Raw genomic sequence first — 228895 nt, 5'->3', positions numbered from 1 at the left:
CGCGGCGCCCCTGGACGCCAAGCTCGCCGTGGCCTGCGCCGAGCGCCTCGGCCTGCCGCCCATCGGCCAGGGGTACGGCATGACGGAACTGTCCCCGTGCACCCACGTCGTCCCCCTCGACGCCCGCGACGCGCCCCCCGGCACCGTCGGCAAACTGGTCCCCGGCACCGAGATGCGCGTCCTGTCCCTCGACGACCCCGACAAGGACCTCGGCGTCGGCGAGGCCGGCGAGATCGCCTTCCGCGGCCCCCAGGTGATGAAGGGCTACCTGGGGCGGCCCGAAGCCACCGACGCGATGATCGACCGCGACGGCTGGCTGCACACCGGGGACGTCGGGTACGTCGACGCCGACGGCTGGCTGTTCGTCGTCGACCGCGTGAAGGAACTCATCAAGTACAAGGGCTTCCAGGTGGCCCCCGCCGAACTCGAAGCCCTCCTCCTCACCCACCCCCGCATCGCGGACGCCGCCGTCATCGGCGTCTACAACGACGACCACAACGAGGTCCCCCACGCCTTCGTCGTCCGCCGGGCGGGCGCTGACGACCTCTCAGAGGGCGAGGTCATGATGTACGTCGCCGAACGCGTCGCCCCCTACAAACGCGTCCGCAACGTCACCTTCATCGACGGCGTGCCCCGTGCCGCCTCCGGGAAGATCCTCCGCCGGCAGCTCAGGGAGCGGATATGACCGACCTCGTCCGCACCGCCCACGACCGCGGCATCAGCACCCTCACCCTCGACTCGCCCGGCAACCGCAACGCCCTGTCGGCCGCACTCGTCGGCGGCCTGGCCGACGCGCTCACCGCCTGCGGCAAGGACCGCGACGTACGCGCCGTCGTCCTCACCCACACCGGCACCACCTTCTGCGCGGGCGCCGACCTGCGCGACCCACCGCCCCCGGAGGCCCTGGTCGGGCTGCTGCGGCAGATCGTCGAGCTGTCCCGACCCGTCGTCGCCCGGGTGACCGGGCACGTACGGGCGGGCGGCCTCGGCCTGCTGGGCGCCTGCGACATCGCCGCCGCGTCCACCGCGGCGACCTTCGCCTTCACCGAGGTGCGCATCGGGGTCGCCCCCGCCGTGATCTCCCTGCCCCTGCTGCCGCGTACCGACCCCCGCGCCCTCACCCGCCACTACCTCACCGGCGAACGCTTCGACGCCCCCGAAGCCGTACGCACCGGCCTGCTCACCGCCGCCGGCGACGACGTCGACCAAGTGCTCGAACCCATGCTCGACGGACTGCGGCGGGCCGCACCCCAGGCCCTGGCGGAGACCAAACGACTCCTCACCGCTACTGTGCTGCAGACCTTCGACCGGGACGCGGCCGACCTGACCGCGCTCTCGGCCCGGCTGTTCTCCTCCCCGCAGGCCCGCGAGGGAATGACGGCCTTCCTGGAACGACGGGACCCCCAATGGGTGGTGTGAACACAGTCGAACGCGAGCGCGTGCCCAAGCAGGACCGCAGCCGGGCCACCCGGCAACGGCTCCTCCAGGCCGCCGTGGCATGCCTCGCCGACCACGGGTGGGCCGGCTCCACCGTCCTGGTCGTCGCCGAACGCGCCGGCGTCTCCCGGGGCGCCGCCCAGCACCACTTCCCGACCCGGGAGGACCTGTTCACGGCGGCCGTCGAGTACGTCGCCGAGGAGCGCTCCACCGCGCTGAGGGCCCTGTTCCCGCACGGGGCCGCCGACCGCCGAGCGGTGGTCGCGGCCCTCGTCGACCTCTACACCGGGCCGCTGTTCCGGGCGGCCCTGCACCTGTGGGTCGCCGCCTCGAACGAGGAGCAGCTGCGCCCCCGTGTGACCGAGCTGGAGGCCCGCGTCGGCCGCGAGACCCACCGCATCGCCGTCGACCTGCTCCGCGCCGACGAGCGGAGGCCGGGCGTCCGTGAAACGGTCCAGGGCCTGCTGGACATGGCCCGCGGCCTGGGCCTCGCGAACCTCCTCACCGACGACGCCGCCCGCCGCGAACGGGTGGTGGCGCAGTGGGCGGCGCTGCTGGAGGAGACGCTGGGCTGAGGACAGCCCAGGCCGCGCCGTCGTCAGTGCGGGAGGTTCCGGGCCGCGCCGTCGTCAGTGCGGGAGGTTCCGGGCCGCGCCGTCGTCAGTGCGGGAGGTCGCGGGCCGCGCCGTCGTCAGTGCGGGAGGTTCCGGGCCGCTCGCCGTCAGCGCGGGAGGTTCCGGGCCGCTCGCCGTCAGTGCGCGATGTCCGCGTACCCCTCGATCTCCTGCGGGCTGCGCGACCCCGGACCCACATAGCGGGCCGACGGACGCACCAGGCGGCCCGTGCGCTTCTGCTCCAGGATGTGCGCCGACCAGCCGGCCGTACGGGCACACGTGAACATCGACGTGAACATGTGCGCCGGCACCTCGGCGAAGTCCAGCACGATCGCCGCCCAGAACTCCACGTTCGTGGCGAGGACACGGTCCGGACGGCGGTTGTGCAGCTCCTCCAGAGCCGCCTTCTCCAGCGCCTCCGCGATCTCGAAACGCGGCGCGCCCAGCTCACGGGCGGTACGGCGCAGCACGCGCGCCCGCGGGTCCTCGGCCCGGTACACCCGGTGGCCGAAGCCCATCAGCCGCTCGCCCCGGTCCAGGGCCTGCTTCACGTACGCCTCCGCGTCCCCGGTGCGCTCGATCTCCTCGATCATGCCGAGGACCCGGGAGGGCGCACCGCCGTGCAGCGGCCCCGACATGGCACCCACGGCCCCCGACAGCGCCGCGGCCACGTCCGCGCCCGTGGAGGCGATCACCCGCGCGGTGAAGGTGGAGGCGTTCATGCCGTGCTCGGCAGCCGACGTCCAGTAGGCGTCGACGGCCGCGACGTGCTTCGGGTCCGGCTCGCCCCGCCAGCGGATCATGAACCGCTCCACGACGGACCGCGCCTTGTCGATCTCCCGCTGCGGCACCATCGGAAGACCCTGGCCGCGCGCCGACTGGGCGACGTACGACAGCGCCATGACGGCGGCCCGGGCCAGGTCGTCGCGGGCCTGTTCGACGTCGATGTCCAGCAGCGGTTTCAGGCCCCACACCGGGGCGAGCATGGCCAGCGCGGACTGCACGTCCACGCGGATGTCGCCGGAGTGCACCGGGATCGGGAACGGCTCGGCGGGCGGCAGTCCGGGGTTGAAGGCGCCGTCCACGAGCAGCCCCCACACGTTCCCGAACGAGACATGGCCGACCAGGTCCTCGATGTCGACGCCCCGGTACCGCAGGGCACCGCCCTCCTTGTCCGGCTCGGCGATCTCCGTCTCGAACGCGACGACTCCCTCGAGCCCGGGTACGAAATCGGACATCAGGCGGCTCCTCGTGATGTGTACGGCGGAAAGGGTGCGCCGCCCCGGCTCCACGGTCTGTAGCGGTCGTTCTCGAAAACTCGCGGTCCGAAACGGTCACCCCGGTTGATGCCCCGATCGGTCGGCGGTCACCCAACCCGAACGGCATCTGCACGATATCCCCGAGTGCCACCTTTGGGGAGACCAAGCGGCACTCAGTGCCACACAGTGATGAACCGCACTCTCGCCGTGCCCGCCGTCCACAAGCCGCCGAGGGCCCCGGGAACGTACGGCAAGATGACGACGTGACCGACCGCTACCCGGACGAACCCGCAGCCCAGCACCCCGTTCACCCTGCCGCCAAATCCACGACGGACCCGGTTATCGAACCCATCGTCGAACACGCGGCCGAAGGTCCCGCCGAGGACCTGTCCGCCAACCCCGCAGAAATGCGAGCCCACTACCGCGCCGAAGGCCTCGACGAATCCGCCCTCGCACCCCACCCCATGGACCAGTTCGCCCGCTGGTTCAAACAAGCAGCCCAGGCCGCCATCGCCGGAATGATCTACGAACCGAACGCGATGGTCGTCTCCACCGCCGACGCCGAAGGACGCCCCAGCTCCCGGACCGTCCTGATGAAGCAGTACGACGAACAGGGCTTCGTCTTCTACACCAACTACGACTCCCGCAAGGCACAGGACCTCGCCGCCAACCCCTACGTCTCGCTGCTCTTCCCCTGGCACCCCATGGCCCGCCAGGTGATCGTCACCGGCACCGCCCGCCGCACCGGCCGCGAGGAGACAGCCGCCTACTTCCGCACCCGCCCCCACGGCTCCCAACTCGGCGCCTGGGCCAGCTCCCAGTCCTCGGTCGTCTACTCCCGCGCCGAACTCGACGCCACCTACCGGGAACTCACCGCCCGCTACCCCGAGGGCGCCCAGGTCCCGGTCCCCCCGCACTGGGGCGGCTTCCGCATCGCACCCTCGACGGTCGAGTTCTGGCAGGGCCGCGAAAACCGCCTCCACGACCGCCTCCGCTACGTCGCGGAACCGGACGGCACCTGGCGGGTGGAGCGCCTCAGCCCCTGATCCGGTGCCCGGAAACGCAGACGACCCGCGAGCTCAGGTCCTCCGCCAGAAGACGAAGGAGCCGGCCGGACGTACCGGCGAGCCCGCGGGCCGGGTGACTGCGTTGGATTGGCCGGCTGCGCGCATCTCGCACGCGCTGGTCCGGCGCCGAACTGAGTACGACGGCGGGCCGCTAGCCCGCAGTCACCTCACGCGTCCGGTTGTCATACATCTGCCGAACCACCTCCCTTCCGTGTACCTCACACCCTAAGAAGCGGTTGGAACGTAATCAATCGGTTTTTCGAGATGTTGACGGCGCGGGTTCTGGGCGGGTGTCGAAGCCGTACGCGTCGCCTCGCCGCAGGTGCCACAGGTTCCCATGGGAGACGTCTCACCATGCGCTGATGACGGGCGCGTCGGGTTCGTGCCGCCGCCAGGCCTCATCGAGGCGCGCGAGCCGGTCCGCGGCGGCGATGCCGCGCAGATACGCGATCTTGCCGTCGCTCACTTCGAACGCCACGGCACCCACGACCCGGCCTTCGACCACGGCGATGACGGCCGGGGAGCCGTTGACCAGCGCGATGTGGAACGCGGGGGAGCCGCCGGCCAGCCGCCGCTTCGCCGGAGTGGGCTTGAAGCCGGCCCGCACGTAGGAGGCGATGCGCTCGCGCGTCGTGTACCGCAGCAGCCGCCTGGCCAGTCCGTATCCGTCCGAGACCGCGGTCGCGTCGGCGGTGAGCATCGCCACCAGTCGTTCGGTGCGCCCCGACGTGGCGGCGACGAGGAACTCCTCGACGATCCGGCGCGCGGACGCGGGGTCCACCTCTCCGCCGCCGCGGCGCTCGGCGGCGACCCGGCGTCGGGCCCGGTGGACATGCTGCTGGCTCGCGGACTCGGTGATGTCGAGGATCCCCGCGATCTCGGAGTGGGTGTACGAGAAGGCCTCGCGCAGGACGTAAGCGGCCCGCTCGACCGGCGAGAGGCGCTCCATGAGGGTCAGTACGGCCAAGGACACCGATTCGCGCTGCTCGAAGGTGTCGGCAGGGCCGAGCATCGGGTCGCCCTCGAGGAGTGGCTCGGGCAGCCAGGCACCGGCCGCTCGCTCGTGGCGCGCCTGCGCCGAGCGGAGCCGGTCGAGGCAGAGATTGGTGACGACCTTGGTCAGCCACGCTTCCGGCACCTCGATGTGTTCCCGGTCCGCGGCCTGCCAGCGCAGGAAGGTGTCCTGCACGGCGTCCTCGGCGTCGGCCGCCGAGCCGAGCAGACGGTACGCGAGCGAGGCCAGCCGGCCCCGGCCGGCCTCGAATCGATCGATGGCTGCGCTGTCCATGCGCTGGAGCCTATGCGGCGGCCTTCACACCGGCCCGGTCAGGCGCGGTGGCCAGACGGCGCCGGCGCTTCGGCATGCCGAAGGTAGGGTGGGCGATGCCCCACCCGGCTCCCTTGAGCACGCCCGACTTGAGCCACGCGGCGGTCCGGCCGCCCAGGTACCAGGACTTCGACCGGACGTCCTCATCCACCATCTGGAAGATCGCGTCTCGCCGCCCGAGGCTGATGTGGTTGCCGTGGTACTTCAGCCCGACGGTCGGGACCTCGCCGCCCGTCAGGCGTGCGACGATCGCGGCGGTCGCCTGCATGTTGGTGTAGCCGGCCGAGGCGCACGACATCGGCAGTGGCCGGCCGTTGTCGCCGATCGCGTAGGCGCAGTCACCGGCGGCGTAGACGTCCGGGTGCGAGACCGACCGCATGGTGCGGTCGACGACGATCTGGCCCGTCTCGGCGACCTCCAGGCCGCCGGCGGCCGCGATGGGATGCACGGTGAACCCGGCCGACCACACGGTCACGTCAGCAGGGATGGACGTACCGTCGGCGGCGATCGCCCGTTTCGGCTCGACGGCTTCGATACCGGTGTGCTCGTGGACGGTGATGCCGAGCCGGTCGAAGGCCTGGCGCAGGTGGCGGCGGGCCTTCGGGGAGAGCCAGGCGCCCAGCTCGCCGCGGGCGGCGAGCGCGACCGAGAGGTCGGGCCGGGACTCGGCGAACTCGGTGGCGGTCTCTATGCCGGTCAGCCCCTCACCGACGACCAGCACGGTGCCGCCCTCGCCCAGGCCGGACAGGCGCTCGCGCAGGCGCAGCGCCGATGACCGGCCGGTCACATCGAAGGCGTACTCGGCCACGCCGGGCACGCCATGGTGGGCCACGGAGCTGCCGAGCGCATAGAGAAGCGTGTCGTACGGGAGCTCGCCGTCGCCGTCCTCGCCGGTCAGGGCGACGGTCCTGCGCTCGGGGTCGACGCCGGTGACGCGCGCCAGGCGCAGCCGCACCCCGGTGCCCGCGAATACGTCGGCGAGCCCCCGGAACGTGAGGTCCTGGCCGGTCGCGAGCTGGTGGAGCCGCATCCGCTCGACGAAGTCGGGCACGGCGTTGACGACGGTGATCTCGGTGTCGGCGGGGGAGAGCCGGCGGGCCAGGTTTCCGGCGGCGAAGGCCCCGGCGTATCCGGCGCCGAGTACGACGATGCGGTGCTTCATGGCGATGCTCCTGTCTCGTTCGCGTGCCCCTTGAACGAGACGGCGCCCCGATTGCTGACAGGAGCCAGGTGTGACGTGGGTCACCTGAAGCAGGGCGAGCGGCTGAGCCTCCGACAGGTGCCTGACGGTGGCAGCAGACTCGATTCCTCCGGTGACAGAGCTGTGACACGACAGCCCGCAACTGGCTGCCGGGCCGGTCGGTCCAACTGTGCGTGACGACGACACACTGCCCGCCGTCACCGAGCGCGGCGACACCGCGCGACACGCGCACCCGGGGGAATACGTTGAACACGCTTGCACACAAGGTCCGTTCGTCGGTCGCGGTCTCGGGGACGGTCCTGCTGCTGGCCGCCGCGGGCTTCGGCCTCGCGCCGGCCGCTTCCGCGGACGGATCGCAGCCGCCGATGCTGGCGGTCGCCACCGCCGCGCCCGCGGAGGTCGGACTGGGCGGCCTGCCGGTCGCCTTCACCACCAAGGTCGCCAACACCGGCTCGTACGACACCTCGTCGGCACGGCTGATCTACGAGGTCGACGGGGGAGCCGGCCTGCCGCCGAACGCCGTCAGCCTGCAGTACCGGCTCAGCGGCACGGCGTGGAAGACGGTGCCGCTGACGTACGCCGACCACAAGTTCTCCGGCGAGATGCCCGAGACCTTCCCGCTCGCCGCGGGCAAGTCCCGCACCGTGCAGCTGCGCATCGGGGTGCCCATGGGCACCCCGCACGACGGCGACACCAACGGCGGCACCCAGCAGCTGAAGCTGACCACTTTCGTCTCCTACGGCGCCTCCGGAGCAGCCACCGACCGCGACGACGACACCATCAAGGTCGACGGCCTCAGCACCGGGCTGTCCGGCGTCCCCGCCACCGTGACCGCCGGCGGCCCCGCCGTCAGCTTCGAGGCCACGGTGACCAACCCCACCGCGTCGAGGTACGAGAACGTCACGGACACGCTGATCACCAGCAGGTACGCCTCCGTGCAGGTACTGCGCTCCGGGACCTGGAAGACCCTCACGCCGGTCACGTCGAACGCCGAGGCCGAGGTGTACGGGTTCGACGTGATCGGAAAGGACGCCTCCCTCGCCGCGCACAGCAGCACGGCCGCCAAGGTCCGGGTGACCTACCGCAAGGACGCGCCCACCGGGAAGGCCACGTTGCAGCCCTGCGCATTCGTCAACGAGGGGTCGATACCGTTCCGCGGCACCACGTTCTGCGGAGGGCAGGCGACCTTGACGGTGCTCGCGGCGGGCTCCACCGGCTCCACCCCCGGGGGCACGCCCACCCCGACCGCCTCCGCGACCCCGACCGCCTCCGCGACACCGACCCCCTCCACCTCGCCGTCCACCTCGACCGCGGCCCCGTCCGCGACCTCGGGCACGACCTCCGGCACGTCCGGGGCGAGCTCGCAGCTGGCCAAGACCGGAAGCGGCGGGACGTCCACGATCGCCGCAGCGGCCGGCGCCTTCCTCCTGGCCGGAGCCGGGGCGCTGGGCGTCGTGGTCCTACGCCGCCGCACGAGGGCCTGACTTCGGAAGCAGCACAGGCACCTCCCGTCCAGCCGGTACGGGAGGTGCCTGTGCTCGGCCGGCCGCCTGGACGGCTCGGCGAGGACAGCCGCTGGTCGTCATGCCGGCCGGGCGGCCGGAGAGGCCCGGTGGCGCTCAGGGAGACAGCACGGCGGTAAGGAACGGCTCGATCGCGGCTCGCCATGCCTCCGGCTGGGCGTGGTGGAGGAAGTGGTCGGCGTCGGGGACCTCCGCGTACTGGCCGTGGGGGAGGACGCGGACCATCTCCTGGGCCTCCGCGCGGCCCAGTTCGCCGTCCAGGCCTCGGACGACCAGGGTGGGGCAGCGCACCTGCGCCAGTTCCTCCCAGTGCGCGTCGTACACCCAGGTCTCGCGGGACCTCAGCATGTGCTCTGGTTTGAAGACGGGGCGCCAGCCGTCCGGGGACTCGGTCATCACCTCGACGTAGAACTCGCCGCGGGCGGGGTTCGGGCGTTCGACCCAGGGGTCGTCCTCTCCGAACCACTTGCGTACGTCGGCGAGTGTGGCGAAGGGGAGGGGCCAGGACTTGAACCAGTTCTCCCATTCGCGCTGGGAGGCGGCGCCGAGTGCGGAGGCCCGCATGTCGCAGATGATCAGCGCGCGTACCAGGTCGGGGCGTTTGGCGGCGAGCTGCCAAGCGGTCAGGGCGCCCATCGCGTGGCCGATGAGGACGGCCGGGGCGAGGCCGAGTTGTTCGAGAGCGGCTTCTGCGTCGTCGATGTAGGCCTCACGGGTGTAGCCGTCGGCGGGCTTGTCGCTCTGGCCGTGGCCGCGCTGGTCCAGAGCGACGGCGCGGTGCCGTTCGGCGAGCAGGCGGGCGGTGGGCGCCCAGTGCGAGGCGCGGCCCATGAGCCCGTGCAGTAACAGCAGGCCCGGCGTCTGCTCGCCGTCGCCGGTCTTGGGCGGGTCGGCGAACTCCCATGCGGCGAGGCGTACGCCGCCCGCTCCGGTCACGTCGATGCGACGCATCGTCCTGGCACCCCCCTGCTCGGCCGGGACCGCTCGCTTCCGCGTCGGGCGGTCGGTCCGCGCGCTTTTCGTACTGGTCGTACTTCCGCTGTCGTGCTGCTTCTGCTGGTGTCGGTGGGCACCGCCGCCGGGTGTCGCCGCCGGGCGGTGGTGCCAGTGCTCGCTGTGTGACGGACGCGTCATCGGTACAGCGCCCGGCCTGGCGAGATCATCACCGCCCACGCTATCGAATGACTATTCGAAACCGCCGTTTCCCGCGGCAACACCCCACCTTCGAGTGACCTCCCTCGAGGATTGGCCGCCGTCTGCGCGGGGAGATCTTCTGCGGGAGGCGGACCGCTCGGGGAAAACCGGTCCGAGGGGGCGACCCTGAGAGCTCGGGGCTCCGGGTCGAAACAGGGGAGGACAGGCCCCGGCGCCGATGGGTGCCGGGGCCCTCCCCAGGTCCGGGGTCGCGTCCGGGGCACATCCTCCCTCCCCTTCCCGGCCGTTGACATCGCTGCCATCTCCGGCCAAGAGCCCTCAGGTCATATGCCTCACGCGACAGCCTCGCATGCGAACGGTCCGAGCGCTGCGATTCCGCTCACTGAATCTTGATTGCAGTACGATCGCGGAATCATCACAACCGCCCCAGAACGTACATGAGTTGTGGAGGGCCGGGTGGGGTGAGGGGGACACGGCTGGACGGAGGAGCAAGAGGGACGGAGAGGGGGCAAGAGGTCCTGTGGGGCCTCGGTGCCTGTGTCAGGGCTTGGCCACGAAGACGTGGGACGCCACGTCCGCCTGCAGCTCCGCCGCCTCGCCGCCGCTGCCGACCAGGACACCGCCCGCCGACTCCGTCACGCTGACCACCGAGCCGGGCTGCACGCCCGCCCGCCGCAGCGTGTACATGAGCTGCGCGTCCGTCTGGATGGGCTCGCCGATACGGCGTACGACGACCGTCTTGCCGTCCGTGCCCGGGTCCAGGTCGGCCAGCGAGACCATGCCCTCGTCAAGGAACGGGTCCGCCATCTCCTTCTCGCCGAGCTCCTCCAGGCCCGGGATCGGGTTTCCGTACGGCGACTCGGTGGGGTGGCGCAGCAGCTCCAGGACGCGGCGCTCGACCGCCTCGCTCATCACGTGCTCCCAGCGACACGCCTCGGCGTGCACCTGCTCCCACTCCAGCCCGATCACGTCGACCAGGAGGCACTCGGCGAGGCGGTGCTTGCGCATGACGCGGGTGGCCAGGCGGCGGCCCTCGTCCGTGAGCTCCAGGTGACGGTCGGCGGCGACCGACACCAGGCCGTCGCGCTCCATTCGCGCCACCGTCTGGCTGACGGTCGGGCCGCTCTGGTCGAGCCGCTCGGCGATCCGGGCGCGCATGGGGACCACGCCTTCCTCCTCGAGCTCGAGGATGGTGCGGAGATACATCTCCGTGGTGTCGATCAGTCCGGACATACGTGCCCCTCGAAGAGATCTGCCGGAGGCTCGACTGCTCACCGGCGTGTGCGCTGGCCCTGGATTCAATTCTGACTCATCCCACTGACAACCGGGGCGCGGCGAGTGGACCACGGGCTGCGGGGCGCGTCGGCACGGCTCCCGGCGCGCCTCAAGGGGGGCCGCGAGCCGAGCCCCGACCGCGCACCATCCCCCGGGTCGCGCAGCCCCGGCGCCGGGCGGGCCGTATTGACATCCCGCTGGTCCAGACCGCAACGTGATCCGCGACACGGGCCGACTTCGAAGGGGCGTCGCCGATGAGCGCAGGGCCGAGCGGTGGGCAGCCGCGGGGCGGGAGCACGTCGGCGGAGCGGTTCTTCGACGCGGCGATCGGGCTGCTGCGGCGCGTGCGGGACGAGGACGCGGAGGAGATCGCGGCGGCCGGCACCTTGATCGCGGACACCGTGGCCGCGGGCGGCCGGCTGTTCGCCTTCGGTGCCGGGCACTCCTCGCTGGCCGCGCAGGACCTGGTCTACCGCGCGGGCGGCCTGGCCCTGATGAACCTTCTCGCGGTGCCGGGAGTCGTCGGCGTGGACGTCATGCCGACGACGCTGGGCTCCGCGCTGGAGCGGGTCGGCGGCCTGGCGAGCGCGGTCCTCGACACGAGCCCCCTGCGCTCCGGCGACCTCCTGGTGATCATCTCCCTGTCCGGCCGCAACGAGCTGCCGGTGGAGATGGCGATGACCGCCCGCGCGCGCGGCATCAAGGTCATCGGCGTGACCTCGGTGGCGTACGCGGCGGAGACGAAGTCCCGGCACGCCTCCGGCACGTACCTGAAGGACCACTGCGACCTCGTCCTGGACTCGAAGATCGCGGTGGGGGACGCGGAGCTCACCCTCGACACCATCCCGGCGCCCTTCGCACCCGCCTCCACCGTCGTCACCACGGCCCTGCTGCAGGCGGTCATGGCCACGGCGGCCGGTGTCCTCGCGGAGCGCGGCATCGAACCGCCCCTGCTGCGGTCGGGGAACGTCGACGGCGGTCATGAGTGGAACGCCCGGGTACTGACGGAGTACGCCGACCGGATCTTCTACCGCCAGGCGTAGCCGCGTCCCACGGCCCTACTTCGCGGCCCGCCCGGTCACCACGTCGGACAGGTCCAGCGCCGCGGCGATCCGTACCGCCACGTCCTCCGCGTACACCGCGTCCACCCGCTCGAACCGGCTGCGCCCGGCCCCCCGCAGGAATGTCACCACACCCAGCGTCCGCCCCCGGCTGCGCAGCACCGCGCACAGGGCGTGCACCGCGTCCGCGGGCCACTGCCGGGCCAGCGCCCACGCGCGCGTCTGGGCCGGGTCGGCGGCGCCCGCGTCGGCGCGTACGGTCCCGGAGCGCTCCACGCACTGCAGGGCGGGATGGCCGTCGTCGTACCGCACCGGCAGTCCCGCCTTCCCGGTGAGCATGCTCGGGCCGGGGGCTCCGGACGGCGTCTCGGCGGCCCGCACCAGCCGTACCGGTCCCGCCCCGTCCGCCACCCAGCCGCCCGCCACCCGGTCGATCAGGGCGTGGTCGGCGAATCCGGCGAGGGCGAAGTCCAGATGGATCGTGGCCGCCTCGCCGGGGTCCTCGCACTCGGCGGCCGCCCGCGCGGCTCGGTGCAGCTGGTTGGAGCGGAAGCGCAGCAGGGCCGCCTCCTGCTCGCTCTGCTTGGTCTCGGTGACGTCCTGGAACAGCCACCCGACCCCGAGCGGGACCGGCTCCTCCGCCAGCGGTGAGGCCAGCCGCAGGAACCCGCTCCGCCAGCACCGCCGCTTCTCGCCGTCCGCGGTCCGCACGCTCACCCAGATCTCGGCGGGCGCCGGCGGCGCCCCTTCGGCGAGCACATGGGTCAGCGCGCTCTCCAGCTCCTCGACGCCCCGTGCGAGCAGGTCCCCGAGGGGCCGTCCCAGCACGGCGGTACGCCCGATGCCGAGCGCCCGGGCCGCGTGGGCGTTGACGACGGCGGGCCGCAGGTCCGCGTCGACGAGCACGACACCCCAGCTCGCGTCCTCGAAAAGGGCCTCGCTGAGCGCGATCGACCGTTCCAGATCGATCTGCGCGTGCACCTCGCTGAACGCGCAGTACACACCCGCGGGTTTGCCGTCGGGCCCGCGCACCGCCGCGGACTGGGTCCGTACGAGCACCCGCCCGCCGTCCTTGGTCAGCAGCGCGAACTCGTGCACCTGCCGCCCGGAGGCCTGCATCGCGGACATCAGCCACGCCTCGACCTCGGCCGCGTCGGCGCTGCGCACGGCCCACCCGGCGAAGCCGCGCCGCCCCACCGCCTCGGCCGCCGACCACCCGAGAATCCGCTCGGCCTCACGGTTCCAGTGGGTCACGACCCCGTCCGCGTCGAAGGCGCACAAGGCCGCGTCCATCCCGTCGAGGAGCGCGGCGAGAAGATCCGAACCATCCCGCTCCGGCTCGTCCGGCACCGGCTCGTCCGTGGTCCCCCTCCGCCGGGAAGCACTCACCCGAACCCCCCTGCAGCCTGCGCGTCCGCCCATACGGCACGCTCGTCCGCTCTCTCGACCACATTCAACTCGACCGTGACCCAGCCCACATCTCCTTCACAAAAGATTGGGCGAAATCCTTGCGCCGCGGGTTCCCGTCTCCTGGGAACTAGCCCTTGCTGACCGCCGCCAGGATCTCCGGCAGCCGGCGGGCCGTTCGGGGGGCCGCGAGGCGGAGGCCGAGGAGGGTGATCAGGGCGCCGTAGGCGGCGCCCGCGGGCAGCAGGAGCCAGGTCCAGTCGTCGCCGTTCGCGGTGACGTTGAGCCAGATCGTCGCCGCGATCACGGGCGCGGAGAGCAGGGCGGCGGAGACCATGCCGCCGAGGATGGAGATCCAGGCGAGCCCCGCCTGCCCGGGGACCACGTTCTTGTAGCCCTCCTGCGGTATCGAGTACGGGAAGCGGGCCGAGGACCAGGCGCCGGTGGCCAGCATCGCGCCGAGCAGCGCGAGGGACAGTCCGAGAACCTCGGGCAGCCTGTCCCAGGTGCCGAGCAGGGCGGTGGTGGCGACGGTGACGAGGGCGGCGTACGGCAGGGTGATCAGCAGCAGGGCCAGCGCCCGGCCGCGCAGTTCGGCGTGGGCGTCGCGGTTGGAGGAGATCGTCATCGCGACCATCCAGAACGCGGAGGTGTCCTGCCCGAACTGGTTGTACATCTGGATGCCGAGCATGCCGGCCGCGAAGCAGGCGAAGTAGACGGAGCCGGTTCCCTGGAGGGCGTTGAAGACGGGCACGATCAGCCCGATGGCCAGCGACGTCACCCACGCCGCCTTCGTCTTGGGGTCGCGCCAGACATAGCGCAGGCTGCGCTCGGCCACCGTGCCGGTGCGGCCCGCGGGCAGCAGCCGGGACAGGCCCCTGGAGGCCCGCTCCCGGGGCCCCGGTTCGGCGGCCTGGAGCGTGGAGGAGTCCGGTGCGGTCATCAGCTTCGTGAGGTTGCGCGACCACACGGCCAGCAGGCCCGCCAACGCGACCGCGCTCAGCGCGAGTTGGGCGGCCGCGACGCCGTACGACCCCTTGCTCGCGGAGTCCACGGCGCCGATCGCGGAGGCGGGTGGCACCCAGCGCACGACGTCGCCCACCGGCCCCAGCCGCGACAGCCCGGCCATACCCAGCTCGCGGGCGCCGAAGTTGACGAGCTGCGCGCCGACGGCGACGACCAGCCCGCTCAGTACGGCGAGGTCGCGGCCCTTGCGGCTGGTCAGCAGGCGGATGTTGGCGGCGGCGACGGCCCGCGCGAGGGTGACGCAGACCAGCAGCGTGAGCACGACGGCGACGACCGCGGTGCCGTACGCCGCCGCCCCGTGTGCCACGGAGATCACCGAGCCGACGGCCATGCAGAGCGTGAACAGCGGCCCGATGCCCACCAGGGACGCCACCAGCAGGGCCCGGACGAGGGGCCCGGGGCGCAGCGGCAGCATCGCCAGGCGAGTGGGGTCGAGCGTCTCGTCGCCGCTGGGGAAGAACAGCGGCATCACCGCCCAGCCGAGCGCGACGACCTCGATGCCGAGCACGGCGACGGAGGCGGCGTGCGCGTTGCCGCGCAGCAGGATCAGGCCGAGCAACTGGGTGGCGGCGAACAGCAGGACCATGACGAGGGACGTGACGTACGCGGCGCGCCGCCCGGCGGACCGCCGCAGCCCGTTCCGCAGCAGGGACAGCTTCAGCCGTACGACGACGGCCGTCAGACCGGTCATCGGGCGCCGCCGCCGAGCCAGTCGAGGTCGGCGCCCGCGGTGCGGCCGTGCGCGCCGACCAGCTCCAGGAACGCCTGCTGGAGGGTGGGCGCGTCGCCGCGTACGTCGGCCAGCGGGCCGTGCGCGCGGATGCGGCCCGCGGCCATGACGGCCACCCAGTCGCACAGCGACTCGACCAGCTCCATGACGTGGGAGGAGAAGACGACGGTGGCGCCGGAGGCGGTGTACCGCTCCAGGACGCCGCGGATGGTCTGCGCGGAGACCGGGTCGACGCCCTCGAACGGCTCGTCCAGGAAGAGGACTTCGGGGTTGTGCAGCAGCGCGGCGGCGAGGCCGATCTTCTTGCGCATCCCGGTGGAGTAGTCGACGACGAGCTTGTGCTGGGCACCGGCCAGATCGAGGACGTCGAGGAGCTGGGTGGCCCGCTTGTCGACCTCGGCGCCGGGCAGTCCGCGCAACCGGCCGGTGTAGGCGAGGAGTTCGCGCCCGGACAGCCGCTCGAAGAGCCGCAGCCCTTCGGGCAGCACCCCGATACGGGCCTTCACCTGGGCCGGGTCGCGCCACACGTCGTGCCCGACGACCTCGACGGTGCCGCGGTCGGGTCTGAGCAGCCCGGTGACCATGGACAGCGTGGTGGTCTTCCCGGCCCCGTTGGGCCCGACCAGCCCGATGAACCGCCCGGCGGGCAACTCGAGATCGACCCCGGCGACGGCGACGTGTTCCCCGAACCGCTTCCACAGGTCATGCACGCGTACAGCGGCAGGAGCGGTCACTGTTCCCTCGTTCATGTGAGAACCCTACGGCGCGGGGGCGCCCCTGGAAGGGGCGCGGGACAGTGCCTGTATACGGCTCCGCCTACCGATCCCTGCCGCACGCATAGGCCAACGGCGACACCAGTTCCTCCGCGTCCGGCAGCCACCGGTTCGCGGACGTGGGCCGCCGCGCCCACTGCACGGCCCCCCGCGATCCGAACCGGGTGGGCGGCGCGGCGACGTACGCGCCCTCGCCGAGCGTGACCAGGTCGAGTGAGGCGGCCTGCCAGCCCAGTTTGCGCAGCAGGTCCGGCACCTTCGCGGACGCGCCCGGCAGTACGAAGAACTGCATGCGCCGCGCCGGCGTCAGCGTCACCGGACCGAGCGTCAGCTCCATGCGCTCCATGCGCGCGAGGGCGAGGAAGCCGGCGGTCTCCGGGACGTCGATCGCGTCGAACGTGCGCCCGGTGGGCAGCAGGATCGACGCGGTCGGCCGCTCGGACCACAGACCGCGCGCGACGGTGGCACTGCCGGTCGCCTGCGTCGCCCAGTCGTCGCGTGCCGGGTGCGCTCCGGGCGCGGGACACGCGGACTGACCGCAGGAGCAGCGGTGCATCCCGTCGACGGCATCCAGCCAGGTGCCGGGGAACACGTCCCAGTGACGCTCCTCGACGTAACGGACGGCGGCGTCCAGGAGCGATTCGCCGCGCTGCTTCGGGATGTGGGCAGCTTCAGGGCCCGCGATGGTCTCTTCCACGATGAACTCAACTCTAGCGATCACCGGGGGTTACGCCCCGCTCACCGGGGGCCGTCTCGATGTGGACCGATGCTTTTTGAGCACGTCCTTTTCATCCCACATGCGCCGGGGAGGAGCACCGTCCCCGCGGGTGGGGCGCATGGATGCACGGGTGGGGGCGCGCACGGGGAACCGCGGCGGGGGCTGGGTATCCAGGTGGGGGGTGCGGGACCAGCCTTTACCCCGGCAATCTTCGCATGTCTCGCATCAGAGGAATGTCCGCTGGGCATCGATCTTCAAGGCCGGATCTTTTCGCTGCACCGGCCACTCGGCGAACCGAGCCAGGAAGTAGGGGGTACGCCATGGCCGCCAGGCCTCTTGTCGCGCGGCAGCCGAACGAACGACTGCAGGCGCTCATTCAGGAAGCGGGCTGCTCGAACGCGGGACTCGCCCGCCGGGTCAACATGTGCGGCGCGGAGCACGGCCTCGACCTGCGCTACGACAAGACGTCCGTGGCTCGTTGGCTGCGCGGACAGCAGCCGCGGGGCCGCGCCCCGGGGATCATCGCGGAGGCGCTCGGCCGCAAACTGGGGCGCACGGTCACGATCGACGAGATCGGCATGGCCAACGGCAAGAACCTCGCGTCGGGCGTGGGCCTGCAGTTCTCGCCCACGGTGCTCGGAGCGATCGAGCAGGTCTGCGAGTTGTGGCGCAGCGACGTCGGACGCCGGGACTTCCTGTCGGGGTCCTCCGTCGCGGCCTCCGCGCTCGTCGAGCCGAGCCGTGACTGGCTGATCTCCGGGCCGGACCCGCAGGTCGCGCGGTCGGCCGGGCCACGGGTGGGTCAGTCGGACGTGGACGCGGTGCGGGCCATGACGCAGGCCCTGGTCGAACTGGACCACCAGTACGGCAGCGGGCATGTGCGGCCGGTCGTCGTGCACTACCTCAACAGCGTCGTCTCCGGGCTGCTGGCCGGGTCGTACCGGGACGCGGTGGGACGCGAACTGTTCGGGGCGGTCGCGCGGTTGACCGAGCTCGCGGGGTACATGGCGGTCGACACCGGACAGCCGGGCCTCGCGCAGCGGTACTACATCCAGGCGTTGCGGCTCGCGCAGGCGGCCGGTGACCGGGGGTACGGCGGCTATGTGCTCGCCGCGTCGATGAGCCACCTCGCGGCGCAGCTCGGAAACCCGCGTGAGATCGCGCAGTTGGCGCGGGCGGCGCAGGAGGGGGCGCGGGGGCGCGTGACCCCGCGCGCGGAGGCGATGTTCTACGCGGCGGAGGCGCGCGGGCATGCGCTGATGGGCGATGTGCGCGCCACGCAGATCGCGTCCGGGCGGGCGGTGACGGCGCTGGAGTCGGCCGACGCGGCGTCCGGGGACGATCCGGCGTGGATCGCACACTTCGACGAGGCGTACCTGGCGGACGAGCTGGCGCACTGTCACCGGGATCTGGGGCAGGCGGAGGCTGCGGCCCGGCGGGCGGAGGAATCACTCGCCGGGCATCCCGAGTCCCGGGCCCGGCGGCGGGCGATCGGGCTGGTGCTGCTCGCCACCGCGCAGGTGCAGCAGCGGGAGGTGGAGCAGGCGTGCCACACCGGGTTGAAGGCCGTGGAACTGCTCGGCACGCTGCGCTCCAGTCGGGGGGCGGAGTATCTCGAGGACCTGCAGCAGCGGTTGGAGCCGTATCGGGAGGAGGCCGTGGTGCGGGAGTTCGGGGCGCGGCTGGATCTGGCAGCCGCGTGACGCCTCCGGCGGTTGCGTGACGTCACCGGTGGTTGTGTGACGTGCCCGGGGCCAGGGGTGCCGTCGCGGGGCTCCGCCCCGGGCCCCGGGGGTATCGCCGTAAGGGTGACGGATGTCTCGTTGGTGCGGATCGTTCGTGGCTGGGCGCGCAGTGCCCCGCGCCCCTGTGGGGCGCCTCCCCCTGTCCGGCGTAGCACTGGTCAGGGGGACCCGGTAGCGTGAGCCGACGATTCCGAAGGTCCCCCATTCGTAGGAGTCCCGGTGACGCAGAGTGGACAGGGCGAGGAGCCCTCGGCGCAGCCCGCGCGCGAAGGCATCGTGCTGCCCTCCGACGGCGGCGCGCCCCTGCTGCCGGGCCAGATGGGCGGAGTGAACGGTTCCATACCCCCGGCGCAGGCACCCGCGCCCGGCCCCACCGGCGGGCAGGCATGGGGACAGCCCTGGGGGCCGGGGCAGGCTGCCCAGCACCAGCACCAGGAGAACCAGAACCAGCAGTGGGGCACGCAGCCGTCCTGGGAGGGCTCGGACCCGCGCTCGGTCTGGGGCAGGCAGCCGTCGGCCGGCTCGGGACAGCCGCTGCCCCCGCAGCAGAGCGCCGGTGCCGGGCCCCTGCCCCCGGCGGCCGGCTCCGCCGACGAAGGCGCCACGCAGTACCTGCCGCCCGTCGCCGCCGCCCCGAACGAGGGTGCGACGCAGTACATACCCCCGGTGGCCGCCTCTCCCGACGAGGGGGCCACCCAGTACATCCCGCCGATGGGCCCGGGCGCGCTGCCCCCGGAGATGCCTGCCGACCAGGCCACCCAGATCCTCGGACGCGCCGCCGGTCCGCTGCCGCCCGCCGCCGACCCCGACGCCCAGGCCACGCAGTACCTTCCGCCCGTGCCCGGCCAGCCTTACGCCGTGCGGCCCGGGGCGCCCGGCGCGCCCGGGCAGGCGCCGCCGCCGAGTTCGACAACCTCTTCCGTGACGGCGCGGGTGGGTTCGCCGCATCCACCCAGCACCTGCCGCGGTTCGACGGCGCGGACGCCCCGGCGCACCCGGGGGCCGGGAGGCCGACCAGCGTGGTGGCCGTACCCGCTCGCGCGTCCCCCTCATCGCGGCCGTCGGCGTCGGCATAGTCGTCCTCGGGATCGGGGCCGGCGCCCTGCTCAGCGGTGGTGGCGGCAGCGACGGCAAGAGCGACGACAGCAAGTCCGTCGCCGCGACCGGGCCCGCTCCGGACGCCTCGGGGTCGGGTGCCGCCGACCCGGCCCGGGCGCAGGCCGTCGCCCTGGACAAACTCCTCGCCGACAGTGGCAACAGCCGCGATGCGGTGATCAGGGCGGTCGCGAACGTCAAGGCGTGCCAGAACCTCGACCAGTCGGCCGGCGACCTGCGGGACGCGGCCAAGCAGCGCAACGACCTGGTGAGCCGGCTGTCCGGACTCCAGGTCGAGAGGCTCCCCGACCACGCCGCGCTGACCGCCGCGCTCACCAGCGCCTGGAAGGCGTCCGCGTCCGCCGACACCCACTACGCGGCCTGGGCCGACCAGGTCTCGGGCAAGAAGGGCTGCAAGACGGGCCAGGCGCGCGTGACCCCCCAGGCCCAGGCGGGCAACCGGGACAGCGGCACCGCCAGCGCCCAGAAGGCGAAGGCGGCACAGATATGGAACGTCATCGCGCAGAAGTACGGCCTGACCGAGCGCCGGCCGACGCAGCTGTGAGCACGGCGGTGCGCGCCGCCCGGTGAACGGGGCGGCGTGCACCGGCACGCCTCACTCGCTGTCCGTGCTCTCCAGCGTCTTCGACACGTTCACGAAGCCCTTGCGTGCCGCCACCAGCCGCCCGTCGCGCACGATCTGGAAGGTCACCTCGGAGTTGATCAGGCGGGGGAAGTCGACGACCGCGGTCAGGTCCTGGAAGCGCCAGCGCAGCGTCGGGGTGAGGCCGCCGGTGTCGACCTTCAGGCCGTTGTCGAGGGCAATGCGGATCGTGCGGGCCGACACCTCGCCGTCGCCGAGCGACTCGACGACCTTCTTGAGGACCGTGTACGCGATCCATGTGGTCTGCACGCCCGCGTCCGCCGGATCGATCCGGTCGTCGTCGAAGGCCTGCTCCTTGATCACTTCCTTCATCTCGTTCCAGCGCGGATCCGACGCCTCCGGGTACCAGCCGGTGACGTACGCGTCCTCGTAGGGTCCGGAGCCGCCGCCGGAGGAGTCGATCACCGACTGGTCGACGCTGCCGAGCACGGACGCGGTGCGCACCGGCCGGTAGTCGGCGCTCAGACGGCGGAAGGAGTCCATGAAGGTGCCGGTGCGTTCGTCGAGCGCCGGGACCACGCAGCCCTTCTTCCGGGGGTCCGCGGTCGCCTCCTCCAGCGCCTGCCGCGCCTGGTCGTCCAGGGCGGTGGCGTCCTCTGCGGCGCGCACGTCGGCCGCCGAGGCGTGGTGCGCCGCCTTCAGTCCGGCGTCGAGCAGCAGGGGAAGCTCGTCGCCGGCGACCGTGTCGGGGCGCACCAGGGCGACGCGGCCGCAGGTCCGGCCGAGCTCCTCGCCGAGGCCGGCCAGCAGCGCGGGCTGGCCGCCGTTGACGGGATAGGACAGCACGCTCTTGAACTCGTCGTCGGTCAGGCCGTACCCGCCGATGTAGGGGATGCCCGCCGACTCCAGCGGGGAGAGGAAGGAGCCGGCGTACTGGCTGTAGGAGCCGACGACCGCGACCGCGTTCTCCTTCACGGCGAGCCGGGCGCACTTCGCGGCGTCCACGTAGTCGTTGTGGTCGTTGCAGGTCAGGACCTCGAGCTTGCGGCCGTTCAGACCGCCGTGGGCGTTGACCCAGCGCGCGTAGGCCTGCGCCATCGCCGGCATGCCCGGCTTGTCGGTCGCCGAGGTCTTGTCGGGTGCCCAGGTCATGACGGTCACGCGGTCGTCCCCGGAACCCCCCGTGGTACCGGGGACGACCCCGCAGGCGACCGCTATCGACGCAACTGCCACCAGCGCGCCCGCGGACACCAGGACGGTCCTGACGCGGGGAGTCGCTTTTTCAGGGACGGAGCCCGGAACGCGGGGGCGGATGGGGGAGGAGCTGGTGCGTCGCCTGCCGGTCATGGACACGCACGATTCCCTCACACCACTAACCGTCGTGTCATCGGAGGTCAACGGAAGGTGGCGCCGAGGTGAATTGCGGGGTCCGATGATCCGTGTTTCACAGGGAACGTACGATCGATGACCGTGCAAGCTCCGGAGAACCCTTCCCGTCGCGGTCGTCGCTCATCCACCATGGGCGGCATGCCACTCAACGACATGCCGTGGTGGCGCTGGCGCAGCAATGTGCGCTCCGCGCTGCACATGCTCTCCGATCCCGTCTTCCAGCGGGACGTCTGGCTGGCCGGTGTCGAGGGGTACGGCGACGTCACCGACGCCGTGTACCGCCTGGTCGAGGACACCTGGCTGGACAACTGGTCCGCCGAGAAGTACGTCGGCACGATCTTCCGGGACTCGCAGGAGGCGGCCCTCGTGGACTCCGCCGTCCTGCGAGTGCTGCGGATCATGCACCAGGTCGGGCCGGACGCGCCGGTGGACGCCTACCTCAACCACCAGGCGTGGCCGGAGGCCGTGCGGGCGGCACGGGACGCTCATGTACGGCTCTCCGTGGCCGACGGGGAGGACCCGGACGTGCCGCCGCGCACGCTCGAGGTGTTGCGGATCCTGACGAGGAGCGCGTAGACCCGCTAGTCCGGGGTGGGCCCGTGCCGTTCGGGGGCCCTGCCGCAAGGCGGGGCCCCGTCGTCCGCCGGACCGTCCGGGTTGCGGGACGACGGTCCGCGCGGGCCCGCGGACATGAGACCCTGGCGTGCATGAACGAGCAGTCCACCCGAGCCTCGGCCCCGGCCGACCAGTACGTCCTCACCCTCTCCTGCCCGGACAAGCAGGGGATCGTGCACGCCGTGTCGAGCTACCTGTTCATGACCGGCTGCAACATCGTCGACAGCCAGCAGTTCGGCGACCAGGACACGGGACTGTTCTTCATGCGGGTCCACTTCTCCGCCGAGGCCCCGGTGACCGTGGACAAGCTGCGCGCGAGCTTCGCGGCGATCGGTGACTCCTTCCAGATGGAGTGGCAGATCCACCGGGCCGACGAGAAGATGCGCGTCATCCTCATGGTCAGCAAGTTCGGCCACTGCCTGAACGACCTGCTCTTCCGCGCCCGGATCGGCGCGCTGCCCGTCGAGATCGCGGCCGTCGTTTCCAACCACACCGACTTCGCCGAGCTGGTGGGCTCGTACAACATTCCCTTCCACCACATCCCGGTGACGAAGGACACCAAGTCCGAGTCCGAGGCGCGGCTGCTGGAGCTGGTGCGCGAGCTGGACGTCGAGCTGGTGGTCCTGGCCCGCTACATGCAGGTGCTCTCGGACGACCTGTGCAAGCAGCTCAGCGGCAGGATCATCAACATCCACCACTCCTTCCTGCCGAGCTTCAAGGGCGCCAAGCCCTACCACCAGGCCCACGCGCGCGGTGTGAAGCTGATCGGCGCGACCGCGCACTACGTGACGGCCGACCTCGACGAGGGCCCGATCATCGAGCAGGAGGTCGAGCGGGTCGGCCACGACGTCACTCCGGACCAGCTGGTGGCGACGGGGCGGGATGTGGAGTGCCAGGCGCTGGCACGCGCGGTGAAGTGGCACGCGGAGCGCCGCATCCTGCTCAACGGCCGCCGGACGGTGGTCTTCGCCTAGGGCCTCTCGTTTGGAAGACCCTAGGGGCTCCCCATGGCCCCCCGAGGCCGTCCCCGAGGTCCCGCTACATCCGGCTCAGGGACGCCGCCGCGAAGAGCACGTCCCTGATCGCCTCCCGGTCGCCGACCTGCCCCGCGGCCGCCTCCTGCGGTGGCACATGGCCGGCGGCCAGGCGGCAGAACTCCACCCCGTCGAGCGCGACGTGCGCCACCTCGTGCTCGGCGGAGGCCACCGCACCGGGCGAGTCGAGCGGAATCAGCCACTCGCCGCCGCCCAGGCCCTCGATCTCCAGGCGCAGACTGCGCCCGGGCTCTCCCGCCGGAACGAGGTGCCGGCCGCCGCGCGGGGGCGCGGCGAGGCGGCGCGCCGCCGGGCGGCCAGGGTCAGCGGCAGTATCCGTACCGCCAGGTCGAACATCTGGTGGAGATGGCGCGGCGCCGGCGGGTCGTAGGGGTAGTCGACGGCGTTCGCGATGTCCTCCGCGTGCACCCAGCACTCGAAGGCCCGATCCAGCATCGCGTCGTGCAGCGACAGCCCGAAGGCGCCGTACGACACCGGGACCGCCCCGCTGGTGTCTTCGGTGAGGGAGACCGCCCGGACGAGCTGGTGGGTCTGGTCGCGCCACGGGACGCGGATGGAGCGGGTCGGAGGGAAGTGGGAGGCGCGCCAGTACGCCTCCGTGCGCCCTTCGGGGCTGCCCTCGTCCCCGGCGGTGTCCCCCAGGGGATCCTCCAGCCCGAGCGCCACCGCGACCAGGCCGTCGACGGAGAGCAGATGGGCGATGACCCCGGCCACGGTGGTGCGGCGGCTCGCCGCTGCCTTCCCGTCGAACCACCGCAGCCTGACCGGGGTGTGCCACTCGGCTTCGCCGATGTCCTGCAGCAGGGCGTCCAGGCGCGCGGCCTCCGCGTCGTAGGGGGCGGCCCACCCCGGCACCGGGATGCGCGGCGGGCGCCGGTCGAGGCAACTCGCCAGGACACGGGTGCGCAGGGCGGGGTCGAGATCCAGGCTCTCGGGCCGCTGCAACAGCCCGACGGCCTTCCGCAGCCGCCGCGCCTCCTCCTCGCACGGGCCGCAGCCACCGAGATGCGCCTCCACGGCGGCGGTCTCCTCCGCGGAACAGGCGGCCAGCGCCCAGGCCCCGAGCAGCGACTTCAACACCCGGTGCTCGAGCGGGACCGCCTCGGCCCCGGGCGTCGCGGCCCCACCGGCCAGCGGTCCTCGGGCCACTTCGGACACCTCACGCTCGTCGGCGGCCCCGGGTGCGCCCTGCCCGTCGCTCCCGTACGCGCCGTACTCCTCGAACTCCTCGGGCCCCCGGGAACGCTCCGCCCCGCTCACCACACACGCCCCGCTTCCGGCGGCGTGCCCGAGGGCCGCGTCTCGTGGGCGGTGGCGAGGAGCTGGAGGCCGAGGCGGAGCCGGCGGCGCGCCTCGTCCTCCGTGATACCGAGGTCGGCGGCGGTCTGGCGGTAGTCCCGGCGCTGGAAGTAGGCCCGTTCCAGAGCGGCGCGCAGCGGCACCGGCATGGAGGTGACGATGTAGTCCGCGCGGGCCGCGACCGAGGCCTGGCGCACCCTGCGCTCCAGGTCCTCCGCCGTGCCCCGGCCGTCCCGTGCCAGTGCGGCGGTCTCGGTGGCGCGCAGCCGCTGGACGGCGAGCCGGTGGGTCAGTGTGGCGACCCAGGTCCGCAGCGGCTCCCGCCTGGGGTCGTAGGACTCGGGGTTCTCCCAGACGTGCGCGAACACCTCGCGAGTGACGGCGTCCGCCTCCTCCTCGTCCCCGAGCACCCGGTGGGCGAGGCCGTGCACCAGGGAGGCGAACCGGTCGTAGCACTCTCCGAGCGCGGCGGCCTCACCCCGGGCGAGCCGCTGCTGCATCCTGCGGTCCCACCGGGGCGGTGCGTCCTTCTTCGCCATGCGGCCCCCTCGTCCCCGGACGTGCCCTGCGCCCTGTCCCGGTTCAGCGTGCGCCCCCCACGCCTTCGAATGTAGTCGGCACATCGGACAACGCACGCCCCTTTGTGGCAATGTGCGCCCCTCGGCGAGCCGCGGATGGTAGAGGCGGTCCCGCGCGGGACCGTGCCGGACGCGAGCGCCTACCCAACCGACTACGGATCAGGGCTGAACGAACAAGACCGTTACCGATTGAATTGGCTCATCTAATACCCAGTTTCGATCGGCGGTTCGGTGTTTCATAGAAGAGCGTTCGGGCAGCCGCGCTCCAAAGGAAGCGAAGGGACCGCTTCCGTTTCATGGACGGCGCGGGCAGGCGCGGGCAGGCGGGAGGCATGGCGGTGACGCTCACAGTGACCGGCGAAAAGCGCGGCGAGTGGACCGTGCTCCAAGTGGCGGGCGAACTGGACCTGATGACGTCACCGGTGCTGCGCCAGCGGGTGCACGACGCGGTGGCGGACGGCCGCCACTGCCTCGTACTCGACCTCTCCCAGGTGGTCTTCTGCGACTCCAGCGGCGTCGGCGTGCTCGTCGCCGCACGCAGACTGATCCGCTCCTGCCGGGGCCGGCTCCGCCTCATCCTGCCCGGGCACGGCGCGCCCGAGGGCACACACGTCAACCGTGTCCTCGCCGCCCTCGGCGTCCGCCGCCTCTTCGACGTGCACCCGGACCTCGGCTCGGCCACCGACGACACCTCACGGCCCCTGTCGGCCTGACCGCAGGCCTACCGCACGACCGGCCGCAGCCAACCGAACGTCCCGACCGCACGCCACCGCCCGGTCCGACGCCACGGCACCCCTCCCCGGTGTGAGCGCCGGCACACCAGGGTCAACGGAACGTCGCAGGACGGCCACACTGTTGTCCCGGAATTCCTGCGGTCTTGGTACAACGGCCGTTTTCCGGCTCCCCGCAAGCTCCCCGCGTCGTACGCTCCCTGCCAGAAACACCCCCGATGTGACGTAAGGCGGCCCGAAACACCATGGTCAGCACCGAGTACGAGCGCAGGATCGCCGCCCGGTTCGCCGGCTTCGACCAGGACGGCAACGGCTACATCGACCGCGCGGACTTCAGCGCGGCGGCCAAGGCGGTCCTCACCGAGTTCGGCACCGCGGCCAGGTCCGAGCAGGGGCAGGCCCTGTACGCCGGGGCTGAGGCGTTCTGGCAGGGCATGGCCGGGATAGCGGACCGGGACGGCGACCAGCGCATCACCCGCGAGGAGTTCGTGGGCGGCGCGGTGAAGCGGCTGCGGGACAACCCCGAGCGGTTCGCGGAGATCGCCCGTCCGTTCCTGCACGCGGCGCTCGCCGTGGCGGACGGCGACCGCGACGGCGCCGCCACGGTCGCGGAGACCGCCCGCGCCCTGAAGGCCCTCGGCGCACCGGAGGACGTGGCCCGGGCGGCGGCGACGACGCTCGACACGGACGGGGACGGCAAGGTCGGCGAGAGCGAGATCGTGTCCGCGTTCGCCCGCTACTTCACGGTCCCGGAGTAGTCCCCGAAGCCTCGGAGCCCGAAATCTCAGGGTCCGAATAGCGCTCCCGAAGCTTGTACTTGAGCACCTTCCGCAGGGTCTCCCCCCGCGGAAGGGCCTCCACCACCTCCAGCTGCTCCGGCAGCTTGTGCACGGACAGCCCTGCCGCCCGCAGGTACGACGTGACCGCGGGGAGCGTCAGTTCCTCGGCGCCGGGCGGCTGTTCGACCACCGCGCACACCCGCTCCCCGCGCACCTCGTCCGGCAGTCCGATCACCGCCACGTCCTGCACCGCGGGGTGCGTGTGCAGCAGGTCCTCGATCTCCCTGGCGGAGATGTTCTCCCCCTTGCGGATGATGACGTCCTTGCGGCGCCCCGTCAGCACCAGATGGCCGCTGTCGGTCAGGTACCCGAGGTCGCCGGTGCGCAGGAAACCGTCCTCGTCGAAGGCCTCCGCCGTCTGCACCGGATCCAGATACCCCTGGCAGACGGCCTCTCCCCGCAGCCGTACCTCCCCGTCGACGATGCGTATCTCCATCCCCTCGGGCGGCCTCCCCTCCGTCGTCGCCAGGTTCCCGGGAGTGTCCTCGGGGTCCCCCATGGTGATCATCGGGACCTCGGTCATGCCGTAGCCGTGGGTCAGCCGGACGCCCATCTCGCGGACCACGCAGTGGTACAGCTCGGGCGGCTTGGGGGCGCCGCCGCCCGCGAGGAGCCGGAGCGAGCGGATCAGCTTCTCGCCCGGCTGTCTGCGCTGCTCGGCCAGGAACATCGAGTAGAACGCCGTCGAGCCGCCCGCGACCGTCACCCCGTGCCGCCGGTACTCCGCCAGCGCCTGGGGGAGTGCGAAGTGCTCGAACATCACGGCCGGGAAGCCGTGGAGCAGGAGCATCACCGTGTAGTCGGGGCCCGCTATGTGGGCGTAGGGGAAGGCCATAGAGCCGACGTCGTCCGGGGTCAGGCGCAGGGCGTGGGCCAGGCAGGAGCCGCCCGCGATCAGGGAGCGGTCGGTGTGCAGGACGCCCTTGGGGTCGGAGGTGGTGCCCGAGGTCCAGTAGACCCAGCGGACCGAGGTGCCGTCGGCGGGCGGGGCGGGGAGCGTCGACGGGTCGCCGTCCGGCAGGTCGTCGTACGCCTCGAAGACGCCTTTCGCGCCCAGCCGGCGGGCCATGTCCGTGTGGTCGTACCCGCGCCAGACGCCGGGTACCGCGAAGAACTCCGCCTTCGACGCGCGCAGCGCGAAGCCGACCTCGCGGTCCCGGTAGTAGGGGATCACCGGGGACTGGACGGCGCCCAGGCGGGCCAGCGCGAAGGACAGCAGGGCGGTCTCGATGCGGGTGGGCAGCTGCCAGGCGACCACCGTGCCGGGGCGTACGCCCATGCCGTACAGGCCGGCCGCCACGCGCTCGGCGCGGGTGCGCAGATCGCCGAAGGTGAGAACCCGGTCCTCCTGGAGCAGGACCGGACGGTCGGGAGTGAGGTCGGCGCGGCGGTCGACCAGCTCCCACAGCGTACGGGCGGAACTCAGGACGTGCGGGGTCTCGTTCACGGCCGGCCCCTCTGCTTGGCTGACGATCCGTCAGGTGACATGCTATCTGACGAGCCATCAGATGAGAGCCGGTCCGGCGGAGGGGAACCATGGCGAGTGAACTGCCCCGCATCATCAGCGTCGACGACCACGTGATCGAGCCCGCGCACCTCTTCGAGACCTGGCTGCCCGCCAAGTACCGGGACCGGGGCCCGCAGCCGCTGACCGCCGGGATCGGCGAACTGGCCTACGTCGGCGGGAAATACCAGATCACCATGGACCCGGAGGGGCCGCCGACGGACTGGTGGATCTACGAGGACCTGAAGTTCCCCTACAAGCGGAACATCGCCGCCGTCGGCTTCGACCGGGACGAGATGACCCTGGAGGGGATCACCAGGGAGCAGATGCGGCGGGGGTGCTGGGACCCCAGGGCCCGCCTGGAGGACATGGACCTCAACCACGTCGAGGCCAGTCTCTGCTTCCCCACCTTCCCGCGCTTCTGCGGTCAGACCTTCGCCGAGGCGCACGACAAGGAGGTCGCCCTGGCCTGCGTACGCGCCTACAACGACTGGATGGTCGAGGAGTGGTGCGGCGACAGCGGCGGCCGGCTCATCCCGCTCTGCCTGATCCCCCTGTGGGACATCGACCTCGCGGTCGCCGAGATCCGGCGCAACGCCGGGCGGGGGGTGCGGGCCGTCACCTTCTCCGAGATCCCCACCCACCTCGGCCTGCCCTCCATCCACTCCGGCTACTGGGACCCGTTCTTCGCCGTCTGCCAGGAGACCGGGACGGTGGTCAACATGCACATCGGCAGCAGCTCGCAGATGCCCGCCGCCTCGCCCGACGCGCCTCCCGCCGTGCAGGCCTCGCTCAGCTTCAACAACGCGATGGCCTCGATGATGGACTACCTCTTCAGCGGGGTCCTGGTGAAGTTCCCGCGCCTCAAGCTCGCCTACTCCGAGGGGCAGATGGGCTGGATCCCGTACGCGCTGGAACGCGCCGACGACGTCTGGGAGGAGCACCGCGCCTGGGGCGGGGTCCGCGACCTGATCCCCGAGCCGCCGTCGGCGTACTACTACCGGCAGATCTTCTGCTGCTTCTTCCGCGACAAGCACGGCGTCGCCTCGCTCGACGTGGTGGGCCGGGACAACGCCACCTTCGAGACCGACTACCCGCACGTCGACTCGACCTTCCCGCACACCAAGGAGGTCGCCCTCGACCATGTGAAGGGCCTGGACGACGAGACGGTGCACAAGCTGATGCGGGGCAACGCGATCCGCATGCTGGACCTGGACCTCGAGCGCTGATGGACCTGTCCTGCACCCCGGAGGAGGAGGAGTTCCGGGCCCGGCTGCGGGAGTGGCTCGCCGAGGTGCTCCCCACCCTGCCGCCGAAACCGTCCCCGGACGACTGGCCCGGGCGGCGCGCCTACGACCTCGGGTGGCAGCGCATGCTGTACGACGCCGGGTACGCCGACGTCCACTGGGACGCCTCCCCGACCGTGCGGCTGATCTTCCTGGAGGAGGCCGAGAAGGCGGGCGCGCCCTATGTGGGGGCCAACTTCGTCGGGCTGCTGCACGCCGGGCCCACCATCGCCGCCGAGGGCACGCCCGGGCAGCGGGAGCGCTGGCTGCCGCCGATCCTGCGCGGGGACGAGGTGTGGTGCCAGGGGTTCAGCGAGCCGGACGCCGGGTCCGACCTCGCCGCGCTGCGCACGCGCGCGTGGCGGGACGGCGACGACTACGTGGTGAGCGGATCCAAGATCTGGACCTCCCACGCGGAGGTCGCCGACTGGTGCGAACTGCTGGTGCGCACCGACCCCGGCGCGCCGAAGCACCGGGGCATCACCTGGCTGGCGATGCCCATGGACGCACCGGGCGTCACCGTACGGTCGCTGCGGACGCTCGCCGGGTCCGAGGAGTTCGCTGAGGTGTTCCTCGACGAGGTGCGGGTGCCGGTCGCCAACCGGATCGGCGCGGAGAACGACGGCTGGCGCGTGACCATGGTGACGCTGTCCTTCGAACGCGGCACCGCGTTCGTGGGGGAGGTGGTGGCCTGCCGTCGCGTGCTCGGCGAACTCGCCCGCCAGGCGCTGGCGAACGGCCGCTGGGACGACCCCTCGCTGCGGCGGAGGCTGGGGCAACTGAACGCCGAGTTCCGTGCCCTTTGGCGGCTCACGCAGTGGAACGTGAGCGAGGCGGAACGGAAGGGCGGGGCCCCGGGCGTGGGCGGCTCGGTCTTCAAGCTGCGGTATTCGCACGCGCGTCAGGAGCTGTACGACGCAGCCGCCGAGGTCCTGGGCCCCGAGTCCCTGGACCTCGGCCGTCCATGGGTCCTGGACCGGCTGTCGTCCCTCTCGTACACGATCGCGGCCGGCACCTCGCAGATCCAGCGGAACATCGTGGCCGAACGCATCCTCGGCCTGCCGAAGGGACGGTGACGCGGCCGTGCGCTTCCAGCCGACCGACGACCAGCGGGCGTTGCGGGCAGGCGTGCGCGGTCTGCTCCAGCGCCGCTTCGGCCGGGGCGCGCTGCGGGCCGCCGTGGACCGGCCCGGTGCGCTCGACCGTGGGCTGTGGCGGGAACTGGGCGAGGCGGGCTTCTTCGCGCTGCGGCTGCCGGAGGCGGACGGCGGGGTCGGACTGGGCCTGCCGGAGGCGGTCCTGGCCTTCGAGGAAGCCGGCCGGGCGCTGCTGCCCGGCCCGCTGGTGGCCACCCACCTCGCGGCGGGCCAGGTGCCGGGCGCGGCGAGCGGACAGACGGTGGTCACGGCCGTGTACGGCGGGCTCGTGGAATGGCTGGGGGAGGCGGACGTCGTCCGGGGTGACGCGACCGGTGCCCTGCCCCTGACGTCGGTGGACCCGATGACGCCCCTGCACCGGGTCGTCCGGGCCGCCGAAGACCGCCTGCCGGACCCCGTCGCGGTCCTCCTCACCGCCGCCGAACAGCTCGGCGGCGCCGCGCGGACCTGTGAGCTGGCGGCGGAGCACGCGCGGGTCCGGGAGCAGTTCGGTCAACCGATCGGGGCCTTCCAGGCGGTCAAACACCTGTGCGCAGAGAGCCTGGTACGGGTGGAGACGGCCCGCGTCGCGGTGTACGCCGCCGCGATCACCGCCGACCCCCTCGACATCGCCGCGGCCCGTCTGCTCGCCGACGAGGCGGCCGTCCGCTGCGCCCGCGACTGCCTCCAGGTGCACGGCGGTATGGGCTTCACCTGGGAGGCGGAGGTGCACCTGTACCTGAAGCGAGCGTGGGTACGGGCCCAGCGTATGGGTTCGAGTGCGGAGAGTGAGGAAAAGCTCGCTGGGGAACTGCTCTCAGAGGTGAGATAAAAGCCCCTGAGCAGGGCTTATTCGCCGCGTTCGGACCTGGATGTCGCGGATTGTGGCAATCCGGAATCACGGAGCGTTGATACCGGGTTGTGTCCTACGCGTGACTTGTCACGGGGTGGAGTCGCGGGAGGGCTCCGGTACCTTGTGTGGGATGCGAGCGGTTCTGAGCCCGATCCACCACGGTGCGGCCCCTGAGGCGGCGCCGGATCCGGCGATGTGTGCCGTTCGTGAGGCAGGGCGGCCCGTCGTGCCTGCCTGTTCGACTCACCGTGGCAAGCGTCGCACAGTATGGCGTACGCGTACTCCTTCGCGCTGGAATATGCCCGAAGCGCTTGTTGGGGTGACTGTACGTCAACCATGCTGTCGTGCAAGGGAATCACGGTCCGTGATCCTGGTTCCTGCCATGCAGACGATGACCACGATCGTGACCCTTGCGAGGCGCGAGGCGATGTGTCCGCCGGTTCGGATGGTGTGAGCGGTGCAGGTGCTTCAAGTGCAGCTGGAGATCCGGCCCGACCCCGCGGAAGTGGGGCGGGCCCGGCGGTGGGCGCGCTCGCGTCTTGCCGGGTCGGGCATAGCGGCGGACGAACCGCTGGCCGAGACGCTGATCCTGCTCGTCTCGGAACTGGTCACCAACGCCGTGGTGCACACCGGTTGTCCCGCCGTGCTGCGCCTGCTGCTGACCGGCTCCTGTGATGGCCCCTCCGGCGCCCCTGCGGAGACCGTCCGTCTGGAGGTCGCCGACCGCAGCGCCCGCCCGCCGCAGCCCCGGCACGCGGGGGCGAGGAGACCGGGGGCCGCGGCCTGGAGCTGGTCGACGGGCTCGCCGACCGCTGGGGCTGGGACGCCGAGGGTGCGGGCAAGCGCATCTGGTGCGAGGTGGACCGCTGCGCGGCGCCGCCGAGGACCGGGCGACGGTGTGCGGCGTGGAGGCGGCGGCCTGCGGCGTGGAGGCGGCGCCTCGGTTCGCGTACGGCGTGGTGTGACGGGACCCTGCGGCGAGGCGTGAGCGGACCGGACCGGGTGGTCGCCCGGGGCGCCGGTGCATGCGCCTGGGCACGGGCGGCTCGACGGTCGTACGGGCATGGCTGCCTGGAGTGGATCGTGGGCGAGTGCGCCGGGGTCTGCTTCTGTTCGCGCCGTCACAAGAACGGCATATGTGAGGAATCACCGAGGGCCTGTTGACGCCGTGTGTCTGTGTGATCACGCTGGTGTTCGGCGATCCGTCGTGAGGGGACGCCGAGGACTCGGGTGACGGGAGCCCTCGACGAGTGCGGATCGTGCTTCGGCCCCGGCTCTTGCAGGGGCGGGCGGCCCGGGGGGACCGTCCGGGGACGGGCGGAGATGTCGAACCGGCCGACGGCGCACCGTCGGCCGGTTCGGCATCTCCGGCTCACAGGACGGCCACGGGTGCCACGGGGCTTCCGGTGCCGCCGACGAACGGCTCGGGTGTCGCGGACAGCAGGAAGGCGTAGCGCCCCTCTTCTCCACAGGCTGTGGACAACTCCTCGAGGTTCCAGTTCTGCCCCTGTGGCATCCCCATCTCCACGAGGTGGAGGGCGTGCACGGGCAGCCACAGATCCTCGATCTCGGGGGGAAAGACCTCGAAGGTGAGCGTGTCGTTGGCGACGGCCGCCACATCGCGCGCGTGGAACCACTCCGGGGTCCGCACCGACAGCCCCGGCGAGGGATACCCGTAGGCCTCTTTGCCGCCCGAGAGATAGGTGCGGATCTGCCCGGTCCGTACGAGGACGATGTCACCCGCCCGAACCCGCGTACCGGCGAACTCCTCGGCCGCGTCCAGATCCTGCGGCGTGACCGCGTACGAACCCTCGAGCCGCTCCCGGCCGAGCGCCCGGGGGATGTCGAGGAGCACCCCCCGGGAGACGATGTGCCGCGGCTTGTCGATCCCGCTGAACGCGGCGCCGCCGTGCGCTGTCACCGTGCCGGCCGGACGGCCGTTGTAGAGCTTCCCGGAGTGCGATACGTGCGGGAGCGCGTCCCAGTGCGTGGCCGCCTGGAGGCCCATGGTCACGGCGTCGTCGCTGCACGCCACGGTGCCCGGGCCGAAGATCTCCTGGTTGATCTGCACCATCACGTGCAACGGATTGACCCGCCCCGGGATGACGCCGGTCTGCACTCCGTCCTGTCGGAGCGGCAGGGCGAGCGGTATGCGCCGCCCACTGCGCACACAGGCCGCGGCCTCGCGCACCACCTGGTCGGTGACGAGGTTCAGCGTCCCGATCTCGTCCTCCGGGCCCCAGCGCCCCCAGTTGTTCACGCGCTTCGCGATCTCGTGGAACTCGCCGGGCAGTGGCATCGGCCCTCCCGGGGGCTTGCCTCGGAGTATCTGACGACCCGTAAAATCCGACTGCGAGAGAATCTAACGGACGGTCAGAAACTCCGGAAGGGCAAGGGGAGGGGCTGAGCATGGCGAACTTCCTGGCGGGCAAGGTCGTCGCGGTGACGGGCGCGGGCCGAGGCATCGGGCGGGCGGTGGCGCTGGCCGCGGCGGCGGAGGGGGCGCGGGTCGTCGTCAACGACTACGGGGTCCTGGTGGACGGCGCCTCGCCCACGAGCGAGATCGCCGACGCCGTGGTCAAGGAGATCGAGGCGGCGGGCGGGGAGGCCGTCGCGGTCGCCGACGACATCTCGACCATGGCGGGCGGGCAGCGGGTGGTGGACCGGGCGCTCGCGGCGTACGGCCGCCTGGACGGGGTGGTGTGCGTGGCGGGCATCCTGCGCGAACGGATGCTGTTCAACATGACCGAGCACGAGTGGGACCCGGTGCTCGCCACACACCTCAAGGGCACGTTCACGGTGTTCCGCGCGGCGTCGGCGGTGATGCGGGAGCAGCGCTCGGGCACGCTGATCGGTTTCACGAGCGGCAACCACCAGGGCTCCGTGTCGCAGGCCAACTACAGCGCGGCAAAAGGCGGAATCATCTCCCTTGTCCGCAGCGCGGCCCTGGGTCTGCACAAGTACGGGGTGACGGCGAACGCGGTGGCCCCCGTGGCCCGGACCCGCATGTCGGCGAACGTCCCCATGGAACTGAAGGAGATCGGCGACCCCGAGGACGTGGCGGCGCTGGTGGTCTACCTCCTGTCCGACCGCGCGAAGGAGGAGGGCGTCACGGGCCAGGTGTACACGATCGCGGGCCCGAAACTGGCGGTCTGGGCACAGCCGAGGGAGCTGAGAGCGGCGTACGCGGAGGGCGCGTGGACCCCGGAGAGGATCGCGGACTTCCTGCCGGGAACGGTGGGGACGGACCCGATGCCGCTGCTGGAGCAGGTGGAGGCGATGGAGAGGGCGGCACGCCGCGGCCGCTGAGCTTTGCGGTGCCGTGCGGGCTGGGTTTGTGCGGTGCCGTGCGGGCTGGGTTTGTGTGGTGCCGTGCGGGCTGGGCTTGCGTGGTGCCGTGCGGGCTGGGCTTGCGTGGTGCCGCTCGCGCCGGGCCTGCGCGGGGCGCGGTAGAGCTCGGGGCTGCGGGTGTGTCGGCGGCTACGGGTTCGTTGTGGCTGGTCGCGCAGTTCCTCGCGCCCCTGATGGCGGGGGGCTGCCCCGCCATATCGAGTCCGTCTGGGGGTCCCCCTGCTCGAAGAGTTTGGGGGAGTTCGAGGACGAGGCCGTCAGGCCGAAGCGGGGGTCTGGGGGCGCAGCCCCCAGGGACGGGACGGGTAGGGGCGGCGGGGGCGAGAAACCCTCCGGCCGCCACCACGCAGCGCCGGCGGACGACACAAGGCGGAAACCATGAACTTCGAGCCAGACCCGCAAGACGAGGTGTTCCGTGCGCAGGTCCGCACCTGGCTGGAAGCCCACCTCGGCACCCCCCACACCCGCCGATCCTGGGAACGCACCCTCGGCCGAGCCGGCTGGATCGGCCTGTCCTGGCCCGAGGACGGCTACGGCAACCGCCGCGCCCCTCTCACCCAACAGGTCGTCTGGGCGGAGGAGTACGCCCGCTCCCAGGCACCACCCCGCTCCGGCCACATAGGGGAGAACCTCCTCGCCCCCACCCTCCTCACCCACGGCACCCAGGCCCAGAAGTCCCGCTTCCTGCCGCCCATAGCCCGGGGCGAGGAACTCTGGTGCCAGGGCTACAGCGAACCCGGCGCCGGCTCCGACCTGGCGGGCCTGCGCACCGCCGCCGTGCGCGACACCCCCACCTCGTACCGCGTCACCGGCCAGAAGACCTGGACCTCCCTCGCCCACGAGGCGGACTGGTGCTTCGTCCTCGCCCGTACAGACCCCACCTCCCACCGCCACCACGGCCTGACCTTCCTCCTCGTCCCGATGGACCAGCCCGGCCGTATCGAGGTCCGCCCCATCCGCCAGCTCACCGGGACCAGCGAGTTCAACGAGGTGTTCTTCGACGGGGCGGCGGCCCGCGCCGAACACGTCGTCGGCGGCGAGGGCAACGGCTGGCGCGTGGCGATGAGCCTGCTCGGCTTCGAACGCGGCGTCTCCACCCTCGCCCAGCAGATCGGCTTCGCGAACGAACTCGCCGAGGTCGTCCGCACGGCCCTGGCCACCGGCGCGGCGGACGACCCCGTCCTGCGCGACCGCCTCGTCACCCAGTGGGCCGAACTGCGGACGATGCGCTGGAACGCCCTGCGCACCCTCGGCGACACGACGGACCCGGCCGCGCCCAGCGTGGCCAAACTGCTGTGGGCGCACTGGCACCAGCGCCTGGGCGAACTCGCGATGCAGGTCAGGGGCGCGGCAGGCGCGGCAGGCCCCGCCGACTGGTCGCCCACGGAACCGTACGCGCTGGACCCGCTCCAGCACCTGTTCCTGTTCAGCCGGGCCGACACCATTTACGGCGGCTCCGACGAGATCCAGCGCACGATCATCGCCGAGCGCGTGCTCGGCCTGCCGAAGGAACCCAGGGGAACCAAGGGCTGAGGGGGTTGCGATGCGAGGCGTGCTCTACGACGGCACCCAGAGCCGGATCGTGGACGACCTGGAGGTCCGGGACCCGGGGCCCGGCGAGCTCCACGTGGCGATCTGCGCGGCGGGGCTGTGCCACAGCGACCTCTCCGTGGTCGACGGGACCATCCCCTTCCCCGTTCCCGTGGTGCTCGGCCATGAGGGCGCCGGTGTGGTGGAAGCGGTCGGCGCGGGCGTCACCCATGTCGCACCCGGCGACCACGTGGCGCTCTCCACCCTGGCCAACTGCGGGACGTGCGCGGACTGCGACCGCGGTCGCCCGACGATGTGCCGGCAGGCGATCGGCCGCCCCGGCCGCCCGTTCACGCGGCGCGGCGGGCCGGTGTACCAGTTCGCCTCCACCTCCGCCTTCGCAGAACGGACGGTCGTCAAGGCCGTCCAGGCGGTCCGCATCCCCAGGGACATCCCGCTGCCGTCGGCGGCCCTGATCGGCTGCGGGGTCCTGACCGGCGTGGGCGCCGTACTGAACCGCGCCCGGGTGGACCAGGGCGACACGGTCCTCGTCATCGGAACGGGCGGAATCGGTCTCAACGTCCTCCAGGGCGCGCGGATCGCAGGCGCCTCGCGGATCGTGGCGGTGGACGCCAACCCGGCGAAGGAGGCGGTGGCCCGCCGGTTCGGTGCGACCGACTTCCTGACCTCGACGGACGACGTGAAGGACGTCCTCCCCACCGGCGCCGACCACGCGTTCGAGTGCGTGGGCCGGGTGGAGCTGATCCGCGCGGCCATCGACGCCCTGGACCGCCACGGCCAGGCGGTGCTCCTCGGCGTCCCGCCGGCGACGGCCGAGGCGTCGTTCCTGGTCTCGTCGATGTACCTGGACAAGGCCGTCCTGGGCTGCCGCTACGGCTCCTCCCGTCCCCAGCGGGACATCGCGCTCTACGCCCGGATGTACCGCGAAGGCCGCCTGCTGCTGGACGAGTTGGTGACGGCGACCTACCCGGTGGAGGACTACGAGAAGGCGGCGGCGGACGCGCACGCGGGGCGGGTGGCGAGGGCGGTACTGACGTTCTGACCCGGTCCGCCGCCCGATGAGCCCAGTGCCGCGGCCCTGGTCTTCCGAGTCAGGAATTCTGTTCAGATGTGCAGGTTGCGGGGTGGGCGCGTACTGGGCGATTCCAAGGCCGAGTTGATCCTGTCGGATGAGGAACGGGCTGCGCTGGAGGGGTGGGTGCGGCGCGTCGCGGATCTGGCGGGCGTTCGGCCTGCAGCCGCACCGCTCGGAGACCTTCAAGCTGTCGACGGACCCGTACATCGTCGACAAGGTCCACGACGTCGTCGGTCTGTATCTGGGCCCGCCCGAGGGCGCGTTGGTGTTCTGCGTGGACGAGAAGTCGCAGATCCAGGCCCTGGACTGCTCACAACCCTTCCGAGCACCGTCCGCGCCCTCTGGGGTCCGACCGGGCGAGTACGCGACCCAGCGTGGGCCGGGGCCTCGCCTCCGCCCTCGATGCGGACCGGCGCGCTGGCGACCTGCTGCTGATCGACAACGTGCTGGTCGGCCACGGGCGTCGGCCGTACACCGGCGCCCGCCGGGTGCTGATGGCCATGTCTGAGCCACTCCACCCTCTTCATCCGGCTCATGTGTTCGGTTCAAGGGTGGGGACGGGCGCCCTGGGGCCGGCACGCGCCCGCCCCCGGCCCTCTATTCGGCGCGCAGGGCGTTTGCCGTTCCGGCCTGCGCCGCCCAGCCGGCCGGGCCGAGGGCGCCGACGGTTGCGATGACCGGCCCGGCGAGTCCCAGCAGGATCAGCTCGCGCGTGGAGTACACGGACAGCAGGGACTGCGGGTATCCGGAGTTCGCGGCGTGCGCCATCAGCGGCACCACGGCATGGTGCAGGAAGACTCCGGCGGGGACTCCGACGATTCCGGCGACCAGGCCGACGCCGGCGACCGAGCACACCGCCATGAGGAGGGTCTGGCGCGGCGTCATGCCGATCGCCTTGTACACGCCGATGTCGTGGGCTCGCTCGCGGATCTGCAGCGCCACGGTGTTCAGCACGCCGAGGCCGGCGACCACGGTGATCAGGACCGTGAGCATCGTGATCAAGGTGAGTACGGCGAGGAACTGCGTGGTCGAAGCCTGGGAGGAGGTGGCCCGGTAAGAGTGGCCGAGTGCCGCGGACACGTTGTTGGTGTACGCCTGCGCGCTGGTGCCGGGCTGGAGGGCCACGTCGAAGTACTGCGGCTGCGCACCCGGGTCGATACGGGAGAGCGTGGCCCGGCTCAGGTACATGGCGGGCTGACTGCCCGTCCTGAACACCTCGCCCACGATGTGGACCGTCAGCCGGTGTCGGCCGGAGATCAGTGTGTACGTCGACCCGACCGAGGTGCCGGTGTCGGTGAGGAACAGGGTGTTCACGTCCACCTCCGCGGCTCCTGGGGAGGCGGAGTACCAGCGGCCGGAGATCAGCGGAATCCCGCTCAGGGACGGGGTGTCGCCGTAGGCGGTGGCGGTTGCCTTCTGCACCGCGCCGGGCACGCTGAACTGGGCGTCGGTCTCGGTCACGTAGTACCGCGTTCCGTCCTGTGCTTTCAGCACCGACTCGACCGCGCGCTGCTGCGCGTCGCTCAGGGACGGGGCCTTGCCGCCTGTGCCGCCCGACACCTGCACGGCCATACGCGAGTAGGGCGAGTCGTCGCCGACCCGGTTCAGCGTCGACCCCAACCCGATGCCGAACGTCACAGCCGCGGCGCCGAACACGATGACCACCCAGGTCGTCACCGTCCGGGCAGGCCGGGCGGCCGGCGCGGCCAGGCCGAGCGTGATCGAGCGGGGGAGTGACCGCAGCGCGCCGCGGCCCGGTGCGCGAAGAAGCCGTGGACCGGCCGGGGGCACGGCCGGTGGCGATCGCCTGGATGGCGCTCATCCGGCCCGCCCGCAGCGCGGGAAGGACCCCGCCGACCGCGGTCAGTGCGAGTGCCGCCAGCGGAACCAGGACGTCGACCCACAGCGGAACGCTCAGCGTCCCCACCTGGAAGACGTGCGCGTTCACCTCGAGCATGGGAATCGCCAGCAGGTTCCCGACCACGACACCGACGGCGCAGCCGACCAGCGCGGGAATCAGCACCAGCAGCGTGTACGAGACGACGACCTGCACCGGGCTGAAACCGATCGCCTTGAGCACACCGATCCGGGTGGTTCCGGCGATCACCGCACCGGCCACCACGTTCACCACGATCAGCACCGAGATCACCAGCGCGATCACGCCGAACGCGATGATGAACGGCACCCAAGGCTGGATCCCGCCCTGTTCCGCTTGCCGAACGTCCAGATAGGACGTACTGCCGAGCACCGCGCCGCTCGGCAGCGCCGACCGCACCGAGGCGATGTCGGCGGCGATCGCGGACTGCGACTCGGCGTGGGTGAACCGGTAGAGCATCTGAGCCTCCCCGGTTCCCACCACGCTCCGGAGCGAGGCGATCTGGGACGGCGTCACCCAGCCGGCGGCGGTGTGGGTGATCGAGTTCGCGGTACCGACCACGGTCAGCGTCTGCGAGCCGATGGTGAGAGTCGACCCGGTGAACACCCCGTTGCCTCGGTCGACCACGATCTGCCCGTCGCGGTTCGGCCAGTGGCCGTCGAGCAGCGTGAGGTTGTCCACCGAGCCGTCAGGTGTGGACCGGCCGACGATCCGGAGCGGTGTCGTCGACGTGCCGGGTACTCCGGGAACCTTGACGCGCGCGGTCACCTCGACCTCGCCGAACGGGCCGGACGCGGCCGTCACGCCGGAAAGCCGGGACGTCGCGGCCAGTTGGCCGACGTCGGCGCCCGAGGTGTTCACGGTGACGACAACGTGGGCGCCGTTCTGTTTCGCGAACGCACGGTCGAACGCGCCATGGGCGCCTGCGAGCAGACCCAGGGCGACCGTCGAGGTTGCGGTGGCCGACAGCATGACCACGCCGATGATCAGGCCCTGCAGGCGGCGTCCGCGCAGGCCGCTCAGGGCCGCTCGGAGGACCGCGGTCATCGCTGGGCCCCCATGCCGGGCGCACCCGCGGAACCTGCCGGGTTGGCCGAGTCCGACCTGATCCGGCCGTCGGCGACAGAGATCACCCGGCTCGCGTACCTGGCGGCCAGCTCCGGGTTGTGGGTGACCAGGATCAGCGTCTGCCCCGTCGAGTTCAGATCCAGCAGCAGTGCGCCGATCTCCTCTCCGGCCCTGGTGTCCACCGCACCGGTCGGCTCGTCGGCGAGCAGCAGCGCGGGCCGGTTGATCAGGGCGCGGGCGATCGCCACACGCTGCCGCTCACCGCCGGACAGCCGCGCCGGGTAGGCGTCGCGGCGGTGGTTCAGCCGGAGCCTGTCCAGCAGCTCGTCGGCCCGCTGCCGCGCGGCGTCCGACCGGCCACCGGCGAGCTGGGCGGGCAGCAGGATGTTGTCCAAGACGGTCATGTCGTCGAGCAGGTTGAAGAACTGGAAGATCATGCCGACCTGGCGCCGCCGGTACTTGGCGGCGGTGGTCTCGTTCATCTTGTCCACGCGGTCCCGGCCGACCTGCACCGTGCCGGTGGTCGGCCGGTCCATCGCCGCAATCAAGTTGAGCAGCGTCGACTTGCCGCTCCCGGACGGGCCCATGATCGCGACCGCTTCGCCCTGCGCGATTGCCAGGTTCACTCCTGTCACCGCAGGCGTTGCGGCCCCGTTGTACTGCTTCGATACGTTCTGCAGGTGAACGAGCGTCTCCATGACCAGCACGATGGATCGCCGAGGCCGCTTCACGCGTCGCTCGCCATGGCCAAATCGCCTACCGTAATCGGCTGACCATGGGCCGCTGTCATCCCCTGGATGTAAGCAAGTACCCCTGCTGGATGATGCCCGGCGGTGGGGAGGCGGCGACAATGATTCCCATGGCGGCTCTTATGAAGGCGCTGCTCGCCTTCTTTCGGCAGGCCGAGCCTCGCACCGCCCCGTCCGGCTGGGGGATCGCGCTGGATGGAGCGATCGCGGTGGGGGCGGCCGCCGCCGCTGTGTTCGAAGCAGCACAGACCACCAGCCATGGGCCGGTTCTGGGCCTCGTGGCGCTGACCGCGCTGCCGCTCGCGCTGCGGCGGGTGTTCCCCATCTCCGCATGGCTGGTGGTCATCGCCGCCATCGTGGTCGTACAGCAGACGACGGTGCCGCCAGTGGCCCTCGGTGCGGCGGTGTTCGCCGCCTACAGCGCCATCGCCCACAGCAAGTACCGGAACCTGGCCATTGCCTGCGTGGTGGTCGTCACGCTGGCCGCCACCGCGTACTCCCCCCTGCCCAGGTTCCCCGGCCGGCTCACCGCGGTGCTGACCATCGCGCCCACGGTGATCGCCGGGCTCGGTATTCGCGAACTGCGGCGGAGGCTCAACGATTCCGCCGCGCGGCTACGGCGCGCCGCGGACGAGCAGGAGACCGCCACACTGCAGGCGATCGAGACCGAGCGGGCCCGGATCTCGGCCGAGCTGCACGACGTGGTGACGCACAATGTCAGCGTGATGGTGATCCAGACCGGCGCGGCACGCAAGATGCTGAACACCTCACCGGGCGAGGCCGAGGAGGCGCTGCTGGCCGCGGAGGCCAGCGGCCGGGTCGCCATGGCCGAGCTGCGGAACCTGCTGGGGCTGCTCAGCCCGGCGCAGCGGGACGGGGAGAGCGCCGCTCTGCACCCGCAACCGGGTCTGCACGAGTTGCCTGCCCTGATCGAGCGGGTGTCCGCCGCGGGGCTTCCGGTCAAGCTGGATGTCAGCGGCCCCCCTCGGCCGCTGCCACCGGGCGCGGACCTCGCCGCCTACCGGGTGGTTCAGGAAGCCTTGACGAACGTTCTGCGACATACCGCGAAGGCGGCCACCGCCGTGTCGATCCACTGGGGAGACGAACTCCTGATCACGGTCAGCGACAACGGCCCGGGCACCGGTGGCAACTGGGGCCGGGGGCTGCTCGGGCTGCGGGAGCGGCTGGCGCTGTACGGCGGAGAGTTCGAGGCGGGGCCGCGCGCGGAAGGCGGCTGGTGGGTGCGGGCGGTCCTGCCGACATGAAGGTCGTCATCGCCGATGATCAGGCGCTGGTCCGCGGCGGGTTCCGGCTGATCCTGCGGGAGGCGGGAATCGACGTCGTGGCGGAGGCGGCCGACGGAGCGGAGGCGGTCGCGGCCGTCGCCGAGCATCGGCCGGACGTGGCGCTGATGGACATCCGCATGCCCGAAGTGGACGGGATCGAGGCCACTCGCCGCATCCTGGCGGACGGCGCGGGCGGGCCCGACGGAGTGCGGATCATCATCCTGACCACGTTCGACCTGGACGAGTACGTCTACGAGGCCCTGGCCGCCGGGGCCAGCGGGTTCCTGCTCAAGGACATCTCCCCCGAGCAACTGGTCGCCTCGGTCCAGCTCGTCCGCGCCGGTGACGCGCTGCTGGCGCCGTCGATCACCCGCCGCCTGGTCCATCGCTACGCGGCGCGCCCCGGGGCGGTCCCGACCGCTGCGAGTGGCGCCCGGGCGAGAGGACGGGACCTGTCCGCTCTCACGCCGCGAGAGCACGAGGTGCTCGGCCTGGTCGCGCGTGGCCTGAGCAACGCCGAGATCGCCGCCTCGTTGACGCTCAGCGAGGCGACGGTGAAGACGCACGTGGCGCGACTCCTGACCAAGCTTCAGCTGCGCGACCGGGTCCAGGCGGTCGTCCTCGCATACGAGACCGGGATCGTACAACCGGACGCCCGGGCGTCGGGCCGTCCCGCACCGTAAATACCGCTGGATTCCGCAGCGATCGTAACCGCGCCTATTCCTGAGTTCGCCCCTTTGACGGGTTGCCCATGGCGGAGCCCTCAGCAGCAGTGCGAGGGTCGGTACCCGGCCGGGTCAGAGGTGGCGCGTCCGTACGTGGAGGTGACCGGCAAGGGGGTAGGCGGGTGGTGCCGCCGGTAGGAGCCTGGTCAGGGCGTACCGGCTCTTCTGCGCGACGCGGCATGACGCTGCGTTGTCCACTTGGTGCAGGAGTTCGAGGCGTGTCAGTTCCTCACCGGGGAAGGCGGTGAAGGCCCAGTCCGTCAGCGCCTGCAGTGCTCGGGGCGCCACTCCCCGGCCGCGCGCATGCGCCGCGGTCCAGTAGCCGACCTCGGCGGACGAAGTGCCCGGTGCGACGATCTTGAGGACCACGTGGCCCGCCAAGCGACCATCAGTCCCTGCGGTTTGGGATTCGATGACGGCAAATGCAAAGCGGTCTCCCCTCTCCCACCCCCATTGCTGGTCCTGAATCCACCGTGCCGCGCTCGCCTCGTCGTTCACGGCTGAGCTCGTCCATCGGCGCAGCGCGGCATCCCGATACAGCTCGACCAGGTCGGCAGCGTCCAACGGGCTCCAGGAACGCAGTATGAGAGCGGGGGTTGACGGTGTGGCGTCTGCCTTCAGTCGTGCAGCGATCTCGTCCATCGGCCGAGAGTATGTGGTCGCTGCGGCATTCAGCGCTAGGTGTGACTGTGCGGCTTGCGTCATCGGGCTGCCCGAATCCGCAGAGCTGTGACGGACCAGTCGATCACTGGGCGAGGCATTCCGGTGTCGGCCAGTCGTTGATCAGTGCGAGCAGCCGGAAGTACCGGTCCCTGTGCGGATCGCTCGGGGCTTGCAGACGGTGCAGCAGCCACCGCCGGTGCAGCTCGGCATCATCGCGGCGGCCGTGGGCCCGCGTGCAGTAGGCGGTGAGGGCCGCGACGACAGCATCGGCCTGGGGCGAATCCGGGCTGATGCCGTCCACAGCCGTCCTGGGTTCGATCTCCAACGCCAAGTCACCCAAGGCGAATTGCGTGCGGGCGGCCTGCGCGATCAGTTCCTTGGTCCAGTTGAGCTGACGAGCGCCCTGGTCCAGGCGGGAACTGGTTGATCGTGAGCTGGTGAAGGAACCAGAGCAAGAGCGGCGGGCGTCTCCTCAAATGATCAAGCTTGAGGAGACTGCGCAGTGCGGATCTACATCAGTGTGGACATGGAGGGCGTCACCGGGCTGGTGGATGCCGACGATGTCCAGCCCGGCGGCCGAGACTACGAGCGTGGACGGCTGATGATGGCCGAGGACGTCAACGCCGCCATCCGCGGCGCCGTCGCAGCGGGTGCCACCGAAATCACCGTCAATGACGCGCACGGCCCGATGCGCAACCTCCTGCCCGAGTCGCTGCACCCGGCGGCGCGCCTCATCCGGGGCAAGCCCAAGCAGATGCTCATGCTCGAAGGACTCGCTCCCGAGCACGACGCCGCGGTCTTCGTCGGCTACCACTCACGGGCCGGTGCGCTCGGCGTACTGAGCCACAGCTTCATGGGGCACGAGATCGAAGACATGTGGCTGGACGGCCGGGCTGTGGGTGAGATAGGTCTGGCCCATGCCACCGCGGCCGCCATCGGCGTGCCGGTGACGGTCCTCACCGGTGACGACTGTGCCTGCACAGAGATGACGGAATGGGACGCCTCGGTGACGACCGTGGCCGTGAAGTATGCGCGGGACCGGTTCACGGCAGATCTACGACCGGCGGAAGAAGCACGTGCGGCAATCGAGAATGCGGTCGCCGCCAGTCTCTCCGCACCGCCGAAGGTCCCAGTTGTCGCGGCGGCCCCGGCCACCCTCACGGTCCGGTGGCAGTCGGCTTCAGTGGCCTCGACGCTCCTGGGAATTCCAGGCGTCACCTTGGCAGATACCCGGACCGTCCAGGCGCAGGGAACTGTCCCCGGCCTCTATCGGCTGTTCGGCGTGTGGATGCGAGTGGCAGCGTCCCTGACCAACCAGCCCCCCTACTGCTGACCATCGCGAGCGACGGCCGGCCGGGAGATCGGGCCTTCGCCCGACGGTGGCCTCATGGCCAGGAACGGGCTGCCGCGGCTGCGGAACGCCCTAGGAGGTGACGACCGGGTCGGCGGCTCCCGTGCGGAAGGTCCGCCGGTACGTGGTGGGCGTGACGCCGAGGGCCGCCTGGAGGTGCTGGCGCATCGACTGGGCGGTGCCGAAACCGGCGTCCCGCGCCACCTGGTCCATCGACAGGTCGGTGGACTCCAGCAGATGGCGGGCCCGCTCGACGCGCTGCTGGGTGAGCCACTGGCCCGGGCTCATGCCGACCTCCTCGCGGAAACGGCGTGTGAAGGTGCGTACGGACATGGCTTCCTGCTCCGCCATGTCGCGCAGCTGGATCGGTTCGTGGAGGCGGCCGAGCGCCCAGGCGCGGGCGGTGGTGGTGGTCGCCAGCTGCGGCTCGGGTACCGGGCGGTGGATGTACTGCGCCTGGCCGCCGTCGCGGTGCGGCGGGACGACCGTGCGGCGGGCCACCTCGTTGGCGACGGCGCTGCCGTGGTCGCGGCGCACCATGTGCAGGCACAGGTCGATCCCGGCCGCGACGCCCGCGGAGGTCAGGATGTCGCCGTCGTCGATGAACAGGACGTCCGGATCGACCTTGATCCGGGGGAAGAGCCGCTGCAAGTGCGCGGCCTCGGCCCAGTGCGTGGTGGCGGGACGCCCGTCGAGAAGGCCGGCGGCTGCGAAGACGTAGACGCCGGTGCAGATGGAGGCGAGCCGGGTGCCGGGCCGGATACGGGCGAGCGCGGCGGCCAGCTCGTCGGTCAGCACCCCCTCGTCGAAGACCGGACCCATCTCGTAGGACGCCGGGACGATCACGGTGTCGGCGGTGGCCAGGGCCTCCGGGCCGTTCTCGACGTGGATGGAGAAGTCGGCGTCCGTCTCGACCGGGCCCGGTGGCCGGACCGAGCAGGTGACGACCTCGTACAGGTGCCGGCCCTCGGCGTCCTTGGGACGCCCGAAGATCCGGTGCGGGATGCCCAGTTCGAAGGGGAGCAGCCCGTCGAGGGCGAGGACGACGACGCGGTGCGGCCGGAACGTGGACTCACGGGTCATGGCCCGATCCTAACGAATGCTGTCCCTCGGGCCACTCGATGCGGAAGGCGCCCAAGCCGGAAGATCTATGACGTGACCCAGACAACCGCCACCGCACCCACTGTCGAGGAACCACAACCGACCCGGACGACCCGCATCCACCGCGCCTGGTTCGTCGCCGCCGTCACCTTCGTGACGATCATCGGCGCCGCGGCCTTCCGTTCGCTGCCGGGCCTGCTGATCGACCCGCTGCACCAGGAGTTCCACTGGTCGCGCGGCACGATCGGCGCGGCGGTGTCGATCAACCTCGCGCTGTACGGCCTGACCGCCCCCTTCGCCGCCGCCCTGATGGACCGCTTCGGCATCCGCAGGGTGGTCGCCGTGGCCCTCGTGGTGATCGCACTCGGCTCGGGCGCGACCGTGTGGATGACGGCGCCTTGGCAGCTCCTGCTGTGCTGGGGCCTGCTGGTGGGCCTGGGCTCCGGTTCGATGGCGCTGGCCTTCGCGGCGACGGTCACCAACCGCTGGTTCACCACGCGGCGCGGCCTGGTGAGCGGCATCCTCACCGCGGGCTCGGCCTCTGGGCAGCTGATCTTCCTGCCCCTGCTGTCCTGGATGGTGGAGCGCCACGGCTGGCGCCCGGCCGCGGTGACGGTGGCCCTCGCCGCCCTCGCGGTCGTCCCCTTCGTCTGGCTGCTGCTGCGCGACCACCCGGCGGACGCGGGTCAGAAGCCGTACGGCGCCGAGGAGTTCGTACCGAAGCCGGAACCCGCACGGGGCGCCGCCCGCCGCGCCGTCACCGTGCTGTTCTCGGCGGTGCGCACGGGCCCGTTCTGGCTGCTGGCCGGCACCTTCGCGATCTGCGGCGCCTCCACCAACGGCCTGATCCAGACCCACTTCGTCCCGGCGGCCCACGACCACGGCATGCCGATCACGGCGGCGGCCTCGCTGCTCGCGGTCGTCGGTGTCTTCGACGTGGTGGGCACGATCGCCTCCGGCTGGTTCACGGACCGCTTCGAGCCGCGCCGCCTGCTCGCCGTGTACTACGCCCTGCGCGGCACCTCGCTGCTGTTCCTGCCCATGCTGCTGGCCCCGTCCGTCCATCCGCCGATGATCTTCTTCATCGTCTTCTACGGCCTGGACTGGGTCGCCACGGTCCCGCCCACGCTGGCGCTGTGCCGGGAGCAGTACGGCGAGGACAGCGCCATCGTCTTCGGCTGGGTGCTGGCCTCCCACCAGGTCGGCGCGGCCCTGGTCGCCTTCCTCGGCGGCGTGGCACGGGACACCTTCGGCTCGTACGACGTGGTCTGGTACGCGGCCGGGGCGCTGTGCGCGGCGGCGGCCCTGATGGCCCTGGTGATCCGGCGCCGCCCGGCGGGAGCACCGGCACCGGCGTGACCCGGCCGGCGGTTCCTCCGGGGCATGGCCCTAGAGGAACCGCCCCTTGTGGAACAGCAGCGGCCTGTCGTCCCCGTCGCCGGTACCCAGGGCCTCCACCCGGCCCACCACGATGAGATGGTCGCCGCCGGTGTGCACGGCGTGGATCGCGCAGTCGATCCACGCCGTGGCGCCGATGAGGCGCGGGGCGCCGGAGAAGGGTGCCGCCTCGTGCCGGACCCCGGCGAACTTGTCCCCGCCGCTCACCGCGAAGCCTCGGCACAGCGCGGCCTGGTCGGCGGCGAGCACGTTCACGCAGAACACCCCGGCGCGGGCGATCCGCGGCCAGGTGCTCGAGGACCGGCCGACCATGAACACGACCAACGGCGGTTTCAGGGAAAGCGACGAGAACGACTGACAGGCGAAGCCGGCGGGGCTCACCTCACCGTCCGCCGCCGGCGCAGTGACAACGGTGACACCGGTGGCGAAGTTTCCCAGCACGCTCCGGAACTCGGCCGAGTCGACGGGCGCCCGCTCATCCTCCCGCACGGCCCGCAACTCCGGGCGCGGCAACGCTTCGACGGGCCCCGCGGCCGTGCGCGCCCCGATGGACCTGAGGTAACGGACGGCGGTGGCGGCCATCCCTGCGTGTCCCATCACGCCACCCATTGAAACTGACGGTACGTCAGAAGTGAAGTCGGAAGTGACATCGGAAGCGAAGGTCCGCACGGTCCTCAGCGGCCGTGGTAGCGGGGCTCCCGCCGTTCCACGAAACTCGCCACGCCCTCCCGGGCGTCCGTCGTCGTCATGTTGATCTCCTGGGCCGTGGCCTCGGCCGCGAAGGCGGTGGCGCGGTCGGTGTCCAGGGAGGCGTTGACCAGTTGCTTGGTGAGGGCCAGGGCGCGGGTGGGGCCGGCGGCCAGGCGGGCGGCCCACTCGCGGGCGGTCTTCTCCAGGGCGTGCCCCGGTACGACACGGTTGACCAAGCCCAGGCGTTCCGCCTCCGTGGCCGGCAGGGCTTCGCCGAAGAACATCAGTTCCTTCGCGCGTTGCGGGCCGACCAGCCGGGGCAGCAGATACGCCCCGCCGCCGTCCGGGACCAGGCCGCGGCGCACGAACACCTCGATGAACTTCGCCGACTCGGCCGCGAGGACCAGGTCGCAGGCGAGGGCGAGGTGGGCGCCGAGTCCGGCGGCGGTGCCGTTCACCGCGGCGATCACCGGCTTCTCGCAGTCGAGGACCGCGGAGATCAGCCGCTGGGCGCCCCGGCGGATGGTCCGTGCGACGTCACCGGCGATCCGCTCAGCGGACCCCGCCCCGCCGCGCAGGTCGGCGCCGGCACAGAATCCGCGTCCGGCGCCCGTGAGGACCACGACGCGCACGGCGGGGTCCGCGGAGGCGTCCTGAAGTTCTTGGATGAGGAGTTCGCGCAGGTGGGGGGTGATGGCGTTGAGGAAGTCGGGGCGGTTGAGGGTGAGGTGCGCGACGTGATTGTCAGTGGTGTGCAGTACCAATGACTCGACGGGATCTTCGGTGTCCACGGAGTCTTCGGGGGAGGACGTCATCATGTTCCGTTTCGTGAGTCGGCTGATCCGGGCCTCAGCGGCACACCGCCAGCGCGTCCAGCGCCACGGCTCCCTGCCCCCTGGGCAGCACCATCAGCGGATTGATGTCCAGCTCCGCGATCCGGTCCCCGAGTTCGAGCGCCATGCGCTGGACGCGGAGCACCACCTCGACGAGCGCGTCGAGGTCGGCCGCGGGGCGCCCGCGCACCCCGTCCAGCAGGGCCCGCCCGCGCAGCTCCAAGAGCATGTCCCGGGCCTGTTCCTCGCCGAAGGGCGGCACGCGCACGGCCGCGTCCCGCAGTACCTCGACCAGCACGCCGCCGAGTCCCACGGTCACCGTGGGCCCGAAGAGCCGGTCGTGCGAGACGCCGACGACCATCTCGACACCCCGCTCGACCATCTGGCACACGAGGACACCGTCGAGCTTGATCCCCTCGTAGCGCGCGATGTCGGTCAGCTCCCGGTAGGCCTCCCGGACCTGGCTGGCGGAGGTCAGCCCGATCTTCACAAGTCCCAGCTCTGTCTTGTGGGCGATCTGGGCGCCGGACGCCTTCATCACCACCGGGTAGCCCACGAGCCCCGCCGCGCGCACCGCCGCCGCCGCGCTGGTCACCAGCTGTTCGCGCGGTACGCGGATGCCGTACGCCCGCAGCAGCTGCTTCGCCGCGTGCTCGCTCAGCTGCTGCCCGGGCCGCATCAGGGCCTGCGCCTTACGGAAGGAGGGCGAGGGGGTGCGGGGTGCCTCGTCGAAGGGGGAGCGGTAGCCGCGCGCGAAGCGTCGGTGGTCGAGGTGGGCGCGGACGGCCGAGACGCAGTTCGCGACCGTGCGGAAGGTGACCACGCGCGAGGAGCCCAGCAGCGTCTCGCGGTAGGCGGCCTCCGTGCCGACCGGCGACCCCCACACCACGCACACCAGCTTGTCCGTGTGCTCCGCCGCGTCCACCAGGTCCCGCACCAGCTTGTCGCTCAGCGGAGGGAAGGGCCCGGTGATCGGGCAGATGAGCACGCCCACCTCCGGGTCGTCCAGGAGTGCGTCGATGATCTTCCGCCCGCGCTGGTCACCCACCGGGTGACCGCCGCTGTCGACGGGGTTGGCGACGCTCAGGTACTCGGGGATCCACTGGCGCAGCTCGGCCCGCTTGGCCTCGGACAGCACCGGCAGCCGCAGCCCCGCCCCGGCCGCCAGGTCCGCGACGTGCGCGCCCGTGCCGCCCGAGATCGAATAGACGACGACACCGTCGGCGCGCGGGGTGCGGGCCCGGGCCAACAGGGTGGCGGTGTCCTGGAGTTCGTCCAGCCCGTCCACGCGGATGACCCCGTACTGCCTCATCGCCGCGTCGATCACGTCGTCCGCGCCGGTCAGCTTGCCGGTGTGGGAGGCGGCGGTGCGGGCGCCGGCCTCGGTGCGGCCGACCTTGACCGCGACGACCGGCACACCGCGCCGGGCGGCCCGGTCGGCGGCCAGCAGGAAGGCGCGGCCGTCCTTCAGACCCTCGATGTAGCAGGCGATGGCGCCGACCTCGGGCTGCTCGACGAAGTAGGAGAGGAAGTCGGCGGTCTCCAGGTCGGCCTCGTTGCCGGTGGGGGCCCAGTGGGAGAGCCGTATGCCGAGCTCCTGCAGGGCGAAGACGGGCCGCCCCTGGTGTCCGGACTGGGTGATGAGCGCGATGGCCGGCCCGTCGAGGTCGTCCCGGAACCGCTCGAAGGCGTTGAGGTTGGTGTTCGGCCCGAGCAGCCGCACCCCGGCCCGCCGGGCTGCGGAGGCGAGCACCGTTTGGGCGGCGGCTCCCTCCTGGCCGGTCTCGGCGAATCCGGAGGCGAAGACGACGGCGAACTTCACCTTGGCCGCTCCCAGTTCCTCCAGCACGGGAAGCGGGTCGGAGACGAGGAGCACGGCGAGGTCGACCTGTTCGGGCAGGTCCGCGACGGAAGGAGAGCAGGGCATGCCGAAGACGGACTGACGGGTGGGATGCACGGGGTGCAGCCGGGCGCCGACCCGCTCGGCCCAGGCGAGCAGCTGCCGGGTGATGCCGGTGTGGGGGCGCCCCTCGGCGTCGGAGGCGCCGACGACGGCGACGGACTCGGGCCGGAAGAACCGGTCCAGGTCGGGCACGTCGGCATGCAGCGGCCGCCCGCTGACATCGAGGTCACCGGCGTCGGCGGCCCGGCCCCGCACCACGGGCGAAGGCGGTTCCCCGCAGGCGGCGACGCGGGCCCGGCGGGAGTCGGTGGTCAGGGTGCCGTGGGTCGATCCAAGCATCGCTCCGCCCGCTTCCGTGTGACGGCTCAGTAACTGACGCTCTGTCAGATTACTGAACCGGCGCGAGGTCAGGAAGAGATGGGGCGCGCGAGGACGCGGGAGGTTGCGGGAGGAGGTGCTCGGCGACGCGGGTGGCCGGGTCGGCGACCGCGGTGCCGAGTCACCGGGGCGGTCACCCGCAGTCGGTGGCCGGGTCGGGGACCGCCGTGCCCGACCCACCGGACCGGCAACCGTCGTGCCGGACACGCCGGGTCGGTCGCCGGTGGTCGGTCGACCGTGTCGGAGGCGCCGGGTCGGTCGCCGGTGGTCGGTCGACCGTGTCGGAGGCACCGGGTCGGTCGCCGGTCTCGGGTCGGCGGCCGTCGCGCCGGACCCGCCCGGTCGGTGTCAGCCTGCGGCGCGCGTCCGCTCCGCCTGGCGGGCGACGGCCTTCGCGATCTTCTGTGCGTCGATGGCCAGTTCGCGGAGCATGCCGCTGATCGGATTGGTGAAGCCGGTGAAGTACAGGCCGGGGGCGGTGCCCGGGGTGCGGGCGCCGTGGACGACCGGTCTGCCGCGGGCGTCGAGCACGCCGAGGTGCCCGACGAGGCCTTCCAGGGCGCGGACGTACCCGGTCGCGGCGATCACGGCGTCCGGCTCGATCCGGCTGTCGTCGGCGAGGACGACCTTGCCGCCCTCGAAACCCTCGACGGCCGCCACCACCTCGACCCGCCCCTTGCGCACGGCGTCGATGAGCCCGACGTCCTGCACGGGGATCGAGCCGTCCTTGACCCTGCTGTACAGCCCGGTGCCGGGCCGGGGCAGCCCGTACGCCGACAGGTCCGGCACGCTCAGCCGCGCCACCGGCCGGGCCAGCCGGTCGACGAGCCCCACCGGCAGCCGCCGTACGAGCACGCCCGTGTACTGGGTGGCCCACCCGGCGGTCGAGCGCCGCAGGATGTGGGGCGCCGTCCGTACCGACAACCGCACCCGCGAGGCGCCGCCCTCCGCCAGGTCGACGGCGATCTCGGCGCCGGTGTTGCCGGTACCGACGACGAGGACGTCGCGGCCGGCGTAGGGCTTCGCGTCGCGGTACTCGCCGGCGTGCAGGAGCTCGCCGGTGAAGGCGTCGCGGCCGGGCCAGTCGGGCACGCGCGGGGTGTGGTTGTAGCCGGTGGCGACGACGACCGCGCTGCCGGTCAGCTCACGGCCGCCGGTGGCGTGCAACAGCCAGCCGGTGCCGTCGGGGGCGGGGTCGATGCGGGAGACCTCGACGCCGGTGACGATCTCCAGCTGGTGGTGCTCGGCGTACTTCTCGAGGTAGCGCACCACGTTGTCGCGGGACACCCACCGCCCGAAGGACCGCGGCATCGGCAGCCCGGGCAGGGCGGACAGGCGCCGCGTGGTGTGCAGGTGCAGCCGGTCGTAGTGACGCCGCCAGGACGCTCCGACCCGGTCGGACTTCTCCAGTACGACGGCCCGTACGCCCCGGGCGCGCAACGCGTACGCGGCGGCGAGACCGCCCGGGCCGCCGCCTACGACGTACACCGGTCGGTCCTCGTGGGCGGGCACCACGGCACGCGGTGAAGCGGAAGACGAGTCGGCCATGAGCGGGAGCGTAACCACGCGCAGCGTTGATGGGTCTCGGTCAAGACCGGAATCGGTTGCGAATTGATCACGGCTGTAGGGGGAGTGGGTTGGCCCGGTGGCGCAGGCGGACCGGTTGTGGCGGAACGGTGGACCGCCCTCTTGCATGTGTGTCCTGCTTGAGCTGAACTGACATACCGTCAGATCTACTCGGCGGCAGGAGAGCCCATGGACACGATCTGGCTCAGCGGCGGGGAATGGCTCGCCGTGCTGCGTATCGGGCTCGGGCTGTGGTGGCTGGAGAGCTGGCGGCACAAGGACAAGAAGGCGTGGTTCCAGCGGGGCGCCGGGATCGCGTGGGCCGCGGGGATCGCAGCCGAGCACCGCTGGACGGCGGTGCGCAGCGGCTTCGACGCGGTGGTCGCGCCCCGGCCCAAGGCGATGGCGTACGTGGTGGCGTACGCGGAACTCGCGCTCGGGCTCGGGCTGGTCACCGGCTTCCTCACGCCGATCGCCCTGATCGGCGGGCTCGTGCTCAACGTCCTCTACTTCGTCCTCATGATCCACGACTGGGCCGAACAGGGGCAGAACTCGATGATGGCGCTGATCTCGGTGGTGGCGCTGTTCGGGATGTCGTGGCAGGCCTGGTCGGTGGACGGCGCGCTGGGGCTGTTCCGGTGAGCGGGCGCTTCGACGTCCCCGACGTGGACGCCTTCACGCGCCCCTACTGGGACGCGGCGGCGCGGGGACGGCTGCTGGTCCGCCGCTGCTCGGCCTGCGGGCGCGCCCACCACTACCCGCGCGAGTTCTGCCCGTTCTGCTGGAGCGACGACGTGGCCTGGGAGCCGGCGAGCGGCCGGGCGACCCTCTACACCTGGTCCGTCGTCCACCGGAACGACCTGCCGCCCTTCGACGGGCGCACACCGTACGTCGCCGCCGTGGTCGACCTCACGGAGGGGCCGCGGATGATGACCGAGGTGGTGGGGTGCGGACCGTCCGGGCTGCGGGTCGGCATGGCACTGGAGGTGGCCTTCAGGGAGGGCGTGCCCGTGTTCCGGCCGCGGGAAAACCGGTGATCGCGTCCGGCCCGGATTGATTGAATGGTCGGATGGCCGACATACGCGAGAGGTCCCTCAGCCGCCCCGTTCCCGAACCCCAGGGCCACGGCCTGCGGTTGAGTTTCTGGGACCCGGAGTCCGACGCCCACCTCGAGGCATGGTTCCGGGGGCTGACCGACCCGGATTTCACACAGTGGAACACTCCGCTGAAGATCGTGCGGAACAGGGCCGACGCGGCTGAGTCGCTGCGGTCGAAGGCGGAGGGCACGGCGAGGGGGAGCAGCGTGTCGTTCCGGATCGCGGACGCGGCGAGCGGTACGACACTGGGGCACATCGGCGTCAACGAGATCGACCGTGTCCTGAGCCTGGCCCGCGTCGGCTACTGGGTGCTCCCCGAGGCCCGTGGTCACGGCGTCGCGACCCGAGCGCTCGCGCTCGCCGCCCACTGGGCCCTCACCGACCTCGGCCTGCACCGCCTGGAACTGGGCCACGCCCTCGGCCACGAGGCGTCCTGCCGTATCGCCGAGCGGTGCGGCTTCCGGTACGAGGGGACGCTGCGCGACGCGATGTTCGCAGCCGGACGGCACGACGCGTTCCGGGACGTGCATCTGCACGCCAGGATCGCGAGCGACCCGGAGCCGCCGGGGCCCGGCCAGGAGGCGTAAATCGCATGCACGGCACGGTGGTTCACGAGATCGTGGCCCATGGCATCAGACGCGTACGACTGGCAGTTCACCGATGATCTCGAGGAGTTCCTCGACCGGGCCGGGGCGTTCCTGTTGTCCGAGCCCGCGCTGCACACCGTCCAGCTGACGGTCACCGACAGGCTCCGGACGGAAGGAACCGCCTCGTTCGGCGAGGAGGCGCCGTACTTCGGCCGACTCGTGGACGGCGACGGCGCCGTACGGGCCACCGTCTTCCGGACACCGCCCTACCCGCTCAACCTGACGCCGCTCACCGAGGGGGCCGCCGAGGCGCTGGCGGCACGGCTGGCCGAGGACGGACGAGCGGTGCCGTCCGTCATGGGGCCGGCGGATGCGGTAGCCGCGTTCGTCACCGCCTGGGCGCGCCGCACCGGTGCACCCGCCCGCCTCGGCATGCGTCAACGGCTCTACCGTCTCGGCACCCTCACCCCGCCCGACCCCGCGCCGTCCGGTCGCGCCCGCGTCGCCGGGGCGGACGACCACGAGCTGGTCGCGCGGTGGTACGCCGGGTTCGGCGCGGACGTCGGGGAGACGGTGCAGGATCCCGACCGATGGGCCGAGGGAAGGCTCGCACACGGTGGCGTGACGCTCTGGGAGCTCCCCGACGGTACGCCCGTCTCGATGGCGAGCGTCACCCCCGAGGTCGCCGGGCAGGTCCGCGTCGCCACCGTCTACACCCCGCCCCGTTGCGCGGCCGCGGCCACGCAGGCGCCGCCACCGCCGCGGTGAGCCGGGCCGCGCTGGACGCGGGCGCCAAGGAGGTGTTGCTCTTCACCGACCTAGCGAACCCCACGAGCAACGGCCTCTATCAGCGTCTCGGCTACCGGGCGGTGGCGGATTTCGCGGTGTACGAGTTCGGGGACGCGTGACGCTTCCTCACGGCCACAGCAGTTCCGTCGCCCAGCCTTCCTCCGTACGGAGGTAGCGGAGCCGCACGTGCCGGCGCCTCGCGTCCCCCTGGAAGAACTCCACCTCCTCGGGCCGGAGGCGGTACAGCGTCCAGGACGGGACCGGGGCGTCCGGCTCGCGCTGCGCCTGCTCCCATGCCTGCTCCGACGCCCGTGCCAATTCCTCGGTGGAGCCCAGTACTTCGCTCTGGCGGCCCGTGAGTGCCGCCGCCAGCGCCCCGGTCGAGCGGGCGTGCAGATCCGCCTGCCCCTCCTGCGACGGCGCGGCCGTGACCGGGCCGCGGACCCGGATCTGGCGGCCCTGCACGGGCCAGTAGAAGCCGAGGGCGGCATACGGCCGGTTCGCCAGCTGCCGGCCCTTGCGGCTGCCCGAGTGCGTCGCGAACGACCAGCCGTCCGCGTCCGCGCCGTGCAGCATCACGATCCGCACGTCGGGTGTGCCGTCCGCGTCCGCCGTCGCCAGCGACATGGTGTGCGGCTCGGTCTGCCCCGCCGCCACCGCCTGCGCGAACCACTCCGTGAACAGCGTGAGCGGCTCCCCGGGCGCCGCCGCCGGGTCGAAGGCGGGCAGCTCGGTGGTCTCCGGGTCCCACACCCGCAGGGACCTGAGCAGCTCGCGAAGATCCGTTGCCATGCCCCGAGTATCCGTCACCGGGGAACGTCGTCCTGCCGCCCTCACTCCCGCCCCAGCACCACCGTCCCCGATGAACAGAACCAGCCCCCCGTCCCCGACGCCACCGCCAGTTCCGGCAGCCGTCCGCCCGCCTTGCGGACCTGCCCTGCCCCGGCCTCGCCCCGCAGTTGCCGTACCGCCTCCACGAGCAGGAACAGCCCCCGCATCCCCGGGTGCTGGGCGGACAGCCCGCCCCCGTCCGTGTTCACCGGCAGCTCCCCGCCCGCCACCAGCAGCCGCCCCTTCTCCACGAACGCCCCGCCCTCGCCCTTCCCGCAGAAGCCGAGGTCCTCCAGTGTCACCAGCGTCATGTAGGTGAAGGCGTCGTAGATCTCCGCGAAGTCGACCTCCTCGGGGCGCACCCCGGCCCGCTCGAAGGCGAGGCGGCCGCTCACCGCGGCCGGGGACACCGTGAAGTCCGGCCACTCGGACATCGTCGTGTGCGAGACGTGCTCTCCGGCCCCCAGCACCCACACCGGGCGCGTACGGCAGTCCCGTACCAGCTCCTCGGCCACCAGCAGGACCGCCGCCCCGCCGTCGGAGCGTATGCAGCAGTGCAGCTTGGTGAAGGGGTCCGCGATCACCGGACCCGCCAGGACGTCCTCGACCGTGATCGGGTCCCGGAACATGGCCTCCGGGTTGGCCGCCGCGTTGGCCCGGGCCTGCACCGCCACCTCGGCCAGCTGCTCGATGGTCGTGCCGTGGGCGTGCATGTGGCGGCGGGCCGCCATCGCGTACTTGGCGATCAGAGTGTGGCCGTACGGCGCCTCGAACTGCAGAGGGCCGCGGGCGCCGAAGGACAGGGTGCCCGTGCGGCGGCCCGCCTTGATGTCCGCGCGGGCCGTGGAACCGTAGACCAGCAGCACCGCTCTGGCGCGGCCCGACGAGATCGCGTCCGCCGCGTGGGCCGCCATGACCTCCCAGGTGGAGCCGCCGACGGAGGTGGAATCGACCCAGGTGGGCCGCAGCCCGAGGTACTCGGCAACCTCCGCCGGGGCCAGTGTGCCGAGCCCGGCGGAGGCGAAGCCGTCGATCACCGCACGATCCAGGCCCGCGTCGGCCAGGGCGCGGCGGGCGGCCTGGGCGTGCAGGGCGTACGGGGTCGTGTCGTCCACCCGTCCGCAGTCGGAGAGCGCCACGCCGACGACCGCGGCGCGTTGACCGGACCTGGGAGTCATGAATCTGACGGTACATCAGATCTGGTGGCGCCGGCCCTGTGCGCGCGAAGACCGCCCGCCTAACATGACGGCCCATCAGATAGTGAAGGGCGGTCGCACATGGACACCAGCTTCACCGCCGAACAGAACGAGATCCGCCGTACGGTGCGCGAGGTGCTGGCCAAGCGCTGCGGACCCGAGGACGTGCGCGCCGCCGCCTCGACCGCCGCCGGGTACGACCCGGCCCTGTGGGCCACCCTCGGCGGGCAGCTCGGTCTGCCCGGGCTGGCGCTCCCCGAGGCGTACGGCGGTGCGGGCTGCGGCACGACCGACCTCGCTCTCGCCTGCGAGGAGGTGGGCCGGACCCTCGCCCCCTCCCCGCTGCTCGCCACCGCGGTCCTCGCCGCGCCCCTGCTGCTCGCTCTGGGCACCGACGCCCAGCGCGCCGCACTGCTGCCCCGGATCGCCGCCGGAGAGTTGACCGCCACCCTCGCCGTCCCGGGCGCCGCCCTCGCCACCGCCCTCGCCCTCGCCGGGGACAACCGGGGCGACTGGGCGGGCGGCGGACGCGCCGGTGGCGTCCAGGCGCGGCGGGCGGCCGGCACCTGGCGGCTGTACGGGGAGGCGGCCCAGGTCCTCCACGGGCACAGCGCCGGGCTGCTGGTCGTGGCCGCGCACGCCGGTGGGTTCGCGCGGTCGCGGACGCTGCTGTTCCTCGTACGGGACGGTGCCGTCCGTACGCGGCAGACCGCCCTGGACGGGACGCGGCCCTGCGCCCGGATCCAACTGCGCGACGTGGAGGCGGAATTGCTCGGTGAGGACGGTGCCGATGTGGCGGTGGCGCTCGCCTCGGTCGGGGACCGTGCCGCCGCCGTGCTCGCCTGCGAGGCCGTGGGCGCCGCCGACCGGGTGCTGGAGCGAACTGTCGAGTACGTCGGGCAGCGGGAGCAGTTCGGGCGGCCCATCGGGTCCTTCCAGGCCGTGAAGCACCGGCTGGCCGACGTGTACGTGCGGGTACGCGCGGCGCGCTCGGCGGCGTACTACGCGGCGTGGGCCGGTGGGAAGGAATCAGGGGGTGCGGCGCGACGGGGGTGCCCCCAGGCGTTGAGCGCCGGGGGAGGCTCCTTGGAAGGGCCGTGTCGGGAGACGGACGGGCAGGTCGGCGGGCTCGCGCTCGCCCAGGCCCTTCAGGCGCTGCGGACCGCCGCGGCCGAGGGGATCCAGTTGCACGGCGGCATCGGTTTCACCTGGGAGGGCGCGGCGCATCTCTACTTCAAACGGGCCGCCGGCGACGAGCTGCTGTTCGGGCCCGTGCACCGGCTGCGGGCGCACGCGGCGGACGCGGCGGGGCTCTTCGAGCGCGGGGAGGTGGCGGTGTGACGGCCCTCGGTGTACGGATCGTGCAGAAGGTGTCCTCCACGCGGGCCTTCGCCAGGGCCGCGCCGCACGTCGTGCCCGCCCTGGACCGCGCGGTGCACCGGTTGACCGGTGGAAAGGTGCTGCTCAGCGCGCAGATGCTGCCAGGCGTGATCCTCACGTCCACCGGCGCGAGAAGCGGCCTCGCACGCCGTACGCCGCTCGCGTGCATGCCGGAGGAGGGCGGCAGCTGGCTCCTGATCGGCTCCAACTTCGGGCGGCCCGGCCATCCGGCCTGGACCCACAACCTCCTCGCCCACCCCGACGCGGAGATCAACTGGAGGGGCGAGGACATCCCGGTCACGGCCCATCTGCTGCGGGGCCGGGAGCGGGACGCCGCCTGGAAGGCGGTGCTGGCGTTCTGGCCGCCGTACGCCACGTACCAGGAGCGGGTGGAGCGGGAGATCCGGCTGTTCCGGGTCCTGCCGCGGTGACCGCACTCCTGGACACGGGGCACTGGCACGGTGGGCCGGACGGCGCGACAGGCGGCGGTCCACTCGGGTGAACCGCCGCCTCGGTGACAGGACTTGGCGCCGTCGCGGCGAGTGCCGTGGCAGGGGGCTACTTCGTCGGCTTCCTGCCCGTGACGCCCAGGTACACCAACAACGCGAGGTTCGGCTTCAGTTCGGCCTGCTTGACGCCCCAGGACGTGAAGCCCTTCTGGTGGGAGGACACGGACGCCAGCATCGCCACGAGCGCGCCCGCCACGGCCGCCGGGTTCACGTCCTTGTCGACCCTGCCCTTGGACTGGAGCTCGGAGATCGAGTCCGCGAGTGAGTTGTTCACCGAGTTCAGGATCTTCATGCGGATCTTGTAGAAGCGCTTGTCGCCCTCGGCCGCGCCGAGGTCCACCACGCGCAGGATGGCGTCGTGTTTGCGCCAGAACTCCAGGAAACCCTCCACGAGTTCCTGCGCGGTCTGCCAGCCGGCCTTCCCGGCCCAGGAGCGGCCTTCCAGCAGCTGGGTCAACCCGGCACCCTCCGCGGCCATTTGGTCCGCGATCTCGAGGACGGCGCCCTCGACGTCCGGGAAGTACTGGTAGAAGGTCGCCGGTGACGTCCCCGCCTTCCGGGCGACATCAATGACTTTGACGTCGCGGTAAGGCGAGGAGCTGAGCATCTCGCTGAGGCAGTCGAGCAGCTTCTGCCGCGTCGCCTGCCCGCGTCGACCGGCCACGCGGCCGTCGACGGTACGCACTTGTCCTGTCATGCCGTCAGCTTACCGAGGGGTGATCGAAGCGCGATTCGGCCGACTGCAAATGGGGAGTACAGGGGCCTGCACCCGCTTCGGGGGCGGTGAAAAGGGAGTACGCCCGCGAGCGCTCCACGGGTCGTGCACGTTAGCTTGGCAGCATGGCCGAAAATCCGCCATCGTCTTCGCACGACGGCCCCTTCCCCGAGGGCGTCCCGTGCTGGATCGACGCGCAGTTGCCCGACGTCGAGGCGGGCAAGCGGTTCTACGGTGAGCTCTTCGGGTGGAGCTTCGAGGAGGCGCCCGGCTCGTCCGTGTGGGCGCACCTCCGCGGCGAACCGGTGGCTGCGCTGAACCGCAAGGTCGACGGGCGGATGCCCACCGTCTGGACGGTGTACTTCGCCACCCCCGACGCCACCGCGCTGGCCCGGCGGATCATGGCGGCCGGCGGCCAGGTCGTCGCCCTGCCCGAGCCCGTGGACGGGCTCGGCACCGCGGCGCTGGCCGCCGACCCCGAGGGCGCCGTGTTCGGGCTCTGGCAGGCCGGGGCGCACGCGGGCTTCGGCAAGCGGCACGAACCCGGCTCCTTCACCTGGGCCGAGCTGTACACGCGGGACACCGCCTCCGCGAACACGTTCTACACGGGCCTCTTCCACGACGCCCTGTTCGGCCCCGGCGCCGTCCCCGACTTCGGGCGGGCTCCGCTGGAGGACGTCTTCCCCGCCGAGATGCCGCCGCACTTCCTCGTCCACTTCGGCGTCCGGGACGGCGCGGCGGCGCTCGGTGCGGTGGCCCGGCTGGGCGGGCGCGTACAGGTACCGGCGTTCGACACCTCGTACGGACGGGTGGCGGTGGTCAGCGACGACCAGGGGGCGAGCTTCGCGCTTCTCCAGCGCTGACGCGGCCCCGCGGGCCCCTGTCCGCAGGCCCTTGTTCCACCATGCGGGCGCCCGCTTCCCGTACCCGCGTGCGCCATGCTTTTGTCCTGAGACACCCCGTTCCGCCCTCGGGTTAGCTTCCACACGCCCGGACAGGAAGAATCGGGGTGCGTGCCGCCACGGCGGTGCGGTGGTGAGACGCTGCACGGGGTCGCGTGCACAAGGCGCATGACGCGACCCGTACGGGGAGGTGGCAGGCAAGTGGTGGATCAGCTGACGCAGCACGATCCGCGGCGGATCGGGCCGTTCGAGGTGCTGGGACGGCTGGGTGCCGGCGGCATGGGGCTGGTCTATCTCGCGCGCTCGGCGTCCGGCCGGCGCGTGGCGATCAAGACGGTGCGCACCGAACTGGCCGAGGACCAGCTGTTCCGGGTGCGTTTCACCCGCGAGGTGGAGGCCGCCCGGGCGGTCTCCGGTTTCTACACCGCCGCCGTGGTCGACGCCGACCCCCGCGCGGCCGTGCCGTGGCTCGCCACCGCGTACGTGCCCGCGCCCTCCCTCGAGGAGATAGTGACCGAGTGCGGCCCGCTGCCGGCCCAGGCGGTGCGCTGGCTCGCGGCGGGCGTGGCCGAGGCCCTGCAGTCCATCCACGGGGCGGGCCTGGTCCACCGGGACCTGAAGCCGTCGAACGTCCTCGTCGTGGAGGACGGCCCCCGGGTGATCGACTTCGGGATCGCTTCCGGTGTATCGAACACCCGTCTGACCATGACCAACGTGGCCGTCGGCACGCCCGCCTACATGTCCCCCGAACAGGCCAAGGACTCACGCAGCGTCACCGGTGCCAGCGATGTGTTCTCGCTGGGTTCGATGCTCGTCTTCGCGGCCACCGGGCATCCCCCCTTCCACGGCGCCAACCCCGTCGAGACCGTCTTCATGCTGCTGCGCGAGGGCCCGGACCTGTCCGGGCTGCCGGACGAGCTGCGTCCGCTCATCGAGTCCTGCATGCAGATGGACCCCACCGCCCGCCCCAACCCGGCCGACCTCCAGGCGCAGCTCGCCCCGCACCTGTTCGGCTCCGGCTCCGACGACAGCGGTACGGCGTCGGCGTGGCTGCCCGAGAGGGCGGTCACCCTGATCGAGGCCCGCCGGGGCGGGCGCCCTGCCACCAAGCCCTCCACCTCCGGCAACCGCAGCGGGGGCGGCGCGCGCCCCGCGGTGCCGCCCCCGCCCTCCCACGACCCGGTGCCGCCTACGCCGTCCCACGACCCGGTGCCGATGCCGGTCGGTGCGCCCGACTCCGGGCCGGTGCGGCTCGCGGGCGCCTCCGTGCCGATCGGCCCCGGGCCGCGGGTCGCCGACGCCCGGGCCGCCGCGCTGAAGGCGCCGCCGCCTCACGCCGCGCTCGCCGCGTCCTGGTCCCGTCCGGGGGCCGGGGTCAACGGCGCGCCCGGAGCGGCGCCCGCGGTCCCCGCGCCGCCCGCGCCCGCGGAGGCCGCCTCCGGCTGGCGCCCGTGGCGCTTCCGCATGTCGAACGACGTGTGGGGCACGCCCGCGGTCGCCGACGACCTGGTCTACGTCACCTCCTTCGAGGTGCACGCCCTGGACGTGGCGACCGGCCGCCGCCGCTTCAAGACCCGCGACGTCGCCTGGTCGATGTCGGTCGCGGACGGCCGTGTCCACGCCTCCGACGGGCCCACCCTGTTCGCCCTGGACGCCCGCGAGGGCACCGATCTGTGGCGGCTGCAGATGGACGGCTGGGTGTACTCCCTCAAGTCCGACCGCGGCACGGTCGTCACCGCCACCCGTGGCGGCGGCGTCCAGGCGTGGGAGGCGTCCGGCGGCCGGAAGCTGTGGGAGCTCACCGGCGCGCAGACCGAGTTCGAGACCCCGGAGGCGGGCCCCGCGCTCCACGACGGCACGGTGTACGTGTGGCAGGACGCCCGGCTGCGCGCCCTGGACGCCCGCAGCGGCGAGGAGCGCTGGTCGTACCCCATCGGCGACGCGGCCTCCTGCGGCGGGGTCCCCGTACGCCTCACCCACGCGAGTGACGGCTGTGTGTACGTCTGTGCCGGCACCCGGGTCCTGGCCCTGGAGGTGGCGAGCGGCATGCCGCGCTGGCACTTCGAGGCGCCGGCGGTCTTCCTGAGCCCGCCCGCCTTCGCACCGGGCCCGGCGGTGACGGGCGGCGGCGTCTACCTCGCGGACTACCTCGGCACGGTGTACGCCCTCGACCCGGCGGACGGCCGCGACCGCTGGCGCATCGCCACCGAGTCCCGGGCGGCGATCGACCCGGTGCTGGTGGCCGCCGGGCACGTCCACGTGGGCAGCGGCAAGGGCCTGTACACCCTCGACGCGGTCACCGGCACCCCCAAGTGGCGCTTCCAGGCGGGCGGCGACATCGTGGGCTCCCCGGCGGTCGCGGAGGGCCGCATCCACTTCGGCTCCACGGACCACCTGCTGTACACGCTGAAGGCCGACGACGGCCGCCTGCGCTGGAAGCTGGCCACCGGCGGCGAGATCACCGGCGCCCCGGTGGTGAAGGACGGCGTGGTGTACGCGTGCAGCAAGGACCGCTGCGTGTACGCACTGGACGCGGAGAAGGGCACCGGGACGTCCCGAACGTCCTGAGCCACAAGGCGAGGTGGGGGAGACGGCCGTCGTACCGGACCGGACGGAAGGGGCTCGGGACGGCGGCCGTCACCCCTGACGCTACGTGCTGTGGTCGGGATGTGCCATACCGTGGCGACCCGGAGGGGGGACCGAGCGGGGCCTCACCGCACCCGGAACCCATCCCTCTGTCGCCCCGCGAACAGCTCCGCCTGCTGCTCCGGCGGCAGGTTCCCGAGCGCGATCAGCGCCGGTGCCTGCGCCAGGGCCTGCGCCCGTGCCGCCTCCTTCGCCGCCCACAGCGCCCGCACGGTGCCCTGCACGCCCTCCGGCGGACAGGCGGCGACGACGGCGGCGCAGCGCACCGCGGCCTCCAAGTCGCCGCCGGGCGGGGTCAGTTCGGACACGAACCCGATCTCGTACGCCCGCCGCGCCGAGATCCGCTCGGCGGTCCCCATCAGCGCCATCCGGGCGGCCTCCCCGTACGGCATCCGGTGCGCCATGTACACCGCCTCGTACGCGCTGACCATGCCGTAGGTGGTGTGCGGGTCGAAGAACGAGGCCGTCTCGTCCGCGACGACGAACTCGCTCTCGCCGAGCAGATAGAACGCCCCGCCGCATGCCATGCCACGCACCGCGGCGATCACCGGCTTCCACAGGTCGTTCGCCTTCGGGCCGATCCGCAGCAGCGGATCGTCCAGCATGTACGGCGATGTGGGCTGCGGAACGTCCGCGTCCCGGTCGAGCCCGGTGCAGAAGGCCCGCTCCCCGGCGCCGGTGAGGACGACGGCCCGCACGGAGTCGTCGTACCTGAACGCGCGCCAGCAGGCGGCCAGTTCCTCGGCCGTGGCGAGGTCGACGGCGTTCAGCCTCCCCGGGCGGTCCAGGGTGACGACCGCGACCCCCGTGTCCTTGTCGGCGCTGATCCGCAGCCCTTCGCTCACGACCGCTCCAGCACCCACCGGGGCAACCCGTCCCCGCCGAAGACGGCCTCCACTCTCGCACCGATCCGGACCCGCTCGGGCGGCACGGAGTCCAGGGGCGCGCCGGGCCCGGCGACGAGGTTCCCGACCAGGCGGATGCGCGGCGCCTCGGCCAGCTCGACCAGGATCACGTTGTACGGGGCATGCGCCGCGTACGCCGGGAGCAGCGGCGGGTGCGGGACGACGTACGACCAGATCCTGCCCTTCCCGCTCATCCGCCGCCACTGGCCCGCGAAGGACCGGCAGTGCGGGCAGCAGGGCCTCGGCGGGAAGCGCGGCTCGCCGCAGTCTGAGCAGGCCTGGACGCGCAGTTCGCCCCGGGCGGCGTACTCCCAGAAGGGGGCGCCGTCCTCGTCGGGGACGGGGGACAGGAGGGCGGGGAGGGTCTCGGGGGACACGGTGCGGCTCCTTCAGTTCCTCAGCAGAAGGGCGGAGGTCGGGACGCCCTCGCCGGCGGTGACGAGACAGGTGGAGGCGCCCGGAACCTGGGCGGTGCTGGTCCCGCGCAGCTGCTTCACGCCCTCATTGATCAGGTTGAACCCGTGGACGTACGCCTCGGAGAGCCCGCCGCCCCCCGTGTTGACGGGCAGCCGTCCACCGGTCTCCAGCGCCCCGCCCTCGGTGAACGCCCCGCCCTCTCCCCGGCCGCAGAAGCCGTAGCCCTCCAGGGAGAGGAGGATCAGGGGTGTGAACGCGTCGTAGATCTGGGCGACGTCGACGTCGTCGGGGGCGAGGTCGGCGTGCTTCCACAGGTGGCGGGCGGCGGTCCAGGCGGGGCCGGTGAGCGGGTCGTCGTTCCAGTAGTTGACCATGCCGTGGTGCTGGGCGGGCAGCCCCTGGGCGGCGGCGTGGACGTAGACGGGCCGCTGCCGGCAGTCACGGGCGCGCTCGCGGGAGACGACCACGCAGGCCAACGCGCCGTCCGTCTCCAGGCAGTTGTCGAAGAGGCAGAGCGGCTCGCTGATCCACCGCGAGCTCATGTACATGTCTCTGGTCAGGGGCCGCTCGTACATGATCGCGGCGGGGTTCTGATTGGCCCTGTTCCGGCAGGCGAGGGCGACGTTGAAGAGGTGATCCCTACTCGCCCCGTACTGGTGCATGTACCGGCGTGCGAGCATCCCGATCTCGTCGACGGGCCTGAGGAGCCCGAAGGGCCGGGTCCACTGGGCGGGAGTGGGAAGCTGCACCGCCGTGTTCTTCCATGGCCGGGGCCCGCTGCCGCGCTTGCGGGAACGCCAGGCGACGCCGACGGTGGCCTGCCCGGTGGCGACGGCGGCGGCGAGATGGGCGACGGTCGCGCAGGAGCCGCCGCCCCCGTACCCGACCTTGCTGAAGAAGGTGAGGTCCCCGAGACCGAGGGCCTTGGCGACCTCCACCTCGTCGGTCTCCTCCATGGTGTACGAGGCGAGCGCGTCGACCTCGCCGGGCGCGATCCCGGCGTCGTCGAGGGCGGCGAGGACGGCACGGCAGGCCAGGGCCTTCTCGGACTCCGGGAGCCGCTTGGCGAAGTCGGTCTGTCCGATGCCGACGACGGCGGTCGCGTCCTTGAACCCTGCCATGGGGGCACCTCCGCGGGGTACGTCGGCTGACAGCCCGTCAGGTTACAGCTAATCTGACGGTTAGTCAGCTACGGCGATGGGCTGTGCGTACCGTGGGGAGGACGCCGTGCGCGGTGACCTGGAGTGGGGCGGCATTCCGGAGCTGGTGCGGAGCGCGGCCCGTCGCTACGACGACACGGAGGCGGTCGTCGAGGGCCGTACACGGATCTCGTACGCCGAACTGGCTGCCCGCGTCGAACGCGCGGCGGCGGCCTGCATCGCGAACGGCGTCGGCGTCGGCGACCGCGTCGGCATCTGGGCGCCGAACACGCTCGACTGGATCGTGTCCTCTCTGGGCGCTGTGTCGGCGGGCGCGGTCCTGGTGCCGCTCAACACCCGCTTCAAGGGCTCGGAGGCGGCCTACGTCCTGCACCGGAGCCGGGCGAAACTGCTGTTCGTGACGGGTGCGTTCCTCGGGACGTCGTACGTGGCGTCGCTGCGGAGGGCGGCGGGGGAGGGGCCCGGGGACGGTCCGTTGCCGGGCCTGCCGCACCTGGAGCAGGTGGTGGTCCTGGCGGACGACGCCCCGGCGGACTTCCGCACCTGGAAGGACTTCCTCGCGAGCGGGGAGGGGGTGGGCGAGCCGGAGGTGCGGCGCAGGTCGTCGGTCGTGACGGGCGACCGCCCCTCGGACATCGTCTTCACCTCGGGCACGACAGGCCGCCCCAAGGGCGCGGTGATCACGCACGCGCAGACGCTGAGGGCCTACGAGACCTGGGCGGACCTGACGGGTCTGCGACAGGGCGACCGCTACCTGATCGTCAACCCCTTCTTCCACACGTTCGGTTACAAGGCCGGGGTGCTGGCCTGCCTGATGCGGGGCGCGACGATGATCCCGCAGCCGGTGTTCACCGTGGACACGGCACTGGCGAACACGGCGGCGGAGCGGGTGACCGTCCTGCCGGGCCCGCCGACCCTGCACCAGGCACTGCTGGACCACCCGTCGCGGGCCTCCTACGACCTCTCCGCCCTGCGCCTGGTCGTGACGGGGGCGGCGGTGGTGCCGCTGCGCCTGGTGGAACGGCTGCGGGACGAACTCGGCGTCGCGACGGTCCTGACGGCGTACGGCCTGTCGGAAGCGAGCGGTTTCGTGACGATGTGCCGCAGGAGCGATCCGCCGGAGGTGATCGCGACGACGTCGGGCCGCCCGATCCCGGGAGTGGAGGTACGGGTGGTGGACGCGCAGGGAGAACCGCTCGGCGCGGGGCTTCCCGGTGAGGTCCTGGTCCGGGGATTCAACGTCATGCGGGGCTACTTCGAGGACGAGGCGGCCACGGTGGAGACCCTCACCCCGGACGGCTGGCTCCGCACGGGAGACGTCGGGGTACTGGACCCGGCGGGCAACCTCCGCATCACGGACCGCATCAAGGACATGTTCGTCGTGGGCGGCTTCAACGCGTACCCGGCGGAGATAGAGCAACTGCTGGCCCTGCACCCGGATGTGGCGGAGGCGGCGGTGATCGGCGTGCCGGACGCGCGGCTGGGGGAGGTGGGGAAGGCGTACGTGGTGCGCAGGCCGGGGGCGGTGCTGACGTCCGACGACCTGATCGCGTGGTCCCGCCGCGAGATGGCGAACTACAAGGTCCCGAGGGAGGTGGAGTTCGTCGAGTCCCTTCTGAGGAACGCGAGCGGGAAGGTGGTGAAGGGGCAGTTGCGCCGCCGCACGCGACCGGGCCTGGGGACGACGTAGGCCCGATGGAGGGGTGCCGAAGAAGGGGTGCGTCTCGATCCGCAGCCCGATGATGGAAGGCCGGCGTGCGCCTACCGTCGGGTCTCATGGACATCGACGGCACACTCGACGAGGCGTACGAACGGCTGCACCGGACGGGGCCGGAGTTCGACGGCTGGCTGAGCAACCACGGTCCCATGGCGGTGGAAGCCATGGTCAGGCACGGCCACGCGCCCCAGGTGCACCGCTGGCTGGACCTCTACACGCGCCGGTTGGACGATCTGCCGCGCGGCACCACTCCCATCACGGCCGACGACTGGCGCACGGCGCTCGGAGACCCGCGTCGTCTCGGCGACTGGCTGGCGTTCTTCGGCCGTGAGGTGACGGAACAACCCTGGCGTACGGTGCTGGCGACATGGTGGCCGAGGCTGCTCCCGGGCATCGCGGCCGGCGCCACCCACGGCGTGATCCGCACCGGGCACGCGGTCCACGCCCTGCTGGACCACGAGGACGGACCGCGCCTGGCCGAACTGGGCCAAGCCCTCGGCTACTGGGCGGCCCGCTGGCAACCGGTCCCGCTCACCACCCCCGCCGGAACCGCCGACCCGGCATCCGCGCTGGCCGGCGTTCCCCGTGTGCCCGACCAGACCGCGGGCATCAACCACCGCCTCGAGCAGCTCACCGACCTGCCCGACTGGCCCACCGCGCTGGCCGCACTGCGACCCGCCACCGAAGCCGACCAGGCCCGGGACCGCCTGGCCGACCTGACGACCGCCGCGGCCGTGCACTACCTCGCCAACGCCCACGGCTCGGCCGTCATGCTGGTCCACGCCGCGACCGCCCCCATGGCCGTCTTGCGCACCCTGCCCGCCGTGCCGCGGTCCCAGTGGGCGACGAGCCTGCACGCGGCGTGGGCGGCGAGCGCCGCAGTGACCGCGGCCTACACCCCCGCCGCACCCGCACCCCGGCACAGCCTCCCCACGGCCCCCGAATCGGCGGAGGAGGTCTTCGCCCTGGCCGTCCACCACGGCGACGAACACGTCATCAAACTCGCCGACACCTCCCTGGAGGTCCACCGACGCACGGGCAACGGTGACGCGCTGGCCGCGGTGATCCGCGCGGCGGGGCTGATCGAGGAGTTGTGAGGCGCTGGAGTCGAGCGCCGGACAGACTTCGGCCGCGACGGCTCCCCCTCCGCGCCGCCGCGGCCGATCCCCGTGTGGGAGAAGGTCTAGCTGGGGTCCGACGTGATGTGCGTGTTGTCCGGGGTGGCTTCGCCGTCGTTGACATCGGTGATGTGCGTGTTGAGCGGCTGAACCTCGGTGCCGGCCTCGGCGTCGGTGATGTGCGTGTTGTCCGGCTTGACGACCGGCTCGTCCTTGGTGGTGTCGCTCATGGTGGTGCCTCCCCTTGGTTGTTGCTGTCGGACTGTCGTCGGCCCGTCCGGCCACTCCCCCGAGGGTGGCCGGACGGGCCATCAAGTCGCCCACCCTAGACTGCGAGTCAGGCGACCTCACCGGCGGTCCGTCTGCCCCCCGACGCGACGGATCGACAAACAAGAGAGTGCCTGGCGGCGATAAACGAACGATGAACGTCCGTGTCGTGCGTCACGCGGCTGCCGCGGGAGCCAACAACGCCTGCACCTCGGCGGCCTCCGGGGAGTCCAGGCCCTCGTAGATTTCGAGGGCCTCCCGCCAGCAGACTTGCGCCCGTCCGGACTGTCCCAGCCGGGTCAGTGCTTTGCCGAGGACGGTGAGCACGTTTCCCCGGCGCCATTCCCCACCGATCCCCCTGAGCATGGCGAGGGCCATCTCGGCGTTGGCGGCGGCCTGCGCGGGGCGCTGGGCCAGGAGATCCACCTCGGCGAGACGGAACAGGGTCATGCCCTCCCACAGTCGCTGGCGACTGGCGCGGAAGACCTGGAGGGCTTGCATGAGGCGGTCGGAGGCGTCGGACTGCTGGCCGTTCTTGCTCAAGGCCAGGCCGAGTGCGTAGTGACCGTTCGCGGCCTTGAGCGTGTGTCCGAGCTCCTCGTACATCTCAGTGCCCTGCCGAGCGAGGCTGATCGCGCTGTCGGCACGATCTGTCGCCAGGTGCAAGCGGGAGAGGTTGCACAGGGCGGTCGCCGTGCCCGGCAGGTCACCGCAGGCGCGAAAGTCCTTGATGGCCCGCTCGAGGTAGTCCTCGGCGTCCCCGTAGCGGCTCTGGTAGAAGGCGAAGGCCCCGAGGATGTTGGCCGCCCAGCAGCAGGGCAGCGGATCCCCTGCGGCCTCGGACAGTCTCAGTGCCTCCCGCGCCTCCTGATCCGCCTGATCGAAGTAACCGGACCAGTGGCGGGCGTTGGCCAGGACGAGGTTGGCCCGGCCCTCCGAACGGCCGTCCGATGCCGCACGCGCGGCGTCACGCAGGGCGGTGGCTGCCGCCTCGTACTCCTTGAAGTTCGCCCCGGACTCCGCCAGGTCCACCGCTGCCCACAACAGGTCGACCGCGCGCCTGAGCCGGGCGCCGTCGGACGACTGGCGGACACAGGCGAGCAGCGAGACGGCTTCCGAGTAGAGCCAGTCCTGGGCCGCACGCCGGTCCGGAAAGACCAGGCCGGCCGTCCGGGTCTTCTCCAGGTGATCCACCAGCCGATCCCCCGGCCGCTCGATCGCGTACACCCCCGCCGCCGTGGCCAGGTAGAAGTCCAGCAGCCGCGACATCGCCGCGTCCCGCTCGCTCGGCGGGTGTTCGTCCCGTTCCGCGCACGCACGCGCGTAGAGGCGGACCAGGTCGTGGTAGCGGTAGCGGCCGGGTGCCGCCGACTCCAGCAGAGAGGTGTCGACGAGGGACTCCAGCAGGTCCTCCGTCTCCTCCAGCGGGAGGTCCAGGACCGCCGCGGCGGCCGCCAGGGAGATGTCAGGGCCGTCCGCCAGGCCGAGGAGGCGGAAGGCGCGGGCCTGGGCCGGCTCCAGTTGGCCGTAGCCCAGTTCGAAGGTGGCCTTCACCGCCAGGTCGCCCGCCTGGAGTTCGTCCAGGCGGCGTCGCTCGTCCGCGAGCTTCGCGGCCAGGACCGAGACCGTCCAGGTGCGGCGCGCCGCCAGGCGGGACGCGGCGATGCGGATCGCCAGCGGCAGGAAGCCGCACGCCGCCACCACGTCCAGCGCCGCCTCCCGTTCCGAGGCCACCCTTTCCTCGCTCACGATCTTCGTGAACAAGGACAAGGCCTCGTCGGGCGACATCACGTCCAGGTCCACCAGGTGCGCGCCCGCCAGGTCGACCATGCGGACCCGTGACGTCACCAGCGCCGCGCAGCCCTCCGTACCGGGCAGGAGCGGGCGTACCTGGGCGGCGTCGCGCGCGTTGTCCAGCAGGACCAGCACACGGCGGCCGTCCAGTACCGAGCGGTACAGGGCCGAGCGTTCCTCCAGCGAGTCGGGGATCGCCGAGTCCGCGGTGCCAAGGGCGCGCAGGAAGGAGCCGAGGACCGTCTCCGGTTCCGCCGCGCGCGGGCCCGCGCCCTGCAGGTCCACGTACAGCTGACCGTCCGGGAAGGCCGACCGGGCCTGGTGGGCCACGTGCACCGCCAGCGTCGTCTTGCCCACGCCTCCGATGCCCGCCAGCGCCGACACCGCCATCACCCGGCCCTCCGCCGACGCCAGCACCTCGCTGAGTTCGGCGACGAAGGCGGCACGGCCCGTGAAGTCCGGGACGGTGGCCGGGAGCTGCGCCGGGCGTACGGGGGTGGCCGAGGGCTCGGGTGCCGGTGCCGACGGTTCCGCCAGGGTCGGGTCCGCCTGGAGGATGCGCTGCTGGAGTTCCTTCAGGCCGGGGCGGGGGTCCACCCCGAGTTCGTCGGCCAGCAGGCGGCGCGTGTCCGCGTAGACCGCCAGGGCCTCGGCCTGGCGGCCGGAGCGGTACAGCGCCAGCATCAGCAGCTCCCGCAGGCGCTCGCGCAGGGGGTGCGCCGCCGTCAGGGCCGTGAGCTCGGAGACCGCCTCGGCGTGGCAGCCCTGCTCCAGGTCCATGTCGAGGCGGGACTCGAGGAGTTGCAGGCGCCATTCCTCCAGACGGGCCCGCTGCGCCTCCGCGTACGGGCCGGGCACCCCGGCCAGCGGTTCCCCGTCCCACAGCGCGAGCGCCTCGTTCAGGACGTGCCGGGCATGGCACAGGTCCCCGGAGTTCTTCGCCTTCTCCGCCTCCGCGGCCAGCTCCTGGGCGGCGGCCAGATCCAGGGAGCGCGGTTCGCCCAGCCGCACCGCGTAGCCGCCCGACTCGCTGAGCAGGACACCCGGTGAGAGCACCTTGCGCAGACGGGAGGCGTAGGTGCGGACCGCCGCCAGCGCCCGTGGGGGCGGGTCGTCGCCCCACAGCGCGTCGATCAGTTCGGACGCCGTCGCCGTGCGGCCCTCGCGCATCAGCAAGGCGGCCAGCAGGGCGCGCTGCTGCGGTGAGCCGGTGGCCAGCAGCTCCTCCCCGCGCCAGGCGCGCACCGGTCCGAGCACACCGAAGCGCAGTGTCGCCGAATCCTCGGGACCCTGCTGCTCAGGTACTCGCGGCACACCGTCCATCGTCGCCCCCTGGCCCCCCTGCCGAACCGTCCACAACCAAGAGGCCAGTTTGCCTTGTTCATGGCGGATGCGTCAGCCGTGGGAGACGGCGATCACAGGCCACTGTGCGGTGCGTCACAAGGTTCGCACACGCTCTTCGCATATCCGGAGCGCCCCGTCTGCCCCTGTTCCGAGCAGCCCCGGCCCGCAGTAGCTGACGGATCGTCAGATAAGCGCTACCTTCACCGGCATGGAGACCTCAGCGACCGGCACCGGCGCCGCCTTCCCGAAGATCATCTCCGTCGACGACCACACCGTGGAGCCACCGGACGTCTGGCAGGACCGCCTCCCGGCGAAGTACCGGGGCATCGGTCCGCGTATCGTCCGCGCGCCCCTGAAGGAAATGACGTTCCTGGGCGGCAGGTTCGCCCCGGCCATGGGCTCCCCCGGCGACGAGGGCCCGCTCGGCGACTGGTGGGTGTACGAGGACCTGCACCGGCCCCTCACCCGCCTCGACACCGCCGTCGGCTACAGCAGGGACGAGATCAGGCTCGAGGTGATCACCTACGAGCAGATGCGCCCGGGCTCGTACGACGTCCCGCAGCGCCTCGCCGACATGGACGTCAACCACGTCCAGTCCGCCCTCTGCTTCCCCACCTTCCCGCGCTTTTGCGGACAGACCTTCACCGAGGCCAAGGACCGCGAGCTCGGACTGCTGTCCATCAGGGCGTACAACGACTGGATGGTGGAGGAGTGGTGCGGGCCCGAGGCGCACGGACGCCTCATACCCCTCACCCTCATCCCCCTCTGGGACGCCGGACTCGCCGCCGCCGAAGTGCGCCGCAACGCCGAACGCGGCGTCCGCGCCGTCGCGTTCTCCGAGATCCCACCGCGCCTCGGCCTGCCCTCCGTCCACACCGACGACTGGGACCCCTTCCTCGCCGCCTGCGACGAGACCGGGACGGTCATCGCGATGCACATCGGGTCGAGCAGCAGGATGCCGTCCACGTCCGCCGACGCCCCGCCCGCCGTCGGCTCCACGATCACCTTCGCCAACTGCTGCTTCTCGATGGTCGACTGGCTGATGAGCGGCAAGTTCGAGCGGTTCCCGAACCTCAGGGTGATGTACGCGGAGGGGCAGATCGGCTGGATCCCGTACATCCTCGAGCGCGCGGACGTCGTCTGGGAGGAGAACCGCGGCTGGGGCGGCGTCGCCGACAAGGTCCACCGCCCGCCGTCCGAGCTGTTCGCCGAGCACGTCCACGGCTGCTTCTTCGACGACGCCTTCGGCCTGCGGAACCTGGACGCCGTCGGGGTGGGCAACGTCCTGTACGAAACCGACTATCCCCACTCCGACTCCACCTGGCCCAAGTCGCGCGAGGTCGGCGAGGCGCAGATGGGGCATCTGGAGCCGGACGTCGTCGAGCGGATCGTCCGGCGCAACGCCATCGAGCTGCTGGGGCTCACGGAGGACGGTCTGTGGCCGGGCGGCAGGCGTTGAACGGGCCCCTGCGGGACAGGACGCTCCGGTACGGGATGCAGCTTCCCGTCCAGTCGCAGTCCACGCTCTACGCCGAGTCCTGGGAAGCCGGGGCCGGTCCGGGCGACCTCGTCGCGGTCGCCCGGGCCGCGGACGCCGCCGGGTTCGACTACGTCGCCTGCTGCGACCACGTCGCCGTCCCGCGCCGGCTCGCCTCCGCCATGGGCACGGTCTGGTACGACCCGGTGGCCACGCTCGCGCACCTGGCCGCCGTCACCGAGCGGGTGCGGCTGCTCAGCCATGTCGCGGTCGTCGGGCTGCGGCATCCGCTCGTCACCGCCAAGCAGTACGCGACCCTCGACCGCCTCTCCGGCGGGCGGCTCGTCCTCGGGGTGGGAGCAGGGCACGTGCGCGAGGAGTTCGAGGCGCTGGGGGTGGACTTCGGGCGGCGCGGGCCCCTGCTCGACGAGGCGATCGACGCGCTGCGTGTAGCCCTCGGGCCCGAGGAGTTCCCGGTCCACCACGGGAAGGCGTACGACTTCGAAGGGCTCGGGCAGCGGCCCCGGCCCGCTCAGCCGCACATCCCCTTCTGGGTGGGCGGCTCCTCGCCCGCCGCCGTTCGCCGGGCCGCGCTCAAGGGGGACGGCTGGCTGCCGCAGGGGGATCCGCGCCACCGGCTGCCCGCGCAGATCGCCCGGATAGGGCGACTGCGCGAACAGGCCGGGCTGGACGGCCCCTTCACCGCGGGCGCCATCACCGAGCCCCTCTACATCGGTCAGGTCCACTGGGACGTCGGCCGGCGCACTGTCGCCGGCGCCCCGGAGGCGATCGCCGAGTCCCTGCGGGCCTACCGCGCGATGGGCGTGGACCAGATCCAGGTGCGGTTCCGCAGCCGGAGCCGCGCCGAACTCACCGACCAGATCACGGCGTTCGGGGTCGAGGTCGCGCCCCGCCTGAACTGAGGAGGAAGGCTCCATGGGCAAGCTGGACGGGCGCGTCGTCATCGTCACCGGGGCGGCGCGCGGGCAGGGCGAGCAGGAGGCGCGGCTGTTCGCGGCGGAGGGCGCCCGGGTCGTCCTCGCCGACGTGCTCGACGACCAGGGGGAGGCGCTCGCCAAGGAGCTGGGGCAGTCGTACGTGCACCTCGACGTGGCCCGCGAGGCCGACTGGGCCGCCGCCGTGGCCGTCGCGAAAGGGGCGTACGGGCATATCGACGGGCTGGTCAACAACGCGGGCATCCTGCGGTTCAACGCGCTTCTCGACACGCCCCTGGACGAGTTCATGAGCGTCGTCCAGGTCAACCAGGTCGGCTGCTTCCTCGGCATCCGGGCCGTCGCTCCCGAGATCGCGGCGTCCGGGGGCGGCACCATCGTCAACACCGCCTCCTACACCGCGATGACCGGGATGGCGGCCGTGGGCACGTACGCGGCGACCAAGCACGCCGTCCTCGGCCTCACCAGGGTCGCCGCGATCGAGCTGGCGCCGCGGGGGATACGGGTCAACGCCGTGTGCCCGGGGGCCATCGACACCCCGATGTCCAATCCGGCCCGACTGGACCCCGAGGCGGACCCGCAGGAGACGTCCCGCGCCCTGGACGGGCTGTACCGCCGGCTCGTACCGCTCGGCCGGGTCGGCAGGGCCGAGGAGGTGGCGCGGCTCGCGCTCTTCCTGACCTCGGACGACTCCTCGTACATCACCGGGCAGCCGTTCGTGATCGACGGCGGGTGGCTGGCCGGGGTCTCGGTCGTCTGAGGGTCCACCCAATGATCTGACCTACCGTCAGCTATTGACGGTCCAACGGGGCGGTGCGACAGTCGGCGGCAAGCCAATCTGACGATACGTCAGGTAGACACTCGTGGGGACGGTGACCTCCGTGGAATTCGGGCTCTTCGTACAGGGATACGTCGGCAAGCGGGCCGAGACCGACCCGCTCGCGGAGCACAAGGCGCTGATGGAGGAGACCGGGTACGTCATCCAGGCGGACAGGTCCGGCTTCAAGTACGCCTGGGCGTCCGAGCACCACTTCCTGGAGGAGTACTCGCACCTCTCCGCCAACGACGTCTTCCTCGGCTACCTCGCCCACGCCACCGAGCGCATCCACCTCGGCTCCGGGATCTTCAACCCGCTGGCCCAGGTCAACCACCCGGTGAAGGTCGCCGAGAAGGTCGCCATGCTCGACCACCTCAGCGGCAACCGCTTCGAGTTCGGCAGCGGACGCGGTGCCGGCTCCCACGAGATCCTCGGCTTCCTGCCCGGCATCACCGACATGAACTTCACCAAGGAGATCTGGGAGGAGACCGTCGCCGAGTTCCCGAAGATGTGGCTCCAGGACGAGTACGAGGGCTTCCGGGGCAAGCACTGGTCGCTACCGCCCCGCAAGGTGCTGCCCAAGCCGTACGGGAAGTCGCACCCCGCGATGTGGTACGCCGCCGGGTCCCCGTCCTCGTACGCCATGGCCGCGAAGAAGGGCCTCGGGGTGCTCGGCTTCAGCGTGCAGAAGGTCTCCGACATGGAGTGGGTGCTGGAGCAGTACAAGACTGCGATCGTGGACGCCGAGCCCGTCGGGGACTTCGTCAACGACAACGTGATGGTGACGAGCACCGCGATCTGCGCGCCTACGCACGAGGAGGCGATCCGCATCGCGGTGAACGGCCAACTGCACTACCTGCCGTCCCTCGTCTTCCGCTACCACGACACCTTCCCGCGCCCCGAGGGCTTCCCCGTGTGGCCGGAGACGCTCCCCGAGTACACCGAGGAATTCCTCGAACTGCTCATCGAGGAGGAACTGCTCATCTGCGGCGACCCGGACGAGGTGCTGCGGCAGTGCAAGAGGTGGGAGCAGGCGGGCGCCGACCAGCTCAGCTTCGGGCTGCCGGTCGGGATACCGAAGGAGGAGACGCTCCAGACGATCCGGCTGATCGGCGAGCACGTGATCCCGAAGATCGACACGGATCCGGTTCACCGGACTACGCGGTTCCGGCAGAGCGCCTGATCGCCGTCGGGCCGCGGGCCGTCCGGCGGCTGCGGGCCCGATGTGGCTGGTCGCGCAGTTCCCCGCGCCACTTCAGGGCGCCCCACCGGAGTTGAAGGAGGCGAGCCGTCGTGCTCGACCACGTCATCAAGGGCGCGACCGTCGTGGACGGGACCGGCGCCCCCGCGTACACGGCCGACGTGGGGATACGAAACGGCCGTATCGTGGCCGTCGGCGCGATCACCGAGGAGGCCGGGAGCGGCGAGGACGCCACCGGTCTCGTCCTCGCCCCCGGCTTCGTCGACCCGCACACCCACTACGACGCCCAGCTGTTCTGGGACCCGTACGCGACCCCGTCCCTGAACCACGGGGTCACCACGGTCGCGGCCGGCAACTGCGGCTTCACCCTCGCCCCGCTGAACCCGGCGCGGCCCGAGGACGCCGACTACACCCGGCGGATGATGTCGAAGGTGGAGGGCATGTCCCTGGTCGCCCTGGAGGAGGGGGCGCCCTGGACATGGCACTCCTTCGGGGAGTACCTGGACGCCCTCGAAGGGCGGATCGCGGTCAACGCCGGTTTCATGGCGGGGCACTGCGCGCTGCGACGGTACGTGATGGGCCCGGACGCGGTCGGCGGGCAGCCGACGGACGAGCAGCTGGACGCCATGCTGCGGCTGTTCCACGAGGCCATGGACGCGGGCGCCTGGGGGCTCTCGACCACGCAGTCCTCCACCCACTCCGACGGTGACGGGCAGCCGGTCGCCTCCCGGCACGCACGGCCGGAGGAGCTTCTGGCACTCGCCAAGGCGGTCGGCGAGCACGAGGGCACACAGATCGAGGCGATCGTCGCGGGCTGCCTGGACCAGTTCAGCGATCCGGAGATCGACCTCCTGGCGGAGATGAGCGCGGCGGCCGGACGGCCCCTGAACTGGAACGTCCTCACCATCGACGCGGCCGTCCCCGAACGCGTGCCGCGTCAGCTCTCCGCGAGCGAGCGGGCCCGGAAGGCGGGCGGCCGGGTGGTGGCCCTCACCATGCCCATCCTCACGCCGATGAACATGTCCCTGGGCACCTTCTGCGCCCTCAACCTGATCCCCGGCTGGGGACCGATCCTGGGTCTGCCCGTGCCCGAGCGGACCGCGAAGCTGCGCGACCCCGGGGTCCGGGCGCAGATGCTGCGCCGCGCCCACTCCAAGGAGGCCGGTGTCTTCCGCCGTCTCACCGACTTCGGGCGGTACGTCATCGGCGACACCTACAGCCCGCGCAACGAAGGCCTGACCGGACGCGTCGTGAAGGACATCGCGGCCGAGCGCGGCCAGGACCCCTTCGCATGCCTGGTCGAGATCTGCGCGAACGACGAGCTGCGCACGGTCCTGTGGCCCATGCCCACCGACAACGACCCCGGCTCCTGGGCCCTGAGGGCCGAGACCTGGCGGCACGAGGACGTCCTGCTCGGCGGCTCCGACGCGGGCGCCCACCTGGACCGCATGTGCGGGGCGCCGTACACGACCCGGTTCCTCGGGGACTGTCTGCGCGGCCGGAAGCTGGTGCCGCTGGAGCAGGCCGTGAAAATGCTGACGGACGACCCCGCGCAGCTGTTCGGGCTCCGGGAGCGCGGTCGGGTGCGGGAGGGCTTCCATGCCGACCTGGTCCTCTTCGACCCGGAGCGGATCGACGCCGGGCAGGCCACCCTGGTGCACGACCTGCCGGGTGACAGCCCGCGCCTGGACTCGCGGGCGATCGGGATCCGGGCCGTGTGGGTCAACGGCGTCGAGGCGATCCGGGACGACGTGGTGACCGGGGCCGTACCGGGGAAGGTGCTGCGCTCCGGGCGGGACACCAGGACGGTGAGCACCACGTGACCGAGCGGCAGCGGCTGTTGATCGGCGGGGCCTGGGTGGAGCCGGACGACGGCCACTACCGGGTGACCGACCCGGCGACCGAGGGGATCGTCGGGTGGGCGCCGGAGGCCTCGCGGGAGCAGGTGCGGGCGGCCTGCGCCGCGGCCCGCGAGGCGTTCGGGCCGTGGTCGAGGACGCCGCCAGAGGAGCGGGCGGCGGTGCTGGCGCGGACGGCCGACCTGATCCAGGGCCGCCTGGGGCCGTACGCCGAGCTGGCGCAGGCGGAGAGCGGCGCGACGACCGGGACGGCGCGCGGGATGCAGGTCGGGGTCGCGGTGGCGCGTTTCCGACGGTACGCGCGGGTGGAACCGGTGGAGCAGCCGCTGCCGCCGCAGATCAACGAGGCGGGGCCGTTCGGCCCGGCGACCGTCATGGGCGCCCTGGCCGTGCGCCAGCCCGTTGGCGTGGTCGCCTGCGTCACCTCGTACAACAACCCCTGGGCGAACCCGGCCGGCAAGGTCGCGCCCGCGCTCGCGATGGGCAACACGGTGGTCGTGAAGCCGGCCCCGCAGGACCCGCTGTCGGTGTACCGCATGGCGGAGGCACTTCAGGAGGCGGGCGCGCCGCCGGGCGTGGTGAACGTGGTCGGCGGGGCGCGCCCCGAGGTGGGCGAGGCGGCCGTGGACTGCCCGGACGTCGACATGGTGAGCTTCACCGGCTCGACGGCCGTGGGGCAGCGCATCGCCGAGGTGTGCGGCCGGTCCGTGAAGCGGCAGCTGATGGAGCTGGGCGGCAAGGGCGCGGCGCTCGTCTTCGACGACGCGGACCTGGACGCGGCGGTGGCCGGAATCGGCACCACGTTCTCCTTCTACAGCGGACAGATCTGCACGGCACCGACACGGGTGCTCGCGCAGCGGGGCGTGTACGACCGGCTGGTCGACCGACTGGCGGCGTACGCCCGCCACTTGAAGGTCGGTGATCCGCGTGAGCGGGACACGGTGGTGGGTCCGCTGATCTCGGCGGCGCACCGGGACCGTGTGGAGGCGTACGTCGAACTGGGCCGCAAGGAGGGCGCACGGCTGGTCACCGGCGGCGAACGGCCTCCGCACGACCGCGGCTTCTACGTCGCGCCCACCCTCCTCGCGGACTGCACGCCCGACATGCGGGTGGTCCGGGAGGAGATCTTCGGCCCGGTGGTCGTGGTGGTCCCCTTCGACGCGGAGGAGGAGGGCATCGACCTGGCCAACGCCTCCGACTACGGCCTGATCGACTACGTCTGGTCGGGCGACGTGGCCCGCGCCTTCCGCGTGGCGCGCCGGCTGCGCACGGGCGGCGTCGGTGTGAACACGGTCGGCCGCAACATGGAGGCGCCGTTCGGCGGCTTCAAGAAGAGCGGCGTGGGCCGCGACGTGGGCTCCTACGCCCTGCACGCCTACAGCGAGTTGCAGGCCGTCGTGTGGCCGGGTTGATCCGGACGAAAGACCCTAGCCGTCCAGGTCCACCCGTACCGTGAGCAGCTGCGCCCCGAGGGCCCGTACCGCCATGCCGTTCATGCGCGGCAGTTGCTTCAGGCGGGCCCGGGGGTCGTCGTCCGGGAGCAGGTGGGCCGTGCCCGTGTGCCAGCGGCCCAGGATGCGCACCTGGACGCGTGGATTCGCCTGGATGTTGCGGACGTACTGGGACCTCTCGCCGTATTCCGATACCAGCCAGAAGGAGTTCCCGACGCGGCGGCCGCCCACCGGGGTCTGGCGCGGCAGCCCGGACACGCGGCCCGTCGTCTCCAGCACCGTCTGGAGGGGCAGGCGGCGCAGCACCGGGTTCATCCGGCGCTGGAACGCCGTGACGGCACGGTACTTGCGGTCGACGAAGTCCGACATCGTCCCTCGCTCTCCTCGACGGCGGGACACTGCTGGCCACTCCGCGCAGTCTCGCAGACCGGGGACCGGGGCGCGCGGAGAACAGCCGCGCGCCCCGCGGATGCGTTTACGCCCCGCCCAGGAAGATCGGGTTGGTGAACGCGGCCAGCGCACCCGGCACCGGGCCCGCAGCCGCCTCGTGCCGCAGCTCGGCGCGGACGTAGGCCGCGTAGGCCGGTGTCGTACGCCATTCGGCCGTGCCCGAGCCGGTCACCGGCAGCGGGTCGCTCGTGAACAGCACGCCCTGGTCGGTGATGAAGCGGACCGTGCAGCGCGGTGCGCCCCGCACCTCCAGGCGGACCGTGACCGGGGTGTCGCGGTCCACCCGCAGCCGTTCGCCGATGCCCGCGTGCTCGCCGCGGCTGCCCGAAGCGGTGAAGGCCAGGGAGACGTTCTTCGACTCGGCGACGTACGAGCGGCCCGCGCGGAGGCCCTCCTGGACCGCCTCGCGGGTCAGGTCGTCGGCGAGGACCACCGTCTGAGGGCTGCCCACCGCGTCCGGGTCGCGGTGCGCGTCGCTGTTGCCCATCGCAGGCAGCCACCGGCCGTGGCCCTCCCGGACCGACGCCACCAGCGTGTTGTCCCACTCCGCGAGCGTCACCTCGTCGTCCGGGGTGTAGGGGCCGTTCCACACCTCCACCGCGTCCGCCTCGCCGAAGCCGAACTTCCAGCCGCAGCCGACGCAGGTGGCGTGCGGATGCGCCGGGACGACCAGACCGCCCGCGCGGCGGATCTGCTGGGCGAAGCGGGCCCAGCGGTTGTCGCGGGCCCGGTAGCGCCAGTCGATGAACGTGCCCGGGTCGGTGCCCAGCGCCACCACGTGGCCGTTGCGGGTCGTCACCTCCTCGCCCGTCATGATCAGCAGGTCGTCGCCCGCCTGGTCGGCCCAGTGGGCGTGCGAGGAGTGCGTGTTGTGGTCGGAGCTGTTGATGAAGTCCAGACCGGCCGCCCGGGCCAGCGCCGCGATCTCGGCGGGCGTGCGGCGGCCGTCGGAGTACCAGGAGTGCAGATGGCAGTCCCCGCGGTACCAGGCGCGGCCCCGGCCCACGGCCCGGGACGGCGGGTACACGGGCTTCGGGGTCTCGCTCTGCGCGCCGTGGGTGAGCGTGATCGTGACCTCGTACGTCAGGCCCTGCGGCGCCACCGTGTACGGGCCCAGCGCGATGTGCCAGGTGCCGGGGCGGATGCGGCCCGGGATGTAGCCGGGGGTCGCGTCGTCCGCGCGGAGGAAGAACTCGCTGCGCGCGCCGCCGGACCAGCCGCGGAAGCCCTTGCCGCCCAGCTCGGTGCCGCGCTCGTCGAAGATGCCGATGTCCAGGGCGTTGCCCGGGGTGCCGGCCGGGACGGACGGCCTGTCGTAGGTGTAGGCGACGTGGATCTCACGGACGCCCTCGGGGACGTCGACGGGCAGGTACACGAAGTCGGGGGAGCCGGTGGGCAGCGTGCCGCGCACCGTCCTCGTCTCCTGGTTGTCGGCCGCCTCGGCGGTGGGGCCCTCGGAGAAGCTCACGGTTCCCAACGTAAGCGCGGCGGCCGCACCCGTCACGAACAGCGCGCGTCTTCCCATGCCGGTGCCGTGGTCGTCCTCGCACATGCTGCTGCTCCCGGTGTGTCGGATGACAGGGGTGGTGCAGGGATGCACACACCACTGTGGTGTCCACCCGTGAACTCCGGTGCACGGGAAGCCGATCGGCAGCCAGGTGCCGGCATAACAGCGGATGGCCGCGGCGACGGTGACGCCCTGTGGCGGGTGAACCGCCCCACCGACGCACGTACGTCCTGTATGACCTGATCAACGCATACGTATGCTCGAGGGATGACGACTTCCGCGACCTCCGGAACCGGCCCCACCGAGAACTCCATGCGTCGCGCCCTCAAACGCGCCCGAGAAGGTGTCGCGCTCGACGTCACCGAAGCCGCGGTGCTGCTCCAGGCTCGCGGCGCGCACCTCGACGACCTCGCCGCGTCCGCCGCCCGGGTGCGCGACGCGGGCCTCGAGGCCGCCGGCCGGCCCGGCGTCATCACGTACTCGAAGAGCGTCTTCATCCCCCTCACCCGCCTGTGCCGCGACAAGTGCCACTACTGCACCTTCGTCACCGTGCCGGGCAAGCTGCGCCGCGCCGGGCACGGGATGTTCATGTCTCCGGACGAGGTCCTCGACATCGCCCGCAAGGGCGCCGCCCTGGGCTGCAAGGAGGCCCTGATCACCCTCGGCGACAAGCCGGAGGACCGCTGGCCCGAGGCGCGCGAGTGGCTGGACGCGCACGGCTACGACGACACGATCGCCTACGTACGGGCCATCTCGATCCGGATCCTGGAGGAGACGGGCCTGCTGCCGCACCTCAACCCCGGTGTGATGTCCTGGACCGACTTCCAGCGGCTCAAGCCGGTCGCCCCGTCGATGGGCATGATGCTGGAGACGACGGCGACCCGGCTGTGGTCGGAGCCGGGCGGCCCCCACTACGGCTCCCCCGACAAGGAACCGGCGGTCCGCCTGCGGGTGCTGGAGGACGCCGGCCGCTCCTCCGTCCCCTTCACCTCCGGCCTCCTCATCGGCATCGGCGAGACGTACGAGGAGCGCGCCGAGTCGCTGTTCGCGCTGCGGAAGGTGTCCCGCGCCTACCACGGCATCCAGGAGCTGATCATCCAGAACTTCCGCGCCAAGCCGGACACGGCGATGCGCGGGATGCCGGACGCGGAACTGGACGAGCTGGTCGCCGCGGTGGCCGTGGCCCGGCACATCATGGGCCCCTCCGCCTGTCTGCAGGCACCGCCGAACCTGGTCGACGGGGAGTACGAGCGGCTCATCGGCGCCGGCATCGACGACTGGGGCGGGGTGTCGCCGCTGACCATCGACCATGTGAACCCCGAGCGGCCCTGGCCGCAGATCGAGCGGCTGCGGGAGCGTTCCGCGGCGGCGGGCTTCGCCCTGCGGGAACGCCTGTGCGTGTACCCGGAGTTCGTCCGGCGCGGGGAGCCCTGGCTGGACCCGCGGCTGCGCCCCCACGTGGCGGCGCTGGCGGACCCGGAGACGGGCCTGGCGCGTGAGGACGCCGTGGTCGAGGGGCACCCCTGGCAGGAGCCCGAGGAGGTGTTCGTCGCGGCTGGACGCACCGACCTGCACCGCACGATCGACAGCGACGGCCGTACGGGCGACCGGCGGGACGACTTCGACGAGGTGTACGGCGACTGGGAGGCGCTGCGGGAGGCGGCGGCGCCCGGTATGGCACCGCAGCGCATCGACGCCGACGTACGGGCGGCGCTGCGCACGGCCGCCGACGACCCGACGCGACTCACGGACGACGAGGCGCTGGCGCTGCTGCACGCGGACGGCCCGGCGCTGGACGCGCTCACCCGCATCGCGGACGACGTGCGCAAGTCGGCGGTCGGCGACGACGTGACGTACATCGTCACCCGGAACATCAACTTCACGAACGTCTGCTACACCGGCTGCCGTTTCTGCGCGTTCGCGCAGCGCCGCACGGACGCGGACGCCTACACGCTCTCCCTGGAGCAGGTCGCGGACCGTGCCCAGCAGGCCTGGGACGTGGGCGCGGTCGAGGTGTGCATGCAGGGCGGCATCCACCCGGACCTGCCCGGGACGGCGTACTTCGACATCGCGAAGGCCGTGAAGTCCCGCGTCCCCGGCATGCATGTGCACGCCTTCTCCCCGATGGAGGTGGTCAACGGGGCGACCCGCACCGGCATGTCGATCCGCGAGTGGCTGACGGCGGCGAAGGAAGCCGGCCTGGACACGATCCCCGGCACGGCGGCGGAGATCCTGGACGACGAGGTCCGGTGGGTCCTGACGAAGGGCAAGCTGCCCACGGCGACCTGGATCGAGGTCGTCACGACGGCGCACGAACTGGGCATCCGCTCCTCGTCGACGATGATGTACGGCCACGTCGACCAGCCCCGCCACTGGCTGGGCCATCTGCGCACCCTCGCCGGCATCCAGCAGCGGACGGGCGGCTTCACGGAGTTCGTCACCCTGCCCTTCATCCACACCAACGCCCCGGTGTACCTGGCGGGCATCTCTCGCCCCGGCCCGACGATGCGGGACAACCGCGCGGTCACGGCGATGGCGCGCCTCCTGCTGCACCCGCACATCCCCAATATCCAGACAAGCTGGGTGAAATTGGGTACGGAAGGTGCGGCCGAGATGCTCCGCTCGGGCGCGAACGACCTGGGCGGCACCCTGATGGAGGAGACGATCTCCCGCATGGCGGGCTCGTCCTACGGCTCGTACAAGTCGATCAGGGAACTGATCGCGGTCGCGGAGGCGGCGGGCCGCCCGGCCAGGCCGCGCACGACGGTCTACGGCGAGGTCCCGGAGGAGCGACAGCGGGCGGCGGCGGCATCGGACGGGCACCTGCCGGAGTTGCTGCCGGTGCTGGAGAACTGAGCGCCCCGGCACGTCACCTGCCGGGGGCTTCGCCGACGACCCTCAGCGCTCGTCCCGAGTCGCCCCCGGCAGGTGCGTCACCAGCAGCACCACCCCGGTCAGGACGATGACCCGGATCGCCGCGTCCAGGCCGTTCCAGGTCTTGGACTGCCACATCGCGAACCACTCGCCGCCTATCGCGACGAACCCGGCGCCGAAGAGCAGCAGGAGCATCAGCAGGCCGGTGTCCGAGAACCACCTGGCGCGCGGGTGGTGGCGGGCCCACAGGTAGGTCGCGGCGATCAGGATCAGTGCGGCGGCCGTCTCCCAGACGATGATCGCCACATACGCGGCGTCCTCCCAGGTGTGCGAGGTGATGGCGCGCCACATCAGGTCGTCGTCCTTGAAGGTGGTGTCCATCGCGAGGACGTGCCGGACGAACTGCTGGTTGGTGCCGAAGTCGGTGATGTTCCCGAACGCGACGAGCGCGATGTGGAGGGCGACCGTACCGGTGAGGAGGGTCGCGGCGAGGGGCAGCGCGGTCCGGGCGTGGGGGCTTCTCGTTGTTTCGGCCATGATCCAACTATGGAGACGGCTTTCGGCCGCTCACAGAGGATTTTCGGGCGGTCACGGAAGTGTGGTGTGCATGACGTTCCGCAGCTCTGAGCCGGACGCCCCCGCTCGATTACAGTGCTGCGCGTCTGAGGTGCGTGCGGTGCCGTGAGGAGGCCTGGGGTGAGTGCGACAGCCGGTGCCGTCTGGGGGCGCGCCGAGCAGCAGGACTTCCGCAGCCGGGTGCGCGGCACGCTGCTCGGCGTGGCCGTCGCCGACGCCCTGGGCGCGCCGGTCGACGGGCTCACCCTGGAGGAGATCCGGCAGGCCCACGGGCCACAGGGGCTGACGGACCTGGCGTTCGGGCACGGCCGGCGTGGCGCGATCACGCACCACACGCAGCTCACCCTGTTCTCCGTGGACGGGCTCATTCGCGCCCAGGTCCGCCGTGACACGGGCGCCTGGCATCCGCCGACCGATCTGCACCGGGCGTATCTGCGCTGGGCGGCCACCCAGCGGGACTGGGGTCCCGACGAGCGGCGCAAGGAGGACGGCTGGCTGGCCCGCGAGGAGTGGCTGTACGCCCGGCGCTCGCCGGCCCGGGCCTGTCTGCTCGGCCTCGGCGACGACACGATGGGCACGCTGGACGCGCCGAAGAATCCGGGCGATCAGGGGCCCGAGGCCGCCGTGCGCTCCGCACCGTTCGGCCTGCTCGTCGGGTGGGAGCCGCAACTCGTGCTGCAACTGGCGGCCGAGTGCGCGGCGCAGACGCACGGGCACCCCACGGCGTACCTGGCGGCGGGCGCGTACGCCGTGATCCTGCACGCGCTGGCGCGCGGGGAGAGCCCCGACGCGGGCGTGCAGCGGGCCCTGGCGCTGCTCGCCCCGCGGCCGGGGCAGCAGCAGGTCGCGGACGCCCTGCAGCACGCCCTGGGGGCGGTACGGCAGGGCATGCCGACGCCCGACCGGATCGAGGAACTGGCCGGGGACGGTACGGCGGCCGGGGCGCTGGCGGTCGCCGTGTACTGCACGGTGGTGGGGGAGGACGTCCGGCACGCGCTGTGCCTCGCCGTGAACCAGGGGGGCCCGTCGGGGGCGGCGGGGGCTCTGACCGGTGGCCTGCTGGGGGCGCTGCACGGCGAGACGGCCCTCCCGCCGGCCTGGCTGGCCGAGCTGGAGGGCCGTCCCACGATGCTGGTCCTGGCGGACGACTTCGCGATGGAGATGACGCAGGGCGCCGCGCTGCACGGCCCCACGGGGTCCGCGCCGGGGTGGCTGGAGCGGTACCCCCGGGCGTAGGGCCGCTGTTGCCCCGGCCACCGCCCTGGGGCTCCGCCTCCGGAAACCCGTCGGCCGCGGCGCCCTCGCGCTCAGACCCCGGACGGGCTGGCAGTACCCGGAGTCGGCACCGTCACCGTCGCCCCGTCGTCGTCGGTGTTGACCTTCTCGATGATCGCGTCCCGCTCGGGCGTGTCCTCCGGCTTCACCAGGCCGATCAGGACGTACAGGACCAGCGAGACCACCATCGGCAGGGCCACCTGGTACTCCAGCTTCACGTTCGTACGCTGGGAGAAGTCCAGGTTGTAGTTGACCAAGAAGAACGCCAGCAGTCCCGCGCCCCAGCTGACGAGCGCCGCCGTCGGGCCCGACTTACGGAACGGACGCAGCAGGCCGAGGATGAACGGGATCGCGATCGGGCCCATCAGGCCGGCCACCCACTTGATCACGACCGTGATGATGTCCTTGAAGGTGGGCGAGTTGACCTGCGTCGCCACCGCCATCGACAGGCCGAGGAACGCAACCGTCGTCACGCGGCCCGCGACCAGGCCGGTCCGCGTGTTCCACGAGCGGGCCGCCTTCGACAGCACCGGCACCACGTCCCGTGTGAACACGGCCGCGATCGCGTTCGCGTCGGAGGAGCACATGGCCATCGTGTGCGAGAAGAAGCCCACGACGACCAGGCCCAGCAGCCCGTGCGGCAGCAGCTGTTCGGTCATCAGGCCGTACGCGTCCGAGCCGTCCGGCTTCTTCGCGGTGACCAGGAGCGGGGAGAGCCACATCGGGATGAAGAGGATGACGGGCCAGACGAACCACAGGCCCGCCGACAGCAGAGCGGACCGGGTCGCCTCCTTGGCGCTGCCCGTCGCCATGTAGCGCTGGGCCTGGTTCCACATGCCGCCGTTGTACTCGAACAGCTTGATGAACAGGTAGGAGATGAAGAAGACCGTCATGTACGGGCCCGCGAACCCGTGCCCGTGACCGTCCAGCTTCGGCGAGTCCAGCGCCTTGGACAGACCGCCGTGCTCGGAGATCTTGTGCAGCGCGATGACGAGCATGGCCAGACCGGCCAGCAACTGGATGACGAACTGGCCCAGTTCGGTCAGCGCGTCCGCCCACAGACCGCCGATCGTGCAGTACACCGCCGTGATGCCACCGGTGATGATGATGCCCTGGGTGATCGTGACCCCGGTGAAGACGCTCAGCAGCGTGGCGATCGCCGCCCACTTCGCGCCCACGTCCACGATCTTCAGCAGGATGCCGGACCAGGCCAGCGCCTGCTGCGTGGGCACGTTGTAGCGGTCCTTCAGGTACTCCAGCGGCGAGGCCACGCGCAGTCGTGAGCGCAGCCGGTTCAGGCGGGGTGCGAACAGCTTGGCGCCGATCAGCACGCCGATGGCGATGGGCAGGGCCCAGGTGACGTAGGAGGTGATGCCGTAGGTGTAGGCGATGCCGGCGTATCCCGTGAACATCACCGCGCTGTAGCCGGACATGTGGTGCGAGATGCCGGACAGCCACCACGGCATCCTGCCGCCCGCGGTGAAGAAGTCGCTGACGTCGTCCACGCGTTTGTGGGACCAGACGCCGATCGCGGTCATCACGCCGAAGTACGCGACCAGGACGGCCCAGTCGAACCCGTTCATGTGCCCCTCCCTCCCTGCCGAACTGCCCGCTCATGGTGGGTTCCGGCGCATGAGCACGACAACCGGCGTACTGGTCAAGGGAAGGTAAAATCGTTCTGTTGGCTGAGAGCCGTTCATGTACGTGGCTCTTGGGGGCTATTTCCAGCCGGGTGGGTACATGTCCGTTCAGGCGGCTGCTCGAAGCCGCGGGTCATCGCATCAGCTCACCCGCGTTCACCAGCAGGGACTGGCCCGTGATCGCGCGCGCCCGGTCGGAGGCCAGGAACACCGCGGCGTCCGCCACGTCGCCGTCCGTGGCCAGGTCCGGCAGCGCCATACGGTCGGTGAGCCGCTTTCTCACCTCCGCCTCCGGTACGCCCTCGGTGTGGGCGGTGAAGCGCACGTACGCCTCGACGGGCGGACCCCACATCCAGCCGGGCAGGACCGTGTTGACCCGGATCCGGTACGGGCCGAGCTCCCGTGCCAGCGAGTACATCGCGCTGGTCAGCGCCCCCTTGGACGCCGCGTACGCCGCCTGCCGCACCTGGGAGGGCGCGGCCACCGACGACTGGGTGCCGATGAAGACGACCGAGCCGCCGCACGTCCTGAGGCTCGGCAGGCACGCCCGCGTCATACGCAGCGTCCCGAGCAGGTTCACGTCGATGACCGACTGCCAGGTGGCGAAATCCGCGTCCTGAAGGCCGCCGAAGCAGCTGTCCCAGGCCGCGACGTGGACCACCGCGTCGATCCTCCCGAACCGCTCCACCGCCAGCGCCGCGAGCGCCTCGCACTGCGTCTCGTCGGTGATGTCGGTCGCCCGGTAGGCCGTGTGCGCGCCGTCGGGGTCGAGCGTGGTGGCGCTCTTGGCGAGGTTCGCCTCCGTACGCGCTCCGAGCGCGGCGTTGCCGCCGTCGCGCACGACGGCCGCGGCGACCTGGTGGCCGAGCCCGGCGCCGACCCCCGACACGACGACGGTCCTGCCCTGGAGCAGCGACATGGGGCCTCCCGGCTATGGCGGTTTATCTGACGGAGCGTCAGAGTATGGGCGACCGGCCGAGGACGGAAGGGAAAAGGGGAAGCGGCATGAGGGAAGGCAGCGAGGGCGGCGAGGACACGCGCAGCGAGGTGTACGCGGAGCTGGCCGCCGTGGGGCCCTACGGAGTCCGCCCGGGCCATGCGCTGATCACCATGGTGGAACCGCACCCGGGGCACGAGTACGCGTACAACCGCTGGTACGAGGACGACCACTACTACGCCGGTGCCATGGCCATGCCGTGGATGTACGCCGGCCGCCGCTGGGTCGCCACCCGCGATCTTCAACTCCTGCGCCATCCCGAGAAGTCGGCCGTCGCGCAGCCGGTGACGGCGGGCTGCTACCTGTCGACGTACTGGATCACGGACGGCCGCTACGACGACCACATGCGCTGGACGGTCGCCATCAACAAGCGTCTCAACCGTGACGGACGCGTCTTTCAGGACCGTACCCACGTCTTCACGGCGTTCCAGGACCACGAGGCGACGGTGTACCGGGACGGCGCGACCGGACCGCGCGACGTTCACGCGCTGGACCACCCGTACGCGGGCCTGGTCCTGCAGGTGGTCGACGCGGACGGCCCCCGGCAGCGCGCCACCCTGCTTGAGTGGCTGCGCGCCCGGCATCTGCCGAGGCGCCTGGCGGGCTCCCCGGCGGCCATGGTGACCGTCTTCCGCCCGACGCCGCTGCCGGGCGACCGGATGACCTACGTGAAGCAGGTGGAGGGCGTGGACACGCGCCTGACCCTGCTGTGGTTCCTGGAGGAGGATCCCCGGGAGTGCTGGGAGGAACACTTCACGGGACTGGACGGGGCGGTCGCGGAAAGCGGGCTGGGCAGGGTGGAGTTGGTGGCCCCGTTCGTTCCCACGGTGCCGGGTACGGACAGGTACGTGGATCGGCTCCGCTGAGGGCCGGAAGGATACAGCCCCCTCGGCCGGGACGGCGGGCCAGTCGAGAGGGCTCTTTCGTGGGCGTGGTGGGGCCGGTCGGCACTACTTGATCGACGTCACGAACGTGTTCCAGGCGTCGGCGGGGAAGGCCAGGACGGGCCCCTCGGTGACCTTCGAGTCCCGCACGAACAGCGCCGAAGGAAGGGGCGACTTGACTTCGACGCAGGCGCCGTTTCCGGCCGAGTACGACGACTTGGTCCACGTTGCCGTGGCCCCCTGAAGAACAGCCATGTTCACTCCGGTACGAGTTGCTGAGTTGCTGTGACCGCGCCGCGGGTCCCTCACGGATTCCGCGATGCGAATCGCGCCAACTTGTTGACTGGTGGCGTGATCGACGCTACTCGGCAACATCCCTGTCCGGAGGAGCCGTTCACTCGACCGGGTGGCATATTCCAGTGGAGTCTTACGCCCGGATTATCCACGGGTGTAAGATCCGCCGCTCGCTGACCCGTTGGCTCAGGATGCGTATCTCTTGGCCGCGTCCTCGATGAACTTGCGGGACTGCTCCACATTGAGGGCCTGCGCCCGCAGATGCTCGTACATCACCGCGTACTTCTGCACGTCCTGCGCCTTCTCCAGGTACAGGTCGCTGGTGACGCCCTCGAGGTACACCACGCTCGAGTCGGCCGCGTCGGCGAACTCCAGGATCGCGTACTGGCCGTTGAGACCGGGGTGCGCCCCCACCTCGAACGGCAGCACCTGCACGGTGACGTGCGGCAGCCGGGACATCTCCGCCAGGTGCTCCAACTGCTCCCGCATGACGAGGTTGTCGCCCACACGTCGGCGCAGCGCCGCCTCGTCCAGCACCACCCACAGGCGCAGCGGGTTGTTCTCGGCGGAGATACGTTCCTGGCGGCGCATCCGCACCTGGACGCGCTTCTCGATGTCGGCCGGCGACGTCTCGGGCAGCGCGCCCTGGATGAGCGCCTCGGCGTACGCACGGGTCTGCAGCAGGCCGGTGATGATCTGCGGCTCGTAGACGCGCAGCGACTCCGCGTCGGTCTCCAGGCCGATGTAGACGCTGTAGGGGATGTCCCCGAACGCGTGCCACCAGCCCTGCTGGCGGGAGTCACGGGCCATCTCCATCAGCGATTCGACGACGCGTTGGTCCTCGACCTCGTAGACTCCGCACAGGTCCCGGACGTCACGTGGGCTGATGCTGCGGCGGCCGTTCTCCAGACGACTGATCTTCGACTGTGACACCAGCAGTCGCTCGGCCACCTCTTCGGCGGTCATGCCCTTGAGTTCGCGGAGCCGGCGCAGTTCCTGACCCAGCCGGCGCCGTCGGACGGTGGGATTGACATTCGACGCCACGGACGTGCACCTCCGGCTGCGTGCCTCTACTTTGCGTATCTGCTGCTGAGCAGATTGCCACCAAGGTGCTTCCTACCGCTGGGAAACCGCGGATATGCGGCGACCATGGGCCTCTTGGGCGGCCCTTGCCCCGAAGGGGGCCCACGGCGTCACGGATATCGAACAGTTCGGCGCCCCTCGCACGGAATCCCGTACGCACCGAGCCCCTTACCGCGTGAGTGACCTACGCATGCGGCCGCGCGGGGTGGTGAGTCCGTGTCGTCGCGAAGGACGTACGGTCTCACCACCCCGCGCGGCCGGGCGGCTCCCGAACGGGTCTCGGGATTGCTTGCGGGCGCCGCATACCGCGGTCCCGCTGTTCTGCCGTACCGATTCCGCTGGTTCGGCAGGGGACGTGCCGTGGTGCTGCCGGGCTGTGGCGCTTCGGCTCAGTGGGCCACGACGCGCGCCATGGATCCGTGGCGCGGCTGCATCGGGACACCGCGGGCGGGTTCCGCCGCAGACCTGGCGCCGGCGGCCGGGTTGCGGCGTGGCTGTGCGCCCACGCCGTTCTGGACGTCCATCACGGCGTGCGCCACGAGGCCGCCCATGGGGTCGTGCCTGATCAGATCCCGCAGCCGGGAACGGGACGAGCGGCCCTCGTTGCCCGGATACAGGTGCTTGCCGAGACCGACCGCGTGGGCCAGGGCGGCGAGCGCCGCGGTCCGCGGGTCCGGCGGAACGCCGGTGCGGATCGCGGAATCCAGCCGGGACCTGATCTCCCGACTGATGGCCGTGTCCGTCGCCTGGTAGCGAGTCGTCGGCAGAACCCCGCACATCTGGCCCGGCACGGCATGGACCATGCCGCACCGCTCCAGATGCGAGAGGTAGATCTGGCGGAGCCCGAGACGGGGCCCGCCGATCCAGTGGACGGCCCGCACGGGAGCGCCGCGCCTGCGCAGCAACTCCAAAGCGGTGTCCAAAGTCGGATCTCCAGTCGGCCGTGGCACCACCACGGCGATACGATCCCCGTCTGGGGCTATCCGTCCGGCCAGCGCCAGCTCCACTAGCTGTGCTCCGGCCAGACCAAGGTCGAGCGACTGCGGCTGTGCAGTGGTACCCGTGGCCGGGTCCAGTGCCAGCAGCAGAAGCTCCTCCGGAAGTGTTCTGCGGCTCCTGCCCATCCATGCCTCCCCGCGTGGATGAGAGACAGGGTGACCCCTCTCACATTGGTCTGTCGAGGGTGCGTGACCGGAATGTAGTGGAACCGGTAGGTATGTCGTTCTCGTCTAGCGCAGGGGTCAATCCCTCACACAGGACACTGGTACATGGTTCGGGCAGCGGTGTCCGGGCGGCGGTTCACGGTTGGGCAAGGCGCGCACGTGGGTGCGCGGCGCACGGAGGAGGCATCGGTGGCGGGCGAGTCCCCCGACAGGTCGAAGCAGCAGGGGTCGTCGGCGGAAACGACGTCGGGGAGCGGGGCTCCGGTTCCGGGGCCGGCCAAGGCCGGACGCGACCCGAGGCTCGCGCTGACCGGCGAGAAGGTGCGGGTCGACCAGGCCACGACGGTGCTCTCGACCAAGTCGCTGCGCGGCTCCGCCGCTACGGCTGTCGAGGAGGTCGACCAGACCGAGGAGGGCACGGGTCCCGCGGACACGGCGGACTCCGGTGCCGATGCGGCCGACAGCGAGGTGCGGGAGCGTGCGGCGCTGGCTTCCTGGGTACGGAGCGCCGAGGAGGACGAGGCCGAGGAGAGGGCTGAGGCGGAGCCCGAGGAAGGGCCGGAGGGCGAGTCCGGGGAGGAGTCGCCGGCGGAGCCGGAGGCCGAGTCCGAGGAGAAGGCCGAGGCGGAGTCCGAGGAGGAGTCGCCCGGGGAGCCGGAGGACGGGTCTTCCGGCGCCGACGCCTCCGAAGCGGAGCCGGAGGCCGAGGACGCCTCCGAAGCGGGCGACGACGCCGATGCCGATGCCGAAGCGGGCGACGACGCCGATGCCGATGCCGAAGTGGGCGCCGACGCCGACGCCGACGCCGCCGACGCCGAGTCTGCGATCTCCGAAGCCGAGAGCGAGTCCGAAGACTCCCCCAAGTCCGAGGAAAAGCAGGCAGAACAGGCACGGCAGGAAAATCAGCAAGGCGACGAAAAGGCGGAAGAAAAGGGCAAAGAGGGAGAAGAGGAAGAGTCGGAAGGGGAGCGTGACTCCGACTCCGACGACAAGAAGGACCCCGAACCTCCCGTAGACCAGCCCACCGCCGTCTTCAAGGCCGTACGGCCGCCCGCCGTCGACCAGCCCACCACCATGCTCAAGGTGGGCGACGCCAAGCCCTCTGCCAAGTCCGGCCCCTCCTGGGCGGACAAGTCGGACAAGCCCGAGTCGGAAGCGGAACGCACCAGCAGGTTCGTCCCGTTGAAGTCGCTGGACGAGCCCCGGCCCACCCCGGCGGAGGGCCCGCAGGCCAAGCCCCCGCAGGCGAAGCCCACCCGGCCGGCGTCCACGGAGTCGAAGCCGGCCGCGGGTCCCGCCGACGCGACCACCGCCATGCCTCAGGTCGGCCCCGAGCGCACCGCCCAGCAGCCGATCCCGCCCAAGCCTCCGCTGGATCTGCTCGCTGAGCTGACGAACACCCCGCCGCCCCCGGAGACCCCGGTCCGCACCGTTCTGCGGCGCATCAAGATCTGGTCGCCGCTGGTCGTCCTGCTGGTGGTCATCTTTGCGATCGTGCAGGCGGTCCGCCCGTTGCCGACCCCGACCCTCGCACTGACGGCCGACGCGACGTACACCTTCAAGGGCGGGAAGCTCGACCTGCCCTGGCCGGGCCAGGGCCAGTCGGCCATAGAGGTCGAAGGCGTCGGCATGATCGGCACCGAAGGGCAGCAGAGCCCGAAGCCGATAGCGAGCGTCGCCAAGATCATGACGGCGTACGTCACGCTCCAGGCGCACCCGCTCAAGGGCAACCAGGGCGGCCCGACCATCACCGTCGACCAGCAGGCGGAGGACGACTCGAAGAAGGAGGACGAGTCGACGGCGGCCATGAAGAAGGGCCAGAAGTTCTCCGAGCGGCAGATGCTGCAGATGCTGATGATCCCGTCGGGGAACAACGTCGCGCGGCTGCTGGCCCGCTGGGACTCCGACAACGACACCTTCGTCGGCAAGATGAACGCCGCCGCGAAGAAGCTCGGCATGACCCACACCACGTACACGGACCCGAGCGGCCTGGACAAGACGACCGTGAGCACGGCCGTCGACCAGCTGAAGCTGGCCGAGGCCGTCATGCAGAACGAGGTGTTCCGCAGCATCGTCGGGATGGCCAAGGCGGACATCCCCGGCCTGGACAAGCCGATATACAACAACAACGACCTGCTGGTGAAGCAGGTCGGCGTGATCGGCCTGAAGACCGGCTCCTCCACCCCGGCCGGCGGCAACCTGGTGTGGGCGGCGACGAAGGTGGTCGACGGCAGGACGCGGACGATCTACGGCGCCGTCCTCAACCAGGACGCCCACACCGGCCGTGTCTGGGACAGTCTGCAACTCGCGCTCACCAACAGCCAGAAGCTCATCAACACCATCCAGCAGAGCCTGACCACCGCCACCGTGGTGAAGAAGGGCGACGTCGTCGGATACCTGGACGACCAGCTCGGCGGGAGGGCGCCGGTGGTCGCCACCCAGACCCTGACGGCGGTCGGCTGGCCGGGACTGAAGACGAGGCTGTCGATCGGCGACGACGGCACGGCGCCTCCGCACGAGGCCAAGGCCGGCAAGGTCGTCGGCGAGCTCACGGTCGGCGACGGCTCCAGCCACGCGGTGAAGGTCCCCGTGGCTCTCCAGAAGGACCTCGCCGAGCCGGGCTTCACGGACAAGCTGACCCGTCTGGGCTGAACCGGGCGCACCCGCACACAGTGGCGCCCCGCCGCACCCCGTCGCGGCCCCACCCCGGGGCCCCGCGGCGGGGTGCGTGCTAGCGTCACGAATCGGGACAGGTCGCCGGTCGCGGAGACGCGGCCGTGAAGCGGGAGCGAACGGGACGCGGCCGAGAACGGAAGACAGGACACGGGGAGTGCCTTCAGGTGGCCACAGCGGAGCCGACACACGCCGACGACGCCGACCGGGAACATCACCCGGACGGATCACCGGGACCGCGAATACCGCTGGGCGCACCCACCCCTGACCCACTGGCCCGACCGGCCCCTCAGGCCCCGGTCCACCAGGCCCCGGTCCCGACCCCGGCGCCCCCGGTTCCCGCAGCCCCGGCCACCGGCGCCGAGCCTCCCGCCCTGGACGCTCAGAAGGCCCCGGGACGTCTCCGTGCCCTGGCCGCCCGTCCGGGCTCCTCCAGCGCGGCCGATCTGGCCCGTCGCCATCCCGCCCTCGCCGCCACGGCCCTCGCCGGAGTGCTGCACCTCATCTGGTTCTTCACCTTCGCGAACAGCGGCGGTGACCTCGCTGCGCAGGACGCGTGGGCGGAGTTCGTCGGCCGGCACCCCGACTCGGCGTACAACCTCGCCTGGTACGGGGGCATGCACCCGGTGTCGTACAGCGTCGTGTCGCCGTATCTGATGTCGGTCCTCGGCGTCCGTACGACGATGATGATCGCCGGGACGGCCTCGGCCGGCCTGCTGACGCTGATCCTCATCCGCAGCCGTGCCGTCCGCGAGCCGCGGTGGCCGGCCCTCGCCGGGGTGTTCGGACTCCTCTGCAACGCCATCTCGGGCCGCGTCACATTCGGCCTCGGCATGGTGTTCGCGCTGGGCGCGACCGCGGCCGTGTTCTGCTGGCCGTACCACTGGCGTCACAAACGCTGGGCGAAGGCGCTGTCCGCGGCGTCGCTGGCCGCGCTGGCCACCATGTCGTCCCCGGTGGCGGGCCTGTTCGTGGGACTGGTGGCGGTGGCGCTGTTCCTGCAGAAGCGCCGCCCCGGTGCGTGGGCGCTGGGCCTGGCCCCCACGGCGGTGGTGGCCCTGTCCGCGTGGCTGTTCCCGTTCTCCGGCACGCAACCGATGACGTGGGCGTCGACGATCCTGCCCTTCCTCTTCGCGGTCCTGGTATGGGTTGTGGTGCCCGAGGAGTGGAAGACGGTACGGATCACGGCGGCGGTGTACGCGCTGTCCGTCCTGCTCGTCTGGCTGATCAGCTCCCAGATCGGCTCCAACATCACGCGCCTGGCGATGCTGTTCGCGGGGGTGGCGCTGGTCGCCGCACTGCCGTTCACGGTGCCGCGCAGCCGGAAGTGGTACGCCACCGTGGTGGCGCTCACCGGCTTCGTCGTCTGGATCGGTGTCAAGACGGTGGACGACATCATCCACACCACTCCGGCGGCGTCCTGGGCGCACGAGCTGGCGCCGCTGGTCCACCAGCTCCAGGTGGACGGCGCGGAGAAGGGCCGCGTGGAGGTGGTCCCGGCGCGCTCGCACCGCGAGGCCTCCGCGCTGGCGCCGTACGTCAACCTGGCCCGCGGCTGGAACCGCCAGGCCGACATGGAACGCAACCCGCTCTTCTACGACGACACGCTGAACTCCGCGAACTACCACGCGTGGTTGCAGCGCTGGGCCGTGCACTACGTGGTGCTGCCGAAGGGCGAGCCGGACGGCGACGGCGGCGAACGCGAGCGTGAGCTCGTGCAGCGCGGCATGCCGTACCTGAAGCAGGTCTGGGGCGACGCCAACTGGCAACTGTTCGCGGTGACGGACCCGACCCCCCTGGCGGATCCGCCGGCGGTGGTCGACCGGGCGGAGCAGGGCGAGTTGACGATCCAGGTGAAGAATGCGGGCCGCGTCCTCATCCGCGTCCCCTACTCGCCGTGGCTGGGCCTGGTCGACACCCAAGGCAAGGGCGTGAAGCCCCCGCAGGAGACGGATGCCTCCAAGCACCGCGCCAAGGGCACCCCGAAGACGTACGACAACGTCAACGGCTGCCTGATGGAAGCCCCCGAGGACATCTGGGGCGACAAGTGGACTGAACTCCTGGCCCCCCGCCCGGGCACCTACCGCCTGGCGGCGCCGTATCAGCTACCGCGGGGGACCGCGTGCCCGGAGGAGCTGAAGGACGAGGCCCGGCCGTCCGGCGGCTGAGGGCGAGCCCGCCGACCGATGCGCGTGCCTGCGTCACCGGGCGCCGTCCGCCCGGTGACGCAGGACGCTCGTCCCTGCCCCAGGGGCAGGGACGGACCCGTACTCCGGGCCCCGGCTACGCGAGCTGGCCCTCGATGGCCGCCACGACCTCGGCCGCCTCCGGCTCCGTCTGCGGCGAGAAGCGGGCGACGACCTTGCCGTCCTTCCCGATCAGGAACTTCTCGAAGTTCCATCGGATGTCCCCGCTGTGCCCCTCGGCGTCCGCGTGGCCGACCAGGCGCTCGTACAGAGGGTGCCGTCCCTCCCCGTTCACCTCGACCTTCTCCGTCATCGGGAAGGTCACGCCGTACGTCGCCGAGCAGAACTCCGCGATTTCCCCGGCACTGCCGGGCTCCTGCCCGAGGAACTGGTTGCAGGGCACGCCGAGCACGGTGAAGCCCAGCGGCGCGTACCGCTCGTGCAGCCGCTCCAGACCCGCGTACTGCGGCGTCAGCCCGCACTTGGAGGCCACGTTCACCACGAGGACGGCCTTGCCCGCGTACTGGGACAGGTCCGCGGAACCACCCTGGAGCGCACCGATCTGGACATCGAGGACAGAGGCACCCGCACTGTTGTCAGTAGTCGTCATGGGCGGAGCCTAACTGCGCCGTCGTCGCCGCCGTGCGCGGCCCGTCCGCCACTACGCCCGCGGCCACAAATCCGCCCCTCACTCCGCCCCACGTGTCGCACAGCGTCAAGTCGCCCGGCGGCATGAACGTGGCCTGATCCACACGTCTAACCTGCCACGCATGAGACGCATGATCGAGCACGCAAGACGCCTGGTGGGACTCTCGTGCCCAGTGGCCCTCGCGGCGACGCTGCTGATACCCGCGCAGTCCGCACAGGCCGCCGGTTCCTCGCTGGACCCCTTCAACGCGAACTTCACGCTCACGCGGGTGGACGGGGACAAGTCCGGCCTCATCAACTCCGTGGAGAACGCCGGGGTCACGAAGGCGTCCGTCACCGACGTCATAGGCCAGCACACGGGCAGCCCGTCCCTGTGCCACGGCACCGGCCTGAACGGCGCCCTGAAGTACGACGGCTTCTGCTGGGACGACGCCGACGACAGGACCGGATACACGGACACGGACAGCAGCGGCACGCTCGTCGGCGGCTGGATGCCCCAGGGCTTCTCCGGCTCGCACGACGCCACCGACGACGGCCTCTACGACGGCCGCCATCTCTACGTCGCCTCCTGGTACTTCGGCAAGTACGCGAACAATCTCCCCAACGAGCAGTACGCCCGCGTTTCGATCATCCAGTCGACCGGCGGCTCGATGACGTACGGGCACGTCGCGCTCGTGGAACCGACCGACGGCAACTTCACGAACCTGAGGTACACCTCGCACGAGGACGGCATCGCCTGGTACGGCGACCGCCTGTTCGTGGCCAACGGCGCCGAGCTCCAGGTCTACGACCTGTCGCACCTGTGGAGGATGACCGACCCGAGCGGCGCCGGCACCGGCCTGGTCGCAGGCCAGAGCTCGGCCCGCTACCACCAGTGGGCGCTGCCCCTGGTGGCCCGCTACACCACCAAGGCGGGTGCCACGCCCGACACCGACGCCGCCCCCTTCCGCAACAACGACCCGCGCGCCTGCCAACCGGCCGACACCACCGGCGAGCTCTGCCTCAGCAGCCTGAGCATCGACCGCTCCGGCGGCAGCCCGGTGCTGGTCTCCGTCGAGAACATCAAGGCGGCGGGCGGCCGGATCGTCCGCTGGCCCCTGTCGCAGTTCGACTCCGGCCTGCCCACCCAGGTCAGTTCGGAGACGACGGGCTACACCACGCCCGTGTTCAACGTCCAGGGCACGGTCACGGACGGCGGCGCCTACTACATGAGCGGCGACTGCCCGACTGACTCGAGCGGTGCGAGTGCCTGGCCCTCCGGCTACTCCTGCATCCACGAGGCCACCCCCGGTCAGGCCCCGCACGTCCTGACCCAGTCGCCGTACCTGACCGAGAGCCTTTCCTACGACCACAACGCCGGGCGCCTGTGGGGCCTGAACGAGGCGCTCGAGGACCAGACCGTCGGCCCGCGCCGCGTCGTGTTCTCCATCGACCCGCACGCCGGCCAGGCAGTCGACGGCTACGGCTGGCTGTCCAACTTCACCAAACCGGGCTTCACCTGCGCCACCCCGCAAGGCGACGGCACGGCCAATGGAACCCCGGTCACCGTCTATCACTGCACCGGGGCCGCATCCCAGCGCTGGGCCTATTCGGGCGGCCGTATCGTGAACCAGGCGAGCGGCAAGTGCCTCACACCGCAGGGCGACGCCGCGGGCACCAACGGCACCCTGCTGACCCTGTGGACCTGCAACACCTCAGCCTCCTCCCAGCTCTTCTCATCCCTCAACGGCGCCACCGTCAGCAGCGCGGGCCTGGCCATCACCCCGAAGGGCAACTCCCTGGCCGACGGCACCTGGCTGACGCTGTGGACACAGAGCAACCCCACGGCGGACGTCCAGAAGTGGAGCGTGGGCGGCTTCTGACCCGGCCGGGTAACGCACCCGTCACGCCCGCTGCGCTGTGACGAGCACCTCACCGGCGGCCGTACGCGAATACAGCACCGACCGTCCTGCACGCCGCCGCTCCACCAGCCGCCCGTCCAGCAGCACTTTGAGGTGGCGCCCGACCGAGCCGAGCCCCTGCCCGGTCACGGCGACCAACTGGCTGGTGCTCATCGGGGAGTCCAGCAGCACGAGCACCCGGGCACGGGCGGGCCCGAGCAGCGCGCCGAGACTGTCCGGGACCACCGTGCGCGTCCCGTCGGCCAGCACGCCGGCGCACGGATAGACGAGGGCGTACCGGTCGGGTTCCTCCCAGGACACCCAGCCGGCCCGCTGCGGGGTGACGGGGACGAAGAGGAGCTGGGCCCCGGAGATCTCGCGCGGCGGGTACTCGTGGAGGTTGACCTGGAGCCGGTTCCCGCCGAGCCAGCGGGTCCGGCCCGGCAGCAGGGTGTCCAGCGCGGCCGCCCAGCCGCCCCGGCTCAGCTGCGCGGTCCGGGCGACGACATCCGCCTCCAGGACGCGCCGCCGCCGGTCCCAGTACGGCCGTACGGTCTGCGTCCACACGTAGGTGAGCAGGTCGGCCGCGCGTTCGGGCAGGTCGTCGCGATCGAGGGCGGCGGGGAGCGGTCCGCGCAGGGACACGGTCAGGTGGGCCCGGGCGTCGGCGGGGGAGGCGGAGCGGACGCGGCCCACGCCCTCCTCGAAGGTCTCCCCGTCCCTGGGCGTGGGCGTGAGGAAGTCGGCGATCCACTCCGCGCCTAGCCCGCTGCGGACGAGCAGCCCGGTGACGGGGTCGGCGGCCAGCCGCGCCCGGTACGCGGGGAGGTGGGCGTCCAGCCAGGCGCGTTCCCCGGGGTGGGAGGCGGTACCGGCGTGCAGCAGCTTCAGAGCGGCGAACACCTCGGCGAGCGGCGAGAGCAGGAACCGGCTGCCGGCGAGGGTGTCGGCGCTGACGTACCAGAGGCCCATGGGCGCCTTCGCACTCGGGGTCGACGGACGTTTCGCACGTACGCGAAACAATAACGACCACCCGCGACCTCCTGCCCACACTCCCCGCATGCGCAGCTACGCCGACCTCTTCCGCACACGGGAGTTCACCCCGCTGTTCCTGTCCTCCGCCTTCCAGACGGCCGCCTCGACGCTCGGCGGCCTGGCGCTCGGCACGCTGGTCTACCGGGCCACCGACTCGCCCCTGCTGTCCGCGGTGAGCATGTTCGGCCCGCAACTCGCCCAGGTCGTGGGCGCGACGACCCTGCTGTCGGCGGCCGACCGGCTGCCCCGCGCGCGACGACCGCGGGCATCGCGAGCGCCTTCGCGGTCGGCACGGCGGCGATGGCGGCGCCCGGCCTGCCGATGGGGGCGATCTTCGCGCTGGTCCTCCTCCTCGGCCTGATCCAGTCGCTCGGCGGCGGCGTCCGCTGGGGCCTGCTCAACGAGATCCTGTCCAAGGACGGCTACCTACTGGGCCGTTCGGCCTTCAACGTGGTGAACGGCCTGATGCAGATCACCGGTTACGCGACGGGCGGCCTCCTGCTGGCGGTGCTGTCCCCGCGGACGACGCTGCTGACGGCGTCCGCGCTGTACCTGGCGGCGGCTGCGACGGCCCGCTTCGGCCTGACCCGCCGCGCGCCGCGCAGCTCCGGCCGCCCCTCCGTCGCGCAGACCTGGCGCACGAACGCGCTGCTGTGGTCGTCACCGGAGCGGCGTACGACCTACCTCCTGCTGTGGATCCCGAACGGCCTGGTCGTGGGCTGCGAATCGCTCTACGTCTCCTACGCACCGGAGCACGCGGGCGCTCTGTTCGCGTGCGCGGCGTTCGGCATGTTCGTCGGTGACGTGACGACGGGACGCCTGCTCCCGCCCGCACTGCGCCGCCGCCTCGGCATCCCGTTCCTGCTGCTCCTCGCGACCCCGTACCTGCTGTTCGCCCTGCACCCCTCGGCGCCGGTGGCGGCGGCCTGCGCGGCCCTGGCGTCGGTCGGCTTCGCCGCGAGCCTGATCCAGCAGGAGCGCCTGATGACCCTGACCCCACCGGATTTGAGCGGCCACGCCCTCGGACTGCACTCGGCGGGCATGCTCACGATGCAGGGGGTGAGCGCGACGCTGGCCGGTACGGTGGCTCAACTGACGTCACCGGGCCCGGCGATGACGGTGATGGCGGCGGCCTCCCTGACGGTCACGCTGACCCTGGCGACGACCCGCCGCCGGCCCACGCCCGTGCCGGAGCCCGAGGTCAGCCCCGACGCGCGAGTGCGAGGAAGCCGGCCCAGGAGTCCCGGGGGACGGTGAGGCCTGCGGTGCGCTTGGAGTCGCGGACGTGGATGGCGTAGGGGGGTGGGGACGCCGCCCAGTCGGTTCCCGCCTTGCTCGGTGCCGGCGAACGCCATGTCGGATACCAGCCAGCGTGAAGCGCACGGAACCGAGAGTCTGGACGGGTGACTGTGACATCGTCCGCGGCATTCCGCATCCATCCGATTCCCGCTGAGGCATTGGACAACGTCCGCGCCGGCGGCGTCGACGCCTCGGGTCATCCCGTCGAGCGCATCACCGCTGAGGGCGGCGAGCCGCTCCGATGCTGTCTGCGCGACGCAAGGCCCGGTGAGAAGCTGCTGCTCTTCGGGCACCAGCCGCCGCTTCCGGCCAGTCCCTACCGCGAGATCGGGGCCGTACTCGCCCATGCCGAACCCTGCGCGGGCCCGGCCGACGTCACCGGCTACCCGCCGGATTGGCGCGGACGCCCGCAGGTGCTGCGGGCGTACGACGAGCGCGGATGGATCCACGACGCGACCATCGTGCACGACGGCCGGCACCCCGAAAAGGTGATCGCTGAACTGCTCGCCGAGCCGGACGTCGTGCAGATCCACAGCCGCAATGTCGCCTGGGGCTGCTACATGTTCACCATCACCCGCCCTGAATGAGGTCGGGGCCGCGTCACTCCTCCTCGGGCGGCTCCCCCTCCACCAGCCGCTCCGCGATGTCGTCCGCCCATTGCTGGGCCCAGCGGTGGAGTTCGTTGATCGCGGTCTCGTCGAGGCCGTAGGCGGCGAACTGCGAGTCGTCGAGCCACTCCGCGCCGGTCAGGCGGGCCTGCAGATCGGTGAGGTCGAAGGTGCCACCGGCATGGCGGCGGGCCAGTTCCTCGAGTTCGGGGTGACTGAAGCGGTCGGAGGCGGCGTGAACGTCGATGAGGTCGCGGGCGAAACCGCGGTCGGCAAGTGCCCGCACCTTCATGCCGACGACGTCTTCGAGGGAGACGGTCAGGCCGAGCTCGGTGACGACCGGCGGATGCCAGAGCGCTTCCTTCAGCACCTGCAGCTCGCACTCCTCACCGGTGGCCGGCTCGGTGACGCCGAGCCGCGCGGCAAGGGGGTCCGTCCCCAGCGGGCGCACGGCCCAGCCCCGCTCCTCCAGACCGGCCCTGACGGCGGAGGTGATCTCCTCCATCGGAGCGGCGCTCTCCGTGGCGACGTCCACGTCGCGGCTGGGCCGGTCCACCAACCCATGTGCCCGCACTGCGTCCCCACCGGCGAGCGCCAGGGCGTAAGGCGCACCGACGGCGAGAACGTCGGCCAGCAGCCGTCGATGCGGTTCAGCGAGCTTCACGCGGTCTCAACAGGGGCAGTCGGGGGTGGGCACGCCCCCGATTATGGCCGTCGTCCCAGCCGGGAGCGCGTCGGCTCGAAGGCGTGGGCGTGTCCGGACTCGCCGCCCGCGTCGGGTGTGCGACTCGCTCGGCGGCGCCAGAAGCCGCGTGGTCCTCGGCGGCTCTCCGGCATTCAGGACAGGCGTTCAGGTCAGGATCAGACCTCTATCGCGCCTACCGTCGCCCCGGCGCACGCAGCGCCAAGCTCCATGCTCACTGGACTCCCAGGAAGGCGGACACCATGGCTTTTGACGAGCCGACCACCCCCGACCAGGCCCACGCGCCGCAAGTCACCGGCGAGCGCGCCGACCTGTTGGCGGTCCTCACCAAGCACCGGGACCTGCTGCGCCTCACCACACGCGACCTCACCGACGAGCAGGCCGGGCGGCGCACCACCGTCAGCGAGCTGTGCCTGGGCGGCCTGGTCAAGCACGTCACATCGGTCGAGCGGACCTGGACCGCCTTCATCCTGGACGGCCCCTGTGCCGTAGGTGACTTCACCGCCATGACCGAGGCCGACTGGGCGCGCCGGGCCGACGAGTTCCGGATGCTGCCCGGTGAGACGCTAGCGGGTGTGCTGGCCGACTACGAGGAGGCGGCACGCCGGACCGACGAGCTGGTCGCCGGCCTGCCCGATCTCGACGCCACCCAGCCGCTGCCCGAAACGCCGTGGCCCCGGCCCGACGAGCGGTGGTCGGCCCGCCGGGTGCTGCTGCACATCATCTCGGAGACCGCCCAGCACTCCGGCCACGCCGACATCATCCGGGAGTGCCTGGACGGCGCCAAGTCCATGGGCTGATGCGTGACCGGCGTCTCGTCCTGACGTCATCGTGACGTCACCTCGAGCGAGAACTCGGTAGCGAACCCGGGCCGTCACCGACGAGCATGCGACGCATGACTGACCAACCCGCGCGATGGACCCAGGCAACCGTCTACCCCGACATGTGGATCGATCCGGACGACGACCCCCGCAACAGCGAAGGCCCCAGTCCGGACGGCGAGCTTGCGACGCTGCAGGACTTCCTGGCGAATTACCGCATGACCCTGCGGATGAAGTGCGAGGGCCTGGATGCGGAGCAACTGGCCCGCCGCTCGGTTCCGCCGTCGACGATGTCGCTGCTCGGCCTGGTTCGGCACCTCGCCGAGGTGGAACGGGACTGGCGCAACTGGATCAGCGACGGTGACCCGCTGCCGAAGCTGTACGGCGAGCGTGACGCGGACTTCGACGGAGCTGTCGCCGAGCAGGCCGTGGTCGACGCTTCCTACGCCGATCTGGAGCGTGAGCAGGCCGCGACCGACGCCGCGCTGGCCGAGCACCCGGACCTGGGCGAGCGTCTGGGCAAGGACAGGATCGCGGTCCGGGAGCTGATGGTGCACAGGATCGAGGAGTACGCCCGGCACTGCGGGCACGCCGATCTGCTGCGCGAGTGCGTCGACGGAAGGGTGGGCCAGTGACGAGGACCGTGCGTCTCAGCCGGCCCACCAGCACGTCACCTTGAAGACACCCGCTTGAGCAGTGAGACCGGCCGTCACGGCCGAGCGCTGGGGGCCGCCCACCTCCGTCGCGATCCCGGCGGCGGGGGTGCGCCCCCCCCGCGCACCCTGAGTCTCCGCAAGGTCCCCCTCCGGTCCCACGCGACCTGGCACGGCCCTCGCGCAACCGCGCCCTCGAATAACGTCCAGGTCCGTAACGCACCACCACCCCCACCGCGTGTAAGAGGTGACGTCCGACCACGAAAGGACACACGGTGAGGGAAGCACCCGCGGACTACCTGGAGTTCGCAGCCGCTCGCAGCGGGCCTCTGTTCCGGACCGCCTGCCTGCTCACGGGCGACTGGCACCTCGCCGAGGACCTGGTTCAGGAGACCCTCGCCAAGATGTACCGCTCCTGGCGGCGGATCAGCCGGGTGGACTCCCCGGTGGCCTACGCCGACACCGTGCTCGTGCGGACCTTCCTCTCCCAGCGCCGCCGCCGCAGCTCCACCGAGCGCCCCAGCGACCGGCTGCCCGACGCGGCCGGCCCGGCACAGGACGCGGAGCTGCGCATGGCCCTCCTGGACGGCTTGGCCCGGATGACCGCCAAGGACCGTGCCGTGCTGGTGCTCCGCTACTGGGAGGACCGCTCGGTGGAGGAGACCGCACAGGTGCTCCAACTGTCGTCGGGAGCCGTGCGTGCCCAGAGCATGCGCGCCCTGCAGCGGCTGCGCGCCCTGCTCGGCGACCAGTTGGCCGACCTGGCCGCATGACCAGCACGGACTGGCGGCGCGGCGCGCACTCCCCGTCCCGCCCCGGGTCCGACCGACGCCCCAGACGAACGGAGACTCCCATGTCACCCAACGAGGACTTCGAGGAGCGGCTGACCCGCGCCATGAGCCGCGCCACCAGTGAGTTCCCGCCCCACTCCGCCGACCTGGTGCGGCGTTCCATCGCCCGGGGCCGGCGGATGCGGCTGATCCGCGCCACCCAGGTCGCCGCCGCCGCGGCCGCCTTCGCGGTGGTCGCCGCGGGCGGCACCCTGATGGTCACGGACGCCTTCGGCAGCGGGGGCGGTGGCGCGCCCGAGCAGTTGAGGCCCGGCGGGCCCGTGCACTCCACCGAGCAGTCGCCCTCCCGAACACCGTCGTCCATCAGCGCGGAGGAGATGGTTCGCACGCTGAAGAGCCTGCTGCCGCCCGGCGGCACCGTCTCCGCAGCCTCAGGCAGGGGTTCCGACGGGGGCGGCCCCGTCGTCTGGCCGGCCGCCAAGCTCACCTACTCCACCGCGAACGGGTCCTCCGGCATCGACATCGCCGTCGCGCGGCTGGATGCCGGCGCAGCCGACGGCCGGCAGGGCGAGGGCGGCTGCCTTCCGGTGGAGGTGCGCCCGTACGACAAGTGCACCACCCGGAAGCTCCCGGGCGGCGCGGTGCTCAACACCACGGAGTCGTTCACCTACCCCAACAGCGACACCGGGCAGAAGCGCTGGTACGTGGTGCTCACCACCCGCGACGGGGCGCAGCTGACGGTGCAGGAGTTCGGCGGTGGCGGTGAGAAGGGCTCGGCCTCCGGAGCCGACCCCCTGCTGTCGATCGCCCAGCTGACCTCCATCGTGCGCAGCCCGGCCTGGGACAAGGCGATCGCCGCGCTGCCGGCCCCGGAGGAGGCCCCCTCCGCGACTCCCTCCGCCGGCGACAAGCGGGTGCCGGGCGCGCGCTTGACCGAGGTGCTGAAGTCACACCTGCCCCGGGGCGGGACCGTGTCCGACGTGAACGCCGATGAGGCGCTGGTCCAGCTGGTCTACGACGACGGCCACGGGAAGAACATGGTGGAGGTCGACGTGCAGTACGACCAGGCCGCAGCCCTGGCCGGGCACATGGGGTGCGCCGATGTCTCCGGTGAGTGCGAGGCCACCACCCTGGCCGACGGCACCAAGGTGAAGAAGGTCAAGGGCCAGTCGGAGAAGGGCGGTTCGGCCGCGGTGTGGCTGGTCGACACGCTGCGGCAGGACGGTCGCCGGGTGGCGGTGCGGGAGGTCAACTCGTACGCGGAGAGCGCTCCGGTGACGCGACCGCAGCCGGCGCTGAGCATGGACCGGCTGCTGGCCATCGCGCTCGACAAGCGGTTCTTCACCGGCTGAGTTCGGGCCCGGCTCGGGCACGCTTCTCGGGCACGGCTCCACAGCACGCCTCTCGGGCACGGCTCCGGCACAGTCCGGGCCGAGGGCGCGCCCATGAGCCTCCTCCGCCCCCGCCGGTAGGGTCATGCCTCCCGCAGCGCAGGGGCGGGGCACTCGCCCGAGCCCCGGACGATCAGCCGGGTGGGGATGATGATGAACTCCCGAGGGGTGTGCTCCGGCACGGCAGGCAACTCCCAGAGCATCAGCTGCGGTCCGCGGCGGGAAACCGCCCCACACCCGCTCGCGGACGGGTGAAACGGGGAGCTCAGTGCTCGGGGGACACGTAGGTGACGCCGAAGCGGAATTCCCGTTGCCGGCCGGGTTCCAGGGACAGCAGGGTGGTGTGTTCCGGGCGGTTGAAGGCGTTGGTCATCGTCTCGACCGGTTCCAGCGCGATGGAGGCACGCCGGTCACGTGCCAGGGTGTCTCCGGTGAACACGTGCATGTACCCGCCGTACTGCCACACTCTCAGTTCCTCACCGGTCGCCGGATCGCTCAGTACTGTCTGGCCCCGGCCGCCGGGACCGGGGCACAGGTCCGCGTAGCAGGCGTCGATGACGGCGTCGCCCAGCCGTCTCGGCGTACGGAAGTCCATGTCGGGGCAGCGGTCCAGGGGCAGCAGGGCGTCCCCGCCGCGCAGGGGGATGAGGGAGGCGTCCGTGCGGATCAAGGTGTGCGCGGGGATGTGCAGGACCAGGTCGTCGATGGGCCGGGAGAGGGTGAAGTAGGGGTGCCAGCCCGCCGCGTACGGGGCGGTGGTGTCGCCCACGTTCGTGGCCCGGATGCCGATGCCGAGCTCGTGGCCGGTGACTGTGTACTCCACCTCGAGGTCCAGGGCGAACGGGTAGCCGGGGTACCGGTCCGGTCCGATGCGCCCGGTGCGCAGCAGCAGGTGCGCGGAGTCGGACGTCGCGGTGGCACCGGCGAGTTCGAACGGCGTCTCCCGGGCGAAACCGTGGTAGATCGTGCGGTCCCCGAGCCGGCCGGGCAGCAGGTCGTGGTCGCGGCCGCTCCAGCGGTAGCGGCCGTCGGCCACGCGGTTGGGGAACGGGGCGAGCAGGCCCGCCCGTACGCCGTCCTGCGACAGCAGTTCGGCCTCGTCGCGGTAGCCGTCCGTCAGCTCCTTCGGCTGCCCGGCCGCTCCGCTCCTGACCTGCCAGCTCAGAAGCGTCGCCCCGCGCAGGGCGAGGACGGCGAACACGGAGCCGTCCGGTGCGGAGACGGTCACGGTGGGTTCGCCGCCGAGGCTGCCTTCGGCGATCCGGTACTCGGCGGCCATCCCGCCCCTTCCCCTCAACCGGCTTCCGGGGCGAGCTTCTTCGCCCCCGTCATGATGGCGACCGCGTCCTCCATGGAGTGCGACTGCGGGGTGATGACCCCGGCGCAGGCGCCGAGACGCTGAATGTGGATGCGGTCGGCGACCTCGAAGACGTTGGGCATGTTGTGACTGATCAGGATGACGCCCAGGCCCTGGTCCCGCAGGTCGCGCACCAGGCGCAGCACCTGACCGGTCTCGCGGACGCCGAGGGCGGCGGTCGGTTCGTCGAGGATGACGACGCGGCCGCCGAAGGCGCCCGCCCGGGCCACGGCCACCGACTGGCGCTGGCCGCCGGAGAGCGTCTCCACGGCCTGGTTGATGTTCTGCAGTGTGCTGATGCCCAGCCGCTTGATGTGCTCGGACGCCTGACGCTTCATCTCGCCGGTGTCGAGCATCCGGAACACCGAGCCGAGCGGGCCCTTGCGGCGTATCTCCCGGGCGAGGAACAGGTTGCTGGCGATGTCCAGCGCCGGGGCGACGGCCAGGGTCTGGTAGACCGTCTCGATGCCGGCCTCCCTGGCGTCCTGCGGCCGCTTGAAGTGGACCTCCTTGCCGTCCACGAGAATGCTGCCCTGGTCCGGGACCAGCGCCCCGGAGAGCGTCTTGATCAGCGTGGACTTGCCGGCGCCGTTGTCGCCGATGACGGCGAGGACCTCGCCGGTGTAGAGGGTGAGGTCGACGTTGTTCAGGCCGACGACCTTGCCGAAGAGCTTGACCAGGCCCCTGGCCTCGAGGACGGGTGCGCTCTGGGTCACGACTTCACCTTCCGGATCCACTGGTCGACGGAGACAGCCGCGATCACCAGGATGCCGACCGCGAGTACTTGGTAGTTGGGGTCGATACCGGCCAGGGCGAGGCCGTTGACGAAGACCTGGACGATGAGCGCGCCGATCAGCGAGCCGACCACCACACCGCGTCCGCCGAACAGGCTGGTGCCGCCGATGACGACGGCGGTGATGGACTGCAGGTTGGCGTTGAGGCCGCTGTTGGGGTCGCCGCCGCCGACCCGGCCGACCAGGATCCAGGCGCCCACGGCGATGGCGAAACCGCCGACCATGTAGGCGCTCAGCAGCACCCGGTTGACGGAGATGCCGGCCAGGCGGGCGGCCTCGATGTCGTCGCCCACCGCGTACAGGTGCCTGCCCCAGGCGGTGTAGCGCAGTGCGTAGCCCACCACCGCGTACAGGGCGATCATGAGCAGGACGCCGTTGGTCAGGTTCAGCTGGCCGACGGAGACCGTGTTGGCGGTCCACATGAGGATGTTGCCCGGCTGCAGGGCGACGGTCTGGCCCTTGGCGTAGATGAGGGTGATGGCGGTGAAGACACTGAGGGTGCCGAGGGTGACGATGAAGGGCGGCAGCTTGATCTTGGTGACCAGCAACCCGTTGACGGCCTGAGCCGCGATGGCGACGGCCGCCCCCGCCAGCAGCGCGACCGCGCCCGGCAGGTGGTTGTCGGCGACCAGCTTGGACATCAGCAGCGAGGCGAGCACCATGACCGCGCCGATGGACAGGTCGATGCCCGCGGTGAGGATGATGACCGTCTGGCCGACGGCGAGGGAGCCGATGACAGCGACCTGCTGGGCGATCAGCGACAGGTTCTGCAACGCGTAGAAGCGTTCGTTGACCAGGGAGAACACCACGGCGGCGAGCACCAGGACGATCGCCGGGCTCAGTGCGGGCTGGCGGTGCAGTACCGAGTGGATGCGCTGGGTCAGGGTGGCGGGCCGGTTGAGGAACTCCTCCAACGGCGCCGGTGTGGCTTCACTGTCCACGTGAGTGGTCACGGGGTGTCCTTCCGGTTCATTCCCTCGTAAAGGCTCATGGGCTCGTGCGGTGTGGGTGCGCCGCCGGTGTGGACCCACCGGCGGCGCACCCGGCTCGGACCGGGTCAGCTGCCCCAGCAGGCGGAAGCGGCCTGCGACGGGGACTGGACGGTGAGGCCGTCGAGGGACTTGGCGGCGACGAGCGCGGTGCCGGTGTCGTAGAACGACTTGCCGTTGGTCACGCTGGGCTTGCTGCCGCCGCGGGCCAGCTTGGCGATCGAGCTGACGCCGAGCGCGGCCATCTTGCCCGGGTACTGCACGGCGTCGGCGGCGAACTCGCCGCTGGTGACGTTCTTCAGGCCGGAGCAGCTGCCGTCGATCGCGTAGACCGCGACGTTCTTCTCCTTGCCGGCGGCCTTCAGCGCGTTGTACGCGCCCTCGCCGGCGGGCTCGTTGATCGCGTAGACGACGTTGATGTTCGGGTTGGCCGACAGGCAGTTCTCCATCGCGGTGCGTCCGCCGTCGATGGCGCCCTGGGTGGGCTGGTGGCAGGCGATCGTGTACGTGCCGCCCTTGCCGCCGGTGTACTTGCCGCTCTTGGCTTCCTTGCCGTTCTCGGTCTTGCTGCCCGGGTCGATTCCCATGCCCTCCAGGAAGCCGTGGTCGCGGTTGATGTCGACGGAGACGACCTGGTTGTTGAACAGGTCGAGCATGGCGATGACCGCGGGCTTGCCGTTCAGGGCGGCGGCGGCGTACTGACCGATGAGCTTGCCCGCCTGCTCGTTGTCGGTGGCGTAGGTGATGTCCGCGGTGCTGGGCGGGTTGGGCGCGGTGTCCAGGGCGATCACGAACAGGCCGGCCTGCTTGGCGCGGTTCAGCGCGGCGTTCACCGCGTCACCGTTGGTGGTGATCAGGATGCCCTTGTCGCCGCGCGAGATGGCGTTGTCGATGGCGGTTATCTGGGTCTGGGTGTCGCCGTCGGAGTTGCCCGCCGCCACCGTGAGGCTCACGTTGTCCTTGCCGGCCTGGGTCTTGGCGTCCTTCTCCATGCTCACGAAGTACGGGTTGCTGAGGGTCTTCAGGATCAGTGAGACGCCCACCTTCCCGCTGCCGCCCGACGCGGACGAAGAGGCGCTTCCGTTGGAGGAGCCGCAGGCCGCGAGCGTGGCGCCGAGGCACACGGTGATGCCGATCGCTGCCGCCCGGGTGCGCCGACTGCGGCGGCTCGACGCCTGGCTGGTGGAGGTGTTCATAGCTCGATCCCTTTCGGAGCCGTCCTTGGCCGACGCTGAGACAACGTTGACTGACCGGGATACTGGGCCCGTATGGACGAGCGCGTCAAGACGCTGATAGACATGGCCGCGCAACGAGTCGGTAACGCGCAACCGGTTGGAGACAACGATGACTCAAGGCGAGCCGCCGCCACGGTCCCCCCGCAGCCGGCCCACCATGCGTGAGGTGGCAGCGCTGGCCGGCGTGGCCATCAAGACGGTTTCGCGCGTGGTCAACGGAGTCCCCACCGTCGATCCGCTGATCGTCGCCAGGGTCCGCGAGGCGGCCGACAAACTGGGCTACCGACCCAACCTGACCGCCAGCAGCCTGCGCCGCGGGGACGGCAGGACCTCGATGATCGGCATGCTCGTCGAGGACGCCGCGAACCCCTTCTCGGCCGCCCTGACCCGCACCGTCGAGAACGTGGCCCGGGAACGTGGAGTCCTGGTGCTGGTCGGCAGTCTGGACGAGAACGCCGAGCGGGAACGCGAGCTCGCCCAGGCGCTCATCGACCGGCGGGTCGACGGGCTGGTGATCGTCCCCGCGGGACGCGACCACAGCTACCTGATCAGCGAGCAGCGCTCAGGCACCTGCATGGTCTTCGTCGACCGCGAGCCCAGCCTGCTCGACGCGGACGCCGTCGTCTCCGACAACCGGAAGGGCGCCATCTCCGCCGTCGACCACCTGTTGAAGGCCGGCCACCGCCGGATCGCCTACCTCGGCGACCGGGCGTCGATCTCCACCGCCGCCCAGCGATTCGACGGCTACCGGCATGCCCTGGAACTCGCACACATCGACTACGACGACGAGATCGTCCGCCACGTCGGCGCCAGCGAGGAGGCCGCTGTCGCCGCGACCGAGCAGGTCCTGTCGCTGCCGGAGCCGCCCACGGCCCTGTTCACCAGTCAGAACCTGGTCACCATAGGGGCCGTCCGCGCGCTGCGCGCCCTCGGCCTGCAGGACACCGTCGCCCACGTCGGCTTCGACGACTTCCCCCTCGCCGACATCCTCAGCCCGGGGATCTCCGTCGTCGCCCAGGACATCGAGCAGGTGGGCAGCATCGCGGCCGAGATCCTCTTCGCCAGGCTGGACGGCGACCAGTCACCCACCCGTACCGTCACCGTGCCGACCCGGCTGATCGAGCGGGGCTCCGGCGAGATCCCCGCCAAAGGCCACCGCCGTGACTGAACCGACGCAGGCAACGGGGCAGGCTTCCCTCAGACCGTGATCGGCGAGGCCCTCATCGACGTGGTCCGGCTCGAGGCGCCCGGCGACCAGCGCGCCCGGCCCGGCCGCAGCCCCTGCAACGCCGCCGTCGGTCCCGCCCGGCTGGGACACCGCAAGGCGCTCATGACGTGGCTGGGGCACCGCGCAGCACTCATGGCGCGGCCGTCCGACAACACCTTCGGCCTGATGCCGCGCCCCACGCCGCCGCCAACGGGAGCCGAGCCGACGGTCTCCGCCCACGCCGCCGAACCGACCACGTCGGCCGCCGTCTCCATGGACGCGCGTGGCCGGGCACGTTACGGCTTCTCCCCGGACGGCCACCGCCGACTGGCAGTGGACGCGGGGCGAAACCGCCCAGAGCCGAGCCGGGCACTACGCCCGGCCCGGCGCCGTCGAGCGTGCTGGGCGGTTGTGACGCGCTTGGAGGTGACCACGGCGCCTCGGCCGGAGAGCGGCAACGCGCATCCCCTGCGACATGAGAACCCGTGCATTTCCTGACATTCAATGATTGGCGCAGATGTCGGGACGTACTCGGGCAGTACCGCAGTACCGAGCGCATCAGTGTCGAACCGGGGTGTGTTGCCCGGGCCCGATGCGCCGGGCAACACACCGGGGCTGTCACTTCCAGATGGATGCCAGTTGCCAGGCCCGCATGCGGGTGAAAGTGGCGGTTCCGTTCTCGGCGAAGACGTCGACGCCGGTGCTGGACGGATCGGGGAACACCTGGTCGGTGAGGACGACCTGTTCGCCCCGCGCGTTCTCGGCGTAGACCTCGACCGACGAAGCGTCGACAAGGACGTGCAGGCGCAGGGGGCCGCCGTCGAGCGCGAGCGGGGCCCGTTGGACGCCGGCGAAGGTGGGGTCGAAGTCGACCGCGCCGGAGGCGGTGCGGTCCAGGTAGACCTCGCCGGTGCCGGTGTCGTAGCCGATCCGGGTCCGCTGTCCGGCGCCGGTGCGGACGTCGAGGCCGGAGCGGCCGGCGCTGCCCGGGGTGAGTTCGGCCTGGAGCTCGAGGCTGCTGCCGTGGACGCCGAGCGGGGTGGTGGCGTTCGTGACTGTGGTGGCCGGGACCGCCGTGCCGGTACCGCGCAGGGTGCTCAGTTCGCTGATCGGCTGCTGGACCAGCTGGGCCTTGCCGTTCACGGTCCGCAGGGCGAGCTGACGGGGGAAGGTGTCGGCGCTGCGCCAGGGGCTGGTGGGGATGGCCTGCCCGTAGTTCCAGTTGTTCATCCAGGCGACCATGACGCGCCGTCCGCCGGGGGCGTCGTTGTAGGTGTTGGCCGCATAGAAGTCCTCGCCGTAGTCGAGCCAGTGGGCGCGCTGCAGGGTGCTGAGCGCGGGCGTGTCGGCAGGAGTGAAGTCGTCAGCGAGGATGTGGCCCCAGCCTTCGCTGTTGTGGTCGACGATCTGTATCCGGGCCTGCTTGCCGACGAGGTCCTTCAGGTTCCAGGAGGCCCAGTCGAGGGTTTCGCTGTTGGAGCCGGTGGCGGTACGGACGACCTTGCCGTCGACGATGAGGTTGACGGCGGTCTGGGTGTCGCGGGGGGCTGCGGGCTGGTCGGAGAAGACGATGTCGCCGACGGCGATGTGGCCCCAGCCGCTGGAGCCGGTGTTCTGGTCGACGACCTGGATCTGCGCCTTCTTGCCGAGGTAGGCGCTGGTGTCCCACGAGTTCCAGTTGAGGTCGGGGCTGTTGGAGCCGGTCGCGGAGGCGACCACCTTGCCGTCGACGATGAGGTTGACGGCGGTGGGGTTCGGCAGGTCGTCGGGGTGGTACCCCATGGCGGTCTGGAGGTCGATGTACTTGCTGGTGACGGTGAAGGCGGGGGAGGTGATGGTGCCGGTGCCGGGGTCGCCATCGGGGCTGTAGGTGTCGAGGGTCTTGGGTCCGAGTTGGCCGGGGAGGCTCTCGGTGGTGGGTCCGGAGTTCGCGAACGAGCCGGTGGCGGTCCAGCCGTCGCCGTAGGTGTCCCCGGAGAAGTCGGCGAAGACCTGTCCGGGGGGTGCCGATCCGGCGCCGGCGCCGTCGACGTGGGGGTGGTCGCCGCCGCCGACCAGGAAGTTCAGGTAGGGCTTGCTGACGGTGAAGTCCGGTGAGGTGAGAGTGCCGGTGGAGCCGTCGCCGCCGTTGAAGCTGTTGACCAGGCCGGTGCCCTGGTAGCCGGAGACGGCCTGCTGGTCGGGCAGGGTGCCGGTGGCGGGCGCGGTGCCGAAGGCGGTGCCGGTTGCGGACCAGTCGCCGTAGGAGCCGGACTCGAAATCCTGCAGCACGGCGCCGCTGGGCGGGGTGTAGGGGCCGGAGTCGTCGGCGGTGAATCTCTTGCCGTCGAAGTCGCCGACGAAGTACTGGGCGCCGGAACCACCTGCGATGGCACCGGGGTTCAGGTTGACCACCAGCACCCACTTGGTCTTCTTCTGGTCGCCGTCCACGGGCAGCGGGAAAAGGTCCGGGCACTCCCACACCCCGCCGGTCGCGCCGGCCGGGCCGAAGTCGCTCAGACGGGTCCAGTGCTTCAGGTCGGGTGAAGAGTAGAACGAGACCTTGTGCTGGTCGGACAGGGCGACGGTCATCAGCCAGCTGTGGGTGGGGGCGTACCAGAACACCTTGGGGTCGCGGAAGTTGACCGAGTCGAGGTCGAGAACCGGGTTGCCCGAGTACTTCTTCCAAGTGGTGCCGCCGTCGGTGCTGTACGCCAGGGACTGCCTCTGGACGCCGGTGGACTTCACCAGGCTGGTGTAGACGGCGACCAGCGGCGGGTTCTCACTGGTGCCGAGGCCGCTGGTGTTGTTCTTGTCGAGCACCACGCTGCCGGAGAAGACCATCTCGTTCTCGTCCTGAGGGACGGCCACCGGGAGCTGCTTCCAGTGGACCAGGTCGGTGCTGACGGCGTGGCCCCAGGACATGTTGCCCCAGGTGTTGCCGGACGGGTTGTACTGGAAGAACAGGTGGTACTGGCCCTTGTACCAGATCAGGCCGTTGGGGTCGTTCATCCAGTTCTGGGCCGGGGTGAAGTGGAACTGGGGCCGGTACTGCTCGTGGTAGAGGGTGTCGGCCATGGCCGGGGAGGCGGCGACCAGGCCGAGCCCGGACAGGACGGCAAGTGCGGCGAGGAGTATGCGGCGCGGACGAGTGGTTCTGGACATGGCGCTCCTTGGAGGCGTGCGAGCTTCGGCGTAGCGGTAGGGCGGACTGACCCGCGTCGAGTGCGGGTGCGGGCGGGTCTGCCGCGGTCTCGTCCAAGTCCACCGGCGCATCTGCCCGTCGAGAAGGCGCGGCGCCGAGCGGTTCCAGCGGGTGTGGAAACGTTTCGCCGAAACGTACGGGCACCGTGTCGTCAATGTCCAGACTCTGTACGGGAAATGGACGGGATGCCAGGATGAGAACGGCTGCACGATGGCGTGGATCAGAGGGAGAAAACGTTGCCCAGCCCGCAGAACGACACAGGCCGGCGGTCGGCGACCATGCGCGACGTCGCCACTGTGGCCGGGGTGGGGCTCGCCACTGTCTCACGGGTCGTCAACGGCAAGCCCGGCGTCACACCGGACCTGGCGGAACGGGTGACGCGTGCCGCGGAACTACTCGGCTACCGCCATGATCTGACGGCCAGCAGCCTGCGCCGGGCCGACCGCCGTACCCACACCCTCGGCCTGGTCCTGGAGGACGCGGCCAACCCCTTCTCCGCCGCGCTGCACCGCGCGGTGGAGGATGCCGCCGCCGACCGCGGCGTGCTGGTCCTGGCCGCGTCCACCGACGAGGACCCGGTCCGGGAACGGGGTCTGTTGAAGACCTTCACCGCGCGCCGGGTCGACGGCCTCATCGTGGTGCCCACCGGACAGACCGACACCGAGATCGACGCGGCTTGCCGCGGTGGCACACCCGTTGTCTGCGTGGACCGACCCACGACCGTGCCGCACGTGGACACCGTGACGGTGGACAACCGCGCGGGCGTGCGCGCGGCGGTGAAGGCACTGCAGGCGGGAGGTCACCTCCGCATCGCCTTCCTCGGTGACCTCCCCGCGATCTGGACCGCCGAAGAGCGCTACGCCGGGTTCGTGGAGGGACTGGCCGAGGAGGGGTGCATCCTGCACCCCTCCCTCGTACGACGCGGCCTGCACGGCGCGGAAGCAGCACAGGAGGCCGCCCGCGAACTCCTCGCCCTCCCCGAGCCGCCCACCGCACTCGTCTCCGGCCAGAACCTCCTGACCGTCGGCATCCGCCGGACCCTGCAGGAACTTCGGCTGCAGTACCACGTGGCGCTGGTCGGCTTCGACGATCTGCCCCTTGCCGACCTGCTCGAACCCGGCGTCTCGGTGATCGCCCAGGATCCCGTCGCCATCGGCCGGGAGGCCGCGGCCCTGTTGTTCGACCGCCTCGACGGCGAGCGCGGACCCGCCCGTCACCGCGTACTGGCAACCCGCTACCTCGCCCGCGGCTCCGGCGAACTTGGCGCGGCCGTAGACAGCTGACCATCGCGGACCTGCTCAGCAGCGGTCGGGGGCAGGCGCGATGCTCGCAGGATTGCGCCGCGGAGGCCTCGTCGCGGGCTGGAGGCTCCCCGGCCGCAATACGCATCCCGCCAGTTCACCGGCCCCTGGTCGGCCCGCTGCACCATCCGCCGCAGGCACACCGCCGGTGCGCACCCCACCCTCGACGACTACGCACAGCACCACGACATCGAAGCGGAAACCGCGCGCTTGATCGCCCTGGGTGCTGAGCAGGTGTCGCAGTGGCAGGAGTGCCGTGTACTACGAGTGCCTGGCGGTCATTTGGTGTGCGTACCACCTGTGGAGAGCGACCCCGACTCTTTCCGAGAACAGGCGAACGTCTGGCCGTGACGATGCAGTGAGCCAGGCGCCCTGTCCTCTCGAGTGAGGGCGGTGAGGCTTTCGGCGGGCCGGCGACCATGACCGGCGAAGTGGTGGCACTGCGTTATTACCGGGCCCTGCGCGATGGCACCGACGACTCGCTGACTTCGGATGTGGCAGGGCGGATTCTCGCTGACGAGCAGCGCCACGTCCCGCTCCACTGCGAGCGGCTGCACGCCTCCCTGGCGGAGCTGCCCTGCGGGCTGCGCCGTCCGGTGATGTTCCTGTGGCGACGTCTCCTGCTCGCCGTCTCCCTCGTCGTCGCCGTCGACCACGGTCCGGCGCTGCGACGGCTCGGCGTCGGACGCCTGCGATTCATGGCTGATGCCGCGGCCTCGTCCGGCGCGGTCGTCTCCGCGAAGCTGACGCCCAGCCCAGATGCATGGATGAGCGGGGACTGACAACAGACAACCCACCGGTCTCCGCCCCCTCTCCAGGAGAGGCGGGGATACCGGACCGATGACCTGCACCCGCGGCACACGCTTGTCGACCGCTGCTGACGCCTGCATCCGGTACGGCGACCTTTTGTATTGCCTGATTTGAAGCCCTGGCAGCGGCTAGGCTCCGCGGATGACCTTGGAATGGGAGCAGGTAATCGTTCACTCGGTAGATCCGGTGGCCTTGGGGCAGTGGTGGGCCGAGGCCCTTGGGTGGGTCGTGGTCTACTCCTCTGATGACGAGTTCGAGATCCGCCCGGAGCCGGACCGCCTGCCCGGGTTGGAATTCGTCCGGCTCGACGAGAGCAAGAAGGCCAAGAGCCGACTCCATCTCGACTTCAGGCCTGATGACCAGGACGCCGAGGTGGCTCGTCTTGTGGCTCATGGCGCACAGCGTGTCGACATCGGCCAGGGTGAGCAATCGTGGGTCGTGTTGGCAGACCCCGAAGGTAACGAGTTCTGTGTCCTTGGCCAGCGGCGTCAGTAGGCACCCCTGAATACCTGTGGAGCAGGAGACCGGGTCGAAGCCGCTGCGGCCGGAGGCGGGACTCGCCTGATCGAGGGCGAGGTTTGCCGAAGCAGCGAGGGCTCAACCCGGTGAAGGGGGCTGTCCAAGACGGCTCGGACGCCGTGATCACCCCAGCCGCACAGAGATCATCCCAGTTGTACCCGGGGCCGGCGGAGGCTCAGGCCGCGGCATTCCCGTAAGGGGCGGACGCGAAGGCCAGGATGTGAGGAACTGCCTCGCGCAGACTGACGAAATGGCGATGCACGCCCTCAACCGCGGCGGCGGTGTTCACCCCCCACACCGCCATCCCTGCGCGCAGCCCGGACCGCACTCCGGACGGGGCGTCCTCGATGACCAGGCAGTCTCCCGGCTCGGCTCCGAGCTGCTCAGCCGCCAGCAGATAGGGGACGGGGGAGGGCTTGCCCTCCTCGACAGCCGCCGCGTCCACGATCACGCTCGGCACCGGCAAACCCGTCCGCAGGAATCGGCCGCGCACCCGGTGCTCGTAGTTCGAGGTCACCAGCGCCCAGGACTCCGGTGGCAGGCCGTGCAGCAGCTCCGACGCGCCGTCGAAGGCCGCGTAGACGCCGGATCGGACGTCTTCGTCCTCCAGTTCGTGCAGCGTGGCCAGGCACTCGTGCGGATCCCGGTCCGCAGCGACCTGGGCGAACGTCTCCATCGGCCGCGTCCGCAGAGCCACCTGGTAGACCTCGTCCACATCCAGCCCGTAGCGCTCCGCCCAGGTTCCCCAGACCTTGCGCTGGTTGCTCACCGCGTCGATCAACGTGCCGTCGACGTCGAACAGGACGTACTTCATGCGGCCCGGCCGCGTGGGTTCACTGGTCACCCATCGATCATGGCCCACACTTGCGGCCCGTACCGGAGCAACGGCAGCTCGGCTAGGTCCTCGCGGCCGCCCGCGACCACCAGATCACCACCCGCGCGGCCAACGTCCGTGCCGACGCACTGATCAGGAGGCTCCCGGAACGGTCCCGGCAGAGGCTTTCAGCCGAGGCCGGAGCCAAGGGGCGCCGCTACGACGACCGAGTACCGGCCGACATCGCCGACGAGGGACCCGGCCACCTCTGTCTGCTCGTCTGCCGCAACCGCAGCACCGGCGAACTCTGCGCTCCCAACGCCTAGTTCGCCTGGCTTCGCTGCTCTGTGCCGTTGCTTTGGGCTGCAGATTTCGGGGGCGTGCCGGGTGCCGAGCATGTCGAGAAGGACCATGGCGTCGTGGTCGGGACTCGCCGGGTCGGCGTAGTAGGCGACAAGGCGGTGACCGGGGGTGCCTTCGAGCTGCATGGACTGGTAGCCGAGGGTGAGGTCGCCGACTCGGGGGTGATGGAAGTGTTTGGTGCCGGGGCGCCCGGTACCGACCGTCCCGCCCCGGCGCCGATGAATGACCACGGCGGGCACCGCGTACCGAGGTCGACGGAGCGACTGCGGCCGGGAGCTGCTTCGGCGCCGGTGATCACGCCCGTGAACCTCCGGCGCGGCGGGCCAGTCTGCGGGCCCCGCGGCGCAAGTGCCGCAGGGCCCACAGGGGGAGCAGACCTGAAGGGTGATCCCGGAGAAGGATCCTGCGGCGCCCCGGCTGTCAGGTGTGGATGTCAGGCCGACCGAGGCACGATGCTCACTGCCCGGTAGTCGTAGCCGTCCTGTTTGAAGCCGGGGGCTTCCCACTGGAGGTCCACCCGCTGTCCCGGCGACAGCCTGCGGAACCCCTCCATCTCGATGTGGGAGTAGTGGGCCCAGCAACCGCCGGGTGTCTCCGGGGAGTCGAGCACCCCCCACCCTTCCTCGTCGTGCCACTCACGGACGGTCGCCGTCACCATGCCGGCTCCCACAACAGTGACGATCGGCTCATACGGCTCGCGCCGGATCGGTCACCAGCAGTGGATTGCCGGCCGCGAGCGTCTGCAGCACCTGCGCGGTGCTGCTCTCCGTCATGGCACCCTTCTCCTCCGCGGTGACGCCGACGGCCTGCAGGAAGGTGACCTTGCCGTTGGGGGTGCCGATGGTGCCCAACTGCGGGTCGGCAGTGAAGGCGAACACCGTCAGTCCGGTGGGCGGCGCGTCCTCCAGGTGGGGGTGCCCTGTGACCGGCTGGCGGAAGTCGATACGGTGCCCGTCCTCCAGCAGGACCTGGTTGCCGTTCACGTATTTCGCGACTTCCTGCAGCATGCCGTACGGCCACCCGGGTGGCCGCTCCTCATTGCCGCGCCGCACGCGGAGCGTGAGCTCGAAGCCCCACCCCGACCACTCGGGATCGTCGTTCTCGCCGGGGGTGTAGAGCTCGCTCAGCCCGTAGGTCACGTAGTGCCAGTGCCCCTCAGCCGGGTACGCCGAGCACCCCTGGAGCGCACCGCCCTCGAAGCCCTTGGGTGGGAAGTAGCCGACGTGGAAGGGCGTGATCCCCGGATAGAAGGGTGCGAGGGCTGCGTCTATGGCGTCCCAGCCGGGAGCTTCTTCAGTCTGCGTCACCGCCTCATGATGACGGACACCAAGCGGGCAACCCGAGGCTGGGCAGGTCTTGTTCGCTCGTCCCGGAGAGGACGATCTCCACAGCGGCGGCAGGGCCCCGGTGCAGCACGCAAAGAAGTCGCCAACCGATTCTCATGATTTCCGGCGCATGACACCGGCGCCTTCAAGACGGTGGATGTTCTGGCCAAAGGGCTCGACATCATCGTGTCTTGAACCCGCAAACCACCCTTCCCGGCGGATCGCTGCCTCCAGTACTGCTGGTCTGTTCATGTACTCGACGACGGGGGAAGCAGGATGAGCCAGTTCGGTGTCGACCCCGACACCCTGACCGACCTTGCTGGGAAGTTCGACAGGGAAGCGAAGGGCCTCGCGAACCCGGTCGACGACTTCGCGGCGACCGCGTCCGAGGTCGGAGAAGCCTTCGGCCTGCTCGGCGCCTGCGACGGTGCGGCGGAGAAGTACCAGACGCTACTGGACAGCACCGTCAAGGCACTCGGGCACCTGCCCGGGGTGCTCACCAGTGACGGAGTCCGGCTGCGTCTCAACGCCGCCAACTACAAGGACTCGGACCGGACCGCCATGGACCACCTCCGTGCCGCGACCCAACCGGCAGGAGGCCCGGCGTGAGCATCAACAGCTGGATCGACGGCAAGGTCCTGGAGATCCTCCAGGCGTGCGGGGTGGAGCTTCCTGGTGGTGACGGCGCCACGCTCCGTTCGATCGCCCGTGCCTGGGACACCATGGGCACCGAGCTGACAGAGGTCGTGCACGCCATCGACGTGCAGATCCAGGGCGTCGACAAGCAGGGCTGGCACGGTGAGGCGCGCGATGCCTTCGAGAAGCACTGGGGTGAGCAGAAGCACCTCATCAACGACGTCGCGCACAACTTCCACCAGGTGGCCGACGGGCTGCGGGCGTACGCCGACGAGATCGACCAGATCAACGAGGAGATCATCGACATCTGCGTCGAGATCGCCGAGATGGAGGTGGCCGGCGCGGCGCTGTCCTTCTTCACCGGCTTCCTCTCCGACCTCGTCGCGAACACGGCCGTGGCCACGCGGGTCGCCAGAATCGTCGACCTGGTGAAGCTCTTCACCTCGGCCGCCGAGAAGGTGGCGGCCCTGCTGGAGCGCTTCGGTGCGCTCAACGAGGCAGGGGCGGCGAGGCTGGCGAAGCTGGCCGAGTTCGCCGCCAAGTTCCTCAAGAAGGGTGCGGAGAGCTTCGTCACCAATTTCGTGGCGGACTCGGGCAGCATGATGCTCAACCAGGCGCTGAATGGGCAGCCGATCACGGTGGGCCAGGATTTCTCCACCGGCGGCAAGGAGGCCCTGGGCACGGCCGCATTCACCGCAGGCGGCGGGGCGCTGGCCGAGGGCGCCCATCTGACGGGCGCGGCCGGCAAGGTCCTCGGCGGCGAGGGCCGGGTCGGCAGCGCCGTCAACGGCGCGCTGGGCAACATCAGCGGCGGCTTCACGGCTGACGTATGGAACCACCAGGACGGCGCGACCATCGGGTGGGACGCGGCGACGAACGCGCTGACCGGAGCGACCGGAAACGCCGCCAACGACGCCCACTTCCATCACATGGAGGAGCACGGCAGCCTCGGCGGCGAGAACCTCAGCGACAGGGGCAGGCTCGCCGACGCCGCATACAAGAACTCTGCCGGCACCGGCCTCAACACGGCGGTCTACGCGGCGGGCTCCGGCATCGAGTCGGATGCCCAGAACCTCGTCAAGGACACCAAGAAAGCGAGCGAGTGATTCGTGCACGGTGAGCCAGGGGGCATGATCCTTGCCGGGGTCGCGCACAACAACCCGAACTACGACCCCGGCTGGGTTCCCTTCTTTGCGGCGCTCGTCGTGCTCGCGGGGTGCTTGATCGTCCTTGTCGGTGGAGCCATGTCCATCGGTGTGCGGGACCTCGTAGGCCGAAGGAAGTGGGCCGGTTACACGATCGGGCCGATGATCATCACGATCGGCATTGCTGTCGTCGCCCTTGGAGTGTGGCTGTGGTGACCACGTGACGTCGGAGGACCCGGGCCCCGGACCATTCCCGTGCTACGACAGCACCCGAGGAGGCTCTACGGCCGGCAGGCGTTGACCCGAACACCCGACCTGGAAGGCTGCGGGTGTCACGGCCGAGCTCGGCCGTCGCCGACCGGCTCGGGCGCCATGATCCGGGGTGGTGGGGGAGCGGCCTCCGGCGATCACTTGTGGCGCCCGGCATGATCCAAACGAGAGGCCCCAGTCGGGACTCAACCCGGGACAGCATTCTTCCGCATGTCTGTGCGAGAGGAGACCGCGGATCACCCTTGAAGAAAATCTATCGCGGTGACAGTAGACATTGCCTCGTGACGAGGTTACTGTTCTTGTCGTACCAGGAAGTCGAAGAGGGCACGGCAGACACGAAACGGCCGTGCAAGCAGGCCGGCACGAAGCGGCCCATGGGGCCGCGAGCAGTGCCCGCGGTACCAGCAGTACGACGCAGTAACCGAAGGTAAGGAGCAGAACGCCATCAGGATCGCCCGGGCGAGGAAGAAGTCCGCCCGGGTACCGCAGGCCCCGGATTGGAAGGTGGTCCCCGGTCACGCATTCGCGATCCCCGCAGCCCCGCCCTCCCAGGCGGAACCTGCGGACAAAGAGGGCCGGCGCAGTCTGCCGGTAGATGGTGTTGCAAGCTCGGGGCCCGGGTGCCGACACGGCACTCGGGCCCCCCGACGCGTCCCTTGGAAGAAGAGGTCTATGCCCCCTCGCAGTACCCGCCCCGTCACCCCTCTCGATGACGACGACTACCCCGCCTACACCATGGGCCGCGCCGCCGAGATGCTCGGCACCACCCCCGCCTTCCTCCGCGCCCTCGGCGAACACCGCCTGATCAGCCCCCTGCGCTCCGAAGGCGGCCACCGCCGCTACTCCCGCTACCAGCTGCGCATCGCCGCCCGCGCCCGCGAACTCGTCGACCAGGGCACCCCGATCGAGGCCGCCTGCCGCATCGTCATCCTCGAAGACCAGCTCGAAGAAGCCCAGCGCATCAACGAGGAACTGCGCGCCCAAGGCGGCGAGCCACGGCCCAAGACCACGACCTGATCACGAAGGCGCCGGCTGAACGCCCACCGTCAGCGAAGGAGGCCGCCGGCCGGGCCGGGCCTGCGACTGCACGCAGCACGCCGACGCGACCTACACACAACGCCTCCCGGACTCGCCACCAGTTCGCCGCGATCGACGTCTGCCCCAGCACGACACCGAGGACCCCGGCACGCCCGCCGGGGTCCATTCAAGTTCCGGCGAGTCGTCCCGACGCGTATCGGTACGCGGGCTAAGCCGAACCGGCGAGGCAGGCACTCCTCACCGCAGCAGCGGACACGGCGCGGGCCAGTTGCCTCAGCCCGAGGTGGGCTCCTCCGCGTCCTCGATCGGCCAGGTCTCGTCCTGCCCGAAGTCAGGGGCCCGGAAGGGCTTCGTCGTCGGAGGCGGCGATGCTGCGGTGGAGCAGCGGGGTTGCCCGTCCAGGGCGGAGAACAGCGGCATCAGATCGATGAGAGGTCTCTCTTTCGTGACAGGTCCCTGAAGGGGCCTGGTGTGCCGTGACCGGGCACAGCGGTCCTACAGCTTGGTCATCTTCGCGTACGGGCTCAAGATCCGCACTTGTGCCGAGCCGAAATCCACCAGCGTCGCGATTCCGTCCTCGATGCCGATCACCCGGCCGAGGCCGTAGACGTCGTGTGTGACCTGATCGCCCATGGCGAAGTGCTTGGGAGCCGGTGTGACCGGGGCCTTGAAGGGGCTGGTAGGCAGATGACGCTTCGGTGCAGCAGGCTTTGTCATGGCTCAGTATGAGCCTACGCGTATCCCGTTTGCTGTGGCCGTCGGCACAGATCCAGAAGGGAACAACCGCGTCACACCGCTGACCTGCGGTTTCGAGACACGACGAGGCGAAAACTCAACCGCCGTCTCCTTGGCTCACAATGGCTGACCTCGACGTCATCGCCGGCCGGGACCCGTCGACGATCGGCCAGGACACGCTCACCAACGCCGCCACGGGTGCCTAGGTCGACGCCCAGAACCACGGCGTCGACCAATGCCCCGGAGCAGCACGGCAGCCCCCACGGAGAGACCCTCGGAGACCGACCGTGCGAAGCTCACGAACGGCGCCCACAAGAACACCGTGAGCACCACATGCAACACGGGCGTCTACGCCGCCGGCTCCGGTATCGAGTCCGACCTCCAGGACCTGATGAAGGATGAGAAGGACGAGTGAGAGCACCGAGCGCCACCGACCTCGCCGCGGTGCGGACCCCGAACCCGGACCACCCCTACACCTGGGCCAAGTCCTTCGGGCTGCTGGCCGTGATGTTCGGCTTTGTGATCGCGCTGGTCGGGATGTACGCGGTGCGCAGCACATGGCGCAGCCTCGATCCGCAGCGTCGGCGCAAGCACCTGGTTCCGCTCACCGTCACTGCGGGCGTCTTCCTTGCCGTCGGCCTGGCGGTCGCGGCCTTCGGGGTGTGGCTGTTCTGACCGCGGCCCCGTCGGCCCCGGCACGGCACCTGAAACGGCTGAGGGCCGGCTTGGGAGGGCCCCCTGGGCCGGCCCTTCTGTCTGCGCCCCCGGCAGGATTCGGACCTGCGACACCCGCTTCAGGGTCGCCCCTGCTCCGGCACGCGTGCCGTTCGTGCACCGGAGCGTCCGCGACGATGGTTCAGGAGATGTCGTGGTAGCCGTTCCAGCCGCCGGTCCCGATTTCAGTGCGGGTGCCGAAGTGGCCGTTGCCCAGACCCGGGTAGAGCCACAGGCGGCCGGCGGAGTCGACGGCGGCCAGGTCTCCCTTGCCGTCCCCGGTGAGGTCGCCCGGTGCGGCCAGCTTGGTGTAGCCCTGCCAGCCGTAGCCGATGTACCTTCGGCTGCCGAACTTGCCGTTCCCCAGGCCCGGGTACAGGTACAGGGATCCGCCGGGCGTGGTGGCGACGATGTCGGCGATGCCGTCGCCGGTGAGGTCTCCGGCGCCGACGATCCGGTTGTAGGTGTTCCATCCGCCGCCGATGAAGACGGGCTTGCCGGTGACCGCGCCGCCCTTGACCCCTGCGATGAACCACAGGTCGCCGCCCCTGTCACGGGTGATCAGGTCCGCGTGGCCGTCGCCGTTGAGGTCACCGGGGCCGGCCACCGCCGTGTAGTGCTCCGCAGGGAAGCTGGACGTGCCGGTCGCCTCGAGGTTGAGCAGCAAGTCGCCGCTGGTGGTGACAACGAGTCCACTCTGGCCGTTGTCGTCCGGGGCGACGGTGGACGTCATCAGCGGGAAGTCGGCGGGCGTGTATCCGTACCCGATCGTCTGGCGGCCGCTGAGGGTGCCGTTCTCCGACCCTGTATAGGCGTACACCTTGCCCTTGGCATCCCGGCCGATGATCTGCCCCTTGCCGAAGTCCGGCTGGTGGCCTTCGTTTGCGATGGCGTTGTAGCTCGCCAAGCCGGTCGCGACCTGGACCCGACCGGCGTAGCCTCCGGCTCCGTTCGCGTAGTAGGCGTACAGCGTTCCTGCCTCGGTGCGACCGATGATGTCGCCGTGGCCGTCGCCGTTCCAGTCCAGGCCGATGAGCTGGTTGTACACGTTCCAGCCGGTGCCGATCTGCCGTCGGCCGGAGAGCGAGCCGTTCGAGGCGGCGTCGTACAGCCACAGCCGGCCGGACAGGTCGCGCGCCAGCAGCGAACCGCGGGCCGTGCCGTCGAAGCGTGCCGCGCCGATGAGCTGGTCGTAGATATTCCAGTCGGTGCCGACCTGTATCCGCGGCTGGAAGGGGTCGCTGAGACTGTTCCGGCTGGGGTAGTACCAGAGCCGGCCGTGCGTGTCCCGGGCCATCAAATCGGCCCGGCCGTCACCGCTCGGGTCGCCGACGACGATGACCTGGTTGTAGGTCTGCCACCCGCCGCCGAGCGAGATGTACTTTGCGCTGGGCCGGGTGTAGCTGCTGGGGTGAAGCCGCAACTGCCCGGAAGCGGTGACAGCGAGCAAGTCGTCGCCGCTGCCGCCGCTGATGTGGCCGATATCCAGCAGTTGCCGGTACTCGGCCCCGCCCATGGGAACGAGCTCCGAGAAGAGCTGGCCGGTCACAGCGCCCACCGACTTGCTGTACGTCTGCGCGGTCACGCCGCTGGGTTCGGCCCAGGCGGTCGCCGCTGCTGCGTTGCCGGCGGTCGAGACAGTGACAGTGAGGGCGCTCAGGCCAAGGACGGTGCCCGTGGCCAGGGCGACGAGCCGTTCCACGGCCCGACGCGTGCGTATGGGGAACAAGATGCCTCCCTGGAACCGGTGCGCTGACGATGCGCCAGACCGGTGATCCATGTGATCGAGGGGAGGATAGTGCGATCACATAGTGATGATCGATCCAATGTTCCGTAAAGGCGATCGCGCGCGAAGGGCGTCGTCAGCCTGCTGAACTGACGTGGGCTCAGCCCAGCGACCGGGACTATCCGGGAGGGCTCCGACGCCGTGATCAGACCAGCACGGCGGTCGTGGCGATTGGGTGTGCGCTGACGTCCGTTACGACGCAGGTGGGCGTTGCGGCGGCCGCCCCGCCACCTCGATGCCGTTCGTGTCCGCCACGGCGACACCGACAACGTGGCTGCTCCCTGACGCGTCCTGGGGAAAGTGCCGGGCCGCTGTCGATCCGGCCACGTCCTGTTCGACGTCATGGTGTGCGGCGCCTCGCCACACGATGACGCGGCAGGACCTGACGAGGACAGACGTGGATCAACTGCTGAGAGTGATGAACTTCAACGTCTCGAGTGACGGAATCGGTGCCGGTGAGCACCAGAGTCTCGATAGGCCGTTCGGCCTCGACCATCCCGAGAGGCTGTTCGTCTGGGCCGGAGCCACGGCGAGTTGGCCCATGCGCACGGCTCCCGGGGGGAGCCGGGGCCTGGACGACTACTTCACGCGAGATTTCGCACGCAACATCGGTGCCGAGATCATGGGCCGCAACAAATTCGGGCCCCAGCGCGGGCCCTGGCAGGACCATGAGTGGCGCGGCTGGTGGGGCCAGGAGCCCCCGTTCCGCACGCCGGTGTTCGTCATGACTCATCACGAGCGTCCGTCGTTCACGCTCTCCGACACCACGTTCCACTTCGTCGGCGACGACCCGGCCACGGTCCTCGAACGGGCGCGGGAAGCGGCGCAGGGCAAGGACGTCCGACTCGGCGGCGGTGTCACCACTATCCGGCAGTTCCTTGATGCCGACCTCGTCGACACCATGCATGTGGCGGTCTCGCCGGTAAAGCTCGGGTCCGGACTACGCCTTTGGAAGTCCCCTGAGGAGCTGCTCGACCGGTTCCACCTGGAGGTCGTGCCCAGCGCGAGCGGCGTGATGCACCACCTGCTCTGGCGAAGGTGACGCGACGGCCCCCTCGAGTTCAGGCTTCGGCTGCGAGGGGGCACCCGCCCCAGCGGATGCCCTTTTCACTTCGGTGCGGCACTGACCAACATCCCTGACACCGTGTTGCCCACGGTGGACGCGGTCACGGTCACCCCCGGTACTGTCGCGGCCAATGACACCCAGACATGGATCAAGCTGACGATCGACGTGTCCGCCTCCACCGCCGGGGTGAACGGCCTCGATCTGTACCTGGTCGACGCCTCGGGGCACGCCTACTCGATCGGGTACGGCGGTGTGCCCACGACCTTCTCCGGCCCGCTGGACCGGTACTTCACCCTGCCGCAGGGCACCGCACCAGGCACCTACACCATCGGTTTCAGGCTCGAGGACCAGGCCTACAAGACCGTGGGCTACGGCCTGCCCGGCAGCGACAGCCAGCCGATGCCCGGCGGACCGCTCCCCCTTACAGTCACCGACCCGGTAACCGCCAGGTGACTATTCGGGACAGGCTCCAAGGCTCCGGAGCGCGCTCCTGGATAGTCACGCAACAAGGCATCCGTGTTGAGTCGCAGCAGATCACAGCACAGATCCGTCAGTACATGACGGCGACTTCGACCGTGCGATCGCTGGTCGACTGGGAGCCGCCCTCCGCGAGGACAGGGAGAGGCCTCGGACTGAGGGGGCCGACTCGGGAGGAAACCCCTCCTGAGCCGGCCCTGCCTGCTGTGCCCCCGGCAGGATTCGAACCTGCGACACCCGCTTTGGGAGTGGGATCGAATCTTGCCGGGTGGTGCTCGGCGCTGCATCGTGGTGCTGTTTCGCCTGATCAGCGCCACGCTGTTTAGCCTTTCATCCGGCTCATGACGCACCGTTCCGGACAGTCCGCTCACGCATCGCGCACGCACGGGGAGGGTCCGCTGCCGCTGCGTCAGCCGGGATGAAAGCCCAGTTCTGCGAGGAGCTGTCGGGTGGTCAGGACTTCAACTCCGCGATCACTGGCGCGGTTGGTCAGGCGCCTCTCGTTCGTGACTGGGGTGCAGCCCTCGACCTCGGCTGTCACGGCGATGAGGGCATCTGGAGTGTGGTCGATGTTGCCGGACCGCAGGGCCTCGGTGGCTTCCTCGTCGTCGTGGAGGCGGCAGAAGTACAGTGCCCGCGAGCACGATCGCCGGGCAGGGACCCGGGAGCGCGGAGCCGCCGTCGTGCACCCGGCGGCCCGCCTCGCTTGCGCAGCTCCCGCAGCCCGTGGCGATCTACGACCGCGAAGCGCGATTTGTGGCGGCCAAGGAGTTGATGATCCAGGCATTGGGCAGGAGCCAGGAGGAGATGCGAGGGCTCGCTCTGTGGGAGATCGAGCCCCACCCGCCCTTCGACGAGATCGACCGTCTCCAGCGGCAGGTCCTGTCGGGGTCCGGGGGCCAGGGCCGGATCCGCCACGTTTCCGCGGACCAGACCCTGGGGGAGCCCCTGGGGGTGTGACACACATCCGGGATGTAACAGATTTCGGGAATGTGCTACATCTTCCTACTATGCCCCGTGGCGACCCCGGTCGCGGCGGCGCAGGAAGAGCAGGCCGCCGGCGACGGCGGTGACGCCCGCGGCGGCCGTCCACCCGACGATCTCGCCGGAGCCGGTCGCGGCGAGGCCGCCCCCGGTGGGGGACGCGGAAGCGGAGGCCGCCGTCTGGGGCCGCGAGTCGGAGGCGGCGCCCGAGGCTGAAGCGGCGGGCTTCGGTGTGGCCTTGGTGTCCGTCGCCTTGTCCCGCGTGAACGCCAGTGTCCCGAAGCCGAGCTGGTCGAACCCGCCGCTGTTGGGCCCGTAGTCCCCGCCGCCGCCCTCGGGCGCGGCCTTGGCGGCGATCTGCGTGAGGTATGTGGCGGACAGCCCGCGCCGCTTGGTGTAGTGGTTGGCGACCATGGCCCAGACCGGCCGCATCTGCGCCGGGCTGGCGGGGGCGACGTTGGTGGGGTGCTGGATCCCCGGCCGACGGTCCAGGCTGGCGTAGGGCGTGTACGGCACATTCCCGCCCAGGCTCCACTTGGCCACGTACTGAGCGCCCTTGAGGAAGCGGTTGTCGTCGTAGCCGTACAGGTCGATGCCCTGGTTCCAGGCCATCTCGCAGACGGTGCCCATCAGGCCGACGCCCATCAGCGAGTGCCCCTGGTCGCGCCCGGCCTCCATCCACTGGGCGAGCCCGTCGTCGTGCACGACCGGAATGGCGTGCTTGATCGAGCCCATGCCGTCGCCGTGCTTGAAGTACTCGACGGCCCGTTCGACCTTGGCCTGGTCGTCGCAGAAGATGCCCGTGGCCAGCGCGCAGGCCATGTTGCACAGGTCCCAGTTGGGCCAGTAGTGGGGGGCGGGGGTGCCGTTGTGCCTGGCGAGAAAATCCTCACTCACCGAGTAGAAGACGTCGAGCAGCATCTTCTGGAATCTATCGAGATGGAAGTCCTTGTGGTCGCGTACGAGTTCGGCTGCGTTGGCGGCCTGGTACCCGTATATCCCGGCGGCCAGGAACCGGTCGGCGCTGCCGTCGACTTTCGTCAGCTTCGCCGACCAGGCGTTGAGGATCGCGACGGCGGTGTCGGCGTGGGCGCGGTCGCCACTGACGTGGTAGCGCAGGGCGTTCTGGTACGCGGCGTGGATGTCGTTGTAGAGGATCCCGTAGTTCTGCGGCCACGTGCTGCGGGGGCGCAGTTCCACGCCTCGGTACACGATGGCCTGCGGATTGGGCGTCCAGTCGCTCTGTGAATGCCGGTTGGCGGTCAGCTTCGCGTACCCGGCGGTGTAGGGGGAGGCGCCGGCCTTGACCTTGGCGGCCATACGGGCGAGGTCGGCGCCGGTGTGGAGGAGGCCGGGGTGCGCGAAGGACCCGCCCGCGGCCACCGAGGGGGTGGCGACGGTGGCGAGGCCGACGGCTCCGGCTGTGGCGCCCGCGGCCTTGAGCATGGTGCGGCGGCTGATCGGTCGTGTCACATGCATGCTACGGAGACGGGCTGGGGCGAGGCCGATAACGAAAACTGGACGGGCCGTGGTGCAACGGGCCACCGGGCATGACAGCCCGGCACCCCGCCTCGGCCGCTCAGCGCGACCAGAGCAGGTCTCCGCGCGTATGGTGCCAGTATCAATGGGGCCCATGGCCCCCCGAGCGGCGAACGGCGCCGACCCCGCATCGTAAGTCGCGGGCACCGCCGGGCGGCCACTCGGCACCGGTAGCCACCCGGCCTGTCTTGTCCGGCTCCGCCGTGCCTTGGGGTCTGGTAACGGCCGAGGCCAGGACAGGGGTGTCGGCCCGGCCCCGCTGGCGGGCCCAAATGCATGCGCCACTGCTGAGGAGCGGGCTCGGGCCGCACGGGCTGGGTGCCGGCCGTGCGCCGAGGCGTTGGATGCGCCAGGTCAGGACCCGTGCAGGCCAGCGGGCGTCGTCCAAGGCACGCTGATCGGCCGCCTGAATAAGCGGGCGTTCCGGGTCGTGGTCGGCTGCTTCGGCATCGGCGAGGGTGGCGGTGAGTGCGTCGAAGGCGGGGTCGTCGATGACCTGCTCGGCGCGATCGGGCACGGCCTGGTGGGGAGACGTTCGGGAGATCAACTCCCCGTCCGCTCACGCAAACGGCCCCGGACGAGGAGTCCGAGGCCGAGCAGGAGCCCTCCCCGGGAAAAGAAACCCCAGGCCAGAGCGGCAATGCGTTGTGCCCCCGGCAGGATTCGAACCTGCGACACCCGCTTTAGGAGAGCGGTGCTCTATCCCCTGAGCTACGAAGGCAGGGATCTGTCGGAAAACGTGTCTGAAATTGGTGCCCAATTAGGCGACCTTGTCAGACGCGTTCCCGGCAGTGTTGCGATGGCAGAGCTGGCCTGCAGCCGTGCCACCGCCCACAGTGTAGCGGCTGGTGCCGCGTCGGCCGGAAGGTTGGTCAGGTTGGCTGCTGCGAGGCAGGTCAGGTCGGAAGTGAGTGTCGCTGGGCTGGGCTGGGCGAGTGGGTGGGATGGGAGGCGGGTAGGCGTCAGGCTGCGAGGTCGGCCGGCGGCTGGTCCAGGCCCCTGGTGCTCTGGGCCACGGCTCGGGCAGTGGAATTGTTGACCCAGGCGTAGCCGATGTAGATCAGCAGGGCGGCATTGGCGCCGTAGGCGGGAACCCGTTTATGCGGATAGCGCTGGTCGAAGCGTGAGTGGTTTGACTCGCTGTCCTGTCGGAACCCCTTGAGGCGTCGGCCCGCAGGTGTGTCAGGCGGGACTTGCCTCAGGTGCTCGGCCCTATTGAACCGCTGCTTTCTGGTGGACGGATCGATTTCTCGGTCCGCTTGAGTTTCGTCCACGCGGATGCGGAGTTCGTGGTGGCCACTAGGGCAGGGGATGGTGAGGCGATGATAGAAGCGGGTCGCTTTCTGCTTTCGGCGTTCCAGTTCCTCAACCGCGAGGGGGGCGTAGTACGTCTCGCCGTCAACGGTGATATGGCGTTCGCAGGCCCGGCCTTCGACGGCGTAGATGTCGTGACGGCACTTTCCGTGCTCATATCGTTGGATCGGGTGCGGCTGGATACCGCCATGCTGCGGAGTGAAAACGACGATTCCATCTGAGATCAGCGGCGCCCGGTGGACGCCGCGCAGGGCGGTGTCGTATGTGAACCCGCGGATCCCAGGGGCTTTACTAAGGAGAAGGCGAACGAGGCGGACCACGGCTGTCCCCTCGTCATCGCGTTCGGGGTCACGTTTCCTCGATTTGTGGCGGATTGATTCCAGAGCCAGGATCACCCGGCTGTGAGGGGTGTTTGCCGCACGGACAGCAAGGGAGAGGAATTTATTCCCATATACTCTACGGCCTCCACCCTCGGTTGTGTAGCTGGCGTCCTCGTCCACGCGGTGGCGGCGTTTTTCGCCGGTTTCCTTGTTTACGGTCTCGTGGTGAGTCTGGCTTGAAGGCGGCGCTGCAACCGTCGCGTCACCGTGGATTACCTGGTCGCGATCCGGATAGATCCAGCTTCCGCGGGGTCTCGATTCCGTCATTAGCCCCATGTCCAGTGCCTGCTGGATCCATAAATCCCGACTTGCGTCGCGTACGGCATTCACGTGTTCCTTGAGTTGGTTCTTGAAAAAGTAATTCCATTGACTTCTGTTGGGGCCGACAGCTTTAAGGGACTCGGCTTCTTCAGGGCCGAGGTGTTTCTCTACAGCCTTGCGTACCGCGTTCCACCACATTTCTCGCTGGAGGTGACGTGCCGTGCTTCGTGCGGAGCCGAAGACGGAAATCGCACAGAGGAAGAGAAAGTAGATGTAGGGAGGGTGGGTCGGGGGGCGTCCGACGCTGTTCTGTTCGCGGGCCGGCAGAGCCTGCCGGACGGCCTCGAACAGGTCGGGATTGCTCAGGAGGTGCTCGAACCGCTCGTCGATCGCGATTGGTGGCGCTTCGGGGCCGGGTGGTGGCGGGAGGTCGGAGGCAGAGCCGAAGGCATCGTCGGGGATCGGACCGAGTAGCCAGGGGCGTTCCTTACTCTTTGTACCGGCGCAGCGGGGGCGCTTTTTGGGAGTGCTCACGCCGCTTCGCCACCTTCGCCTTCTGGGTTCCACCGGTGTCCGGCCAGGCCAGCGGCTGCGTCCAGAGAGGACAGTCCCAGGCGGCGGGCGACCTCGGACAGCTGACCGGTCTCGTGGAGGATCTTCCGGGCGACATAGCGGGTGACGTCCTTGGGCTCGACCTTGCGCCGCCCCGTGGACAGCCCGCTGCGACGGGCGATGTCCCCAAAGCCGCTGCAGACGCTCGCCTGGGAGCGGTAGGCGGAGGAAGCCGCGGTGACCAGGCGTGGCGGAGGGCCGGTCTCGGTAGCGTGCAGGAGGTGGGTGCGGCGTAGCCGCAGCACCCGAACGCCCCACTCATCGAGTCGGCAGCAACGGCTGCGCGTGCGGGTGGCACCGTTGGTCCATACCTCAGCTGCGGTCAGGTCGAGGTCATCGGTGGTAGCGGCGGCGATCTCTGCGGTGTGCAGCCCAGCCAGGAGCAGGGCCAGAAGGGCGGCGTGGCGGGTGGCCGGCATGCCGCGCTCCGCGTGGAAGCGGAGCAACTGCATGTCAGGGTCGGTCAGTTCGTTCCCTGGTTTGCGCGGGCTGCGGGGGATCGGAGGAAGGTCGACGAGCGGGGCCGCCTTGGTGAGGCCGAGCGCCCGTGCCTCCGTGAAGAGCGCTTCGAGCGCGGAGCGGCGTTGACGGCGGGTGCCACCGGCGGGTGTGAGGATGACGCCCCGGTGGCGATCATTCCCCGGGGCCTCGATGAAGTAGGAGGCGAGCTCGGCTGTGATGTCGTCCAGACAGGTCACGCCCTGCGCCTCGGCGAAGCGCAGGAGGCGTTCGATGACCTGGATGTAGAGGGTGACGGTCTCGACGCTGAGCTCTCCTGCGGTGGCACGCCTCTGCCATACGCGGGCCACGGACAGCAGAGCATTTCGGATCTTCGTTCTGGCCACGGGCGCCTTCCCGAACGTGGCCGCGCGCATAAGGCGACGCGGCGCGAGTGTGCTGTAAGCGGCGTGGGCCCGCTACCGTGGTCGGTGCCCCTCGCCGTGTGTGAGGGCATGCTGAAGCCCCTCGTTGGCGCGGCTCTGCCGCGCGGAGTGGTGGTGGAGGCTGGGGTCCGGCGGTGCCACCCGGCCAAGGGATGCGGCGCCGCCGGACCTGCTATTTGGGTGGTCAGGGCATGGACACCCTCCTCAACTTGGCGAGAATTGCGGCCAGTCCGCAGATGTGGCGGTGCAGGGCGACGACGTCCTCGGCGGACAGGCGTGCCAGGTCGGCCAGCAAGATCGGCGGGCTCAGCAGCCCCATGAGGTCCCGATGGGGGTTCTGGTCCAACGAGTGGCCGGACTCGGAGCGTGGAGCGGGGAGGAAGCCTTCGAGCGCGCTGTCCTCGTCCGGGCAGTCAGCGTGGACGCCCAAGTCAGGAGAGGGTGAACGATCAGCGTGAGCCGTACGGGCCGTCGTGCGCGATCGTGGCACGGCCCGGTGCTCGTACCAGCTCAGGTAGCCGTCGTCCTCGGGAATCAGCATGCCGACCGCCACCATCAGGTCGACCAGGACCTCCATATGACGGTGGTGCGTCTCACCCGCGCGGGCGAGCGTCAGTAGTTTGCTCACAAGGCCGATCCGGAGCGCGGGACCCTGCGCCAGACGGGAGCGCGTTCCCTGGGCGAACCAAGATCCCCTCCACGTATCCCGCAGGGTCTGCAGGCCCTTCTCCTCGCTCTCCTCGCGTGCCCGCGCCACACGATCTGCTGCCGCCGTCGGCCGGTGGACACTGCGTCCGCCCGCTCGCTCGACCAGTCCGCAGGCACGCAGGAAGCTCATCACGAGACCGCAGCGGTGGGCCGGGATGCCCGTGAGTTCTTCCAGATCACGCGGCGAGAACGGGTCCTTTGCGGCACACGCAACCCAAATGATCACCAATTGTTCATGAGCCAGGACGCGGTCCGTGGGCAGCGACTGCCCCGGCGGCGCTGGAGCATTCCTGCGACTGCTCATGACCGCACTCCTCCATCGTCGATTCGTCTCGTGAGGACATGCGAAAGGCCCCGCGAGTGTGCTTGCTGGTTCTCTCTCACAAGCCCATGCCATTCAAGTAGCATGCTGGCTGGGTGGGCGCACCTCGGCGGCCCCTCCGTCACACTGTTCACATGCCCGGAGGAACGCGACGTGCCAAGAAGCCGTTCGAATACATCGACGACGGCGACTGGCCATACGCCGTGATGGATCACCACCTCGGGGCGCAGGTGGCCCAGGCCGTCGCCCGCGCACTCGCGGAGGCCATGGAACGGAAGAACATCAGCGCCAACGCACTGGCCCAGGTGAGTGATGTCAACCGGCAGGTCATCGCCAACGTCCTGGCCGGCACCGTATGGCCGGACCTGCTGACGGTGGCCAGCCTGGAAGGGGCCCTCGGGGAACGGCTTTGGCCCGATCATCTGGAGTGGCCGCTGGACGAGACCGGGAAACGGGCCCAGCCTCAGCCCGAGCGGATCAATCGGCAGCGAGACGTGGAAACGGCGGAGCGCGAGGAAAGCAGCCCTCGAACCCGCTAAGGAAGCGCGCATGCGTGTTCGACCCTTCGGGGGGTGAGTTGGCCGAACGCCCGACGCGCGCTAGCGCAAGCCTGTAGCGTCAAAAGCGGCGACCTTCGTGGACGCTGACCGCCGCCGTGTCCCAGGCCCGGGGCTCCAATCCATGGCGCCGAAGACACAGCGGCGGTCGATGAGTATGAAGTTGTGCGCCGGACTACGACCTCATGGGCCGTGACCCTTCGAGGTCAAGCTGCCTGCCACGGGGCCGCGAGCCGATAGAAGACCTTCTTCTTCGTGGTCCCTCTGCCGCCAGGAACCTCCTCCTTCAGCAGGACGCCTCGGTCGTGAAGACTTTCAAGGACCGAGCGATTGCGGCGGATGGCTTTAAGGGGTTCACCGAGGGCCTCCGTAACGTCCCGAACGCTCCAGTTGCGTCTGCCGTCGGTCGAGATCACTTCCATGATCGCCACGGAACGCCGGCCTTCGATGAGGACGACCGGATTGCCGGACGGGGGCACCCCGTCGGTCGGATCGTCCCCGGAGTCGCCCGCGGCCGAAGAGGCGGAGGCTACGACGTCCGGGACCACGCGCATGCGAGGGTTGGCAGATTGGGTCCGAGTGGCGCGCAGTTGCTGGCCTTCCAAGACGGCCGCGCGCAGCGTTTCCAGTACCTGCCGAGCACTGTCCCGGTTGGTGCATGCACGCTCTCGTTCAGTCTCGATGGCGGCGATCGACGCACGCAGGCGGCCCAGTTGCTCGTCATGGGACTCGATCAGCGCGTTGCACTCTCGGAGCATCTGCTCCATTTCCTGAGCCACCCAGTCTGCCGAGGGCGGGTGGCCTTCGTGCTGACTCATGGGCGCCACAGTAAGGGGGGATGAGGCAGGCCGTCTGCCCATCCCGAGAGGAGGGCAGACATGGTCAGACGTGGGCAGGGGATGGACCGGCCGTGATCGGCATCTTGCCTGGCCCGGCCTTTTGCGGTCCTGGCTTCCTTTGGGAAAGGGCAGAACACGTTGTTGGGTTGTGCCATGGGATATACACCGATGTTGGTCTTAAGAGACGGCCGCAATCTCGCTTGTTCACAAAACCTGGTTTCCAGAGCTGCGGCACTGCGCCAGCCGCCGGACGCCGCTGCCGGACATGACGGCTCACACGATGATGAGGTCGAAGTCCTGCTCGGTGATTTCCTCACGTCCGGTGAGGATCGCCTCGATGGCGGCAGAACGCACGAGGTGGGCCAGGGTGCCTGCCCAGCCGCCGGTTCTGGTGTGCAGCACCGACGCCAACCGGACCAGAGCACCAGGCTCCTGCTGACGTAGACGGAGATCATCGTCGAGATCTTCGACGAGACGTACCCAGTCCTTCCCGTACGGCATGGGAGTCGCCGCCAAGTGGGCCAGGCGGCCCGCAAGCGTCCCGGGCACGGTGAGGGGTCCCTCCTCCTCCGTCCCTGTGTACACGAAGGTGGTCGGCACCTGCTCTGCGACGAAACACAGCGCATCGACTGGGCTGTCTTTCAAGGTGGTTCGCAAGCCGGCGGAGAAGGCATCGTCGACCAGAACCACTGCGGTACCCGACGCCAGCAGAGCCTCGCGCGCTGCGTCTGAAGCCGCGCTCACCGACCGTGGAAGAGAAGGAAGGTCCAAGCTGTCAGCCAGCTTCTCGAGCACCGTGCGCGCGTTGTCGGCGGGATGCAGCCGGAGGCGGACGACCCGGCCGCGACAAAGGCCCTCATTGAGCGGCCCTGTGAAGCGCCGCTCCAGCTCCTGGAGCGCCGTCGTCTTCCCACTGCGGGGTGGTCCGGTGATCAGAAGTCCGTGCCGGCCACCGACCGCGGTACGGTTCAGCACGGTGAGCCGGTCTCCCAGCTTCAGCACCTCGCGTAGGAACGGTGTCTGCAGAACCGGGAGCCGGGCGTGATAGGCCAGGCGTTCCTGCGTGTGATCCAGCGAGGCAGACGGAGCCGGAACGCCACTGCTCGAAGGACGGCCATTGCTCAGACCGACACCGACTGCGTCTCTGCCGCGATGCCGGGGAGGGCGGCTGATCGAGTTCTTCCGGGCCAGCGGGATGCGCAGGCATGTTCCGGTTTCAGTGTCCACCCACACCTGGCGAATGTCGTGCGGGTCGAACCGCGTCTGCACCAACTGAGGTGGGACGGAGCGTGTGCTCTCGGTGGCAGACCCTGACGGGCGGAGTTCCGCGCTGTCGTAGCGCCGTCCTCTTACCTCGATTCCGTGCGCGCCCACCCGCCGTTCCACGCTCGGCAACAGACCCAAGGCCAACCGTTCGCCCGGGGGAAGGTGCACCCAGCCCAGTCGGGCGACGCTGGCCTCGTAGGCTGAGCTGGGCGTCGGCTGCTCCCAGCCGCCGGCCACCTCTTGCAACGCCCACTGGGGCTGGTGCTGCCAGACCGACTCCACCCACTGCTCGGCCCGCACCTGAAGCCGGCTGGTGAGCGCTGCCTCGTCGGAAGGCAAGTCAGCCCCAAAGTTGGCCAGCTCGGCGTTGAGGAGTGTGACGAGTCGTGTCGTGATCCGCTCGCTCTCCAACTTCATCGAGGGATGGTGTACGCCGACGTGGATGCCCAGCTCCCGACATGCGTCCATGAAGATGCGCCGACGACGCAGCGGGTGCCGGTCGAGCACCAGCGACTCAGGAATGATCAGTGGTACTGCCCGGAATTCCGGACCCCTGCTGTGTGTCTCGGCGTCCCGCAGAACGGGCGGATTGCACAGGCGCGCCAGCAGCAAGGGTGCGTCGAGAGACTGCCGGGAGGAGTAAACCATCAACGTACAGACGCTCCAGGTCAGTTCGTCCATCGCCACCGTCATCAGCAGTGGCCTCTTCGCGAGATGAGCCAGTCGCGAGGGCAATGCGAGAGGGACGGTGGAGACATGGACCCGCTCTCCCGGCCGGGACAGCCGGATGCCCGCGGCGCCGACCACCGGAATGCCTTCTGCCCGGCCCTGCCAGGAGACGAGGTCGTTCACAAGCCGCTGGAACGTCGACCGGGATGGCAGCGCTACGGTTCCGCTCCCATACAGGGACTTCAGCATTTTTGCCGTGGCCTGGCGGTAGTGCTCCGCCGAATACGTCCGCCCCTGCCGGGCGTCGTCCGAGACCAGGGACAGGAGCACCTTCAATACACGCGGATCTTGCCGAGAACCAGGCGTCGGCTCTCGGACGGCTCGCCCGTCGATCAGCCCTTCGAGGCCCCATACCTGGTAGTGCTGACGGCGGCGTCGCACGGTACGCGCCGAGGCACTCGCCACACCCGCCGCCCTGAGCTCGGACGCCTTGGCTTCTTCCCTCTCTCGCAGCGAACGCACCGCCGGGTCGTACTCGGCTCGGGGCACGTTCTCGGGATCGGCGCCGAAAGGCAGCCCGGTGATGACTTCCACGATGTGGCGTTCCCACCATCTGGCTCGCTCCAGCGACGCCTCGGTCGCCGACGGGCCGCGAATCGGTGAGGATCGAGGACCCTGCTCCAGCACGTCGAAGTCCGCGCTTCGCACCAGCTCCGGGATGCCCGTTTGGCGCACATCGCCGAACGGGTCCGTCAGCTCAACGACTCCGAGCGCCACCCTGGACACAACCCAGGCACGACCGCCGAGCCGTACCCGGTCCCCCAGACCCAGGCGCTGCGGCCACGACACATTCATCGGCCTTCCTCACCTGGCACCAGCCGTAACGCGGCTCGCGCACCGCTAGGTGTCACTTCGGGCACCATAATGACGCGTAAAACTAAACACAGTTGAGGAATACGGCGATTGTCGTCCGCAGCAGTCGGATGCCACGGGGCCCTCATGGCCCAGCGTTGTGACGACCCTGCCGGGTGTCACTGAGAGGTCGCGACCGTCACGCGAGATGGGCCCTGGACCGCCCGTACGATCGCAGCCGTTCAGGCGTTTGCGCCCTCCGTCGATCCCAGGTCCATGAGGTACGGCGGCTCTGCGGTGGCCTCCGCGAACGCGTGGGCCGCCGGTTCGAGCACCGGTTCCGCACGGGTGGGGGAGCGGCCGGACATCACGTACTCCTTGGCGGCGTCGTGCACGGCAGCCCAACACCAAGTAGGCCTGCCCCGCGCAGCCGTGGAGGCGCGGCCGGGCGCCGGCGCGAGCGAGGGGCAACAGGGGAACCCGGGTGCGGTCAGGGGCGCAGCGGTCACATGACTGTGCACCGTGGCCTTCCGGCCGCGGCGGTACATCCCAGCCAACCGGCAGGGCGCCCGCCTCGTTCGAGTGAGCAGACCCGAAGCCCTTCGCTGTGCCCCAGGACGGACAGGTGCCCCCTGGTCGTGGGTGACACGTTCGTCCCCCGCGACGAGAGCCACATCGCAGAGTCCTGCGCCGAGGCGCTGACTCCGGTGCTGCGCCAGGAGTTGCGGAAACGGGGGATGCGCGGCGGGTAGCCCTGAGGCAGCCTGTTCAGCGTGCCTGGTACTGGCTTTCCTAGGGACGGCGGCCCAGGAAAAGCCCTCTCTGTCTGCCCCGGCGCTGCGCCACGACGATGGATTCCGCAAGGCCCCTTCGTACATGAAAGCCGCCTCTGGTACCGAAGCCGGATTCCCTTCGAAAGTTGGCAAGACTGCTGATCGTCGGCAAGCCGGCTGCTCCCCGAGGTGCGGGGGCACCGGCGCCCCACACCGCGCCTGGCACTTCAAAACCGTGGTCGGCGTCGTCTTCGCGGTCATGGCCGCCAGCAGCGCACCGTCTCGGCTGTACGGTCTCTACCAGCAGCAATGGCACTTCGGAGCGACCACTGTCTACGGTCATCTACGCCTGCTACGCCCTCGGCGATCCTGACCCTCAACGGACGATCATTGGCGCCCCCGGACGCTACGGCTGGGTACGGAGCCACTCAGCACCCTCCTCCGGGTGGCTCCCGCCGTGACGGCTAGCTGGGCGGTCGTCGGCCTGCATCTGGCACTGGGTGTCGACCTGGTAACCGACCTACTGCACACCGGTGACAGGGCGCTGTCCTCGCTGGTCATCCGTGTAGTGCAGGGCTGTGGCGTCGTCGCTCCGATGCTGCTGCGGAGGCTCGGCGACCGGGCAGCGTCAGTGACGGGGTGCGCGCTGCTGGTAGTCGGAGTCGGTGTTCGGTGTCGCCGCTGCCTTCTGGTGGTGCGGGCTGATGGTGGCCCCTGCTCGGCGTGCTGGCGGGCGCCATCACTGACCCATGGGCACGGCCCGAGTCCCGGCCAGGGAGGGGCGCTGCCAGCCACAGAGCGCAGTGAGCGCTGTTCCACCGCCGCGGACATGAAAATTCGCGGCTTCTGACCTGGTTTTCCTAACATCAAACAAATGAGAGGTAGTGGCATGACCACTTGGTTCATCACCGGTGCGTCCCGCGGCTTCGGCCTGGAGATCGCGCGCCAGGCTCTGGAGCGGGGCGACAAGGTCGTGGCGACGGCCCGCAAACCTGAGCAGGTACGGGACGCGCTCTCCCCGTACGGGGACAGCCTGCTCCCTGTCGCCCTGGACGTGACCGACGAGGCCCAGACCCGCGACGCTGTCGAGGCAGCTCTCGAAAGGTTCGGCACGATCGACATCCTGGTCAACAACGCGGGACGGGGGGTGCTGGGCGCCGTTGAGGAGACCTCCGACGTCGCGATCCGCTCGGTTTACGACATCAATGTCTTCGGACTGGCCAACGTCACGCGCGCCGTTCTGCCGGTCATGCGCCGACAGAGGTCGGGCCGCATTCTCAACCTGAGTTCCATCGGGGGCTTCGAGAGCGTGGCGGGCTTCGGTGTCTACTGCTCCACCAAGTTCGCCGTCGAGGGCCTGTCCGAGGCGCTGCGCGCGGAACTGGCACCGCTGGGGATCCAGGTCACGATTGTCGAGCCGGGATATTTCCGCACCGACTTCCTGGACGCCACCAGCCTGCACACGGAAGGCCAGGTCATCTCCGACTACGCCGAGACCGCCGGCGCCGTGCGGCAGGCCGTTCCCGGACTCAATCACGCCCAGCCCGGCGACCCCGTCAAGGGAGCCACGGCCATCCTCGCCCTAGCGGATGCCGCCAACCCGCCGTTGCGGGCCCAGCTCGGCAGCGACTGCGTGGCCGCCATGGACCATAAGATCGCTCAGCTTCGCGAGGAGACCGACACCTGGCGTGAGCTGGCCTTGTCTACAGATCATGACGACGCGAAGGTCACCATCTGACCCGCCGTATGACTCGTCCGGGTCATATGAGAAGGAGGCTGCCGTGACGGAACTCGGTGAATACCTGCGCGCATGCCGCGCCCGGGTCAGTGCGGAGCAGGTGGGGTTGCCCACGACTGGGCACCGCCGAGTGCCGGGGCTGCGGCGTGAGGAACTCGCGTCACTGGCGGGCGTCAGCGTGGACTACATCGTGCGGCTCGAACAAGGCCGTGTGAAGTCGGCCTCGCCCGCCATCCTCACGGCCCTCGCCAGGGCGCTCGAGCTCCGCCCCGACGAAGAGGAGTACCTGCTGCGGTGTGCGGCGGAAGCCGGCATCTCCGGCGAAGCGAGGTTGGCCGCTCCGAGGAACCAGCAGGTCTCGCAGGCAACACAGGTTCTTCTCGACAGCATGGTCAACGTTCCGGCGATCGTGCTCGGCCGTCGCATGGACATCCTGGCGTGGAACAGCTTGAGTGCCGCGCTGTTCACCGACTACTCCAGGCTGCCGGCCAAGCGCCGCAACCACATATGGCTCACCTTCCTCGACCCCGAGGTCCGCGGGCTGTATGCGGACTGGGAGAGAGTCGCCCAAGAGTGCGTGGCCTATCTCCGCATGGATGCCGGCCGCTACCCGGACGATCCCGAACTTGCTCGGCTCGTCGGGGAACTCTCCTTGAAGGACCTCGACTTCCGCCGATGGTGGTCCGACCACAGGGTGCGGTCCCAACGACATGGCCGAAAGAAGTTCGTCCACGCGATCGCCGGAGAGCTGAGCCTGGACTTCCAGGTGCTTGATGTGCGGGGCTCCACGGACCAGAGTCTGCTTGTTTACACGGCGGAGCCACACTCGCCGAGCGAGCAGGCTCTGACCTTCCTGGCTGGATGGGCCGCCAACGAGGTCCCCGGAAGGCCGGCGGAGACGGCAGGATCCTTCCGGCGACCTGGAGCAGTACCTCCCTCGGGAGAATCCAAGGACAAGTAAGCGCGGCGTGGATGACCCGCGGCCTGTCGGGTGAGCACTCCCGGGATCACCGGATGCTGGTCGGGATCGAGCATGCGCGGCAGCTCCTTAATGTGTTCCTGCGCCAGGCTCACGCAGCCGTGCCCGGTCCGCAGCGGGCGACGCGCAGCCGGATGCCGCCGCACTTGGCCGCGCCGAGCGCGGTCCGAGCCCTGCAGCCCACATAGGTGCTTGGCGGCTGTGGACAGGGACGCCCTGAGCATGGGTGCCCTTGGTGGCCAAGCGTTGCGGTAGACGCTGAAGCCCCTTGTGAGACAGGGAGTTACCCCATTTGACATCCGCACTCCCGCCTCCGCATCATGCTTTCACTAATTAGGTAGTGGAATGGTGGTGGCGGGGACATGCAGTTCCGCATCGACCGGCGGAGTGGGGTGGCCGCCTACCAGCAGATCGTCCAGCAGACCAAGCAGGCACTGCGGCTGGGTGTGCTGCTACCGGGGGACCGGCTGCCGACGGCCAAGGAGGTCGCGGAAAGTAGCGCGGTCAATCCCAACACGACGCTGAAGGCCTATCGCGAGCTGGAGCGGGAGGGGCTGGTCGAGCCGCGGCCCGGACTGGGGACCTTCGTGCGCAGGTCGCTGGCCCGCCCTCAGGCCGGGCCCGACTCCCCGCTGCGCGGCGAACTGGACGCGTGGATGCTTCAGGCCCGCGCGGCGGGCCTGGAGCGGGACGACGTGATCGCCCTGGTCACGTCGGTACTGGAAGAGCGGTACGCCGATCCCCTGGCGTCCGCGGAAGGCACGGGAACGTGGGAAACGGGAAGCACGCATGAGTGAGGGCATGGATCTTCCGGGGCCGCCTGAGGAGTCCGCCGTCGAGGCCTACGGCATCGGCAGGAAGTACCGGCGCGGCTGGGCGCTGCGCGACTGCTCCTTCCGGCTGCCGGCCGGCCGGATCTGTGGTCTCGTGGGGCCGAACGGCGCGGGCAAGACGACGCTGATGAGCATCGCCGCCAATCTGCTGGCACCCACGACCGGCACGCTCCGGGTGTTCGGCGCGAGGCCGGATTCCGCGGAGGCGGGACGGCGGGTCGCCTTCCTCGCGCAGGAGAAGCCGCTGTACCGCCGCTTCACCGTGGCCGAGACGCTGCGCCTGGGCCGCGAGCTCAACCCTGGCTGGGACCAGCAGGCGGCCGAGCACATCGTGCGCTCCGGCAATGTGCCGATGAACGCTCGGATCGGCACCCTGTCGGGTGGGCAGCGCACCCGAGTGGCGTTCGCCGTCGCCTTCGGCAAGCGCCCCGACCTGCTCCTGCTGGACGAGCCGCTGGCCGACCTCGACCCGCTGGTGCGCCACGAGTTGATGACCATGCTGATGGCCGAGGCCGCCGAGCACGGCACCACCGTCCTGCTGTCCTCCCACATGCTGGCCGAGCTGGAGACTGTCTGCGACTACCTCATGGTCATCGCGGGCGGCGGGCTGCGCCTTGCCGGAGACGTGGACGAGCTGCTGTCCACCCACGTCCTGCTGACTGGCGTCGCCGATGGCCGCCTTCACCCGCCCGCGGCCCTCGCGCACCACACCTTCGTGGAAACCCGGGTCAGCGGGCGGCAGTTCACGGCTCTGATACGCCCTGATGGGCCGATCGGCTACCCATGGCAGGCCGACACCCCCAACCTGGAGGAACTCCTGCTCGCCTACCTGCGCAACCCCGACGCGCCCGCGCTGATCAGCCCCACGGCCCGGGTGGCGGTGACGGCATGAGCACCCTGACGGATCCCATGGCCCCCCTGCCGGCCCCTACTTCTACGGCTCGCCGCCGTCCGCATCTGAGCGGCATGACCTGGCTGGTCTGGCGGCAGCACCGGGCCTCGTACTGGACGCTGATCGCCCTCACCGCCGTGGGCGTGGCCGGGATCGCCTGGCAGCGGTCCGTCATGGTGGACTACCTCGCCGGGTACGGCTGGCCCCACCTGAAGTCCGACGACTGGGTCCAGGGCTTCACCGGCTACTCCCAGCGCCTGTCCCAGGTCGGTCTGGCGCTCAGCTTCGTCCCGGTCCTGCTCGGCGTCTTCGTCGGCGCTACGTTGCTCGCCCCCGACCTGGAGAACGGCACCGTGAAGCTGGTCGCCGCGCAGTCCGCAAGCCGGGGGCGGTGGATCGCCACGAAGCTGGTGATCACCGGGCTCGTCCTGGCGGCCGGCACGGCGCTGCTCTCGGTGGCGTACAACTGGTGGTGGTCACCGATCCGCACTCAGGGCAACGCGACGAGCTGGACCGACGGCGCCGTGTTCGACACGACCGGTCCCGTGCCCGTGGCGCTCGCCCTCTTCCTCACCGCCGCGGGCGTGGTCATCGGCATGCTGCTGCGGCGTGTGCTGACGGCGATGGTGGTGGCCTTCGGCTTCGGGGTCGCCTTGAAGATCGTCTGGGGGCTGACCCGACTGCACCTGGGCACCACGGTCACCCTCGCCACTCATCACGCCGCGGGCCAGCCGGGTTCCCCTCCCAGGCTGCCGAGCGGCGCATACCAGCTCGACAGTTCCTACGTCACCGGCTCCGGCCGACTCCTCGGCTGGAGCACGTGCGTCCACGAGCCGAGCCAGAAGGCGGCTGATGCCTGCCTGCGCAAGGCGGATGTGGTCGGCTGGTCTGTCGACTACCTGCCCATCTCGCAGATGTCGTCGATGCAGTGGCTCGGCACGGGCATCCTGCTCACCCTTACTGCTGCGCTCGTCGCGTTCGTCTTCATCCGAGGTCGTCGCCGCCTGGTCTGAAACCCGCCGCCGACAGGGACAGGCCCACTGTCTCAGGCGTCAGTGAGCCGTGAAGCTCCCTGGTGGACAGGTTGTTCTCTCAAGAGGCAGCCTGTCCGCCCGGAGCTTCACGTGCCTTTTCGTTTATCGGGGACCGATTCACCCAGCTCGACGCCTCGCTTCCTGTCGGTCCCGCTACGAGCCTGAGACATGCAGGGCGGCACCCGGTGACATCGACTCTCTGCCGGCCGGCAGGCCGGCTGGTGCCTGCCTAATTGCGATGCGGTCGCACCTATACACCTGGCGGCCGCTTTCGGCGTCGGCTCACCACCGTCTGCCGGTACGCACGTGGCCCGCCAGCAGGAGCGGGAGGCAGCCCCGGCGCCGACGCGGGTCCGGGATCGCGTCGAGGACCTCGGCCAAGGAGACCAGCGCGGCGGTGTCATCCAGCAGACCGCCCGCATGCGGGCGCGTTGGCGGGCGAGCGTGGAGATCAGCGATGACGGCATACGGACGCGGTTGCGGTTCGATCGGGCTTCAGCATCTTGATCATCCCGGAACCGCGTTCTCCTCCAAACGCAGGCAGGGAGCAGCTGGACCGGCTCGCCGAATACGGACTCCACGGACCGTAGTTGGGCTGCCGACGGCGACACCATCCCCCATAGGGTGACCGGCGTGACAGGGACTACTGGTGGAGAAGAGGACGAGGCCGAGCGCGCGGCGCTGCGCTGTGCGTTGAACGAATTGGACGAGCGGCTCGCCACGGGTGCCGAACGTGTGCCTGGAGCTCACCTTCTGTTCAAGCCTCTCGTGGAGCAACTGCGAACACCGGCAGCCGCGTTCCTGCGACCGGAGCTGGAGCAACGACTCGCCCGTCACGTCGCCGCCGACGACTCCTTCGCGCGGGACCAAATAGCCCACGCTCTGGCGGGAACCTGTGGCCGAGGGGCGCTGCCCGCCCTGCTACGCGCGATGGTGACTGATCGCAACGACGACGGGGACAGACTGCAACTCGACGTCCTCGAACTCTTCGAGGAGTGGCCCGAGACCGCGCTCTCGCTGTCTTTGGACTGCGCCGCTTCCGACGACCCCGGGACACGGAGAGTCGGCCTGTGGGGCCTGAGCATCATTGACTTCGGCGGGACCAAGTACTTCGGGCTAGTCGCTGATGCGGCCTCCGACCCGGACCCGAAGGTACGCGCTGACGTGATGTGCACCCTCGGCACCATCTTCGGCACGGGGGATCCCCCACGGGCCCGGGCCATCCTGATCGCCGGCACATGCGATGCTGCGCCCGAGGTCCGCTGCGCAGCCGTGGCAGCCCTCTACTCGTCACGTGACGAGAAGATCACCGACATCCTGGTGGCCCGTGCCAGCGACGCTGATCGCTGGGTCCGGTACTGGGCCGCCTGGTCACTGGCCAGAAGGCCGGCCCCCCAGGCCCACGCCGCGCTCAAGCGACTCACAACAGATGAGGACGCGGACGTACGCGACGCTGCCCGCCAAGCCCTGGCGCAGCCGACTTGATCAAGCCCACGACCTGAGAACACACGCGCCCTTCAGCAGCACCGCCGAAAAATCGTCGCGAAAATCCGCGCAGGCCGACCGTTTTCACCGGCAGTTCAAAGACTTTGATTTCCCTTCATCTGAATACATCCCCTCTTTGCAATCCGCGCCATAGCGGAGGGTGCTTCCTTCGTCCCCTCAAAGTGCAAGCCGCAAAGAAGCTACCGATCAGTATGAATCCGTGCTCCTTCCGCATGCTTGCCAAGAAGGCGCGCCACACCGTTGGACGTCATGTCCGAAAACCGTGATCGCTAATGGCGCTGGGGTGTCCGGTTCGACGAAAGGGCCGAGTCACGCCCTTCCCGCAAAGCGGTCAGGACTCAGCAAGGTCCGATAACTTTCGCTCGATCACCCAAAGCCCCAGTTGCTATCGTTAGGCGACGTCTGGGACGGTTGGAAAGGTTGACCGACTAGTGGTGCTGTCGCGTGTTCTGGGGCGGGACAGTGAGTGCGAGCAGCTCGAAGAGCTACTCGCCGCTGTGCGCGGCGGTGAAAGCCGGTCGCTTGTGCTCCGCGGTGAAGCGGGCGTCGGAAAGACGGCCCTCATGGAGCACGTGATCCAGCGAGCGCGGGGCTTTCGTGTTGCGAGCGTCACCGGTGTTCAGTCCGAAATGGAGTTGGCTTTCGCCGCACTGCACCAACTGTGCGCACCGATGTCGGAGCACCTCCGCTCTCTCCCTTCCGCTCAGCGTGACGCGTTGCGTGCGGCATTGGGTCTCGGTTCGCAGCGCGCGTCGGACGGTTTCCTCGTCGCCCTGGCCACCCTCGGCCTCCTTGCCGAGACCGCTCGGGACCGGCCGCTGCTGTGCCTCGTCGATGATGCGCAGTGGCTCGACCGGTCCTCCATGCAGGCCTTGGCGTTCGCCGCACGGCGGCTGCGTGCCGAATCGGTGGCGATGATCTTCGCAGTCCGGCTGTCTGACGATGCATCGTCAGACCCTCCAGAGCCGGCCGGCCTGCCGGAGCTGCTGGTGGAAGGCCTGCCCGAGCGTGAGGCGCGGGTGCTGCTGCGCTCCGTCCTCCCGGGCCGGTGGGACGAGCAGGTCCTCGAAAGGATCGTCGCCGAGGCGCGAGGCAACCCGCTGGCGCTCCTCGAGCTGCCGAAGGAATCGACGCCGACGGAGTTGGCGGGTGGTTTCGGTGTGCCGAGGGCGCGGCCCGTCACGGATCGGCTCCGGGCGACCTACACGCGGCGCATCAGTGAACTACCGCCGGACACAAGGAAGTTTTTGTTGGCGGCCGCAGCGGACCCGACCGGGGAGCCGGCCCTGCTGTGGCGAGCGACCGAACGGCTGGGGATCAGTGTCGCGGCGGCGACGCCGGCCGTCGCGTCGGGGCTGATTGAGATCGCCGAACGGGTTCGGTTCTTTCATCCCATGATTCGCTCGACTGTCTACTGGGCGGCGTCATGTGAGGAACGGCGCGGCACACACCGCGTGCTTGCCGCGGTCACCGATCCGGCGACGGACCCCGACCGCCGTGTCTGGCATGCGGCACACGGCGCGGAAGGTCCCGACGAGAGAATTGCGGTGGAACTCGAGCGCTCTGCCGGACGAGCGCGTACCCGCGGAGGGCTGGCTGCGGCGTCCGCGTTCATGGCTCGAGCGGTCGAGCTGACCCCCAATGCGGCTCGCCGCCAGGAACGCGCGCTGGCGGCTGCACGGGCAACCCACGAGGCGGGGGCTCCGGACGCCGCCCTGAAGCTGCTGTCCATCGTCGAGGCTGGCCCGTCCGACGAGCGTCGGCGCACCGAGGTCGACCTGTTGCGCGCCCAGATCGCGTTCACCACCGACAGGGGCAGCGAGGCGCCCCTCCTGTTGCTCAAAGCCGCTCGACGGCTGGAAAAACATGACGTACTACTCGCCCGCGACACCTACCTGGAGGCGATCAACGCCGCGATGTTCGCCGGACCTCTGGCCTATGGCGGTGGCCAGTTGGAAGCGGCGGAGGCCGCGCGCTCCGCTCCTCCTGGGATGAATCCTCCCCGGCCGGCCGATCTACTCCTCGACGGCACAGCAACTCGACTGATCGAAGGTCACGCCGCCGGTGTGCCCACGCTACGAAGGGCACTGGATGCCTTTCGCGACCCTGACCTCGCCGATACGGAGGGGCTCCGCTGGTTGTGGCTGGCCGGTGTGACAGCCGTGGGCCTATGGGACCACGAGGCCTGGAGCCGGCTGTCCGCCCGACACCTGGACCTCGCGAGGCGCGCCGGTCAGACCATGGTGCTTCCACTCGCCCTGACCATGCGCATCGCGTCGAACGTATTCGCGGGCGACCTGTCTGCGGCCGCCTCGCTGGCCGAAGAAGTAAGAACGGTCTCCGAGGCGGTCGGCACACCCACTCCGCTCTACGGCGCCCTGTTGCTCTCTGCCTGGCAGGGCCGTGAGGCCGAATGCCTCAACCTGACCAAGGTCGCTGCCGCGGAGGCGGCCCGCCGAGGCGAAGGCAACGGACCGGTCGCGAGTGCATGGGCGAGGGCTCTGCTCTTCAACAGCCTCGGACGGTACAAGGAAGCGTTGGCGGCCGCACGAGAGGCCGTTGCCGAACATCAGCTTCTGGAGATCGGCGTCGCGACCTGGCTGCTCTCGGAGTGCGTCGAGGCTGCTGCCCGGTATGGGAAACCCGAACACGCCGCCCCTGCCCTTCGACGCCTCGAAGAGGTGACTCGTCCGAGCGGGACGGACTGGTCGCTGGGCATGGAGGCGCGCTCACGTGCTCTTATGAGCGGATCAAAAGAGGCTGAGGGTCATTATCGAGAGGCGATCGACCGACTCGGCCGCACCAGCGTCCGCGGGGAGCTGGCCCGCGCCCATCTCCTCTATGGCGAATGGCTACGCCGAGGCCGCCGCCGTCAGGCCGCACGCGACCAGCTTCGCCGCGCCGGCGACCTGTTCACCGAGATGGGTATGGACGCCTTCGCCCAGCGGGCCGAACGCGAACTGCTGGCCACGGGGGAAAGCATACGCAGTCGCACGAACAGCACCGCTAACGAGCTCACGCCTCAAGAGCTCTTGATCGTTCGCCTGGTTCGTGAAGGCCTCACCAACCCCGAGATCGGAACTCGGCTCTTCCTCAGCCCCCGCACCGTTGAATGGCACCTGCGGAAGATCTTCGGCAAGCTTGGCGTCACCTCCCGCAGACAGCTTCAGATCACGCACCCCGATAGCAGCATCTGACGAATGCAGATCGCCGACTCGGTCGCCCGCCCCGATTCTGGCATGTGCGTATCAGCCCAAGGCCGGCCATGCCGACTCCAGGGCCTCGACCAGTGACTCACCCGGGTGCCGACCGGCACCCACCCGGGAACAGTTGGCGGCACCGACCGATCCCCACTGACCGCCTGACAAAGCTTGCACTCAATGCGAAGTGGAAGGGTTTCCGGATGGCTGACAAGTCAAGGGTTGACCTCGGTCCAGTTCCCTTTGTGCTGCTGGGTCGCCAGGCTGAGTGCGATGCGCTCGACCGGCTGCTCGCAGCGGTCCGCGCCGGAGAAAGCCGATCGCTCGTCGTACGCGGTGAGGCGGGCGTGGGCAAGTCGGCGGTACTGGGGCACCTGGTCGAGAGGGCTTCCGACTGCCGTGTTCTGTCCGTCACGGGCGTGCAATCGGAGATGGAGCTTGCGTTCGCGGCGGTCCATCAACTCTGCACGCCGATGCTGAACCTGCTGAACGGCCTGCCGAAACCACAGCGCAGCGCGCTCGACACAGCGTTCGGGGTTCGTGCCGGCGCGGCGCCGGACCGCTTTCTCGTGGGTCTGGCCGTGCTCAACCTGCTCGCGGCGGCAGCCGCTGATCGTCCGGTGGTGTGCGTGATCGACGATGCTCAGTGGCTGGACCGTGCCTCGGCGCAGGTGCTCGCCTTCGTCGCGCGTCGACTGTCCGCCGAGTCGGTGGCGTGTGTGTTCGCGGTGCGCGATTCCTGCGAGGGCGATGAGCTGGCAGGCCTGCCGGCCATGGACATCACCGGACTGAACGACGCAGACGCACAGACGCTGCTGCGCTCGGTGGTTCCCGGCCCATTGGACGAACAGGTACGTGACCGCATCGTTTCGGAGGCCCATGGCAACCCACTGGCGCTGCTCGAGCTGCCGCGCGAGTTGCCCCATGCCGAACTGGCCGGCGGTTTCGGAGCGCCGACCACCCAGACACTTTCGGGCCGCATCGAGGACAGCTTCCGTGCTCGGCTGATGCGCATGCCCGCCGACACGCAACAGTTGCTGCTGCTTGCAGCCGCCGAACCACTGGGCGATCCTGCTCTGCTGTGGCGTGCTGCCGCACGGCTCGAAAAGAGTGTCACCGTCGAAGCCGCCCTCGCCGCCGGCGACATGATCGAATTCGGCGACCGGGTGCGATTCCGGCATCCTCTCGTGCGTTCGGCGGTATACAGGGCAGCCTCGCCCGAGGATCGCAGGAACGTCCACCGGGCACTGGCCGAGGCGACCGATGTCCAGGCCGAGCCGAGCCGACGCGCCTGGCACCGTGCGCACGCAACCGTCGACCCGGATGAACAGGTCGCCGCGGAGCTCGAGCAAGGAGCCGGACGCGCACAGGCGCGCGGCGGTATCGCCGCAGCGGCCGCGTTCTTGGAACGAGCGGCCACGCTCACACCCGACCCCCGACGCCGGGCAGAGCGCGCATTGGCCGCCGCGCACGCCAAGAACCTCGCCGGGGCGCCCGACGCCGCACTGGCGATGTTGGCGATGGCGCAGGCCGGGCCCCTGGACGACCTGCGGCTGGCTCATCTGGAGCTCCTGCGTGCACAGATCGCCTTCACCACCAATCGGGGCAACCTCGCCCCGCCCATGCTGCTCAAGGCCGCCCGCCAGCTGGAACCGCTCGATACGACACTGGCACGCGAGACCTACCTCCAGGCACTGTCCGCTGCGATGTTCGCCCTTTCCCTGGCCGAGGGCGGCAGCCTTCCGGAGGTCGCGGCCGCCACCCGTGCGGCACCGCCTGCTCCCGGAACTCCCCGAGCCGCCGACCTCCTCCTCGACGCGTTGGCCCTGCATCTGACAGAGGACGCAGGGACCGCGGCACCGGCCATGCGGCGAGCCCTGGCCGTCTTCATGAGCGAGAGCATCTCCGTCGGGGAGGAGCTCCGCTGGCTGTTGCTCGCATACATCGTCGCCGTGGGCCTCTGGGACGACAGGGCCTGTCACGAACTGGCGGACCGCTACGTTCGTCTTGCCCGTGACACCGGCGCGCTTGCGTTGTTGCCGATGGCGCTCAGCACGCGCATCATGGTGCACGTTTTCGAGGGCGAACTGGCCGAGGCGGCGTCGCTGCACGAGGAGGTACGGACGATCGCCACCGCGACCGGTATCCATCTCACCTACGGTGGCGCCCTTGCGGTCGCGGCGTGGCAGGGGCGGCAAGCCGAGGCCGAACAACTGGCGGATGCCATTGCGAGCCAGGCGATGTCCCGTGGTGAGGGGGCCAGCCTGACGGTCAACCATTGGGTGAGAGCAGTGCTCTACAACGGCCTTGGCCGGTACGAGGAAGCACGGGACGCCGCCCAGCTCGCCGCTGCGGACCATCCGGCGCCGGGCGCCGGAGCACATTGGTGGCCGGCCGAACTGGTCGAGGCGGCAGTCCGCGGCGGTGACGGCGAACTGGCGACCCGGGGGCTTGAGCAGCTCCTGCGGACAACTCAAGCGAGTACGACCGACTGGGCTCGCGGGATCGAGGCCCGATCGCGAGCCCTGCTCAGCGAAGGCGAGGAAGCCGACAGGCTCTACCGTGAGGCGATCGCCCGGCTTCGGCAGACGCGCATGCGCGTCGACCTCGCACGATCCCACCTGGTCTACGGCGAATGGCTACGCCGCGAGCGGCGCCGACTCGAGGCGCGTGACCAACTACGCACCGCCTACGAGTTGTTCACGGCCATGGGCCTGGACGGCTTCTCGGACCGGGCAGCACGCGAGCTGCTTGCAACCGGCGAGACCGCCCGTAGACGTGTTGTCGAAACCACCGACCAGCTCACCCCCCAGGAAATGCATGTCGCGAGGCTCGCCCGCACCGGCCTGACGAACAGGGAGATCGCCGGCCGCCTGTACGTCAGCCCCCGCACCGTCGAGCACCACCTTCGCAAGGTGTTCGCCAAGCTGGGCATCACTTCGCGCAACCAACTGAACGCATCCCTTGACCGGCTACCGCACCAGGCGTCCGCTGGTCCGACGGGACTGTTGCACCCAACACCCGGGACTTCACACTAGGGGTCCTACGGATGCGAGTGCCCGGCAGGCGACAGGACCCTGTCATACATGCCGTACGCACTCCTGCCGCACCCGTATCCGCACCGGACAGCGCTCTGGGCAATCGACGACGCCCATATTCCGTCGTCACATTGCAGATGCTCTCGATTGCGTTCCGTCACGGGCACCCCGCAGTGGGTCTTTCTCCTCTCGTAAATCTTCAGCGCGAGACAATCTCTGAGCCGCTGCGGACCATTGGATTTCTTGCGTGCCGAGGAAGAGAATGACGAAACGCGTCTTCTTCCGTGGGGACCCAGCAATATCTTCCCCTCAGCAACAATGCCCGCCCAGTACATCGCGAGTGGCAAGTTGCGAATACCTTCGAGAGTCTGACTGCAGATACGGAAGTTCATAATCTCCCTGTCCAGCAGGAATCCCAAGGCGAAGATCAGAATTGAGGCACCATGAAGCATCTGGAAACCGATGCACGCCCGGCCGCCCAGTCACCGCCGGCAGTGCCCCAGGTCGATGTCACCCTGAATGTCAACGGCACGCTCCACCGGCTCCAGGTCGACGCGCGGGTCACGCTCCTTGACGCGCTGCGTGATCACTTGGGTCTAACCGGGGCGAAGAAGGGCTGTGACCAGGGCGCATGTGGGGCCTGCACGGTGATGGTCGACGGCAGACGCGTGGTGTCGTGTCTCGCGCTGGCCGCCCAGTACGAAGGGCGTGAGATCACCACCGTGGAAGCCCTTTCGGTCGACGGCGAGTTGCACCCCATGCAGGCGGCCTTCGCCCGGCATGACGCGTTCCAGTGCGGTTACTGCACGCCGGGGCAGATCATGTCCGCGGTCTGCCTCATCGCGGAGGGACGTGCGAACTCGGAGGAGGACATCCGCGAGTTCATGAGCGGCAACATCTGCCGCTGCGGCGCCTACCCGAATATCCGCGCGGCGATTCGCGAAGTGACAGCGGAAGGTTGACAATGCACCCCTTCGAATACGCCCGGGCCACCGACGCAGGCCAGGCAGTGGCCGTGGTCACGGCTGATCCGCACGCCTCGTTCCTCGCCGGCGGCACCACGCAGCTGGACCTCATGAAGGACGGGGTTCTTCACCCCGACAGGCTCGTCGACATCACCCGCCTCCCGCTCGGCGGCATCACGCACACCGCCTCGGCCATCCGGGTCGGCGCGCTCACGACGATGGAGGAGCTGGCCGCTGATCCTGTCGTCAGCGAGCGGCTGCCCTTCGTACGCGAAGCCCTTCTGCTGGGCGCCTCGACCCAACTGCGCAACATGGCCACCATCGGCGGCAACCTGCTGCAGCGGGCCCGGTGCCGCTACTTCAGAGACCCCACCGTCACCGCCTGCAACAAGCGCGACCCCGGCTCGGGATGCGCCGCCATCACGGGAATCCAGCGGATGCACGCCATCCTCGGCACCAGTGACCACTGCATCGCCCTGCACGCGTCGGATGTCGCGGTACCGCTGAAGGCACTGGACGCGATCGTCCATGTCCTGGGCGCGGAGGGTTCTCGGTCGATTCCTCTGACCGAGTTCTATCTGCCGCCGGGCGACACGCCCCATATCGAGAACGTCCTGCGGCACGGTGAGCTGATCACCGCGGTCGAGATCCCGCTGCTTCCCGACGGGGCTCGGTCTCACTACCTCAAGGTCCGTGATCGCGTCTCCTACGAGTTCGCTCTCGCCTCGGCAGGGGTCGCTCTCGTGATCGAAGACGGCCTCATCCAGGAGGCACGCGTGGCGCTGGGCGGGGTGGGCACCATTCCCTGGCGCGCCTGGGACGCCGAGGACATCCTGCAGGGGGCACGCGCGACCTCCGACTCCTTCCGCAGCGCGGCGGAGGCGGCCCTCCAAGAGGCCAGGCCACTGCCTGGCACCGCCTTCAAGGTGGAGCTGGCCAAGCGCACGCTCGTACGCACTCTGGAGACCGTTGCAGGAGCGCTGTCATGACGACTCTCGAGACCGGCAAGACCGTCGGTGCGGGCATCGACCGCGTGGACGCCCCGCTGAAGGTGACCGGAGCGGCTCAGTATCCCAACGACTTCTCCTTCCCGGGTATGGCCCACGCCGCCCTGGTCGGCAGCACCATCGCCGCGGGGCGCATCCGCGCTATCGATGTCACCGATGCCCTGGCCGCACCGGGTGTACTGAGCGTCATCACGCATCTGAACGCGCCGAAACTGGAACGCGGACCGATGACGCTGCTGGGCGGATCGCCACCCGCTCCGCTACAGGACGACCGCATCCTGCACTACGGCCAGCATGTCGCGATCGTGGTGGCCGAGAGCGCCGAGCAGGCCCGGCACGCCGCACGGCTGGTACGCGTCGAGTATGAGCCGGCCGAAGCGATCCTCGACATGGACGACCCCCGTGCCGAAATTCTCGACAACCCCTGGGGAATGGACACCGAGCGCGGTGACGTCGCGGCCGGGTTCGCCCAGGCGGACGTGGTTGTGGAGGGGACCTACACCACCCCCGACAACACCAACAACCCGCTCGGGCTGATGGCCACGGTCGCGTACTGGCACGGTCCGTCGCTCACGGTGCACGACTCCACGCAGTGGCCACACAACGTACGTACCTCGCTCGCGACGGTCTTCAAGATCCCCGAGAGCGGTGTCCGAGTCCTGGCCCCGTTCGTCGGGGGCGGCTTCGGCGCCGGCCTCAGGATGTGGCCGCACGTGATCCTCACCGTCCTGGCGGCACGCGAGGTCAATCGTCCGGTCAAGCTGGTCCTGACCCGGCCCGAGATGTTCACGTCCGTGGGGCACCGGCCCAACAGCGTCCAGCAGATCAAGATCGGCGCAACGGGCGACGGAAGCCTCGTCGCCATCGAGCACCACGGCATCTCGTCCGTCGCGATGGAGGACGACGACTACGAGCCGGTCTCCTACGGCTCCGCCGTCTCCTACGCCTGCCCCAACGTCCTGACCCGCGACCGGCAGGCCCGCCTCAACATCCCCTGCCCGGGCTCGATGCGCGCGCCGGCCGAGGGCCAGGGCAACTTCGCTCTCGAGTCCGTGATCGACGAAGTCGCCCACGCCCTGGGCATGGATCCCCTCGAGTTCCGACTGCGCAACTACGCGGAGACCCACCCGCTCCTCGACCTTCCCTGGTCGAGCAAGGCACTGCGGGAGTGCTACCTCGAAGGTGCCGACCGCTTCGGCTGGTCGCGGCGTACCCCGCTGCCGGGCTCCATGCGTGACGGCCGCTGGCTCGTCGGCTACGGCCTGGCCGGGGTCTCCTACCCCTTCTACCAGGTACCGTGCCAGGCTCGCGCTTCCGTGCGCCGCGACGGTTCGGCGTATCTGCGCAGCGCCGCCACCGACATCGGAACCGGCACTTACACGGTCATGACCCAGCTGGCGGCGGAGCTTTTGGGGCTCGATGTCACGCGGGTGCGTTTCGACCTCGGCGACTCCGACATGCCCTACTCACCCCAGGCCGGCGGATCGGGTCTGACCGGGGCCCTGGGCAACGCCGTCCACGCAGCCTGCCGGCGCCTGGTGCGGGAATTCCTCGACGTGGTGCGGGAAGACGCGGAATCCCCTCTGCGCGGAGCCGCCGTCGATGACGTGACAGTAACCGACGGGCGCATCCACCGCGTCGGGGACCCGACGCAGGGAGAGTCCTACGTCGACATCCTGGCCCGTCACCGCTTGGAGGAACTCAGCGCCGACGGCAGAAGCACACCGCCTCGCAGCAAGGAGCTGGGGATGGCCGTCGCGGGGGCGTTCGGCGCGAAGTTCGTCGAAGTGCGCGTCGATCCGGAACTGGGCCTGCTGCGGGTGGCACGGGTGGTCTCCGCCATCGACGGGGGACGCATCCTCAACGAGAAGACCGCGACCAGTCAGATCGTCGGCGGCACGGTAGGCGGCATCAGCCAGGCCATGTTCGAGGAGACGGCCACCGACAAGGTCACCGGACGCATCGCCAACGCGACCTTCGGGGACTACCTGATGCCGGTGAACGCCGACATCCCCGACATGGACGTGCTGTTCGTCGGCGGCCCCGACCGAGCAACCGCGGTCGGAACCAAGGGAGTCGGCGAGATCGGCCTGGTTGGTCTGGCAGCGGCCATCGGCAACGCCGTCTTCCACGCCACCGGACGTCGAATCCATTCCCTGCCCATCACCATCGAGCAGTTGTTCTGACGTCCTGAGGACGTCTCGGTGAGCACAGAGGTCGTCACCGACGCTCCGTCGACGGTCGCCGCTCGGACTCAACGGCGGCTGTGCGCACACCAGACCAAGGAAGGCAGACATGTCCGAGCAGTACATCCCGGCCGCACCGGTTCTGGAACCGGCGGCACAGGCCTTCGCCGAGGCCACTGCGAACCCGCTGTACTTGTTCGACCTCGGCCCCGTGGAGGGCCGTAAGGTCGTCGACGAGGTGCAATCCGGCCCGATCGCCAAGCCGCCGGTCGACGAGGAGTGGGTGACCGCGCCCGGCGGACCCACCGGCCAGGTCAGCACCCGCATCGTCCGGCCGGCCGGAGTGACCGGGCAGCTGCCCGTGATCGTCTATATCCACGGCGCGGGCTCGGTCTTCGGCAACGCCCACACCCACGACAGCCTCGTGCGCGAACTGGCCGTCGGTGCGCAGGCCGCGGTCGTCTTCCCCGAGTACGACCTCTCGCCCGAGGCCCGCTATCCCGTCGCGATCGAACAGAACTACACGGTCGCCCGCTGGGTCGTCACGGACGGTGCCGGCAAGGGCCTTGACGCCACCCGCATCGCCGTGGCCGGCGACTCGGTGGGCGGCAACATGAGCACGGCGCTGGCCCTGATGACCAAGGAACGCGGTGACGTTGCTCTGGTTCAACAGGTCCTCTTCTACCCCGTCACCGACGCCGACTTCGACACCGACTCCTATCACCGGTTCGCCGAGGGGTACTTCCTGCGCCGGGACTGGATGCAGTGGTTCTGGGAACCAGTACACGACCGACGAAAAGCAGCGCCCCGAGATCACCGCCTCCCCGCTGCGCGCCACCACCGAACAGCTGGCCGGCCTGCCCCCGGCCCTGGTCATCACCGCCGAGGCCGACGTCCTCCGGGACGAGGGCGAGGCATACGCCAACAAGCTGCGCCAAGCCAGCGTCCCGGTCACCGCGGTCCGCTGCCAAGGCATCATCCACGACTTCGTGATGCTCGACGCCCTGCGTGAGACCCACGCGGCGGAGGCCGCCATCACTCTGGCCATCGACGTCCTGCGGACGTCACTGGGCAACTGAGGCTCCGCGCGGGGCGACTGGAGGGCTGTGCGGCTTGCGGCCGGTCGGCCTCCACGGCAAAGGAGAGACATGCTTGATATCGCTGGAGAACTGCACCGGTGGGTCGAGCAGGGACGTGACTTCGCCGTCGCGACGGTTGTCGCGGTGACGGGGAGCGCGCCCCGTGCACCTGGCGCCGCACTGGCCGTGAACGACGAGGGAACGGCCATCGGCTCGGTCTCCGGCGGCTGTGTGGAAGGCGCGGTCTACGAGCTGTGTCAGCAAGCGCTCGAAGACGGTGGGACCATCCTGCAGCGGTTCGGATACAGCGACGAAGACGCCTTCGCCGTCGGCCTGACCTGTGGCGGTGTCATCGACATCCTGGTCACGCCGGTCCGTGTCGGTGATACGGGCCGGGACGTGGTCGCCGCTGCGTTGTCGGCCGGACGCTCACGCAAGACGGTCGCACTGGCTCGTATCGCCGATGGGCCGGCCGAACTCCTCGGGCTCGGGCTCATGGTCCATCCCGATGGGTCGTACGAGGGTACGCTCGGCGACCGGCCCCAGCTGAACCGCGCCGCAGCGGCCGCGGCTCGAGCGATGCTGGACTTGGGGCGCACCGGAACAGTGGCGATCGGCGAGGAGGGGTTCTGTTGCGGTCGCCCGCTGACGCTCCTGGTCGAATCGAGCGTCCCAGCGCCTCGTCTGATCGTCTTCGGCGCGATCGACTTCACGGCAGCTCTGGTACGGCTCGGTAAATTCCTCGGCTACCACGTCTCCGTCTGCGACGCCCGGTCGGTGTTCGCTACTGCGGCACGCTTCCCAGAAGCGGACGAAGTGGTGGTCGATTGGCCTCACCGCTACTTGGACGCCACCGAGATCGACAACCGAACAGTACTGTGCGTGCTCACGCACGATGCCAAGTTCGATGTACCGCTCTTGCAACGGGCGCTCAAGCTGCCGGTGGCTTATGTCGGTGCCATGGGTTCCCGACGCACCCACGAAGACCGCACACGGCGCCTGCGTGAAGCAGGTGTGACAGAGCGCGAACTGGCACGGTTGCGCTCACCGATCGGCCTCGACCTCGGTGCGCGCACACCTGAGGAGACGGCTCTTTCGATCGTTGCCGAGTTCGTCGCCGATCGCTACGGCGGCTCAGGTCTCCCACTGACCAGCACCCGCGCACCCATTCACCATGACCATGACGCAGCGGTCGGCTTCGGTCGTGCCATGCGTCAGCAGCCCACACAGGCATCTGTCACATGACCCACCTGCACCGGGCGCTGCACACCGCCCTGAGGAAACGTCTCTGCTGGGCGGGTGCCACGCCATGGCTGCGGTAGTGCCGCCGCATCAGGAAAGGAGGGGCGTCATGCCCGAAAAACAACCAGAGATCGCGGCCGGCCAACCGGCTGTGGATCACATCAGCTCGCTGCCGATGCGTATCCACCGGATCCTGTGGTCGTCGATCCGTGTCCCGATGCGGGCTGCGTTCCACTACGACTCGGGTGATCCGCTGACGGTAGACGTCTGTCTACGGCCTCCAGAAGGTCCTCCAGTGACGTGGGTCATCTCCCGTGACCTGCTTTACGAGGGCACGCAGGGGCACACCGGCATAGGAGACGTGAGACTGTGGCCCGCCCATGCCCAGGGCCGCGCCGTGATGTACATGCGGCTCGAGTCGCGAGGCATGACGGCGCTGTTCGAAGTGAACCTGTCCAAGCTCGAAGCCTGGCTGCTGAGCACCTTCGACCTTGTGCCGCCCGGAACGGAGCTGGACGAGACCGACTGGGATCGGTTGGTGGAGCGGCTTCTCGATGGTGCCTGAAGGGTCGACCGGCGACCCAGGTGATCGCCGACTGCGCGATCAGAGCCATTGACGACACGGGGATCTGGAGACGAACTAAACTAGTCGTTCAGTTCAGTTAGCGGAGCAAGTACATGACTGCATTGACCGCCGCGGCGTCGGGAACTTTCACGATCGGCGCCGACCTGACGGTGAACCGCCTGGGGTTCGGCTCCATGCGCCTCACCGGCAAGGGTGTGTGGGGTCCGCCGAGGGACCCGGACGAGGCGGTGCGTGTGCTGCGCCGCGCCGTCGAGCTGGGCGTGAACTTCATCGACACGGCCGACAGCTATGGACCGTTCGTGGCCGAGCAGCTCATCAAGAAGGCGCTGCACCCGTACAGGGACGACCTCGTCATCGCCACGAAGGCGGGACTGACCCGGCAGGGCCCGGACCTGTGGACCCCGGTCGGCCGTCCCGAGTACCTGCGCCAGCAGGCCGAGTTGAGCCTGCGGCATCTGGGGGTCGAGCGCATCGACCTGTTCCAGTTGCACCGCATCGACCATGCGGTGCCGCTCGAGGACCAGGTCGGCGAGCTGAAGAAGCTGCAGGACGAGGGCAAGGTCCGCCACATCGGCCTGTCCGAGGTCAGCGTCCCCGACGTCGAGGCCGCGCAGAAGGTGGCGCCGATCGCGACGGTGCAGAACCTGTACAACGTGGCCAACCGCTCGGCGGAGGAACTGCTCGACTACTCGACAGCCAACGGCATCGGGTTCATCCCGTGGTACCCGCTGGCGACCGGCGCCCTGGCGGCGCACGGCGGCCCCCTCGCGGAGATCGCCCAGCGCACCGGGCACACCCCCAGCCGGCTCGCCCTCGCCTGGCTGCTCAAGCGTTCGCCCGTCATGCTGCCGATCCCCGGCACCTCGACGGTCGCGCACTTGGAGGACAACATCGCGGCCGCGACCGTCCAGTTGTCCGACCAGGACTTCGAGGCGCTCGCCGCCGCGGTCTGAGACCGTCGAACCACCGTCTTCATCACTGTGGAAGGGACCTTCAGCGTGTCGTCCATCACCGGCGCCGAGAAGACACTGGGCGCCGGACACCAAGTGGTCGCTGCCTCCGGCAACCCGCATTCCGTCACAGACGGTTCCCCTGGGGCAGGTGACACCCTGCCTGCCTCCAGGAACGCCCAACTGGACTCGGTGTGCGGGAAACACGGCATCTGGCCGACGGTTGCGCCTGCTACGGACCGCGACGATGTTGCGGCGTGAGAGCGATGAGCCCGCCGCGGGCGAGGAAGGCATCCTCTCCCACCCCACCGGGCCCCGCAGCGACCGCGTCCATGCTCAAGTACTCGCCGCCACCCAGGAACTGCTCGACGCAGGGGGACTGCCGGCGGCGACCGTCGACGCCATCGCGCAGCGCTCCGGGGTGAGCAAGGCCACCATCTACAAACACTGGCCGTCCCGCACCGCGGTGGCCGCCAAGGCGTTCGGTCTGATGATGGCCGGAGAACTGCCCCTGCCGGACACCGGCAACAGCCGGGAGGACCTCATCGAGCAGGTCCGTCGCGTCTCCGGGTTCTACGCCAGCCAACGCGGGGAGGTCTTCGCGCAGCTTCTCGCCGCCTGCGTCGACGACCCGGCCGCGGCGCCCTACTTCCGCGAATACTTCCTCACCGGGCGTCGGGAGGCCATCGCGACGCTGTGGCAACGCGCGGTGGACCGCGGTGACGCCTCACCCGGCACCGACATCGACGACGTCATCGACATCCTCTTCGGGCCGCTCGTCTTCCGCAGGCTCACCGGCCACTACGACCTCACGGACGAGCGGGCCGAGAAGCTCGCGCGCACCGCGCTCGACGGGCTGATGCGCTCCCTCGCCTGAGACCCCACGACTCCAATGGAGAGACACATGCCCCGCACGTTCCTCATCACCGGCGTCAGCAGCGGCCTCGGACGCGCCTTCGCCACCGCCGCCCTCGAGGCCGGCCACGCCGTCGTCGGCACCGTCCGCAAACCGGACCAGATCGCCGCCTTCGAGCAACTCGCCCCGGACCGCGCCCACGCCCGCATGCTCGATGTCACCGACACCGATGCCGTCGCGCCGACCATCGCGGCCATCGAGAGCGAAGTAGGCCCCGTCGACGTGCTCGTCAACAATGCCGGGTACGGCGTCGAGGGCACTTTCGAGGAGACCCCGCTCGACACCTTCCGCCGCCAGTTCGACGTCAACGTCTTCGGCGTCATCGCGGTCACCCAGGCCGTCCTGCCCCGCATGCGCGAGCGCCGTGCCGGGCACATCCTGTTCGTCACCTCCATGGGCGGTCTGCGCGCCTTCCCCGGCCTGGCCGCCTATCACGGCTCCAAGTTCGCCGTGGAGGGCATAGCCGCCACGCTCGCCCAGGAGGTCGCGCCGCTCGGCATCCATGTCACGGCGATCGAACCCGGCTCCTTCCGCACCGACTGGGCGGGTCGCTCCATGGACCGGGTCGAGAGCACCATCGCCGACTACGAACCGATCTTCGCCCCGATCCGCGAACGCCGCATGGACATGAGCGGTCAGCAGCTCGGCGATCCCGCCATGGCCGGCCGTGCCCTGCTCACGGTCGTCGATGCCGAGAACCCGCCGACCCACCTCATCCTCGGCAGCGACGCGCTCCGCCTGGTCGCCGACGCCCGCGCCGCCTTCGACGCGGAGACGGCCGCTTGGAGCGAGCTGTCGAAGTCCACCGACTACCCCGACGGGGAACAGATCGCGTGACAGTCGCTGAGGGAAACAGGGCGGCTCGGGGATCCCTCGCAGGCGGGGTACCGGCAGGTGGAACGGGGCCGCCGGTTCCGGCATCGCCGCCGCTCATGACCAGCAACCGGCTCGGATGTCGCGAACGCCGGTCCTGGAGGACACTGAGGGGCGTACCGCGCTCTGAGGCAAGTGAGAGCTGATGATCATGGGTGCACCTCATGCCGCCAACCGCAGCGGCCCCCACGACGGCATCTCGGCGGAGCAGCCGGCCGACATGGTCATTGACCAGCAGGGCATCGTGGTCGGGTGGAGCCCGGCAGCCGAAGGGCTGCTGGGATACCCGGCGGCTGCGGTGCTGGGCCGCCCCGTAGTGGACCTGCTGACCGGTGCCGACGCCATCGATGCCGAAGCCATCGGGCCCTCGCTCGCCGCCATGGACGACATCGCGGTTCCACTGCGACGTCGGGACGGTGCCTTCTTGCCGTGCATCATGGCCGTCCGTCCCGAGGGAGAGGCTGCGGCCGGCATGGGGTGGGCGGTGACGCTTGCCCCTGCCGAGAAGGGAAGCCCGACGGCCGCACTCGACCAGGCCCTGCTGGAGACACTCTTCACTGTCTCTCCCGTGGGGCTGTTCCTCCTCGATCCCCAGCTGCGGCTCATCCGGTTCAACCCCGCGGGCGAGGGCATGCAGGGGTCCTCCGTCGAGGAAACCGTCGGCAGACGCCCCTCGGAGGTGTGGCCGGGCTTCGCCACGGAGTCGGTGGAGCGCGCGATGGAAAAGGTGCTCGCCACGCGGCAGCCGGTGATCGGCGTCGAGAAGCGCTTGTGTCCCCCGGGCGATCCCGAGCGTGAACATGTCTATTCGGCCTCGCTCTTCCCCCTGGAGGACGCTCAAGGCCGGCTCCTGGGCGTCGCCGACGCCACTGTCGACGTCACCGACCGCCACCTGGCGCAGGAGCGGCTGAAGGTGCTCGCGCAGGCCGGCACGCGGATCGGGTCCACCCTCGATGTGCTCGACACCGTTCGGGGCCTGGCGGACGTGTCCGTGCCGGGGTTGGCCGACAGCATGGCCGTGGAGGTGGTGGAGCCGGTACTGGCGGGAGGGGATCTCGAACCCGGTCCCGTGGAACGCGACACCGTACTGCGTCGGGCGGCATGCAGGTCCCGGGACGACGCGGAGCCCTGGACGGCCTGTGACGAGGACGGCGCCCTGCCGCCGGTGGCCGCTGCCGAAGCCCTCGCCGACCTCGGGCCGCGTATGGTCGATCCGCTGAGTTCCGTCGGACAGCGGGCGTTGCGCAGCTTGCGGGCACCAAGGGACAAGGTCCACTCGCTGATGCTCGTGCCGCTGGTCGCCCAGGACCGGGCTCTCGGCCTCGCCACGTTCTGTCGCTGGGGGGAGCGCAGGGCTTTCGAACGTGACGATCTGACCCTGGCCGGAGAACTCGCCCTGCGCACGGCCGCCTGCCTGGACAACGCCCGTCGATACCTGCGTGAGCGCCATTCCCTGACCGCACTGCGGCACGCCCTGCGTCCGGGCGGACTCCCGCCTGACCATGCTCTCGAAGTGGCGCACGAGTACGTGCATGCGGGCTCCGGCGGCGACTGGGTCGACGCCGTGCCGCTCTCCGGTGCCCGGGTGGCCCTCGTCGCCGGCCGTGTGCCTGGCCACGGTGTGCAGACCGCCGCGGCCGCAGGGCGGCTCCGCGCAGCGGTGCACACACTGTCGGACCTGGACCTGGAACCGGATGAACTGCTCGCCCGGCTCGACGACCTGGTGCGCCGGCTCAACGGAACCAACGGGCACAACGGGCCGACGAAGGAGGACGGCCCACCATGGCTGATGGAGGAGGCCCGGAAGTCCGCCGAGGGAGACGAGGCCGGCGCGACCTGCCTCTACCTGATCTACGACCCCATGGCACGGCGCTGCTCCCTCTCCAGTGCGGGTCACCCCGGGCCCGTGATCGTGCGCCCTGACGGCACGACCGTGATCCTGGAGCCCCCGGCCGGTGCCGCCCTCTCCTGCACCGGCGAGCCGTTCGAGAAGGTCGACATCGACCTTCCGGAGGACTCGATGCTCGTCCTGTACACCCCTGGCCTCTTCCAGGAGCAACCCGACGACCGGGGCCGCGAGCGGCTGGCCGGCCTCCTGGCCGGGTTCTCCGGCTCCGTGCGCCAGGCTTGCAGCATGGTGACCGAAGCGCTGATTCCGAACCCGCCCCGGGAAGACGCCGCCATCAAGGTCGCCCGCACGCACACGCTGGGTCCGGAGCGGGTCGTGACATGGGACCTGCCGAGCGATCCGTCGGTGGTCTCAAAGGCCCGCTCGCTCGTCACCCGGCAGCTCACGGACTGGGACATGGACGATGCGACGTTCACCACCGAACTCATCGCCAGTGAGCTCGTCACCAACGCCATCCGCTACGCCAAGCCGCCGGTGCGGCTGCGACTCGTCCGGGGCCACGTACTGACCTGCGAGGTCTCCGACGGCAGCAGCACCTCCCCACGGTTGCGGCACGCCCGTACCACCGACGAGGGCGGCCGGGGGCTGCTCCTCGTCGCCCGGTGCTCCGAACGGTGGGGCACGCGTTACACCGATGACGGCAAGACCGTCTGGGTCGAGCAGAGCATCCCCGAACGCCTTGGGCGAGCAGATCAGCCTGGCTGCCTGCGGTAGTCACGGGGCGACATTCCCATGACCCGCTTGAAAGCGACGCTCAACGCGCTCTCGGATCCATAGCCCACAGACCGGGCGATGGATGCCACCGTCTCGGTACCGTCCCGCAGATGCCGGGACGCAAGTTCGATGCGCCATCGCGTCAGGTATTCGAGGGGTCCCTGACCGACCGTGTCCTTGAAGCGTGCGGCGAGAGTCGATCGGGACACCGCCCCGAGGCGCGCCAGTTCAGCCACCGTCCAGGAATACGCCGGGGCCTCGTGCATGGCGCGCAGGGCGGCGGCCACCGCGGGATCGGCAAGACCGGCCAGCCACCCGGACACCGCCAGCGGCTCGCGCGCGAGGTGGAGACGCAGCACATGGATCAGCATGACGACGGCGAGATGTTCCGCCATCAGCGTCGAGGCCGGCGGTCTGTGCAGCAACTCCCGGTCGATCGCGGCGAGCGCCCATTCCACGGCCTCCGCCTGGCTGGTTCCGGCAGGCAAATGAATGACCGGCGGCAGAGTGTCGAGCAACAGTTCGTGCGCTCGGGCGCCGAAGGAGAAGCGGCCGCCGATGAGCAGCACCTCGTCGCCGTCACCGACTCGTGCGACACCGCCTTCGACCTGGGCGAAGATGGCCCGCGCACTGATCGGAGCAGCTTCCGGGCCGCTGCTGAGAGTGAAGGCGCGCGGGCGGGTGAGGAGATAGCAGTCACCCGCCGCCAGAGCGATCGTCTCCCCGACACCGTCGACCTCGAGCACGCAGCCACCGCGTCGTACGGCGTTGAACTTCACTCCGGACGGGGCGTCGAACCGCACGGCCCACTGCCCGCCCGCCACCAGACTCGTGGACAGGTGGCTGCGTGTTTCCAGCAGGGCCAGCACATCCTCCAGAGGATCCACGAGCGGCACCTCCATCGGACGATGACTAAAGCATTGGGGACGATCAATCATAGGGCGTCCAGGGTTGTAGTCCTAAGGTCAGGATTTGTGACAGCGATCCCACTTTGGAAAGGCACCCTGGTGAACGCCGACCCCCGTCTGACCACCCCCTTCGACTCCTCCGCCACCGCCGCCGAGGTGATCGACGGTGTGGATCTCACCGGCCGTCGCGCCGTGGTCACCGGCGGCGCCTCCGGCATCGGTACCGAGACCGTCCGGGCCCTGGCCGCCGCCGGCGCAGAGGTCACGATCGCCACTCGTCGGCCGGCGTCCGCAGAGCCGCTCATCCGCGAGCTCTCCGCCGTTTCCGGTGCCGGCCCGGTGCGGGCCGAGGCACTCGACCTGTCGGATCTGGCGTCGGTCGACTCCTTCGCGCGGGCATGGGGAGGACCGCTCGACATCCTCGTCGCCAACGCCGGGATCATGGCCCTGCCCAAGCGAACCATCACCACTCGCGGCTGGGAGATGCAGCTCGCCACCAACTTCCTCGGGCACTTCGCCCTTGCCACCGCACTGCGCGCCCCGTTGCGCGCAGCGGGATCGGCTCGGATCGTCGTCGTCAGTTCCGGCGCACATCGCAAGGTGCCCTTCGACTTCGACGACCCTCACTTCACGCAGCGCCCGTACGAGCCCTGGGCGGCCTATGGGCAGTCCAAGTCCGCCGAGGTCCTGTTCACCGTGGCTGCCCGCCGCTGGGTGGACGACGGGATCACAGTCAACGCGCTCAACCCGGGCTACATCCTCACCAATCTCCAGCGTCATCTCGACGACGACACCATGCGCGCGTTCGGAGTGATGGACGACGAGGGAAACCTCACCCCGCTGCCGCACTACAAGACTCCCGCCCAGGGAGCAGCGACCTCCGTGCTGCTGGCCGCGTCACCGCTGTTGAAGGGTGTGACCGGCCGGTACTTCGAGGACAACCAGGAGGCTCGGGTCGTCCACGGCGACGAGGAGGAGCCCGGTGGCGTGGCCGCCCACGCGCTCGACCGACGGGCAGCGGACCGACTCTGGGAATACGCCGCCGACGCCATCCGCTGAAGACCGCGTCCCCTCGGCATCCGGCGTGCATTCGTGATCTTCTGCCCGCGAGGCCGGTCAACGGGCCGGAAAGACCGCCGAGCAAACGGTCAGCGCACCGGGGCGAACACCACCCGATCTTCGCTACGCCCCGCCCCCAGCTTGTGAGCGGCTGCCGACGTCACCGCTCGCTGGACCGCAACGCCGTCGACCCGCAACGGCTTGCCGTCGGTGATGGCATCACCCCGACTCGTACGCTCCCCATGACCGCCTACGGCGTTCAGGCCGCGGTGCCGTCCGTCAGCGGTCAGCTTGCGGGCGGCGATACACGCCGTACCAGTAGCTACGGGCCAGCTCACGGGCAACGACGGCATCCTCGCTGCTGTCACCGTTCGAGACCTGCTGAGCGAGGACCTGACCGCCTCCCTGGACGATCACCTTGGCAGCGAGTTCGGGGTCGATGTCCGTCGGGGTCCGACCGGCCCGCTGCTCTTCCTTCAGCACTGTCACGAGGTTGCCGATGAAACGGTCCTGGTCGGCCGTCCACGCCTCGCGGACTGCAGGGTCGTATGTGGCCACCTCGTTGATCGCCGCGAGCAGCGCCGCATGTTCGCGGTAATGCCGCAGGATCAACTCGTAGGTCCGGGCCAGGCCCTCCAGGCCACCGTCGGGGCCCGTGGGCCTCCAGGACGCCGCGATCTCGTAACTTTCCCTCTTGAGGGAGCCACTCAGCCGGAGCAGCACGTCCACCTTGTCGCGGAAGTAGAGGTAGAACGTCGAACGGGAGATACCCGCGGCCTGTGCGATCTGCTCCACGCTCAGCTCGGTGAAGGTCCCACCGTCCCGCAGGCACTCCTCGAGCACGGACAGGATCCGCTTTTCCAGTGCGGCTCGCCGGTCGGCCGCTTGGGAGGGTCGTCGGGTTGTGGAAGGCATACAGGCATCCTAGATAACCGAACAGAAGGGTGTTCCGCGCAGGTCATGGGGGCAGGCCTGTCTACACCGTACGGCGCGCTTCCAGACCGCCGTACGGTGTGACGGAGGCCGGGATCAGACCATCAGACTGACCCGCTCGCTGATGCCGAGGAGGGATTTGCCGTAGACCTCCAGGCCGACCGAGGGGACCAGGCCGGCGTGACGTGCTGCGACGTTGGCATCCCGCCAGATGCGCTGGAGGGGGCCGACGTCGGCGAACGAGGATGCGCCGTGCACGTTCAGGAGGGTGCTGACCGCCTCGAGCACCTGCTGCGCGGCGAAGCCGGCTCGGGCCCTGATGTGTGCGCGTGCGGTGTAGTCCAGGGTGCTGCCGGAGGTGGAGGCCCTATCGACCTCGTCGACGGCTCGGTAGGTGTGCAGGCGGGCCGTCTCCAGTCTCAGCGCGGCCTCGGCCAGCTGTATCTGGACTCCGACCGAGTCTGCCTGCCTGCTGTGAACGGTGAAGGACAAAGGCTTCTCCGCGGCTGCGTCCACTGCTACGTTCAGCGCCGCTTTCCCCAGTCCGAGCAGGGGGCCGACCAGGCACAGCAACAGCATCGGCCCGAACGCCGAGGCGTACAGCGTCTCGTCCAGCGAGGCACGCGGATAGACGCCCTCCGCCGCGGCGGGGACCGACAGCACGCGGTGCTCGGGAACGAACACGTCCCGCCCGATCAGGGTGTTGCTCGCGGTCGCCTTCATGCCCGCGGTGTGCCAGGTGTCCTCGACGGCCAGCTCGGAGGCGGGGATAAGGACGAGCGCCTGGTCGACGACCGCTCCGCTCTCGTCCTTCAGCAGTGCGCCGACCGCAGCCCAGGTGGCGTAGGGAGCACCAGAGTTGAACGACCACCGCCCGCTGACGCGCCAGCCGCCCGTCACCCGCTCGCCCATGCCCGTCGGTGCCGCCACACCGGTCACACGAGCGTCCGGATCAGCGCCGAAGATTTCCTCCTGGGCCTTTTCGGGGAAAAGGCATGCCATCCAGTTGGTCACCGCGATGATCATGCCGACCCAGGCCGCCGAGCCATCACCCTCCCCGAGGGCCTCGGACACTTCGGTCAAGGTCCGCAGGTCGGTCTCATGGCCGCCATACCGCTTGGGGGTCAGCAGCCGGAAGACGCCCGCATCGGCCAGGGCGTCGACGACCTCCACCGGCAGGACGCGATCCGACTCGCCGCGCGCCGCCTGGTCCCGCAGCAGCGGCTGCAGGGCGACGGCCCGGCCGACAAGTTCGGCTCGGATGGCGTCCCTGGACGGCGCACCCGTTTCGTCCAGGTGGCTGTTGCTGTTCACCACGTTCTCCTTCTGCACTGTTACCTGCTGGGCAGCACCGGCACCGACCCGCATGCCCGTACACCGGGATGTGGGACACGGCAGCGGACGCCGCCAAGTGATCAACTGGGGTGACTACTCGCGTGGGGGCGCGGCCGGAACTCAGCGGCCCGACTCGAGTGCGATCTTCGAGAGAAGGGCCGCAAGTTCCACCGGCTTCGACAGGAACGGCGAGTGGTCGCCGGTGATGCGGTGGACCACTCCCGACCGTTCCGCCAGCACCTGCTGGGCCTGAACAGGGAGAGCCTGGTCGTCCTCGCAGACGATGTACGTCGACGGGACGGTTCGCCACGCCGCCTTGGTCAGGACGTCCCAGAGAGACCTCGTACTCTGCGGCACCAGCCGCTTGACGGCCTCCTCGGCCTCGGGTCGGGGCACGGCACCGTAGAACATCGCGATCGGATCAGCCGGCACGGGCTCGAGGTCGCGCGGCTCCGGTGGAACAGGAGCGCCGGCGAAGCCCAGAACGCTCTCGCCGATGTCGAGCTGAAGCCCTGTCAGATAGATGATGTGTGAGACATTCCCTGCATCGGCGACCGCCTGGCTGACCGCTACACCTCCGTAGGAATGCGCGACGACCACCACGGGTCCGTCGATGAGCTTCAGCTCGCCCAGGAGCGCCTGCGCGTCGTCCAGCACGCCCGCACTTCCGCCGGTGCTCGGCAGGTCAATCGTCCGAACGCGCCACCCCTCGGCCTCGAGTACCGGCGTGAGCTTCTCCCAGCACCATGCGCCGTGCCATGCCCCGTGAACCAGGAACAAAGTCGGACGGGGAATCCCATCAGTCACGAAAAGTCTGCTTTCAGATCAGTCACGAATGCGCGCGCCCAGCAGCGCTCAGGAACGACCTTATGGGCGATCGGACACTGTGTCCAACGTGGTGTCTATCGAGTGGCCGTTCAACTCTCCTGCGTCCGTGACAACTTCCCGCCTGACGCGCCTGACTCTGGTGCGAGGCATGGGGGGGGGGCCGGTCAGGCCGCGGGCTGATCGTCGCCCATGGACACAACTGATCGCTTCCGAGTGGGCTCGGCGTCTCGGGACCCGGTCAGGTGGCTCCCTCTGCGTGACGGGAACGGCTGGGCAGCCAGGGTTCAGCGCTGCTGTCTGCGCCTACGCCCTCACCAGGGATTCGACCAGTGCCTCACCCGGGTGCGCCAGCGTCCCAACACCGGCACAGTGGCCAGTGCCCAGTCGTCAAGGTGTGCGGCTCCCGACCCTGCGTTCCCCGAGTGACCGGAGATCCCATTGAGTACACAGGACATGACCGTGGTCCTCACTGGCGCGACCAGTGGCATTGGGGAAGCCGCTGCCCGGCTGCTGGCACCACGCGTGGCGCAGTTGATCGTGCATGGCCCACAAAGGCCACAAGACGTGACTGAGCAATTGAAGGAACTCCGCGCTGCGTGCCCTGGAGAGGTGCGCTACATGCAGGCTGACTTCGACAGCCTGGCCGCGGTAGACGCGCTCGCCTTTGACATCTCGAAGAACACCGATCGGGTCGATGTGCTCATCAACAACGCCGGCCGCCCGGGATCACCACGGCGTCAGCTCAGTCACGACGGCAATGAAGCGACTCTCCAGACGAACTACCTCGCGGCCGTGCTGCTCACGGAGCGTCTCACCCCGTTGCTTCTTACATCCGGCGGCCGAGTAGTACACGTCGCTTCGGCGACGCATCTGTCCGCTTCGCTCGACCCGGAAGACCTCAATCTGGAGCGTTCCCGCTACAGCGCCACGATCGCGTACGCGCGCTCAAAGTTGGCCCTGGTCGCCCACGCCCGGTGGCTGGTCGAGCAAGCACCCCCTCCAGAGCCGGACGCCGTAAGCGTGCACCCGGGGGTCATCAGGACGGCGCTCCTGCACGCCATGTTCGACATCGGCGGCGACTCGGTCTCGCACGGAGCGCGCAATGTGGTCGATGCCGCCTTGTCCACCAGTGGGTGGGCCGGGCAGTACCTGGACGAGAGGCGGCCGGCCCTGCCGAACCCCATGGCCCTTGACCCCGACTTTCGAGACCGACTCGCAGAGCAAACGTTCGATCTTTTGCATGCTTCCGGGCAAAGCGTCTAGAGCGATACGCCGCTACCCGGTCGGTCGGCTTGCACGGATACCTGAGCTCATCTGTGCAGTCCATAAGTCACTGCGCTTGCACCCCGCATAAGGAGCCACATGACTGATGCAGCCGGCCAGAGCCACGGCGCATGCTCGAGAGAGCCCAGGTCGTGTGAGGCGACGTCTCCTCGCGGGCTTTCACGCCGGACGTGAGTGACGGGACGTTTGCGCTATCCGGCCTTGTGCCGCTGGTAGTGGCGGGCGACGCGCACCCGGTTGCCGCAGCGGGCGGCGGAGCACCAGCGGCGGCGCGGATGGGCGGGCAGGAAGAGCATCACGCAGTCGTCGGCCTCGCACTCCCGGATCCTGGCGACCGCAGGGTCCGCCAGCAGTTCGGCGGCGGCCTCCGCGAGGCTTGCGGCCAGCCGCAGGCCCGGTGAGCCGTCGCGTCGGCGTGTGGCGACCACCGCCGACCCGTTCCACGTCAGCTCACTGATCGCCGGGGCGGCACGCTGCGCCTGGTTGAGCGCCTCCAAGTCGGCGGCCGAGGGTTCGTCGCCTCGGCGGACCTGATCGAGGGCGCGGGCGGCGCGCTCTCGTACGGCGCGCACGGCGGCCAGGTCGGCGGCGGTCACCTCCTGAGGCACCTCGTCCGGGAGACGGTCCACCTCGAGGGCCCACCAGGCCAGCAGGTCCTCCGGGGTCGCGAGCAGGTCACCGGCGGACGGGCGGGTGTTCACCAGGTCCAGCGCCAGGGGTTCTCCGGTCAGCGGCACGAGATCACTCATAGAGCTAATGGTACATCCTCGCCTTGACACGTTAGACCAGCCTTGGGTATACCTAATGCATCGAACATCGAACAAAGGATTAGACATGCTCGCTTCAGTCGCCCGCACCGTCCATCGCCACCTTGAGGTCGACGGCGTCCGCGTCTTCTATCGGGAGTCGCTCCCCGACCGGGTCGACGCGCCCGTGCTGCTGCTCCTGCACGGCTTTCCGTCCGGTTCCCATCAGTTCCGCCGCCTCATCGACGTGCTCGGTCCGCACTACCGGCTGATCGCCCCGGACTACCCCGGCTTCGGCAACACCCAGGTCCCGGACGGCTTCACCTACTCCTTCGACCGGCTCGCCGACGTCACCGAGGGCTTTGTCCAGAACCTCGGCCTCGACCGGTTCGTGATGTACGTCTTCGACTTCGGCGCGCCCATCGGCTTCCGCATCGCTGAACGCCACCCCGAGTGGATCGCCGGTCTCGTCGTGCAGAACGGCAACGCCTACGAGGAAGGGCTCTCGGACGCGGCCCGCGGGCTCGTCGGCCTGACCCCCGAGACCCCCGGCGCCCAGGGCGCCATCCAGGACATGCTCACCCTCGACGGCACCCGCAGCCAGTACGAGATCGGCGTCACCAGCCCCGGCCTCATCGCCCCCGAAGGCTGGATCATCGACCAGCACTTCCTGGACCTGCCCGGGCGCAAGGAGGCCCAGCAGGCACTGATCTTCGACTACCACTCCAACGTCGAGCGCTACGACCACTGGCACGCGTGGCTGCGCCGGCACACCCCGCCCACCCTCATCACCTGGGGAAGCAACGACCCCTTCTTCCCCGAGCCCGGGGCCCGCGCGTACCTCCGCGACCTGCCCGACGCCGAAGTCCACCTCTTCGACACCGGACACTTCGCCCTCGAGACCCATCTGCCGGAGATCGCCCCACTGATCGCCGACTTCCTCGACCGCGTCTGGAAGTAGTCAGACCCACTCACTTCCCTCCGCACGGTGCGCCAGGCGGCGCAGCACTCAGGTCGTCACGGCGCCCTGCTCCTGACGCGTCGCCGTGGGTAGGCGCACAGAGGCGGTGCCCAGCCATGCGTTGCCTGCGCTGGTGCGCCGGAGCGGATCGCTGCCGGGAAGGCCTTCACGAACCACGGCCCGCCCATCTGCCGATGGCGGCATTTCCGAGCGCGATGGGGAGTCGCCGAGCGGCCGGGTTCAGCCGGCTGCTCAAGGACAGGTGCGGAACAGCAGCACTGGAGTTCCGCAACAACTGGGAGGTCCAAGACAACCTGAGGAACGCAAGGCGGACATGGATGCCGCAAACCGTCCGGCCCGTCGCGTCGACAGAAGGAGCATTGACGAGCGTGAAGAACCTCGCACACGAGGGCGAGCAGGCGATCCAGCATCAGGCGGGCGAGGGCGGCCCGGGATGGGGTTCTCCCATGTTCGGCCCCGAAATCCCACGGGGGTTCGTCCCCTTCATCAGGGACCAACGCATGCTCGTCATAGGCGGGTCCGACGATGGCGGTGCGATCTGGTCGACCATCGTGGACGGGCCGCCCGGTTTCGCCGAACCTGTGGACGAACGGACCGTCGTCATCAACGCACTGCCTGCGCCGGGTGACCCACTCCGCGAGGTCTTCGACACCGAACGGGACATCGGAGTGCTCGCCCTCCAGCCGCAGACGCGGCGCCGGATCCGGATGAACGGAGTCGCCAGACGGGACGGGGACCGCCTCCTCGTGCGGACCGAGCAGGTACTGGGCAACTGCCCGAAGTACCTTCAGACACGCACCATCAAGGAGACCGCACCCCAAGGCCCCGGTCAGGCCGTGACCGGCAAAGAGCTCAGCGCAGACCAGCAGCGGTGGATCGGGGGTGCCGACACGTTCTTCATCGCGAGTCTCTCGCCCGAGCACGGAGCCGATTCCTCGCACCGGGGTGGCATGCCGGGATTCGTCACGGTGGTCGACTCGCGCAAGATCGTCTGGCCGGACTACGCCGGCAACCAGTTCTACATGACGCTGGGCAACATGCATCTCAACCCAGTGACAGGCCTGCTCTTCGTGGACTGGGAGAGCGGCCACACGCTGCAGCTGACCGGGCGGAGCCGGATCGACTGGAACCCCGCCAGCGCCGAGAAGTACCCAGGAGCCCTGCGCGTGGTCGAGTTCGACATCGCCAAGGTGGTGCAGATCGACCACGCAAGCTCCCTGAGATGGGCGTTCCACGCCTACTCGCCGGTCAATCCGCCTGCTCACGCCGACGGTTGACCCAAAGGCCGTTGCTGAGCGGCTGGCACTTCTTACGCTGCACCGGCCCGAGCAGACCGGCGGAATGGCCAGGGAAAGGCACCACGCGGACCAGTGACCTTGCCCTGGGCAGATGTGTCCAGAGCCGGATGATCACCACCCACCGTCCCGCCCCGTAGAAGTGTCCGCGGCGGAGCCATCGGCCAGTGTCTGGGGCGAGCTGGACCGGCGCGCCTGGGTGGGTGTGTCCCGTGACCGCCGTCGATGTTGATCAGCGCGCCACGGCGCCGACTGCCGCCCGGCGCGTCGGTCATCGCGGCTACGTCTTTGCAAAGCTCGGCGCCGCCACTGGCCTGATCCAGGGCATACATTGAGCGTTTCACGTCGAGCCATGCAGTTTCGGGCAGGCCAAGAAGGCTGTGCCACTCTCCGCGGAGAGCTGCCTGGCAGAAGATGGCGAGATCGGTCATCACGGCGAGCACTCCGGAGCCCTTGGTCGGGGCAACTACCAGCCGATCTCCGTCTGTACCGGCAAGTGCGTGTTGACCTCGTTGCGTACCGCTAGTGCGCCAAGGATCGGGATCTGGAGCTGGTTCGCGATCGGGGTGTACAGGTCGGTGTCGACTTCTGGTGTCTCCAGCGACACCAGGAGCGCGTACCGCACGGGGCGGCCCACTCGGTCGGTGCGGTTGTGGCTCTTCCACCAGCCCCCGGAGGGGTGGACGGCCAAGATGCCGCAGTCGGCCAGTTCGGCCGCCGAGCCGTGCCAGACATCAGTGTGGAGCGATCCCTGATTGCGGTTTTGGGGACCGACCAGCCAATTCTTGTCCCCCTCGAAGGCCTTGGCGTGAGAAGGAATATCGCTTTCGGCCTCGGCCTGCGCGGTGATACGTCGCTCGAAGCCGTCCACGGATTCACCCGGCGCTCTGATTGCGAAGCGGAGCCGATGGGAGGCGTAGCTGTACCTGCCCCGCATGCCGAGGCGCCCCGGATTCGGCTCAATGAAGTACGACAGCGTCACCCGGAGAGCGACGGTGGCTGCACCCAGGTCCCGCAGCTGCTCCAGAGGCCATGGCAGTTCGTGGAACTGCAGCTCTGCCAGGCGCACGCCGCCACTGCTGTCCCTCTGGAACGGGATCAGCTGGCTCTGCACGATGAGGGTGACGGCGTTGGCGGCGCTGGACAGCACTCGCTCCGCGCTTGGCACGCCCCAGCCGTAGCGGCGGATGACCTGCTTCATCAACTCCTTCTTCGTCAGCTTGGGGCGACCGGTCTTCGTGTACAGGCCGTTACCCATCATCGCGGGCGTCCAGCGCGCCTCGTGCACCAACAGCCCCCGTACGGCCTCCGGCGACAGGCCGGGATAGGCGGCGTGGGCGAGAGCGGCGAGGTGGGCAGCCTGGGCTGTAGCGGCACTGGTCGCGTTCGCGGAGGATATCTGCCGGAAGGAGTCCTTACCGGTCGTGGTCACACTGATCACAGGATGGGGGTCCAGCAGGATCTCTCCGGGGTCTACGAGGAGGTTGCCGCCCTCCATGACGATGTCCGGCTTGACCACAGGCGTTCCGGTAAGAGCGACCGACGTTCGGCTGAAGGGCGACAGCTGACCGGGTGCGGCGAGCGGCCGGAAACCCGCGAAAGTCGGATCCTCGGGGACACTGGTGAGTTCGGTGAAGGCTCCGACGGTGAGGATGTTGTGTGCCTGCGCGGGCTCCTCAATCCGCATGAGGTCACACATCGTCAGGTGGTCCAAGCGCCCCTGTGGGGTGCGGACGTGCCGTGGCTCCAGGCCCCTGATATTGCCTGCACTGACCACGATCAGTCGTGAGGCATCCGGATCGGGAGCCCCGATCAGCTCGATACGGTCGTCATGGGCCACCACGTCCGTTCCTGCGGCGAGTGCGTCAAGGGCAGCGGACCACAGGGTCGGAGTCCCGTCGACACCGTTCTTGCCGTCCCGGGACTGATCGGTGACCGCCATGGAGAACACACGGGCACGCGGCGGACCTGCGCTCAGGGCTTCGATTTCCGCCGTCGCCATGGCGTTCGCCGTCACCTCGGCGTAGGTGCGCGGGTGCGCGGGGTCCCCGGTTACGCCGTCCAAGATTTTTACGGACTCCAGCCCATGTGTCAGTACGACCGGGTCCGAGCTCTCCAGCGGTCCGGCGAGATCTCCGTAGAGGGCGATGCCGGTCATCTCGGTGCCGTGTCCATGCCGGTCCGCCGCGGTGTGACGTGGCAGAGCGCTGTGTGCCCGTCCGTGCAACGAGGTCTTGAGGAGGGGGTGCTCCTGGTTCACTCCTGTGTCCAGGACACATACCGCGGGAGCGTCGGGTGGGGCGGCCTCGATGCGTTCGGCGAGGTTGTCCACCAGCTCGTGCTGGAGGGAACGGTCGACGGAGTGCAGTTCCTGGGCGAAGGTCGGACGACGGATCTCCACAGGAGTGGCGTTGGTCCCCATGAGCGCCTGTAGATCTTCGCCAGAGGCATGCACATGGGCGACGAGTCGCTCGCCGACGGCCAGAGCTACCTCTGTCACTGGCCAGTGATGCTCCGAGGCCAGCTCCCGCAACGCCGCGACGGGATCGGATTCGACGATCTGCGGGTCGAACCATAGTTCCCACCAGAGGTACTCCTCCAGTGGCGGCACAGGATCAGCTTCCTGCCACAGATGCTCGAAAAGGGCTCGCTGGACCTTCTCCATGTTGGCGACCAGCGAAGCTTGCTTGGGCGCGCCGCTGTCGGTGTCCTCTGTGAACTGCTTGATACGGCGGGAGAGATCTCCAACCTTCTCGTACGGGACCCACACCAATGCGTCCTCGGGACGCTGGTCAGTGCGTGGATGGACGCTCATCAGTGTCAGGCCCGAGCTGTCGAGGGCCTCCAACTTGAGGGCGTGTCCGGCCGCGGCCTCGACGCGGACAGCGAAGCCGTCGGCCCGGTATGGCTCGGGTATCTCGGCACGGGCGTCCACTGCCTCGTCGCGGGCCTGTTCCAAGCCGCCGACGAGGCGGGAGACGTGCCCCTGTCGGTCGGCGGACCGATCCATCGGGGCCTTGTCCCTCGCCGGCCGGGGCTGCTTGGGCCGCAAAGTGCGAGCAGGCCAGGGAACGATGAGATGCGGAGCGCTGGCGGATGATTGCGGCTCAGGCATTGTGGAGCGCGTGCCGCTCACTCAGAGCGTCCAGCAACAGGCGATCGTCGATCACGTCAGCACCCCCCAGAATGGCCTGCTTGGCGGCGGACTCGGCAGCCTTCACGAGTTCCGCATGGCTCAGCCCGGCCACACGCTCAGTTACAGACGGCCACCGTACAGCGCTGGTGTCCATTCCCGCGAGCCTCCTGCGCATCACTTCCACCGCCTGGTCCGGTGTGGGCGCCTCGTAGGCGATCACCAGATCGAAGCGCCTGAATAGGGCCCGGTCCAGGATCTCGTGGTGGTTGGTGGCCGCTACGACGAGGCTCTCCGAGGGGGCCTCGTCCAGGAACAGCAGGAAGGAGTTGAGGATCCGCCGCGCCTCGCCCACGTCGTTGCCGACGGCTCGCTGTGCACCCAAAGCGTCGAACTCGTCGAACAGATAGACCGCCCGTGTCTGGGCCACGGCATCGAACACCAAACGCAGCTTCGACGCAGTCTCGCCCATGAAACGGCTGATCAATCCGTCCAAGCGGATCGTGAACAGCGGCAGGGACAGCTCGCCGGCCAGCGCGGCCGCCGTCATGCTCTTGCCGGTACCCGGTGGGCCGGAGTGCAGAATCCGGTGGACCGGGGTGAAGCCGAAGCGCTCAAGCCGAGCCCGCTGCCGCTGTTCGTGCAGTACCCGGTCGAGGGAGGCGCGCAGCTCCGTGGCGAGAGTCATGTCGTCGAGTCGGATATCGGGATACCAGGCCGTCAGCAGACTCGACAGTTCACCTCGGGGCTGAACCACAGGCGTCGGACCGACAGCACCGATGGTCTTCGCGCCCCGCTGCCGCATCGACTCAACGAGCTCGCGCAGCTCTACCGCGAACTTGCCGTGCCCCTGACGCGCGGACTTGGCAGCCACCTGGAGGGCGATGCTGTAGAAACGGTCGTCGTCGGCCTCGGCGTGTGCCCGCACGAGGGCTTTGAGATGTTCAGCGCTGGCAGCCACCCGCGTCACACCTCCCCGAGTAACCGGTGCGGCCCACCGTAGCCGCTACCACTGACAAGGCATCGTACGAGGATCTCGTCCCACGTACCCACTTGACGAAACCGTCCGTACCTCTTCTATCCAGTCTCGCTGGCATCGTTGTCACGGGAACAGCGAGTCCGGCCTGCCGTGCCACGGTCTGCTCACGATCCACACGTTCCCGACGCCATCGTGGCCAACTCCTCCAGCAGAGCCACCGTCCGGCATCAGGGCCCGGGCCGGTCACGAGCCATGCGGGAACATCACCCATCAGGCCGCGCAGACGCATGTCCGAAGTACCCCAGAGCCAAGGGACAGGGTGATCCTGTAGCAAGCATCCAAGTGTTCCGCTCGGGCCCCGCCAGTCGCCACACCTTCGGCCTCGCATGCCGCGCGGTCTGCCAGTTCACCAGATGGCAACGGTGGCGGTCCGCACCGAGTCCGTTCCGTTCGCACCAGAGGTGCGCCGCCCGATCGACACCGGACGCAGCACCCTCGATCACGACGAGTCGATCACCGTGGCGCGCCGCCAGACGGCCCAATACCGTCGCCACCGTTCTGGGCCAGGCCCACTTCCGTCGCCGCAAACCAGCACGCGGGGATCAGCCAGTTCCATGCTCCCCGTCTTTCCCAGTCCCGTCGTCGGCCGACCTCTCCTGGACCGCTTCGCTGTGCGGCATGAAGGATCAGGAGCCAGCCTTCCGCTGCTCGCGTTCCGCAATCACGAGCGTGTCTTCGAGTTCCCTCAGTTCGCCTCGCTGATCAGCGAGGCGATGGGCCCGTGATGTCGGTGAAGACGATACGCATTCTGGAATTAGACATCTTCCGGGCAAGGCCTCCGAGTGACGCCGGCAGTCTTGAAACAGGGATGCGCTCTGTGTCGCTTAGCGGTGAGGGCAGCCAAGCGCAGGTATGACGCAGAAAATTCAGCGCGCATTCCTGGCGAGCTGTCTCCGTGGAACGCTCACGAGCTAACGCATCTTTGATCGCATGACTCAAGAAGTCTCCGCACTCATCCGTGACGCTTTGGTCCATGCGCGGATTCGCCCCTTTACCCCCGGCGCGAAGGAAATACTCATCTTAAGCAACTCGTCCGGCCCCGGGAAAAGAGTGCACAGTACGCAATGGAAAGCGAGTCCTGAAGTCGTCTCCATGCCTTTTTGATGGCAAGCTCCTCATCCCGCGCCGACACGAAACCAGCGATACCTCTTCGGCGGGCGACGATGCCATCGACATGCCGCTGATCCGCCGCGCGGCTTCGAGCTCGACTCCGCATACGGTCCGAGTCAGGATGATCTCAATTGCGTGCAGAAGCATGGGGACTCCAGGTCAATAGAGCGAGATGGGGCCGTCGGGAAGCCAACCTTCCACGTATCCGGAGACCAGAAGTGCCAAGCCTTCAGGTGAGATGTCTCGGTGTCGAGCCTTGAGCTCGCTGATTTTCCACCGGGTATGTGCCGGAGACATCGCCTGAAACGAGTCCGACTCTTTCACGCTGATCCGCACGATGAAAACGCGGTAAACCGTTCGCTGGTTGTTTTCCCAGCAGTCGGACTCCCGCGTTTCGTGAACGCCGTAGACGGACCCGAAGCGAGGATTCGCGATGTGAAATCGCTCGGCGAGGTACTGAGTGGCCCCGTCCTTGAAATCGGTGCCGGTGGCGAGCAGTGCCTGCGGGACCGTCCAGCCGCCGCAGCATCCACCGCACAGCATCAGGCGATCCTGGCAGTCCAGGAGGAGTAGGAGGACGCGGCGGTCGGCGGCTGACAGCGCATGGGAGGTTGCCATGCAAGCCAGACTGCCGTCTGGCTACTCAAGTAGCAATGCGAGTGCCGTCCCATGGGTGACAGGTTCACTCGGGCAGTGCCACAAGCGTGCCGCGTGCCGTGGCCTGCCTGCCCCGCCAATGCGCACACTTCGCACTAGAACCATGCGCTCCGCTGCACCCTGCGCACGCGTCATGAACTGCGAAAAAGCTGCATAGGCGTTTGGGATTTGAGGCTGCCGCGTTTGGGGGTGTCGCACGGCACCAGGCCTGACCTGCGGCGACGGAATTTCCCACACATCCCACGAAGGCAAGGTCGAAGGCGTCGGAACGCGTGTCGACCGCTCACAGCCTAGCGGATGCGCTCCCTCGTGGTCGTCCCCGTTCCACCGCAGTCGTGTCCTTGAGAGGTCGCGCCCCAGCCGGGGCGGGGCCGTGTTACCCCCGGCTTCTCCCGGTTGCGCGGGTCCGGGGCATGCGGAGGGTAATCGGATGGTTGCCCGTAGTCATCCGCGGTCCGCCAGAACGTCGCTTCCGCTCGATCGGCTGGAGCTACTCCGTCGGCTCCAGCGGCTCGACCGTCCCCCCGCCCGCGATCGGTATTCGCGACAGCATCTCCGGGGGGAAGTCGAACGCGTCGGCCAATGTCGTCATCTGCGGTGCCAGTTCGGTGATGAGTGCGTCCCGTGCCTTGGGCAGCGAGCGTACGTGGTCCGGCGACAGGTGGCCCTCCGCGAGCAGGTCCCCCGTGTGGGCGCGCAGGTGGCGGAGCAGGAACAGGCGGCACAGGTTGCGCAGCAGCCGTCGGGTCCTCGGGTCCGTCGGCCGTTCCGAGGCCCTGGCGAACGCGTTCGCCGCCTGAAGCTGGGCGTGGGCCGAGACCATCTCCAGGGCGGCTTCCGAGGTGGTGTTCCAGCGGCCGACCGGGTCGCCGGACGGGCCTTCGCGCAGGGCCGTGCGAGCCCGTTGCTGCCAGATGGCCTCGACCCGGGCGAGCAGGCCCCGTAGGAAGACGAGGTCTGTCAGGTCTGCGTCGGCCGGTGGTGCCTGCGGAGGCCTCGGATCGTGGCCGAAGACCATCTCGGAGGCGGCCTTCACCCAGATCACCAGGTTGTCGCCCTCGGCGGTGATACCGCCCTCGATGTTGCCGGGCAGCTCCGAGATGCCGTTGGCGGGGAAGAGGCCCTGCGCGCCGCACCGTTCGCGGCACTCGGTGGTGATCGTGCGTGCCTGCCAGGTGATCCAGCCCTTGGCGATCGCCGCGAGCCGCTCGACCTCCTCGCGGTCCTCCTCGGTGTGCGCGGCGAACCGGTTCACCACGGTGCGGTGCAGGAACGTCATCGCGTACGCCGTCGCCAGGCCGTCGAGCAGCCGGCTGTGGTGGCTGCGGTGGGCGGCGACCGGTATGCGCTCGGCGGCCCTGGGGCCGGCGATCAGACGGCTGTGGGCGTGGCGGACCGCGATGGCGAGCGCGGCGCGGGCCATGCCCAGGGTGCCGGCACTCATGCAGAGCTTGCCCATGGTGACGCGGTTGATGGAGCGCAGGAACCGTTTGCGCTTGTTGCCGAGGTTGCTGGTCAGCGTGCCGTCCGGGGCGAGGCGGCCGTGCTCGGCCTCCAGGAGCGCCTCGCGCGGGAGCCACACGTGGTCGAAGGATGTGAGGGCGTGGTCGACCGGGGTGCCGGTGCGCTCCGGCAGTCGGCGGACCGTCACCCCCGGCAGGTGCCCGGTCTCGTCGCTGAGCGGGGTGAGGAAGAGGAACACGCCCCGGTCCTCGCCGTCCACGACGAGCCGGGCGGCTACGACCGCCGTCTTGGGACCGCCCGTCAAGGTCGTGTTGGGCATGAACTTCTGCGCACCGGGCGTCGGCGTGTGCAGGTGGAAGCCGCCGCTCGTGCGGTCGAAGACGGCGACGGTCTCCATCGCGGCCACGTCGTTGCCGTGCTCCAGCTCGGTGCACAGAAACGTTCCTGTGTTGCGGAGCGAGCTGAAGGCGGACAGGTCGCGGTCCCCTTGGTCGTGGTCGACGAGGCTGCCGAGGAAGAGGTTGTAGTGGATGCTGGCGAGGGTGGTCAGCCCGCCGTCCACCGGTCCGATCCACTCGTGCAGCGCGGCCAGCCGGTGCGGGTCGGCCGCGAACCGCAGGGGATCGTCGAGGCGATCGTTGACGAGACGCAGGCGGTCGTAGGAAAGAGCGGTCCGCTCGGCGGCGGACAGGCCGGGCCGGTACGCGAACGCCCGGCCGGAGATCGCCGTGCGCCACACGCCGTGGGTACGATCACGACGGGCGCCCTCGAAGAGAAGGTGCGCCAGATCGTCGGCCAGCGGGTGTGCCTGGTCCCCGGCTTGCGTTCCTGACGTTGTTTTCGTCCCTAACGTCTCGGACGTCATGACAGTCATGGGGCTTTCCCCTGGTGTGGATCCCTGGTGCCGGTCTGGGTCTCGAGTCAGGCGCTGAGCAGGATCGAAGATACGTACCAACCGGTTTTCTTTTCAAGCCCCTCATGGGTCTCTCCAGGCTCCCCCCGACACTGGCCCGCCCCCCTTTCGCTACCAAGTGTCCGTTTGTTGGTGCGGTGCATCAGGGTTGTCAAACCGTTTGGCTGGTTTTATTGTCCGGTGCGACGGAGAGGGGACTGCTTGTGGCGCGGCAGGAGCGGGCCATTCGCACGCGGCGGGCGATCCTGGTCGCCGCGGCGCAGGTGTTCGACGAGGTCGGGTACGAGGCGGCGACGATCTCCGACGTGCTGAACAGGTCGGGGGTCACCAAGGGCGCCCTGTACTTCCACTTCACCTCCAAGGAAGAGCTGGCCCAGGCGGTGCTGGCCGAGCAGGTCTCCTCGCTGCCGCGCGTCCCCGAGCAGGAGTTGAAGCTGCAGGAGTCGCTGGACGAGGCGCTGCTGCTGTCGTACCTGCTCCGCAGCGACACCGGCGATCCGATCGTCCAGGGAAGCGTGCGTCTGACCGTGGACCAGGGGTCGCCCAAGGACCACCTCAACCGCCGGGTGCCGATGCAGGAGTGGACCGAGCACACGCAGGCCCTCTTCGAGGAGGCCAAACAGAGGGGCGAACTCCTCCCGCACGTCGACGTCGCCGCGCTCGCCAAGCTGTTCGTCGGCGCGTTCACCGGGGTCCAGGTCCTGTCGCGGATCATGACCGGGCGGGTGGACCTGGCCGAGCGGGTGGCCGATCTCTACCGGTTCCTGATGCCGTCCGTGGCCGTGCCGGGGATCCTGGTCCGCCTGGACTTCTCTCCGGAGCGGGGGCCGAAGGTGTTCGAAGCCGCGATGAGACGCCGCGCAGAAGAGCTCGAGCAGGAACGCGAAGAAGAAAAACGCGGGTGATGCCTCCGCCGGCGCACCGCGTCGAAAGCCGAAGGGCCGACCGACCATCGAACGGAGTGCACCCCCATGGACATGACCGCGTGCCCGTACGCCCTTGACGTGACCGGACGTGACCTGGCGGGCGAGACCGCGCGGTTACGGTCGCAGGGACCAGCCGTCGAGGTGGAGCTGCCGGGCGGGGTGCGCGCCTGGGCCGTCGTACGGCAGAAGTACGTCAAGCGCCTCCTGACGGATCCCCGCGTCTCGAAGGACGCCCGTCGGCACTGGCCCGACTTCGTCGCCGGCCGCATAGGCGAGGACTGGCCGCTGTACCCGTGGGTGGCGAACGAGAACATGCTCTTCGCCCACGGTGACAGCCATGCCCGGCTGCGCCGACTGGTCGCCGCCGCCTTCACCGTCCGTCGTACCGAGGCGCTGCGGCCCCGCGTCGAACAGCTCACCGGAGAACTGCTCGACGAGCTGGAGGCGTTGCCGGACGGCGAAGTGGTGGACCTGCGGGACCGGTTCGCCAAGGTGCTGCCGATGCGAGTCATCTGCGAGCTGTTCGGCGTCGCCGAGGAGACGCGCGAACCGCTCTGCGCCGACCTGGAGTTGGTGTTCGGTACGGCCGTGCCCGGGGCCGAGATGGCCGCGGCACAGGTGCGGGTCTTCGGAATGCTCGGCGAGCTGGTCGCGGGGAAACGGGCCAGGCCTGCCGACGATCTGACCACCGCGCTGATCGAGGTCCGTGACAGCGACGACGGCCGGCTGAGCGAGCAGGAACTCCTCGGCACGCTCTACCTGATGATCGCTGCGGGCCAGGAGACGACCTGCACGCTCATCACCAACGCCGTCGGCGCGCTGTGCGCCCACCCGGAGCAGCTGGCGCACGTCCGTCAGGGCCGTGCGGACTGGGCCGACGTGGTGGCCGAGACGCTGCGCACGCACGCGCCAGCCGCGTACTCGCCGATGCGGTTCGCCGTCGAGGACATCGAGCTCGACGGGGTGCTCATCAGGAAGGGCGATCCGATCCTGGTCTCCTTCGCGGGTGCGGCCTCGGACCCCGAGGCGTACGGGGACGACGTGGGCGTCCTCGACGTGCTGCGGTCCGGCCGGAGGGACGACCTGGCCTTCGGACACGGTGTCCACCGCTGCCTGGGCGCACCGCTGGCCCGGCTGGAGGCGACGTCCGCCCTGGCGGCGCTCTTCACCCGCTTCCCGGACCTGGAGGCGGCCATGCCGCTCGACGGGATCGAACCGGTGCGGTCCTTCATCGTCCATGGATACGGGGCCCTGCCCGTCGTGCTCCGCCCCAGCTGACCGAGCCGGTCGAGAGCCGGGCGGACCCGAGCCGGCCGAGCCGCCGAGTCGGCCGAGCCGACCAAGCCGCCCGAGCTGAAAACCGCACGGACGGTTTGTTACCCTGAGCGTACCCGCGCAGCAACGGAGCGTCTGATGGCCAAGCAGGAACGTGCTGTCCGCACGCGCAACGCCTTGATCGAGTCCGCCGCCGAACTGTTCAGCCGCGACGGCTACGAGGTGGTCTCGCTGGCGGCGATCAGCGCCAGGGCCGGGGTCAGCAACGGCGCGCTGCACTTCCACTTCCCCAGCAAGGCCGCCCTCGCCGCGGCGGTGCGGGGCGCGGCGGCCGAACGGTTCGACCGGATCGTCTCCGCCGAGCGACCGCCGCCCCAGCTCGGCGGTTCGCTTCAGGCACTGGTCGACACGAGCCACGCTCTGCTGCTGAGCCTGCGTCAGGACCTCGTGCTGCGCGCGGGGTTCTCCCTCGACGGTGTCGCGGAGGACGCCGGTCGCGGTGTGAGCCTCCACGAGCGGTGGCACGCCTGGGTGGAGGACATAGTCGCCCGGTGCGCGAGGGAGCAGCTCCTCTCCGACGTCGCACCCCGGGACCTCGTCGCCACGGTGGTCGGCGCGACGGTCGGTTTCGCCGAGCTGGGCGGGCGCGACGTGCGCTGGCTGTCGCGTATCACGCTCACCCGTTTCTGGTCGCTGCTCCTGCCGCGCATCGCCACGGCGCCGACGCAGCGCAGGGTGGTGGCCACAGGGAGACCCGCCGAGGTCGTCTGATCGGTTCGCCCGTTCCCGTCGCGGGGGCGCAAGGGCGCGAGCACGCAAGGGCATGAGGTCATACGGGTGAGGGCGCGAGGTCGCGAGGGCGCAGGGTCGCAGACCGTCGCCCCGTCAGCTGTTCGGCACCCTCCGGAACCGCCCGGCCACCCGCAGGTCCGCCTCGATCCGCGCCGCCGTCGCGTGCAGCTGCGGCAGGATGTCCGTCAGGCACTCCTCGGACGTACGGCGGCTGCTGTGCATGGCCACGTTGACCGCCGCCACCACCCGGCCCCCGCGATCCCGCACCGGGACCGCGATCGACCGCAGCCCCTCCTCCAGCTCCCCGTCGACCAGGGCGTATCCCTCGCGCCGTACGCGCTCCAGCACCTCCCTCAGTTCGGCCGGGTCCGTGACCGTCAGCCGCGTCAGCGGGGCCGGCTCCGGCAGCGGCGGCTGCGGGAGGTCCGCCAGCATCACCCGGCCCAGCGAGGTCGCGTAGGCCGGCAGCCGGGCGCCGACCGTGATGTTGACGCTCATGATGCGGCTCGGCGCCACCCGGGCCGTGTACTGGATGTCGTCGCCCGTCAGCACCGCCAAGGAGGTCGACTCGTGCACCCGGTCGGACAGGGCGGTCAGGTGCGGGGTCGCGATGTCCGACAGGGTTGTCCGCGACAGCGGTGGGAAGCCGAGGCCCAGGACGCGCGGGGTGAGCCGGAAGAAGCGGCCGTGCACGGTGACGTAGCCCAGGTGCTCCAAGGTGATGAGCGCCCGCCGTGCCGTGGCCCGTGCCAGCCCCGTCGCCTCGGCCACCTCCGTCAGCGTCAGCTCGGAGCGGCCCTCACCGAACGACGTGATCACCGTCAGCCCGCGGGCCAGCGACTCCACGAACTCCCGCCCCAGCTCCTGCTTCGACGCCCCCGTCCAGGCCGCGAGCCCCGACGGCGCCGTCGGCACGGCGGCCGGGGCCTCGCGCAGCTCCCGCTCCATCGCCCCGACCGCCGTGCGCAGCCGCGGCAGCAGCGACCGGCGCAGATCGTCCGCCGTGTGCCGGCTGGTGTGGCTCACCACGCTCACCACGCAGGCGATCCTGCCGTCCTCCGCCCGCACGGGCAGGGACAGCGCCACCAGGCCCGGCTCGATCAACTGGTCGTCCAGCGCCCACCCCCGTGCCCGCGCCTGCCCGGTGCGCTCCTCGAAGTCGTCGCCCACCGAGCGGTCGGAGCCGTCGAGCGGGCGGCTGCGTGCCGGCACCGCCGGGAAGCGGCGGTCCTCCGGGTCCGCCGCCCGCCGCGCGTGCCACCGTGCCCAGTCCTCCTCGTCCCACTCGGTCGCGAACAGCGGCCCCGGAGCCGTGCGTTCCGCGGGCAGCAGATCGCCGATGCGGAAGCTCAGCGACATCGCGCGGCGCCGGGTCGCCTGGTGGATGAAGCGGATGCCGTCCAGGTCGGCGACCGCGAGCGACACCGACTCGTCCAGCTCGTCGGCGAGCGCGTCCGCGTGCGCGTCCAGCAGCTTCGGCAGCCGCAGCGCCGCGAGGTAGGCGTTGCCCAGCTCCATCAGCCGCGGCGCGAGCACGACGTCCCGGCCGTCCAGCCGGACGTACTCCATACGGGCGAGGGTCGCCGTGATCCGGTCGACCGTGGACCGGGCGAGCCCGCTGGCCCGCTCCAGGGCGCTGAGGCTGCAGCTGCCGTCGGCGTCGGTGAGCCGGCGCAGCACTTTGAGGCCGCGCATGAGGGGGGCGACGGCTTCGGTGGGGGCGGCGCTGTCCGGGGCCGGGGTGACGTTCGGGAGCATGGGGTCACGGTAATGCGGGGCCGGCCGCCTGCGCCGTGTTCACATACGGCGCAGGGCGCCCCGACCCCCCGTATGCCTTCGGTGGGACACCTCCGGGCGCGTCAGCGCCGCGTCACCCGTACCCGGTAGTCACCGGAGGGCGCCTTCGCCTCGACGGTGATGACGATCCCCTCCTTGGGGTCCGCGAAGCTCTGCCCGGGCACGAACGGCGCGTCGGACAGCTCGGCCTGCACGTTCGGGCTGCGGGTGCAGCCGCCGCTGTCGCGTGTGGAGTCGTAGACCTGGATGGGGCCGTTGCCGGTGTCGACGTCCGCGTCGACCCGGTAGATGAGGATGCCGGGCCGGCACACCGCCGCGTCGTTGCCCTCGCGGGTGCGCAGCTCCAGGGCGTAGCCCGCCCTGGAGCTGAACGGCAGGAAGACCAGTTTGCGGCCGCCGGCGCGGGCCAGCGGGGTCAGCGTGTACTGCCATGAGCCGTGCGCGGTCACACAGGCGATCTGGGAGTCGTCGAGCCAGCCGAGCTTCCACTTGTGCCAGGCCAGCATGTCGTTGTTGGCGCCCCAGTCCTCGCTCATGATGTCCCAGTGCCCGACGGCGCCGCCGCCCTCCTGGGTGTAGAGGTCGGGCAGGCCGAAGATGTGGCCGTTCTCGTGGGGCAGGACCCGGAAGCCGGTCTGGGGGTAGGAGCCGGAGCCGTCGTCCTGGCGGCTGTAGATGAAGGACGCGTTGGAGACGGGGACGCCGTCGGCGACCGGGGCCTCGGCGTTGCCGGCGAAGGTCACCGACAGGACGGTGTCCAGGGCGGAGGGGCCGGCGTTCGGGGTGACGAGTACGTTCACCAGGTCGTAGTGGCGGAAGTCGACCTCGGGGTCGGCGGCGGTCACGAGGTCCTGCACGAGTTCGCGGTAGCCGGGGTCGAAGGGGGCGCCGCGCTGTATGCCGTACGCCCTGAACGGCTTGGGCATGCGCAGCCAGTGGCGTATAGGGGCCTCGGTGCGGTAGTCGAGGCGGCCGTAGGAACTGGTGGTGAACCACTGACGGGTCTGCGGGACGAACTCCGCCAGCCGGTCGAGCGCGCTGCCCTGTCCGGGCGCGTCGGAGAAGTCGATCATCAGGTTCAGGGCGTGGACGGTGCCGGTGGAGCGGGCGTAGCCGGAGGGGGTGGGGATGCTCTCCGGCATCAGCACGCGGTTGTGACCGTGGAGCATGCAGGGACGCAGCGTCGAGGAGCGGGCCGGGGCTATGGGGCCCGCCGTCGTGGAGCCCGCCGTCAGATGTGCCGTGCCGGCGGAGGTGGAGACCGCCAGCGTCAGAACGGTGACCGAGGCGAGCGAGGCGGCGCGGCGCGGGCGTATCCGGCGGCGGGACGGCTGCATGCGGTGGCCCTTCGCTCCACGGCAGCCGCGCCTCACCGGCTGCACCCTTGCGATCACCCTGTGCCGGGGGGTGCGGGGACGCGCGTTGAGGGAGGCCGAACGAGGGGTTCGAGGGCGGGGCAGGGGTGACGCTGGGGGCGGGGAGGTGTGGGAGCCGCCCAGCGCCGATGTGATGTGACTCAGGTCACATGAAATTGCCCCGTGTTGGTGAAATAACCGGGGATCGATTCCCCGTTTAGACCTGTGTCCGAGCGAAACGGGGACTGAATCCCCGGATCGCGATCACCAAGCCACTCACCCAGGAGTACGCCGTGCAGACCGCCACCCCCGTGCAGCGACGGGCGTCCCGGCCCCGGGCCGATGCCCTGCGCAACCGGGAGCGGATCGTCATCGCCGCCCGGGAGATGTTCGTCGAGTTCGGCCCCGACGTGCCGTTCGACGAGATCGCCCGTCGGGCCGGCGTCGGCAACGCCACGGTGTACCGCAACTTCCCCGACCGCGACGCCCTCGTCCGCGAGGTCGTCTGCTCGGTCATGGACCGTACCTCCGAGGTCGCGGAACAGGCGCTGGCCGAGGACACCGACCCCTTCGAGGCGCTGGAGCGCTTCGCACACGCCGCCGCCGACGAGCGGGTCAGCGCGCTGTGCCCGATGCTCTCCGGCACGTTCGACAAGCACCACCCGGACCTGGAAGCGGCACGCGAGCGCATCGAGCGGCTCGTCCAGGAGCTCATGGACCGCGCCAAGGCGGCCGGCACGCTCCGTCCCGACGTGGGCGTCGGTGACCTGATGGTCGTCGTGGCCCAGCTCAGCCGCCCCCCGGCCGGTACCGCGTGCTTCAGTGTCGACCGTTTCGTCCACCGCCACCTTCAGCTGTTCCTGGACGGTCTGCGGGCACCGGCCCGCTCCAGGCTGCCGGGCACGGCCGTGACCGTGGAGGAGCTTCGCCAGGCCTGAGCGATCAGTAGGCATCCGTAGCGATTAGTTCAGCGCTCCACCCAAGTCATCCCTCACAGCAGAGCTTCCGGCCGTCAACGACGACGAGCCGTCACCGACCGTCACCCTTTTTCCTCTACGACGTCCCGGAGTGGGTACCTCCATGTCTCAAACAGCCTCAACGGCCCCCGGCGTCCCTGACGCCAACCGCTGGAGGGCGCTCGTCTTCATCGCGCTCGCCCAGCTGATGGTCGTCCTCGACGCCACCATCGTGAACATCGCCCTCCCGTCCGCCCAGCAGGACCTGGGGATATCCGACGGCAACCGGCAGTGGGTCGTCACGGCCTACGCCCTCGCCTTCGGCGGTCTCCTCCTCTTCGGCGGCCGGATCGCCGACCTGTGGGGCCGCAAGCGCGCCTTCGTCATAGGCCTGACCGGCTTCGCCGCCGCCTCCGCGCTCGGCGGCGCGGCGACCACGGGCGCGATGATGTTCGGCGCCCGCGCCCTCCAGGGCGTCTTCGGCGCCATGCTCGCCCCGGCCGCGCTCTCCCTGCTCGCCGTGATGTTCACGGACGCCAAGGAGCGCGCCAAGGCGTTCGGCATCTACGGCGCGATCGCCGGTGGTGGCGGCGCCGTCGGCTTCATTCTCGGCGGTGTGCTGACCGAGTACCTGGACTGGCGCTGGACGTTCTTCGTCAACATTCCGTTCGCCGTGGTCGCCGCGCTGGGCGCGTACTTCGTCATCCGTGAGCCGGAGGGCGGCCGCAACCGCAACCCGCTCGACATCCCCGGCGTCCTGCTGTCCACCCTCGGCCTGGTCTCGCTGGTGTACGGCTTCACCCGCGCCGAGTCCGACGGCTGGGGCGACTCGCTGACCGTCGGCCTGTTCGTCGCCTCCGCGGTCCTCCTGCTGGCCTTCGTCGTCACCGAGGCCAGGGTGAAGGCCCCGCTCCTGCCCCTGCGCGTGGTCACCGACCGCAACCGCGGCGGCATCTACCTCTCGCTCGGCATCGCCATCATCGCGATGTTCGGCACCTTCCTCTTCCTGACCTACTACCTCCAGGTCGTGAAGGGCTTCTCGCCGATCAAGACCGGCTTCGCCTTCCTGCCGATGATCGCCGGCATGATGGTCGGCTCCACCCAGATCGGCACCCGGCTGATGACCCGGGTCCCGGCCCGGGCGCTGATGGGCCCCGGCTTCCTGGTCGCCTCGGTCGGCATGCTGCTGATGACCCAGCTGGAGATCGGCTCCTCGTACGCCTCGACGATCCTGCCGGCCATGGTGCTGCTCGGTCTCGGCATGGGTACGGCGTTCATGCCGGCCATGTCCCTGGCCACGCTCGGCGTCGAGCCCCGGGACGCCGGTGTCGCCTCCGCGATGGTCAACACCTCGCAGCAGGTGGGCGGCGCGATCGGCACGGCCCTGCTGAACACGATCGCCGCGTCCGCGACGACGTCGTACATCAAGGACCACATCGCCGGCGCGACGTCCAAGTCCCAGCAGCAGCTGGTGGCGCTGCAGGGCCAGGTGCACGGCTACACCAACGCGATCTGGTTCGCCGTCGGCATGCTGGTGCTCGCCGCGGTGATCGTGGTGACCCTGGTCAACGCCGGCACCCCCGGCTCGACCACCGTCTCCGGCTCCGAGGAGGGCGCCCGGGACGACCTGGCCGTCCCGGTGGTCGCCCACTGAGGCGCCTTGGCAGGGGTACCCGTAGAGAACCGAGCATGAATGTACGGACGAGGAAGGGGACGTCTCGGCCGTACGCATGAAGGGGGTCCGCCCCGGCTCCGCCGATCCGGCGGGGCCGGGGCGGAGCCGTGTCCGGTGCGGGTGGGGCGGATTCGTGATCGGTGCGGGTCGAGGGCCGACCCGTGTCCGGTGCGGGCGGGGTGGGCCCGTCTGTGAGCGTCCGCCCGCGGCTCAGCGGAGCCAGGGCAGGTCCGCCTCCGCGTCCTTGGGCTGCAGTCCCTCCGCGATGATCGACATGATCTCGCCGAGGGACTTCTGCTGCTCGGGGGTGAGCCGGTCGAACAGGGCCTGGCGTACGGCCGCCACATGGCCGGGCGCGGTGCGCGCCAGCACCTCGTACCCCTCGTCCGTGAGGACCGCGAGCTGCCCCCGCTTGTCGGAGGGACACTCCTCGCGCCGCACCCAGCCGCTCTTCTCCAGGCGCGCGACGGCGTGCGAGAGCCGGGAGCGCGTGATCTTCGCCCGCATGGCCAGCTCGGTCATCCGCAGCCGCCGCCGCGGCGCCTCGGCGAGCTGGACGAGCAGTCCGTAGTAGACGTGCGGCATTCCCGCGTCGCGCTGCAGCTGGCGGTCGAGGTGGTCCTCGAGAAGGGTGACGGCGTGCATGTACGCACGCCAGATGCGCTGCTCCTCGTCGGTGAGCCAGCGAGTGTCCTCAGCGGGTGCCGTCTTCATGACTCCACTGTACGAGGCGCCTTCTTGAAATTTAAACAAGTGGGGCGTACCCTCGCGAATGAGAGAGCTTGAGACTTCAAGCAATCGCATCTTCAGGGGCACGTCGCACCGTTGCCGCACGAAGGGAGCCGCCGTCATGTCCGCCGCCGTCGAGGAGCGCACCGCGCCCCAGCGCATGCCCGCCCTCTACCTGAGCCACGGTGCGCCCCCGCTGGCCGACGACCCGGTCTGGCCCGGCCAGCTCGCCGCCTGGTCCGCCGACCTGCCGCGCCCCAAGGCGATCCTGATGGTCTCGGCCCACTGGGAGGAGGCCCCGCTCGCCCTCGGTGCGACGCGCACTGTTCCGCTGGTCTACGACTTCTGGGGCTTCCCCGAGCACTACTACCGGGTCCGGTACGAGGCCCCGGGCGCCCCGCAGCTCGCCGAAGCCGTCCGCAAGCTGCTGCACGCCCCCGGCACCCCCGTCCAGGACATCCCGGACCGCGGCCTGGACCACGGCGCGTACGTCCCGCTCGTCGAGATGTTCCCCGAGGCCGACATCCCGGTCCTGCAGATCTCCATGCCGACCCTGGACCCGGTGAAGCTGATGGAGATCGGCCGCAAGCTGGCCCCGCTGCGCGACGAGGGCGTCCTGATCGTCGGCTCCGGCTTCTTCACCCACAACCTGGCCGCCCTGCGGCACGCGGGCGGGGGAGTGCCCACCTGGTCCTCGGAGTTCGACGACTGGGGCCGCCGCGCCCTGGAGACGCGCGACTGGGACGCCCTGCTGGACTTCCTGAACAAGGCCCCGGCCGGCCGCTACGCCCACCCGCGCACCGAGCACTTCGCCCCGCTGTTCGTGACGATGGGCGCGGCGGAGGCCGGCGGTGAGCTCGACGCCCAGAGATCCGTGATCGACGGCTTCTGGATGGGAATGGCGAAGCGGTCGGTGCAGTTCGGATGACGGTGGCCGGACGCCGGCTCCAGCTAGACGTCCCGATGAAGGCCCTGCTGGAGGTCCTTCTCGTACCAGGCCACGTCCCAGTACCGCCCGAACTTGCGGCCCACCTCCCGGTAGGTGCCGACGTGGCGGAAACCGAAGCGTTCGTGCAGGCGCACGGACGCTTCGTTGGGCTGGGCGATGCCCGCGTACGCGCGGTGCAGGTCCTCGCCCGCCAGGGCCTCGAAGAGGGCCCTGTAGAGGTGCCCGCCGACGCCGCGGCCGGTCGCGTGCGGGGCGAGGTAGATCGTGACCTCGACCGAGGTCGCGTACGCCGGCTTCGGGCGGAAGGGGCTGGATGTGGCGTACCCCAGGATCTCCTGTGACTCGGCGTCCGCGGCAACCATCAACCGGTGCGGCCCGTCTTCAGGGTGGGAGAGCAGCCAGGGGCGGCGCTCCTCCGCCGTGAAGGCCGTGGTGTCGAATGTGATCGGCGTCTCACGGACGTAGTGGTTGTAGATGTCCGTGAGAGCTTCGAGGTCGCTCTCCGCTCCCGACCTGACCTGCACGCGACTACTCTCTGCCATTGCCCCGCCTCCCAGTGTGGCGGGACAGGGTACTGCATGATCAGAAAAAATGAGGGGCGGGTTGGGAATTCTGTCCGGATTCCAGTCGTTGTTTCCTTCGGATGCCGGGCACCCGGAAGGGTGGCCGAATCGTTACCAGACCATCCGCTAGCCCTCCCCCACTCTCGGCTTCGCTCGAGCGGGGGGGACCCCCAACGCAAGGGAGCACGCATGGCAACCCGTGCCGTCGCCCGTCGCCAGGCCGCCGAGGGCGAAACCATCGACGCCGCGGCAAGCAGTGTTCGCGCCCAGGGCGGAGACATCGCCGACCGCGACCTGGTCGGCATGTACCTCGACGAGATCGCGCGTACGCCCCTGCTCGACGCCGCCAAGGAGGTCGAGCTCTCACAGATCATCGAGGCGGGCGTGTTCGCACGGCAGATCCTCGACGGTGAGGAGGAGGCCAAGGCGGATGCCACCCGTGAGGAGCTCGAGGCCCTGGTCGCCGAGGGGGAGCGGGCCAAGGACATCTTCATCCGCTCCAACCTCCGACTGGTCGTCGCCGTCGCGCGCCGCTATCCGCGCAGCGGCCTGCCGCTGCTCGACCTGATCCAGGAGGGGAACGCGGGCCTGGTGCGCGCCGTCGAGAAGTTCGACTACCGCAAGGGCTTCAAGTTCTCCACCTACGCCACCTGGTGGATCCGTCAGGCGATCACGCGGTCGATAGCGGACCAGTCGCGCACCATCCGGCTGCCCGTCCACCTTGTCGAGGAGCTGGGCCGCATCCGCCGCGTCCAGCGGGAGTTCAACCGTGAGAACGGCCGGGACCCCGAGCCCGCCGAGATCGCGGCCGAGCTGGACTCGTCGGCGGAGCGCATCAGCGACGTCCTCGACTGGGCGCGTGACCCCGTCTCGCTGAACATGTCGGTGGACGACGAGGGCGAGACCCAGTTCGGCGACCTGCTCGAGGACACCTCCGCGGTGTCGCCGGAGCAGTCGGTGCTCACGCTGCTGCGCAGCGAGGAGTTGGACGACCTGATCGGCCGGCTCGACGACCGCACGGCCTCGATCATCAAGATGCGGTACGGCATCGAGGACGGTCGGGAGCGCACGCTGACGGAGGTCGGCAAGGAGCACGGCCTGACGCGTGAGCGCATCCGCCAGATCGAGAAGCACGCCCTGCTGGAGCTGAAGAAGCTGGCCCGCCAGACCGGCTTCGACGCGGCGGCGTAACGACGGTGCAGTTGCCCCGCATCGAACACGCGGGTCCGGGGCACAAGACCTCCGGGTCCCGCGACCGCACGGTTCGTCCAACCACAGAGCCGAGTCCCGACGCACTCCCCCCGGCGCCGGGACTCTCCCCGGGCCGGTCCCCGGCGCCACTCCCCCCTGGCGCCGGGGACCGGCTCTTCGTATGTCCGGTCACGGCAGGGGCACGTCGACGGGTCGCCCCGGACCTGAACCCCGGGGCGGCCCGGATGGCAGATTGTGCCACAGCGGCATAACCTGCCGTTCATGAGCAGTACCGCACGTGGCACGTCCCTGACCGAGCGGCGCAAGGCGGCGACCCGTATGGAGATCGCCCGGGCCGCCGCGGGGCTGTTCATGGCGAACGGCCTGCGTGCCACCCGCGCCGAGGACATCGCCCGCGCCGCCGGGATCGCCCCGCGCACCTTCTACCGCTACTTCGCGACCAAGGAGGAAGCGCTCGCACCGCTCTTCACTGCGGGCGCCCACCGGTGGACCGACGCCGTCCGCGAAGCCCCCGCCGGCCTCACCGTCGCCGAGGCCCTGCGTCACGCGGTGCGGCACACCCTCACCCCGGGCACCGGTGTGTCCGCCACGTCCCTGGAGTGGGTCCGCACCCTGCTGCGCCTCACCGAGTCCCACCCCGCGCTGACCAAGGTGTGGGCGGAGATCTGCCAGGCGGCCGAGCGGAAGCTGGCGGAGGTGCTCGCGGCACGGGCGGGTGACGGAACGCCGGGTCAGGTCACCCCGTCCCTCCGGTTCGCCGCCGCCGTGGCCAGTGCGGCCGTCCGCGTGGCGGTGGAGAGCTGGGCCGCGGGCGACACACCGGCCGGCGGCCCGGGCGGGCCCGCCGCACTCGCCGTACGCAACCTGGACGCCCTGCGGGACTTCCCGTGGACGGCGGCCGAGCCGGACTCCCCGTGAGAGGGCGGCCGAGCCGGACTCCCCGTGAGAGGGCGGCCGAGCCGGACTCCCCGTGAGAGGGCGGCCCAGCCGCGCCCTCACCCCGCCGCCCGGCTCAGCCGCAGCCGCACTCCGCCACCCGGCCCAGCCGCGCCCTCACCCGGCCGCCCGGCTCAGCCGCGCCCCCAGGTCCCGTACCGAAGCGACGAGGTCGGCCGGACGGTGCACCGTGAACTCGCAGTCCACCAGCGCGAGCCGTACGGCCAGCCACTCCACCGAGTCGCTCGCCACGCCCCGCAGTCGGCAACTGTGCTCGTCGAGCGGTTCCGGGGCGCCGACCCACCGGGGTATGCGCGCCGCGACGAAGTCGGCGGGGGCCGCGAAGGTCGCCTCGAACTCGAAGGTCTCCTGCCGCCGGTACACCGACTGCCGCAGATACTCCGCCGCACTCCCGGTCGGCAGTTCCCGCGGCGTGAACCGGGCACCCGTCGCGAACGGCTCGGTGACCCGGTCGACCCGGAACGTACGCCAGTCCTCGCGCTCCAGGTCGTAGGCGACGAGGTACCAGCGGCGCCCCGTCGACACCAGCCGGTACGGCTCCGCCAGGCGCCGCGAGGGTGTGCCGTCCCCGGAGCGGTACGCGAACCGCAGCCGCTCCCGGCCCGCGATCGCCGAAGCCATCACGGTCAGCGTCTCCGGCGCGATGCTCGCCCCGTCGCCGCTGGCCAGAGCGGTGGTGGCGGCCTGGAGCGTGGTGACGCGGTGGCGCAGCCGGCTCGGCAGCACCTGCTCCAGCTTGGCCAGGGCCCGTACCGAGGCCTCCTCCACGCCCTCCACCGCGTGCCCGGCGCCCGCCCGGAGCCCGACCGCGATGGCGACGGCCTCCTCGTCGTCGAGCACCAGCGGTGGCATGGCCTTTCCGGCGACCAGCCGGTAACCGCCGTCGGCCCCCTTGCTGGCCTCCACGGGATAGCCGAGCTCGCGCAGCCGGTCGATGTCACGCCGCACGGTGCGACGGGACACCCCGAGCCGCTCGGCGAGCTCGCCGCCGGGCCACTCGCGCGGTGTCTGCAGGAGGGACAGCAACTGGAGGAGCCGTGCCGGAGTGTCGGTTGTCATGTGTCGAGGATGCCTGAGAACTAGGACGCGATCTGACCTAATCGGCCCCTAGCTTCAGGGCATGACCTCCACCGAGACACTCAGCAGCCGTACGGTCGGCGCGGGCGACCGCCGACGCTGGTTCGCGCTCGCGATCGTGATGACCGCGGCCTTCATGGACCTTGTCGACGTCACGATCGTCAACATCGCCATCCCGTCGATCCAGCGGGACGCGGGCGCCTCGTTCAGCCAGATCCAGTGGATCACCGCCGGTTACGCCCTCGCCTTCGCCGCGGGACTCATCACCGGCGGCCGGCTCGGCGACATCCACGGCCGCAAACGCCTCTTCCTGATCGGCATCGGCGGCTTCACGCTCGCCTCGGCGCTGTGCGGCTTCGCCGCGAACCCGGAGATGCTCGTCGCCTCGCGGATCCTCCAGGGCGCGATGGCCGCCATGATGGTGCCGCAGGTGCTGTCGATCGTGCACGCCACCTTCCCGGCGCACGAGCGGGGCAAGGTCTTCGGCCTGTTCGGCGCGATCGTCGGGCTGGGTGCCGTCTCCGGGCCGCTCCTCGGCGCGCTGCTCACCGAGTGGAACCTGTTCGGGCTCCAGTGGCGGCCCATCTTCCTGATCAACCTGCCGGTCGGCGTGGTCGCGTACCTCCTGGGCCGGCGCTTCATCACAGAGTCAAAGGCTCCGAGGGCCCTGCGCCTCGACCTCGCCGGCGTCGCCCTGGTCACGCTCGGCCTGCTGATGCTGCTCTACCCGCTCACCCGTGGCCGGGAGCTGGGCTGGCCGCTGTGGGGGTACGCGTCGATGGCGGGTGCGTTCGTCGTCTTCGGTGCGCTGGTGGCGTACGAGAAGCGCAAGACCGCGCGCGACGGTTCCCCGCTGGTCGAACTGTCCCTGTTCCGGGTGAAGAGCTTCGCGGCGGGCATCGCGGTGCAGACGGTGTTCGGCGTCGGCCTCGGCGTGTTCTTCCTGGTCTGGACGCTGTACATGCAGGTCGGCCTCGGCTGGAGCGCGCTGCGGGCCGGACTGACGGGCGTGCCGTTCTCGATCGCGGTCTCCACCGCGGCCGGGATGTCGGTGCAGAAGCTGGTCCCGCGCTTCGGCCGCAAGGTGCTGCAGGCGGGCGCGCTGGTGATGGCGGCGGGCGTGCTCCTCTACATGGCGGAGGCCCACCGGTACGGCCAGTCGATCGCCTCCTGGCAGATGGCGCTGCCGCTGGTGGTCATGGGCGTGGGCATGGGGCTGATCGTCGCCCCGCTGACGGACGCGATCCTGTCCGAGGTGCCCCGCGAGCACTCCGGATCGGCGTCCGGCCTGATCAACACGGTGCAGCAGATGGGCAACGCGCTCGGCCTCGGGCTCGTGTCGGTGGTCTTCTTCGGCGAGATCGGCGACCGGCTGACCCCCGCACAGGTGGGCCCGGCCTTCGTGCACGCCTTCCAGCACGCGCTCGGGTGGGTGGCGGCGGTGATGCTGGTGATCTTCCTGCTGATGTTCGCGCTGCCCAAGCGGCCGGCGCAGCATGTCGAGGGCGGTGCCGAGGACGGTGCCGCGGAGGGCCCCGAAAGGGGCGCGGGGAGCGGCGCGAGCAACCACACACAGCCCGCGGACGGCGCACAACCCGTCGGGGCGGCCCGGTAGCCGAGCCCGCAAGTCGGCGCAGCGCACCGCGCCCGTTCGTGTCCGTTCTGTAGCCCCAACCTGTTTACTTTCCGGAAATTCGGACGTAGCCTCCGACCTGAAACCACACGTTCGGGCATGGTCGGAGGTGAACAGACATGTACGCGCCGGAGCGACAGCAGGAGATCCTGCGGCTCGCCCGTGACGGCGGCCGGGTCGATGTCGTCTCGCTGGCCGAGGAGTTCCAGGTCACGGCCGAGACCATCCGCCGCGACCTGAAGGCCCTCGACCGGGCGGGCCTCCTGCGCCGCGTGCACGGGGGTGCCATCCCCGCCGGGCGCCTCGACTTCGAGCCGGATCTGGCCGAACGGGAGTCCACCGCGGCCGACGAGAAGGACCGGATCGCCAAGGCGGCCCTCGCGGAGCTGCCGAGCGGGGGCACGATGATCCTCGACGCCGGTTCGACGGTCGCACGGCTGGCGGGGGCGATCCCGCTGGACGCGCAGCTCACCGTCGTCACGCACAGCCTGCCCACCGCGGCGCGCCTCGCGGACCACCCCGGCATCCAGCTCCATCTGGTCGGCGGGCGCGTCCGGCACCGTACGCGCGCCGCCGTGGACGCCTGGGCGCTGCGCGCCTACGGGGAGATCCGCGCCGACGTCGTGTTCATCGCCGCCAACGGCTTCTCCGCCGACCACGGACTGACCACGCCCGACCTCGCCGAGGCCGCCGTCAAGCGTGCGGCGATCCGCGCCGCGCGCCGGGTGGTGCTGCTCGCCGACTCCTCCAAGCACGGCCAGGAGCACTTCGCACGTTTCGGCAACCTCGGTGATGTGGACCTGCTGATCACCGACAGCGGGCTGAGCCCCGAGGACGCCACCGCGATCGAGCGCGGCGGCACGGAAGTAGTGCGCGCATGATTCTCACCGTCACCCCGAACCCCTCCCTCGACCGCACGTACGAGGTCCCGTCCCTGGACCGCGGCGAGGTCATCCGGGCCACCGGGGAACAGGTGGACCCGGGCGGCAAGGGAGTGAACGTCTCACGCGCGGTCGCGGCCGCCGGGCAGCGCACGGTCGCGGTCCTGCCCCTGGGCGGTGCGCCGGGCGCCCTCGTCGCCAACCTGCTGCACTCCCAGGGCATCGACGTCGCACCGGTCCCGATCACCGGAGTCACCCGCTCCAACATCGCGGTCGCCGAACCCGACGGCACCCTCACCAAGATCAACGCGCCCGGTCCGGAACTGTCCCCCGCCGAGGCCGAACTCCTCCTGGAGACGGTCCGCGCGCAGTACCAGGCGGCCGACACCACCTGGATCACCTGCTGCGGCAGCCTCCCGCGCGGTCTCGCCCCGTCCTGGTACGCCGACCTGGTGGCCCGTGCCCACGCCGCGGGCGCCCGGATCGCGCTCGACACCTCCGGTCCCGCGCTCCTCGAAGCACTGCGCGAGCGCCCCGACGTGGTGAAGCCGAACGCCGAGGAACTCGCGGAGGCCGTCGGGCGCCCCCTCGTCACGGTGGGCGATGCGGCCAAGGCGGCCGAGGAGCTGCGCTCGATGGGCGCGGGCGCCGTGCTCGCGAGCCTCGGCGCGGACGGACAACTGCTGGTCAACGCCGCCGGCACATGGTTCGGCAGCGCCCGCGTCGATGCCGTACGCTCCAACGTCGGGGCCGGTGACTCCTCGCTCGCCGGTTTCCTGATCGCGGGCGGCAGCGGCCCGGAGGCCCTGGTCTCGGCCGTCGCCCATGGCGCCGCGGCGGTCCAGCTGCCCGGCAGCGTGATGCCGACCCCCGCCGACCTCGACCTCTCCGCCGTCACCGTCACGTCGGAGGTACCCGTGGACCGCGTGTTGACGGAGCCCGTCTCATGAGCGCGCACCCGACGCGGCGGCAGGGGGCCCTCGCGCTCGCCGCAGCCACCCGAAGGCGGGGTTTCCCCGGCCCCGCCGCCCCCTCCCTCCCCGTAGCACCTCACCTCACCCCCGTCCCCACCACCGCCCACGACAACCCCCGGGCGATACGCGTGCGAAGGAGCCCGCGATGAGCGAGATGATCACCGCGGACCTGGTCGACCTCGACCTGTCCGCCGAGACCAAGGAAGCGGCGGCCCGTGCCCTCGCCGAGCGGATGGTGGCCCAGGGCCGGGTGACCGACCTCGAGGGCTTCCTCGCCGACGTGGCCGCCCGCGAGGCGCAGATGCCGACCGGCCTCGACGGCGGCATCGGCATACCGCACTGTCGCAGCGAGCACGTCACCGAGCCGACCCTCGGCTTCGGGCGCAGCGCCCGGGGCATCGACTTCGGTGCCGCGGACGGCCCGGCCGACCTGATCTTCCTGATCGCCGCCCCGGCGGGCGCGGACGACGCGCACCTGACGATCCTGTCCTCACTGGCCCGCCAGCTGATGAACACCGAGTTCACCTCCGCGCTGCGGTCCGTGAAGGACGCGGCGGCCGCGGCCGCGCTCATCCGCGGCGACGAGGCTCCCGCGGCGGCTCAGGCTCCGGCTGCGGCCGAGGCCCCGGCGGTGGCCGAGGAGCCCGCCACCTCCGCCGTCTCCTCGGAGGCGGCCGGTGAGGAGGCGGACGGGCGCCCGTTCCGTATCGTCGCCGTCACCTCCTGCCCGACCGGTATCGCCCACACCTACATGGCCGCCGAGTCGCTGGAGAACGCGGGCCGCGAGGCGGGTGTCGAACTCGTCGTCGAGACGCAGGGCTCGGCCGGCTTCACCCGGCTCGACCCGGCCGTCATCACGGCGGCGGACGCGGTGATCTTCGCCCATGACGTCCCCGTGCGGGAGAAGGACCGCTTCGCCGGCAAGCCGACCGTCGACGTGGGCGTGAAGGCGGGCATCAACCGGCCCGCCGAGCTCATCGCCGAGGTGCGCGCGAAGGCCGAGCGCGGCGAGGTGACCGCTCCCGCCACCGGCGGTACGCCCGTGGAGCGCGCCGGCGAGTCCGGCGAGGGGTACGGCACCAAGCTGCGCAAGTGGCTGATGTCCGGCGTGAGCTACATGGTCCCGTTCGTCGCCGCGGGTGGTCTGCTCATCGCCCTCGGCTTCGCGATCGGCGGCTACAAGATCAAGTCGGCGCCCTCCGTCATGGACCACTTCGTGTGGACGCAGACGGACAGCTGGGCGGCGCTGCTGTTCCAGATCGGCGCCGTGGCGTTCGGCTTCCTCGTCCCGGTCCTGGCGGGCTACATCGCCTACGGCATGGCGGACAGGCCCGGCCTGGTCCCCGGATTCGTGGGCGGCATGATCGCGTCCACCATCAACGCGGGCTTCCTGGGCGGCCTGGTGGCCGGCCTCATCGCCGGTGGCGTGGTGATGGGGATCCAGAAGGTCAAGATCCCGCCGGCGCTGCGCGGCATCATGCCGGTGGTGGTGATCCCGCTGATCTCCTCGGCGATCGTCGGGTTCCTGATGTTCGTCGTGATAGGCAAGCCCATCGCCTCCGCGCAGAAGGGCATGACCGACTGGCTGAACAGCCTCTCCGGCACCAACGCCATCCTGCTCGGCGCCCTGCTCGGCGTGATGATGTGCTTCGACCTCGGCGGCCCGGTCAACAAGGTCGCGTACACCTTCGCCACCGCCGGTATCGCGGTCTCCAACCCGAGCGACTCCGCGATGAAGATCATGGCCGCGGTGATGGCCGCCGGTATGGTCCCGCCGCTGGCGATGGCGCTGGCCACCACCGTGCGCGGCAAGCTCTTCACGCACACCGAGCGCGAGAACGGCAAGGCCGCCTGGGTGCTCGGAGCCTCCTTCATCTCCGAGGGCGCGATCCCGTTCGCGGCGGCCGACCCGCTGCGCGTCATCCCCTCGTCCATGGTCGGCGGCGCCATCACCGGCGCCCTGTCGATGGGCTTCGGCGCCACGCTGCGCGCCCCGCACGGCGGCATCTTCGTGGTCCCGCTGATCGGCAACCCGTTCCTCTACCTGCTCGCCCTCGTCGCCGGCGTGTGCGTGACCACGGCCCTGGTGGTGATCCTGAAGGGCATGCGCAAGCAGAACCCCGAGGGCTCCGCGAAGGAGGCCGCGGAAGCGTCGGTGTCGGCCCGTGACTCCAAGCAGCCCGTCGCCGCCTGATCCGGCGGCAGTGACAACGCGGTTGGGCCGCGTCCCTCAACAGGGGCGCGGCCCAACCGCCTTATTGGCGTGCTTACCTCGTCCTTTGCCCGTCTTCGCCGCGACTGGCCTTAGACGTCGTACTCATCACAGTGGTCGCACCTGCGAGATTGGTCACGGTCCGGTGCTGGAAGCCCGGTTGGTGGTGTCTACTGGAGGCATGTCCGCGCACGAGTCGATCCCTCTGGTGGTCTCCGTGGTCGTCGCCGCCGTAGCGACCGGCCTCTGGGTGATCGGCCTGTTCCAAATGCACCGCCAGTACCGCAAGGGCGTGATCCGGCGCGGAACCCTCCGCGGTGTCCCCCGGCAGCGATGGACGGCCCCCCACTGGGACTCGGTCCACCTCACCCCTGCCGAACGGGACGCTTTCGCCAACCTGGTACGGCGCTTCCGTGACGGCCGCTCCCAGGGGCACCCCGGAAGCTAGTTCCCCGGCAGGCGCTGAACGGTGTCCGTCGGCTGGCCCAGCGTCGCCGCGCGGCGCTCCATCGCCTCCCGGGCCGCCTCTTCGGTCGCGTACACCTCGCACATGTGCCGGCCGTCCGGTGTCGCCGTGTGCTCGACCTCCCACAGGGACAGCTCCCTGCCGTCCTGCAGCAGGAACGCGTGCTCGTACAGCGAGAAGCACAGCGCCGCCCCCGCCTGACCGGCCCGGGGCGGCCGCCCGAACGCCTGCGTGATCTCGTGCGCGAAGGCCGAGTCCAGCAGTAACGTCGACAGGTCCACGCCCGGCCGGTCCGGGTTCTCCGCCCGGCGCAGCAGCCGGCGCGCGTGGTCCGCCGAGTCGTCGGGCACGTAGGCGTGACGGGGCTCGGGGACCTGAGGCAGCTGTGCCGGCACCGGCAGTTCGAAGTCCGGTGTGTCCGATGACAGCGGGAGCCGGGCCGTGGCGGTGCGCAGCTCCTCCGCGTCCACGTACACCTCGTGCTCGAGATGGCCGCCCGGCGCCGTGTTGTGGACGAGTTCCCACAGGGTGACGGCCGTGCCGTCCGCGAGCAGCCAGGTGTGCCGGTAGGTCTCGCGGTGCAGCCCCGCGCTGTGGTGCGCGGAGTGCAGTGAACTGTCGTACGCCAGCGCGCAGTCCAGGCACCCGATCGTCTCGTCGGGCAGCTCGAAGGAGTTCAGGGCGCGGCCGAGGAGTCGCGCGAGGTGCTCCTCAGGGGACTCCGGCGACCCGGCCGGCTCGTACGCTGCCGTCTCGTACGGAACGCTCAAGGTTTCTCCCGGCGTTGCTGCATGTCACCTTGTGGGTGCATACCGTAGCCCCTTGCTCGGACTTCGTGCCCGAGAACCGGGAAAACCCACGGTGGGAAAACGGACGGGCCGCACGGCATGTTCCCGCGAGGCCTGATCCGCTGTCATATGCCTCTGGAAGAAGGGCAGCTCATGGGGCTGATCGCGCGGCTGGTCACACCGTGCTTCCGGTGGTCCACTCGCTCCACGGCATGTTCCAGCCGTTGAGGCCGTTGTCCGGTGCGACCGTCGTGTCGGGGGAGTGCTCGACGACCACGACGTCACCGATGAGCGAGTTGTCGTAGAACCACTTGGCGATCGTGTTCCCCTGCGCGCCCTGCACGTCCTGCATGCCGACGCAGCCGTGGCTGGTGCCCTCACGGCCGAAGGGCGGGTTGCCCTGGTTGTACCAGTAATTGCCGTGGATGAAGGTCCCGGAGGTCGTCAGCCGCATCGCGTGCGGCACGTCCGGGATGTTGTACTCGCCGCCGAGGCCGACCGTCCGGCTGTTCATGCGCGTCTGCGGGAACTTCTCCGAGATCACCATCTGCCCGTTGTACGTCGTGTGCTGCGGGCTGCCGGTCGACACGGGAATCGTCTTGATGGTCCTGCCGTCCCGCACGACCGTCATGGTCTGGGTCTTCACGTCGACCGTGGAGACCTGGGAGCGCCCGATGGTGAACGTGACGGTCTTCTTCTGCACACCGCGGAGGCCGTTCGCGCCCGCCACACCGTCCAGGTCGATCTTCATCGTGACCTTGGAGCCGGCCTTCCAGTACTCCTCGGGCCGGAAGTCCAGGCGCTGCGCGTCGAACCAGTGCCCCACCACCTGCTGGCCGCTGCTGGACGTCACCGTGATGTGCGACTGCACGGCCTTCCTGTCGGTGATCGCCTTGTCGAACGTGAAGGACACCGGCATACCGACACCGACCGTCGCCCCGTCGTCGGGCGTGTACGTGCCGATGAAGCTGCCCGCCTGAGTGACCGTGGTGAAGATGGAGTTGGCGGCGGCGACCCGGTTGTCGGCGTCCTTGGCGGTGGCCGAGATCTGGTACTTCGTCCCGCGGTCCAGCTGCTCCTTCGGCTTCCAGGTCGTCCCGTCCGCGGAGATCTCCCCCGGCACCGCGGTGCCGGTTCCGGCCGCCGTCATCTTCACCTGGGTCAGCTTCCCGTCGCTGACCTTCACTCCGGTGGTGTTGATCGACGCGCCGGTCGAACCGTCCTTGGCGGAGATGGTGATCCTGGCGGCGGACACCTTGGCGGACTCCTGGGAGTCCTTGCCGCCCTTGTCGTTGTCGGCCGTGGCGCTGCCGCCGCAGGCGGTGAGGGTCAGGGCGCCGACCACCAGGGCGGCACAGGCCCCCAGCGCGCGCCGCGCTCGCATGTCCGGCGTTGTCACAGGCTTCTCCAGGTCGTCGGGCTGTGCGTTCGGTTGCGTGATCCGCTCGTGTACGTGGAAAGAGAGCGAACGCCGCGCTGAAGGGTTCCCCTCCGCCACGCCGCACGCCCTCACGTGACAGAACCGGGACAATCGCCCGCCACCCCGGGGCCTTTCGGCCTCTCATGCCCTCCCGTCATATCGTCTCTGCCGCGCCGTACAACTCCCCGTACGACGGCCACGCCCCGCCCGGTCCGTCCACCGACTCTGCGGCGCGCACCGCCCGTACGATCGCGCGCGTCACGAGGTCCGCGCCCGCCGCCAGCACCTCGTTCAGCGCGAGGGGATCCGTGGCGGCGAGCGGACGGGCGCCGGTCGCCAGCGCGAACACCGTGTCCCCGTCGTGCAGCAGGTGCGCCGGCCGCACGGCGCGCGCGAGACCGTCGTGCGCCACGCCTGCGAGCTTCTGCGCCTGCGCCTTGGTGAGGTCGGCGTCGGTCGCGACCACGGCGAGGGTCGTGTTCAGCGGCGGGCGCGCGAGGTGCGCGGCGGTTTCGGCGAGCCTTCGCCGCGCGGCCTCGTGCACCTCCCGCGCCGGACGCCCGACCCGGCCCTGGACCAACTCCCCGTACAGCGCGCCCGTCTCCGGGTCCGTCGCCGAGCCCACCGCGTTGCACACCACCAGGGCGCCCACCGTGATCCCCGAGTCCAGCACGGTGCTCGCGGTGCCGACACCGCCCTTGAGCGGTCCGACCGTCGCGCCGGTGCCCGCGCCCACGCAGCCCTCCGCCACGGGCGCGCCCGGCTCGCTCGCGGCCGCCGCCTCGACCGCCGCCCGGCCCATGGCCGCGTCCGGGCGGGCCCTGAAGTCACCGCCGCGCCCCAGGTCGAAGACGCAGGCGGCCGGCACGACCGGCACCACGTGTGACGGATCGGGGCCCACCCGCACCCCGCGGCCGTGGTCCTCCAGCCAGGCCATGACGCCCGACGCCGCGTCGAGCCCGTAGGCGCTGCCCCCGGTCAGGACGACCGCCTCGACCTTCTGCACCAGGTTGCGTGGATCGAGCGCGTCCGTCTCCTTCGTGCCGGGTCCGCCCCCGCGCACGTCGACCGCCGCGACCGCGCCGCCCTCCGGAGCCAGGACGACCGTGGTGCCGGTGAGCCAGCCGTCCCCGATCCGTGTGGCGTGACCCACGCGCAGACCGGCGACATCTGTCAGAGCGTCACGTGTCATGGACCCATGATCCTTCGCCGCGCGCCGGTCGTGACACCGCGCCGCAGAAATCCGCCCCGTCGGTGTCACCCCGTGGTGAGCGCCCCGGTCTGCGAGGCCGCGACGCCACGTCCTGGTCCACCGGAGACGTACGCTGGGGCCATGAGCGCCACCCCGACGTCCAACCCCGACCGCGAACCGCGGGATGCGAAGCCCGAGCCCAAGGACGCCCTGGTCTTCGACGACCCGCTGACCACGCAGTCGTCGGACGACACGGACCAGGGATGGGGCGAGCGGCCCCGCCCGAGCGGTGACAGCGCTGCCGATCTGGCGCGGTTCCTGGATGAGAAGCCGCCCCACCACCTGTGAGAGCCGTCACAGGGCCCGTTGTGGGCACTGTCCTGCATCCCGCGGTGCGTCTTGGCGTCCGTCAGGCGTCGGTCCGGTTCGGGCTGCGCTGCGCGAGGAGGGCGTCGCGGATCTCCTCGAGCACCTCCAGCTCGGTCACCTCGGACACGTCCCTGGTGCCGTGCTTGGCCTTGCGGCGGGCCTCCTGCCGGGCCAGGAACTTGGACATGGGCAGGACCATCAGGAAGTAGACGACGGCGGCGGTGATCACGAAGTTGAGCGTGGCGCCGAGGACCGAGCCCCAGAGTATGCGGACGCCCGTCGCGTCGGCGCCGGTGCCCGTGCACGGTCCCTTCAGACAGGAGCTGTAGCCGTCCAGGCTCTTGGTGCCGAGCGCACCCACGACCGGGCTGATGACGCCCTTCACCACGGAGTTCACGATGCCGGTGAAGGCGGCACCGATGACCACCGCGACCGCCAGGTCGACGACGTTTCCACGCATCAGGAAGGCCTTGAAGCCCTGCAGGACGCCCGGCACTCTGATCTCGCTCACCACTGGGACCCTTCTCGACTGCACACGCTTCGGAACGAACAGCTCCGCAACCTACGGCAGGGCGTACCACGGCTGTCCAGCCGCATGCCCTGAGGAGGGGGACCGGGCTCGGCGCGGCGCGGTCGCCCGCAGTGTGAAACAGGGCCGGGCTCAGCACAGCGTCACCGCCAGCCGTGAGGTGGCGCCGGCGCCGGCCAGGCGCGCGGCCGTGGGGCGCGGCACGGACAGCACCAGCAGGGCGCCGTTCTCCGTCGGATCGACATCGGGCACCCGCGTCACCCGGGCCCCGGCCGCGACGACCCTGGCCTCGCCGCCACCGTCGGCCGCGATCACGTCGACGCGGTCGCCGGGCCGCAACAGCCGCACGGTAGCCGCGTCCGCGATCCGCACGGGCGCCGTCACCGTCTCCACCGGGTGCGGCTCCCGTACGGCCGCCGCGGTCGGGCGGTCCCCGGTGTCCGGATGTCCGCGTGCGCCCTCGGACCCGCCGGGCCCCGCGGCGACGAGCGCGGCAGCGGTGACGGCCAGTCCTGCGGCCACGGCCCGCCTCCGGCACCGCACCACCCGCCGCAACCGCTGCCGCCCTCCTCGCACCCGTACGGGAGCGAAGTGCGGCACGGTACAGGTGGGAGGCGTGTCGGAACGCGGGGAGAGGCCGGCGGGCGGGTACGTGGGTGCCGGGACCGCCGCGTAGGGCTGGGGGGCGGAGGGGGAGATGCGGGGCATGCTGGTCACCACCTGTGTCGCGAGTGATCGGGTCGCGATCCACGATGACGCTTCGCGGTGGAGGCCGCGGACGGCTGTGGGTTACTCCGCGGTTGTGGACAACTCGCTCACCCGAACAAGGCGTTCCGCACCGCCGACCCCACCGCGGGGCCCACCGCGGCCGACCCCACAGCCACCCCTGCCAGCCGCTGCGGTCGCCCCCGCCGCGGCCGCCCCCGTCACGGCAGCTCGAACCCCGGGTTCATCCCGCCGAGCGCGTTCACGCACAGGCAGTCCCGCTCGGCGGTGGCGGGCAGCGCGGCCACCGCGTCGAACAGCACGCCGCGCAACCGGTCCACGTTCGCCGCGAACACCTTCAGCACCTCGTCGTGCGAGACGCCCTCCCCGGTCTCCGCCCCCGCGTCCAGATCCGTGACCAGGGTCAACGTCGTGTAGCACAGCTCCAGTTCACGAGCCAGCGCGGCCTCGGGATGGCCGGTCATGCCCACCACGGACCAGCCCTGTGCCCGGTGCCACAACGATTCGGCGCGGGTGGAGAACCGCGGCCCCTCGACCACGACCAGCGTTCCGCCGTCCACCGGCTCCCAGTCCCGCCCGCGGGCGGCCTTCAGAGCGACCGCCCGCCCGACCGGGCAGTAGGGATCGGCCAGGGACACGTGCACCACGTTCGGCACGGTGCCGTCCGGCAGCGGCAGCCCGTCGAAGTACGTCTGCACCCGGGTCTTCGTGCGGTCCACCAGCTGGTCGGGGACCAGCAGCGTGCCCGGCCCGTACTCCGGGCGCAGCCCGCCCACCGCGCACGGGCCGAGGACCTGGCGTACCCCGACGGAGCGGAGCGCCCACAGGTTGGCGCGGTAGTTGATCCGGTGCGGCGGCAGATGGTGGCCGCGCCCGTGGCGGGGGAGGAACGCCACCCGCCGGCCGGCGATCTCGCCGAGGAAGAGAGAGTCGCTGGGAGCCCCGTACGGGGTGTCGACCTGGACCTCGGTCACCTCGTCGAGGAAGGAGTAGAAGCCAGAGCCGCCGATGACACCGATCTCCGCGTTCGTCATGGCGAGCACAGTAGTCGCCCCGTACGGGCGTGCGAGCCGGCTGGGGAGAACTCGGCAGCAGCCACCTTCGGCGGGCTGGAAACCCCGAAAACCCCGCCGTCGGACGACGGCGGGGTCCCGCGACACGGACCTACGCGGCGGAGGAGTTGGTGCTCGACGACGAGGACGACGAGGACGACGAGGACGACGAGCCGGAGTCGGACGACGACGAGGAGGAGCTCGACGACTTCGACGACGCCGGGCTGCTGCTCGACGAGGAGCCGCGGCTGTCGTTGCGGTAGAAGCCCGATCCCTTGAAGACGATGCCGACCGCGGAGAACACCTTCTTCAGGCGGCCACCGCAGTTGGGGCACTCGGTCAGGGCGTCGTCGGTGAACTTCTGCACCGCCTCGAGGCCCTCGCCGCACTCGGTGCACTGGTACTGGTAGGTCGGCACTTGTCTTCCTCCTGGCACTCTCACTCAATGAGTGCTAACGACGATCCATAGTGACCTATTCCGCGGGATCAGTCCACCGTCACCGGCGCGCGGTGACCGACGCCACGTGCCACGGTGCGGCCGTGAGGTCGCGTGACCAGCCACGACCGCAGGGACAGCAGGGTCAGCAGCGCCAGCACCGTACCGCCCATCGGGACGAGGAAGCCGGCGCCGGTCCACAGCCGGTCCTCCAGCTGTCCGGCGACCGTGACCGCCGCCGCCTGGCCGAGCGCGACCGCGCCGGTCAGCCAGGTGAAGGCCTCGGTGCGGGCGCCGTCCGGGACCAGGGCCTCGACCAGGGTGTAGCCGGTGATCAGGGAGGGCGCGATGCACATGCCCACCAGCAGGCCGAGCCCGGCCAGCACGGCCACCGAGTGAGCGGTCCACAGGGCGGAGGCGGCCAGGGCGAGGGCCGCGTAGCCGATGACCAGGCGGCGCCGCGGGGCGGCCTTCCAGGCGATCGCGCCGCACACGACGCCGGAGAGCATGTTGCCTGCGGCGAAGACGCCGTACAGGACGCCGTTCAGGCCGGGCTCGCCGATCGACTGGCTGAACGCGGAGAGCGAGACCTGCATGCCGCCGAAGACGGAACCGATGCCCAGGAAGGTCACGACCAGAACCCGCACCCCGGGGACGCGCAGGGCGGACGCGTGCTCCACGCGTGCGTGAGTGACGCCGGCGACGGCCGGCTGTGTGCGCTTCTGCGCCGCGAACAGCACACCGCCCACCAGCGTCAGCGCCGCCTCCGTGAGCAGGCCCGCGGCCGGGGCCACGGCGGTGCACAGGGCCGTCGCCAGGAGCGGGCCGAGCACGAAGGTCAGCTCGTCGGTGACCGACTCGAAGGCCGCCGCCGTCGGCATCAGGGGCGAGTCCTTCAGCTTCACGCCCCACCGGGCGCGAACCATGGGACCGATCTGCGGCACCGACGCACCGGTCGGGACGGCCGCCGCGAAAAGGGCCCACAGCGGGGCGTGGGCCAGCGCGAGCGCGGTCAGCGAGATGCCTGCCAAGGCGTGCACCAGGACGCCGGGCAGCAGCACCGCCCGCTGGCCGTGGCGGTCGGCGAGACGGCCGCTGTACGGCGCGAACAGGGCCATGGACACGCCGGTGACCGCCGCGACGGCGCCCGCGGCCCCGTAGGAGCCGGTGGTGTGCCGGACGAGCAGCACGATGGAGAGGGTGAGCATCGCGAACGGCTGACGCGCCGCGAAGCCGGGAAGAAGGAACGTCCAGGCGCCACGGGTGCGCAGCAGCTGCCCGTAGCCCGGGCGGGACGCCTTCGAGGTGACCGTGGACTCCACGGCCCGTGCCTTTCTGCTGCCTGGTAGCGCGGGTGCGCGCCGAGAGCTGTCCTCTTGCGCGGACTGCGGTAGATACCGGCCCCTACGGAGGAAGGGCCCCGGCCGCCATACGGTCGCGCCAGCTCTGCGTCAGGCAGAGTTGGTTCGATCAGGGTGCGCCTGGATTGTACAGGGGCGCTGCGCTGGACGCCTGTGAAACAGAGCACCATCCGGCACTCGACCTGGGATTCCCGACGGCGTGAACGGTACGAAACGCCCCGTTCACCAAGGGCCCCCTCAACGCCCCGGCGCGCCGTTCCCGGTGGTCCCCAGCCAGCCCGCCAGCTTGCCGCCCTGGCCGACGGCCCGCAGACGCCTCTCCGCCGCGTCGCGGACCTGGTCCGTGGCGACCACGAGCAGTTCGTCCCCGCGCCGCAGCACCGTCGTCGGCAGCGGAACGAACGATTTCCCTTCCCGGACGACCAGGGTGACCGCGGCTCCGGCCGGCAGCCGCAGCTCGTTGATCTCGACGCCGTGCATCCGCGAGCCCTCGGGGATCGTGACGGACAGCAGATGCCCGCGCAGCCGCTCCAGGGGCGCCGATTCGATGCCGAGGTCCGCGGCTTCGGGACCCTCGCCGAGGCGTAGCTTGCGGGCCAGCCAGGGCAGGGTCGGCCCCTGGATGAGGGTGTAGACGACGACGAGCACGAAGACGATGTTGAAGATGCGGCGGCTGCCGGCGACGCCGTTCACCATGGGGATCGTCGCCAGGATGATGGGCACCGCACCGCGCAGCCCGGCCCACGACATCAGCGTCTGCTCCTGCCAGGGGAGCCGGAAGGGCACGAGGCTCATCACGACGCTCAGCGGACGCGCCACCATCGTCAGCACCATGCCGATGACCAGGGCGGGCAGTACGTCGTCGGCCAGTTCGTGCGGGGTCACCAACAGACCGAGCAGGACGAACATGCCGATCTGGGCGATCCAGCCGAGTCCTTCGGCGAAGCCCCGGGTCGCGGGCCAGTGCGGCAGCTTGGCGTTGCCGAGCATCATCGAGGCGAGGTACACCGCGAGGAAGCCGCTGCCGTGGGCCAGCGAGCCGCCCGCGTACGCCATGACCGCGATGGCCATGACCGCGATCGGGTAGAGGCCGGAGGCGGGCAGCGCCACGTGCCTGAGACCCCAGGAGCCGAGCCAGCCCACCGCGAGGCCGATGGCGGCGCCGATGGCCAGCTCCAGGAGTATCTTCCCGAGCAGCGTGTACCAGTGCTCGATCGGCCCGGCCGTGGAGAACGCGACGACGAGGATGACGACGGGAGCGTCGTTGAAGCCGGACTCGGCCTCCAGAACGCCCGTCACGCGCGCGGGGAGGGGCACTTTCCGCAGTACCGAGAAGACCGCCGCCGCGTCGGTCGACGACACCACCGCTCCGATGATGAGAGCCTGCCGCCACTCCAGTCCGCTCAGGTGGTGCGCGCCCGCGGCCGTGACGCCGACGCTCACCGCGACGCCGAGGAGCGCCAGCGCGGAGGCCGCCGGGAGGGCCGGCTTGATCTGCTTCCACTTCGTGCCGAGACCGCCCTCGGCCAGGATCACGACCAGTGCCGCGTATCCCATGACCTGGGTCAGCTCGGCGTTGTTGAAGTGGATGCCGAATCCGTCCTGGCCCATGGCGATGCCGATGCCCAGGTAGACGAGCAGGCTGGGGAGGCCGCTGCGCGACGAGATCCGAACCGCTGCCACCGCGACGAGCAGAACGAGCGAGCAGAGGAGGAGGAGCTGGTTGAGGTGGTGGACAGTCAGCGGCCGTTCCCTTCTCGCCAATCCGTGGGCCGCGGTGCGACGCCACGATCCGAGCACGCGAAGCCCGGTGCTGGGGCGGACTTCACTCCGACTACTTCATTAGCTTACCTAACTCTTGACGCTTTCTTGACGCTTCGGCCGTGTGATCGAACTCCAGTCCGGGCTGGTTCCCGACTCCGCGTCAAGGCGGACCGGGCCCTGCGCCTATGGTTGCTCCAGCGCTCAGTAGAAAGCACAGCCCGCCCTGCCGCTCGTGTTAGGACAGCAAGGACAGCGATGCCCCCCAACACCACCGCCTCTTCCGGCCAGAAGCCCGGCAAGTCCGGCAGGAAGAAGGGGCGCAGAGCCCGACTGCTCGTGATCGTCCTGGTTGTGGCCCTTGTGGGAGGTTTCGGATACGGCGGCTACTGGTCCGTCAGCACCGTGCGCGCCTCCTTCCCGCAGACCAAGGGGACGATCACGCTCGAGGGCCTGTCGGGTCCCGTCGACGTCAAGCGCGACGGCTACGGGATCCCGCAGATCTACGCGTCCTCCGACGAGGACCTGTTCATGGCGCAGGGGTACGTCCAGGCGCAGGACCGGTTCTACGAGATGGACGTGCGCCGCCACATGACGTCCGGACGCCTGTCCGAGATGTTCGGCAAGAGCCAGGTCAAGAACGACGAGTTCCTGCGCACCCTGGGCTGGGACCGGGTGGCGCAGAAGGAGTACGACACCAAGCTGTCGGCCTCCACGAAGGAGTACCTCCAGGCGTACGCCAAGGGAGTCAACGCCTATCTGAAGGGCAAGGACGGCAAGGAGATCTCCCTGGAGTACGCGGCGCTGGGCCTGACCAACGACTACCAGCCCCAGCCGTGGACCCCGGTCGACTCGGTCTCCTGGCTCAAGGCGATGGCCTGGGACCTGCGCGGCAACATGCAGGACGAGATCGACCGCTCCCTGATGACCAGCCGCCTGGGCCCCAAGCAGATCGCGGACCTGTACCCGGAGTACCCGTACGGCCGCAACAAGCCGATCGTCCAGGAGGGCGAGTACAACGCCCTCACGAAGGCGTTCGAGCAGACCGACTCGACGGGTACCGCGGCCACGGCAGGCTCGAAGGGTGCTACGGGGACGACGGGCTCGCAGTCGACGCCCGGCACGTCGAGCTCGACGTCCACGTCGACCTCGGCCTCCTCGGCCTCTCCGTCCCTGCGCAGCCAGCTGGCGGGTCTCACGAACCTCCTGGCCGACGTCCCGACCGCCGTCGGCGTGAACGGCCACGGCATCGGCTCCAACTCCTGGGTCGTCGCCGGCAGCCACACCATCACCGGCAAGCCGCTGCTGGCCAACGACCCGCACCTGTCGGCATCGCTGCCGTCGGTCTGGTACCAGATGGGCCTGCACTGCACGACCGTCTCCAGCAAGTGCGGCTACGACGTCACCGGCTACACCTTCGCCGGCATGCCCGGCGTGATAATCGGCCACAACCAGAACATCTCCTGGGGCATGACCAACTCCGGCGTCGACGTCACCGACCTCTACCTGGAGAAGCTGTCCGGCGACGGCTACCTGAGGGACGGCAAGGTCGTGCCGTTCACCACCCGCACCGAGACGATCAAGGTGGCGGGCGGCGACTCGAAGAAGATCGTCGTCCGTGAGGCGAACAACGACATGCCCCTGCTGTCCGACCGCGACGACGAACTCGTCAACGTCGGCAAGAAGGCCACCGTCGACACCCTGGCCCCCGACCGCGCCGACGGCTACGGCGTCGCCCTGCGCTGGACCGCGCTGGACCCCGGCAACACCATGGACGCCGTCTTCGCGATCGACAAGGCGTCGAACTGGTCCGAGTTCCGCCAGGCGGCCCGCTCCTTCGACGTGCCCTCGCAGAACCTGATCTACGCCGATACCCAGGGCAACATCGGCTACCAGCTGCCCGGAAAGATCCCCACGCGCGCCCAGGGCGACGACGGCTCGATCCCGGCGCCCGGCTGGGACTCGAAGTACGACTGGACCGGCTACATCCCGAAGGCCGCGCTGCCCTACGAGTTCAACCCCAAGCGCGGCTACATCGTCACCGCCAACCAGGCCGTGATCGACAAGAGCAAGTACCCCTACACGCTCACCACGGACTGGGGCTACGGCTCGCGCAGCCAGCGGATCACCGACCTGATCGAGTCGAAGATCAAGGGCGGCGGCAAGATCTCGACCGACGACATGCGGCAGATGCAGCTCGACAACAGCAGCGAGATCGCCAAGCTGCTGGTGCCCAAGCTGCTGAAGATCGACGTCTCGGACAAGCACGTCCGCGCGGCGCAGAAATTGCTGGAGGGCTGGGACTACACCCAGGACTCCGACTCGGCGGCGGCCGCGTACTTCAACGCGGTCTGGCGCAACATCCTCAAGCTCGCCTTCGGCAACAAGCTGCCCAAGGAGCTGCGGGTCAAGGGCCAGTGCCTGTGGGTGGAGCCCGCCGACTCCACCGGCCCGGCCGACGAGGACCGCAAGGTCCGCGAGTGCGGCCAGCGCGAAGCTGACCAGGCGCAGCCGGACGGCGGTGACCGCTGGTTCGAGGTGGTCCGCAACATCGTCGACGACGAGAAGAACGACTGGTGGCAGTCGCCGGCGACGCGCACCGACCCGGCCACGACGACGCGTGACGAGCTGTTCGGGCGCGCCATGAAGGACGCGACCTGGGAGCTGGTCGCCAAGCTCGGCAAGGACATGGACACCTGGAGCTGGGGCCGGCTGCACCGCCTGTTCCTGAGGAACCAGACCTTGGGCACCGACGGCCCGGGCATACTGCAGTACATGCTCAACCGCGGTCCCTGGAAGCTGGACGGCGGCGAGGCGACCGTGAACGCCACCGGCTGGAACGCGGCGGGCGGCTACAACGCCCTGTGGGTGCCGTCGATGCGGATGGTGGTCAACCTGGCAGACCTCGACAAGTCCAAGTGGATCAACCTCAGCGGTGCCTCGGGTCACGCCTACAGCGCGCACTACACCGACCAGACGGAGAAGTGGGTCAAGGGCGAGCTGCTGCCGTGGGACTTCTCGAAGGACGCGGTGGACAAGAGCACGACCGACACGCTGGTGCTCAAGCCCTGACGGGCGCCTCACCGTGAGAACGGCCCTTCACGCGCGCGTGAAGGGCCGTTTCCATGTGCGGGGCTCTCACGGGCGGCGTCACGGCCGGCGGTGGAAGCGGCGTACGCCCGACGGTGTCACCACGGCGTGCACCGGGCGGTCGTGCGCCTCCTCGGGGACCCGCTCGACGACCTCCGCGTCGTACAGGAGCACCACCAGGACGGGCTCGGCGCCCGCGCGCTCCAGGCGGGACAGCACACGGTCGTAGGAGCCGCCGCCGCGCCCGAGGCGCATGCCGCGGGCGTCGACCGCCAGCCCGGGAAGCAGTACGGCGTCGGCCTCCCGGACGGCCTCCGGGCCCAGGCGCTCGCCCGCGGGTTCCAGGAGGGCCATCCGCCCGCCGTGCCGCACGCTCACCAGGGACTCCGGCCCGGCGTACGTCCCCCAGTCGAGGTCGTTGTCCGGCAGGAGCACCGGGAGCAGTACGCGCACGCCCCGCACGCGCAGCGCCTCCAGAAGCGCGAGCGTGCCGGGTTCGCTCCCCACGGAGACGTACGCGGCCACCGTGCGCGCGTGCGCCAGCTCGGGCAGCTCCAGGGCCCGTTCGGCCAGCGCCGCCGCCGCTTCCCGCACGTCATCGGCGGTCAACGCACTCCTCACCGCGAGGAAGCCTTGCCGCAACATACGCTTGCCAGGCTCTGCCTGGTGTTCCATGGGACCCACAGGTCAGTGGCCTCCTCGTTCACAATGCGCTCATATGAGAGCCAATTAACCGGAGCCACAGTTTCCGCACATACCCACCGGATATCGTTGCGGACATGACTCAGTCGCACCCCAGGATCACCAAGGCTGTCATCCCCGCTGCCGGCCTCGGCACCCGGTTCCTGCCGGCCACCAAGGCCACGCCCAAGGAGATGCTGCCGGTCGTCGACAAGCCCGCGATCCAGTACGTGGTCGAGGAAGCCGTGTCCGCGGGGCTCGACGACGTACTGATGGTCACCGGCCGCAACAAGCGCCCCCTCGAGGACCACTTCGACCGCAACTACGAGCTCGAGTCGGCCCTGGAGAAGAAGGGCGACGCCGAGCGGCTCGCCAAGGTCCAGGAGTCCAGCGACCTCGCCACCATGCACTACGTCCGCCAGGGCGACCCCAAGGGCCTCGGCCACGCCGTCCTGTGCGCCGCCCCGCACGTCGGCCAGGAGCCGTTCGCGGTCCTCCTCGGCGACGACCTGATCGACCCGCGCGACCCGCTGCTCAAGCGCATGATCGACGTCCAGGAGCAGTACGGCGGCAGTGTCATCGCGCTCATGGAGGTCGCGCCCGAGCAGATCCACCTCTACGGCTGCGCGGCCGTCGAGACCACCGAGGACAGCGACGTCGTCCAGGTGACCGGCCTGGTCGAGAAGCCGGACGCGGCGGACGCCCCGTCGAACTACGCCGTCATCGGCCGCTACGTACTCGACCCGCACATCTTCGACATCCTGCGCAAGACGGAGCCGGGGCGCAGCAACGAGATCCAGCTCACCGACGCCCTCCAGCAGCTCGCCGAGGACGAGAAGGTCGGCGGCCCGGTGCACGGCGTGGTCTTCAAGGGCCGCCGCTATGACACCGGCGACCGTGGCGACTACCTGCGTGCCATTGTCAGACTCGCATGCGAACGTGAAGACCTGGGCCCTGGCTTCAGGACCTGGCTTCGCAGCTTCGTAGCCGAGGAGATGTAGCGATTTGAGCGCCGCCGCGACCCGCACCACCGGCCAGGACCGCCTGTGGACGGTGGACGAACACCTGGAGGACGTCCTCACCACCGTCCGCCCCCTGGAGCCGATCGAGCTGAACCTGCTCGACGCCCAGGACTGCGTCCTGGTCGACGACGTCATGGTGCCCCTGTCACTGCCGCCGTTCGACAACAGCTCCATGGACGGGTACGCGGTGCGGGTCGCGGACGTCGCGGGCGCGAGCGAGGAGTTCCCGGCCGTCCTCACGGTGATCGGCGACGTCGCGGCGGGCGCGGCCGACCTGCTGCACGTCGGGCCCGGTCAGGCCGCGCGCATCATGACCGGCGCCCCGCTGCCGCCGGGCGCCGAGGCCGTCGTCCCCGTGGAGTGGACCGACGGCGGGCTGGGCGGCGGTCCCGTCTCCGGGATGCGCGCCCGCAGCCTCGCGCCCGAGCAAGCCGCGGGGCAGGTGCGGGTCCACCGCCCGGCCGAGGCACGCGCGCACGTGCGCGCCGAGGGCAGCGACGTCCGGGCCGGCGATCTCGCCCTGGCGGCGGCACGGTCCTCGGGCCGCCGCAGATCGCGCTGCTCGCCGCGATCGGCCGCGGCACGGTACGCGTGCGCCCGCGTCCGCGCGTGGTCGTCCTGTCCACCGGGAGCGAACTCGTCCAGCCCGACGAGGAACTGGCGGCAGGCCAGATCTACGACTCCAACAGCTTCGCGCTCACCGCCGCCGCCCGGGACGCCGGCGCCATCGCCTACCGGGTCGGCGCGGTCGCCGACGACGCGGAAACGCTGCGCTCCACCATCGAGGACCAGCTCGTCCGGGCCGACCTCATGGTCACCACCGGAGGGGTGAGCGTGGGCGCGTACGACGTCGTCAAGGAGGCGCTGTCCTCCGTGGGCGACGCGGACGAGGCGGGCGGCGGCGTCGAGTTCCGCAAGCTCGCCATGCAGCCCGGCAAGCCCCAGGGCTTCGGCTCCATCGGCCCCGACCACACGCCGCTGCTGGCGCTGCCGGGCAACCCGGTGTCGTCGTACGTCTCCTTCGAGCTGTTCGTACGCCCGGCGATCCGCACCCTGATGGGCCTGCCGGACGTGCACCGCCCCCGGACCAGAGCCGTCCTGAAGGCGGACAAGGCGCTGACGTCGCCCGCGGGCCGCCGGCAGTTCCTGCGCGGCACGTACGCCGACGGCACGGTGACCCCGGTGGGCGGCGCGGGCTCCCACCTGATCGCCGCCCTCGCCCAGGCGGACGCCCTGATCGTGGTCCCCGAGGACGACACCTCCATCGAGCCGGGCACGGACGTCGAGGTGGTCCTGCTCGGCTGACGCCGGGCGCCCCGTGTTGTCCGGGTTCGGAGGCTTCGCCCGGCCGGACGGGTCTGTCCCTGCGGTCCGGTCGCGGCTCCGTATCCGGTCCGTGGACCTTGGGCGGCTGATCCTGCCCGGTTGGCGGTACCGTGTCGCGCACAACAGGCCCGCGTGCCGGGCCAGGACCGGGAGTGCCGCAGCACATGAGTTCGCAGGACAGACTGACCCATATCGATGACGCGGGGGCGGCCCGCATGGTCGACGTCTCAGGGAAGGACGTCACCGAACGCACCGCGCGCGCCAGCGGCCGTGTGCTGGTTTCACCGCGCGTGATCGAACTGCTGCGCGGTGAGGGCGTCCCCAAGGGCGACGCGCTGGCCACCGCGCGCATCGCGGGCATCATGGGCGCGAAGCGGACCCCCGACCTCATCCCCCTGTGCCACCCGCTCGCGGTGTCGGGTGTGAAGCTGGATCTGTCGGTCGCGGACGACGCCGTGGAGATCACGGCCACCGTGAAGACCACCGACCGCACGGGTGTCGAGATGGAGGCGCTCACCGCGGTCAGTGTCGCGGCGCTCACCGTGATCGACATGGTCAAGGCGGTCGACAAGGCGGCGGTGATCACGGACGTGCGCGTGGAGGAGAAGACGGGCGGGAAGTCGGGCGACTGGAGCCGGGCATGACGGCACCGGTCGAGCCGCCGACCGGCGGTGCACTCCTGGCGCCGTACGCGGCCCTGGTGGTGACCGCGTCGAACCGCGCGGCCGCGGGCGTGTACGAGGACAAGGGCGGCCCCTTGATCGCGGAGGCGCTCACCCGCTTCGGTTTCGCGGTCGACGGCCCGTGGGTCGTCCCGGACGGTGACCCGGTGGAGAACGCACTGCGGACGGGCTCGCGCGCCGGCTACGACGTGATCGTGACCACCGGGGGCACCGGCATATCCCCCACCGATCGCACCCCCGAGGCGACCCGCGCGGTGATCGACTACGAGGTCCCGGGCATTCCCGAGGCCATCAGGGCGTTCGGAAGAGAGAAGGTGCCCACGGCGGCGCTCTCCCGGGGACTGGCCGGAGTCGCCGGCAGCACGCTGATCGTCAACCTGCCGGGGTCCACCGGCGGGGTGAGGGACGGACTGGCCGTCCTGGAGCCCCTGTTGGTCCACGCCGTCGACCAGATCCGCGGCGGGGACCACCCCCGCGCCGACGCCGGCGGGTCCGCGATCCGCGAGGACCGCCCCAGACCGAGTGGGGGTGCGAGCTGAACAGCCCATCCTGGCCCGTCGAGCTGGTGGACGGCGACGTCGTCCTCCGGCCGATACGGCTGCGCGACCAGCGGGACTGGCGGGAGGTCAACCGGCGCAACCGGGAGTGGCTGCGGCCGTGGGAGGCGACCGTTCCGCCGCCCGCGCCCGGCGGCCCGACAGCGCACCGGCCGACCTACCGGCAGATGGTCCGGCACCTGCGCGCCGAGGCCAGGGCGGGCCGGATGCTGCCGTTCGTCATCGAGTACCAGGGGCGCCTGGTGGGGCAGTTGACGGTGGCGGGGATCACCTGGGGCTCGATGTGCTCGGGGCACGTCGGCTACTGGGTGGACGAGGGGGTCGCGGGCCGCGGGGTGATGCCGACGGCCGTGGCGCTCGCCGTCGACCACTGCTTCCGCACTGTCGGGCTGCACCGCATCGAGGTCTGCATTCGCCCCGAGAACGGTCCGAGTCGCCGGGTCGTGGAGAAACTGGGATTCCGTGAGGAAGGGCTCCGGCCCCGTTATCTGCACATCGACGGGGCCTGGCGGGACCATCTGGTCTTCGCGCTCACCGCGGAAGAGGTGCCCGAGGGCTTGCTGGCGCGCTGGCACCGGGCACGCTCTCAGCAGGCCCACCGTCACCCTGGGAAATAAAAAATGTGTTCGAATTTGATCGGATGGCGATCGTCTCGCGTCCGTCTGGGGGCAATGAATTAGCGGCCCCGTCGGTCTGCTGATCGCATCGGTCCCAAAAAAAGTTCGAAATATCAGCCAGATCGTGCGACACACCGGCTCAATTGGCAGATGGCCTCACGCAAACCCCTCTACCGTGTGAGGCGTGAGCAGCAGCGGCCTCATCTACGCAGTCATTGTCGGGGCCTGGGCCGCCTACTTGGTGCCGATGTGGCTCCGTAGGCAGGACGAGCTGAACGAGTCTCGTCCGACGGAACGCTTCAGCACCGCCATCCGGCTGCTGTCCGGACGGGCGGGCATGGAGCGCCGATACGCCAAGGACCTGCGGGCGCGCTCCGCCGATGAGGGGGAGCCCGGCGCGCAGCCGGACGGTGCCACCGGCTCGGTGGACGTCCGGTCCTTCGCCATGCCCCCGACCCGGCGGCAGCCGCGGGCGCGGGTGGAGGCGGAGCCGGAAGGCCAGCCCCGGCGGGAGCAGGGAGAACGGGCGGAGCCGGGGGAGCCGCGCGCGGCCGAGCCGGGTGCGCCCGGACCGGTGCCACGGGCGCGGAAGGTCTCCTCGGCGGAGGCCATGGCGCGCGCCCGGCGCTCCAAGGTGCTCGCACGTCGACGGCGTACGACCGTGATGCTCTTCCTCGCCTTCACGCTCGGCGCGATCGTGGCCGCGGTCGGGGGGCTCGCGTTCCTGTGGGCGCCGGGCGTGCCGGCCGTGCTGCTGAGCGCGTACATCGCGTACCTGCGGGCGCAGGAGCGGAAGCGGTTCACGTACACCATGGACCGGCGACGGGCCGAGGCGGCGGCGCGGCGGCTGCGGGAGCGGCAGCCGAGGCGGCGGCCGCCGGTCGACTCCGACGGGGACGAGGCGGAGGACGGCCCCGAGCCGGAGAACGACCCCGGGCTGTCCGCACTGGCCGCCGACCGACGCGCGCTCGTGGAGCAGACGGACCACGCGGAGTGGGTGGACCAGCAGCGGGAACGGCAGCGCAGGCCCGGGCAGGGGGAGAGCTGGGACCCGGTGCCGGTGCCGCTGCCGACGTATGTGACCGCCCCGGTCGCTCCGCGGGCGACGCCGAGTGTGGACCTCGGCACGCCGGACGCGTGGAGCTCGGCACGGTCGAGCACGGCGGAGGCCGCGCCCTCGACGGGCGGCGCGGAGCCGCGCCGGGGGCGGAGCCGGGGGAGCGGGCGGAAGCCGCCGACGTCGACGCCTCCGGCCGGAGCGATGCCCGGCGGGCGGCGTCGGCCCGGCGGTCGCGTGAGCGGGGGCGGACCCCGCTGTTCGACCAGTACGAGGAGGGGGAGCGGCCGCGGGCCGCGAACGAGTAGGGGGCGGGTGACGGCACGATTGCCCGCAGCCGGGGCGGCTCTGGAACGGATTTCCTGACCAGCCGATGGGGATGCTAGAGTTTCACTCGTTGCAAGGGCCTGTGGCGCAGTCCGGTAGCGCACCTCGTTCGCATCGAGGGGGCCAGGGGTTCAAATCCCCTCAGGTCCACGCAGCATGGAGGCCCGCTCCCCGCAAGGGGGGCGGGCCTCTTGCCATGCCCGTTTCGGCTTTCGCGGCGCGGCGTTCCCAACTCCGCCCGGTGGTCACCCCGAAGCGGTGATCCCGAAGGGAAGGGCCGGAAAACCGCGAGGGTTCCCCAGCCCCTTTCTCGTGCCGCCGGCGAGCCTCGCCTCGCCCGACGCCTACAGCGGCTTCGCGAAACACAGGCTCGATTCGTAGAAGCGGTAGTAGCCGAACTTCGCGCACGGCTCATAGCCGCTGGAGGTGTACAGGGCCACCGCCTCCGGCTGCTTGGTGCCCGTCTCCAGGACCATACGGGTGCGGCCGGCCGCGCGGGCGTCCTCCTCCAGAGCGGCGAGCATGCGGCGCGCCAGGCCCCGGCCGCGCATCTCCTCTATGACGAACATCCGCTTGAGTTCGGCGTCCCCGTCCTCGTATCCCTCGTCGTTCTTCTCCTGGGAGCGCCAGCCGCCCGTGGCCACGGGACGGTCCTGCTCGTCGTACGCGATCAGGTAGAGGCCGACCGGCGGTACGAACATCGCCGGGTCCAGGTACGTGGCGTCGCCACCGTCGCCGTAGCGAACGTGGTATTCGGCCTGGACGAGGTCGTTGAGCTTGACGGCGTCGGGGTGGTCGAAGGAAGCACGGCGAATATTCACGCCGGAAAGCGTACAACTATGCGAATACTGCCGATGGGGCTGCGTCCGCCTGCCGGTATCGTTCCCGGGTGCTCACTGTGACCAGCGTGAACGTCAACGGGATCCGTGCCGCCGCGAAGAAGGGCTTCGTGGAGTGGCTCGACGGTACCTTCGCCGATGTGCTGTGCCTCCAGGAGGTGCGCGCCGAGCCCGGGCAGATCCCCGAGGGCGTCCGGGCGCCCGACGGCTGGCACGTCGTGCACGCCCCGGCCGCCGCCAAGGGGCGCGCGGGGGTGGCGCTCTACACGCGGCGCGAGCCCGACCGGGTGCGGATCGGGTTCGGGTCGGCCGAGTTCGACGGCGGCGGGCGGTATGTCGAGGCAGATCTGCCCGGTGTCACCGTCGCCAGCCTGTACCTGCCCTCGGGCGAGGTCGGGACCGAACGGCAGGACGAGAAGGTCCGGTTCATGACCGAGTTCCTCGGCCACCTCAAGGAGTTGCGGGAGCGGTCCGCCGCGGAGGGGCGCGAGGTCGTCGTCTGCGGCGACTGGAACATCGCCCACCGCGAGGCCGACCTGAAGAACTGGCGCGGCAACCGGAAGAACTCCGGCTTCCTGCCCGAGGAACGCGAGTGGTTGGGACGGGTTTTCGCATCCGAGGACGGCGGGTACGTCGACGTCGTCCGGGCGCTGCATCCGGACAGCGAGGGTCCGTACACCTGGTGGTCCTACCGCGGGCGTGCTTTCGACAACGACACGGGATGGCGCATCGACTATCAGGTCGCCACGCCGGGTCTCGCCGCCAAGGCGGTCAAGGCGTACGTGGAGCGCGCGGCGACGCACACCGCGCGCTGGTCGGACCATGCCCCGGTGACGGTGGTCTACGACCTCTGATCCCCCAGCAGTCGCCGGTCCAGGGCCAGTGACAGTTCCGCCTCCACCACGCTCTTCGCCAGTGGGCGCAGGCGTTTGACGTCCTCCGGGGAGCGGTTCTCCGTGGCCACCAGGTCGTTGAACACCTCCGCCAGGGCTTCCGCGTGTTCGCGGACGCGGCGGGCGGCGGCCAGGACGTCCGCCAGCGGGATGCCCTCCCGGACCAGGGCCGCCGATACGTCCAGCAGCCGGCGGCTGACGTGCACTATCTCGCCGCCGTCCGTGCCGAGGTAGCCCAGTTCGAGTGCGGCGGAGAGGTTCTCCGGCGTGGCCTGGTCGCCGAAGACGTCGGCCAGCGCCTCGGGGGTGAGCCGGACCGGGGTCTCCTCGCTGGGTGCGCCGAGGCCGAGCAACTCGCCGACGTTGCGGCCGTGGTCGAAGGCCTCGGCGAGTTCCGCGATGCCGCTGAGGGTGTGGCCGCGTTCCAGGAGCGCGGAGATCGTCCGCAGCCGGGCCAGGTGCGTGTCGTCGTACCAGGCGATACGGCCCTCGCGGCGCGGCGGGTGGATCAGCTTGCGCTCGCGGTAGAAGCGCAGGGTGCGCACCGTGATCCCGGCCCTCCTGGCCAGCTCCTCCATGCGGTACTCGCGCCGCTCCCCGTTGCCTGCCACGCCCGAACCCTACGTCGTACCGCCGGTAACTTTCCTCGCCCCACCCCTACCCATCGGTAGGGCCGCTGCCCTACCCTCCCGATTGCGCCAGTGTTCACTGGCAGAGTCTGGCGGACCGGGAGGCTGCGGGATGGCCGAGCACGAGCATGTACGGGTGGCGGTGATCGGTACGGGGTTCGGCGGGCTCGGTGCCGCCGTGCGACTGCGCCGGGAAGGGATCACCGACTTCGTGGTCCTGGAACGGGCGGACGCGGTGGGCGGCACCTGGCGCGACAACACCTACCCGGGCTGCGCCTGCGACGTCCCCTCCCACCTCTACTCGTTCTCGTTCGCGCCCCACCCCGACTGGCCGCGCACCTTCTCCGGACAGGAGCACATCCGCGCGTACCTGGAGCATGTGGCGGACGTCTTCGGGCTGCGGCCCCACCTCCGCCTCCGCAGCGAGGTGAAGCTGATGACCTGGGATGCCGCGAGGCTGCGCTGGGTCATCGAGACCAGCAGCGGATCGCTCACGGCGGACGTCGTCGTCTCCGCCACCGGCCCGCTCTCCGACCCGAGGATCCCGGACATTCCCGGCCTCGACTCCTTCCCGGGCGCGGTCTTCCACTCCGCCCGCTGGGACCACGACCAGGACCTGCGCGGCAAGCGGGTCGCCATGGTCGGCACCGGGGCCTCAGCGATCCAGATCGTGCCGGCCATCCGGCCCGATGTCGCGAAGCTGGTCCTCTTCCAGCGCACCCCGCCGTGGGTGCTGCCCCGCGTCGACCGCGCGATCAGCGGCCCGGAGCGGGCGCTGCACCGCGCGCTGCCCGTCACCACGCGGCTGCGACGGGGACTGCTGTGGGGGATACGGGAGTTGCAGGTCCAGGCGTTCACCAAGCACCCGAACGAGCTGGGCCTCGTCGAGCGGCTGGCCAAGGCCAACATGGCCCGCGCCGTCAAGGACCCGGCCCTGCGCGCCAGGCTGACCCCCGACTACCGCATCGGCTGCAAGCGGATCCTGCTCTCCAGCGACTACTACCCGGCCCTCGCGCAGCCGAATGTGGACGTCGTTCCGAGCGGGCTCGCCGAGGTCCGCGGCCGGGCGGTCGTCGCCGCGGACGGCACCGAGGCCGAGGTCGACGCGATCGTCTTCGGCACCGGGTTCCATGTGACGGACATGCCGATCGCCGAGCGGGTCGTCGGCGCCGACGGCAGGACGCTCGCGGAGACCTGGAAGGGCGGGATGCAGGCCCTGCGCGGGGCCTCGGCCGCCGGGTTCCCCAACTGGATGACGATCATCGGGCCCAACACCGGGCTCGGGAACTCCTCGATGATCCTGATGATCGAGTCCCAGCTGAACTACATGGCCGACTTCCTGCGGCAGTTGCGGGTCCTCGGCGGCCGGGTCGCGCTCGACGCCCGCCCGAGCGCCGTCGCGGCCTGGAACCACAAGGTGCAGGAACGTATGAAGCGCACGGTGTGGAACACCGGCGGCTGCACCAGCTGGTACCTCGACGCGCACGGCCGCAACACCACCATCTGGCCCGGTACGACGACGGAGTTCCAGGCGGCGACGCGGCGCGTGAACCTCGCGGAGTACGACGTGCTGCGAGCACCCGCCCAGGGGAGCGCGCAGGCCGAGGAGCGCGTGGAGGCGGGCGCATGAGAAGCCCGACGCCGGTGGCCACGGGCCCCTACGCACCCCCGGCCCCGGACCGTGAGCTGACGGTCCTCTCCGCCGACGGCGCCCGGTTGCACGTCGAGGTGCACGGACCCGAGGGTGCGCCCCCGGTGGTCCTCGTCCACGGCTGGACCTGCTCGACCGCCTTCTGGGCGGCGCAGATCCGGGACCTCGCCGCCGACCACCGGGTGATCGCCTACGACCAGCGGGGGCACGGGCGCAGCCCCGCGAGCCCCACCTGCTCCACCGAGGCGCTCGCCGACGATCTGGAAGCGGTGCTCGCCGCCACGCTCGCGCCGGGCGGGAGGGCCGTGGTCGTGGGGCACTCCATGGGCGGGATGACGGTGCTGGCCGCCGCCGCGCGCCCCCGCTTCCGGGCGCACACGGCAGCCGTCCTGTTGTGCAGTACGGGCAGCGGGCGCCTGGTGTCCGAGTCGCTGGTGGTGCCGATGCGCGCCGGGCGCGTGCGCACCTGGCTCACCGCGCGCGTCCTCGGCTCGCGCGCCCCGCTCGGGCCGGTCACACCGGTGGCGCGGCGCATCCTCAAGTACGCCACCATGGGCGCCGCTTCGACGCCGGCCATGGTGGAGGCGTGCGCGCGGGTGGTGCACGCCTGTCCGCGCGAGGTGCGCCACGCCTGGTCGCGTGTGCTCGAAGGGCTCGATCTCGAGGACGCCGTGAGCGAGTTGACCGTACCGACGGCCGTCGTGGTCGGCACCGCCGACCGGCTCACCCCGCCGGTGCACGCGCGGGCGCTGGTCGCCGCGCTGCCGCACTGCGTGGGCGGCACCGAGCTGCCGGGGCTCGGCCATATGACACCCGTGGAGGCACCGGAGCTGGTCACCGGGAAGATCCGCGAACTCGTCACCGCATACGCGGCGGACACACCGAACGAGCCGGTCAAGGAGGGCGCATGAGCAGGGTGGGCCTCGAGGGGCAGGTCGCGGTCGTCACCGGCGCGGCGCGGGGCGTCGGCGAA

Annotated in this window: 194 protein-coding genes, 2 tRNA genes and 11 pseudogenes (2 of these 207 only partly in view); 117 read left to right on the top strand and 90 right to left on the bottom strand. The window is 70.5% G+C overall.

Annotation, left to right across the window (positions count from 1 at the left end):
- The 3 genes in view from N8I84_RS18575 to N8I84_RS18565 are tightly spaced (each overlapping or abutting the next) and all read left to right on the top strand, a layout consistent with a single transcriptional unit that may run on beyond the window.
- Positions 1-685 carry the 3' portion of a 4-coumarate--CoA ligase family protein gene (locus N8I84_RS18575; protein ID WP_263230590.1) on the top strand. Its footprint begins 881 nt before the window's first position, so only the last 685 of its 1566 coding nucleotides appear in the window; the start codon falls outside the window, past its left edge; the stop codon is at positions 683-685.
- Positions 682-1419 (top strand): enoyl-CoA hydratase family protein, encoded by a 738-nt coding sequence (locus N8I84_RS18570; RefSeq protein WP_263230589.1) that lies wholly within the window; start codon positions 682-684, stop codon positions 1417-1419. The genes N8I84_RS18575 and N8I84_RS18570 overlap by 4 nt, the downstream gene beginning before the upstream one ends.
- The gene (locus N8I84_RS18565) at positions 1407-2012 is read left to right on the top strand and encodes a TetR/AcrR family transcriptional regulator (protein WP_263230588.1); all 606 of its coding nucleotides are present in this window, start codon (positions 1407-1409) and stop codon (positions 2010-2012) included. Before N8I84_RS18570 ends, N8I84_RS18565 begins: the two co-directional genes overlap by 13 nt.
- Before the next feature lie 176 nt (positions 2013-2188).
- Here the strand turns inward: N8I84_RS18565 and N8I84_RS18560 are convergent, their stop codons facing one another.
- Positions 2189-3289 (bottom strand): citrate synthase 2, encoded by a 1101-nt coding sequence (locus tag N8I84_RS18560; RefSeq protein WP_263230587.1) that lies wholly within the window; start codon positions 3287-3289, stop codon positions 2189-2191.
- A gap of 428 nt (positions 3290-3717) precedes the next feature.
- Here N8I84_RS18560 and pdxH point away from each other — a divergent pair, with 428 nt between their 5' ends.
- Entirely contained in the window at positions 3718-4356 is a 639-nt protein-coding gene (gene pdxH, locus N8I84_RS18555; RefSeq protein ID WP_263234803.1) for a pyridoxamine 5'-phosphate oxidase, read from the top strand.
- A gap of 370 nt (positions 4357-4726) precedes the next feature.
- On the opposite strand, the gene N8I84_RS18550 is transcribed toward pdxH, so the two are convergent.
- Both N8I84_RS18550 and N8I84_RS18545 read right to left on the bottom strand, forming a co-directional pair.
- A complete protein-coding gene (locus N8I84_RS18550; protein ID WP_263230586.1) occupies positions 4727-5665 on the bottom strand; it encodes a sigma-70 family RNA polymerase sigma factor in 939 nt (312 codons plus the stop codon).
- Positions 5666-5675: 10 nt separating this feature from the next.
- Entirely contained in the window at positions 5676-6866 is a 1191-nt protein-coding gene (locus tag N8I84_RS18545; protein ID WP_263230585.1) for an NAD(P)/FAD-dependent oxidoreductase, read from the bottom strand.
- A gap of 284 nt (positions 6867-7150) precedes the next feature.
- Here N8I84_RS18545 and N8I84_RS18540 point away from each other — a divergent pair, with 284 nt between their 5' ends.
- The gene (locus N8I84_RS18540; protein ID WP_263230584.1) at positions 7151-8389 is read left to right on the top strand and encodes a hypothetical protein; all 1239 of its coding nucleotides are present in this window, start codon (positions 7151-7153) and stop codon (positions 8387-8389) included.
- Between the two features lie 135 nt (positions 8390-8524).
- On the opposite strand, the gene N8I84_RS18535 is transcribed toward N8I84_RS18540, so the two are convergent.
- A complete protein-coding gene (locus tag N8I84_RS18535; RefSeq protein ID WP_263230583.1) occupies positions 8525-9379 on the bottom strand; it encodes an alpha/beta fold hydrolase in 855 nt (284 codons plus the stop codon).
- Between the two features lie 744 nt (positions 9380-10123).
- Complete coding sequence (locus N8I84_RS18530) at positions 10124-10816, bottom strand: metal-dependent transcriptional regulator (protein WP_263230582.1); 693 nt, start codon at positions 10814-10816, stop codon at positions 10124-10126.
- 296 nt (positions 10817-11112) lie between these two features.
- Between N8I84_RS18530 and N8I84_RS18525 the strand changes: the two genes are divergently transcribed.
- Positions 11113-11901 carry an SIS domain-containing protein gene (locus N8I84_RS18525; RefSeq protein ID WP_263230581.1) on the top strand — a complete coding sequence of 263 codons (789 nt, stop codon included), beginning with the start codon at positions 11113-11115 and terminating at the stop codon, positions 11899-11901.
- 15 nt (positions 11902-11916) lie between these two features.
- Here N8I84_RS18525 and N8I84_RS18520 read toward each other — a convergent pair whose 3' ends face one another.
- From N8I84_RS18520 to N8I84_RS18505, 4 genes are all read right to left on the bottom strand, one after another.
- On the bottom strand, positions 11917-13308 hold the full coding sequence (locus N8I84_RS18520; protein WP_263230580.1) for a PAS domain-containing protein: 1392 nt from the start codon (positions 13306-13308) through the stop codon (positions 11917-11919).
- Positions 13309-13456: 148 nt separating this feature from the next.
- Positions 13457-15043 (bottom strand): transporter, encoded by a 1587-nt coding sequence (locus N8I84_RS18515; protein WP_263230579.1) that lies wholly within the window; start codon positions 15041-15043, stop codon positions 13457-13459.
- The gene (locus N8I84_RS18510) at positions 15040-15831 is read right to left on the bottom strand and encodes an ABC transporter ATP-binding protein (protein WP_263230578.1); all 792 of its coding nucleotides are present in this window, start codon (positions 15829-15831) and stop codon (positions 15040-15042) included. The genes N8I84_RS18515 and N8I84_RS18510 overlap by 4 nt, the downstream gene beginning before the upstream one ends.
- Before the next feature lie 67 nt (positions 15832-15898).
- Entirely contained in the window at positions 15899-16552 is a 654-nt protein-coding gene (locus tag N8I84_RS18505) for a bifunctional DNA primase/polymerase (RefSeq protein ID WP_263230577.1), read from the bottom strand.
- 341 nt (positions 16553-16893) lie between these two features.
- Here N8I84_RS18505 and N8I84_RS18500 point away from each other — a divergent pair, with 341 nt between their 5' ends.
- Both N8I84_RS18500 and N8I84_RS18495 read left to right on the top strand, forming a co-directional pair.
- Positions 16894-18276 (top strand): transcriptional regulator, encoded by a 1383-nt coding sequence (locus N8I84_RS18500; protein WP_263230576.1) that lies wholly within the window; start codon positions 16894-16896, stop codon positions 18274-18276.
- Between the two features lie 261 nt (positions 18277-18537).
- Positions 18538-19978 (top strand): annotated as a pseudogene (locus N8I84_RS18495) (hypothetical protein).
- Positions 19979-20029: 51 nt separating this feature from the next.
- Here N8I84_RS18495 and N8I84_RS18490 read toward each other — a convergent pair.
- Positions 20030-21364, bottom strand: a complete 1335-nt coding sequence (locus tag N8I84_RS18490) for an ABC transporter substrate-binding protein (protein ID WP_263230575.1) — start codon at positions 21362-21364, stop codon at positions 20030-20032.
- 117 nt (positions 21365-21481) lie between these two features.
- Between N8I84_RS18490 and N8I84_RS18485 the strand changes: the two genes are divergently transcribed.
- The gene (locus tag N8I84_RS18485) at positions 21482-21982 is read left to right on the top strand and encodes an SCO4402 family protein (protein WP_263230574.1); all 501 of its coding nucleotides are present in this window, start codon (positions 21482-21484) and stop codon (positions 21980-21982) included.
- 131 nt (positions 21983-22113) lie between these two features.
- The gene (purU, locus tag N8I84_RS18480; RefSeq protein WP_200420882.1) at positions 22114-22995 is read left to right on the top strand and encodes a formyltetrahydrofolate deformylase; all 882 of its coding nucleotides are present in this window, start codon (positions 22114-22116) and stop codon (positions 22993-22995) included.
- A 64-nt stretch (positions 22996-23059) separates the two neighbouring features.
- On the opposite strand, the pseudogene N8I84_RS18475 reads toward purU, so the two are convergent.
- Together N8I84_RS18475 and N8I84_RS18470 are read right to left on the bottom strand one after the other, a co-directional pair.
- Positions 23060-24225: pseudogene (locus tag N8I84_RS18475) on the bottom strand (maleylpyruvate isomerase N-terminal domain-containing protein).
- A gap of 107 nt (positions 24226-24332) precedes the next feature.
- A complete protein-coding gene (locus N8I84_RS18470) occupies positions 24333-24914 on the bottom strand; it encodes a sigma-70 family RNA polymerase sigma factor (RefSeq protein ID WP_263230573.1) in 582 nt (193 codons plus the stop codon).
- Positions 24915-25285: 371 nt separating this feature from the next.
- Between N8I84_RS18470 and N8I84_RS18465 the strand changes: the two genes are divergently transcribed.
- Entirely contained in the window at positions 25286-25666 is a 381-nt protein-coding gene (locus N8I84_RS18465; RefSeq protein WP_263230572.1) for an STAS domain-containing protein, read from the top strand.
- 263 nt (positions 25667-25929) lie between these two features.
- Entirely contained in the window at positions 25930-26442 is a 513-nt protein-coding gene (locus N8I84_RS18460) for an EF-hand domain-containing protein (RefSeq protein WP_263230571.1), read from the top strand.
- On the opposite strand, the gene N8I84_RS18455 is transcribed toward N8I84_RS18460, so the two are convergent.
- A complete protein-coding gene (locus N8I84_RS18455; RefSeq protein WP_263230570.1) occupies positions 26426-27970 on the bottom strand; it encodes a class I adenylate-forming enzyme family protein in 1545 nt (514 codons plus the stop codon). The genes N8I84_RS18460 and N8I84_RS18455 overlap by 17 nt on opposite strands.
- 89 nt (positions 27971-28059) lie before the next feature.
- On the opposite strand from N8I84_RS18455, the gene N8I84_RS18450 reads away from it, so the two are divergent.
- The 4 genes and pseudogenes from N8I84_RS18450 to N8I84_RS18435 form a co-directional block, all read left to right on the top strand.
- Positions 28060-29256 carry an amidohydrolase family protein gene (locus N8I84_RS18450; protein WP_263230569.1) on the top strand — a complete coding sequence of 399 codons (1197 nt, stop codon included), beginning with the start codon at positions 28060-28062 and terminating at the stop codon, positions 29254-29256.
- Complete coding sequence (locus N8I84_RS18445) at positions 29256-30389, top strand: acyl-CoA dehydrogenase (protein WP_263230568.1); 1134 nt, start codon at positions 29256-29258, stop codon at positions 30387-30389. The genes N8I84_RS18450 and N8I84_RS18445 overlap by 1 nt, the downstream gene beginning before the upstream one ends.
- 7 nt (positions 30390-30396) lie before the next feature.
- On the top strand, positions 30397-31281 hold the full coding sequence (locus N8I84_RS18440; protein WP_263230567.1) for an acyl-CoA dehydrogenase family protein: 885 nt from the start codon (positions 30397-30399) through the stop codon (positions 31279-31281).
- 478 nt (positions 31282-31759) lie between these two features.
- Positions 31760-32181 (top strand): annotated as a pseudogene (locus N8I84_RS18435) (ATP-binding protein); the annotation flags it as partial.
- A gap of 493 nt (positions 32182-32674) precedes the next feature.
- Here N8I84_RS18435 and N8I84_RS18430 read toward each other — a convergent pair.
- Complete coding sequence (locus N8I84_RS18430; RefSeq protein WP_263230566.1) at positions 32675-33601, bottom strand: cyclase family protein; 927 nt, start codon at positions 33599-33601, stop codon at positions 32675-32677.
- Positions 33602-33711: 110 nt separating this feature from the next.
- Here N8I84_RS18430 and N8I84_RS18425 point away from each other — a divergent pair, with 110 nt between their 5' ends.
- From N8I84_RS18425 to N8I84_RS18410, 4 genes and pseudogenes are all read left to right on the top strand, one after another.
- Positions 33712-34611, top strand: a complete 900-nt coding sequence (locus N8I84_RS18425) for an SDR family NAD(P)-dependent oxidoreductase (RefSeq protein WP_263230565.1) — start codon at positions 33712-33714, stop codon at positions 34609-34611.
- Between the two features lie 420 nt (positions 34612-35031).
- On the top strand, positions 35032-36186 hold the full coding sequence (locus N8I84_RS18420; protein ID WP_263230564.1) for an acyl-CoA dehydrogenase family protein: 1155 nt from the start codon (positions 35032-35034) through the stop codon (positions 36184-36186).
- Positions 36187-36196: 10 nt separating this feature from the next.
- Entirely contained in the window at positions 36197-37246 is a 1050-nt protein-coding gene (locus N8I84_RS18415) for a Zn-dependent alcohol dehydrogenase (protein WP_263230563.1), read from the top strand.
- Positions 37247-37415: 169 nt separating this feature from the next.
- Positions 37416-37598: pseudogene (locus N8I84_RS18410) on the top strand (IS630 family transposase); the annotation flags it as partial.
- Between the two features lie 278 nt (positions 37599-37876).
- On the opposite strand, the gene N8I84_RS18400 reads toward N8I84_RS18410, so the two are convergent.
- From N8I84_RS18400 to N8I84_RS18390, 3 genes and pseudogenes are all read right to left on the bottom strand, one after another.
- Positions 37877-38944: an ABC transporter permease gene (locus N8I84_RS18400; RefSeq protein WP_263230562.1), complete on the bottom strand. Its 1068-nt coding sequence runs from the start codon at positions 38942-38944 to the stop codon at positions 37877-37879.
- A gap of 211 nt (positions 38945-39155) precedes the next feature.
- Positions 39156-39614, bottom strand: a pseudogene (locus N8I84_RS43150) (FtsX-like permease family protein); the annotation flags it as partial.
- 584 nt (positions 39615-40198) lie between these two features.
- Positions 40199-40921, bottom strand: a complete 723-nt coding sequence (locus tag N8I84_RS18390; RefSeq protein ID WP_263230560.1) for an ABC transporter ATP-binding protein — start codon at positions 40919-40921, stop codon at positions 40199-40201.
- Positions 40922-41082: 161 nt separating this feature from the next.
- Here N8I84_RS18390 and N8I84_RS18385 point away from each other — a divergent pair, with 161 nt between their 5' ends.
- Complete coding sequence (locus N8I84_RS18385; RefSeq protein ID WP_263230559.1) at positions 41083-42237, top strand: sensor histidine kinase; 1155 nt, start codon at positions 41083-41085, stop codon at positions 42235-42237.
- Positions 42234-42941 (top strand): response regulator, encoded by a 708-nt coding sequence (locus tag N8I84_RS18380; RefSeq protein WP_263230558.1) that lies wholly within the window; start codon positions 42234-42236, stop codon positions 42939-42941. Before N8I84_RS18385 ends, N8I84_RS18380 begins: the two co-directional genes overlap by 4 nt.
- A 114-nt stretch (positions 42942-43055) precedes the next feature.
- On the opposite strand, the gene N8I84_RS18375 is transcribed toward N8I84_RS18380, so the two are convergent.
- Together N8I84_RS18375 and N8I84_RS18370 are read right to left on the bottom strand one after the other, a co-directional pair.
- The gene (locus tag N8I84_RS18375) at positions 43056-43625 is read right to left on the bottom strand and encodes a GNAT family N-acetyltransferase (protein ID WP_263230557.1); all 570 of its coding nucleotides are present in this window, start codon (positions 43623-43625) and stop codon (positions 43056-43058) included.
- A 103-nt stretch (positions 43626-43728) separates the two neighbouring features.
- Entirely contained in the window at positions 43729-43986 is a 258-nt protein-coding gene (locus N8I84_RS18370) for a hypothetical protein (RefSeq protein ID WP_263230556.1), read from the bottom strand.
- Positions 43987-44148: 162 nt separating this feature from the next.
- Here N8I84_RS18370 and N8I84_RS18365 point away from each other — a divergent pair, with 162 nt between their 5' ends.
- The gene (locus N8I84_RS18365) at positions 44149-44979 is read left to right on the top strand and encodes a M55 family metallopeptidase (protein ID WP_263230555.1); all 831 of its coding nucleotides are present in this window, start codon (positions 44149-44151) and stop codon (positions 44977-44979) included.
- Between the two features lie 90 nt (positions 44980-45069).
- Here the strand turns inward: N8I84_RS18365 and N8I84_RS18360 are convergent, their stop codons facing one another.
- On the bottom strand, positions 45070-46080 hold the full coding sequence (locus tag N8I84_RS18360; RefSeq protein WP_263230554.1) for a GlxA family transcriptional regulator: 1011 nt from the start codon (positions 46078-46080) through the stop codon (positions 45070-45072).
- A 72-nt stretch (positions 46081-46152) separates the two neighbouring features.
- On the opposite strand from N8I84_RS18360, the gene N8I84_RS18355 reads away from it, so the two are divergent.
- The gene (locus N8I84_RS18355) at positions 46153-47457 is read left to right on the top strand and encodes an MFS transporter (protein ID WP_263230553.1); all 1305 of its coding nucleotides are present in this window, start codon (positions 46153-46155) and stop codon (positions 47455-47457) included.
- Positions 47458-47487: 30 nt separating this feature from the next.
- On the opposite strand, the gene N8I84_RS18350 is transcribed toward N8I84_RS18355, so the two are convergent.
- The 4 genes from N8I84_RS18350 to N8I84_RS18335 all read right to left on the bottom strand — a co-directional run bounded on the left by N8I84_RS18350 (position 47488) and on the right by N8I84_RS18335 (position 52848).
- Positions 47488-48093 (bottom strand): flavin reductase family protein, encoded by a 606-nt coding sequence (locus tag N8I84_RS18350; RefSeq protein ID WP_263234802.1) that lies wholly within the window; start codon positions 48091-48093, stop codon positions 47488-47490.
- A 77-nt stretch (positions 48094-48170) separates the two neighbouring features.
- Entirely contained in the window at positions 48171-49001 is an 831-nt protein-coding gene (locus N8I84_RS18345) for an enoyl-CoA hydratase/isomerase family protein (RefSeq protein ID WP_263234801.1), read from the bottom strand.
- A 34-nt stretch (positions 49002-49035) separates the two neighbouring features.
- The gene (locus tag N8I84_RS18340; RefSeq protein ID WP_263230552.1) at positions 49036-51261 is read right to left on the bottom strand and encodes an acetate--CoA ligase family protein; all 2226 of its coding nucleotides are present in this window, start codon (positions 51259-51261) and stop codon (positions 49036-49038) included.
- A gap of 387 nt (positions 51262-51648) precedes the next feature.
- A complete protein-coding gene (locus tag N8I84_RS18335) occupies positions 51649-52848 on the bottom strand; it encodes a flavin-containing monooxygenase (RefSeq protein WP_263230551.1) in 1200 nt (399 codons plus the stop codon).
- 207 nt (positions 52849-53055) lie between these two features.
- On the opposite strand from N8I84_RS18335, the gene N8I84_RS18330 reads away from it, so the two are divergent.
- From N8I84_RS18330 to N8I84_RS18315, 4 genes and pseudogenes are all read left to right on the top strand, one after another.
- Entirely contained in the window at positions 53056-53508 is a 453-nt protein-coding gene (locus N8I84_RS18330) for a DoxX family membrane protein (protein ID WP_263230550.1), read from the top strand.
- Positions 53505-53903: a Zn-ribbon domain-containing OB-fold protein gene (locus tag N8I84_RS18325; RefSeq protein ID WP_263230549.1), complete on the top strand. Its 399-nt coding sequence runs from the start codon at positions 53505-53507 to the stop codon at positions 53901-53903. Before N8I84_RS18330 ends, N8I84_RS18325 begins: the two co-directional genes overlap by 4 nt.
- Before the next feature lie 32 nt (positions 53904-53935).
- Positions 53936-54550: a GNAT family N-acetyltransferase gene (locus N8I84_RS18320; protein WP_263230548.1), complete on the top strand. Its 615-nt coding sequence runs from the start codon at positions 53936-53938 to the stop codon at positions 54548-54550.
- Between the two features lie 39 nt (positions 54551-54589).
- A pseudogene (locus tag N8I84_RS18315) lies at positions 54590-55458 on the top strand (GNAT family N-acetyltransferase).
- Between the two features lie 7 nt (positions 55459-55465).
- Here N8I84_RS18315 and N8I84_RS18310 read toward each other — a convergent pair.
- Both N8I84_RS18310 and N8I84_RS18305 read right to left on the bottom strand, forming a co-directional pair.
- A complete protein-coding gene (locus tag N8I84_RS18310; protein WP_263230547.1) occupies positions 55466-56131 on the bottom strand; it encodes a pyridoxine/pyridoxamine 5'-phosphate oxidase in 666 nt (221 codons plus the stop codon).
- A 41-nt stretch (positions 56132-56172) separates the two neighbouring features.
- A complete protein-coding gene (locus tag N8I84_RS18305; protein ID WP_263230546.1) occupies positions 56173-57348 on the bottom strand; it encodes a thiolase C-terminal domain-containing protein in 1176 nt (391 codons plus the stop codon).
- Between the two features lie 99 nt (positions 57349-57447).
- On the opposite strand from N8I84_RS18305, the gene N8I84_RS18300 reads away from it, so the two are divergent.
- Positions 57448-58707: an acyl-CoA dehydrogenase family protein gene (locus tag N8I84_RS18300; RefSeq protein ID WP_263230545.1), complete on the top strand. Its 1260-nt coding sequence runs from the start codon at positions 57448-57450 to the stop codon at positions 58705-58707.
- Entirely contained in the window at positions 58704-59177 is a 474-nt protein-coding gene (locus N8I84_RS18295) for a nitroreductase family deazaflavin-dependent oxidoreductase (RefSeq protein WP_263230544.1), read from the top strand. Before N8I84_RS18300 ends, N8I84_RS18295 begins: the two co-directional genes overlap by 4 nt.
- A 127-nt stretch (positions 59178-59304) precedes the next feature.
- Here the strand turns inward: N8I84_RS18295 and N8I84_RS18290 are convergent, their stop codons facing one another.
- Positions 59305-59940 (bottom strand): TetR family transcriptional regulator, encoded by a 636-nt coding sequence (locus N8I84_RS18290; protein WP_200421089.1) that lies wholly within the window; start codon positions 59938-59940, stop codon positions 59305-59307.
- A gap of 155 nt (positions 59941-60095) precedes the next feature.
- On the opposite strand from N8I84_RS18290, the gene N8I84_RS18285 reads away from it, so the two are divergent.
- Together N8I84_RS18285 and N8I84_RS18280 are read left to right on the top strand one after the other, a co-directional pair.
- A complete protein-coding gene (locus N8I84_RS18285) occupies positions 60096-60833 on the top strand; it encodes a VOC family protein (RefSeq protein ID WP_263230543.1) in 738 nt (245 codons plus the stop codon).
- A gap of 240 nt (positions 60834-61073) precedes the next feature.
- A complete protein-coding gene (locus tag N8I84_RS18280) occupies positions 61074-63440 on the top strand; it encodes an outer membrane protein assembly factor BamB family protein (protein ID WP_263230542.1) in 2367 nt (788 codons plus the stop codon).
- A 143-nt stretch (positions 63441-63583) separates the two neighbouring features.
- Here the strand turns inward: N8I84_RS18280 and N8I84_RS18275 are convergent, their stop codons facing one another.
- From N8I84_RS18275 to N8I84_RS18265, 3 genes are read right to left on the bottom strand one after another with little or no spacing between them, the layout of a single operon-like run.
- A complete protein-coding gene (locus tag N8I84_RS18275) occupies positions 63584-64363 on the bottom strand; it encodes an enoyl-CoA hydratase/isomerase family protein (protein WP_263230541.1) in 780 nt (259 codons plus the stop codon).
- Entirely contained in the window at positions 64360-64800 is a 441-nt protein-coding gene (locus tag N8I84_RS18270) for a Zn-ribbon domain-containing OB-fold protein (protein ID WP_263230540.1), read from the bottom strand. The genes N8I84_RS18275 and N8I84_RS18270 overlap by 4 nt, the downstream gene beginning before the upstream one ends.
- A gap of 12 nt (positions 64801-64812) precedes the next feature.
- Positions 64813-65961 (bottom strand): lipid-transfer protein, encoded by a 1149-nt coding sequence (locus N8I84_RS18265; RefSeq protein WP_263230539.1) that lies wholly within the window; start codon positions 65959-65961, stop codon positions 64813-64815.
- 106 nt (positions 65962-66067) lie between these two features.
- On the opposite strand from N8I84_RS18265, the gene N8I84_RS18260 reads away from it, so the two are divergent.
- Together N8I84_RS18260 and N8I84_RS18255 are read left to right on the top strand one after the other, a co-directional pair.
- Positions 66068-67690, top strand: a complete 1623-nt coding sequence (locus tag N8I84_RS18260) for a FadD3 family acyl-CoA ligase (RefSeq protein ID WP_263230538.1) — start codon at positions 66068-66070, stop codon at positions 67688-67690.
- Between the two features lie 86 nt (positions 67691-67776).
- Positions 67777-68814: a questin oxidase family protein gene (locus N8I84_RS18255; RefSeq protein ID WP_263230537.1), complete on the top strand. Its 1038-nt coding sequence runs from the start codon at positions 67777-67779 to the stop codon at positions 68812-68814.
- Positions 68815-68900: 86 nt separating this feature from the next.
- On the opposite strand, the gene N8I84_RS18250 is transcribed toward N8I84_RS18255, so the two are convergent.
- Together N8I84_RS18250 and N8I84_RS18245 are read right to left on the bottom strand one after the other, a co-directional pair.
- Positions 68901-69065 carry a hypothetical protein gene (locus tag N8I84_RS18250; RefSeq protein ID WP_263230536.1) on the bottom strand — a complete coding sequence of 55 codons (165 nt, stop codon included), beginning with the start codon at positions 69063-69065 and terminating at the stop codon, positions 68901-68903.
- A gap of 211 nt (positions 69066-69276) precedes the next feature.
- Positions 69277-72219 carry an AfsR/SARP family transcriptional regulator gene (locus tag N8I84_RS18245; protein WP_263230535.1) on the bottom strand — a complete coding sequence of 981 codons (2943 nt, stop codon included), beginning with the start codon at positions 72217-72219 and terminating at the stop codon, positions 69277-69279.
- Positions 72220-72448: 229 nt separating this feature from the next.
- Between N8I84_RS18245 and N8I84_RS18240 the strand changes: the two genes are divergently transcribed.
- The 6 genes from N8I84_RS18240 to N8I84_RS18215 all read left to right on the top strand — a co-directional run bounded on the left by N8I84_RS18240 (position 72449) and on the right by N8I84_RS18215 (position 79959).
- Positions 72449-73699: an amidohydrolase family protein gene (locus N8I84_RS18240; RefSeq protein WP_263230534.1), complete on the top strand. Its 1251-nt coding sequence runs from the start codon at positions 72449-72451 to the stop codon at positions 73697-73699.
- Positions 73700-73734: 35 nt separating this feature from the next.
- Positions 73735-74640, top strand: a complete 906-nt coding sequence (locus N8I84_RS18235) for a TIGR03619 family F420-dependent LLM class oxidoreductase (RefSeq protein WP_263230533.1) — start codon at positions 73735-73737, stop codon at positions 74638-74640.
- Positions 74641-74653: 13 nt separating this feature from the next.
- Positions 74654-75430 carry an SDR family NAD(P)-dependent oxidoreductase gene (locus tag N8I84_RS18230; protein WP_263230532.1) on the top strand — a complete coding sequence of 259 codons (777 nt, stop codon included), beginning with the start codon at positions 74654-74656 and terminating at the stop codon, positions 75428-75430.
- A gap of 121 nt (positions 75431-75551) precedes the next feature.
- Positions 75552-76670, top strand: a complete 1119-nt coding sequence (locus N8I84_RS18225; RefSeq protein WP_263230531.1) for an LLM class flavin-dependent oxidoreductase — start codon at positions 75552-75554, stop codon at positions 76668-76670.
- Between the two features lie 110 nt (positions 76671-76780).
- Positions 76781-78511, top strand: coding sequence for an N-acyl-D-amino-acid deacylase family protein (locus tag N8I84_RS18220; protein WP_263230530.1), 1731 nt, complete (start codon positions 76781-76783; stop codon positions 78509-78511).
- A complete protein-coding gene (locus N8I84_RS18215) occupies positions 78508-79959 on the top strand; it encodes an aldehyde dehydrogenase family protein (RefSeq protein ID WP_263230529.1) in 1452 nt (483 codons plus the stop codon). Before N8I84_RS18220 ends, N8I84_RS18215 begins: the two co-directional genes overlap by 4 nt.
- Before the next feature lie 15 nt (positions 79960-79974).
- Here N8I84_RS18215 and N8I84_RS18210 read toward each other — a convergent pair whose 3' ends face one another.
- Both N8I84_RS18210 and N8I84_RS18205 read right to left on the bottom strand, forming a co-directional pair.
- Positions 79975-80367: a nitroreductase family deazaflavin-dependent oxidoreductase gene (locus tag N8I84_RS18210; RefSeq protein ID WP_263230528.1), complete on the bottom strand. Its 393-nt coding sequence runs from the start codon at positions 80365-80367 to the stop codon at positions 79975-79977.
- A 106-nt stretch (positions 80368-80473) separates the two neighbouring features.
- Entirely contained in the window at positions 80474-82000 is a 1527-nt protein-coding gene (locus N8I84_RS18205) for a CehA/McbA family metallohydrolase (RefSeq protein ID WP_263230527.1), read from the bottom strand.
- A gap of 222 nt (positions 82001-82222) precedes the next feature.
- Between N8I84_RS18205 and N8I84_RS18200 the strand changes: the two genes are divergently transcribed.
- Complete coding sequence (locus N8I84_RS18200; RefSeq protein WP_263230526.1) at positions 82223-84811, top strand: bifunctional FO biosynthesis protein CofGH; 2589 nt, start codon at positions 82223-82225, stop codon at positions 84809-84811.
- A gap of 42 nt (positions 84812-84853) precedes the next feature.
- Here N8I84_RS18200 and N8I84_RS18195 read toward each other — a convergent pair whose 3' ends face one another.
- Positions 84854-85366, bottom strand: a complete 513-nt coding sequence (locus tag N8I84_RS18195; RefSeq protein WP_263230525.1) for a DUF2165 domain-containing protein — start codon at positions 85364-85366, stop codon at positions 84854-84856.
- Between the two features lie 159 nt (positions 85367-85525).
- Here N8I84_RS18195 and N8I84_RS18190 point away from each other — a divergent pair, with 159 nt between their 5' ends.
- A complete protein-coding gene (locus tag N8I84_RS18190; protein WP_263230524.1) occupies positions 85526-86641 on the top strand; it encodes an ADP-ribosylglycohydrolase family protein in 1116 nt (371 codons plus the stop codon).
- A gap of 71 nt (positions 86642-86712) precedes the next feature.
- Here the strand turns inward: N8I84_RS18190 and N8I84_RS18185 are convergent, their stop codons facing one another.
- Together N8I84_RS18185 and N8I84_RS18180 are read right to left on the bottom strand one after the other, a co-directional pair.
- Positions 86713-88263, bottom strand: coding sequence for a sodium:solute symporter family protein (locus N8I84_RS18185; protein WP_263230523.1), 1551 nt, complete (start codon positions 88261-88263; stop codon positions 86713-86715).
- 190 nt (positions 88264-88453) lie between these two features.
- Entirely contained in the window at positions 88454-89239 is a 786-nt protein-coding gene (locus tag N8I84_RS18180; protein WP_263230522.1) for an SDR family oxidoreductase, read from the bottom strand.
- 86 nt (positions 89240-89325) lie between these two features.
- Between N8I84_RS18180 and N8I84_RS18175 the strand changes: the two genes are divergently transcribed.
- Positions 89326-90183, top strand: coding sequence for a hypothetical protein (locus tag N8I84_RS18175; RefSeq protein WP_263230521.1), 858 nt, complete (start codon positions 89326-89328; stop codon positions 90181-90183).
- A gap of 84 nt (positions 90184-90267) precedes the next feature.
- On the opposite strand, the gene N8I84_RS18170 is transcribed toward N8I84_RS18175, so the two are convergent.
- The 3 genes from N8I84_RS18170 to N8I84_RS18160 form a co-directional block, all read right to left on the bottom strand.
- A complete protein-coding gene (locus N8I84_RS18170) occupies positions 90268-90456 on the bottom strand; it encodes a DUF397 domain-containing protein (RefSeq protein ID WP_263230520.1) in 189 nt (62 codons plus the stop codon).
- 225 nt (positions 90457-90681) lie between these two features.
- Positions 90682-91539: a helix-turn-helix domain-containing protein gene (locus N8I84_RS18165; RefSeq protein ID WP_263230519.1), complete on the bottom strand. Its 858-nt coding sequence runs from the start codon at positions 91537-91539 to the stop codon at positions 90682-90684.
- 428 nt (positions 91540-91967) lie between these two features.
- Positions 91968-92702: a GOLPH3/VPS74 family protein gene (locus N8I84_RS18160; RefSeq protein WP_263230518.1), complete on the bottom strand. Its 735-nt coding sequence runs from the start codon at positions 92700-92702 to the stop codon at positions 91968-91970.
- Between the two features lie 198 nt (positions 92703-92900).
- Here N8I84_RS18160 and N8I84_RS18155 point away from each other — a divergent pair, with 198 nt between their 5' ends.
- Both N8I84_RS18155 and N8I84_RS18150 read left to right on the top strand, forming a co-directional pair.
- Positions 92901-95393, top strand: coding sequence for a D-alanyl-D-alanine carboxypeptidase family protein (locus N8I84_RS18155; protein WP_263230517.1), 2493 nt, complete (start codon positions 92901-92903; stop codon positions 95391-95393).
- Between the two features lie 188 nt (positions 95394-95581).
- Positions 95582-97582 (top strand): MFS transporter, encoded by a 2001-nt coding sequence (locus N8I84_RS18150; protein WP_390898913.1) that lies wholly within the window; start codon positions 95582-95584, stop codon positions 97580-97582.
- Between the two features lie 115 nt (positions 97583-97697).
- Here the strand turns inward: N8I84_RS18150 and N8I84_RS18145 are convergent, their stop codons facing one another.
- Positions 97698-98210 carry a glutathione peroxidase gene (locus N8I84_RS18145; RefSeq protein ID WP_263230516.1) on the bottom strand — a complete coding sequence of 171 codons (513 nt, stop codon included), beginning with the start codon at positions 98208-98210 and terminating at the stop codon, positions 97698-97700.
- 160 nt (positions 98211-98370) lie between these two features.
- On the opposite strand from N8I84_RS18145, the gene N8I84_RS18140 reads away from it, so the two are divergent.
- Entirely contained in the window at positions 98371-100110 is a 1740-nt protein-coding gene (locus N8I84_RS18140; protein WP_263230515.1) for an RICIN domain-containing protein, read from the top strand.
- A gap of 21 nt (positions 100111-100131) precedes the next feature.
- On the opposite strand, the gene N8I84_RS18135 is transcribed toward N8I84_RS18140, so the two are convergent.
- Complete coding sequence (locus tag N8I84_RS18135; protein ID WP_263230514.1) at positions 100132-101100, bottom strand: ArsR/SmtB family transcription factor; 969 nt, start codon at positions 101098-101100, stop codon at positions 100132-100134.
- Positions 101101-101188: 88 nt separating this feature from the next.
- Here N8I84_RS18135 and N8I84_RS18130 point away from each other — a divergent pair.
- Positions 101189-102420, top strand: a pseudogene (locus tag N8I84_RS18130) (MFS transporter).
- On the opposite strand, the gene N8I84_RS18125 reads toward N8I84_RS18130, so the two are convergent.
- Positions 102365-102598 (bottom strand): DUF397 domain-containing protein, encoded by a 234-nt coding sequence (locus N8I84_RS18125; protein WP_263230513.1) that lies wholly within the window; start codon positions 102596-102598, stop codon positions 102365-102367. The pseudogene N8I84_RS18130 and the gene N8I84_RS18125 sit on opposite strands and share 56 nt — an antisense overlap.
- Before the next feature lie 22 nt (positions 102599-102620).
- On the opposite strand from N8I84_RS18125, the gene N8I84_RS18120 reads away from it, so the two are divergent.
- Entirely contained in the window at positions 102621-103049 is a 429-nt protein-coding gene (locus tag N8I84_RS18120; RefSeq protein ID WP_263230512.1) for a DUF1203 domain-containing protein, read from the top strand.
- Between the two features lie 13 nt (positions 103050-103062).
- Here the strand turns inward: N8I84_RS18120 and N8I84_RS18115 are convergent, their stop codons facing one another.
- Positions 103063-103734, bottom strand: coding sequence for a nucleotidyl transferase AbiEii/AbiGii toxin family protein (locus N8I84_RS18115; protein ID WP_263230511.1), 672 nt, complete (start codon positions 103732-103734; stop codon positions 103063-103065).
- 281 nt (positions 103735-104015) lie between these two features.
- On the opposite strand from N8I84_RS18115, the gene N8I84_RS18110 reads away from it, so the two are divergent.
- From N8I84_RS18110 to N8I84_RS18095, 4 genes are all read left to right on the top strand, one after another.
- Positions 104016-104573, top strand: coding sequence for a DinB family protein (locus N8I84_RS18110; protein WP_263230510.1), 558 nt, complete (start codon positions 104016-104018; stop codon positions 104571-104573).
- A gap of 86 nt (positions 104574-104659) precedes the next feature.
- On the top strand, positions 104660-105229 hold the full coding sequence (locus tag N8I84_RS18105) for a DinB family protein (protein ID WP_263230509.1): 570 nt from the start codon (positions 104660-104662) through the stop codon (positions 105227-105229).
- 293 nt (positions 105230-105522) lie between these two features.
- Complete coding sequence (locus tag N8I84_RS18100; RefSeq protein WP_263230508.1) at positions 105523-106020, top strand: SigE family RNA polymerase sigma factor; 498 nt, start codon at positions 105523-105525, stop codon at positions 106018-106020.
- A gap of 80 nt (positions 106021-106100) precedes the next feature.
- Positions 106101-107390: a hypothetical protein gene (locus tag N8I84_RS18095; RefSeq protein ID WP_263230507.1), complete on the top strand. Its 1290-nt coding sequence runs from the start codon at positions 106101-106103 to the stop codon at positions 107388-107390.
- A gap of 304 nt (positions 107391-107694) precedes the next feature.
- On the opposite strand, the gene N8I84_RS18090 is transcribed toward N8I84_RS18095, so the two are convergent.
- The 4 genes from N8I84_RS18090 to N8I84_RS18075 all read right to left on the bottom strand — a co-directional run bounded on the left by N8I84_RS18090 (position 107695) and on the right by N8I84_RS18075 (position 111765).
- Entirely contained in the window at positions 107695-108708 is a 1014-nt protein-coding gene (locus tag N8I84_RS18090) for an aldose 1-epimerase (protein WP_263230506.1), read from the bottom strand.
- A 14-nt stretch (positions 108709-108722) separates the two neighbouring features.
- A complete protein-coding gene (locus N8I84_RS18085) occupies positions 108723-109502 on the bottom strand; it encodes an ATP-binding cassette domain-containing protein (protein ID WP_263230505.1) in 780 nt (259 codons plus the stop codon).
- Positions 109499-110533, bottom strand: coding sequence for an ABC transporter permease (locus N8I84_RS18080; protein ID WP_263230504.1), 1035 nt, complete (start codon positions 110531-110533; stop codon positions 109499-109501). Before N8I84_RS18080 ends, N8I84_RS18085 begins: the two co-directional genes overlap by 4 nt.
- A 104-nt stretch (positions 110534-110637) precedes the next feature.
- A complete protein-coding gene (locus N8I84_RS18075; RefSeq protein ID WP_263230503.1) occupies positions 110638-111765 on the bottom strand; it encodes a substrate-binding domain-containing protein in 1128 nt (375 codons plus the stop codon).
- Between the two features lie 148 nt (positions 111766-111913).
- Here N8I84_RS18075 and N8I84_RS18070 point away from each other — a divergent pair, with 148 nt between their 5' ends.
- Both N8I84_RS18070 and N8I84_RS18065 read left to right on the top strand, forming a co-directional pair.
- Positions 111914-112972 carry a LacI family DNA-binding transcriptional regulator gene (locus N8I84_RS18070; protein ID WP_263230502.1) on the top strand — a complete coding sequence of 353 codons (1059 nt, stop codon included), beginning with the start codon at positions 111914-111916 and terminating at the stop codon, positions 112970-112972.
- Between the two features lie 36 nt (positions 112973-113008).
- Positions 113009-113509, top strand: a complete 501-nt coding sequence (locus N8I84_RS18065) for a carbohydrate kinase family protein (protein ID WP_263230501.1) — start codon at positions 113009-113011, stop codon at positions 113507-113509.
- Positions 113510-113629: 120 nt separating this feature from the next.
- Here N8I84_RS18065 and N8I84_RS18060 read toward each other — a convergent pair whose 3' ends face one another.
- On the bottom strand, positions 113630-116155 hold the full coding sequence (locus N8I84_RS18060; RefSeq protein WP_263230500.1) for a GH32 C-terminal domain-containing protein: 2526 nt from the start codon (positions 116153-116155) through the stop codon (positions 113630-113632).
- Positions 116156-116431: 276 nt separating this feature from the next.
- On the opposite strand from N8I84_RS18060, the gene N8I84_RS18055 reads away from it, so the two are divergent.
- From N8I84_RS18055 to N8I84_RS18045, 4 genes and pseudogenes are all read left to right on the top strand, one after another.
- Entirely contained in the window at positions 116432-117478 is a 1047-nt protein-coding gene (locus tag N8I84_RS18055; RefSeq protein ID WP_263230499.1) for a LacI family DNA-binding transcriptional regulator, read from the top strand.
- Positions 117479-117529: 51 nt separating this feature from the next.
- Positions 117530-117847 carry a VOC family protein gene (locus N8I84_RS43145; RefSeq protein WP_390899037.1) on the top strand — a complete coding sequence of 106 codons (318 nt, stop codon included), beginning with the start codon at positions 117530-117532 and terminating at the stop codon, positions 117845-117847.
- Between the two features lie 68 nt (positions 117848-117915).
- Positions 117916-118278 (top strand): annotated as a pseudogene (locus N8I84_RS18050) (ferritin-like domain-containing protein); the annotation flags it as partial.
- Positions 118279-118447: 169 nt separating this feature from the next.
- Positions 118448-118801 carry a VOC family protein gene (locus tag N8I84_RS18045; protein WP_263230498.1) on the top strand — a complete coding sequence of 118 codons (354 nt, stop codon included), beginning with the start codon at positions 118448-118450 and terminating at the stop codon, positions 118799-118801.
- Positions 118802-119000: 199 nt separating this feature from the next.
- Here the strand turns inward: N8I84_RS18045 and N8I84_RS18040 are convergent, their stop codons facing one another.
- From N8I84_RS18040 to N8I84_RS18025, 4 genes are all read right to left on the bottom strand, one after another.
- Positions 119001-119669, bottom strand: coding sequence for an HAD family hydrolase (locus tag N8I84_RS18040; protein WP_263230497.1), 669 nt, complete (start codon positions 119667-119669; stop codon positions 119001-119003).
- Between the two features lie 158 nt (positions 119670-119827).
- Entirely contained in the window at positions 119828-120232 is a 405-nt protein-coding gene (locus N8I84_RS43140) for an MmyB family transcriptional regulator (protein ID WP_390898911.1), read from the bottom strand.
- Between the two features lie 203 nt (positions 120233-120435).
- Positions 120436-120660, bottom strand: a complete 225-nt coding sequence (locus N8I84_RS18030; RefSeq protein WP_263230496.1) for a cold-shock protein — start codon at positions 120658-120660, stop codon at positions 120436-120438.
- A gap of 28 nt (positions 120661-120688) precedes the next feature.
- The gene (locus N8I84_RS18025; RefSeq protein WP_263230495.1) at positions 120689-121309 is read right to left on the bottom strand and encodes a suppressor of fused domain protein; all 621 of its coding nucleotides are present in this window, start codon (positions 121307-121309) and stop codon (positions 120689-120691) included.
- Between the two features lie 294 nt (positions 121310-121603).
- Here N8I84_RS18025 and N8I84_RS18020 point away from each other — a divergent pair, with 294 nt between their 5' ends.
- The 4 genes from N8I84_RS18020 to N8I84_RS18005 all read left to right on the top strand — a co-directional run bounded on the left by N8I84_RS18020 (position 121604) and on the right by N8I84_RS18005 (position 124395).
- Positions 121604-121936 (top strand): WXG100 family type VII secretion target, encoded by a 333-nt coding sequence (locus tag N8I84_RS18020; protein WP_263230494.1) that lies wholly within the window; start codon positions 121604-121606, stop codon positions 121934-121936.
- Positions 121933-123069, top strand: coding sequence for a WXG100-like domain-containing protein (locus N8I84_RS18015; protein WP_263230493.1), 1137 nt, complete (start codon positions 121933-121935; stop codon positions 123067-123069). Before N8I84_RS18020 ends, N8I84_RS18015 begins: the two co-directional genes overlap by 4 nt.
- 24 nt (positions 123070-123093) lie before the next feature.
- Positions 123094-123324: a hypothetical protein gene (locus N8I84_RS18010; protein ID WP_263230492.1), complete on the top strand. Its 231-nt coding sequence runs from the start codon at positions 123094-123096 to the stop codon at positions 123322-123324.
- A gap of 726 nt (positions 123325-124050) precedes the next feature.
- Entirely contained in the window at positions 124051-124395 is a 345-nt protein-coding gene (locus N8I84_RS18005) for a MerR family transcriptional regulator (RefSeq protein ID WP_263230491.1), read from the top strand.
- Between the two features lie 294 nt (positions 124396-124689).
- Here the strand turns inward: N8I84_RS18005 and N8I84_RS18000 are convergent, their stop codons facing one another.
- Together N8I84_RS18000 and N8I84_RS17995 are read right to left on the bottom strand one after the other, a co-directional pair.
- Entirely contained in the window at positions 124690-124836 is a 147-nt protein-coding gene (locus N8I84_RS18000; protein ID WP_263230490.1) for a hypothetical protein, read from the bottom strand.
- A 75-nt stretch (positions 124837-124911) separates the two neighbouring features.
- Positions 124912-125133 carry a hypothetical protein gene (locus tag N8I84_RS17995; RefSeq protein WP_200420795.1) on the bottom strand — a complete coding sequence of 74 codons (222 nt, stop codon included), beginning with the start codon at positions 125131-125133 and terminating at the stop codon, positions 124912-124914.
- 429 nt (positions 125134-125562) lie between these two features.
- Here N8I84_RS17995 and N8I84_RS17990 point away from each other — a divergent pair, with 429 nt between their 5' ends.
- Positions 125563-125826, top strand: a complete 264-nt coding sequence (locus N8I84_RS17990) for a hypothetical protein (RefSeq protein WP_263230489.1) — start codon at positions 125563-125565, stop codon at positions 125824-125826.
- 181 nt (positions 125827-126007) lie between these two features.
- Here the strand turns inward: N8I84_RS17990 and N8I84_RS17985 are convergent, their stop codons facing one another.
- On the bottom strand, positions 126008-127594 hold the full coding sequence (locus N8I84_RS17985; protein ID WP_263230488.1) for an FG-GAP repeat domain-containing protein: 1587 nt from the start codon (positions 127592-127594) through the stop codon (positions 126008-126010).
- Between the two features lie 454 nt (positions 127595-128048).
- Between N8I84_RS17985 and N8I84_RS17980 the strand changes: the two genes are divergently transcribed.
- The 3 genes from N8I84_RS17980 to N8I84_RS17970 all read left to right on the top strand — a co-directional run bounded on the left by N8I84_RS17980 (position 128049) and on the right by N8I84_RS17970 (position 130154).
- Positions 128049-128693, top strand: coding sequence for a dihydrofolate reductase family protein (locus tag N8I84_RS17980; protein WP_263230487.1), 645 nt, complete (start codon positions 128049-128051; stop codon positions 128691-128693).
- Positions 128694-128795: 102 nt separating this feature from the next.
- Positions 128796-129170 carry a hypothetical protein gene (locus N8I84_RS17975; protein ID WP_263230486.1) on the top strand — a complete coding sequence of 125 codons (375 nt, stop codon included), beginning with the start codon at positions 128796-128798 and terminating at the stop codon, positions 129168-129170.
- 654 nt (positions 129171-129824) lie between these two features.
- Positions 129825-130154, top strand: coding sequence for a PAS domain-containing protein (locus tag N8I84_RS17970; protein ID WP_263230485.1), 330 nt, complete (start codon positions 129825-129827; stop codon positions 130152-130154).
- A 48-nt stretch (positions 130155-130202) separates the two neighbouring features.
- On the opposite strand, the gene N8I84_RS17965 is transcribed toward N8I84_RS17970, so the two are convergent.
- The 5 genes from N8I84_RS17965 to N8I84_RS17940 all read right to left on the bottom strand — a co-directional run bounded on the left by N8I84_RS17965 (position 130203) and on the right by N8I84_RS17940 (position 136006).
- A complete protein-coding gene (locus tag N8I84_RS17965; RefSeq protein WP_263234799.1) occupies positions 130203-131657 on the bottom strand; it encodes an alginate lyase family protein in 1455 nt (484 codons plus the stop codon).
- Positions 131658-132365: 708 nt separating this feature from the next.
- Positions 132366-132438, bottom strand: a tRNA-Arg gene (locus tag N8I84_RS17955).
- Between the two features lie 241 nt (positions 132439-132679).
- On the bottom strand, positions 132680-134206 hold the full coding sequence (locus tag N8I84_RS17950; protein WP_263230484.1) for a hypothetical protein: 1527 nt from the start codon (positions 134204-134206) through the stop codon (positions 132680-132682).
- Positions 134203-135129: a hypothetical protein gene (locus N8I84_RS17945; RefSeq protein ID WP_263230483.1), complete on the bottom strand. Its 927-nt coding sequence runs from the start codon at positions 135127-135129 to the stop codon at positions 134203-134205. Before N8I84_RS17945 ends, N8I84_RS17950 begins: the two co-directional genes overlap by 4 nt.
- A 223-nt stretch (positions 135130-135352) precedes the next feature.
- The gene (locus N8I84_RS17940; RefSeq protein WP_263230482.1) at positions 135353-136006 is read right to left on the bottom strand and encodes a hypothetical protein; all 654 of its coding nucleotides are present in this window, start codon (positions 136004-136006) and stop codon (positions 135353-135355) included.
- 326 nt (positions 136007-136332) lie between these two features.
- Here N8I84_RS17940 and N8I84_RS17935 point away from each other — a divergent pair, with 326 nt between their 5' ends.
- Positions 136333-136737 carry a helix-turn-helix domain-containing protein gene (locus tag N8I84_RS17935; RefSeq protein WP_263230481.1) on the top strand — a complete coding sequence of 135 codons (405 nt, stop codon included), beginning with the start codon at positions 136333-136335 and terminating at the stop codon, positions 136735-136737.
- 224 nt (positions 136738-136961) lie between these two features.
- On the opposite strand, the gene N8I84_RS17930 is transcribed toward N8I84_RS17935, so the two are convergent.
- From N8I84_RS17930 to N8I84_RS17920, 3 genes are all read right to left on the bottom strand, one after another.
- Positions 136962-137573 (bottom strand): hypothetical protein, encoded by a 612-nt coding sequence (locus N8I84_RS17930; protein ID WP_263230480.1) that lies wholly within the window; start codon positions 137571-137573, stop codon positions 136962-136964.
- Positions 137574-137867: 294 nt separating this feature from the next.
- Complete coding sequence (locus N8I84_RS17925) at positions 137868-140384, bottom strand: Mu transposase C-terminal domain-containing protein (RefSeq protein WP_263230479.1); 2517 nt, start codon at positions 140382-140384, stop codon at positions 137868-137870.
- Positions 140385-140623: 239 nt separating this feature from the next.
- Positions 140624-140776, bottom strand: a complete 153-nt coding sequence (locus N8I84_RS17920; protein ID WP_263235061.1) for a hypothetical protein — start codon at positions 140774-140776, stop codon at positions 140624-140626.
- A 1267-nt stretch (positions 140777-142043) separates the two neighbouring features.
- Between N8I84_RS17920 and N8I84_RS17915 the strand changes: the two genes are divergently transcribed.
- The 18 genes and pseudogenes from N8I84_RS17915 (at position 142044) to N8I84_RS17830 (ending at position 166801) form a co-directional block, all read left to right on the top strand.
- Positions 142044-142892: an oxidoreductase gene (locus N8I84_RS17915; protein ID WP_263230478.1), complete on the top strand. Its 849-nt coding sequence runs from the start codon at positions 142044-142046 to the stop codon at positions 142890-142892.
- Between the two features lie 43 nt (positions 142893-142935).
- Complete coding sequence (locus N8I84_RS17910; RefSeq protein ID WP_263230477.1) at positions 142936-143853, top strand: helix-turn-helix domain-containing protein; 918 nt, start codon at positions 142936-142938, stop codon at positions 143851-143853.
- A gap of 380 nt (positions 143854-144233) precedes the next feature.
- A complete protein-coding gene (locus tag N8I84_RS17905) occupies positions 144234-144668 on the top strand; it encodes a GntR family transcriptional regulator (RefSeq protein ID WP_263230476.1) in 435 nt (144 codons plus the stop codon).
- The gene (locus tag N8I84_RS17900; protein WP_263230475.1) at positions 144661-145596 is read left to right on the top strand and encodes an ATP-binding cassette domain-containing protein; all 936 of its coding nucleotides are present in this window, start codon (positions 144661-144663) and stop codon (positions 145594-145596) included. Before N8I84_RS17905 ends, N8I84_RS17900 begins: the two co-directional genes overlap by 8 nt.
- The gene (locus N8I84_RS17895; RefSeq protein ID WP_263230474.1) at positions 145593-146609 is read left to right on the top strand and encodes an ABC transporter permease subunit; all 1017 of its coding nucleotides are present in this window, start codon (positions 145593-145595) and stop codon (positions 146607-146609) included. Before N8I84_RS17900 ends, N8I84_RS17895 begins: the two co-directional genes overlap by 4 nt.
- Before the next feature lie 654 nt (positions 146610-147263).
- Positions 147264-148115: a HEAT repeat domain-containing protein gene (locus N8I84_RS17890; RefSeq protein WP_263230473.1), complete on the top strand. Its 852-nt coding sequence runs from the start codon at positions 147264-147266 to the stop codon at positions 148113-148115.
- Positions 148116-148567: 452 nt separating this feature from the next.
- Positions 148568-151333: a helix-turn-helix transcriptional regulator gene (locus N8I84_RS17885; RefSeq protein WP_263230472.1), complete on the top strand. Its 2766-nt coding sequence runs from the start codon at positions 148568-148570 to the stop codon at positions 151331-151333.
- A 206-nt stretch (positions 151334-151539) separates the two neighbouring features.
- Positions 151540-154374, top strand: a complete 2835-nt coding sequence (locus N8I84_RS17880) for an AAA family ATPase (protein ID WP_263230471.1) — start codon at positions 151540-151542, stop codon at positions 154372-154374.
- 443 nt (positions 154375-154817) lie between these two features.
- The gene (locus tag N8I84_RS17875) at positions 154818-155336 is read left to right on the top strand and encodes a (2Fe-2S)-binding protein (RefSeq protein ID WP_263230470.1); all 519 of its coding nucleotides are present in this window, start codon (positions 154818-154820) and stop codon (positions 155334-155336) included.
- A gap of 2 nt (positions 155337-155338) precedes the next feature.
- Positions 155339-156328 carry an FAD binding domain-containing protein gene (locus tag N8I84_RS17870; RefSeq protein WP_263230469.1) on the top strand — a complete coding sequence of 330 codons (990 nt, stop codon included), beginning with the start codon at positions 155339-155341 and terminating at the stop codon, positions 156326-156328.
- On the top strand, positions 156325-158532 hold the full coding sequence (locus tag N8I84_RS17865) for a xanthine dehydrogenase family protein molybdopterin-binding subunit (RefSeq protein WP_263230468.1): 2208 nt from the start codon (positions 156325-156327) through the stop codon (positions 158530-158532). Before N8I84_RS17870 ends, N8I84_RS17865 begins: the two co-directional genes overlap by 4 nt.
- Before the next feature lie 109 nt (positions 158533-158641).
- A pseudogene (locus N8I84_RS17860) lies at positions 158642-159464 on the top strand (alpha/beta hydrolase); the annotation flags it as partial.
- 216 nt (positions 159465-159680) lie between these two features.
- Complete coding sequence (locus N8I84_RS17855; RefSeq protein ID WP_263230467.1) at positions 159681-160856, top strand: XdhC family protein; 1176 nt, start codon at positions 159681-159683, stop codon at positions 160854-160856.
- Positions 160857-160962: 106 nt separating this feature from the next.
- The gene (locus N8I84_RS17850) at positions 160963-161418 is read left to right on the top strand and encodes an SsgA family sporulation/cell division regulator (RefSeq protein WP_263230466.1); all 456 of its coding nucleotides are present in this window, start codon (positions 160963-160965) and stop codon (positions 161416-161418) included.
- Positions 161419-161531: 113 nt separating this feature from the next.
- The gene (locus N8I84_RS17845; RefSeq protein ID WP_263230465.1) at positions 161532-162392 is read left to right on the top strand and encodes an aldo/keto reductase; all 861 of its coding nucleotides are present in this window, start codon (positions 161532-161534) and stop codon (positions 162390-162392) included.
- A gap of 244 nt (positions 162393-162636) precedes the next feature.
- Positions 162637-163266, top strand: a complete 630-nt coding sequence (locus N8I84_RS17840) for a TetR/AcrR family transcriptional regulator (protein WP_263230464.1) — start codon at positions 162637-162639, stop codon at positions 163264-163266.
- Positions 163267-163293: 27 nt separating this feature from the next.
- Positions 163294-164142 carry an oxidoreductase gene (locus tag N8I84_RS17835; protein WP_390898910.1) on the top strand — a complete coding sequence of 283 codons (849 nt, stop codon included), beginning with the start codon at positions 163294-163296 and terminating at the stop codon, positions 164140-164142.
- 187 nt (positions 164143-164329) lie between these two features.
- Positions 164330-166801, top strand: coding sequence for a SpoIIE family protein phosphatase (locus N8I84_RS17830; RefSeq protein WP_263230462.1), 2472 nt, complete (start codon positions 164330-164332; stop codon positions 166799-166801).
- Here N8I84_RS17830 and N8I84_RS17825 read toward each other — a convergent pair.
- Entirely contained in the window at positions 166780-167688 is a 909-nt protein-coding gene (locus tag N8I84_RS17825) for an AraC family transcriptional regulator (protein ID WP_263230461.1), read from the bottom strand. The two genes, N8I84_RS17830 and N8I84_RS17825, sit on opposite strands and share 22 nt — an antisense overlap.
- 120 nt (positions 167689-167808) lie before the next feature.
- Between N8I84_RS17825 and N8I84_RS17820 the strand changes: the two genes are divergently transcribed.
- On the top strand, positions 167809-168768 hold the full coding sequence (locus N8I84_RS17820) for an SDR family NAD(P)-dependent oxidoreductase (RefSeq protein ID WP_263230460.1): 960 nt from the start codon (positions 167809-167811) through the stop codon (positions 168766-168768).
- A gap of 279 nt (positions 168769-169047) precedes the next feature.
- On the opposite strand, the gene N8I84_RS17815 is transcribed toward N8I84_RS17820, so the two are convergent.
- The 3 genes from N8I84_RS17815 to N8I84_RS17805 form a co-directional block, all read right to left on the bottom strand.
- Positions 169048-169683, bottom strand: coding sequence for a TetR/AcrR family transcriptional regulator (locus N8I84_RS17815; RefSeq protein WP_263230459.1), 636 nt, complete (start codon positions 169681-169683; stop codon positions 169048-169050).
- Between the two features lie 114 nt (positions 169684-169797).
- Positions 169798-171015 carry an acyl-CoA dehydrogenase family protein gene (locus tag N8I84_RS17810; RefSeq protein WP_263230458.1) on the bottom strand — a complete coding sequence of 406 codons (1218 nt, stop codon included), beginning with the start codon at positions 171013-171015 and terminating at the stop codon, positions 169798-169800.
- 141 nt (positions 171016-171156) lie between these two features.
- Positions 171157-171843: an alpha/beta fold hydrolase gene (locus tag N8I84_RS17805; protein ID WP_263230457.1), complete on the bottom strand. Its 687-nt coding sequence runs from the start codon at positions 171841-171843 to the stop codon at positions 171157-171159.
- A 474-nt stretch (positions 171844-172317) separates the two neighbouring features.
- Here N8I84_RS17805 and N8I84_RS17800 point away from each other — a divergent pair, with 474 nt between their 5' ends.
- Positions 172318-173127: an SDR family NAD(P)-dependent oxidoreductase gene (locus N8I84_RS17800; RefSeq protein ID WP_263230456.1), complete on the top strand. Its 810-nt coding sequence runs from the start codon at positions 172318-172320 to the stop codon at positions 173125-173127.
- 212 nt (positions 173128-173339) lie between these two features.
- Here N8I84_RS17800 and N8I84_RS17795 read toward each other — a convergent pair whose 3' ends face one another.
- Entirely contained in the window at positions 173340-173897 is a 558-nt protein-coding gene (locus N8I84_RS17795) for a CGNR zinc finger domain-containing protein (RefSeq protein WP_263230455.1), read from the bottom strand.
- A gap of 85 nt (positions 173898-173982) precedes the next feature.
- On the opposite strand from N8I84_RS17795, the gene N8I84_RS17790 reads away from it, so the two are divergent.
- The 3 genes from N8I84_RS17790 (at position 173983) to N8I84_RS17780 (ending at position 176506) form a co-directional block, all read left to right on the top strand.
- A complete protein-coding gene (locus tag N8I84_RS17790) occupies positions 173983-174855 on the top strand; it encodes an alpha/beta fold hydrolase (protein ID WP_263230454.1) in 873 nt (290 codons plus the stop codon).
- A gap of 389 nt (positions 174856-175244) precedes the next feature.
- Positions 175245-176153, top strand: coding sequence for a pyridoxamine 5'-phosphate oxidase family protein (locus N8I84_RS17785; protein WP_263230453.1), 909 nt, complete (start codon positions 175245-175247; stop codon positions 176151-176153).
- 230 nt (positions 176154-176383) lie between these two features.
- Complete coding sequence (locus tag N8I84_RS17780) at positions 176384-176506, top strand: hypothetical protein (protein WP_263230452.1); 123 nt, start codon at positions 176384-176386, stop codon at positions 176504-176506.
- 131 nt (positions 176507-176637) lie between these two features.
- Here the strand turns inward: N8I84_RS17780 and N8I84_RS17775 are convergent, their stop codons facing one another.
- The gene (locus N8I84_RS17775) at positions 176638-179181 is read right to left on the bottom strand and encodes a S8 family peptidase (RefSeq protein ID WP_263230451.1); all 2544 of its coding nucleotides are present in this window, start codon (positions 179179-179181) and stop codon (positions 176638-176640) included.
- A 97-nt stretch (positions 179182-179278) separates the two neighbouring features.
- A complete protein-coding gene (locus tag N8I84_RS17770) occupies positions 179279-180265 on the bottom strand; it encodes an AAA family ATPase (protein ID WP_263230450.1) in 987 nt (328 codons plus the stop codon).
- A gap of 431 nt (positions 180266-180696) precedes the next feature.
- Here N8I84_RS17770 and N8I84_RS17765 point away from each other — a divergent pair, with 431 nt between their 5' ends.
- Positions 180697-181068 (top strand): hypothetical protein, encoded by a 372-nt coding sequence (locus tag N8I84_RS17765; protein ID WP_263230449.1) that lies wholly within the window; start codon positions 180697-180699, stop codon positions 181066-181068.
- Between the two features lie 544 nt (positions 181069-181612).
- Here N8I84_RS17765 and N8I84_RS17760 read toward each other — a convergent pair.
- A complete protein-coding gene (locus tag N8I84_RS17760) occupies positions 181613-182071 on the bottom strand; it encodes a hypothetical protein (protein ID WP_263230448.1) in 459 nt (152 codons plus the stop codon).
- A gap of 529 nt (positions 182072-182600) precedes the next feature.
- Positions 182601-184439 carry an acyl-CoA dehydrogenase family protein gene (locus tag N8I84_RS17755; protein WP_263230447.1) on the bottom strand — a complete coding sequence of 613 codons (1839 nt, stop codon included), beginning with the start codon at positions 184437-184439 and terminating at the stop codon, positions 182601-182603.
- Between the two features lie 251 nt (positions 184440-184690).
- Between N8I84_RS17755 and N8I84_RS17750 the strand changes: the two genes are divergently transcribed.
- The 3 genes from N8I84_RS17750 to N8I84_RS17740 all read left to right on the top strand — a co-directional run bounded on the left by N8I84_RS17750 (position 184691) and on the right by N8I84_RS17740 (position 187459).
- Entirely contained in the window at positions 184691-185392 is a 702-nt protein-coding gene (locus tag N8I84_RS17750) for a ScbR family autoregulator-binding transcription factor (protein ID WP_200420750.1), read from the top strand.
- Positions 185393-185458: 66 nt separating this feature from the next.
- On the top strand, positions 185459-186691 hold the full coding sequence (locus N8I84_RS17745; RefSeq protein WP_263230446.1) for a cytochrome P450 family protein: 1233 nt from the start codon (positions 185459-185461) through the stop codon (positions 186689-186691).
- 135 nt (positions 186692-186826) lie between these two features.
- Positions 186827-187459 carry a ScbR family autoregulator-binding transcription factor gene (locus N8I84_RS17740; RefSeq protein WP_263230445.1) on the top strand — a complete coding sequence of 211 codons (633 nt, stop codon included), beginning with the start codon at positions 186827-186829 and terminating at the stop codon, positions 187457-187459.
- A 114-nt stretch (positions 187460-187573) separates the two neighbouring features.
- Here N8I84_RS17740 and N8I84_RS17735 read toward each other — a convergent pair whose 3' ends face one another.
- Positions 187574-189238 carry an IclR family transcriptional regulator domain-containing protein gene (locus tag N8I84_RS17735; protein WP_263230444.1) on the bottom strand — a complete coding sequence of 555 codons (1665 nt, stop codon included), beginning with the start codon at positions 189236-189238 and terminating at the stop codon, positions 187574-187576.
- 101 nt (positions 189239-189339) lie between these two features.
- Complete coding sequence (locus tag N8I84_RS17730) at positions 189340-190614, bottom strand: M6 family metalloprotease domain-containing protein (protein WP_263230443.1); 1275 nt, start codon at positions 190612-190614, stop codon at positions 189340-189342.
- A 311-nt stretch (positions 190615-190925) separates the two neighbouring features.
- Here N8I84_RS17730 and N8I84_RS17725 point away from each other — a divergent pair, with 311 nt between their 5' ends.
- Positions 190926-191570, top strand: coding sequence for a TetR/AcrR family transcriptional regulator (locus N8I84_RS17725; protein ID WP_263230442.1), 645 nt, complete (start codon positions 190926-190928; stop codon positions 191568-191570).
- A 142-nt stretch (positions 191571-191712) separates the two neighbouring features.
- Positions 191713-193242 carry an MFS transporter gene (locus N8I84_RS17720; protein WP_263230441.1) on the top strand — a complete coding sequence of 510 codons (1530 nt, stop codon included), beginning with the start codon at positions 191713-191715 and terminating at the stop codon, positions 193240-193242.
- 231 nt (positions 193243-193473) lie between these two features.
- Here the strand turns inward: N8I84_RS17720 and N8I84_RS17715 are convergent, their stop codons facing one another.
- Entirely contained in the window at positions 193474-193977 is a 504-nt protein-coding gene (locus N8I84_RS17715; protein ID WP_263230440.1) for a MarR family winged helix-turn-helix transcriptional regulator, read from the bottom strand.
- Between the two features lie 136 nt (positions 193978-194113).
- Here N8I84_RS17715 and N8I84_RS17710 point away from each other — a divergent pair, with 136 nt between their 5' ends.
- Positions 194114-194920: a dioxygenase family protein gene (locus N8I84_RS17710; RefSeq protein WP_263230439.1), complete on the top strand. Its 807-nt coding sequence runs from the start codon at positions 194114-194116 to the stop codon at positions 194918-194920.
- A 23-nt stretch (positions 194921-194943) separates the two neighbouring features.
- Here the strand turns inward: N8I84_RS17710 and N8I84_RS17705 are convergent, their stop codons facing one another.
- The gene (locus N8I84_RS17705) at positions 194944-195483 is read right to left on the bottom strand and encodes a GNAT family N-acetyltransferase (RefSeq protein ID WP_263230438.1); all 540 of its coding nucleotides are present in this window, start codon (positions 195481-195483) and stop codon (positions 194944-194946) included.
- Between the two features lie 210 nt (positions 195484-195693).
- On the opposite strand from N8I84_RS17705, the gene N8I84_RS17700 reads away from it, so the two are divergent.
- Complete coding sequence (locus tag N8I84_RS17700; protein ID WP_200420740.1) at positions 195694-196695, top strand: sigma-70 family RNA polymerase sigma factor; 1002 nt, start codon at positions 195694-195696, stop codon at positions 196693-196695.
- A gap of 282 nt (positions 196696-196977) precedes the next feature.
- The gene (locus N8I84_RS17695) at positions 196978-197634 is read left to right on the top strand and encodes a TetR/AcrR family transcriptional regulator (RefSeq protein WP_390898909.1); all 657 of its coding nucleotides are present in this window, start codon (positions 196978-196980) and stop codon (positions 197632-197634) included.
- A 135-nt stretch (positions 197635-197769) separates the two neighbouring features.
- On the opposite strand, the gene N8I84_RS17690 is transcribed toward N8I84_RS17695, so the two are convergent.
- The gene (locus tag N8I84_RS17690) at positions 197770-198732 is read right to left on the bottom strand and encodes a helix-turn-helix transcriptional regulator (protein WP_263230437.1); all 963 of its coding nucleotides are present in this window, start codon (positions 198730-198732) and stop codon (positions 197770-197772) included.
- Between the two features lie 61 nt (positions 198733-198793).
- On the opposite strand from N8I84_RS17690, the gene N8I84_RS17685 reads away from it, so the two are divergent.
- The 5 genes from N8I84_RS17685 (at position 198794) to N8I84_RS17665 (ending at position 204898) form a co-directional block, all read left to right on the top strand.
- Positions 198794-200365, top strand: coding sequence for an MFS transporter (locus tag N8I84_RS17685; RefSeq protein ID WP_263230436.1), 1572 nt, complete (start codon positions 198794-198796; stop codon positions 200363-200365).
- Between the two features lie 137 nt (positions 200366-200502).
- Positions 200503-201264: a DeoR/GlpR family DNA-binding transcription regulator gene (locus tag N8I84_RS17680; protein ID WP_263230435.1), complete on the top strand. Its 762-nt coding sequence runs from the start codon at positions 200503-200505 to the stop codon at positions 201262-201264.
- Positions 201261-202214: a 1-phosphofructokinase gene (gene pfkB, locus N8I84_RS17675; RefSeq protein ID WP_263230434.1), complete on the top strand. Its 954-nt coding sequence runs from the start codon at positions 201261-201263 to the stop codon at positions 202212-202214. The genes N8I84_RS17680 and pfkB overlap by 4 nt, the downstream gene beginning before the upstream one ends.
- A gap of 169 nt (positions 202215-202383) precedes the next feature.
- A complete protein-coding gene (locus N8I84_RS17670) occupies positions 202384-204432 on the top strand; it encodes a PTS fructose transporter subunit IIABC (protein WP_263230433.1) in 2049 nt (682 codons plus the stop codon).
- Between the two features lie 199 nt (positions 204433-204631).
- Positions 204632-204898: a hypothetical protein gene (locus N8I84_RS17665; protein ID WP_263230432.1), complete on the top strand. Its 267-nt coding sequence runs from the start codon at positions 204632-204634 to the stop codon at positions 204896-204898.
- Here N8I84_RS17665 and N8I84_RS17660 read toward each other — a convergent pair.
- The 3 genes from N8I84_RS17660 to N8I84_RS17650 form a co-directional block, all read right to left on the bottom strand.
- Positions 204895-205686 carry a DUF6227 family protein gene (locus N8I84_RS17660; protein ID WP_263230431.1) on the bottom strand — a complete coding sequence of 264 codons (792 nt, stop codon included), beginning with the start codon at positions 205684-205686 and terminating at the stop codon, positions 204895-204897. The genes N8I84_RS17665 and N8I84_RS17660 overlap by 4 nt on opposite strands.
- 193 nt (positions 205687-205879) lie before the next feature.
- Complete coding sequence (locus tag N8I84_RS17655; RefSeq protein WP_263230430.1) at positions 205880-207088, bottom strand: L,D-transpeptidase; 1209 nt, start codon at positions 207086-207088, stop codon at positions 205880-205882.
- Positions 207089-207278: 190 nt separating this feature from the next.
- Positions 207279-208316, bottom strand: a complete 1038-nt coding sequence (locus tag N8I84_RS17650) for a P1 family peptidase (protein WP_263230429.1) — start codon at positions 208314-208316, stop codon at positions 207279-207281.
- Positions 208317-208457: 141 nt separating this feature from the next.
- Here N8I84_RS17650 and N8I84_RS17645 point away from each other — a divergent pair, with 141 nt between their 5' ends.
- Positions 208458-208664, top strand: a complete 207-nt coding sequence (locus N8I84_RS17645) for a hypothetical protein (RefSeq protein WP_263230428.1) — start codon at positions 208458-208460, stop codon at positions 208662-208664.
- A gap of 61 nt (positions 208665-208725) precedes the next feature.
- On the opposite strand, the gene N8I84_RS17640 is transcribed toward N8I84_RS17645, so the two are convergent.
- From N8I84_RS17640 to N8I84_RS17615, 6 genes are all read right to left on the bottom strand, one after another.
- On the bottom strand, positions 208726-209145 hold the full coding sequence (locus N8I84_RS17640) for an MscL family protein (protein ID WP_390899036.1): 420 nt from the start codon (positions 209143-209145) through the stop codon (positions 208726-208728).
- A 201-nt stretch (positions 209146-209346) separates the two neighbouring features.
- Positions 209347-209922: a hypothetical protein gene (locus N8I84_RS17635; RefSeq protein WP_263230426.1), complete on the bottom strand. Its 576-nt coding sequence runs from the start codon at positions 209920-209922 to the stop codon at positions 209347-209349.
- A gap of 218 nt (positions 209923-210140) precedes the next feature.
- On the bottom strand, positions 210141-210974 hold the full coding sequence (locus N8I84_RS17630) for an S-methyl-5'-thioadenosine phosphorylase (RefSeq protein ID WP_263230425.1): 834 nt from the start codon (positions 210972-210974) through the stop codon (positions 210141-210143).
- Positions 210975-211104: 130 nt separating this feature from the next.
- On the bottom strand, positions 211105-211410 hold the full coding sequence (locus N8I84_RS17625) for an FmdB family zinc ribbon protein (protein ID WP_263230424.1): 306 nt from the start codon (positions 211408-211410) through the stop codon (positions 211105-211107).
- A 68-nt stretch (positions 211411-211478) separates the two neighbouring features.
- A complete protein-coding gene (locus N8I84_RS17620) occupies positions 211479-212750 on the bottom strand; it encodes an MFS transporter (protein WP_263230423.1) in 1272 nt (423 codons plus the stop codon).
- Positions 212751-213026: 276 nt separating this feature from the next.
- A complete protein-coding gene (locus N8I84_RS17615) occupies positions 213027-214589 on the bottom strand; it encodes a potassium/proton antiporter (RefSeq protein WP_263230422.1) in 1563 nt (520 codons plus the stop codon).
- A gap of 219 nt (positions 214590-214808) precedes the next feature.
- Here N8I84_RS17615 and N8I84_RS17610 point away from each other — a divergent pair, with 219 nt between their 5' ends.
- Positions 214809-217622 (top strand): penicillin acylase family protein, encoded by a 2814-nt coding sequence (locus N8I84_RS17610; protein ID WP_263230421.1) that lies wholly within the window; start codon positions 214809-214811, stop codon positions 217620-217622.
- Between the two features lie 78 nt (positions 217623-217700).
- On the opposite strand, the gene N8I84_RS17605 is transcribed toward N8I84_RS17610, so the two are convergent.
- The gene (locus tag N8I84_RS17605; RefSeq protein WP_390898908.1) at positions 217701-218285 is read right to left on the bottom strand and encodes a 5-formyltetrahydrofolate cyclo-ligase; all 585 of its coding nucleotides are present in this window, start codon (positions 218283-218285) and stop codon (positions 217701-217703) included.
- Between the two features lie 134 nt (positions 218286-218419).
- On the opposite strand from N8I84_RS17605, the gene galU reads away from it, so the two are divergent.
- The 7 genes and pseudogenes from galU (at position 218420) to N8I84_RS17570 (ending at position 224060) form a co-directional block, all read left to right on the top strand.
- The gene (gene galU, locus N8I84_RS17600; protein ID WP_263230419.1) at positions 218420-219322 is read left to right on the top strand and encodes a UTP--glucose-1-phosphate uridylyltransferase GalU; all 903 of its coding nucleotides are present in this window, start codon (positions 218420-218422) and stop codon (positions 219320-219322) included.
- Positions 219323-219326: 4 nt separating this feature from the next.
- Positions 219327-220648 (top strand): annotated as a pseudogene (glp, locus tag N8I84_RS17595) (molybdotransferase-like divisome protein Glp).
- A gap of 185 nt (positions 220649-220833) precedes the next feature.
- Positions 220834-221313: a cyclic pyranopterin monophosphate synthase MoaC gene (gene moaC / locus N8I84_RS17590; RefSeq protein WP_200420720.1), complete on the top strand. Its 480-nt coding sequence runs from the start codon at positions 220834-220836 to the stop codon at positions 221311-221313.
- Positions 221310-221891: a MogA/MoaB family molybdenum cofactor biosynthesis protein gene (locus N8I84_RS17585; RefSeq protein ID WP_263230418.1), complete on the top strand. Its 582-nt coding sequence runs from the start codon at positions 221310-221312 to the stop codon at positions 221889-221891. Before moaC ends, N8I84_RS17585 begins: the two co-directional genes overlap by 4 nt.
- Before the next feature lie 26 nt (positions 221892-221917).
- On the top strand, positions 221918-222526 hold the full coding sequence (locus N8I84_RS17580) for a GNAT family N-acetyltransferase (RefSeq protein WP_263230417.1): 609 nt from the start codon (positions 221918-221920) through the stop codon (positions 222524-222526).
- Between the two features lie 184 nt (positions 222527-222710).
- Positions 222711-223891 (top strand): annotated as a pseudogene (gene sepX, locus N8I84_RS17575) (divisome protein SepX/GlpR).
- Positions 223892-223986: 95 nt separating this feature from the next.
- Positions 223987-224060, top strand: a tRNA-Ala gene (locus tag N8I84_RS17570).
- 194 nt (positions 224061-224254) lie between these two features.
- Here the strand turns inward: N8I84_RS17570 and N8I84_RS17565 are convergent.
- The gene (locus N8I84_RS17565; RefSeq protein ID WP_263230416.1) at positions 224255-224731 is read right to left on the bottom strand and encodes a GNAT family N-acetyltransferase; all 477 of its coding nucleotides are present in this window, start codon (positions 224729-224731) and stop codon (positions 224255-224257) included.
- 77 nt (positions 224732-224808) lie between these two features.
- Here N8I84_RS17565 and N8I84_RS17560 point away from each other — a divergent pair, with 77 nt between their 5' ends.
- On the top strand, positions 224809-225603 hold the full coding sequence (locus tag N8I84_RS17560; RefSeq protein ID WP_263234797.1) for an exodeoxyribonuclease III: 795 nt from the start codon (positions 224809-224811) through the stop codon (positions 225601-225603).
- Here the strand turns inward: N8I84_RS17560 and N8I84_RS17555 are convergent.
- Positions 225591-226220, bottom strand: a complete 630-nt coding sequence (locus N8I84_RS17555; protein WP_263234796.1) for a MerR family transcriptional regulator — start codon at positions 226218-226220, stop codon at positions 225591-225593. The genes N8I84_RS17560 and N8I84_RS17555 overlap by 13 nt on opposite strands.
- A 163-nt stretch (positions 226221-226383) precedes the next feature.
- Between N8I84_RS17555 and N8I84_RS17550 the strand changes: the two genes are divergently transcribed.
- The 3 genes in view from N8I84_RS17550 to N8I84_RS17540 are tightly spaced (each overlapping or abutting the next) and all read left to right on the top strand, a layout consistent with a single transcriptional unit that may run on beyond the window.
- The gene (locus N8I84_RS17550) at positions 226384-227901 is read left to right on the top strand and encodes a flavin-containing monooxygenase (RefSeq protein ID WP_263230415.1); all 1518 of its coding nucleotides are present in this window, start codon (positions 226384-226386) and stop codon (positions 227899-227901) included.
- Positions 227898-228833, top strand: coding sequence for an alpha/beta fold hydrolase (locus tag N8I84_RS17545; protein WP_263230414.1), 936 nt, complete (start codon positions 227898-227900; stop codon positions 228831-228833). Before N8I84_RS17550 ends, N8I84_RS17545 begins: the two co-directional genes overlap by 4 nt.
- A protein-coding gene (locus N8I84_RS17540; RefSeq protein WP_263230413.1) for an SDR family oxidoreductase crosses the window boundary here: on the top strand, positions 228830-228895 show its 5' end (the start). It continues 819 nt past the right edge of the window; the window shows 66 of its 885 coding nt (coding positions 1-66); the start codon lies at positions 228830-228832; its stop codon lies beyond the right edge, outside the window. The genes N8I84_RS17545 and N8I84_RS17540 overlap by 4 nt, the downstream gene beginning before the upstream one ends.

The sequence above is a fragment of the Streptomyces cynarae genome, assembly GCF_025642135.1.
Lineage (GTDB): Bacteria > Actinomycetota > Actinomycetes > Streptomycetales > Streptomycetaceae > Streptomyces > Streptomyces cynarae.
Note: the sequence above shows the minus strand (reverse complement) of the source record. Positions and strands in the feature narration are given on the sequence as shown.

Excerpts from the sequence above, each read along its gene's own strand:
- N8I84_RS18060 (WP_263230500.1), bottom strand. The coding sequence starts at position 116,155 with ATGTCCAGAACCACTCGTCCGCGCCGCATACTCCTCGCCGCACTTGCC.
- pdxH (WP_263234803.1), top strand. The coding sequence starts at position 3,718 with ATGCGAGCCCACTACCGCGCCGAAGGCCTCGACGAATCCGCCCTCGCA.
- N8I84_RS18535 (WP_263230583.1), bottom strand. The coding sequence starts at position 9,379 with ATGCGTCGCATCGACGTGACCGGAGCGGGCGGCGTACGCCTCGCCGCA.
- N8I84_RS18330 (WP_263230550.1), top strand. The coding sequence starts at position 53,056 with ATGGACACGATCTGGCTCAGCGGCGGGGAATGGCTCGCCGTGCTGCGT.
- N8I84_RS17915 (WP_263230478.1), top strand. The coding sequence starts at position 142,044 with ATGACCACTTGGTTCATCACCGGTGCGTCCCGCGGCTTCGGCCTGGAG.
- N8I84_RS17930 (WP_263230480.1), bottom strand. The coding sequence starts at position 137,573 with ATGAGTCAGCACGAAGGCCACCCGCCCTCGGCAGACTGGGTGGCTCAG.
- N8I84_RS17830 (WP_263230462.1), top strand. The coding sequence starts at position 164,330 with ATGGGTGCACCTCATGCCGCCAACCGCAGCGGCCCCCACGACGGCATC.
- N8I84_RS18415 (WP_263230563.1), top strand. The coding sequence starts at position 36,197 with ATGCGAGGCGTGCTCTACGACGGCACCCAGAGCCGGATCGTGGACGAC.
- N8I84_RS18020 (WP_263230494.1), top strand. The coding sequence starts at position 121,604 with ATGAGCCAGTTCGGTGTCGACCCCGACACCCTGACCGACCTTGCTGGG.
- N8I84_RS17645 (WP_263230428.1), top strand. The coding sequence starts at position 208,458 with ATGAGCGCCACCCCGACGTCCAACCCCGACCGCGAACCGCGGGATGCG.
- N8I84_RS18500 (WP_263230576.1), top strand. The coding sequence starts at position 16,894 with ATGGCCGCCAGGCCTCTTGTCGCGCGGCAGCCGAACGAACGACTGCAG.
- N8I84_RS17855 (WP_263230467.1), top strand. The coding sequence starts at position 159,681 with ATGCTTGATATCGCTGGAGAACTGCACCGGTGGGTCGAGCAGGGACGT.
- N8I84_RS18255 (WP_263230537.1), top strand. The coding sequence starts at position 67,777 with ATGGACATCGACGGCACACTCGACGAGGCGTACGAACGGCTGCACCGG.
- N8I84_RS17790 (WP_263230454.1), top strand. The coding sequence starts at position 173,983 with ATGCTCGCTTCAGTCGCCCGCACCGTCCATCGCCACCTTGAGGTCGAC.
- N8I84_RS18005 (WP_263230491.1), top strand. The coding sequence starts at position 124,051 with ATGCCCCCTCGCAGTACCCGCCCCGTCACCCCTCTCGATGACGACGAC.
- N8I84_RS18305 (WP_263230546.1), bottom strand. The coding sequence starts at position 57,348 with ATGACTCCCAGGTCCGGTCAACGCGCCGCGGTCGTCGGCGTGGCGCTC.
- pfkB (WP_263230434.1), top strand. The coding sequence starts at position 201,261 with ATGATTCTCACCGTCACCCCGAACCCCTCCCTCGACCGCACGTACGAG.
- N8I84_RS18425 (WP_263230565.1), top strand. The coding sequence starts at position 33,712 with ATGGCGAACTTCCTGGCGGGCAAGGTCGTCGCGGTGACGGGCGCGGGC.
- N8I84_RS18340 (WP_263230552.1), bottom strand. The coding sequence starts at position 51,261 with ATGCTTGGATCGACCCACGGCACCCTGACCACCGACTCCCGCCGGGCC.
- N8I84_RS17630 (WP_263230425.1), bottom strand. The coding sequence starts at position 210,974 with ATGACGAACGCGGAGATCGGTGTCATCGGCGGCTCTGGCTTCTACTCC.
- N8I84_RS18170 (WP_263230520.1), bottom strand. The coding sequence starts at position 90,456 with ATGGCTGTTCTTCAGGGGGCCACGGCAACGTGGACCAAGTCGTCGTAC.
- N8I84_RS17705 (WP_263230438.1), bottom strand. The coding sequence starts at position 195,483 with ATGGCAGAGAGTAGTCGCGTGCAGGTCAGGTCGGGAGCGGAGAGCGAC.
- N8I84_RS18030 (WP_263230496.1), bottom strand. The coding sequence starts at position 120,660 with ATGGTGACGGCGACCGTCCGTGAGTGGCACGACGAGGAAGGGTGGGGG.
- N8I84_RS17880 (WP_263230471.1), top strand. The coding sequence starts at position 151,540 with ATGGCTGACAAGTCAAGGGTTGACCTCGGTCCAGTTCCCTTTGTGCTG.
- N8I84_RS17745 (WP_263230446.1), top strand. The coding sequence starts at position 185,459 with ATGGACATGACCGCGTGCCCGTACGCCCTTGACGTGACCGGACGTGAC.
- N8I84_RS17555 (WP_263234796.1), bottom strand. The coding sequence starts at position 226,220 with ATGGAGGAGCTGGCCAGGAGGGCCGGGATCACGGTGCGCACCCTGCGC.
- N8I84_RS17965 (WP_263234799.1), bottom strand. The coding sequence starts at position 131,657 with ATGCATGTGACACGACCGATCAGCCGCCGCACCATGCTCAAGGCCGCG.
- N8I84_RS18335 (WP_263230551.1), bottom strand. The coding sequence starts at position 52,848 with ATGGCCGACTCGTCTTCCGCTTCACCGCGTGCCGTGGTGCCCGCCCAC.
- N8I84_RS18000 (WP_263230490.1), bottom strand. The coding sequence starts at position 124,836 with ATGCCGCTGTTCTCCGCCCTGGACGGGCAACCCCGCTGCTCCACCGCA.
- N8I84_RS17700 (WP_200420740.1), top strand. The coding sequence starts at position 195,694 with ATGGCAACCCGTGCCGTCGCCCGTCGCCAGGCCGCCGAGGGCGAAACC.
- N8I84_RS18530 (WP_263230582.1), bottom strand. The coding sequence starts at position 10,816 with ATGTCCGGACTGATCGACACCACGGAGATGTATCTCCGCACCATCCTC.
- N8I84_RS17740 (WP_263230445.1), top strand. The coding sequence starts at position 186,827 with ATGGCCAAGCAGGAACGTGCTGTCCGCACGCGCAACGCCTTGATCGAG.
- N8I84_RS18180 (WP_263230522.1), bottom strand. The coding sequence starts at position 89,239 with ATGTCGCTGCTCCAGGGCAGGACCGTCGTCGTGTCGGGGGTCGGCGCC.
- N8I84_RS18510 (WP_263230578.1), bottom strand. The coding sequence starts at position 15,831 with ATGAACGAGGGAACAGTGACCGCTCCTGCCGCTGTACGCGTGCATGAC.
- N8I84_RS17685 (WP_263230436.1), top strand. The coding sequence starts at position 198,794 with ATGACCTCCACCGAGACACTCAGCAGCCGTACGGTCGGCGCGGGCGAC.
- N8I84_RS18185 (WP_263230523.1), bottom strand. The coding sequence starts at position 88,263 with ATGAACGGGTTCGACTGGGCCGTCCTGGTCGCGTACTTCGGCGTGATG.
- N8I84_RS17845 (WP_263230465.1), top strand. The coding sequence starts at position 161,532 with ATGACTGCATTGACCGCCGCGGCGTCGGGAACTTTCACGATCGGCGCC.
- N8I84_RS18205 (WP_263230527.1), bottom strand. The coding sequence starts at position 82,000 with ATGTGCGAGGACGACCACGGCACCGGCATGGGAAGACGCGCGCTGTTC.
- N8I84_RS17870 (WP_263230469.1), top strand. The coding sequence starts at position 155,339 with ATGCACCCCTTCGAATACGCCCGGGCCACCGACGCAGGCCAGGCAGTG.
- N8I84_RS17680 (WP_263230435.1), top strand. The coding sequence starts at position 200,503 with ATGTACGCGCCGGAGCGACAGCAGGAGATCCTGCGGCTCGCCCGTGAC.
- N8I84_RS18375 (WP_263230557.1), bottom strand. The coding sequence starts at position 43,625 with ATGGACGAGATCGCTGCACGACTGAAGGCAGACGCCACACCGTCAACC.
- N8I84_RS17655 (WP_263230430.1), bottom strand. The coding sequence starts at position 207,088 with ATGCGAGCGCGGCGCGCGCTGGGGGCCTGTGCCGCCCTGGTGGTCGGC.
- N8I84_RS17875 (WP_263230470.1), top strand. The coding sequence starts at position 154,818 with ATGAAGCATCTGGAAACCGATGCACGCCCGGCCGCCCAGTCACCGCCG.
- N8I84_RS17635 (WP_263230426.1), bottom strand. The coding sequence starts at position 209,922 with ATGCCCCGCATCTCCCCCTCCGCCCCCCAGCCCTACGCGGCGGTCCCG.
- N8I84_RS18420 (WP_263230564.1), top strand. The coding sequence starts at position 35,032 with ATGAACTTCGAGCCAGACCCGCAAGACGAGGTGTTCCGTGCGCAGGTC.
- N8I84_RS18195 (WP_263230525.1), bottom strand. The coding sequence starts at position 85,366 with ATGGCCGAAACAACGAGAAGCCCCCACGCCCGGACCGCGCTGCCCCTC.
- N8I84_RS18570 (WP_263230589.1), top strand. The coding sequence starts at position 682 with ATGACCGACCTCGTCCGCACCGCCCACGACCGCGGCATCAGCACCCTC.
- N8I84_RS17940 (WP_263230482.1), bottom strand. The coding sequence starts at position 136,006 with ATGAGCTTCCTGCGTGCCTGCGGACTGGTCGAGCGAGCGGGCGGACGC.
- N8I84_RS17585 (WP_263230418.1), top strand. The coding sequence starts at position 221,310 with ATGACGGCACCGGTCGAGCCGCCGACCGGCGGTGCACTCCTGGCGCCG.
- N8I84_RS17610 (WP_263230421.1), top strand. The coding sequence starts at position 214,809 with ATGCCCCCCAACACCACCGCCTCTTCCGGCCAGAAGCCCGGCAAGTCC.
- N8I84_RS17720 (WP_263230441.1), top strand. The coding sequence starts at position 191,713 with ATGTCTCAAACAGCCTCAACGGCCCCCGGCGTCCCTGACGCCAACCGC.
- purU (WP_200420882.1), top strand. The coding sequence starts at position 22,114 with ATGAACGAGCAGTCCACCCGAGCCTCGGCCCCGGCCGACCAGTACGTC.
- N8I84_RS17730 (WP_263230443.1), bottom strand. The coding sequence starts at position 190,614 with ATGCAGCCGTCCCGCCGCCGGATACGCCCGCGCCGCGCCGCCTCGCTC.
- N8I84_RS18380 (WP_263230558.1), top strand. The coding sequence starts at position 42,234 with ATGAAGGTCGTCATCGCCGATGATCAGGCGCTGGTCCGCGGCGGGTTC.
- N8I84_RS18075 (WP_263230503.1), bottom strand. The coding sequence starts at position 111,765 with ATGAACACCTCCACCAGCCAGGCGTCGAGCCGCCGCAGTCGGCGCACC.
- N8I84_RS18010 (WP_263230492.1), top strand. The coding sequence starts at position 123,094 with ATGATCCTTGCCGGGGTCGCGCACAACAACCCGAACTACGACCCCGGC.
- N8I84_RS18265 (WP_263230539.1), bottom strand. The coding sequence starts at position 65,961 with ATGGCAGGGTTCAAGGACGCGACCGCCGTCGTCGGCATCGGACAGACC.
- N8I84_RS17640 (WP_390899036.1), bottom strand. The coding sequence starts at position 209,145 with ATGCGTGGAAACGTCGTCGACCTGGCGGTCGCGGTGGTCATCGGTGCC.
- N8I84_RS18465 (WP_263230572.1), top strand. The coding sequence starts at position 25,286 with ATGGCGGTGACGCTCACAGTGACCGGCGAAAAGCGCGGCGAGTGGACC.
- N8I84_RS17765 (WP_263230449.1), top strand. The coding sequence starts at position 180,697 with ATGGCAACGGTGGCGGTCCGCACCGAGTCCGTTCCGTTCGCACCAGAG.
- N8I84_RS18105 (WP_263230509.1), top strand. The coding sequence starts at position 104,660 with ATGCGACGCATGACTGACCAACCCGCGCGATGGACCCAGGCAACCGTC.
- N8I84_RS18490 (WP_263230575.1), bottom strand. The coding sequence starts at position 21,364 with ATGACCGGCAGGCGACGCACCAGCTCCTCCCCCATCCGCCCCCGCGTT.
- N8I84_RS17605 (WP_390898908.1), bottom strand. The coding sequence starts at position 218,285 with ATGTTGCGGCAAGGCTTCCTCGCGGTGAGGAGTGCGTTGACCGCCGAT.
- N8I84_RS17865 (WP_263230468.1), top strand. The coding sequence starts at position 156,325 with ATGACGACTCTCGAGACCGGCAAGACCGTCGGTGCGGGCATCGACCGC.
- N8I84_RS18300 (WP_263230545.1), top strand. The coding sequence starts at position 57,448 with ATGGACACCAGCTTCACCGCCGAACAGAACGAGATCCGCCGTACGGTG.
- N8I84_RS18200 (WP_263230526.1), top strand. The coding sequence starts at position 82,223 with ATGACGACTTCCGCGACCTCCGGAACCGGCCCCACCGAGAACTCCATG.
- N8I84_RS17760 (WP_263230448.1), bottom strand. The coding sequence starts at position 182,071 with ATGGCAACCTCCCATGCGCTGTCAGCCGCCGACCGCCGCGTCCTCCTA.
- N8I84_RS18445 (WP_263230568.1), top strand. The coding sequence starts at position 29,256 with ATGGACCTGTCCTGCACCCCGGAGGAGGAGGAGTTCCGGGCCCGGCTG.
- N8I84_RS18110 (WP_263230510.1), top strand. The coding sequence starts at position 104,016 with ATGGCTTTTGACGAGCCGACCACCCCCGACCAGGCCCACGCGCCGCAA.
- N8I84_RS17650 (WP_263230429.1), bottom strand. The coding sequence starts at position 208,316 with ATGACACGTGACGCTCTGACAGATGTCGCCGGTCTGCGCGTGGGTCAC.
- N8I84_RS18565 (WP_263230588.1), top strand. The coding sequence starts at position 1,407 with ATGGGTGGTGTGAACACAGTCGAACGCGAGCGCGTGCCCAAGCAGGAC.
- N8I84_RS18230 (WP_263230532.1), top strand. The coding sequence starts at position 74,654 with ATGGGCAAGCTGGACGGGCGCGTCGTCATCGTCACCGGGGCGGCGCGC.
- N8I84_RS17735 (WP_263230444.1), bottom strand. The coding sequence starts at position 189,238 with ATGCTCCCGAACGTCACCCCGGCCCCGGACAGCGCCGCCCCCACCGAA.
- galU (WP_263230419.1), top strand. The coding sequence starts at position 218,420 with ATGACTCAGTCGCACCCCAGGATCACCAAGGCTGTCATCCCCGCTGCC.
- N8I84_RS18385 (WP_263230559.1), top strand. The coding sequence starts at position 41,083 with ATGGCGGCTCTTATGAAGGCGCTGCTCGCCTTCTTTCGGCAGGCCGAG.
- N8I84_RS17545 (WP_263230414.1), top strand. The coding sequence starts at position 227,898 with ATGAGAAGCCCGACGCCGGTGGCCACGGGCCCCTACGCACCCCCGGCC.
- N8I84_RS17710 (WP_263230439.1), top strand. The coding sequence starts at position 194,114 with ATGTCCGCCGCCGTCGAGGAGCGCACCGCGCCCCAGCGCATGCCCGCC.
- N8I84_RS18095 (WP_263230507.1), top strand. The coding sequence starts at position 106,101 with ATGTCACCCAACGAGGACTTCGAGGAGCGGCTGACCCGCGCCATGAGC.
- N8I84_RS17800 (WP_263230456.1), top strand. The coding sequence starts at position 172,318 with ATGACCGTGGTCCTCACTGGCGCGACCAGTGGCATTGGGGAAGCCGCT.
- N8I84_RS17670 (WP_263230433.1), top strand. The coding sequence starts at position 202,384 with ATGAGCGAGATGATCACCGCGGACCTGGTCGACCTCGACCTGTCCGCC.
- N8I84_RS17850 (WP_263230466.1), top strand. The coding sequence starts at position 160,963 with ATGCCCGAAAAACAACCAGAGATCGCGGCCGGCCAACCGGCTGTGGAT.
- N8I84_RS17695 (WP_390898909.1), top strand. The coding sequence starts at position 196,978 with ATGAGCAGTACCGCACGTGGCACGTCCCTGACCGAGCGGCGCAAGGCG.
- N8I84_RS18310 (WP_263230547.1), bottom strand. The coding sequence starts at position 56,131 with ATGGCAACGGATCTTCGCGAGCTGCTCAGGTCCCTGCGGGTGTGGGAC.
- N8I84_RS18135 (WP_263230514.1), bottom strand. The coding sequence starts at position 101,100 with ATGGGCCTCTGGTACGTCAGCGCCGACACCCTCGCCGGCAGCCGGTTC.
- N8I84_RS18485 (WP_263230574.1), top strand. The coding sequence starts at position 21,482 with ATGACCGTGCAAGCTCCGGAGAACCCTTCCCGTCGCGGTCGTCGCTCA.
- N8I84_RS18525 (WP_263230581.1), top strand. The coding sequence starts at position 11,113 with ATGAGCGCAGGGCCGAGCGGTGGGCAGCCGCGGGGCGGGAGCACGTCG.
- N8I84_RS17935 (WP_263230481.1), top strand. The coding sequence starts at position 136,333 with ATGCCCGGAGGAACGCGACGTGCCAAGAAGCCGTTCGAATACATCGAC.
- N8I84_RS18285 (WP_263230543.1), top strand. The coding sequence starts at position 60,096 with ATGGCCGAAAATCCGCCATCGTCTTCGCACGACGGCCCCTTCCCCGAG.
- N8I84_RS18160 (WP_263230518.1), bottom strand. The coding sequence starts at position 92,702 with ATGGGCAGGAGCCGCAGAACACTTCCGGAGGAGCTTCTGCTGCTGGCA.
- N8I84_RS18460 (WP_263230571.1), top strand. The coding sequence starts at position 25,930 with ATGGTCAGCACCGAGTACGAGCGCAGGATCGCCGCCCGGTTCGCCGGC.
- N8I84_RS17900 (WP_263230475.1), top strand. The coding sequence starts at position 144,661 with ATGAGTGAGGGCATGGATCTTCCGGGGCCGCCTGAGGAGTCCGCCGTC.
- N8I84_RS18140 (WP_263230515.1), top strand. The coding sequence starts at position 98,371 with ATGAGACGCATGATCGAGCACGCAAGACGCCTGGTGGGACTCTCGTGC.
- moaC (WP_200420720.1), top strand. The coding sequence starts at position 220,834 with ATGAGTTCGCAGGACAGACTGACCCATATCGATGACGCGGGGGCGGCC.
- N8I84_RS18250 (WP_263230536.1), bottom strand. The coding sequence starts at position 69,065 with ATGAGCGACACCACCAAGGACGAGCCGGTCGTCAAGCCGGACAACACG.
- N8I84_RS18350 (WP_263234802.1), bottom strand. The coding sequence starts at position 48,093 with ATGGGACACGCAGGGATGGCCGCCACCGCCGTCCGTTACCTCAGGTCC.
- N8I84_RS18245 (WP_263230535.1), bottom strand. The coding sequence starts at position 72,219 with ATGGACGGTGTGCCGCGAGTACCTGAGCAGCAGGGTCCCGAGGATTCG.
- N8I84_RS17815 (WP_263230459.1), bottom strand. The coding sequence starts at position 169,683 with ATGCCTTCCACAACCCGACGACCCTCCCAAGCGGCCGACCGGCGAGCC.
- N8I84_RS18175 (WP_263230521.1), top strand. The coding sequence starts at position 89,326 with ATGAGGGAAGGCAGCGAGGGCGGCGAGGACACGCGCAGCGAGGTGTAC.
- N8I84_RS17690 (WP_263230437.1), bottom strand. The coding sequence starts at position 198,732 with ATGACAACCGACACTCCGGCACGGCTCCTCCAGTTGCTGTCCCTCCTG.
- N8I84_RS18515 (WP_263230579.1), bottom strand. The coding sequence starts at position 15,043 with ATGACCGGTCTGACGGCCGTCGTCGTACGGCTGAAGCTGTCCCTGCTG.
- N8I84_RS18235 (WP_263230533.1), top strand. The coding sequence starts at position 73,735 with ATGCAGCTTCCCGTCCAGTCGCAGTCCACGCTCTACGCCGAGTCCTGG.
- N8I84_RS18430 (WP_263230566.1), bottom strand. The coding sequence starts at position 33,601 with ATGCCACTGCCCGGCGAGTTCCACGAGATCGCGAAGCGCGTGAACAAC.
- N8I84_RS18240 (WP_263230534.1), top strand. The coding sequence starts at position 72,449 with ATGGAGACCTCAGCGACCGGCACCGGCGCCGCCTTCCCGAAGATCATC.
- N8I84_RS18145 (WP_263230516.1), bottom strand. The coding sequence starts at position 98,210 with ATGACGACTACTGACAACAGTGCGGGTGCCTCTGTCCTCGATGTCCAG.
- N8I84_RS18560 (WP_263230587.1), bottom strand. The coding sequence starts at position 3,289 with ATGTCCGATTTCGTACCCGGGCTCGAGGGAGTCGTCGCGTTCGAGACG.
- N8I84_RS18345 (WP_263234801.1), bottom strand. The coding sequence starts at position 49,001 with ATGACGTCCTCCCCCGAAGACTCCGTGGACACCGAAGATCCCGTCGAG.
- N8I84_RS18470 (WP_263230573.1), bottom strand. The coding sequence starts at position 24,914 with ATGGCGAAGAAGGACGCACCGCCCCGGTGGGACCGCAGGATGCAGCAG.
- N8I84_RS18210 (WP_263230528.1), bottom strand. The coding sequence starts at position 80,367 with ATGTCGGACTTCGTCGACCGCAAGTACCGTGCCGTCACGGCGTTCCAG.
- N8I84_RS17715 (WP_263230440.1), bottom strand. The coding sequence starts at position 193,977 with ATGAAGACGGCACCCGCTGAGGACACTCGCTGGCTCACCGACGAGGAG.
- N8I84_RS17550 (WP_263230415.1), top strand. The coding sequence starts at position 226,384 with ATGGCCGAGCACGAGCATGTACGGGTGGCGGTGATCGGTACGGGGTTC.
- N8I84_RS18125 (WP_263230513.1), bottom strand. The coding sequence starts at position 102,598 with ATGCGGAATGCCGCGGACGATGTCACAGTCACCCGTCCAGACTCTCGG.
- N8I84_RS18360 (WP_263230554.1), bottom strand. The coding sequence starts at position 46,080 with ATGACCCGTGAGTCCACGTTCCGGCCGCACCGCGTCGTCGTCCTCGCC.
- N8I84_RS18450 (WP_263230569.1), top strand. The coding sequence starts at position 28,060 with ATGGCGAGTGAACTGCCCCGCATCATCAGCGTCGACGACCACGTGATC.
- N8I84_RS17895 (WP_263230474.1), top strand. The coding sequence starts at position 145,593 with ATGAGCACCCTGACGGATCCCATGGCCCCCCTGCCGGCCCCTACTTCT.
- N8I84_RS17755 (WP_263230447.1), bottom strand. The coding sequence starts at position 184,439 with ATGACGTCCGAGACGTTAGGGACGAAAACAACGTCAGGAACGCAAGCC.
- N8I84_RS17925 (WP_263230479.1), bottom strand. The coding sequence starts at position 140,384 with ATGAATGTGTCGTGGCCGCAGCGCCTGGGTCTGGGGGACCGGGTACGG.
- N8I84_RS18390 (WP_263230560.1), bottom strand. The coding sequence starts at position 40,921 with ATGGAGACGCTCGTTCACCTGCAGAACGTATCGAAGCAGTACAACGGG.
- N8I84_RS17665 (WP_263230432.1), top strand. The coding sequence starts at position 204,632 with ATGTCCGCGCACGAGTCGATCCCTCTGGTGGTCTCCGTGGTCGTCGCC.
- N8I84_RS17905 (WP_263230476.1), top strand. The coding sequence starts at position 144,234 with ATGCAGTTCCGCATCGACCGGCGGAGTGGGGTGGCCGCCTACCAGCAG.
- N8I84_RS17840 (WP_263230464.1), top strand. The coding sequence starts at position 162,637 with ATGTTGCGGCGTGAGAGCGATGAGCCCGCCGCGGGCGAGGAAGGCATC.
- N8I84_RS18320 (WP_263230548.1), top strand. The coding sequence starts at position 53,936 with ATGGCCGACATACGCGAGAGGTCCCTCAGCCGCCCCGTTCCCGAACCC.
- N8I84_RS17995 (WP_200420795.1), bottom strand. The coding sequence starts at position 125,133 with ATGACAAAGCCTGCTGCACCGAAGCGTCATCTGCCTACCAGCCCCTTC.
- N8I84_RS18070 (WP_263230502.1), top strand. The coding sequence starts at position 111,914 with ATGACTCAAGGCGAGCCGCCGCCACGGTCCCCCCGCAGCCGGCCCACC.
- N8I84_RS17775 (WP_263230451.1), bottom strand. The coding sequence starts at position 179,181 with ATGGATCGGTCCGCCGACCGACAGGGGCACGTCTCCCGCCTCGTCGGC.
- N8I84_RS18045 (WP_263230498.1), top strand. The coding sequence starts at position 118,448 with ATGACCTTGGAATGGGAGCAGGTAATCGTTCACTCGGTAGATCCGGTG.
- N8I84_RS17795 (WP_263230455.1), bottom strand. The coding sequence starts at position 173,897 with ATGAGTGATCTCGTGCCGCTGACCGGAGAACCCCTGGCGCTGGACCTG.
- N8I84_RS18545 (WP_263230585.1), bottom strand. The coding sequence starts at position 6,866 with ATGAAGCACCGCATCGTCGTACTCGGCGCCGGATACGCCGGGGCCTTC.
- N8I84_RS18090 (WP_263230506.1), bottom strand. The coding sequence starts at position 108,708 with ATGGCCGCCGAGTACCGGATCGCCGAAGGCAGCCTCGGCGGCGAACCC.
- N8I84_RS18550 (WP_263230586.1), bottom strand. The coding sequence starts at position 5,665 with ATGGACAGCGCAGCCATCGATCGATTCGAGGCCGGCCGGGGCCGGCTG.
- N8I84_RS17835 (WP_390898910.1), top strand. The coding sequence starts at position 163,294 with ATGCCCCGCACGTTCCTCATCACCGGCGTCAGCAGCGGCCTCGGACGC.